This window comes from Burkholderia cepacia ATCC 25416 (genome assembly GCF_001411495.1).
GTDB lineage: Bacteria > Pseudomonadota > Gammaproteobacteria > Burkholderiales > Burkholderiaceae > Burkholderia > Burkholderia cepacia.
In genome coordinates this window covers 626,059-850,726 of sequence record NZ_CP012982.1, presented here as the reverse complement: position 1 = coordinate 850,726, position 224,668 = coordinate 626,059, and the positions used below count along the sequence as shown (strand labels likewise).

208 protein-coding genes, 1 tRNA gene, 1 pseudogene and 1 riboswitch (2 of these 211 running past the window's edge) are annotated in these 224,668 nt (G+C 67.5%); of the genes and pseudogenes, 116 read left to right on the top strand and 94 right to left on the bottom strand.

Annotated features, from left to right (window positions below; genetic code table 11):
* Nucleotides 1-806: the 5' portion of a spinster family MFS transporter gene (locus APZ15_RS21205; RefSeq protein WP_027790837.1), read on the bottom strand. Its footprint begins 592 nt before the window's first position; the window shows 806 of its 1,398 coding nt (coding positions 1-806); the start codon lies at nucleotides 804-806; the stop codon falls past the left edge of the window.
* Between the two features lie 411 nt (nucleotides 807-1,217).
* On the opposite strand from APZ15_RS21205, the gene APZ15_RS21200 reads away from it, so the two are divergent.
* Nucleotides 1,218-2,336, top strand: coding sequence for a porin (locus APZ15_RS21200; RefSeq protein ID WP_027790838.1), 1,119 nt, complete (start codon nucleotides 1,218-1,220; stop codon nucleotides 2,334-2,336).
* Nucleotides 2,337-2,374: 38 nt separating this feature from the next.
* On the opposite strand, the gene APZ15_RS21195 is transcribed toward APZ15_RS21200, so the two are convergent.
* Complete coding sequence (locus APZ15_RS21195; protein WP_027790839.1) at nucleotides 2,375-3,409, bottom strand: LysR family transcriptional regulator; 1,035 nt, start codon at nucleotides 3,407-3,409, stop codon at nucleotides 2,375-2,377.
* Nucleotides 3,406-4,380 (bottom strand): AraC family transcriptional regulator, encoded by a 975-nt coding sequence (locus APZ15_RS21190; RefSeq protein ID WP_027790840.1) that lies wholly within the window; start codon nucleotides 4,378-4,380, stop codon nucleotides 3,406-3,408. The genes APZ15_RS21195 and APZ15_RS21190 overlap by 4 nt, the downstream gene beginning before the upstream one ends.
* Nucleotides 4,381-4,529: 149 nt before the next feature.
* On the opposite strand from APZ15_RS21190, the gene APZ15_RS21185 reads away from it, so the two are divergent.
* Nucleotides 4,530-5,636: an NAD/NADP-dependent octopine/nopaline dehydrogenase family protein gene (locus APZ15_RS21185; RefSeq protein WP_027790841.1), complete on the top strand. Its 1,107-nt coding sequence runs from the start codon at nucleotides 4,530-4,532 to the stop codon at nucleotides 5,634-5,636.
* Nucleotides 5,633-6,643, top strand: coding sequence for a 3-hydroxybutyryl-CoA dehydrogenase (locus tag APZ15_RS21180; protein ID WP_027790842.1), 1,011 nt, complete (start codon nucleotides 5,633-5,635; stop codon nucleotides 6,641-6,643). The genes APZ15_RS21185 and APZ15_RS21180 overlap by 4 nt, the downstream gene beginning before the upstream one ends.
* Nucleotides 6,644-6,765: 122 nt before the next feature.
* On the opposite strand, the gene APZ15_RS21175 is transcribed toward APZ15_RS21180, so the two are convergent.
* From APZ15_RS21175 to APZ15_RS21140, 8 genes are all read right to left on the bottom strand, one after another.
* Nucleotides 6,766-8,130: an MFS transporter gene (locus APZ15_RS21175; protein WP_027790843.1), complete on the bottom strand. Its 1,365-nt coding sequence runs from the start codon at nucleotides 8,128-8,130 to the stop codon at nucleotides 6,766-6,768.
* Between the two features lie 164 nt (nucleotides 8,131-8,294).
* On the bottom strand, nucleotides 8,295-9,341 hold the full coding sequence (locus tag APZ15_RS21170) for an ABC transporter substrate-binding protein (RefSeq protein ID WP_027790844.1): 1,047 nt from the start codon (nucleotides 9,339-9,341) through the stop codon (nucleotides 8,295-8,297).
* Nucleotides 9,338-10,489 carry an NAD(P)/FAD-dependent oxidoreductase gene (locus APZ15_RS21165; RefSeq protein WP_027790845.1) on the bottom strand — a complete coding sequence of 384 codons (1,152 nt, stop codon included), beginning with the start codon at nucleotides 10,487-10,489 and terminating at the stop codon, nucleotides 9,338-9,340. The genes APZ15_RS21170 and APZ15_RS21165 overlap by 4 nt, the downstream gene beginning before the upstream one ends.
* Nucleotides 10,482-11,915 (bottom strand): FAD/NAD(P)-dependent oxidoreductase, encoded by a 1,434-nt coding sequence (locus tag APZ15_RS21160; protein ID WP_057056473.1) that lies wholly within the window; start codon nucleotides 11,913-11,915, stop codon nucleotides 10,482-10,484. The genes APZ15_RS21165 and APZ15_RS21160 overlap by 8 nt, the downstream gene beginning before the upstream one ends.
* Nucleotides 11,912-12,259, bottom strand: coding sequence for a (2Fe-2S)-binding protein (locus APZ15_RS21155; RefSeq protein WP_027790847.1), 348 nt, complete (start codon nucleotides 12,257-12,259; stop codon nucleotides 11,912-11,914). The genes APZ15_RS21160 and APZ15_RS21155 overlap by 4 nt, the downstream gene beginning before the upstream one ends.
* Nucleotides 12,259-13,053, bottom strand: coding sequence for an ABC transporter permease (locus tag APZ15_RS21150; RefSeq protein ID WP_027790848.1), 795 nt, complete (start codon nucleotides 13,051-13,053; stop codon nucleotides 12,259-12,261). The genes APZ15_RS21155 and APZ15_RS21150 overlap by 1 nt, the downstream gene beginning before the upstream one ends.
* Nucleotides 13,050-14,033: an ABC transporter permease gene (locus tag APZ15_RS21145; RefSeq protein ID WP_027790849.1), complete on the bottom strand. Its 984-nt coding sequence runs from the start codon at nucleotides 14,031-14,033 to the stop codon at nucleotides 13,050-13,052. The genes APZ15_RS21150 and APZ15_RS21145 overlap by 4 nt, the downstream gene beginning before the upstream one ends.
* Nucleotides 14,034-15,116 (bottom strand): ABC transporter ATP-binding protein, encoded by a 1,083-nt coding sequence (locus APZ15_RS21140; protein WP_027790850.1) that lies wholly within the window; start codon nucleotides 15,114-15,116, stop codon nucleotides 14,034-14,036. It abuts the gene before it with no gap.
* 294 nt (nucleotides 15,117-15,410) lie between these two features.
* Between APZ15_RS21140 and APZ15_RS21135 the strand changes: the two genes are divergently transcribed.
* The 5 genes from APZ15_RS21135 to APZ15_RS21115 all read left to right on the top strand — a co-directional run bounded on the left by APZ15_RS21135 (nucleotide 15,411) and on the right by APZ15_RS21115 (nucleotide 21,079).
* Nucleotides 15,411-16,298 (top strand): IclR family transcriptional regulator, encoded by an 888-nt coding sequence (locus tag APZ15_RS21135; RefSeq protein ID WP_027790851.1) that lies wholly within the window; start codon nucleotides 15,411-15,413, stop codon nucleotides 16,296-16,298.
* A 303-nt stretch (nucleotides 16,299-16,601) separates the two neighbouring features.
* Nucleotides 16,602-17,726, top strand: coding sequence for a porin (locus APZ15_RS21130; RefSeq protein WP_027790852.1), 1,125 nt, complete (start codon nucleotides 16,602-16,604; stop codon nucleotides 17,724-17,726).
* 39 nt (nucleotides 17,727-17,765) lie between these two features.
* A complete protein-coding gene (locus APZ15_RS21125; protein WP_027790853.1) occupies nucleotides 17,766-17,996 on the top strand; it encodes a DUF3311 domain-containing protein in 231 nt (76 codons plus the stop codon).
* Nucleotides 17,993-19,471, top strand: coding sequence for a sodium:solute symporter family protein (locus tag APZ15_RS21120; protein ID WP_027790854.1), 1,479 nt, complete (start codon nucleotides 17,993-17,995; stop codon nucleotides 19,469-19,471). The genes APZ15_RS21125 and APZ15_RS21120 overlap by 4 nt, the downstream gene beginning before the upstream one ends.
* Before the next feature lie 150 nt (nucleotides 19,472-19,621).
* Nucleotides 19,622-21,079, top strand: coding sequence for an amidohydrolase family protein (locus APZ15_RS21115; RefSeq protein WP_027790855.1), 1,458 nt, complete (start codon nucleotides 19,622-19,624; stop codon nucleotides 21,077-21,079).
* 158 nt (nucleotides 21,080-21,237) lie between these two features.
* On the opposite strand, the gene APZ15_RS21110 is transcribed toward APZ15_RS21115, so the two are convergent.
* On the bottom strand, nucleotides 21,238-22,317 hold the full coding sequence (locus tag APZ15_RS21110; protein ID WP_027790856.1) for a DUF1176 domain-containing protein: 1,080 nt from the start codon (nucleotides 22,315-22,317) through the stop codon (nucleotides 21,238-21,240).
* Between the two features lie 258 nt (nucleotides 22,318-22,575).
* Between APZ15_RS21110 and APZ15_RS21105 the strand changes: the two genes are divergently transcribed.
* Nucleotides 22,576-23,238: a hypothetical protein gene (locus APZ15_RS21105; protein ID WP_138143386.1), complete on the top strand. Its 663-nt coding sequence runs from the start codon at nucleotides 22,576-22,578 to the stop codon at nucleotides 23,236-23,238.
* A gap of 36 nt (nucleotides 23,239-23,274) precedes the next feature.
* Here the strand turns inward: APZ15_RS21105 and APZ15_RS21100 are convergent, their stop codons facing one another.
* Nucleotides 23,275-23,928, bottom strand: a complete 654-nt coding sequence (locus APZ15_RS21100; protein ID WP_226153300.1) for a GNAT family N-acetyltransferase — start codon at nucleotides 23,926-23,928, stop codon at nucleotides 23,275-23,277.
* A gap of 91 nt (nucleotides 23,929-24,019) precedes the next feature.
* On the opposite strand from APZ15_RS21100, the gene APZ15_RS21095 reads away from it, so the two are divergent.
* Nucleotides 24,020-24,403, top strand: coding sequence for a hypothetical protein (locus APZ15_RS21095; RefSeq protein WP_027790859.1), 384 nt, complete (start codon nucleotides 24,020-24,022; stop codon nucleotides 24,401-24,403).
* Between the two features lie 78 nt (nucleotides 24,404-24,481).
* Here APZ15_RS21095 and APZ15_RS21090 read toward each other — a convergent pair whose 3' ends face one another.
* The 3 genes from APZ15_RS21090 to APZ15_RS21080 form a co-directional block, all read right to left on the bottom strand.
* Nucleotides 24,482-25,252 (bottom strand): ABC transporter substrate-binding protein, encoded by a 771-nt coding sequence (locus tag APZ15_RS21090; protein ID WP_027790860.1) that lies wholly within the window; start codon nucleotides 25,250-25,252, stop codon nucleotides 24,482-24,484.
* Nucleotides 25,253-25,396: 144 nt separating this feature from the next.
* Entirely contained in the window at nucleotides 25,397-26,626 is a 1,230-nt protein-coding gene (locus APZ15_RS21085) for a cyanate transporter (protein WP_027790861.1), read from the bottom strand.
* A gap of 297 nt (nucleotides 26,627-26,923) precedes the next feature.
* On the bottom strand, nucleotides 26,924-27,763 hold the full coding sequence (locus APZ15_RS21080; RefSeq protein ID WP_027790862.1) for a helix-turn-helix transcriptional regulator: 840 nt from the start codon (nucleotides 27,761-27,763) through the stop codon (nucleotides 26,924-26,926).
* A 95-nt stretch (nucleotides 27,764-27,858) separates the two neighbouring features.
* On the opposite strand from APZ15_RS21080, the gene APZ15_RS21075 reads away from it, so the two are divergent.
* Nucleotides 27,859-28,752 carry an SDR family oxidoreductase gene (locus APZ15_RS21075; RefSeq protein ID WP_027790863.1) on the top strand — a complete coding sequence of 298 codons (894 nt, stop codon included), beginning with the start codon at nucleotides 27,859-27,861 and terminating at the stop codon, nucleotides 28,750-28,752.
* 59 nt (nucleotides 28,753-28,811) lie between these two features.
* Here the strand turns inward: APZ15_RS21075 and APZ15_RS42235 are convergent, their stop codons facing one another.
* From APZ15_RS42235 to APZ15_RS41055, 3 genes are all read right to left on the bottom strand, one after another.
* Nucleotides 28,812-28,907, bottom strand: coding sequence for a zinc-binding dehydrogenase (locus APZ15_RS42235; protein ID WP_370448776.1), 96 nt, complete (start codon nucleotides 28,905-28,907; stop codon nucleotides 28,812-28,814).
* 37 nt (nucleotides 28,908-28,944) lie between these two features.
* Nucleotides 28,945-30,324, bottom strand: coding sequence for an FAD-containing oxidoreductase (locus APZ15_RS21070; protein WP_027790864.1), 1,380 nt, complete (start codon nucleotides 30,322-30,324; stop codon nucleotides 28,945-28,947).
* Nucleotides 30,325-30,494: 170 nt separating this feature from the next.
* Complete coding sequence (locus APZ15_RS41055) at nucleotides 30,495-30,863, bottom strand: hypothetical protein (RefSeq protein ID WP_138143385.1); 369 nt, start codon at nucleotides 30,861-30,863, stop codon at nucleotides 30,495-30,497.
* Nucleotides 30,864-31,075: 212 nt separating this feature from the next.
* Between APZ15_RS41055 and APZ15_RS21065 the strand changes: the two genes are divergently transcribed.
* Both APZ15_RS21065 and APZ15_RS41050 read left to right on the top strand, forming a co-directional pair.
* On the top strand, nucleotides 31,076-33,553 hold the full coding sequence (locus APZ15_RS21065) for a phage tail family protein (protein ID WP_027790865.1): 2,478 nt from the start codon (nucleotides 31,076-31,078) through the stop codon (nucleotides 33,551-33,553).
* A 73-nt stretch (nucleotides 33,554-33,626) separates the two neighbouring features.
* Nucleotides 33,627-35,921, top strand: a complete 2,295-nt coding sequence (locus APZ15_RS41050; protein ID WP_034196023.1) for a Hint domain-containing protein — start codon at nucleotides 33,627-33,629, stop codon at nucleotides 35,919-35,921.
* A gap of 107 nt (nucleotides 35,922-36,028) precedes the next feature.
* Here the strand turns inward: APZ15_RS41050 and APZ15_RS21050 are convergent, their stop codons facing one another.
* Nucleotides 36,029-36,607 carry a hypothetical protein gene (locus APZ15_RS21050; protein WP_027790868.1) on the bottom strand — a complete coding sequence of 193 codons (579 nt, stop codon included), beginning with the start codon at nucleotides 36,605-36,607 and terminating at the stop codon, nucleotides 36,029-36,031.
* A gap of 282 nt (nucleotides 36,608-36,889) precedes the next feature.
* Between APZ15_RS21050 and APZ15_RS21045 the strand changes: the two genes are divergently transcribed.
* A complete protein-coding gene (locus APZ15_RS21045) occupies nucleotides 36,890-37,528 on the top strand; it encodes a LysE family translocator (RefSeq protein ID WP_027790869.1) in 639 nt (212 codons plus the stop codon).
* A 79-nt stretch (nucleotides 37,529-37,607) separates the two neighbouring features.
* Here the strand turns inward: APZ15_RS21045 and APZ15_RS21040 are convergent, their stop codons facing one another.
* A complete protein-coding gene (locus APZ15_RS21040; protein WP_027790870.1) occupies nucleotides 37,608-38,819 on the bottom strand; it encodes a DUF1444 domain-containing protein in 1,212 nt (403 codons plus the stop codon).
* Between the two features lie 338 nt (nucleotides 38,820-39,157).
* Here APZ15_RS21040 and APZ15_RS21035 point away from each other — a divergent pair, with 338 nt between their 5' ends.
* The 4 genes from APZ15_RS21035 to APZ15_RS21020 are packed head-to-tail and all read left to right on the top strand — an operon-like array spanning nucleotide 39,158 to nucleotide 44,275.
* Entirely contained in the window at nucleotides 39,158-39,949 is a 792-nt protein-coding gene (locus tag APZ15_RS21035; protein ID WP_027790871.1) for a DUF3348 domain-containing protein, read from the top strand.
* A 10-nt stretch (nucleotides 39,950-39,959) separates the two neighbouring features.
* On the top strand, nucleotides 39,960-43,007 hold the full coding sequence (locus APZ15_RS21030) for a DUF802 domain-containing protein (protein WP_027790872.1): 3,048 nt from the start codon (nucleotides 39,960-39,962) through the stop codon (nucleotides 43,005-43,007).
* Between the two features lie 3 nt (nucleotides 43,008-43,010).
* The gene (locus APZ15_RS21025) at nucleotides 43,011-43,655 is read left to right on the top strand and encodes an OmpA family protein (protein WP_021163899.1); all 645 of its coding nucleotides are present in this window, start codon (nucleotides 43,011-43,013) and stop codon (nucleotides 43,653-43,655) included.
* Entirely contained in the window at nucleotides 43,652-44,275 is a 624-nt protein-coding gene (locus APZ15_RS21020) for a DUF2894 domain-containing protein (RefSeq protein ID WP_027790873.1), read from the top strand. Before APZ15_RS21025 ends, APZ15_RS21020 begins: the two co-directional genes overlap by 4 nt.
* Nucleotides 44,276-44,309: 34 nt before the next feature.
* On the opposite strand, the gene APZ15_RS21015 is transcribed toward APZ15_RS21020, so the two are convergent.
* On the bottom strand, nucleotides 44,310-44,813 hold the full coding sequence (locus APZ15_RS21015) for a DM13 domain-containing protein (protein ID WP_027790874.1): 504 nt from the start codon (nucleotides 44,811-44,813) through the stop codon (nucleotides 44,310-44,312).
* A 238-nt stretch (nucleotides 44,814-45,051) separates the two neighbouring features.
* Here APZ15_RS21015 and APZ15_RS21010 point away from each other — a divergent pair, with 238 nt between their 5' ends.
* Nucleotides 45,052-45,369, top strand: coding sequence for a DUF4148 domain-containing protein (locus tag APZ15_RS21010; RefSeq protein WP_027790875.1), 318 nt, complete (start codon nucleotides 45,052-45,054; stop codon nucleotides 45,367-45,369).
* 79 nt (nucleotides 45,370-45,448) lie between these two features.
* Here APZ15_RS21010 and APZ15_RS21005 read toward each other — a convergent pair whose 3' ends face one another.
* Together APZ15_RS21005 and APZ15_RS21000 are read right to left on the bottom strand one after the other, a co-directional pair.
* Nucleotides 45,449-46,021 carry an NADPH-dependent FMN reductase gene (locus APZ15_RS21005; protein WP_027790876.1) on the bottom strand — a complete coding sequence of 191 codons (573 nt, stop codon included), beginning with the start codon at nucleotides 46,019-46,021 and terminating at the stop codon, nucleotides 45,449-45,451.
* A 54-nt stretch (nucleotides 46,022-46,075) separates the two neighbouring features.
* Nucleotides 46,076-46,753 (bottom strand): hypothetical protein, encoded by a 678-nt coding sequence (locus tag APZ15_RS21000; protein WP_027790877.1) that lies wholly within the window; start codon nucleotides 46,751-46,753, stop codon nucleotides 46,076-46,078.
* 687 nt (nucleotides 46,754-47,440) lie between these two features.
* On the opposite strand from APZ15_RS21000, the gene cml reads away from it, so the two are divergent.
* On the top strand, nucleotides 47,441-48,673 hold the full coding sequence (gene cml / locus APZ15_RS20995; RefSeq protein ID WP_027790878.1) for a CmlA/FloR family chloramphenicol efflux MFS transporter: 1,233 nt from the start codon (nucleotides 47,441-47,443) through the stop codon (nucleotides 48,671-48,673).
* A 117-nt stretch (nucleotides 48,674-48,790) separates the two neighbouring features.
* Here cml and APZ15_RS20990 read toward each other — a convergent pair whose 3' ends face one another.
* Entirely contained in the window at nucleotides 48,791-50,074 is a 1,284-nt protein-coding gene (locus tag APZ15_RS20990; RefSeq protein ID WP_027790879.1) for an isoprenylcysteine carboxylmethyltransferase family protein, read from the bottom strand.
* A gap of 120 nt (nucleotides 50,075-50,194) precedes the next feature.
* A complete protein-coding gene (locus tag APZ15_RS39610) occupies nucleotides 50,195-52,372 on the bottom strand; it encodes a collagen-like triple helix repeat-containing protein (RefSeq protein ID WP_081040825.1) in 2,178 nt (725 codons plus the stop codon).
* Between the two features lie 359 nt (nucleotides 52,373-52,731).
* Here APZ15_RS39610 and APZ15_RS20980 point away from each other — a divergent pair, with 359 nt between their 5' ends.
* A complete protein-coding gene (locus APZ15_RS20980) occupies nucleotides 52,732-53,130 on the top strand; it encodes a carboxymuconolactone decarboxylase family protein (protein ID WP_027790880.1) in 399 nt (132 codons plus the stop codon).
* 75 nt (nucleotides 53,131-53,205) lie between these two features.
* Here the strand turns inward: APZ15_RS20980 and APZ15_RS20975 are convergent, their stop codons facing one another.
* The 3 genes from APZ15_RS20975 to APZ15_RS20965 are packed head-to-tail and all read right to left on the bottom strand — an operon-like array spanning nucleotide 53,206 to nucleotide 56,664.
* The gene (locus APZ15_RS20975; protein WP_027790881.1) at nucleotides 53,206-54,192 is read right to left on the bottom strand and encodes an alpha/beta fold hydrolase; all 987 of its coding nucleotides are present in this window, start codon (nucleotides 54,190-54,192) and stop codon (nucleotides 53,206-53,208) included.
* A gap of 7 nt (nucleotides 54,193-54,199) precedes the next feature.
* Nucleotides 54,200-55,765 carry a flavin-containing monooxygenase gene (locus APZ15_RS20970; RefSeq protein WP_027790882.1) on the bottom strand — a complete coding sequence of 522 codons (1,566 nt, stop codon included), beginning with the start codon at nucleotides 55,763-55,765 and terminating at the stop codon, nucleotides 54,200-54,202.
* A complete protein-coding gene (locus tag APZ15_RS20965; RefSeq protein WP_027790883.1) occupies nucleotides 55,762-56,664 on the bottom strand; it encodes an SDR family NAD(P)-dependent oxidoreductase in 903 nt (300 codons plus the stop codon). The genes APZ15_RS20970 and APZ15_RS20965 overlap by 4 nt, the downstream gene beginning before the upstream one ends.
* Before the next feature lie 103 nt (nucleotides 56,665-56,767).
* Here APZ15_RS20965 and APZ15_RS20960 point away from each other — a divergent pair, with 103 nt between their 5' ends.
* The gene (locus APZ15_RS20960) at nucleotides 56,768-57,409 is read left to right on the top strand and encodes a TetR/AcrR family transcriptional regulator (protein ID WP_226112614.1); all 642 of its coding nucleotides are present in this window, start codon (nucleotides 56,768-56,770) and stop codon (nucleotides 57,407-57,409) included.
* Nucleotides 57,410-58,185: 776 nt separating this feature from the next.
* On the opposite strand, the gene APZ15_RS20955 is transcribed toward APZ15_RS20960, so the two are convergent.
* From APZ15_RS20955 to APZ15_RS20900, 12 genes are all read right to left on the bottom strand, one after another.
* Nucleotides 58,186-59,088, bottom strand: a complete 903-nt coding sequence (locus APZ15_RS20955) for a LysR substrate-binding domain-containing protein (RefSeq protein WP_027790885.1) — start codon at nucleotides 59,086-59,088, stop codon at nucleotides 58,186-58,188.
* A gap of 61 nt (nucleotides 59,089-59,149) precedes the next feature.
* A complete protein-coding gene (locus tag APZ15_RS20950; protein WP_027790886.1) occupies nucleotides 59,150-59,875 on the bottom strand; it encodes an amino acid ABC transporter ATP-binding protein in 726 nt (241 codons plus the stop codon).
* A 41-nt stretch (nucleotides 59,876-59,916) separates the two neighbouring features.
* Entirely contained in the window at nucleotides 59,917-60,573 is a 657-nt protein-coding gene (locus APZ15_RS20945) for an amino acid ABC transporter permease (protein WP_027790887.1), read from the bottom strand.
* Entirely contained in the window at nucleotides 60,570-61,334 is a 765-nt protein-coding gene (locus APZ15_RS20940; RefSeq protein WP_027790888.1) for an amino acid ABC transporter permease, read from the bottom strand. The genes APZ15_RS20945 and APZ15_RS20940 overlap by 4 nt, the downstream gene beginning before the upstream one ends.
* Nucleotides 61,335-61,377: 43 nt before the next feature.
* Nucleotides 61,378-62,196, bottom strand: coding sequence for a transporter substrate-binding domain-containing protein (locus APZ15_RS20935; RefSeq protein ID WP_021162906.1), 819 nt, complete (start codon nucleotides 62,194-62,196; stop codon nucleotides 61,378-61,380).
* A gap of 40 nt (nucleotides 62,197-62,236) precedes the next feature.
* Entirely contained in the window at nucleotides 62,237-63,310 is a 1,074-nt protein-coding gene (locus APZ15_RS20930) for an ABC transporter ATP-binding protein (RefSeq protein WP_027790889.1), read from the bottom strand.
* 40 nt (nucleotides 63,311-63,350) lie between these two features.
* Nucleotides 63,351-64,193, bottom strand: coding sequence for an ABC transporter permease (locus APZ15_RS20925; RefSeq protein WP_027790890.1), 843 nt, complete (start codon nucleotides 64,191-64,193; stop codon nucleotides 63,351-63,353).
* Nucleotides 64,190-65,113: an ABC transporter permease gene (locus tag APZ15_RS20920; protein ID WP_027790891.1), complete on the bottom strand. Its 924-nt coding sequence runs from the start codon at nucleotides 65,111-65,113 to the stop codon at nucleotides 64,190-64,192. The genes APZ15_RS20925 and APZ15_RS20920 overlap by 4 nt, the downstream gene beginning before the upstream one ends.
* Nucleotides 65,114-65,117: 4 nt before the next feature.
* A complete protein-coding gene (locus APZ15_RS20915; protein ID WP_027790892.1) occupies nucleotides 65,118-66,215 on the bottom strand; it encodes an ABC transporter substrate-binding protein in 1,098 nt (365 codons plus the stop codon).
* Nucleotides 66,216-66,365: 150 nt separating this feature from the next.
* Nucleotides 66,366-67,838 carry an aldehyde dehydrogenase family protein gene (locus APZ15_RS20910; protein WP_034196024.1) on the bottom strand — a complete coding sequence of 491 codons (1,473 nt, stop codon included), beginning with the start codon at nucleotides 67,836-67,838 and terminating at the stop codon, nucleotides 66,366-66,368.
* Nucleotides 67,835-69,529 carry a 5-guanidino-2-oxopentanoate decarboxylase gene (locus APZ15_RS20905; protein WP_080981951.1) on the bottom strand — a complete coding sequence of 565 codons (1,695 nt, stop codon included), beginning with the start codon at nucleotides 69,527-69,529 and terminating at the stop codon, nucleotides 67,835-67,837. The genes APZ15_RS20910 and APZ15_RS20905 overlap by 4 nt, the downstream gene beginning before the upstream one ends.
* Nucleotides 69,530-69,759: 230 nt before the next feature.
* Nucleotides 69,760-70,695 carry a LysR family transcriptional regulator gene (locus tag APZ15_RS20900; protein ID WP_027790895.1) on the bottom strand — a complete coding sequence of 312 codons (936 nt, stop codon included), beginning with the start codon at nucleotides 70,693-70,695 and terminating at the stop codon, nucleotides 69,760-69,762.
* A 127-nt stretch (nucleotides 70,696-70,822) separates the two neighbouring features.
* Between APZ15_RS20900 and APZ15_RS20895 the strand changes: the two genes are divergently transcribed.
* From APZ15_RS20895 to APZ15_RS20835, 15 genes are all read left to right on the top strand, one after another.
* A complete protein-coding gene (locus tag APZ15_RS20895; protein WP_027790896.1) occupies nucleotides 70,823-71,467 on the top strand; it encodes a glutathione S-transferase family protein in 645 nt (214 codons plus the stop codon).
* A gap of 36 nt (nucleotides 71,468-71,503) precedes the next feature.
* Entirely contained in the window at nucleotides 71,504-73,633 is a 2,130-nt protein-coding gene (locus tag APZ15_RS20890; RefSeq protein ID WP_027790897.1) for a pyridoxamine 5'-phosphate oxidase family protein, read from the top strand.
* 123 nt (nucleotides 73,634-73,756) lie between these two features.
* On the top strand, nucleotides 73,757-73,960 hold the full coding sequence (locus tag APZ15_RS20885) for a DUF2970 domain-containing protein (RefSeq protein ID WP_021164122.1): 204 nt from the start codon (nucleotides 73,757-73,759) through the stop codon (nucleotides 73,958-73,960).
* Between the two features lie 607 nt (nucleotides 73,961-74,567).
* Nucleotides 74,568-76,799, top strand: a complete 2,232-nt coding sequence (locus APZ15_RS20880) for a TonB-dependent siderophore receptor (RefSeq protein ID WP_027790898.1) — start codon at nucleotides 74,568-74,570, stop codon at nucleotides 76,797-76,799.
* A 59-nt stretch (nucleotides 76,800-76,858) separates the two neighbouring features.
* Entirely contained in the window at nucleotides 76,859-77,491 is a 633-nt protein-coding gene (gene pnuC, locus APZ15_RS20875) for a nicotinamide riboside transporter PnuC (RefSeq protein WP_027790899.1), read from the top strand.
* A gap of 36 nt (nucleotides 77,492-77,527) precedes the next feature.
* On the top strand, nucleotides 77,528-78,718 hold the full coding sequence (locus tag APZ15_RS20870) for a phosphotransferase enzyme family protein (RefSeq protein WP_027790900.1): 1,191 nt from the start codon (nucleotides 77,528-77,530) through the stop codon (nucleotides 78,716-78,718).
* 577 nt (nucleotides 78,719-79,295) lie between these two features.
* Nucleotides 79,296-79,979: a PAAR domain-containing protein gene (locus APZ15_RS20865; protein WP_027790901.1), complete on the top strand. Its 684-nt coding sequence runs from the start codon at nucleotides 79,296-79,298 to the stop codon at nucleotides 79,977-79,979.
* Entirely contained in the window at nucleotides 79,976-80,518 is a 543-nt protein-coding gene (locus tag APZ15_RS20860) for a PAAR domain-containing protein (protein WP_027790902.1), read from the top strand. The genes APZ15_RS20865 and APZ15_RS20860 overlap by 4 nt, the downstream gene beginning before the upstream one ends.
* Nucleotides 80,519-80,523: 5 nt before the next feature.
* Complete coding sequence (locus tag APZ15_RS39600) at nucleotides 80,524-81,210, top strand: M35 family metalloendopeptidase (protein WP_080981932.1); 687 nt, start codon at nucleotides 80,524-80,526, stop codon at nucleotides 81,208-81,210.
* Nucleotides 81,211-81,223: 13 nt separating this feature from the next.
* A complete protein-coding gene (locus tag APZ15_RS39595; RefSeq protein ID WP_080981933.1) occupies nucleotides 81,224-81,976 on the top strand; it encodes a hypothetical protein in 753 nt (250 codons plus the stop codon).
* Nucleotides 81,977-82,346: 370 nt separating this feature from the next.
* Nucleotides 82,347-83,675: a TolC family protein gene (locus APZ15_RS20855; protein WP_027790903.1), complete on the top strand. Its 1,329-nt coding sequence runs from the start codon at nucleotides 82,347-82,349 to the stop codon at nucleotides 83,673-83,675.
* 34 nt (nucleotides 83,676-83,709) lie between these two features.
* Complete coding sequence (locus tag APZ15_RS20850; protein ID WP_027790904.1) at nucleotides 83,710-85,182, top strand: efflux RND transporter periplasmic adaptor subunit; 1,473 nt, start codon at nucleotides 83,710-83,712, stop codon at nucleotides 85,180-85,182.
* A gap of 137 nt (nucleotides 85,183-85,319) precedes the next feature.
* Nucleotides 85,320-88,544: an efflux RND transporter permease subunit gene (locus tag APZ15_RS20845; RefSeq protein ID WP_027790905.1), complete on the top strand. Its 3,225-nt coding sequence runs from the start codon at nucleotides 85,320-85,322 to the stop codon at nucleotides 88,542-88,544.
* Nucleotides 88,544-89,227, top strand: coding sequence for a heavy metal response regulator transcription factor IrlR (gene irlR, locus APZ15_RS20840; protein ID WP_021157388.1), 684 nt, complete (start codon nucleotides 88,544-88,546; stop codon nucleotides 89,225-89,227). The genes APZ15_RS20845 and irlR overlap by 1 nt, the downstream gene beginning before the upstream one ends.
* Complete coding sequence (locus APZ15_RS20835; protein WP_027790906.1) at nucleotides 89,224-90,648, top strand: heavy metal sensor histidine kinase; 1,425 nt, start codon at nucleotides 89,224-89,226, stop codon at nucleotides 90,646-90,648. Before irlR ends, APZ15_RS20835 begins: the two co-directional genes overlap by 4 nt.
* Before the next feature lie 79 nt (nucleotides 90,649-90,727).
* Here APZ15_RS20835 and APZ15_RS20830 read toward each other — a convergent pair whose 3' ends face one another.
* A complete protein-coding gene (locus tag APZ15_RS20830; RefSeq protein WP_027790907.1) occupies nucleotides 90,728-91,015 on the bottom strand; it encodes a DUF4148 domain-containing protein in 288 nt (95 codons plus the stop codon).
* Between the two features lie 206 nt (nucleotides 91,016-91,221).
* Here APZ15_RS20830 and APZ15_RS20825 point away from each other — a divergent pair, with 206 nt between their 5' ends.
* Nucleotides 91,222-91,578 carry a hypothetical protein gene (locus tag APZ15_RS20825; RefSeq protein ID WP_226153349.1) on the top strand — a complete coding sequence of 119 codons (357 nt, stop codon included), beginning with the start codon at nucleotides 91,222-91,224 and terminating at the stop codon, nucleotides 91,576-91,578.
* 295 nt (nucleotides 91,579-91,873) lie between these two features.
* Here the strand turns inward: APZ15_RS20825 and APZ15_RS20820 are convergent, their stop codons facing one another.
* Entirely contained in the window at nucleotides 91,874-93,034 is a 1,161-nt protein-coding gene (locus APZ15_RS20820) for a porin (RefSeq protein WP_027790909.1), read from the bottom strand.
* A 317-nt stretch (nucleotides 93,035-93,351) separates the two neighbouring features.
* Between APZ15_RS20820 and APZ15_RS20815 the strand changes: the two genes are divergently transcribed.
* Both APZ15_RS20815 and APZ15_RS20810 read left to right on the top strand, forming a co-directional pair.
* Complete coding sequence (locus tag APZ15_RS20815; protein WP_027790910.1) at nucleotides 93,352-93,630, top strand: DUF4148 domain-containing protein; 279 nt, start codon at nucleotides 93,352-93,354, stop codon at nucleotides 93,628-93,630.
* A gap of 65 nt (nucleotides 93,631-93,695) precedes the next feature.
* Nucleotides 93,696-94,199 carry a hypothetical protein gene (locus APZ15_RS20810; RefSeq protein WP_027790911.1) on the top strand — a complete coding sequence of 168 codons (504 nt, stop codon included), beginning with the start codon at nucleotides 93,696-93,698 and terminating at the stop codon, nucleotides 94,197-94,199.
* Nucleotides 94,200-94,221: 22 nt separating this feature from the next.
* On the opposite strand, the gene APZ15_RS20805 is transcribed toward APZ15_RS20810, so the two are convergent.
* On the bottom strand, nucleotides 94,222-94,947 hold the full coding sequence (locus APZ15_RS20805; protein WP_027790912.1) for a ZIP family metal transporter: 726 nt from the start codon (nucleotides 94,945-94,947) through the stop codon (nucleotides 94,222-94,224).
* Between the two features lie 182 nt (nucleotides 94,948-95,129).
* Nucleotides 95,130-96,425 carry an O-acetylhomoserine aminocarboxypropyltransferase/cysteine synthase family protein gene (locus APZ15_RS20800; protein WP_021157380.1) on the bottom strand — a complete coding sequence of 432 codons (1,296 nt, stop codon included), beginning with the start codon at nucleotides 96,423-96,425 and terminating at the stop codon, nucleotides 95,130-95,132.
* 132 nt (nucleotides 96,426-96,557) lie between these two features.
* Between APZ15_RS20800 and APZ15_RS20795 the strand changes: the two genes are divergently transcribed.
* Nucleotides 96,558-97,226, top strand: a complete 669-nt coding sequence (locus APZ15_RS20795; protein WP_027790913.1) for an O-methyltransferase — start codon at nucleotides 96,558-96,560, stop codon at nucleotides 97,224-97,226.
* 36 nt (nucleotides 97,227-97,262) lie between these two features.
* Here APZ15_RS20795 and APZ15_RS20790 read toward each other — a convergent pair whose 3' ends face one another.
* From APZ15_RS20790 to APZ15_RS20765, 6 genes are all read right to left on the bottom strand, one after another.
* Complete coding sequence (locus APZ15_RS20790) at nucleotides 97,263-98,567, bottom strand: XAC2610-related protein (protein ID WP_027790914.1); 1,305 nt, start codon at nucleotides 98,565-98,567, stop codon at nucleotides 97,263-97,265.
* A gap of 61 nt (nucleotides 98,568-98,628) precedes the next feature.
* Nucleotides 98,629-99,777 (bottom strand): DUF1176 domain-containing protein, encoded by a 1,149-nt coding sequence (locus APZ15_RS20785; protein ID WP_027790915.1) that lies wholly within the window; start codon nucleotides 99,775-99,777, stop codon nucleotides 98,629-98,631.
* A 257-nt stretch (nucleotides 99,778-100,034) separates the two neighbouring features.
* On the bottom strand, nucleotides 100,035-100,847 hold the full coding sequence (locus tag APZ15_RS20780; protein WP_027790916.1) for a nucleotidyltransferase domain-containing protein: 813 nt from the start codon (nucleotides 100,845-100,847) through the stop codon (nucleotides 100,035-100,037).
* Nucleotides 100,848-100,902: 55 nt separating this feature from the next.
* The gene (locus APZ15_RS20775; protein WP_027790917.1) at nucleotides 100,903-102,126 is read right to left on the bottom strand and encodes an RtcB family protein; all 1,224 of its coding nucleotides are present in this window, start codon (nucleotides 102,124-102,126) and stop codon (nucleotides 100,903-100,905) included.
* Between the two features lie 62 nt (nucleotides 102,127-102,188).
* Nucleotides 102,189-103,328 carry a slipin family protein gene (locus APZ15_RS20770; RefSeq protein ID WP_027790918.1) on the bottom strand — a complete coding sequence of 380 codons (1,140 nt, stop codon included), beginning with the start codon at nucleotides 103,326-103,328 and terminating at the stop codon, nucleotides 102,189-102,191.
* 258 nt (nucleotides 103,329-103,586) lie between these two features.
* A tRNA-Cys gene (locus tag APZ15_RS20765) sits at nucleotides 103,587-103,659 on the bottom strand.
* A 335-nt stretch (nucleotides 103,660-103,994) separates the two neighbouring features.
* Here APZ15_RS20765 and rtcR point away from each other — a divergent pair.
* Nucleotides 103,995-105,614: an RNA repair transcriptional activator RtcR gene (gene rtcR, locus APZ15_RS20760; RefSeq protein ID WP_027790919.1), complete on the top strand. Its 1,620-nt coding sequence runs from the start codon at nucleotides 103,995-103,997 to the stop codon at nucleotides 105,612-105,614.
* Between the two features lie 5 nt (nucleotides 105,615-105,619).
* Complete coding sequence (locus APZ15_RS20755; protein WP_226153348.1) at nucleotides 105,620-106,207, top strand: SUKH-3 domain-containing protein; 588 nt, start codon at nucleotides 105,620-105,622, stop codon at nucleotides 106,205-106,207.
* A 25-nt stretch (nucleotides 106,208-106,232) separates the two neighbouring features.
* Here APZ15_RS20755 and APZ15_RS20750 read toward each other — a convergent pair whose 3' ends face one another.
* Nucleotides 106,233-106,823, bottom strand: a complete 591-nt coding sequence (locus APZ15_RS20750; protein WP_027790921.1) for a nuclear transport factor 2 family protein — start codon at nucleotides 106,821-106,823, stop codon at nucleotides 106,233-106,235.
* A gap of 128 nt (nucleotides 106,824-106,951) precedes the next feature.
* Here APZ15_RS20750 and APZ15_RS20745 point away from each other — a divergent pair, with 128 nt between their 5' ends.
* Nucleotides 106,952-107,494 (top strand): MarR family winged helix-turn-helix transcriptional regulator, encoded by a 543-nt coding sequence (locus tag APZ15_RS20745; RefSeq protein WP_027790922.1) that lies wholly within the window; start codon nucleotides 106,952-106,954, stop codon nucleotides 107,492-107,494.
* 14 nt (nucleotides 107,495-107,508) lie between these two features.
* On the opposite strand, the gene APZ15_RS20740 is transcribed toward APZ15_RS20745, so the two are convergent.
* A complete protein-coding gene (locus APZ15_RS20740) occupies nucleotides 107,509-108,720 on the bottom strand; it encodes an IscS subfamily cysteine desulfurase (protein WP_027790923.1) in 1,212 nt (403 codons plus the stop codon).
* Nucleotides 108,721-108,975: 255 nt separating this feature from the next.
* Between APZ15_RS20740 and APZ15_RS20735 the strand changes: the two genes are divergently transcribed.
* The 4 genes from APZ15_RS20735 (at nucleotide 108,976) to APZ15_RS20720 (ending at nucleotide 112,235) form a co-directional block, all read left to right on the top strand.
* Complete coding sequence (locus APZ15_RS20735; RefSeq protein ID WP_027790924.1) at nucleotides 108,976-109,524, top strand: flavin reductase family protein; 549 nt, start codon at nucleotides 108,976-108,978, stop codon at nucleotides 109,522-109,524.
* A gap of 36 nt (nucleotides 109,525-109,560) precedes the next feature.
* Nucleotides 109,561-111,039: a 4-hydroxyphenylacetate 3-hydroxylase family protein gene (locus APZ15_RS20730; RefSeq protein ID WP_027790925.1), complete on the top strand. Its 1,479-nt coding sequence runs from the start codon at nucleotides 109,561-109,563 to the stop codon at nucleotides 111,037-111,039.
* 48 nt (nucleotides 111,040-111,087) lie between these two features.
* Nucleotides 111,088-111,474, top strand: coding sequence for a hypothetical protein (locus APZ15_RS20725; protein ID WP_027790926.1), 387 nt, complete (start codon nucleotides 111,088-111,090; stop codon nucleotides 111,472-111,474).
* Between the two features lie 71 nt (nucleotides 111,475-111,545).
* Nucleotides 111,546-112,235, top strand: coding sequence for a DUF2848 domain-containing protein (locus APZ15_RS20720; RefSeq protein ID WP_027790927.1), 690 nt, complete (start codon nucleotides 111,546-111,548; stop codon nucleotides 112,233-112,235).
* 19 nt (nucleotides 112,236-112,254) lie between these two features.
* Here APZ15_RS20720 and APZ15_RS20715 read toward each other — a convergent pair whose 3' ends face one another.
* Entirely contained in the window at nucleotides 112,255-113,019 is a 765-nt protein-coding gene (locus tag APZ15_RS20715; protein ID WP_027790928.1) for a class I SAM-dependent methyltransferase, read from the bottom strand.
* Nucleotides 113,020-113,032: 13 nt separating this feature from the next.
* Complete coding sequence (locus APZ15_RS20710; RefSeq protein WP_027790929.1) at nucleotides 113,033-113,659, bottom strand: LysE family translocator; 627 nt, start codon at nucleotides 113,657-113,659, stop codon at nucleotides 113,033-113,035.
* A gap of 181 nt (nucleotides 113,660-113,840) precedes the next feature.
* Here APZ15_RS20710 and APZ15_RS20705 point away from each other — a divergent pair, with 181 nt between their 5' ends.
* The 3 genes from APZ15_RS20705 to APZ15_RS20695 all read left to right on the top strand — a co-directional run bounded on the left by APZ15_RS20705 (nucleotide 113,841) and on the right by APZ15_RS20695 (nucleotide 116,275).
* Entirely contained in the window at nucleotides 113,841-114,641 is an 801-nt protein-coding gene (locus APZ15_RS20705) for an AraC family transcriptional regulator (RefSeq protein ID WP_027790930.1), read from the top strand.
* Between the two features lie 122 nt (nucleotides 114,642-114,763).
* Nucleotides 114,764-115,183, top strand: a complete 420-nt coding sequence (locus APZ15_RS20700; protein ID WP_027790931.1) for an ATP--cob(I)alamin adenosyltransferase — start codon at nucleotides 114,764-114,766, stop codon at nucleotides 115,181-115,183.
* A gap of 99 nt (nucleotides 115,184-115,282) precedes the next feature.
* Nucleotides 115,283-116,275: a LysR family transcriptional regulator gene (locus APZ15_RS20695; protein WP_027790932.1), complete on the top strand. Its 993-nt coding sequence runs from the start codon at nucleotides 115,283-115,285 to the stop codon at nucleotides 116,273-116,275.
* 264 nt (nucleotides 116,276-116,539) lie between these two features.
* On the opposite strand, the gene APZ15_RS20690 is transcribed toward APZ15_RS20695, so the two are convergent.
* Nucleotides 116,540-117,472: a LysR substrate-binding domain-containing protein gene (locus APZ15_RS20690; protein ID WP_027790933.1), complete on the bottom strand. Its 933-nt coding sequence runs from the start codon at nucleotides 117,470-117,472 to the stop codon at nucleotides 116,540-116,542.
* Nucleotides 117,473-117,580: 108 nt separating this feature from the next.
* Between APZ15_RS20690 and APZ15_RS20685 the strand changes: the two genes are divergently transcribed.
* Nucleotides 117,581-118,663: a tartrate dehydrogenase gene (locus APZ15_RS20685; protein ID WP_027790934.1), complete on the top strand. Its 1,083-nt coding sequence runs from the start codon at nucleotides 117,581-117,583 to the stop codon at nucleotides 118,661-118,663.
* A gap of 218 nt (nucleotides 118,664-118,881) precedes the next feature.
* Nucleotides 118,882-120,192 carry an MFS transporter gene (locus APZ15_RS20680; RefSeq protein WP_027790935.1) on the top strand — a complete coding sequence of 437 codons (1,311 nt, stop codon included), beginning with the start codon at nucleotides 118,882-118,884 and terminating at the stop codon, nucleotides 120,190-120,192.
* A 271-nt stretch (nucleotides 120,193-120,463) separates the two neighbouring features.
* Here APZ15_RS20680 and argG read toward each other — a convergent pair whose 3' ends face one another.
* The 3 genes from argG to APZ15_RS20665 all read right to left on the bottom strand — a co-directional run bounded on the left by argG (nucleotide 120,464) and on the right by APZ15_RS20665 (nucleotide 124,893).
* The gene (gene argG / locus APZ15_RS20675; RefSeq protein ID WP_021157353.1) at nucleotides 120,464-121,798 is read right to left on the bottom strand and encodes an argininosuccinate synthase; all 1,335 of its coding nucleotides are present in this window, start codon (nucleotides 121,796-121,798) and stop codon (nucleotides 120,464-120,466) included.
* 328 nt (nucleotides 121,799-122,126) lie between these two features.
* Nucleotides 122,127-123,197 (bottom strand): FUSC family protein, encoded by a 1,071-nt coding sequence (locus APZ15_RS20670; RefSeq protein WP_027790936.1) that lies wholly within the window; start codon nucleotides 123,195-123,197, stop codon nucleotides 122,127-122,129.
* Between the two features lie 163 nt (nucleotides 123,198-123,360).
* On the bottom strand, nucleotides 123,361-124,893 hold the full coding sequence (locus tag APZ15_RS20665) for a GGDEF domain-containing protein (RefSeq protein WP_027790937.1): 1,533 nt from the start codon (nucleotides 124,891-124,893) through the stop codon (nucleotides 123,361-123,363).
* Nucleotides 124,894-125,491: 598 nt separating this feature from the next.
* Here APZ15_RS20665 and APZ15_RS20660 point away from each other — a divergent pair.
* From APZ15_RS20660 to APZ15_RS20645, 4 genes are all read left to right on the top strand, one after another.
* Nucleotides 125,492-127,027 (top strand): amino acid permease, encoded by a 1,536-nt coding sequence (locus APZ15_RS20660; RefSeq protein WP_027790938.1) that lies wholly within the window; start codon nucleotides 125,492-125,494, stop codon nucleotides 127,025-127,027.
* Between the two features lie 264 nt (nucleotides 127,028-127,291).
* Nucleotides 127,292-127,537 carry a DUF3717 domain-containing protein gene (locus tag APZ15_RS20655; protein WP_027790939.1) on the top strand — a complete coding sequence of 82 codons (246 nt, stop codon included), beginning with the start codon at nucleotides 127,292-127,294 and terminating at the stop codon, nucleotides 127,535-127,537.
* A gap of 185 nt (nucleotides 127,538-127,722) precedes the next feature.
* Nucleotides 127,723-128,640, top strand: a complete 918-nt coding sequence (locus tag APZ15_RS20650) for a LysR family transcriptional regulator (protein WP_021157347.1) — start codon at nucleotides 127,723-127,725, stop codon at nucleotides 128,638-128,640.
* Nucleotides 128,641-128,749: 109 nt separating this feature from the next.
* Nucleotides 128,750-129,595, top strand: a complete 846-nt coding sequence (locus APZ15_RS20645; RefSeq protein ID WP_027790940.1) for an alpha/beta fold hydrolase — start codon at nucleotides 128,750-128,752, stop codon at nucleotides 129,593-129,595.
* 37 nt (nucleotides 129,596-129,632) lie between these two features.
* Here APZ15_RS20645 and APZ15_RS20640 read toward each other — a convergent pair whose 3' ends face one another.
* Nucleotides 129,633-129,986: a hypothetical protein gene (locus tag APZ15_RS20640; protein WP_027790941.1), complete on the bottom strand. Its 354-nt coding sequence runs from the start codon at nucleotides 129,984-129,986 to the stop codon at nucleotides 129,633-129,635.
* 250 nt (nucleotides 129,987-130,236) lie between these two features.
* Entirely contained in the window at nucleotides 130,237-130,857 is a 621-nt protein-coding gene (locus APZ15_RS20635) for a TetR/AcrR family transcriptional regulator (protein ID WP_027790942.1), read from the bottom strand.
* 94 nt (nucleotides 130,858-130,951) lie between these two features.
* Here APZ15_RS20635 and APZ15_RS20630 point away from each other — a divergent pair, with 94 nt between their 5' ends.
* A complete protein-coding gene (locus tag APZ15_RS20630) occupies nucleotides 130,952-132,193 on the top strand; it encodes a glycosyltransferase (RefSeq protein ID WP_027790943.1) in 1,242 nt (413 codons plus the stop codon).
* A 15-nt stretch (nucleotides 132,194-132,208) separates the two neighbouring features.
* Here APZ15_RS20630 and hutC read toward each other — a convergent pair whose 3' ends face one another.
* The 4 genes from hutC to APZ15_RS42825 all read right to left on the bottom strand — a co-directional run bounded on the left by hutC (nucleotide 132,209) and on the right by APZ15_RS42825 (nucleotide 135,198).
* Complete coding sequence (gene hutC, locus APZ15_RS20625) at nucleotides 132,209-132,904, bottom strand: histidine utilization repressor (RefSeq protein WP_027790944.1); 696 nt, start codon at nucleotides 132,902-132,904, stop codon at nucleotides 132,209-132,211.
* A 182-nt stretch (nucleotides 132,905-133,086) separates the two neighbouring features.
* Nucleotides 133,087-134,214 carry a porin gene (locus tag APZ15_RS20620; protein ID WP_027790945.1) on the bottom strand — a complete coding sequence of 376 codons (1,128 nt, stop codon included), beginning with the start codon at nucleotides 134,212-134,214 and terminating at the stop codon, nucleotides 133,087-133,089.
* Nucleotides 134,215-134,328: 114 nt separating this feature from the next.
* Complete coding sequence (locus APZ15_RS20615; RefSeq protein ID WP_080981915.1) at nucleotides 134,329-134,643, bottom strand: hypothetical protein; 315 nt, start codon at nucleotides 134,641-134,643, stop codon at nucleotides 134,329-134,331.
* Between the two features lie 207 nt (nucleotides 134,644-134,850).
* On the bottom strand, nucleotides 134,851-135,198 hold the full coding sequence (locus tag APZ15_RS42825; protein ID WP_230952147.1) for a hypothetical protein: 348 nt from the start codon (nucleotides 135,196-135,198) through the stop codon (nucleotides 134,851-134,853).
* Here APZ15_RS42825 and kdpA point away from each other — a divergent pair.
* The 12 genes from kdpA to APZ15_RS20560 all read left to right on the top strand — a co-directional run bounded on the left by kdpA (nucleotide 135,197) and on the right by APZ15_RS20560 (nucleotide 147,213).
* Nucleotides 135,197-136,900, top strand: a complete 1,704-nt coding sequence (gene kdpA, locus APZ15_RS20610; RefSeq protein ID WP_034196025.1) for a potassium-transporting ATPase subunit KdpA — start codon at nucleotides 135,197-135,199, stop codon at nucleotides 136,898-136,900. The two genes, APZ15_RS42825 and kdpA, sit on opposite strands and share 2 nt — an antisense overlap.
* A gap of 10 nt (nucleotides 136,901-136,910) precedes the next feature.
* A complete protein-coding gene (kdpC, locus tag APZ15_RS20605) occupies nucleotides 136,911-137,609 on the top strand; it encodes a potassium-transporting ATPase subunit KdpC (protein ID WP_027790948.1) in 699 nt (232 codons plus the stop codon).
* Between the two features lie 83 nt (nucleotides 137,610-137,692).
* On the top strand, nucleotides 137,693-139,717 hold the full coding sequence (kdpB, locus tag APZ15_RS20600) for a potassium-transporting ATPase subunit KdpB (RefSeq protein ID WP_034196136.1): 2,025 nt from the start codon (nucleotides 137,693-137,695) through the stop codon (nucleotides 139,715-139,717).
* Nucleotides 139,718-139,797: 80 nt separating this feature from the next.
* Nucleotides 139,798-141,504, top strand: a complete 1,707-nt coding sequence (locus APZ15_RS20595; RefSeq protein WP_027790950.1) for a DUF4118 domain-containing protein — start codon at nucleotides 139,798-139,800, stop codon at nucleotides 141,502-141,504.
* Nucleotides 141,501-142,253 carry a response regulator gene (locus APZ15_RS20590; RefSeq protein WP_027790951.1) on the top strand — a complete coding sequence of 251 codons (753 nt, stop codon included), beginning with the start codon at nucleotides 141,501-141,503 and terminating at the stop codon, nucleotides 142,251-142,253. Before APZ15_RS20595 ends, APZ15_RS20590 begins: the two co-directional genes overlap by 4 nt.
* Before the next feature lie 300 nt (nucleotides 142,254-142,553).
* A complete protein-coding gene (locus tag APZ15_RS20585; protein ID WP_027790952.1) occupies nucleotides 142,554-143,327 on the top strand; it encodes an ABC transporter substrate-binding protein in 774 nt (257 codons plus the stop codon).
* Between the two features lie 175 nt (nucleotides 143,328-143,502).
* Entirely contained in the window at nucleotides 143,503-144,192 is a 690-nt protein-coding gene (locus APZ15_RS20580) for an ABC transporter permease (RefSeq protein ID WP_027790953.1), read from the top strand.
* Entirely contained in the window at nucleotides 144,189-144,902 is a 714-nt protein-coding gene (locus APZ15_RS20575; protein ID WP_011355969.1) for an ABC transporter permease, read from the top strand. Before APZ15_RS20580 ends, APZ15_RS20575 begins: the two co-directional genes overlap by 4 nt.
* A 33-nt stretch (nucleotides 144,903-144,935) precedes the next feature.
* Nucleotides 144,936-145,703 (top strand): ABC transporter ATP-binding protein, encoded by a 768-nt coding sequence (locus tag APZ15_RS20570; protein WP_027790954.1) that lies wholly within the window; start codon nucleotides 144,936-144,938, stop codon nucleotides 145,701-145,703.
* A gap of 74 nt (nucleotides 145,704-145,777) precedes the next feature.
* Nucleotides 145,778-146,212 (top strand): cupin domain-containing protein, encoded by a 435-nt coding sequence (locus APZ15_RS20565; RefSeq protein WP_027790955.1) that lies wholly within the window; start codon nucleotides 145,778-145,780, stop codon nucleotides 146,210-146,212.
* A 334-nt stretch (nucleotides 146,213-146,546) separates the two neighbouring features.
* Complete coding sequence (locus APZ15_RS41800; protein ID WP_021157327.1) at nucleotides 146,547-146,684, top strand: HHHH-motif protein; 138 nt, start codon at nucleotides 146,547-146,549, stop codon at nucleotides 146,682-146,684.
* A gap of 61 nt (nucleotides 146,685-146,745) precedes the next feature.
* Nucleotides 146,746-147,213, top strand: coding sequence for a DUF3761 domain-containing protein (locus tag APZ15_RS20560; RefSeq protein ID WP_027790956.1), 468 nt, complete (start codon nucleotides 146,746-146,748; stop codon nucleotides 147,211-147,213).
* Between the two features lie 106 nt (nucleotides 147,214-147,319).
* Here APZ15_RS20560 and APZ15_RS20555 read toward each other — a convergent pair whose 3' ends face one another.
* The gene (locus tag APZ15_RS20555; RefSeq protein ID WP_027790957.1) at nucleotides 147,320-148,684 is read right to left on the bottom strand and encodes a polyhydroxyalkanoate depolymerase; all 1,365 of its coding nucleotides are present in this window, start codon (nucleotides 148,682-148,684) and stop codon (nucleotides 147,320-147,322) included.
* A gap of 277 nt (nucleotides 148,685-148,961) precedes the next feature.
* Between APZ15_RS20555 and APZ15_RS20550 the strand changes: the two genes are divergently transcribed.
* From APZ15_RS20550 to APZ15_RS39585, 6 genes and pseudogenes are all read left to right on the top strand, one after another.
* Nucleotides 148,962-149,624, top strand: coding sequence for a glutathione S-transferase family protein (locus APZ15_RS20550; protein WP_027790958.1), 663 nt, complete (start codon nucleotides 148,962-148,964; stop codon nucleotides 149,622-149,624).
* A gap of 237 nt (nucleotides 149,625-149,861) precedes the next feature.
* Nucleotides 149,862-151,106 (top strand): Crp/Fnr family transcriptional regulator, encoded by a 1,245-nt coding sequence (locus APZ15_RS20545; RefSeq protein ID WP_027790959.1) that lies wholly within the window; start codon nucleotides 149,862-149,864, stop codon nucleotides 151,104-151,106.
* A 14-nt stretch (nucleotides 151,107-151,120) separates the two neighbouring features.
* Nucleotides 151,121-151,885, top strand: a complete 765-nt coding sequence (locus APZ15_RS20540; protein ID WP_027790960.1) for a flagellar motor protein — start codon at nucleotides 151,121-151,123, stop codon at nucleotides 151,883-151,885.
* 39 nt (nucleotides 151,886-151,924) lie between these two features.
* Entirely contained in the window at nucleotides 151,925-152,593 is a 669-nt protein-coding gene (locus APZ15_RS20535; RefSeq protein ID WP_027790961.1) for an OmpA/MotB family protein, read from the top strand.
* 158 nt (nucleotides 152,594-152,751) lie between these two features.
* Nucleotides 152,752-154,614 carry a methyl-accepting chemotaxis protein gene (locus APZ15_RS20530; RefSeq protein ID WP_021157319.1) on the top strand — a complete coding sequence of 621 codons (1,863 nt, stop codon included), beginning with the start codon at nucleotides 152,752-152,754 and terminating at the stop codon, nucleotides 154,612-154,614.
* A gap of 42 nt (nucleotides 154,615-154,656) precedes the next feature.
* A pseudogene (locus tag APZ15_RS39585) lies at nucleotides 154,657-154,822 on the top strand (IS256 family transposase); the annotation flags it as partial.
* A gap of 37 nt (nucleotides 154,823-154,859) precedes the next feature.
* Here APZ15_RS39585 and APZ15_RS20525 read toward each other — a convergent pair.
* The 4 genes from APZ15_RS20525 to APZ15_RS20510 form a co-directional block, all read right to left on the bottom strand.
* The gene (locus APZ15_RS20525; protein ID WP_027787261.1) at nucleotides 154,860-156,119 is read right to left on the bottom strand and encodes an IS256 family transposase; all 1,260 of its coding nucleotides are present in this window, start codon (nucleotides 156,117-156,119) and stop codon (nucleotides 154,860-154,862) included.
* Between the two features lie 190 nt (nucleotides 156,120-156,309).
* Nucleotides 156,310-157,551: a metal-dependent hydrolase family protein gene (locus tag APZ15_RS20520; protein WP_027790962.1), complete on the bottom strand. Its 1,242-nt coding sequence runs from the start codon at nucleotides 157,549-157,551 to the stop codon at nucleotides 156,310-156,312.
* 13 nt (nucleotides 157,552-157,564) lie between these two features.
* Complete coding sequence (locus APZ15_RS20515; RefSeq protein WP_027790963.1) at nucleotides 157,565-158,881, bottom strand: MFS transporter; 1,317 nt, start codon at nucleotides 158,879-158,881, stop codon at nucleotides 157,565-157,567.
* Nucleotides 158,882-159,004: 123 nt separating this feature from the next.
* A complete protein-coding gene (locus APZ15_RS20510) occupies nucleotides 159,005-159,916 on the bottom strand; it encodes a LysR substrate-binding domain-containing protein (protein WP_027790964.1) in 912 nt (303 codons plus the stop codon).
* 376 nt (nucleotides 159,917-160,292) lie between these two features.
* Here APZ15_RS20510 and APZ15_RS20505 point away from each other — a divergent pair, with 376 nt between their 5' ends.
* From APZ15_RS20505 to APZ15_RS20485, 5 genes are all read left to right on the top strand, one after another.
* Nucleotides 160,293-160,496 carry a cold-shock protein gene (locus APZ15_RS20505; protein ID WP_027790965.1) on the top strand — a complete coding sequence of 68 codons (204 nt, stop codon included), beginning with the start codon at nucleotides 160,293-160,295 and terminating at the stop codon, nucleotides 160,494-160,496.
* 280 nt (nucleotides 160,497-160,776) lie between these two features.
* A complete protein-coding gene (locus APZ15_RS20500) occupies nucleotides 160,777-161,001 on the top strand; it encodes a hypothetical protein (protein ID WP_021157316.1) in 225 nt (74 codons plus the stop codon).
* Between the two features lie 321 nt (nucleotides 161,002-161,322).
* Complete coding sequence (locus APZ15_RS20495) at nucleotides 161,323-161,733, top strand: TIGR02594 family protein (protein WP_027790966.1); 411 nt, start codon at nucleotides 161,323-161,325, stop codon at nucleotides 161,731-161,733.
* Between the two features lie 259 nt (nucleotides 161,734-161,992).
* Nucleotides 161,993-162,616, top strand: coding sequence for a LysE family transporter (locus tag APZ15_RS20490; protein ID WP_027790967.1), 624 nt, complete (start codon nucleotides 161,993-161,995; stop codon nucleotides 162,614-162,616).
* Nucleotides 162,617-162,623: 7 nt separating this feature from the next.
* Entirely contained in the window at nucleotides 162,624-162,806 is a 183-nt protein-coding gene (locus APZ15_RS20485) for a hypothetical protein (RefSeq protein WP_027790968.1), read from the top strand.
* 50 nt (nucleotides 162,807-162,856) lie between these two features.
* Here the strand turns inward: APZ15_RS20485 and APZ15_RS20480 are convergent, their stop codons facing one another.
* The 5 genes from APZ15_RS20480 to APZ15_RS20460 all read right to left on the bottom strand — a co-directional run bounded on the left by APZ15_RS20480 (nucleotide 162,857) and on the right by APZ15_RS20460 (nucleotide 168,494).
* Complete coding sequence (locus APZ15_RS20480) at nucleotides 162,857-164,293, bottom strand: efflux transporter outer membrane subunit (protein ID WP_027790969.1); 1,437 nt, start codon at nucleotides 164,291-164,293, stop codon at nucleotides 162,857-162,859.
* Between the two features lie 16 nt (nucleotides 164,294-164,309).
* The gene (locus APZ15_RS20475) at nucleotides 164,310-165,884 is read right to left on the bottom strand and encodes a DHA2 family efflux MFS transporter permease subunit (protein WP_027790970.1); all 1,575 of its coding nucleotides are present in this window, start codon (nucleotides 165,882-165,884) and stop codon (nucleotides 164,310-164,312) included.
* A gap of 13 nt (nucleotides 165,885-165,897) precedes the next feature.
* On the bottom strand, nucleotides 165,898-166,992 hold the full coding sequence (locus APZ15_RS20470; RefSeq protein ID WP_027790971.1) for an HlyD family secretion protein: 1,095 nt from the start codon (nucleotides 166,990-166,992) through the stop codon (nucleotides 165,898-165,900).
* Nucleotides 166,993-167,060: 68 nt separating this feature from the next.
* A complete protein-coding gene (locus APZ15_RS20465; protein WP_027790972.1) occupies nucleotides 167,061-167,492 on the bottom strand; it encodes a MarR family winged helix-turn-helix transcriptional regulator in 432 nt (143 codons plus the stop codon).
* A gap of 81 nt (nucleotides 167,493-167,573) precedes the next feature.
* The gene (locus APZ15_RS20460; protein WP_027790973.1) at nucleotides 167,574-168,494 is read right to left on the bottom strand and encodes a LysR family transcriptional regulator; all 921 of its coding nucleotides are present in this window, start codon (nucleotides 168,492-168,494) and stop codon (nucleotides 167,574-167,576) included.
* Between the two features lie 91 nt (nucleotides 168,495-168,585).
* Here APZ15_RS20460 and APZ15_RS20455 point away from each other — a divergent pair, with 91 nt between their 5' ends.
* From APZ15_RS20455 to APZ15_RS20445, 3 genes are all read left to right on the top strand, one after another.
* Nucleotides 168,586-169,014, top strand: a complete 429-nt coding sequence (locus APZ15_RS20455; protein ID WP_027790974.1) for a MarR family winged helix-turn-helix transcriptional regulator — start codon at nucleotides 168,586-168,588, stop codon at nucleotides 169,012-169,014.
* Nucleotides 169,015-169,199: 185 nt separating this feature from the next.
* A complete protein-coding gene (locus APZ15_RS20450; protein ID WP_027790975.1) occupies nucleotides 169,200-170,447 on the top strand; it encodes an aconitase X in 1,248 nt (415 codons plus the stop codon).
* Nucleotides 170,440-170,889: an aconitase X swivel domain-containing protein gene (locus tag APZ15_RS20445; RefSeq protein ID WP_027790976.1), complete on the top strand. Its 450-nt coding sequence runs from the start codon at nucleotides 170,440-170,442 to the stop codon at nucleotides 170,887-170,889. Before APZ15_RS20450 ends, APZ15_RS20445 begins: the two co-directional genes overlap by 8 nt.
* A gap of 20 nt (nucleotides 170,890-170,909) precedes the next feature.
* On the opposite strand, the gene APZ15_RS42015 is transcribed toward APZ15_RS20445, so the two are convergent.
* The 3 genes from APZ15_RS42015 to APZ15_RS20430 all read right to left on the bottom strand — a co-directional run bounded on the left by APZ15_RS42015 (nucleotide 170,910) and on the right by APZ15_RS20430 (nucleotide 173,234).
* On the bottom strand, nucleotides 170,910-171,497 hold the full coding sequence (locus APZ15_RS42015) for a hypothetical protein (protein ID WP_226153378.1): 588 nt from the start codon (nucleotides 171,495-171,497) through the stop codon (nucleotides 170,910-170,912).
* 11 nt (nucleotides 171,498-171,508) lie between these two features.
* On the bottom strand, nucleotides 171,509-172,054 hold the full coding sequence (locus APZ15_RS20435; protein WP_027790978.1) for a hypothetical protein: 546 nt from the start codon (nucleotides 172,052-172,054) through the stop codon (nucleotides 171,509-171,511).
* Nucleotides 172,055-172,151: 97 nt separating this feature from the next.
* The gene (locus APZ15_RS20430; protein WP_027790979.1) at nucleotides 172,152-173,234 is read right to left on the bottom strand and encodes an AraC family transcriptional regulator; all 1,083 of its coding nucleotides are present in this window, start codon (nucleotides 173,232-173,234) and stop codon (nucleotides 172,152-172,154) included.
* Between the two features lie 75 nt (nucleotides 173,235-173,309).
* Between APZ15_RS20430 and APZ15_RS20425 the strand changes: the two genes are divergently transcribed.
* A complete protein-coding gene (locus APZ15_RS20425; protein WP_027790980.1) occupies nucleotides 173,310-175,343 on the top strand; it encodes an NADPH-dependent 2,4-dienoyl-CoA reductase in 2,034 nt (677 codons plus the stop codon).
* A gap of 24 nt (nucleotides 175,344-175,367) precedes the next feature.
* Here APZ15_RS20425 and APZ15_RS20420 read toward each other — a convergent pair whose 3' ends face one another.
* Together APZ15_RS20420 and APZ15_RS20415 are read right to left on the bottom strand one after the other, a co-directional pair.
* Complete coding sequence (locus tag APZ15_RS20420; protein WP_027790981.1) at nucleotides 175,368-175,778, bottom strand: DUF2471 family protein; 411 nt, start codon at nucleotides 175,776-175,778, stop codon at nucleotides 175,368-175,370.
* 137 nt (nucleotides 175,779-175,915) lie between these two features.
* Entirely contained in the window at nucleotides 175,916-176,809 is an 894-nt protein-coding gene (locus tag APZ15_RS20415) for a LysR family transcriptional regulator (protein WP_021157299.1), read from the bottom strand.
* Nucleotides 176,810-176,895: 86 nt separating this feature from the next.
* Between APZ15_RS20415 and APZ15_RS20410 the strand changes: the two genes are divergently transcribed.
* Nucleotides 176,896-177,681 carry an NAD(P)H-dependent oxidoreductase gene (locus APZ15_RS20410; RefSeq protein ID WP_027790982.1) on the top strand — a complete coding sequence of 262 codons (786 nt, stop codon included), beginning with the start codon at nucleotides 176,896-176,898 and terminating at the stop codon, nucleotides 177,679-177,681.
* 206 nt (nucleotides 177,682-177,887) lie between these two features.
* Here APZ15_RS20410 and catC read toward each other — a convergent pair whose 3' ends face one another.
* Genes catC through APZ15_RS20395 form a run of 3 tightly spaced genes read right to left on the bottom strand, consistent with a single transcriptional unit; the run spans nucleotide 177,888 to nucleotide 180,290 of the window.
* Nucleotides 177,888-178,178, bottom strand: a complete 291-nt coding sequence (gene catC, locus APZ15_RS20405; protein WP_027790983.1) for a muconolactone Delta-isomerase — start codon at nucleotides 178,176-178,178, stop codon at nucleotides 177,888-177,890.
* Nucleotides 178,179-178,221: 43 nt separating this feature from the next.
* Nucleotides 178,222-179,124, bottom strand: coding sequence for a catechol 1,2-dioxygenase (gene catA, locus APZ15_RS20400; RefSeq protein ID WP_027790984.1), 903 nt, complete (start codon nucleotides 179,122-179,124; stop codon nucleotides 178,222-178,224).
* A gap of 32 nt (nucleotides 179,125-179,156) precedes the next feature.
* A complete protein-coding gene (locus tag APZ15_RS20395; RefSeq protein ID WP_027790985.1) occupies nucleotides 179,157-180,290 on the bottom strand; it encodes a muconate/chloromuconate family cycloisomerase in 1,134 nt (377 codons plus the stop codon).
* Nucleotides 180,291-180,381: 91 nt separating this feature from the next.
* Between APZ15_RS20395 and APZ15_RS20390 the strand changes: the two genes are divergently transcribed.
* On the top strand, nucleotides 180,382-181,272 hold the full coding sequence (locus tag APZ15_RS20390) for a LysR family transcriptional regulator (protein WP_021157296.1): 891 nt from the start codon (nucleotides 180,382-180,384) through the stop codon (nucleotides 181,270-181,272).
* Between the two features lie 208 nt (nucleotides 181,273-181,480).
* On the opposite strand, the gene andR is transcribed toward APZ15_RS20390, so the two are convergent.
* The gene (gene andR, locus APZ15_RS20385) at nucleotides 181,481-182,440 is read right to left on the bottom strand and encodes an anthranilate 1,2-dioxygenase regulatory protein AndR (protein ID WP_027790986.1); all 960 of its coding nucleotides are present in this window, start codon (nucleotides 182,438-182,440) and stop codon (nucleotides 181,481-181,483) included.
* Between the two features lie 213 nt (nucleotides 182,441-182,653).
* On the opposite strand from andR, the gene andAc reads away from it, so the two are divergent.
* From andAc to APZ15_RS20360, 5 genes are all read left to right on the top strand, one after another.
* On the top strand, nucleotides 182,654-183,925 hold the full coding sequence (gene andAc, locus APZ15_RS20380) for an anthranilate 1,2-dioxygenase large subunit AndAc (protein WP_027790987.1): 1,272 nt from the start codon (nucleotides 182,654-182,656) through the stop codon (nucleotides 183,923-183,925).
* 17 nt (nucleotides 183,926-183,942) lie between these two features.
* A complete protein-coding gene (andAd, locus tag APZ15_RS20375) occupies nucleotides 183,943-184,428 on the top strand; it encodes an anthranilate 1,2-dioxygenase small subunit AndAd (protein WP_034196026.1) in 486 nt (161 codons plus the stop codon).
* 20 nt (nucleotides 184,429-184,448) lie between these two features.
* Nucleotides 184,449-184,775 (top strand): anthranilate 1,2-dioxygenase ferredoxin subunit AndAb, encoded by a 327-nt coding sequence (gene andAb, locus APZ15_RS20370; protein ID WP_006479527.1) that lies wholly within the window; start codon nucleotides 184,449-184,451, stop codon nucleotides 184,773-184,775.
* On the top strand, nucleotides 184,765-185,985 hold the full coding sequence (gene andAa, locus APZ15_RS20365) for an anthranilate 1,2-dioxygenase system ferredoxin--NAD(+) reductase (RefSeq protein ID WP_027790989.1): 1,221 nt from the start codon (nucleotides 184,765-184,767) through the stop codon (nucleotides 185,983-185,985). Before andAb ends, andAa begins: the two co-directional genes overlap by 11 nt.
* Nucleotides 185,986-186,196: 211 nt before the next feature.
* Nucleotides 186,197-187,483, top strand: coding sequence for a DUF445 domain-containing protein (locus APZ15_RS20360; protein ID WP_027790990.1), 1,287 nt, complete (start codon nucleotides 186,197-186,199; stop codon nucleotides 187,481-187,483).
* A gap of 56 nt (nucleotides 187,484-187,539) precedes the next feature.
* Here the strand turns inward: APZ15_RS20360 and APZ15_RS20355 are convergent, their stop codons facing one another.
* Together APZ15_RS20355 and APZ15_RS20350 are read right to left on the bottom strand one after the other, a co-directional pair.
* Nucleotides 187,540-187,839: an addiction module antidote protein gene (locus APZ15_RS20355; protein ID WP_021157290.1), complete on the bottom strand. Its 300-nt coding sequence runs from the start codon at nucleotides 187,837-187,839 to the stop codon at nucleotides 187,540-187,542.
* Nucleotides 187,840-187,842: 3 nt separating this feature from the next.
* A complete protein-coding gene (locus APZ15_RS20350; protein WP_167562614.1) occupies nucleotides 187,843-188,160 on the bottom strand; it encodes a type II toxin-antitoxin system RelE/ParE family toxin in 318 nt (105 codons plus the stop codon).
* A 360-nt stretch (nucleotides 188,161-188,520) separates the two neighbouring features.
* Here APZ15_RS20350 and APZ15_RS20345 point away from each other — a divergent pair, with 360 nt between their 5' ends.
* The 13 genes from APZ15_RS20345 (at nucleotide 188,521) to APZ15_RS20285 (ending at nucleotide 205,652) form a co-directional block, all read left to right on the top strand.
* Nucleotides 188,521-190,161 carry an acetolactate synthase large subunit gene (locus tag APZ15_RS20345; RefSeq protein ID WP_027790992.1) on the top strand — a complete coding sequence of 547 codons (1,641 nt, stop codon included), beginning with the start codon at nucleotides 188,521-188,523 and terminating at the stop codon, nucleotides 190,159-190,161.
* Nucleotides 190,162-190,190: 29 nt separating this feature from the next.
* A complete protein-coding gene (locus APZ15_RS20340; protein ID WP_027790993.1) occupies nucleotides 190,191-191,624 on the top strand; it encodes an aldehyde dehydrogenase family protein in 1,434 nt (477 codons plus the stop codon).
* A 256-nt stretch (nucleotides 191,625-191,880) separates the two neighbouring features.
* A complete protein-coding gene (locus APZ15_RS20335; protein ID WP_027790994.1) occupies nucleotides 191,881-193,464 on the top strand; it encodes a Na+/H+ antiporter in 1,584 nt (527 codons plus the stop codon).
* A gap of 484 nt (nucleotides 193,465-193,948) precedes the next feature.
* A complete protein-coding gene (locus APZ15_RS20330; protein ID WP_027790995.1) occupies nucleotides 193,949-195,082 on the top strand; it encodes a hybrid sensor histidine kinase/response regulator in 1,134 nt (377 codons plus the stop codon).
* A 123-nt stretch (nucleotides 195,083-195,205) separates the two neighbouring features.
* Complete coding sequence (locus APZ15_RS20325; protein ID WP_027790996.1) at nucleotides 195,206-196,882, top strand: methyl-accepting chemotaxis protein; 1,677 nt, start codon at nucleotides 195,206-195,208, stop codon at nucleotides 196,880-196,882.
* A complete protein-coding gene (locus APZ15_RS20320) occupies nucleotides 196,882-197,394 on the top strand; it encodes a chemotaxis protein CheW (RefSeq protein WP_264173811.1) in 513 nt (170 codons plus the stop codon). Before APZ15_RS20325 ends, APZ15_RS20320 begins: the two co-directional genes overlap by 1 nt.
* Nucleotides 197,391-198,812: a CheR family methyltransferase gene (locus APZ15_RS20315; protein WP_027790998.1), complete on the top strand. Its 1,422-nt coding sequence runs from the start codon at nucleotides 197,391-197,393 to the stop codon at nucleotides 198,810-198,812. Before APZ15_RS20320 ends, APZ15_RS20315 begins: the two co-directional genes overlap by 4 nt.
* Before the next feature lie 46 nt (nucleotides 198,813-198,858).
* Nucleotides 198,859-199,566, top strand: coding sequence for a chemotaxis protein CheW (locus APZ15_RS20310; RefSeq protein WP_027790999.1), 708 nt, complete (start codon nucleotides 198,859-198,861; stop codon nucleotides 199,564-199,566).
* A complete protein-coding gene (locus tag APZ15_RS20305; RefSeq protein ID WP_027791000.1) occupies nucleotides 199,563-201,872 on the top strand; it encodes a hybrid sensor histidine kinase/response regulator in 2,310 nt (769 codons plus the stop codon). The genes APZ15_RS20310 and APZ15_RS20305 overlap by 4 nt, the downstream gene beginning before the upstream one ends.
* A complete protein-coding gene (gene cheB, locus APZ15_RS20300) occupies nucleotides 201,869-202,888 on the top strand; it encodes a chemotaxis response regulator protein-glutamate methylesterase (protein WP_027791001.1) in 1,020 nt (339 codons plus the stop codon). The genes APZ15_RS20305 and cheB overlap by 4 nt, the downstream gene beginning before the upstream one ends.
* Nucleotides 202,889-202,970: 82 nt before the next feature.
* Nucleotides 202,971-203,074, top strand: a riboswitch (Fluoride riboswitch).
* 79 nt (nucleotides 203,075-203,153) lie between these two features.
* On the top strand, nucleotides 203,154-204,395 hold the full coding sequence (locus APZ15_RS20295; RefSeq protein WP_021157617.1) for a voltage-gated chloride channel family protein: 1,242 nt from the start codon (nucleotides 203,154-203,156) through the stop codon (nucleotides 204,393-204,395).
* Nucleotides 204,304-205,077, top strand: a complete 774-nt coding sequence (locus APZ15_RS20290) for a shikimate kinase (protein WP_226153353.1) — start codon at nucleotides 204,304-204,306, stop codon at nucleotides 205,075-205,077. Before APZ15_RS20295 ends, APZ15_RS20290 begins: the two co-directional genes overlap by 92 nt.
* Nucleotides 205,074-205,652 (top strand): hypothetical protein, encoded by a 579-nt coding sequence (locus tag APZ15_RS20285; protein ID WP_027791003.1) that lies wholly within the window; start codon nucleotides 205,074-205,076, stop codon nucleotides 205,650-205,652. Before APZ15_RS20290 ends, APZ15_RS20285 begins: the two co-directional genes overlap by 4 nt.
* A gap of 14 nt (nucleotides 205,653-205,666) precedes the next feature.
* Here the strand turns inward: APZ15_RS20285 and APZ15_RS20280 are convergent, their stop codons facing one another.
* Nucleotides 205,667-206,380, bottom strand: coding sequence for a riboflavin synthase (locus APZ15_RS20280; RefSeq protein WP_027791004.1), 714 nt, complete (start codon nucleotides 206,378-206,380; stop codon nucleotides 205,667-205,669).
* A 208-nt stretch (nucleotides 206,381-206,588) separates the two neighbouring features.
* A complete protein-coding gene (locus APZ15_RS20275; RefSeq protein WP_027791005.1) occupies nucleotides 206,589-208,451 on the bottom strand; it encodes an ABC transporter ATP-binding protein in 1,863 nt (620 codons plus the stop codon).
* A 489-nt stretch (nucleotides 208,452-208,940) separates the two neighbouring features.
* Here APZ15_RS20275 and APZ15_RS20270 point away from each other — a divergent pair, with 489 nt between their 5' ends.
* Nucleotides 208,941-209,822, top strand: coding sequence for a Dyp-type peroxidase (locus APZ15_RS20270; protein ID WP_027791006.1), 882 nt, complete (start codon nucleotides 208,941-208,943; stop codon nucleotides 209,820-209,822).
* Between the two features lie 93 nt (nucleotides 209,823-209,915).
* On the opposite strand, the gene APZ15_RS20265 is transcribed toward APZ15_RS20270, so the two are convergent.
* Entirely contained in the window at nucleotides 209,916-210,317 is a 402-nt protein-coding gene (locus APZ15_RS20265; RefSeq protein WP_027791007.1) for an OsmC family protein, read from the bottom strand.
* 119 nt (nucleotides 210,318-210,436) lie between these two features.
* A complete protein-coding gene (locus APZ15_RS20260; protein ID WP_027791008.1) occupies nucleotides 210,437-211,360 on the bottom strand; it encodes a LysR family transcriptional regulator in 924 nt (307 codons plus the stop codon).
* A gap of 498 nt (nucleotides 211,361-211,858) precedes the next feature.
* Between APZ15_RS20260 and APZ15_RS20255 the strand changes: the two genes are divergently transcribed.
* The 6 genes from APZ15_RS20255 (at nucleotide 211,859) to APZ15_RS20230 (ending at nucleotide 217,894) form a co-directional block, all read left to right on the top strand.
* A complete protein-coding gene (locus APZ15_RS20255; protein WP_027791009.1) occupies nucleotides 211,859-212,911 on the top strand; it encodes a helix-turn-helix domain-containing protein in 1,053 nt (350 codons plus the stop codon).
* Nucleotides 212,860-214,176: an Nramp family divalent metal transporter gene (locus tag APZ15_RS20250; protein ID WP_027791010.1), complete on the top strand. Its 1,317-nt coding sequence runs from the start codon at nucleotides 212,860-212,862 to the stop codon at nucleotides 214,174-214,176. The genes APZ15_RS20255 and APZ15_RS20250 overlap by 52 nt, the downstream gene beginning before the upstream one ends.
* An 81-nt stretch (nucleotides 214,177-214,257) precedes the next feature.
* Nucleotides 214,258-214,848: a phosphatase PAP2 family protein gene (locus APZ15_RS20245; RefSeq protein WP_027791011.1), complete on the top strand. Its 591-nt coding sequence runs from the start codon at nucleotides 214,258-214,260 to the stop codon at nucleotides 214,846-214,848.
* Between the two features lie 480 nt (nucleotides 214,849-215,328).
* Nucleotides 215,329-216,117 carry an SDR family oxidoreductase gene (locus APZ15_RS20240; protein ID WP_027791012.1) on the top strand — a complete coding sequence of 263 codons (789 nt, stop codon included), beginning with the start codon at nucleotides 215,329-215,331 and terminating at the stop codon, nucleotides 216,115-216,117.
* A gap of 37 nt (nucleotides 216,118-216,154) precedes the next feature.
* Nucleotides 216,155-217,171, top strand: a complete 1,017-nt coding sequence (locus APZ15_RS20235) for an NADP-dependent oxidoreductase (protein WP_021157603.1) — start codon at nucleotides 216,155-216,157, stop codon at nucleotides 217,169-217,171.
* A gap of 207 nt (nucleotides 217,172-217,378) precedes the next feature.
* The gene (locus APZ15_RS20230) at nucleotides 217,379-217,894 is read left to right on the top strand and encodes a hypothetical protein (RefSeq protein WP_027791013.1); all 516 of its coding nucleotides are present in this window, start codon (nucleotides 217,379-217,381) and stop codon (nucleotides 217,892-217,894) included.
* 43 nt (nucleotides 217,895-217,937) lie between these two features.
* On the opposite strand, the gene APZ15_RS20225 is transcribed toward APZ15_RS20230, so the two are convergent.
* The 4 genes from APZ15_RS20225 to APZ15_RS20210 form a co-directional block, all read right to left on the bottom strand.
* Complete coding sequence (locus tag APZ15_RS20225) at nucleotides 217,938-218,990, bottom strand: AI-2E family transporter (protein ID WP_027791014.1); 1,053 nt, start codon at nucleotides 218,988-218,990, stop codon at nucleotides 217,938-217,940.
* Nucleotides 218,991-219,240: 250 nt separating this feature from the next.
* Nucleotides 219,241-219,825 (bottom strand): BPSL1445 family SYLF domain-containing lipoprotein, encoded by a 585-nt coding sequence (locus tag APZ15_RS20220; RefSeq protein ID WP_027791015.1) that lies wholly within the window; start codon nucleotides 219,823-219,825, stop codon nucleotides 219,241-219,243.
* A gap of 64 nt (nucleotides 219,826-219,889) precedes the next feature.
* Nucleotides 219,890-220,276 (bottom strand): ElaB/YgaM/YqjD family protein, encoded by a 387-nt coding sequence (locus tag APZ15_RS20215; RefSeq protein ID WP_021157600.1) that lies wholly within the window; start codon nucleotides 220,274-220,276, stop codon nucleotides 219,890-219,892.
* 285 nt (nucleotides 220,277-220,561) lie between these two features.
* A complete protein-coding gene (locus tag APZ15_RS20210; protein ID WP_027791016.1) occupies nucleotides 220,562-222,427 on the bottom strand; it encodes an ExeM/NucH family extracellular endonuclease in 1,866 nt (621 codons plus the stop codon).
* A 204-nt stretch (nucleotides 222,428-222,631) separates the two neighbouring features.
* Here APZ15_RS20210 and APZ15_RS20205 point away from each other — a divergent pair, with 204 nt between their 5' ends.
* The 4 genes from APZ15_RS20205 to APZ15_RS20190 all read left to right on the top strand — a co-directional run.
* On the top strand, nucleotides 222,632-222,985 hold the full coding sequence (locus APZ15_RS20205) for a YciI family protein (RefSeq protein WP_021164040.1): 354 nt from the start codon (nucleotides 222,632-222,634) through the stop codon (nucleotides 222,983-222,985).
* Nucleotides 222,986-223,110: 125 nt separating this feature from the next.
* On the top strand, nucleotides 223,111-223,530 hold the full coding sequence (locus APZ15_RS20200) for a YciI family protein (RefSeq protein ID WP_027791017.1): 420 nt from the start codon (nucleotides 223,111-223,113) through the stop codon (nucleotides 223,528-223,530).
* A gap of 35 nt (nucleotides 223,531-223,565) precedes the next feature.
* The gene (locus tag APZ15_RS20195; RefSeq protein ID WP_027791018.1) at nucleotides 223,566-223,982 is read left to right on the top strand and encodes a VOC family protein; all 417 of its coding nucleotides are present in this window, start codon (nucleotides 223,566-223,568) and stop codon (nucleotides 223,980-223,982) included.
* Nucleotides 223,979-224,668, top strand: the 5' portion of a protein-coding gene (locus APZ15_RS20190) for an RNA polymerase sigma factor (protein WP_027791019.1). It continues 579 nt past the right edge of the window; only the first 690 of its 1,269 coding nucleotides appear in the window; its start codon is at nucleotides 223,979-223,981; its stop codon lies beyond the right edge, outside the window. The genes APZ15_RS20195 and APZ15_RS20190 overlap by 4 nt, the downstream gene beginning before the upstream one ends.

The following is a 224,668-nucleotide window of genomic DNA, read 5'->3' as shown; positions in this document are numbered from 1 at the left end:
AACGCGGGCGTCCAGCTCAGCAGGCAGTACAGCGTCATCGCGTAGAACGAGAAGCCGAGGTAATGGCACACGAAGGTCGCGCGATGCGTGCCGACGAAGCGCAGCGAATCGCGCATCGACACCCGCCGCACGGCGCCCGAGCGATCCTGCGCGAGCCCCTTGCGCTGCGGGTCGCGCACGGTCGCCGCGAACAGCAGCGCGACCAGCAGCCCCGGCAGCCCGACGATCAGGAACGTGACCTGCCACGCATGCACCTGCCCGACCACCGGCAGCGTGAACGCGCTCGCATGCTTGAGCAGCGCGATCACGTAACCGCCGATCAGGAACGCGACGCCGCCGCCGATGAACGAACCGAGCGAATACACGGCGATCGCGCGCCCGAGCTTCTCCTTCGGGAAGTAGTCGGCGAGCATCGAATACGCGCCGGGCGACAGCGCGGCCTCGCCGACGCCCACGCCCATGCGCGCGATGAACATCTGCACGAAATGCTGGCTGAGCCCGCACGCGGCGGTCGCGACGCTCCACAGCGCGATGCCGAGCGAGATGATCCGCGGGCGCGCGTAGCGATCGGCGAGATACGCGACCGGCAGCCCCATCACCGCATAGAACAGCGAGAACGCGAAGCCGTTGAGCAGGCTGAACTGCGTGTCGGACAGATGCAGGTCGCGCTTGATCGGCTCGATCATCAGCACGAGGACCTGGCGGTCGACGAACGAAAAGACGTACGCGAGCATGCAGATGACGACGACATACCATTCGTACGTATAGCGCTTGCCGTCGGCAGCGCGGGCCGTGGATGCGGACATGCGGATTCTCCAGGAGCGGGCGGTGGGGATGCGCGGCAGCGGCCTGGCGGGCCGGGCGCCGTCGCGGCGCGAAAGCGTGCGGGGGGCACGTGTCGGAGACGCAGCGTAGTCGGCCAAATCCGGCCGCCATAGCCGGAGTGACAGCCGCGCCACACGGGCATCTACCGACCCGGATAAAGAAAACACCAGGGTCTCGCGCGCCGGCCGCCGCGCGGCGCGCTTGCAGCGGGGCGCGCACGCATCATGCGGCACATCTATAAGCGTTATAGAGCGCATTGCGTCGACGTCCGAAATTGTCGTTCCTAGACTCGGCCCGTTTTTGATCGGCTGCGTTGGCCCTTCGCGGCGAACGCGCTTCACACCAGCCGGCGCGATACCGACAGGCGCCGGAACCTCTACGGGACGACGACGATGACTCAACCGAACGGGCGGGCCGACCGGCTTGCCGTACCGCTTGCCGCGCTGCTGGCCTGCGCGGCGCTGCCCGCATTCGCGCAATCGAGCGTGACGCTCTACGGCCGCGTCGACACCGCGATCGAATATGCGAACGCCGGGCCGAACCACGTGACGCGCATGGGCAGCGGCAACCTGTTCGCTTCGCAGTGGGGGCTGAAGGGCGTCGAGGATCTCGGCGGCGGCTACGCGACGATCTTCAAGCTGGAGGACGGCTTCAACGCGGCCAGCGGCGCGCTGTCGAACAGCAGTGCGCTGTTCGGCCGCGAAGCGTGGGTCGGCATCACGGGGCCGTTCGGCGGCGTGCAGTTCGGCGAGCTTTACACGATCCTGCACACGACGCTTGTCACGTACAGCCTGCCCGGACTCGGCGCGGGGCTCGCGTGGGGCAACGCGACGAACAACTTCGTCGGGCCCGCGTTCCTGCGCGTGCGCAACTCGATGCGCTATACGTCGCCGCGCTACGCGGGCCTCATGTTGCGCGCGATGGCCGCGCGCGGCACCAACGGCGCGGCCGGGCAGCCGGCGACGCTCGGCGATACGTACGGCGCGGGGCTCAACTACGTGCGCGGCGGCCTGTCGGTCGACATCGACTACATGCAGCAGAAGTTCAGCCCGGTGGCCGCGGCCGCGCTCGGCGACACGAGCCCGGCCGCGAACGGCAACTACACGCTCGGCGCGATTTCGTACGACTTCAATGTCGTGAAGGTCGCCGCGCTGTACCTGCGCCATCGCGGCGGCCCCGACGTCGCGACCGCGATCGACAGCCAGGGCGCGTATCCGCACAGCGACATCATGGAGCTGAGCGCGACGGTGCCGATCGGGCGTGCGTCGCTGCTGCTGAGCGTCGGCCATTACCGCAAGGTCGCGGACAGCGACGGCAACGCCGATTCGTACGGCATCCGTTTCGACTATCCGCTGTCGAAGCGCACGGTGCTGTACACGGGCGCCGCGATGGTGCGCAACGGCGCGCATGCGCGCTTCGTCGTCAACGGCGCGGCGGGCGGCGGCGTCGCGGTCGCCAAGCCGGGCGCGACCGCGAGCTCGATCGTCGCGGGCATCCTTACGTCGTTCTGAGCGGCGCGCGCCGCTGCCCGCTTGCGCCGCTCGCGTCGTCATGCGCAGGCGGGCGGTTGCGGCGCGAGCCATGCGTCGAACGGCGCCAGCTCGCCGATGTTGAACAGCTCGAGCAGCAGCGCGCGCAACCAGCGATGGCCGGGGTCCGCGTCGAAGCGCCGGTGCCAGTACGCGTTGACGGCCCATTCGCCGGCACCGGCGATCTCGTACAGCGCGCACGGCTGCCGCGCCGCGAACGTGATCGCGATCGTCTCCGGCAGGATCAGCGCATAGTCGCCGTCCCGCAGCAGCGCGGGCACCACCATGAAATCCGGTAGCGCCGCGCGCACGCGCGGCATCAGCCCGTGCCGCTCCAGCAGCTGCATCGATTGCGGATGCGACGTGACCGCGACGAAGCGCAATGTATCGGGCGCCGCGCCGTCGAGCACGTAATCGTCGGGGAGCGCGACGCGCTGCGCGGTGCGGCGCGGCATCAGCAGCACGCAGCGCTCGTGCAGCAGCGCGGTGCGCTGGAAGTGGCTCGACGCGTCGGCGAAATGCCCGAGCGCGAAGTCGATGCGCCCCGATTCGAGCGCGACGTTGAGCTGGCATTCGTCGACGTGCAGCGTCTCGATCACCGCGCCCGGCGCGCGGCGGTCGAACGCGGCGAGCAGTGTCGGCAGGAACGCGCTCGCGGCGAAATCGCTCATGTGCAGGCGGAACGCGCGCTGCGTACTGTCGGGCGCGAAGCGCGACCCTTCGTCGAGCACGTCCTGCAGGATCGCGAGCGCCTTGTCGACCGAGATCGCCAGCCGCTGCGCGCGCGGCGTCGGCTCGACGCCGGTGCCGGTGCGCACGAACAGCGCGTCGCGGAACATCAGCCGCAGCCGGCCGAGCGCATGGCTGACGGACGGCTGCGTGACGCCGAGCCGCAGCGCCGCGCGGCCGACATGCCGCTCCTCGTAGACCGCGCGAAACGTCTTCAGCAGGTTGAGGTCGAGATCCTGCACGCGCAGTTCGGACAGGTCGCTGTCGTGCGGCGCGGATTCGGCGCGGGTCGGGGCCGCCGGGCGGCCGGTTGCGGCGTGCGTCATCGGGATTGCCTCGCGGTGACGGAAGGCGCATGGCCGTAACGCCGCGCATACGCCTTCGCGAAATGGCCGAAGCCATGGATGCCGTGCGCGATCAGCACGTCGGTCACGCTGCACGTGCCGCCGCGTTGCAGCGCCGCGTGCACGGCGGCGAGCCGGCGCTCGCGCACGTAGGCGGCCGGCGTGGTGTGCAGGAACGCGCGAAACGCGTGCTGCAGCGTGCGGGGCGCGACGCCCGCGACGGCCGCCAGCGCGGCGAGCACGAGCGGCTCGCCGAGGTGCGCGTCGACGTGATCGCACGCGCGGCGCACGTGCGCCGGCAACGGCTGCGTGCCGCGCGCGAGCGCGTCGCTGTACGAGTGCGGCAGGTGCGTGAGCAGCAGCGACATCAGCCATGCGGTGAGATCGGCGCCGAAGAGGGGCGAGGCCGTGCCGATGCGCGGTTGTGCGCCGAGCTTGCACAGGTATTCGAAGGTCGGCAGCACGAGCGCGGCGCCCGTGCCGGTGCCGCCGGCCGCGAGATCGAACTGCAGCGGCCGCGCGAGCGTTGCCCGCAGCATGTGCTGCAGCTTGCGTTCGAGCGCGCCGCGCTCGAGCCGCAGCACGAGGTTGCGGCAATCGGGGCTCGTGCTCAGGCGGCTGGCGAGCGCGGGCGACGATACGGTCAGCTCGCCCGGGCCGGCGCGCGCGACGACGCTGCCGGCCTGCAGTTCGCAGGCGCCGGCGAGCGTCAGCCTGAACAGGAAGTGACCGGTATCGTCGCCGAAATCGATGCGCGTTTCGCGGCCGTAGCAGAGTTCGAGCAGCGCGCCGTGATGCAGCGGCACTTCGTACAGCTCCGCATGAAACGGATCGCGGCCGCGCGCGGCCATCCGGTGCGGCCCGAGCCGGTGCGCGACCGCGCGTTCGACTTCGTCGGGGGCGTGCAGCGTGCCGAGCCGGTTCGGCGCATGGCGGGAAAGGGCGATATCCATTCACGGACCTCCTATCGGATGCAGGGGCGCGGTTTCGTGCGTGCCGCCCCGATTGCGTTGCGCGAACGGGCGTGCCGTTGCGCGTTTTGAAGCGACGCGGCAGGGGCGGACGCGTAGTCTCGGAAGCACTCATTCACTGGGAGAAGACGATGAAGGTATGTGTTCTGGGCGGCGGCCACGGCTGCCATGCGGCGGCCATCGACCTGTTCGAGAAGGGCCACGACGTGACATGGTGGCGGCGCGACCGCGAGCCGCACGCGCGGCTGCGCGAGCTTGGCGTGCTGAACGTGACCGACTATCGCGGCAAGCGGACAGTGCCGCTCGGCGACGCGCCCGGCGCGATCCGCCTGAGCGGCGATCTCGCGGCCGCGCTGCGCGGCGCGCGGCTCGTCGTGGTGCCGCTGCCGGCCACCTCGCACGACGCGCTCGCCGCGCAGGTCGCGCCGCTGCTGGAGGACGGCCAGGTCGTGTTCCTGCCGCCCGGCACGTTCGGCAGCATCGTGTTCGCGCGTGCAGCGGCCGATGCCGGCAACCGTTCGCGCGTCGCTTTCGCCGAGACGGGCACGCTGCCGTATCTCGTGCGCAGGCACGGCGACAACGACGTCGTGATCAGCGCGTACGCGACGCGGCTGCCGACCGGCGTATTTCCGGCGAATGCGGCCGGCTGGGCGTTCGACGTGCTGCGCGCGGGTTATCCGTCGGTCGAACCGGTCGAGGACGCGTTGTCCGGCGCGTTGATGAACGCGGGCCCCGTGATCCATCCGCCGCTGATCCTGATGAACGCCGGGCCGCTCGAACACTTCGACGCATGGGACATCCACAACGAAGGCACGCAGCCGTCGATCCGCCGCGTGACGAACGCGCTCGACGCCGAACGCATCGCGGTGCGCGAAGCGCTCGGTTACCCGGCGCCGCATTTCCCGCTCGCCGATCACTACGCGACCGACGGCGACGAATGGATGTACGGGCGCGGCGCGCACGGCAAGCTGACCGATAGCGGCGACTGGCGCGAGAAGATCGATCTGCGCACGCATCGCTACATGCTCGAAGACACCCGGCTCGGGCTGTCGTTCATCGTGTCGTGCGGGCGCCGGGCCGGTGTGCCGACGCCTGTCGCGCAGGGGCTGCTGAGCATTGCGAGCGCGGTCGCGGTGCGCGACCTGTATGCGGAAGGCCGCACGCTGGAGCGGCTCGGGCTCGCCGCGCTGTCGAAGGACGCGATGCGCGCGCTGCTCGACGCGGGGTACACGGCATGAAGGCGGGCGCCGATGTGACGCGCGTCCACGTGCTCGGCGCGGGGCGCATGGGGCAGGGGATCGCGCTCGTGTTCGCGTTCGCGGGGCTCGACGTGACGCTGGTCGACTTCAAGCCGCGCGACGCGGCCGGATGGCGCGCCTTCGAGGCACGCACGCGCGACGAGATCGAGAGGCCGCTGCACGCGCAGGTCGCGCTCGGCCGCATCGACGCTGCGCAGGCCGAAGCCGTGGTCGCGCGCATCGCGCTCGTCGCCCGGGACGGTGCGGCCGATGCGGTGCGGCAGGCCGGCATCGTGTTCGAGGCGTTGCCCGAAGTGCTCGATGCGAAGGCCGACGCGCTGCGCTGGCTCGGCGCGCATGTCGGTGCGCATGCAACGATCGCGTCGACGACGTCGACGTTCGTCGTCACCGAGCTGCAGCGCCACGTCGCGCATCCGGCGCGGATGCTGAATGCGCACTGGCTGAACCCCGCGCTGCTGATGCCGCTCGTCGAGATCAGCCGCAGCGATGCGACCGATCCGGCCGTCGTCGAGTCGCTCGCCGCGTTGCTCGAACGTGTCGGCAAGAAGCCGGTGATCTGCGGGCCGGCGCCCGGTTATATCGTGCCGCGCATCCAGGCGCTCGCGATGAACGAAGCCGCGCGGATGGTCGAGGAGGGCGTCGCGAGCGCGGCGGACATCGACACGGCGATCCGCACCGGTTTCGGCCCGCGCTTCGCGGTGCTCGGGCTGCTCGAATTCATCGACTGGGGCGGCTGCGACATCCTGTACTACGCGTCGCGGTACCTGGCCGGCGAGATCGGCCCGCGCTTCGCGCCGGCCGCGAGCGTCGTGCGCAACATGGAAGCCGGGCGCGACGGCGTGCGCACGGGCGCGGGCTTCCACGACTATGCGGCGGTCGACGTGCCCGCGTACATGCGGCAGCGGCTCGGCGAATTCGCGCGGCTGCTCGATCACCTGGGGCTGGCGCCGGCGTTCGACGGCGCGCGGCGGGAGGGCGGCAACTAGGCGGCGCGCCGGGTTGGCGGGCGCGGCCGGTGGCACGCGCCCGGAACGGCCGTGCCGGCCGCCGCCGTGTTCGCCGCCTGCCGGTGCGGATCGGCCCGCTTGCGCGGATCGAAACGTCGTGGTCACGCCGTGTCGCCGCGCGTGCCGGTAGCGGGAGCGGCGGGAGCAGCGGGAGCCGCCCTCACGATCCGCGTTTCGCGCATCACGCACAGCGTCGCGACGGTGACGAGGCCGAGCGCGACGAGAAACAGCGACACGGGCCACGATGCGTGATAGCGCGCGAGCAGCGCGGTGGCGATCAGCGGCGACATCCCGCCGGCGAAGATCGACGCGACTTCATGCCCGAGCGCGACGCCGGAATAGCGCACCTCGGTGCTGAACAGCTCGCCGACGAGCGCGGGCAGCGTGCCGATCATCGCGCCGTGGCTGACGGCCGTGCCGACCGTCAGCGCGAGCCAGACGAGCGGCGTCGCGCGCGTGTCGAGCAGCCAGAAGAACGGGAATGCGCACGCGACGAGGCTCAGCGCGCCGATCAGGTACACGGGCTTGCGGCCGATTCGGTCGGACAGCCGGCCCCACGCGAGCATCGCGCCCATCTCGACGATCATCGCGATCATCACGCCGGTCAGCATCACGCCGTTCGGGATGCCGACGTATTTGCCGTAGACGAGCGAGAACGCGAGAAAGATGTAGGCGCCGCCGTTCTCGGCCACGCGCAGCCCCATCGCGAGCAGGATTTCCTTCGGATGGCGGCGGATGCACTCGACGATCGGCAGATGCGTGTGCGCGCCGCGCCGGCCGGCCTGCTCGAAGTCGCGGCTTTCGGGCAGATGACGGCGGATATAGATGCCGATCGCGAAGATCGCGATGCTCGCGAGGAACGGCAGCCGCCAGCCCCAGGTGCGGAACGCGTCGTCCGGCAGCGCCTGTGCGGCGAGGAACGCGGCCGACGACAGCACGAAGCCGCCGCCCACGCCGAGCTGGCTCCACGCCGCGTAGTAGCCGCGCTGCTCGGGCGGCGCGTTCTCGCTGATCATCAGCACGCCGCCGCCCCATTCGCCGCCGGACGCGATGCCTTGCAGCAGGCGCAGCACGACGAGCGCCGCCGGTGCCCACAGGCCGACCTGCGCATAGGTCGGCAGCAAGCCGATCGCGAAGGTCGACGCGCCCATGATCAGCAGCGTCCACACGAGCGACGCCTTGCGCCCGTAGCGGTCGCCGACGTGGCCGAACACGATCCCGCCGAGCGGTCGCGCGACGAAGCCGAGCGCGAATGCCGCGAAGGCGGCGAGGCTGCCCGCGAGCGGCGACGCGCCGGGTGGAAAGAACACGTGGCCGAACACGAGCGCCGCGGCCGTGCCGTACACGAAGAAGTCGTACCACTCCATCGCGTTGCCGGCGACGGAGGCGATGACGATCCGGCGCAGCTGCCGGTCGGCGAGCGGCCGGGCGGCGCTCGGGGATTGCACGGTGTCGGTCGGGTACATGGCGGACTCTGAAGGGGGGCGGGCGCGTGCCGTCTTTGCGGCACTGCGGGCTAGTGTTGTCGGCCCTGTGTCCCCGGTCAAATCCGCAGAAAAAGGGGAGTGTCATCACTCCCGCAAATGATGGTCATGCGGCGCGCGGCCGTGCCCGCGCGCCCGGCATGCCGTCACCGCTCGATCTGCCGGTTCCAGCGCGTATCCCACTGCGCGCGGCGCGCGTTGATCGCGGTCCAGTCGACCACGGTCACCTTGCGCACGAGATCGTCGACATTGCCGAGGCTCTGTTGCATCGCGGCGGGCATCTTCGCGAGACGGTTGGTCGGAATCTGCTTGCCGGCCTCGGCCGCCTTCGTCTGCGCGGGCGCGGACAGCAGGAACTGCGCGAGCTTCTGCGCGAGCTGCGGATCGGGATTGTTCGCGACCACGCACAGGTCGACGAGCAGCAGCACGGGGCCCTCCTTCGGGTTCGCGTAGGCGACGGGGATGCCCTTGTCCTGCAGGTCGCCGACGCCGGTCGGCGTGAGCGGGAACAGGCCGGCTTCGCCGGTCTGCACCATCTCCGAGATCTTCGCCGAGTTCGGGATGTACTCGACGACGTTCGGCCCGACCGTGCTTGCCCACTTGCTGAAGCCGGGCTCGACGTTCTGCTCGTTGCCGCCGAGCAGCCGGTTGATCGCGAGGAAGCCGTGCAGCCCGAACGTGCTGCTCGACGCCGACTGGAACACGACCTTGCCCTTGTATTTCGGATCGGCGAAATCCATCCACGACGTCGGCGGCGTCCAGCCTTTCTCGGCGAACAGCTTCTTGTTGTACGCGATGCCGGTCATCCCGAGCTGTACACCCGCGCCGACGTCGTCCTTTATCCGGGCGAACGGATACAACTCCTTCAGCACCGGCGAATCGTCGAGCTTCTGGCACACGCCGAGGCTGACCGCGCGCGCCATCACGCCGTCGTCGAGGAACGCGACGTGGATCTGCGGCTTGTTGCGGTTCGCGAGCAGTTTCGCGAGCACGTCCGACGACGTGCCGGGCACGACGACGACCTTCACGTTGTTCGCCTTCTCGAAGTCGGGCAGTACCTGGCTCGTGTAGGCCTTCTCCATCGGGCCGCCGTTCATGCCGACGTAGATCGTCTTCGTTTGCGCGAACGCGGGCGCGCCGGCACCTGCGATGCAGAGGGCGGCGGCCGCCGCGATCGTTCCGGGCAGTTTCATTTGTGGGTCTCCTCTTGACGGAAAGGGGCGGTCGGCTCGGCTTCGCGGAAGAAGCGGCCGATCGAGAATGCATCGAGCGGGGTGGCGGTTTCGCCGGTCGTGACGAGATCGGCGAGCACGTCGCCGACGCCCGGCGCGAGCAGGAAGCCGCCACCGGAAAAGCCGAACGCATGAAGCAGGCGCGGCGTCGTGCGGCTCGCGCCGATGATCGGGTTGTGGTCGGGCGTGCAGCCTTCGACGCCGCTCCACGTGCGGATCAGCAGTGCGTCACGCAGCGCAGGCAGCAGCGCGCAGGCATCGCGCATCACCGCGCGCGTCGTATCGACCGACGGCTGGCCGAATTCGCCGTCGCCGCGGCCGCGCCCGCCGCCGATCACGCAGTTGCCGCGCGCGACTTGCCGCGCATACACGCCGCCGCCGTACACGCCGAGGTTGTGCGTGATGAACGGCGGCAGCGGTTCGGTCACCCACATGTTCGGGTAGATCGGCTCCATCGGCACGGCTTCGCCGAAGCGTTCGGCGATCGTGTTCGCCCACGCGCCGGCCGAGTTGATCAGCCACGTCGCGGTGCAGGCGCGGCCGCCTGCCTGAAAGTGAAAGCGCGTGCCGTCGTGGTGAACGTCGTCGACGGGGGTGTGCTCGAACACGTCCGCGCCCGCCGCGCGGGCCGCGCGCGCGAACGCGGGCGACACGAGGCGCGGGTTGGCGTGACCGTCGGTCTCGCACAGCGAGCCGCCGAGCGCCGCACGGCCGAGCCACGGGTAGCGGCGCCGGAACGCATCGCCGCGCATCACCTGCAGCGGCAGACCGTATTCGCCGGCGAGCGTCGCGTAGGCATCGAGCGCGTCGAGATCGGCGTCGCTGCGCGCGAGCCGCAGGTGGCCCGACACGACGAATTCGCCGTCGATGCCGATCAGTTCGGGCAGGCGATCCCAGATGCGCCGCGCACGCAGCGCGAGCGGCAGCTGCTCGGCGGGCCGGCCCTGGCAGCGCACGCCACCGTAGTTCACGCCGCTCGCCTGCGCACCGCAATCGCGCCGCTCGAACAGCCCGGTGCGCAAGCCGCGTCGCGTCAGCGCGAGTGCGGCCGACGCGCCGACGAGGCCGCCGCCGACGATCGCGACGTCGTAATGCCGGGTCTCATTCATCGCGTGCCTCGTCGGGAATCGCCGCGACATCGTCGCCCGCCAGCGCGGCCGAGATCGGGAACGGCTTCACGGGCGGTTGCGCACGCAACCGGCCGACGTCGGCGAGCGGGCGACCGGTTTCGGCGGCCAGCAAGAGCGCGGCCGCGTCGCCGCACATGCGGCCCTGGCAGCGGCCCATTCCGACGCGCGTCAGCGCCTTCAGCCGGTTCAGCTCGGTTGCCGCGCCGTCGCGGACGCAGCGGCGCAGCGTCCCTGCATCGACCTCCTCGCAGCGGCACACGATCGTGTCGTCCGCGCAGCGTGCGGCCTGCTCGACCGGCGGCGCGAACGCCGCTTCGAGGCCCGCCCGGAATGCGCCGACGCGCGCGAGCGTGCGTTCGAGCGTCGCCCCGTCGGGTTTGCCGGCGGGCGCGGGCGACGCGATGCCGGCGTCGTCGAGCAACGCGAGTGCCGCGCGCCGGCCCGATGCCTCGGCCGCGTCGGCGCCCGCGATGCCCGCGCCGTCGCCGGCGACGTAGAGGCCGCGCACCGACGTACGGCCGGCCGCGTCGCGCTCGGGCAGCCATGCGCGGTTGAGCGGGTCGAACCCGAACCGGCAGCCGGCGAGATCGGCCAGCTGCGTTTCGGAGCGCAGGCCGAAGCCGAGACCGAGCGCGTCGCAGTCGAGCAGGAGCGGCGGTGCGCCGTCACCGGCGGCGCGCCATGCGATTCCCGTCACGTGCGGGTCGCCGAGCACGCGCTCGAGCGTGACGCCCGTTTCGATCGCGACGCCGTGCGCGCGCAGCCAGCCGATGTAATAGAGCCCCTTCGCGAAGGTCGACGGCATGCGCAGCAGCGCGGGCGCGGCAGCGGCCTGGCGGCGCAGCGGGCTCGTGTCGAGCACGGCCGCGACCCGCGCGCCGGCCTTCGCATACTGGTAAGCGACGAGGTAAAGCAGCGGGCCCGTGCCCGCGAACACGATGCGCCGGCCGATCGCGCAGCCCTGCGCCTTCAGCGCCACTTGCGCGCCGCCGAGCGTATAGACGCCCGCGAGCGTCCAGCCCGGCACGGGCAACAGGCGGTCGGTCGCGCCGCTCGCAATGATCAGGTGCGAGTAGGGCACCGTCACTTCGCGGCCATCCTGCAGCGTGTCGATGCGGCCCGCACCGCATGACCAGGCAAGCGTATTCGGCCGGTAGTCGACATGCGGCAGCAGCGCGGCCATCGTCCGGTGCACGGCGTCGGCCTTCGCGGCCTCGAAGCCGTACAGCGTGCGCTTGCCGCGCGCGAAGGCGCCGTCGGCCGGCGGCTGCCGGTAGATCTGTCCGCCCCAGCGCGCGTTCTCGTCGATCACGACCGGGCGCAGCCCCGCGTCGACCAGCGCTTCGGCCGCGCGTACGCCGGCCGGCCCCGCGCCGACGATCACCGGTTGCAGTGCGGCGATCACGATGCGTCTCCGGTCGCGGCCGGCCGGGCGGACGTGAGAATCCGCATGCCTTCGGCGATCGGCGTCGAGCATGCGCGCACGCGCGCACCGGTTTCGGTGCGCACCCAGCAGTCCTGGCACGCGCCGATCAGGCAGAAGCCCGCGCGCGGCTGGCCGCTGAATTCGCTCACGCGCACGCGGCGCTGCGCAACGAGGATCGCGGTGAGCACGGTGTCGCCGGCGAGCGCGAGCGCGGGGCGGCCGTCCAGCGTGAACGCGACGGCGGCACGTTCGCGTTCGGCGACGCGCACGAACTGCGCGCCGTCGTCCGGGATGCCGGTGGAACGGGAAACGGAAGTCGTCATCAGTGTTGGCCGATCAGGATGCGGTTCAGGCCGTACACGCGATCGAGCAGCAGCATCGCGCCGGCGGTGATGAAGATGACGAGCGCGGACACCGACGCCATCATCGGGTCGATCGACTCGGTCGCATACATGTACATGCGCACCGGCAGCGTGACCGTCTGCGGCGACGTGACGAAGATCGACATCGTCAGTTCGTCGAAGCTGTTGATGAACGCGAGCAGCCAGCCGCCGGTGATGCCGGGCACGATCATCGGCAGCGTGATGCGGCGGAAGGTCGTCCACGGGTCCGCGCCGAGCGAGCATGCGGCTTGCTCGATGCTGCGGTCGAGGCCCGCGACGGATGCGAGCACGAGCCGCATCACGAACGGCGTGATGACGACCATGTGCGCGAGCACGAGCCATGCGAACGAGCCGGTCGCGCCGATCAGCGCGAAGAAGCGCAGCAGCGCGATGCCGAGCACGAGGCCGGGAATCACGAGCGGCGACAGCAGCAGCCCGTTCAGGAAAGCGCGGCCGGGAAACGTCGCGCGGCCGATGGCGAGGCCCGCCGGCAGCGCGATCGCGAGCGACAGCGTCGCCGACGCGAACGCGAGCTTCACGCTGTTGAAGAACGCGGTGACGAAGTCGGGATAGTCGAGGATCGCGCGGAACCAGCGCAGCGACAACCCGTGTGTCGGCAGTGTCAGCGTTTCGTCGGGCGTGAACGCGACGAGCACGACGATCACGAGCGGCGCGAGCACGAACAGGATCACGAGCGTGTGGAAGGCGAGGGCAAAGGGGCCGTTCTTTCTCATCGCGATGCGCCTCCGAGGCTGCGCGCGTAGCGGCGTTCGAGCACGCGGTAGTAAGTGAGCATCACGACGAGGTTCGCGACCAGCAGCAGCACGGCGATCGTCGCGCCGAGCGGCCAGTTCAGCGAGCCGAGGAATTCGTCGTAGACGGCCGTGGCCGCGACCTTCAGCCGGCGTCCGCCGAGCAGGCCCGGAATCGCGAACGCGCTCGCCGACAGCCCGAACACCATCAGGCTGCCCGACAGTACGCCCGGCATCAACTGCGGCAGCACGATGCGGCGCAGCGTCGTGAACGGCGATGCGCCGAGCGACAGCGCCGCATGCTCGGTCTGCGGATCGAGCCGCTGCAGCGCGGTCCACACCGGGATCACCATGAACGGCAGCATCACGTGCACCAGCGCGATCACGATCGCGAAGGTCGTGTATTCGAGCTTGTACGGCCCGAGGCCGACGAGCCCGAGCGCCTGGTTCACGAGCCCGCTCGTGTTCAGCAACATGCTCCAACCGAACGCGCGCACGACGACCGACACCAGCAGCGGCGCGAGGATCGCGAGCAGGAACAGCGAGCGCCACGGGTCACGCATTTTCGACAGCACGTACGCCTCCGGCGTGCCGATCGCGACGCAGATCGCGGTGGTCAGCGCGGCGATGCCGAACGTGCGCGCGAAGATCGTGTGGAAGTACGACGAGCCGAGCACTTCCGCGTAGTTGCCGAACTGGAACGCGGCGATCGGGCCGGTGGCCGGATCGAAGCGGTAGAACGTCAGCATGAACGTCATCGCGAGCGGCACGAGCACGAGCGCGGCAAACAGCGCGAACGCGGGCGCGCACATCAGCCACAGCGGCGCATGCGCGCGCCACGTCGCGCGCATCGTGTGCGCGGCGGCGGCGCGTGCCGGTGCGGCGTCAGCGGAAACCGCGACCGGGCGGGCGAGCGCGGCCGGCGCGCCGTCGGTCGGGAGCGGACGGGTAGGCTGTCCCATTCAGGCCTCCCGGCGCATCACGCGCACCGCGTCGCTGTGCCAGTCGATCCCGACCGGCGCGCCTTCCGCGAGCGGCTCCGCCCCTTCGTTCTGGCAGCACACGAGCACTTCGCCGAGCGCGCTGTCGACGCGGTACAGCCACTGGCTGCCGAGGAAGAAGCGGCTCGTGACGGTCGCGGCGAAGCGGCCCGCGTCGGGCGCGCAGAGCCGCAGCTTTTCGGGGCGGATGCAGACCGACACCGCATCGCCCACGCGCACGTCGCGCTCGCGCGGCGGCAGATGCGCGGTGCGGCCGGTCTCGGCGAGATCGTGACCGAGGTCGATGCGGATCGCATCGCCGTCGTGCGCGACGATCGTGCCGGGCAGCAGGTTCGCCTTGCCGATGAACTGCGACACGAAACGGTTCTCCGGGCGCTCGTACGCGCGATACGGCGTATCGGTCTGCGTGATGCGGCCGGCTTCCATCACGACCACGCGATCGCTGATCGACAGCGCTTCCGACTGATCGTGCGTGACCATGATCGTCGTCGTTCCGATCTTGCGCTGGATCGCGCGCAGCTCGAACTGCATGTCCTCGCGCAGCTTCGCGTCGAGGTTCGACATCGGTTCGTCGAGCAGCAGCACCGGCGGCTCGATCACGACCGCGCGCGCGATCGCGACGCGCTGCCGCTGGCCGCCCGACAGCTCGCGCGGGAAGCGAGGCGCGAGCGCGTCGAGACGCACGAGCGCGAGGGCCGCGCGGATGCGCTCGGCACGCTCGGCCTTGTCGACGCCGCGCATGTCGAGGCCGAAGCCGACGTTCTCGGCGACGCTCATGTGCGGAAACAGCGCATAGCTCTGGAACACGATGCCGAGCCCGCGCCGGTTCGGCTTCAGGTGCGTGATGTCCTGCCCGTCGAGCGCGATGCGGCCGCGCGTGACGTCGACGAAGCCCGCGATCATCTGCAGCGTGGTGGTCTTGCCGCAGCCGGACGGCCCGAGCAGCGACACGAATTCGCCTTGTTCGACCGACAGGTTGACGTCGGCGACGGCGGTGAGCTCGCCGAAGGTTTTCGTCAGATCCGTAAGCGTGAGAAACGACATGGGAAGCTCCGGGTTCGCACACCGCGTGGCCGGTGTACCGATGTGGCGGACTCTAGCCAGCCATATTTCGGCGCGTCAATTTCGAATTCTGATGAACGGGAGGAATTTCGGAAAAATTCCATTGACCGGAACGGTTGGTGAAATCGCGGGCGGATCGTTCCGTTGAATGAGGCGTGGTCGAGCCGCGAAATGCACGCGTCAATCCCGTGCACACCCGGATGCCCGTGGAATTTCGGCGGGACGACAATGGCGGCTACCGTATTCCGTTCAATGAAATCATCGAGGAGAGCCGGCATGCAGGAATCCCATTCGACCGGAACGTCGCCGGTCGCACGCGCGCCGCGCCCGGACGAGGACGCCGTCGATGCGGCCGGCGCACCGGGCACCGGCATGCTGCAGCGCGCGTTCGCGATCCTGCGCGCGCTGGCCGGCATGCAGCAGGACGGCGTGCGCGTCACGCATCTGGCAAAGGCCGTCGGCCTCACGCAGGGCACCGCGCACCGGATCCTGCAATCGCTGATCGCGGAAGGGATGGTCGAACAGGACGAGCAGTCGAAGCTGTACCGCCTGAGTGTCGATTTCTTCGCGCTCGCCGCGCAGGCCGGCAACCCGAGCAGCATGCGCACGTTGTGCCGTCCCGCGCTGCTGAGGCTGTGCGCAAGCCTCGGCGAGACCATCTTCCTGCTGGTGAAGAGCGGCTTCGACGCCGTGTGTCTCGACCTGTGCGAAGGGCCGTTTCCGATCCGTTCGTTTACCGGTGACATCGGCGGCCGCATCGCGCTCGGTGTCGGACAAGGCAGCCTTGCGATCCTCGCGTTCCTGCCGGAAGCCGAACGCGAGGAAGTGATCCGCTTCAACGTGCCGCGCATTCGCGGCTACGGTGTGCTCGACGAGGTGTACCTGCGTACCGAGATCGAACGCGTGCGGCAGCTCGGCTACGCGGGCCGCAACAGCGGCGTGCTCGACGGGATGGCCGGTGTCGCGGTGCCGATCCTCGATCGCACTGGCTATCCGGTCGGCGCGTTGAGCGTCGGCACGCTCGCGTCACGCCTCGGTGACGACCGGATGCCGATGGTCGTCGAACTGCTGCGGCGCCAGGCCGACGCGATCGGGCCACGTACCAATCCGTTCGATGCCGCGTTGCGGCGGCCGATGCACGGGCTGTCAGGGAAAACCGTATAGCCGCCTCGCGCGTCGCCGTTTCGTCAGCTTGCTTACGCAAGCCATTCACGTCCGATCAAAACGTACCGCGTCCAGCGGGCCTGCGTGCTTTCGTTTCCCTTGCGGGGTCGCGCGACCCCCGCTCATTTCCCCTCCATCGCCTCTCATTCGATTTTCAACTGCCGGCCAGTTGAACATTTCATTTCTTGATGTGATTGCGGCTGGATACCATCCAGCGACTGTCTATACAACCCGGTCAGGATGCATGGGCAGGACCAACAAAACACAACATCGATGAGCAGGTTTGGAGAGGAGATGACGGAGATGGTGCGAATGAAGGGTGGGAAGACGGGGGTGGCGACGGGCGCCGCGATCGCAATGCTGCTCGTCGGCGCCGCGCACGCGCAGTCGACGGTGACGCTGTACGGGATCGTCGACGCGGGCGTGACCTACACGAACAACGCGAAGGGCCATTCGCTGTGGCAGTTCACGGGCGGCAACGAATCGGGGCCGCGCTGGGGCTTGATCGGCTCCGAGGATCTCGGCGGCGGCCTGAAGGCGAACTTCCGCCTCGAGAACGGCTTCAACGTCGCGAACGGCGCGCTCGGGCAGGGCGGCCGGATGTTCGGGCGCTCGGCGTGGGTCGGCCTGAGCGGCGCGAACTGGGGCGCGGTGACGCTCGGCCGCCAGTACAACTCGACGCAGGACATCCTCGGTTCGCTGCAGATGAGCAGCTTCCTTGCGCAGTACTCGACGCACCCGTTCGACAACGACGACATCAACAACACGTTCCGTCTCAACAACGCGGTGAAGTACGTGTCGCCGACGATCGCGGGCCTGCAGGCGAACCTCGTGTACGGCTTCTCGAACTCGACCGGCTTCGCGAACGACAACAGCTGGAGCGCGGGCGTCACGTACGTGAACGGGCCACTCAACGCGGGCGCCGCGTATGCGCGCGTGAACCATCCGGCGGTCAGCGCGAGCGGCGCAGTTGCTTCGGATAACTACTATCCGGCGTCGGCATCGGTGTTCGGTGTGCGCCTCGGGAGCGCGATCCGCCAGCAGATCTGGGGGGCGGGCGGCAGCTACGCGATCGGGCCGGCAACGCTCGGCCTGCTGTACACGGGCTCGAACTTCGGCCAGGCGACGGGCGGCGCGCTGCGTTTCAACAACTACGAAGGCAGCCTGCGCTACATGGTCACGCCCGCGCTGATGGCGGCGGCCGGCTACACCTATACGCAGGTCGCGCGCGCCGGCGAAAGCGGCCATTACCACCAGGTATCGGCCGGCTTGCAGTACCTGCTGTCCAAGCGCACCGACGTGTACGTGAACGGCTTCTACCAGAAGGCGTCGTCGGGTGTCGGCCAGGCATGGATCGACGGCACCGACAGCGCGTCGACGACGACGTCGCAGGTGGCGGTGGTGGTCGGCATCCGCCAGAAGTTCTGATGTTCTGACGCACGCGCGCGTCTTCCGGAGGAGGCACTCATGAAACTGAAACTGTTGCTGGCGGCGTTGCCGTTCGTCGGGATGTATGCGGGCGGCTCGCTTGCCGAGGCGCGTCCGCTGCTGTTCGGGCTGCCGTTCCTGCTCGTCTGGAACCTGGTCTGGATGGCGGCCACGGCCGCGATTCTCGCGATCCTGTTCCATCTCGACGAGCGCGATGAGCGAGACGCGCGCGACGCGGCCCGCGCCGGCCGTTCGGGAGACGCGCGATGAACGCGTCGATCGTCATCATCGCGGCGTTCGCCGTGTTCGCGCTCGCCATCGGCGTGATGGCGCGCCGCGGCCGCACGCTCACGCTCGAGCAGTGGGCGGTCGGCGGGCGCGGCTTCGGCTCGCTGCTCACGTTCCTGCTGATGGCCGGCGAGGCGTTCTCGACGTTCTCGTTCCTCGGCGCGAGCGGCTGGACCTACAGCAAGGGCGTGCCCGCGTTCTACATCCTGTCATACGGCTGCCTCGCGTTCGTGATCGGCTACTGGATGTTGCCGGCGATCTGGCGTTACGCGAAGGCGCACGGGCTCGTGTCGTTCGCCGACTACTTCGCGTCGAAGTACGACAGCCGCGCGATCGGCGTGCTGGTGTCGATCGTCGCGGTGTTCGCGATGGTGTCGCTGCTGATGATCCAGTTGCGCGGGCTCGGCGTGATCGTGTCGGAGATGTCGTACGGGCTGATTCCGCAGGCGGCCGCGATCTGGATCGCCGCGACGCTGATGGCCGTGTACATGGTCGTGTCGGGCATCCACGGCTCGGCGAGCATCGCGATCTTCAAGGACGTGCTGATCCTCGCGATCGCGATCTTCCTCGGCCTGTACCTGCCGATGCACTACTACGGCGGGCTCGGCGAGATGTTCGCGAAGATCGACGCCGCGCATCCCGAACTGCTGCGCATGCCGGAGCACGGCTTCAACCTGAGCTGGTACAACTCGACGATCCTGCTCACGTCGCTCGGCTACTACCTGTATCCGCACGGCTTCACCGCGATCTACGTCGCGAAGGACGAGCGCGCGCTGCGCCGCAACGTGATCCTGATGCCGCTGTACCAGGTGCTGATCGCGTTCCTGTTCCTCGTCGGCTTCGCGGCCGTGATGACCGTGCACGGGCTCGAAGGCGCACAGACCGACCTCGCTTTGCTGCGGCTCGTGAAGCAGACGTTCCCTGCGTGGTTCGTCGGCATCGTCGGCGGCACGGGGCTGCTCACCGCACTGGTGCCGGGGTCGCTGATCATGCTGAACGCATCGACGACGATCGCGCGCAACATCTACCGCGAAGGCTTCGCGCCGAACGCGACCGACCGCGAGGTGACGCGCGTCGCGCGCATCGCGCTGCCGATCTTCACGCTGGTGGTCGTCTACTTCGTGCTGCGCGGCGGCGCGACCTTCGTCACGCTCGCGATCTTCTCGTCGAGCCTGCTCACGCAGCTCGTGCCGATGCTCGCCTCGAGCTTCCTGAAGCGGCCGTTCGGCACGCGCGAAGGCGCGTTCGCGGGCATCGTCGCCGGCGCGATCGTGATCGCGATGACGAACTACTATGGCGTGACGCTCGCGTCGCTGTTCCCGGGCGCATCGAACACGCTGACGTCGATCAACCCGGGGCTCGTCGCGCTCGCGGTGAACGCGGTGGTGTTCGTCGTGATCAGCGCGGTGCAGCGCAAGCTGAAGGCGCGGGTCGCCGCGCCGGTCGGTTCGGCGTGACGGTTTTTCGTGCATGACGCCGTCGCCGGGCCGCCGGGGTTTTGCCCGGCGGCCCGGCCGCTCGGCCACTCTCGGCCACTGGATGGCAGCAAGGCCAATCGAACCACAACAGGACACTGAACAATGATTAACGAGGGCAAGCGAGAGGGCATGCGAGAGGACGACCGCGAAGCGATCGACACGCTGATCGCGAACGGCTGCGTGATCACGATGGACCCGCAGCGGCGCGTGATCGAGAACGGCGCGGTCGCGGTCAAGGGCGAGCGCATCGTCGCCGTGGGCGGCACCGATGAACTGCAGGCGCGTTACCGTGCCGCGCGCACGATCGATGCGCGCCGCAAGGCCGTGCTGCCGGGCCTGATCGATGCGCATGCGCACGCGGGCCACGCGATGCTGCGCACGATCGGCGGCGCGGACGGCGATGCGTGGTCGGCCGCAGCCGAGACGATCTACACGCGCGCGTCCGACGAGGCGTTCTGGGAAGCCGAATCGCATCTCGCCGCGCTCGAACGCCTGAAGGCCGGCGTGACGACCGGCGTGTCGCTGCTCGGCGGCGGCAATTCGATCATGCGCGTCGACGATCCGGTCTACGCGCGGCGCCATTGCGACGCGGTCGTGCGCACCGGTACGCGCTCGATCGTCGCGGTCGGCCCGTCGCGGCCGCCCGCGCCGCGTGCCTATACGCGCCACACGCCGGAGGGCAGCGACACGCGCGACATCGGTTTCGACACGATGTTCGACGTATGCGAGCGCATCGTCGACGAATGCCACGGCGATGCCGACGGCCGGATCCGCATCGCGCTCACGCTGCCCGTGTACGGGCCCGAACACGATCCCGAGCTTGCGCGGTACGAGCACGACTTTCGCGACCAGGCCGCACGCTACGGCGCGCTCGCACGCGAGCGCGGGCTGACGTTCACGCAGGACGGCCACCGCGCGGGCACGCTCGCGTTCGCGCATCGCGAGCTCGGCTTGCTCGGCCCGACGTCGTTCATGTCGCACAGCATCGACCTGACCGACGACGACATCGCGGCGTGCGTCGAGACGGGCACCGCGATCGTCCACAACCCGAGCGCGATCATGTCGATCATCGGGCGCTGCCCGGTGCCCGAGCTGATCGATGCGGGCGTGACGGTGGCGATCGCGTCGGACGGTGCGGCGCCCGATCGCGGCTATGACATGTTCCGTCACATGTGGCAGTGCATGCATTACCACCGCCGGCATTTCCGCGACCCGGACGTGCTGCCGCACGGCAAGGTGCTGGAGATGGTGACGATCGACGCGGCGAAGGCGCTGTCGATCGAGCACGAGGCCGGTTCGCTCGAAGCCGGCAAGCTCGCGGACCTCATCCTCGTCGACCTGTTCCGGCCGCACATGATGCCGATGAACATGCCCGTGTATCGCGTGACGTGCTTCGCGAACGCGGCCGACGTGTGCATGACGATGGTGGGCGGACGGGTGCTGATGGAGGATCGGCGCGTGTTGTCGGTCGACGAGAACGCGGTGCTCGAACGGGTGAACGAAGTCGCGGCAATCACGATCGAGCGCAGCGGGTTGCGTCATTTGCTCGAGGAGCCGAAGACGCTGTGGGGGCGCAGCCGCTATTGAGCGGGCAGGTGGGCGTTGTCGTGCGGTGGCGGGCCGGCGTGGCCGGCCTGTTCGTTCGGCAACGCCGCCGAATCGTTGGCGATGCCCGGGTTGGCCGACTCCAGTGTGGTTGAAATAACGACCGCATGGAACCTGCGCCATCGAGAGCGATCGTTGGCCTACTTCGTTCGCGACCGATAGAGCGTCGGCCAGTCGCCTCCTTGAACGCCGCCACACGTTTTCTGCTGCGACACAGTCGACATCCGGAACGCATGGCCGTCCCAGATCCAACTGGCCTGAAAGCCGCAATCGGCCAGCCCGCGTCCCTTGCCGAAGGTGGACAGCGTGCCGGTAGCCGGGTCGAAGTCCGGTTCGACCAATGAAGGGTCTGAAAAGCCCCCTTCAGGAATCGGCAGCTTGACGGGCTCCGGTTTTCCGCCGCCGATACGCGGGGCGATGAACACATCCGACGAACCCTGGTAGGCGCCCATGATGCATGGAAGAAACACGAGCGCGTTGTGCTTGTCGAGTGCATACGCTGCTTCATGGAGATAGCGCGACGCATTCTCCTCGCAACTGCTGGCATCCCGGATTCGTTTCACGCGCGCGATCAGGTGTTCTTCTTCTTGATCGGACAACTGCGACGTGATCTTCCGCTTCGGTACGACGGGCAGTGACGGAGCAGGTGTGACCTGCGACGCAGGGGCAGGCCCCTTGCGGATCAACGCGGTAGTTCCCCCGATGCGCCCTTGCCGGTCATCGATACGCAGCAGCGCGGCGACCATGCCATCGAGCGGAACATAAGCGTCTGCATCCTCGCCGAACTGAAGCTTCGTGCCGTTGCGAAGCCGTGAGACGAAGGCCGCCACGGCTGCCGGTCGCGTGGTCGACAAAGTCGCTATCCCGTCGTCGAATTTCTCGCTCCAGGCCGAGTCGTCCAGCCGCAGCGGCGCGTCGTCGACGCGCAGGTCATCGAGATTGATGCTGGTGTTGGTGGCGACGCTCAGCCGTACCGTGAGCGCGCCGTTCGGCCCGGCTGAGCGAATGAAGCGCAAGTCTGCGCCGGTCTCGCCACCGTTCGCGAGACCCTTCGCCTCGCAGGTCAAACCGTTGTCGCAGGCGACCAGCCATGACTTGTAGGTGTCGTAGCTGGGCGCGCCGGGTGCCTGGGCAGGCGCTGCGCTGGCGGCGAGCGGTACGGTTGCGCTGGCGAAAAGCGCAACGAGTGCTGCGCTCGGCGCAATAGCACGAGTCTTCATGTGCTTCCGCGGAGTTGACGATGACGTGAATCGTAACGCAAGTGATGCGCCGGAAATGAAAGCATCCCGGAGTGGTGCTGCCTGAGTCGACGCAAAGGTCGAATCGTTTTACACACGTGCGCCTGCCCATTTCTCGTTCCGGTTACGTCGCAAACTCCGGATACCGTTCGATTGATTACAACGCGCCGGCACGCCCGAGCCGGGGCCGGTTGTAACATGCGCGGTGATGAATCGGAGCAACCCTGACGGAGCAAACCCATGGAGCCGGTAGGTATCTATGCTTCTGTATCGATTGGCAGGACACAGTTGAGCCGATTCTATGCCGACTGGGGTGATGCGCTGATCGACGATGTTCGATGCATCCTGGGTGGTAAGCCGGGGCTGCAGCCGGACAGTCAGGGCGGATTCGTGGATCCGGCAACCGGGTGGTATCACCATCCCGGCAACAAACTGGTGATCCGGTACGACGAAGCCACGGAGACGCTGTTCTATTTCTACCAGCTCGAATTACGCGATCCGGACAGCATGGCCGGCATTCCGTCCTTTCAGGCATTCACCCGCATTGCGGGGTATCGGGACGAAGCCGGTGCGGACTATGTCGCGTTTTCGCCGAGTGCGCCGAATTTCCTGAGCGACCGGCTCTGGCGTGTCTATCAATTCACGCATGACGGGCTGCGCACGATTGCGATCGATGCACTTCCGGGCGATCGACAACGCGAGATGGACAGGTTGTCCTGGCAATACTACTGGGGGCCGATCGAAGCGATGTTCCAGAGGGCGGACCGACGCGAGGACGTTTCCTATTTCAATCACTTCTTTCCGCAGCATTGCCTTGATCGGCAGCTTCTGTCCTTGCTGAATGTCGACATGCCTATCGACGATCCGCGAATGACGCCGGCGCCTTATCCGCGCGGTTACTGAAGGCGCGTCAATCGCACCGCGTCTCGATCCACCGCCTCAGCGCCGATAGATGAATTCCAGATCGGTCGATTCCCCGACCTTGAAATCGTACGTACCGACACGCGTGAACCCTGCCTTCTCATAGAAGGCAATCGCCTTCGCGTTGCCGGACCACACGCCAAGCCATACCGGGCCGGGCCGCTCCGTTGCCAGATAGTCCAGCGCGGAGTCGAACAGGGCGCGCCCGGCGCCGGTTCCTTGCGTACCCCGCCGAAGGTAGATCTGATGGATCTCGCCCGAACCTTCTGCGACGTCCGGGTGCGGGAGCTTGCACGGCCCCGCGTGCGCATAGCCCACTAGCGTGCCGTCGTCGCTTTCAGCGACCCATGTGCGGCATTCGGGATCGTTGAGCTGGTCCGTGATCGTTTCTACCGAGTAGGTTCGAGCCTCGTACGCAGCCAGGTCGTTCGGCGGGTAGTCGATGCCGAATCCGTCCTGCAGAAAGGTTTCGCGGAACGTGTCGCGCTTCAATTCGGCAAGCGGGATGGCATCGGACAGGGTTGCAACGCGGATCAACATGAAGGATGGCTCGGTTCGTTGGTCGGGCAGACAGTTTAGCCCGGGTGACGTCGGGCTCGCGCGCATCCGGTCGACCCGCGTGTACGGCGTGTGAAAGGTTGGGGGGAGCCTGACCGTCTCGGCGATCCGCATCACACGCTCCGTGGCCATGTCGATGACGAAGACGGTGGTTGACCTTCGGCGGACATGCTAGGATTTTCCGCAAACAACCTCGGAGACTGCCATGCCGTTCATCTGCGAAAACGTTGAATGCCGCGCCGTGCTCGCTCGCGGGCAGGTCAGGCCCCGTCAGGAGGACGCGGGCTGGTGCTTCTACTGCCCGGACTGCAAAGCCAGGAACGAGTTGATGTACGTCGACACGGCCGGCGGTGCTGTCGAACTGATTCAGCCGGAGCGCGCGAGCCCGCCGCACAAGGTGGTGGCGACGGCTCGACCGCTTGAGGATGGCAAGTACGCAGCGCAGCTGAGCGTTCAGCGGGCGCTTGCCGTGAAGGGGACGTATGCGGCCGAGGAACACTGGGATCAGCTCGGTGTGTTCGGCGACGCGCAGGAAGCCGTCGAGCATGCGAGGTCTTTCGCGACCGACCTACTGCAGCGAGCGGCGTAGTCGATATCGTTCGGTTAACGAAGAAGAGGCGTGCGCATTCATGCGTGACGCCTCTTCGTGTTGTCCGCTACGCGTCCGTCAGTTGTAGATATCGAACGAGAAATACTTCTTCGCGATCCGCTGGTACGTCCCGTCCTGGATCAGGCTCGCAAGCGCCTGGTTGATCTGCGTACGCAGCGCGTCGTCATCCTTGCGCACGCCGATCGCCGAACCCACGCCGAGCGTCTTCGGGTCGTGCAGCGGCGGCCCCGCGAATTCGAAGTTCGCGCCCTTCGCGGTTTTCAGGAAACCGAGGTCGGCCTGCACCGACGATTGCAGCGATGCATCGAGCCGTCCCGACAGCAGGTCCTGGTAGACGAGATCCTGCGTCTGGTACGTGCGGACGATCACGCCCTTCGGCTCCCAGTACGTGCGCGCGTAAGTCTCCTGCGTCGAACCCTGCTCGACGCCGACGCTCTTGCCCCGCAGCGATTCGGGCGTCGGCTGCAGGTTCGAGCCGCGCCGCGCGACGAGCCGGGGCGGAACGTTGTTGATCTTGTCGGTGAATGCGATCTGCGCGAGGCGCTTCTCGGTCACGCTCATCGACGACAGCACGCCGTCGAACTTGCGCGCCTTCAGCGCCGGGATCATCCCGTCGAACGCGTTCTCGACCCACACGCAGCGCACCTTCATCCGTTCGCAGATCGCATTGCCGAGATCGATGTCGAAACCGACGAGCTTGCCGTCGGGCGCGAGCGATTCGAACGGCGCATAACTGGGGTCGACGCCGAGGCGCAGGACTGCCGGGTCCTTCGCGGCGGCGGCGCCTGCCGTCAGCGCGAGCGCAATGGCGAGAACGAGCTTTTTCATGATTGTCTCCAATACCGGTCGATGTTGTATGTGGTGAAGCGAACTGGCGGCCGACAGGCGTGACTGCCCGCGCCCGGCCACGCGCGGGCGGCTGGACGCTTTGCCGGAAGCGGCCGGCGAAGCGTCCGGATTCGAAAGGGGGCTTTAGCGGGCGGCGCCGGTGAGGCGCGCCATGCTGTGCCGGTAGCCGGCGGGCGAGAACGCGGCGTTCAGCGCGGCCATCGCGGCGATCACGCCGAGATGCATCCACCAGGCGGTCGCGAAGCCGCCGCCCGCGTCGCGCAGCCAGCCGATCAGCCAGGGGCTCGCCGCGACGGTCAGGAAGCCGATGCCCTGCACGAACGCGGCGAGCGCGCCCGCGAGCCGCGCATCGGGCAGGTGGTCGAGCGTGACGATCAGGCTCATCGAGAAGAAGCCGCCGAGACCGAGGCCGACGCATGCGACCCAGAACCACGGCGCGAACGCGGGCAGCGTCGCGAACCCGGCGAAGCCGGCCGCCTGCAGCGCGAGCGTGAGCCACAGCACGGCGCGGCGGTCGGGCGAACCTTTGGCGAGCAGCGGCATCGCGAGCGCGCCGGTCGCCTGGAACAGCGCCATCCACGCAAGCAGGTTGCCGCTCGCTTGCGGGCTCATGCCGATGCTGCGGTAGAACGCGGGCAGCCATGCGACGAGGCTGGCGTAGCCGCTGTTGCTGAGCCCGAAGAACAGCGCGAGCTGCCACGCGCGCGGAATGCGGGCGAACGCGGTGAGCGGCGCTGTCGCGGCCATCGCGTGCACGGTGTCGCGCGGTGCCTTCGCGCGCCACAGCGCGAGCGTGACGAGCGCGGGCACGGCCCATACGGCGAGCGCGAGATGCCAGCCGCCGTGCGCGGCGAGCCACGGGCTCGCGACTGCGCCGAAGGCGCCGCCGCCCACCAGCGCGGCCGAATAGAGGCCCATCGCGAGCGGCAGCCGGCCGGCGAACCAGCGCTTCGCGAGGCCGGGCACGAGCGCCTGGATCACGGCGACGCCGGCGCCCGCGACGACGGCGGTCGCGATCAGGCCGGCGCTGCCGTCCGTCCACAGGCGCGCCGTGCAGCCTGCCGCGATCAGCGCCAGCGCGACGGTCAGCGCGCGCTGCTCGCCGACGCGTCGCGCGAGCCCGACACCGACTCCGGCGACGATACCCATCAGCACGAACGGCAGCGTGGTCAGCAGCGCGGCCGCGCGAAAGCCGAGGCCGGTGTCGGCGCGCACGACGTCGAGCACGGGGCCGAACGCGGTCAGGAACGGACGCAGGTTGAGGCCGGCCAGCACCAGCAGCGCGAGCGCGCCATAGGACACGGAAGCCGCATGCGGGCGGCGGACAGCTTGCGCGGTGCCGGGGTCGGACATCGGGGTGCTCCAGGGAGGGGCCGTTGGCCCTGTGATGCGATGCCGAAAGGGTAAGCGCGCGCTACGCCAGGTGAAAATTAAATATTCGACTGGGAATCAGTGCGGAATGCGATGGCCAGGCGGAGTGGGCTTGCCGTCGGTCATCGAGGCTCGATTGGCTTTGGCGTTGGAGGTGTTGCCCGTCAGAACCCGGGATCGCTGCCCCGAGGCTGACAATCGACGCGCCGATAGTGACGGCGCGTCGCACAATCAAGGAGATTCGTCGTTTGTTGAAGAGGGCGATTGTTACGCGAATCGCTAAATTTCGTATTTCTCGCGGGCCGCCACAAGCGCCCGAATGCGCGCGCGATCGTCCGCCGTCTCCGGCGTAAAGATCACGAGCGTCTGGTCGGGCCGGCCGCTCACGGCGAACGCCGAGTATTCGAGCGCGATTCGCCCGACGGCAGGATGGTGGATCTCCTTGGTCCCTTCCTCGTGCGAGCGGATATCGTGGTCGCGCCACAGCGCGTCGAACTCGGCGCTCGTCGCGCGCATCTCGTCCACGAATGCCTGCACGGCCTGCGTCGCGCCGCCGCGCGCGACGTCGGCGCGAAACGCGCCCACCGCGAACTGCGCGACGCGTGCCCAATTCGCTTGCACGCCGCGCACGTGCGGATCGACGAAGATGAGCCGCAGGATGTTGCGCCGTTCCGGCGATAACGTCGCGTAGTCGGTCAGCGTCGCGGCCGCCGCGTTGTTCCACGCGACGACGTCCCACGTCGCCGAGCGCACGATCGCGGGGCTCGCATCGAGCGAATCGAGCACGTGCTGCACGCGCGGCGACACGTGGTCGGTCGCGTGATAGCGCACCTCCGGCGGATGGCCGACACCGATCAGGAACAGGTGCTCGCGTTCGGCGTCGTTCAGCAGCAGCGCGCGGGCGAGCCGGTCGAGCACGTCGGCCGACGGCGCGCCGCCGCGCCCCTGTTCGAGCCACGTGTACCACGCGGCACTCACGTGCGCGCGCTGCGCGACTTCCTCGCGCCGCAGGCCCGGCGTGCGGCGCCGCGTGGCCGGCAGCCCGAGCGCGGCGGGGTCGAGTTTCTCGCGGCGGTCCCGCAGGTACGCGCCGAGCAGGTTGTCGGGGGCGTCAGCCATATCCTGTTAGTTCGTTTACCGGTAAACCGTCACGACTTCACCGCGAGCGGCCGTCGACAGATAGTAAGCCTCCATGCCATCCGGAGGTACTGAACATGCGTGTCTTTGTTACTGGAGCGTCGGGATTCGTCGGCTCTGCCGTGGTTGCCGAACTCGTGGCCGCCGGGCACTCGGTGCTCGGTCTCGCGCGGTCCGACGCGACCGCCGCGTCGGTTGCGGCGGCGGGGGCCGACGTCCATCGCGGGTCGCTGGAGGATCTCGACAGCCTCACGCGCGGCGCCGAAGCCGCCGATGCGGTGATCCACACGGGATTCAATCACGACTTCTCGCGCTTCGCGCAGAACTGCGAACTCGACCGTCGCGCAATCGAGACGATCGGCGCGGCACTCGCGGGCTCGGCGCGGCCGCTGGTCGTCACGTCGGGCCTGGCGCTCGTCGCGCCCGGCCGTGCGGCGACGGAAGACGATCCGCACGTGCCGGTGTCGTCGGTCTATCCGCGTGCGTCGGAAGCGGCCGCGGTCGCCCTGGAGGCGAGCGGCGTGCATGCATCGGTCGTGCGTCTGCCGCCGTCGGTGCACGGCGACGGCGATCACGCCTTCGTGCCGCGCCTGATCGCGTTCGCGAGGGAGAAGGGGGTATCGGCCTTTGTCGGCGATGGCGGCAACCGCTGGCCTGCCGTGCACCGGCTCGATGCGGCGCGCGTGTACCGGCTCGCGGTCGAACGCGGCGCGGCCGGCGCGCGTTATCACGCGGTCGACGATACGGGCGTGCCGTTCCGCGACATCGCGGACGTGATCGGCCGGCGGCTCGACGTGCCGGTCGTCGCGAAAACGGCGGCCGAAGCCGGCGAGCACTTCGGCTGGTTCGCGATGTTCGCGGGGATGGATGCGCCGGCAACGAGCGAGCGCACGCGCGCATCGCTCGGCTGGGCACCGACGCAGCCGGGGCTGCTGGCCGATATCGACCGGCCGCGGTATTTCGAAGGCTGAGCCGGCGGCGGTCGTGCGGCCGTTTGCAACGGCCGCGCTTGCCGCCCGCGTGACCCCTTTCAGACCGCGACGACGATCTTCCCGGCCTGCACGCCGGCTTCCCCGTATCGATGCGCGTGCACGATGTCGTCGAACGCGAACGTGCGATCGATCAGCGGCTTCAGCGTGCGCGGTCGCCCGCCGGGTCGCGCGTCATTCGACCGGATGCAGATCCTGAAGCAGTGTCGGCACGAGCTCCGACACGGTCGGATGGATGTGCATCGCGCGGCCGATCGTCGTGTACGGCGCGCCCGCGGCCATTACGTCGAGCATCCCGTGCACGACTTCGTCGCCCGTCACGCCGAGGATCGTCGCGCCGAGGATCGCATGGCTGTCCGCGTCGACGATCACCTTCATGAACCCCAGGCTTTCGCCTTTTTCCACCGCGCGGCCGACGCGTGTCATCGGGCGCGTGCCGACGAGCAGCCGGCGGCCCGTCTGCTTCGCTTCCGCGAGCGTCATGCCGACGCGGCCGAGCGGCGGATCGACATACATCGCGTACGCCGTGATGCGGTCGGACACCTTGCGCGGATCGTTATCGAGCAGGTTGGCCGCGACGATCTCGTAGTCGTTGTATGCGGTATGCGTGAACGCGCCGCGCCCGTTGCAGTCGCCGAGCGCCCAGATGCCGGGCACGTTCGTGCGCAACTGCTCGTCGACCTCGATGTAGCCGCGCGCGTCGGTCGCGACACCGGCACGGTCGAGCCCGAGATCGTCGGTATTCGGCACGCGTCCGACCGCGAGCAACAGGTGCGAGCCCGCGACCTCGCGGCCGCCGCCCGCGCAGTCGAGGCCGACCGCGATGCCGTCGCCGTCGCGCCGTGCGCTCAGGCAGGTCGCATCGAGCTGCACGTCGATCCCTTCGCCTTCGAGGATCTCGCGCACGGCCTGCGACACGTCCTCGTCCTCGCGGCGGATCAGGCGCGGGCCCTTCTCGACGATCGTGACCCGCGACCCGAAGCGGCGATACATCTGGCCGAATTCGAGCCCGACGTAGCTGCCGCCGACGATCACGAGGTGCGCGGGCAGGAAGTCGACGTCCATCATCGTCGAGTTGGTCAGGTACGGCACCGTGTCGAGGCCCGGCATCGCGGGCACCTGCGCGCGCCCGCCGACGTTGATGAAGATGCGTTCCGCCTCGAGCAGCGCGTCGCCCACGCGCACCGCATCGGCGCGCTCGAAGCGGGCGTGACCCTGAAACACGGTGGTGTTCGCGAGTCCGCGCACCCATTGCTCGACGCCGTGGTTCGAGCGGCCGGAGATCTGGTCCTTGCGCGCCTTCACGGCTTTCATGTCGACGGTGACGGGGCCGCCGACCGACACGCCGTATTCGCCGGCCCGCCGCGCGAGGTGCGCGGCGTACGCGCTCGCGATCAGCGTCTTGGTCGGGATGCAGCCGGTGTTCACGCAGGTGCCGCCGAAGCGGCCGCGCTCGATGATCGCGACCTTCATTCCGGCGGCGGACAGCCGCGCGGCGAGTGGCGGCCCGGCTTGCCCGGTGCCGATGACGATCGCGTCGAAGTGTTGCGTCATGACGTCCTCCTGTGCGGGTGCAGCGAGGGAAGGGGCGGGCGCAGGGTGTATGCCGTGCCGGCGGTCGCCCGACGGGCGACGAGCGCCTATGGTAGACCTGTTGACGGGGCGTCGCGAGCGGTCCCGATTCGCGCGGCGTCCCTGCATCGATCGCCCGGGGCGGCGGGGTGTCAATTCGTCGACCGCCCGGCTTTCTTTCGCGTCGGCGCGGCCTTGCTCATGCCGACTGCAAATCGAGCCGGGCAATCAACCGGTCCTGCCTGCTTTTCAGGCAGGGTGTCGAGGGATGAAAGCGAGGACGACGATTGGCAAGGTTCGGCGGATGTTTGAAATTCAGTTTCCGGAAACGCATGAATCATCCAGACCGTTGCCATAATCGTGACGCTCGCATCAACGCATGACGATTCGCATGGGGAAATGCATTTCGCGACGACTTCGATTGACTTTTTCTCGGCACGATACAACAATTGCCCGGACATTCCGTTCCGCATAATTGCGACAATTAAATAATCGAGGATGGATTCAAACGAGGGTTCCACGGGGTGCCCTTCCTTTGTCTTGCCCGCCTTTCTCGAGTCGCCTTCCGACTCCCCTGATTTCCCGATTTCTGAAAAAGCAGCATTGATTCACGCGTATGTTTCGACGCAAAACCTCGACGGGTTTTTGCGTCGTTCCCGTGAGTGCGACTGAAACATCGCGAGGGACGGTTGCGCGCACGTCATTTGCCACTTCACAATGAAGGAGAACTGCAATGTTTCTCACGAGAGTCGAGCATTCGTTAAGTGACTGCAAGTGCGCCCATCAGAATATCTACGAAACCGAGATCTACGACGGCACGTCATGGGTCGCGCATGGGCAGATGGTTGTTCTGGAAGACGCGGTGACCCACAACGGTGTGCATGCGCACAATATCGGGTACAACGGTTCCAACCATTCATTGGTATTGCAGGGCGGCACCGGTCGGCAACGCTATAACGCTCGCTTGAATCTGACGGAATGCGGCTCGGCCTTCGTGGGAACGCTGGCGGTTGCGGGTGACGCACCTCAGGCAATCCGGGGCGTTGCGCTCGCGAATGTCTTCGACACGAAACGGTATCTCAGACCCAAACCGAAAACCAAAGACGATCCGGCTGTCAAATGCGATCCGAATGCACCGTCTGTTGCCTGGGATCAATTCAGCATCAAGGCGCAGTGGATTGACAATGTTCTGACCGTTACCTATTTATTGGGCCACGTCGATGTCAGCAACCGGGTTCGCGTCACAGCCGTCGATCGCAAAAAAGGCGAAACCACGCTGGAGATGGTTCCTCAACTTGATCCACCAGGACCGCAAGACAGCTTCGTTATCACGCTTTACTCCGGAAACCGAACCTTTGGCGGCGAATACACGTCTGACGACGAAGAAGCGTATTGCTGGTTCGGCAGTTCCACGCCATCGATATCCGAGCAGCGGTCCAGGGTTTTCGCGGAAGTGCGCGAGGGTGCTGCGGCGCTGGCAACGACTGCGCGCATCTCGACGCCTCTCGAAGGCGATGCCGCCACGCGCACGCTGCAGGATCTCGACAACATATCGTCACTGACTGTCGTCACCGACAAGGACGGCAACCGGATGACCATCGATCACGCGCAGACGACCTGCGGCGGATACTTCAACAAATGCCTGGTCAACGCGCTGGACAGCAAGTGGATTGAAGGGATATACGGGCATGCCTATTCGCTTCCGGGCGGCGTCCAGAAAGTATTCAACGACAAGAAGAGCTTTTTCCAGAAGAAGGCAGTCCTCGGCACCGGGCAAATGCTGTATGACAACCTGGGCACCAGTCCGACTTACGCCGACCTGATAAAGCGCATCAAGGGCGATGCGATGAAGCAGAGCTGGAAATCGCTGGGCGATACCAAGGGCGGCGACAAAGACGAGAGCCTCGCGTATCAGGAGGCGAGCAACGCGCTCTACATCGAGGGCTATCGCGACGGCGTTCCGGAAATGCAACCGTACTTGCAGGACAACCCCAAGAAGTGGGCAGCGGACTACTTCGCGTGGCTCTCGGACGAGGCCAACCTGTTGACCTGGTCGATCCAGGTCGCCAGCAAGATGTTCGATAACGTCCGCCAGCGCATGTACGAGTGGTACGTGAAATTGCAGGTTCTGGATCCGGACGGCAATTACGGCCAGCGTTTCATGACCATCGCTTATGCGGCGCTGCTCGGTGTCAATTACTCGAAGTCACGTTGGTCCGACGATCTGAAACCATTCCTCACGAGCCTCATCGAGCAAGCGATCGCCGGCAAGGTCGATCCGACACTCATGGATCAGATCCAGCAACAAGCGGCGTTGGAAAATCAGGAACTGCTCAAGACGCTGATCACGACAACGGATTCGATTCACAATCTGGTGGACGGCATCGCCGCCGCGATTACCGAGTACCAATTGAAGAAGGGAAACCAGCCCCTATCACGGATCGCGCAGGATCCCGAGCTGCAGGGAATGATTGGTCAAAGGCTGGACGGCCAGCAATACAAGGCATGGGGCGAGCTCTCGAGGAAAGGCAAAGTCGGCGGCGTGTTGACAGTCGTGTTTTACGGCGCCTCGGCTGGATACCTTATTTACTCGCTTGCCGACAACCCCGGCAGGCCACTTACACCGAAGGAAATCATCGAGAAAATCAATCTCGGCTTGCTTGCGCTCGCGACATTGGTCAAGGGCGTGCAGAAGATGATGTCCATTGGCGTTGGAAGATTTCTCGAGAATTTTTCCAAGGCAGCGGAAGGCGGGGCGTTTCGCGCTTTCGCCGGAGACATTGCCACATGGTTCAAGGCGGGCGGGAAGATCGTTCCCGAGGGCAAACTCGGGAAAGCATTCGTGACCATTTTCGGAGAGAGTAGCGCCGAATTCATGGCACGGCGAATCGGGCCGGCGTTGGCCGTCGTCGGTATGATCCTGTCGTCCTTCATGCTTTACGACGCAATCAAATCGGGCGCGGTGAGAGAGATTGTCTTTGAAGCGTTGAATACGTTTTTTGCGCTGGCGGACGTCGTGTTCATCGGACTCGAGTTGTTCAGCGTCGGCTGGGCAGGGCCGGTGGGTCTCGCCATTGCAGTGGTCGGCGTCATTGTCATCCTCGTGCAGTTCATCTGGAACCTGATCGAACCGCCTACCCCGGCACCGGATCCGATCACCGAGTTCGTCAACGGCCCGATGGTCAACCAAGGGTTCGCTGTTTCCGCGTAACGGCAAGTGTCGAGCCCCCGCACGGCGGCTCGACCCCCACTCTCTTTCAATCGCACGTTGCCAGGAGATTGCCTTGCTGCTTACCGTTCAACGAACCGCGATTCGGCTGAGCGGGTCTTCCGACTCGGCTCCCGACTCCGTTATCGAGCAATTGGTCAACTTACTGCCTGACTACAGCGGTGGCCGCCGTCTGCATGCGCTACTGGTCAATCGGCTGAAGGGAGCGCTGCCCGGCAATTATTCACAGATATTCGGAACGGGGCCGTCGTTTCGCAGCATTTTCTTCGCCGATTACCAACCGGATCCACTGCTGCCGCTCATGTCCGACATGGGTCTCGATGACGGCTGGTGGGCGAATTTCTCTGTCGCGGTACTGTGCCAGTCGATTCAGGATCTTGGCAGTCGGATTCGAGGGCAAATGAGAGCGGACAAAATCAATCATGACGTTGCTTCGTTCAACGCGACGGTGCGCGGCCGCTGCGCGCGGCCCTACGCACGCGTCCTCGCAGCCAGTTTTCCGCCGTTGATCAATCTGTTGAATCAGGTCGACCATGCAACGGCCAGACAGCAGTTTCACGACGCGTTGCTCGGCAACGTCATCAATCGGCAGCTGTGGTACCAGGCGGGTATGTGGACAAGCCCGGATTGGGAGATGTTCAACCAATATGCGAAATACATCGCATTAGGCGCGGATGACGCCCAAGTGGATGCATTGATCGATGAACTGACTGCAGCGGGCCTGCCGATCCCGCCACAGGTCAATCGCAGCAACTGGCGAGGCTATGCCGAAGCACTGCGCGACAAACCCGATATCGACCTCGACGATGTCGGCGGCGATACGGCGAAACCCATTCAGGAAACCACTTATCTTCCCAGCTATGGTCGAGGCATGCCCGCACGGATGCCGAATGGCAACTGCTATGAGTTCACCGCCGGTGGTCAGCCGGGAAGTCCCTTTCGGGCTCCGCCAAGCAGTTGCTGCTTGACCGGCGACACGGAAGTCCTCTCGGGGGCAGGGGTTCCGGTGCCGCTGAATCAGGTAAAACCGGGCGATACCGTGATGACGCGTGACGGTGCGGCTGTCGTGGCTTTTGTCGCTCGACCTCAACTCGGCGAACGGAAACTCTATCGGATCAACGGCGGTGGCCCCGTGTTTACCGATACGCATCCTTTCCTGAATGCGTCCGCGTCCGATTCCCGTGCAACGGCCCCCGCGATTCTTGCCGCCGATCCGTCACATCTGGCCTGGATGGTACCGACACTGAGCGAAGACGGCATAGGAAAACTGACCACGGGATGTGTGCTGACCGGCCGTCGCCCCGAGTCAAGCGAGTCGTTTCCGGTGGACGTGACCACGGTAGAGCCGGTGCCTCGGGGAACTGGCGACGACTACTTGTACGACCTGAATCTTCTTGTCACGACAGGCGCCAGACAGGAATTCTGGGCCGGCAAGGACGGCCGGTTCTATCTCGTGTCGCCGGAATTCCCCGTGCTGGCTCAGGCGGGCGCGGCTGCCGTCGCGGTGGTTGCCGCGCTAGAGGGGCTGATTGCTGCGGGCGGCCCGACGCTCTCCGGTTGGCCGGTGACAACGCGGGAACTCGTGCATCGATTTGGCGCGGCGATTTTCGATGCCGGGCTCGACGCAGCACTTCGCACGGTGCCCTCGTTTGGCTCGCCGACGCCCGTGCGGCCACTATTCGAGCGGATCGACAAGCTGTATCGGGATCTCGGTTCGGTCGACGTCGTCGGCGCCAGTGCGATCGCGGCATTCTTCGACGGATTCATGTCCACCATCGTCACGTGGCTGACGGCATCGGTGGCATTGGGCTGGAGAAAACCGGCCGAGCCCTCCGGCGAGATCGTCGTGGTCACGATATTCGATATGGCGCTGGCGCCCGGCACGCCTGTCCAGACCGCCAGCCAAATCCGGATGGAAGTTCGCGCGCAAGGACAGAGCGAATCCGCATCCACGACGATGTGGAACCGCAGCGGCAGGGCGAACACCCGTTTTCATCACTATTTCGATCAGTTGATTCACCTCGACAGAGCCAAACTGGGCGCGACGGGCGGCCTGACTTTCGCGGTCGTGATGGATGGCGCCTCCGTTCCGGCGTTGTCAGGTGCGGCTCCCCTCGTCATCGGCGATCGAGCCCATTGCTTCCAGTCGGCACAGCTTTTCGACGCGGCCGGAACGGCCGTCGGCACGATCCGATTCGATACTCGCTTGCTTACGCGGCGGACGGCCGAGGACGAATTGGCACACAGCGGTCTTTGGACAGAGGAGGCAGCCCTGGCATATTCCAACGCGCTCGGGACAGCAATGGTCGCGCCGATACTCACGACGCTCGAAGGCTTGGCCGGCAGATGATGAAGTTCCTGGATTGCTGATGCTGTCCGTTCCAGAGCGGAACGCGGGCAGAGCGCGCAGGCGAGCGCGCCGGACATGCAGTCGACCTTCCGCTGTTCGCGCCGTTCTCAGTCCTTGCGCTTCCACTGACCGAACGACACCGGCCGGTGCGCGTCTGCGCGCGTGACGGTGACGTGATCGGGCTGGTCGTCGAGCGGAAACGATTCGGTGACGATCCGGTTCGAAAACACCCAGCCATGCGTGTGCGGGTCGTAGCGGAACGTCACGTAGTCGGTCCAGTGCTGTCCGCACGCGACGAAGTTCTGCACGGTGAAATAGCGGCCTTTCACCGCGAAGCCGTTGTCGGCGGCATCGTCCGGATCGAACGGATCGCACTGGCCGCCTTCGTTCGCGCGCAGCACGACCTGGTCATTGCGCGCGGCGAGCCGGAACGCGTGGTCGGCCTGCTCCTCGAAGATCAGCAGCGGGCGCGGCGACGGCTGCTCGCGCGTATCGACCGCCCGGTGCACGACGACGAGGAAGCTGTGCCGTCCGTTGTCGAGATCCGGCCCGGCTTGCGCGAGCAGCGGCTGGTAGCCGGCCGGCAGCTGCGCGGCGATCGACTTCGGCAGGTCGCCGGCGCGGGCGCCGGGCGAAAGCACGGCGAGCAGCGAGGCGAGCACGATGGGCAGGTGGAAAACGCGCATGACGGGGTGTCCGGTCGAAAAGAGGAAGAGGGTGGCCGATCGCGCGGGGCGACAAATCCCGCCCGGGAAACGCGGTGCCCGGCACCGGATTGAGCGCGATGGGCGGCGCGGATCTCGATCATGGTGGGCGGCGCGACTGGCGCGATTGACGGGAAAGAGGGCCAGCATAGCAGCGCCACGCGGCTTTCGGCCATGCGCGAAGCGTGCCAGAATCGGCGGCTCGACCGTCGGACACGACACGCAGGCGCCGGCGCTTCGGCGTCGCTCACCAAGGAGATTTCGATGACCGCATCGGCTGCCGTACTCGCCATCCTGGCTGCGCTGTTTCTCGGCGCGATGATTCCGGGCCCGAGCTTCGTGCTGGTGGCCCGCAATGCGATCGGGCTGTCGCGCCGCGACGGGCTGGCCACCGCGCTCGGCATGGGCATCGGCGGCATCGTGTTCGGCGGCGTCGCGCTGGCCGGGCTCTACACGCTGCTGCAGGCCGTCGAATGGCTGTACGTGGGCCTCAAGGTGGCGGGCGGCGCGTACCTGATCTACATGGCGTCGAAGATCTGGCGCGGCGCCGACCGGCCGATCGCGATGGACGATCCGCAGGCGATGGGCGGCGGCAGCGCGCGCAAGTCGTTCTGGACGGGCCTCACGACCCAGCTCAGCAACCCGAAGACGGCGATCTGGTACGGCAGCATCTTCGCGGCGCTGCTCCCGCAGCATCCGCCGCTGTGGTGCTACCTGGCGCTGCCGCCGCTCGTGTTCGGCGTCGAGTTCGGCTGGTACACGATCGTCGCGCTGTGCTTCTCCACGCGCCGGCCGCGCGAGCTCTACCTGCGCGCGAAGAAGTGGGTCGACCGCGTCGCGGCCGGCGCGATCACGCTGCTCGGGCTGCGGCTGATCCTGAACGCGCCGAAAGCGGGAATCTGAGCGCTTCCATTCCTGTTCTGCATCGCACGGCGGCCGGCCATTCCAGCGGCCGGCCGCCGGCGCGCACCGCGCTTCGGCATCAGGCTTCGCTGAACCGCTCCAGCAGCGCCGCGAACCGCGCGTCGTCGGGAAACACCTTCACTTCATAACGCACCGGGCGATGCCCGGTGGCCGTCATCAGGTCGCCGCACGTGTTCAGCAGCTCGGCCATCGGTACGTAGGCCGACTGTCCGGTCGACTCGCGATGGAGCGCGACGATATCCGTCTCGGGCAGCAGCGTGTGCACGCCGTCGCTCCATACGCCGACGCTGAACAGGCTGCCGTCCTGGCGCTTGTACACCGAGTAGGTCGCCACGAAAACGTCGGTGCCGTCGCGTTCATGCACGTCGTCGAGGAGCATCCGCTGATCCTGGTAGTCGCCCGCGAGCTCGCCGATGCGCAGCGCGGCCAGCTTCGTTTCGAGCCCTTCCGGCACGAAACGCCGCCACGCGGTGCCGTCCCAGCGCAGCATCAGCGGCGGCAGCGGGCGCGGCTGCGCCTGCGCCTGTTCGGCGAGGTCGACCATGGCGGCGAGCCCGGCCGGATTGCGGTCGCCGGTGAGCAGCAGCACCGCGCGGTTCGGTGCCATCACGACCGGCGCGCCGGCGATCGGCTGCCGGTGGAGCAGGTCGGTCAGCAGCAGCCGCGCCGCGTCGTAGGAATCGTTGAATTGCGACAGGAACACCCCGTTCGGCAGCGCGGCCCACGGCGCCGACGATTCGGCCCGCAGGTTGTCGATCGCGATCTCGCATGCGTCGTCGAACGAGATGCCCCATTCGTCGAGCGTCGAGGTCGGCAGGCGCGCGATGTTGAACTCGCCGTCGTACGCGATGCCGATTTCGATGTTCTCGCACAGCGGCCGGAATGCCAGTTCCGTTACGCCGGGCTGCCCGGCCAGTTGCAGCGCGGTCACGCCGCGCTCGGTCGCGCTGCGGATCACGGGCCGCAGCTTCGCGCGTGCCGCGGCGAAATCCTCGGGGATCTCGTGCTGCATCATCGCGCTCGCTTGCCGTTTCAGCACGGTGTCGCGCTCGGACGGCTTCGCGGCCGCGTAGTCGCGGAACAGGTTGTGCAGGTTGATGATGGTCGACGGAGCATCCGACTGGACGAGACAGCCTTTCTCGTCCTCGTGGCGCCAGGTGCGCGTGTCGCCCGATGCGCGCAGCGTGGCGATCAGGCGTTCGGCGAAGGCCTGCGGGGTCGGCGGTTTGCCGAAACGGTCGCGCAGGCGCGTGACGAGGTTGGCAAGCATCGTGTGCGGTCGGGCCGGGCCCGTTTGTTGTTCGTTGTGGGTCGGTGGCACCCGGTCTCGGGGGCGCAGCCCGCGGCCGGCACGCGTGGCCCGACGGGTGCTGCGATGGTAGCGCAACGCGGCGGGTCTCGGCGGCCCGAATTCGCAACCGGCGGGCGATGCGGCGGCGGGCAAGGGCGGCAGAACCGTCGCCGCGGCAACCCCCGGCCGCCCGCCAAGCCTTGTGTGGCGGGCGTTCGCGAGTGCCGCACGCGCCACCGGGCGGTGGCGCTTCCCCGATTCTGGCGGTCGACCTCCCGGCGACGTGTAAACTGCTGCCTTTTTTGACGGTTTGCAGCATGGTGCAAGCACCTTCGCGCCCGGCGCTGAGCGGCCCGGCGCTCGTCCGGCTGCTCGCGCGCCTGGCCGATGCCGACGTCGCGGAATCCCGGCAGACGCTGTCCGACCGGCTGAGCCAGTGGCTCGGCTGGACCGATGCGATCACGCTGTCGTCCGCGCTGAATGCGAGTCCGCCCGGCGTCGCGGCCGGCGTGCGCGGTTACGACGCGGAGCGCGACTGCGCGCGCGTGCGCCACGAGCTCGCGCAGGCGATCACGGCCGCCAACCGGCCGCGTGCGCGGCGCCGGCCCGGCGATCCGCCGCCGCCGGCCGCCGACACGGCCGATTTCGCGGACTTCCGCCAGCGTTACCTGTCCCTGCAGCAGGACATGGAAACGGCGATCGGCCAGTTGCGTGGGCGCCTGCGGGTCGCGCTCGCCGCGTGCTCGTCCGGGATGGCGCGGCTCGCGACGCTCGACGCGATCATGGAGCGCGTGCTCGGCGCGCGCGAGCGCAGCCTGCTGTCGGCCGTGCCCGCGCTGCTCGGTACGCGCTTCGGGCGGCTGCGCGACGCGGAGCGGCAGGCGCTGGCCGATGCCGAAGCCGCGGCCGCAGCCGCAGCGGAATCCGCGGCCACGGCCGATCCCGCCGATGACGGCGCGGCGATCGTCAACAGCCCGGCCGTCGCGGCGATCGTGCCAGGCGCATGGCTCGATACGTTTCGCGACGAGATGCAAAGCATCCTGCTTGCCGAACTCGAAGTCCGGTTTCAAACGGTAGACGGGCTGCTCGCGGCCCTTCGCACCTGCTAATCAACACGCTATGTCCAGAATTCGCCTTGATCTCGTTGTCTTCGTCGCCGGTCTGCTCGCTGTGGGCTGGATCGGCGTCGGCTATGTCGCGTCGAACCCGCTGGCGTCGGCCGTCACGCTGCTGATCGCCGCGTGCTACGTCGCCGGCGCATGGGAACTGCTGCGCTACCGGCAGGCCACCGCCACGCTGTCGCACGCGGTCGCCGGCCTGACCGAGGCGCCCGCGAAGCTCGACACGTGGCTCGATACGTTGCACCCGGGCCTGCGCGGCGCCGTGCGCGCGCGGGTCGAAGGCGCGCGCGTCGCGCTGCCGGGCCCGTCGCTCACGCCTTATCTCGTCGGCCTGCTCGTGCTGCTCGGCATGCTCGGCACGTTGCTCGGGATGGTCGTCACGCTGAAGGGCACGGGCGCCGCGCTCGAAAGCGCGACCGATCTCGACGCGATCCGCGCGTCGCTGATCGCGCCGGTGAAGGGCCTCGGCTTCGCATTCGGCACGTCGATTGCCGGCGTCGCGGCGTCCGCGATGCTCGGCCTGCTGTCCGCGCTCGTGCGCCGCGAGCGGATCGACGCGGCCCAGCAGCTCGACGCGAAGATCGCGACGACGCTGCGTGTGCACTCGTCCGCGCATCAGCGCGACGAGTCGTTCCGGCTGCTGCAGCGCCAGGCCGACGTGATGCCGGCGCTGGTCGACCGCCTGCAGACGATGATGACGTCGCTCGAGGCGCGCAGCGTCGCGCTGCACGATCGCCAGATCGAAAGCCAGCAAGCGTTCTTCGATCGGACCGAGCGCGCGTATGCGGGCCTCGCGTCGAATGTCGGGGACGCGCTGAAGGAAAGCGCCGCCGAAAGCGCGCGCGTGGCCGGTGCCGCGCTGCAGCCGGTCGTCGCCGCGACGATGACGGGGCTCGCGCAGGAGATGGCCGCGCTGCGCGACACCGTGACGGGCGCCGTGCAGCGTCAGCTCGACGGGCTGACGGACGGCTTCGAGAAGACCACCGGCAACGTGACGGCCGTCTGGAGCCGCGCGCTCGACGAACAGCGCCGCGCGGGCGATGCCGTCGCACAGCAGTTGCAGACGACGCTCGGCCAGTTCACCGAGACCTTCGCGCAGCGTTCGACGGACCTGCTCGACGGCGTCGCGACGCGCCTCGAATCGACCGAAAGCCGCCTGTCGGATGCCTGGCGCGATGCGCTGGTGCGCCAGGAGCAGGTCGGCGAGACGCTGGCCGGCCAGCATGCGCGTGCGCTGGGCGAGGCCGCCGCGACGTTCGAACGCCATTCGGGCGCGACGCTTGCCGCGATGCGCGAGTCGCACGCGGGGCTGCAGACCGAGCTGGCCGCGCGCGACGAACGGCGCCTCACCGCGTGGAACGAATCGCTGGCCGCGATGGCCGCGAAGCTCGGCGACGAATGGCAACGCGCAGGCGAGCACAGCGCGGGCCGTCAGCAGGAAATCTGCGATGCACTCGCGCAAACGACGCGCGACCTGACCGCGCAGGCTTCGGCTTTCGAGCAGCGCTCGAACGACCTGCTGTCGACGATTCGCGAGTCGCACACGGGTTTGCAGGCGCAACTGGCGGCGCGCGACGAACAACGCCTCACCGCGTGGAACGAATCGCTGGCCGCGATGGCCGCGAAGCTCGGCGACGAATGGCAACGCGCAGGCGAGCACAGCGCGGGCCGTCAGCAGGAAATCTGCGACGCACTCGCGCAAACGACGCGCGACCTGACCGCACAGGCTGCAACGTTCGAACAACGCTCGAACGACCTGCTGTCGACGATTCGCGAGTCGCACACGGGCCTGCAGACGCAACTGGCGGCGCGCGACGAGGAACGTCTCACCGCGTGGAACGAATCGCTGGCCGCGATGGCCGCGAAGCTCGGCGACGAATGGCAGCGTGCGGGGGTACACAGCGCGGGCCGTCAGCAGGAAATCTGCGACGCACTGGCGCAAACGACGCGCGACCTGACCGCGCAGGCTTCGACCTTCGAACAGCGCTCGAATGACCTGCTGTCGACGATCCGCGATTCGCACACCGGTCTGCAGACGCAACTGGCCGCGCGCGACGAAGAACGCCTCACCGCGTGGAACGAATCGCTCGCCGCGATGGCCGCGAAGCTGGGCGACGAATGGCAACGCGCAGGCGTGCACAGCGCGGGCCGTCAGCAGGAAATCTGCGACGCACTCGCGCAAACGACGCGCGACCTGACCGCACAGGCTGCAACGTTCGAACAACGCTCGAACGACCTGCTGTCGACGATCCGCGATTCGCACACGGGCTTGCAGACGCAACTGGCCGCCCGCGACGAACAACGCCTCGCCGCGTGGAACGACTCGCTCGCCGCGATGGCGGCCGCGCTGCGCGACGAATGGGCGCACACGAGCGCGCAGGCCGCGACGCGCCAGCAGGACATCTGCGACACGCTGGCCCGCACCGCGAACGACATCACCGCGCAGGCGCAGGTGCATGCGAGCGACACGATCAACGAGATCGCGCGCCTCGTGCAGGCTGCGTCGGAGGCGCCGAAGGCCGCGGCCGACGTCGTCGCCGAGCTGCGCCAGCGCCTGTCCGACAGCCTGGTACACGACACCGCGATGCTCGAGGAACGCAGCCGCCTGCTCGCGACGCTCGAAACGCTGCTCGGCGCGGTCAATCACGCGTCGACCGAACAGCGCACCGCGATCGACGCGCTCGTCAGCACGTCGGCCGACCTGCTCGACCGCGTCGGGGCGCGCTTCAACGACACCGTCGACGCCGAAACGCGCAAGCTCGACTCGGTGGCCGCGCAAGTCACGGCGGGCGCGGTCGAAGTCGCGAGCCTCGGCGATGCGTTCGGGATGGCCGTGCAGGTGTTCGGCGAGTCGAACGACAAGCTGCTGACCCACCTGCAACGCATCGAGGCCGCGCTCGAGAAGTCGCTCGCGCGCAGCGACGAGCAGCTCGAGTACTACGTCGCGCAGGCGCGAGAGGTGATCGACCTGAGCATGATGTCGCAGAAGCAGATCGTCGAAGACCTGCAGCAGCTCGCCGGCCGGCGGGCGTCCGTCGGAGCGTAACGCATGCACGACGAAATCGACGGCGGCGCGTCCTCCGCGCCGGTGTGGCCCGCGTTCGCCGACCTGATGTCGGTGCTGCTCGGCGCGTTCGTGCTGATCCTCGTCGGCGTGATCGGCATGCAGTTGCAGCTCACGTCGAAGCTCGAGGAAGCCGTGCGCGCGCGCCAGCAGGAAGCGCAGCAGCGCAAGTCGCTCGAGCAGGCGCTCGCCGGGCCGCTCGCGGCCGGCCGCGTGACGCTCGTGAACGGACGCATCGGCATCAGCGGCAACGTGTTGTTCGCGCTGAACTCCGACCAGTTGCAGCCCGCCGGCCGCGACCTGCTGAAGACGCTGGCCGCACCGCTCGCCGCCTACCTGAAGACACGCGACGAGATCCTGATGATCAGCGGCTTCGCCGACGACCAGCAGGTGCATGCCGGCAACCGCCAGTTCGCGGACAACTGGGAACTGTCGGCCAAGCGCGCGTTGACGGTCACGCGCGCGATGATCGACGCCGGCGTGCCGGCGTCGTCGGTGTTCGCGGCCGCGTTCGGCTCGGAACAGCCGGTCAGCTCGAATGCGGACGATGAAGGCCGCGCGAAGAACCGTCGCGTGGAGATCGCGCCGGTGCCGCGCAAGTCGGCATCGAACGGAGGGAACGCGAAGTGACCGACGACGCGACGCATGTTCGCGCGACACTCGACGCATGGCGCGAGCAGGGCGCCGACCGGCTCGACCCCGTGCGCTTTCTCCGGATCGACGCGCTCGAGCGGCGTGCGGCTGCGCTCGAAGGCAACGCGCGCGGGCTGCTCGACGCGCGGCTCGCCGCGCTGATCGAAGGCTTCGCGGCGGTCGTCGCGCGGGCCGACGAAGCGAAGGCTGCCGCGGGCGACACCGCGCAAGCCGCCGATGGAGCGGCCGGACGCGGCCCGTCGCTGGCGGCGCTCGTCGAACGGCTCGGCCGCGATGCGCAGGCCGACCGGCGCGGGCTCGATCCGGAGCTGGTCGACTACTTCCGCACGATGTGGTCGAAGGTCCGCACCGAACAGCAGTACCGCCAGTCGCTCGACCAGGTACCGCGCAACGCGGGGCCGCTCAATTCGAACAGCCTCGTGCACCGGTCGCTCGCGACGATGCGCGAGCTGTCGCCGGAATATCTGCAGCAGTTCCTGTCGTACGTCGATGCGCTCGCATGGCTCGAGGATCTCGCCGGCGGCGCCGCGCAGCCCGAGAAGGAAGCCCCGCGCGCGAAGGCGGTGAAGAAGGGCGCGCGCGCCAAGACCCGGTAGCGCGCCAGCGCGCACCGTCGCCGCCGCGTGCCGGTCACATCGACGTCAGGCCCGACGCCGGCGCGCTTTGATAGCGGGCCGCGCTGATGAATTTCGAGAAGCGTTCGCACCAGATCACGACCGACGTGTATTGCGCGGGATTCACGTCGTCGGGAAGCGCCACGACGAAATTGCCGAATGTCTTCAGGTCGCCCACGCGTACGGCGCGCGCCTTGATCGCGAGGAACGACGCTCGCGTATCGACGAAGGCCGGCACGAGATAGAGCTTGTAGTCGGGGCCCGGTGCGATGTCGCCCTCGAACGCGATCGACGAATCGGTGACGGTCAGCTTGCCGTCCGCCCAGTGCAGCGCGTCGCTGCCCGGCAGGTTGCGTTCGAAGCGGCCGGTATGGCGCGCGTTTTCCGCGGCCACTTGCAGTTCGACGGCGCTTGCGCCTTCCGTCGCCGTGAGGATCGGCAGGACGTAGATGCCCGCGGCGAACGCCGCGAGGCCCGTCGCGAGATGCGACGCGATCAGTATCCAGATTCTGGTTTTCATGTCGGACCCTTTGAACGAAAACGGAGGGTGGCGCCGGGCCACGTGCCGGTAGTCGCGCGAGCCGGTGGAATCTGACAGCCGATCGGGTTTTCGTTCAACACGCCGTTCCTGCCGGCGTGCCGCGTGGCACCTGCACCGTGACGCGACGCCGGATTTCTTCTTCGGCGAGTGTCATCTTTGCGCACGCGGCGCGACTCACTCTCCGTCGACAACATCGTCGATGCTCAGGAGAGATCAGATGAACAAGCTTGCTCTGTATGTTCTCGCGACGGTTGCCGCGACCGCTTCCGCTTCTATTTCCGTTTCCGCGTGGGCCGCGCCGCAGTCCACCGTGACGCGCGCGGAGGTGAAGGCCGAACTGGCCGCCCTGCGTGCGGCCGGCTACCGCCAGAACGGCGAAGACCCGTACTATCCGGCGCGGCTGGCGGAGGCGTTGAAGAAGGTCGGTTCGACCGGCACGTCGGCGGCCGATACCAGCGGATACGGAATGGCGGCACCGGCCGCGAGCGAATCGGGTTCGATGGCGGCCGATAGACCGATCTATCGCGGACGATGATCCGTGCCGGACGCTGCGCCCGTCGATGGGCGCGGCGTCCGATTAATCCGGACTGCGATGGACTTTATGTTGCGCAACGTCAGCGTGCTGGCGTGCCTTCGGCAATCTCCGCGCCGAACGCGTGCAACGCCTCGACCAGCGCCGCCGCGAACGGCGGATGCGCGGCGATGCCTGCCGCGTCGAGCTGGCTGCCGAGGATCGGGAGCGTGATCGACGCGCGCTCGACGATGTGCGCCGACATCACCGACAGCGTTTCCCGCAGCGCCGCGTCCGCATGCGTCGCGCGCGGCGATGCGTTCAGCACCGCGACCGGCTTGTACACGAACGCTTCGCATCCCACGACCCAGTCGAGCGCGTTCTTCATCACGCCGGTCACGCCGTGCGCGTATTCCGGGCTCGCGATCAGCACGCCGTCGGCGGCGTTCAGGCGATCGATCAGGTCGCGCACTGCGGCGGGCGACGGATATTCTGCGTCGGGGTTGAACAGCGGAAGTTCGCCGAGGCGATCGAAGCGCGTGATGTGCGTCCCGGGCGGCGCGACGCGTGCCGCCGCATCCAGCAGCGCCGCGTTATACGACTGCGCACGCAGGCTGCCGCATAACGCGACGAGGTCGATGCGGCGCTCGGAATCGGATTGGAGTTCGGTAGCCATCGAGGAGCGTGTCGTTGAGTGGTTTGCGCGAGGGGGGCGCGCCGGCCCGACGGATTATCGCATCGGCGCACGGGTGGAGTGACGCGCTTGGGCGCTCCCGTGCAAGCGGTGCGGTTCGCGCCTTTCCCGCGGAAATCCCGGGTGGCGACATTCTGCGGCAACGACGTCGGCCATCCCGGCCGCGCGCGCGAATGCGCCGATTTCCCACCCGTTGCCGAGCAGCAGACGACGCGTATGCAGCGCGCCGTGCACGTCGTCGGCAACGGCTTCGCCGAGATAGCGCAGCGCGCGGCCTTCGATGTCGACGAAGCCGTGTCGATAGTCATGGGCCAGCGCGGTCCACAGCTGCGCCGCGCCGATCGACTGACGTGCACCGCTGATCAGGCACAGGCCGGCGTCGAGTCCCCAGCGATACAGCGTCGTCGCGAGGCCCTTGCGTTGCGCGGATCCGCGCAGCCGCGTGTGCGGCGCGCGCAGGTAGCGGTCGGCGCGACGCGGGATTTCGGGCAGGCGGTTGAACACCGTATAGCCGGCGAGCTGGCGCGCGGCCGGATCCTCGACGTACAGGAAGTATTCGCCGTCGGCCTCGCGGTGGCGGACGATCAGGCCGGAGCGGCCGAGCGCGACGGCCGGCAGGCCGTGCAGGCGATGGCCCGGCTGGTGCAGGCGTGCGTAGAGCGAGTCGAGTTCATCGTCGATGTCGTGCTGGGAATGCTGTACGTCGATGCGCATGGCAAAAGGCGCCCGTCCCGGGCGGTCCGAGAAAGTGGTTCATCGCAAGAGGGGAGAGGAATGGGTGCGGCCCCCGGGCTCGGCGAAGCGAGCCGGGGCCGCGAATCAGCTGGGGATGTGCTGGAAACCGGCGGCGATCGCGGCGAGGCCCGCGATGCAGAGTGCGAACAGGATCAGGACTTTGTGAATCACGTCTCTCTCCTCATGAATGCGCGGCGCCGAAGGGCGGTGCCGCGGAGACGGTGACGGCGGGCACGGCCCGCGCGGCCGTCGTGCGCGACGACGGTCGGGTGTCCGGGCGACCGATCGGGCGCGGACGGCCAGCACCATACGCGAGGCGCCGGGAGCGGGCAATCGTATCGGTGGAGAAAAGCGACGAAACGCGGAGAATCGCATCGTTTCGCGACAATTGGCCGCATGGGCGCGTGTCGTGGCTTGAGTGGCGGGCGGGCCGGACAGTCGCTGCCGTGCACCGCGCGCCCGGCTGGTGCCGGCCTGGCGAACCGACTACACTGCACGGTCAACGCAAAACGCACCACGCAAGGATTCCTCCATGGGAGCTGGCCCGTCCACGGATCGCTGAGCCGCAACGACCTTCGTTAACCGGTCGTTGCGGCGATCTCCCGTTGTCCATCGCTGACCAGGCAGATCGCCGCCAGATTTCCCTTTCTGAGCGGATGCCTTGTCATGCCTGAACAATCCACGCCCGTGTGGGCCCATTCGTTGCCGTCGGCGCTCCTGCTGATGGCCCCTTTCGATCTCCTCGCTTCGCTGGCGATGGACGTGTACCTGCCGGTGATCCCGGACATGCCGTCCGCGCTCGGCACGTCGCCGGCCGTCGTCCAGTTGACGCTGAGCGTCTACATGGTCGTCCTCGGCCTGGGCCAGATGATCTTCGGCCCGTTGTCGGATCGCATCGGCAGACGGCCGGTGATGCTGGGCGGCGCGCTGTGTTTTGCGGTAGCTTCCCTGGCGCTTGCGGTCACCACCGGCGGCGTCCCGTTCGTCGTGTTGCGCGTGCTGCAGGCGTTGGGCGCGTCGGCGGCGCTCGTCGCCACGTTCGCGACCGTTCGCGATGTCTATGCCGACCGCCCCGAAGGCCGCATCATCTACAGCCAGTTCGGCGCGATGCTCGCGTTCGTGCCGGCGTTGGGCCCGCTGCTGGGCGCGGCCATCGCGACGGCCTGCGGATGGCGCGCGATCTTCGCGATGCTCGGCCTGCTGGGGCTGCTGGCATGCGGGCGCGCGTGGCCGCGCTGGCACGAAACGCGTCCGCGGGCGGCAAACCGGCAGGGGCCGTCCGTCGCATCGATTCTCGGCAGCCGGCCGTTCCGGGTTCACACGCTCGCGTTTGCGGCCTCGATGGGCGCGTTCTTCGTGTTCTTCTCGACCGCGCCGCGCGTGCTGGTCGGTGTGGCCGGTTACTCGCGCGTGTCGTTCAGCGTGGCCTTTGCGACTGTCGCGATCGTCATGGTCGTCGTCTCGCGCTTCGCCGGGAGATTCGTGTCGAAGTGGGGCGAGGCGGGCTGCGTGGCGCGAGGCGCGGTCGCGATGATGGCGGGCGCGATCGTGCTGGCGCTCGGCACGATCCTGACGAAGCCGTCGTTTGCGACGTTCGTGATGCCGATGTGGCTGGTTGCGGTCGGCATCGTGCTGATGTCGGCGGTGACGGCAAACGGTGCGCTGCGCGATTTCGGCGATGTCGCCGGCAAGGCAGTGGCGCTTTATTACGCGGTGCAGAGCGTGATCGTCACCGGCGTGGGCACGCTTGCGACGTTGGTGTTCGACGGGGCTACCGCGTGGCCGCTGGCGGCTTGCTGCTTCGGCATGGGCTTCGCGAGCTTCGTCTCGATCAGGAGGCTGACGCGTGCGACCGGCCATCTGCATGACGGGCGCGCTCGTGGCGTCGGTTTCGACTGAGCGCGCGCGGCGAAGCACGGCGATTTCCGGCGGCGCGGCGCTCCGGCGGAGTCGCGGGCGCGCGGCCGGTGCCGTCAACCGTGGGCGGGCCAGCAGGCCCCGCCTTGTGCCGCCGTGTCAGGCCGGCGCGCGCTGCCCGAACGCCTGCCTCATCCGCGCGAACAACCCGTGCTGCGCGATCCATTCGGCATACGCGCGATAGTCGGGGTCGCGCATCAGGTGCCGTTCCTCGGTCTTCGCCCGCGTGTAGTAGATCAGGTTGACCGCGACGAGCCCCGCGCAGTGCATGAGCCCGACCTGCCAGCCGAGCGGCTCGACGAACGGCACCGACACCATCCAGTACGACAGGTTCTTCGTGATGTACGCCGGATGCTTCGTGAAGCGGTACGGGCCCGACGTGATGATCCCGCGGTTGGTGAGGTTCGAGAAACGCAACCCGAACGAGATCGTGCACAGCGCGTAGGTCAGCAGCAGCAGGATGATCACCGTGCCCCAGATCACGCGCAGCGTCGGGGCCGACAGCAGCCAGTTGTCCCAGAACAACGTGCCTTCGTAGCGGATGTAGTTGTTCGAGAACAGCGACCAGAACGGCTGGTAGCACATCAGCGCGGCTACCCAGCCGAGCGTCGTCGGCTCGACGGTGCGCACGTGGCTGTCGAGAATGCGGAACGTGCACAGGTAGCCGACGGTGCCGAACATCAGGTCCATCGTGAACGACAGGTCGTACATGAACATGAAGGTCGCGATCGTCGCCGGCGCGTGCATCGCGTTCGCGAGCGACGCGGTCAGGTGATCGGCGTCCTTCGACAGGTAGACGGTCATCAGCGGCAGGAAGAACGCCTTCACGCCCCAGCCGGCCAGCATTTCGCGCACCGGCTTCCAGCTCGCGGGCTGCTCGCGGCGGAACAGGAAGCGGCCCCACAGCAGGTACGCGTCGTCGGTCTCGCGCTGGTGGCGATCCATCCACGCGAAGTAGAACGGCGCGGCGACGATCACGTACGGCGCGAGCGAGCGCAGCAGCGACCAGAACGGCCGGTAGAACGCGCCGTGGTATTCGGGCAGCAGCCAGTAGATCGCGCCGATGCCCGCATAGATCGACGCCAGCGCGCCGAGCCGCGTCGCGACGCGCGCGATGCCGAGCGGGCGGACGGCCTGCCGCGACAGGCCCGCGCTCGGGCGCAGGTAGACGCGCGAGATGAAGATTTCGTGCAGCGCGATCGTGCCGATGATCGCGAGGCTGGCGATGACCGCGCGCGTGGCCGCATCGAAAGTCGGCTGGCCGCGCGTGATCCACAGCGCGAACAGTCCGGCGGCGATGCCGAGCAGGCCGGCGCGCAGGGGCGTGGCGGAACGGGGTGGGCGGTCCTGGACCGCGGCGATGCCGTCAAGCGTGGAGTTCATGATCGGATCCTCGTACGGGTGAAGGCCGGCGCCCCCGCTTGGCGGGTGACGCCGGCCATCGGCCGGGCTTTGTATGGATGCGCGCCCGGCCATTGGCCTGTGGTTCTGATAGGTAAAGCGTTACTTCTTGGTGCCGCCGCCCAGCAGACCGCCGAGGAGGTTCGTCACCGGTGACAGCAGGTTGCCGGCGCCGCCCGCGGCACCGCCGTTCGAGCTGCCGGTCAGGCCGGCCGCCACGGAGCCGCCGCCGGCAGGCGTCGTGGCCGTGCCGGCCGCGCCGCCCGGGCTCGCGGTGCCGATGGCGCCGGCGGCGCCTGCCGGCGTCGTCAGCGCACCTGTCACCGTGCCGACCGGGCCGCTCGACAGCAGGCCGCCGAGCGTGCCCGTCACGTTGCCGCCCGGCGTCGTGACCGTGCCCGTAAGGCTGGCGCCGAGCGGCGTCAGCGAATTGACGAGGTTGGTGACCGGCGCCAGCAGGCCGCCGACACCCGCGCCACCGGTGCCGCTGGTGCCACTCGTTCCGCCGGTGCCGCTCGTGCCGCTCGAACCGAGGCCGCCGAGCGCACCCGTCAGCGAGCCGAGCAGGCCCGTGACCGGTCCGAGCGGGCCGCCGCTGCTCGTGCCGCTCGTGCCGCCCGAACCGCTCGAGCTGCCGCCGCCCAGGCCGCCTGTCAGCGTGCCGAGCAGGCCCGTGATCGGGGCGAGCGGGTTGCTGCCGCCCGTGCCGCTGCTGGAGCTGCCCGCGTTGTTGTCGTGGACGAGGCCGCCGGTGGACGTCACCGTGTTGCCGAGCTGTGCCACGACGCCGCCGAGGCCGGTGCCGACCGGGTTGCCGGTTGCGCCGCCGACCTTCGTGCCGGCGAGGGCGAGGCCGTTGCCGAGCGCGCTCAGCAGGCCGTTGAGCGGCGTGCCGAGCAGCGTGACGCCGCCGAGCGTCTGCGTGGCGCCCGGCGTCGTGACACCGCCGGTCAGCGTGTTCGTGATCGGGTTGATCACCTTGCCGACCTGCGTCTCGAGCTGCTGGACCGGCGAGCTGTTCAGCGCCGTGTTGAGGCCCGACGCGGTCGAGTTGACGGCGCCGCCCACGGTGTTGACGAGATCGCCGACGAGCGTCGTGACCGGCGACAGCGGCGACAGCGGGCCGGAGCCGAGGCTCTTCACCGCGTTGCCGAGGTTGTTGACCGCGCCGCCGGCGCCGGTCAGCAGGCCGGTGGTCGACGTCAGCGTCGGTCCGAGCGGGTTCGCCGACACGCCGATCGAGCCGAGGCCGGCCGCGACGCCGTTGCCGAGCGCCTGCACGCCGTTGCCGAGGCTCGTGACCGCGTTGCCGACGCTGTTGGCCGTCGTCGGGTTCGTGCCGGGGATCTGCACGCCGCCGATCACGCCGCCGCCGTTCGCGACCGTCGTACCGACTGCCGTCACGAGGTTGCCGGATTTCTGGAGGACATTGCCGAGCGGGGTGACGCCGGTGCCGGAAGTGCCCGAGGTGCCCGACGTACCGGAAGTACCCGAAGTGCCCGACGTACCGGAGGTGCCCGACGTGCCGGAAGTACCCGACGTACCGGAAGTGCCCGACGTGCCGGAAGTGCCCGACGTGCCGGAAGTGCCCGACGTGCCGGAAGTACCCGAGGTGCCGGAAGTACCCGACGTGCCGGAGGTACCCGACGTGCCGGAGGTACCCGAGGTGCCGGAAGTGCCCGACGTACCCGAGGTACCCGAAGTGCCGGAAGTACCCGAGGTACCGGAAGTACCCGAGGTACCGGAAGTACCCGAGGTACCGGAAGTACCCGAGGTACCGGAAGTACCCGAGGTACCGGAAGTGCCCGACGTACCGGAAGTACCCGACGTACCGGAAGTGCCCGACGTACCGGAAGTGCCCGAGGTGCCGGAAGTACCCGACGTGCCGGAGGTACCCGAGGTGCCGGAAGTGCCCGACGTACCGGAGGTGCCCGAGGTGCCGGAAGTACCCGACGTACCGGAAGTGCCCGACGTACCGGAAGTGCCCGACGTGCCGGAGGTGCCCGAGGTGCCGGAAGTGCCCGACGTACCGGAAGTGCCCGAGGTGCCGGAAGTACCCGACGTACCGGAAGTCCCCGAACTACCCGAAGTCCCGCCACCCGAAGTCCCCGACGTCCCACCGCCCGACGTACCCGAAGTCCCCGAGCTGCCGCCCGTCCCTGACGTGCTCGGCTTGATCGTCGGCGGGGTCGTCGGTCCATCGACCGAGCCGCAACCATATAGTGCGAGCAGCGACGAGACGGCCATCGTTACCGTCGTCTTCTTGAAGAGTGTGTGCATGTTGGCCTCGACATTGGAAGTGTGTCCAAGCCTCCTCTGCAAATTCCGCGCCACGACAGCATTCGCGAAACGGTGTCGCGCTTTATTGCAGGAATCGGGAAGATCGGCGCGATTTAAACGGAGTAACGGCGCTTTCGCGCGACGGGCATGCTCGGTGCGCGGGCGCGGCGGTTGCGATGTTCCCGTAAGCCGCCGTAACGCGCGGCGCGATGTTACGTAGCGTTCGATATCGCGTTGCGCGGATGGCCTCGAACCGAGGGCCGCGTCTTTGACGAAACGCGCCGGCCCGATGAACATGGCGCGAAATCCCCGGCTGCCGACGATGCCGAAGCGGCCACGACTCCATACAGGAACCGGACATGAGCGAACAGGACAGGGAAAACGGCAAGGCGCGACGAATCGACGTGATGGGCGAGGCGTTCGTCGAGCGCGCGATGCGCGACCTCGACGGTTTTTCGCGCCCGCTGCAGAACTGGCTGAACGAGCACGCGTGGGGCAGCACGTGGCAGCGCGACGGGATCGACCTGAAGACGCGCAGCCTGTGCACGTGCGCGATGCTGGCGGCGCTCGGCCGCGGCACGGAACTGAAGGGGCACATTCGCGGCGCGCTCAACAACGGCGCGAGCCTCGTCGAGATCCGCGAGGTGTTGCTGCACAGCGCGCTGTACGCGGGCGCGCCGGCCGCGGTCGAGGCATTCCGCAGCGCGCGGGAGGTGATCTCGGATCTCGGGCTGTCGGTGCCCGACGACGAAGCCTGATTCCGCGCCCGCCGCTTCGGCTGCACGGCGGGCGCGGAATCCGGCGCGGTTTCGCTGGTTTCGCCGGTTCCAGGCTCAGTGCGCGACGCGCGCTGCCTGCGGTGCCGCCTCGGCCGGGGCGGCGGCGACTTCGAGCAGCCAGTCGGCGGTGGCTTCCGGAATCGTGACCGGCAGCATGTGCCCGCCCTCGACGACCTTCAGCCGCACGCGCGCCGATTTCTTCGCGAGCGCGTCGCCGTGCTCGCGCCAGTTCAGGATCGGATCGGCGCGGCCGTACAGCACGTCGACCGGCAGCGCGAGGTCCGCGTAGCGGCGTTCCATCGCGGGCAGGTCGACGGGTGCCGACAGCAGGTCGGTCGCCGTCGCGTAGAACACGTGCGGGCGCATCCCGAGCAGGCCGCCGCCCTTGACCGGGAAGTCGCGCGGCACGTCTTCCGGCGCGAACACCTGGCGCACGGCCTTGCGGCCGGTCAGGATCGTCAGCGGGATCGCGAAGGTCCACGACACGAAGCGGCGCACGAGCGGCGAGGGCAGCATCAGCGGCTTGAACGGCGCCGGCGGCTCGGTCTGCTGGTGCGACAGCGGCGCGATCAGCGCGAGCCGGCTCACGCGGTCCGCATGGTTGAGGCCGACGGCAAGCGCGATCGCGCCGCCGAGCGAGTGGCCGACCAGCACGGGCTTGTCGAGCCGCAGCGCGTCGATGAACGCGGCGACCGTGCGGGCCTGGGCGAACACGTTCGCCTGCGAAGCCGCGCCGCGCAACGAGCGGCCGGCGCCCGGGCGGTCGATGAGGATCACGCGATGCCGCTGCGCGAGCCGCGCGAGCGGCAGGTACGCAAAATTGCGCAGTTGCCCGGCGAGCCCGTGGACGAACACGATCGGCGGGCCGTTACCGTATTCGACGTAGTGGATGCGGTCGCCGCCGACGTCGACGAAGCGGCCTTCGGGCGGAAACGCACGCGTCACGCGACGGGCCACGTAGCCGGTAAACAGCGCGAGCGCGGTGAGCGCCGCGACGACGCCGAGCAGGACGTTCTGGATCAGATGGAGCGTAGGGGTCATGTCGGCCTCAACGGGGTTCGAGTGCGGGTTCGGCAACCGGCGCCGCGGCGGCCGCGCCGGCTTTCGCGCGGCGTTCGAAATGCATCGCCGAATCGGCGAGCGCGCTGAACTTCAGCGACGCGAGATCGCGCACGTAGTTCTGGTGGAATTTCCACGGCTTGCGATGGCCCTGCTTCGGCAGGATGCCGGCCGCGCGCTGGATGTAGCCCGAGCTCAGGTTGACGGCCGGCACGTCGCCGAGCTCGCCGGCGCCGAGCCGCGGCACGCACGTGTCGAAGTCGTTCGCGCGCATGTGGTTGAGCAGCCGGCATACGTAGCGCGCGATCAGCTCGGCCTTCAGCGTCCACGACGCGTTCGTGTAGCCGAACGACGACGCGAGGTTCGGCACGTCGCTGTACATCATTCCCTTGTACGACACGGTTTCCGGCAGGTCGACCGCGCGGCCGTCGACCGTGACGCGCGCGCCGCCGAGCATCTTCACCTTCAGCCCGGTCGCGGTGACGATCACGTCCGCGTCGAGCTGCTGGCCGCTCTTCAGCTTGAGGCCGGTCGGCGTGAAGCGCTCGATCTCGTCGGTGACGATCGACGCGCGGCCCGCGCGGATCGACTTGAACAGGTCGCCGTTCGGCACGAGGCACACGCGCTGGTCCCACGGCATGTAGCGCGGCGTCAGGTGCTTCGCGACGTCGAAGTCGGGGCCGAGCTGCTTGCTGGCCGCGCGGATGATGAACTTCTTCGTCTGGTCGGGCTTGCGGCGCGACACGTTGTACAGGTAAATCGTCAGCAGCACGTTCTTCACGCGCACGAGCCGGTGCGCGAGCCGGGACGGCAGCACGCGGCGCAACGCATTCGCGATCTTGTCGCGCGCGGGCAGCGACACGATGTAGGTTGGCGAGCGTTGCAGCATCGTCACGTGCTGCGCGTCGGCCGCCATCGACGGCACGAGCGTGACGGCCGTCGCGCCGCTGCCGATCACGACGACGCGCCGGTTCGCGTACGACAGGTCCTTCGGCCAGTGCTGCGGATGCACGAGCTTGCCTTCGAACGTGTCCATCCCGGACCAGTCGGGCAGGTAGCCGGCGTCGTAGTCGTAGTAGCCGCTGCACATGAACAGGAAGCGGCAGGTGTAGACGAGCGTGTCGGTCGTGCCGCCCAGCGTGCGCTCGATGCGTACCGTCCAGCGCGCGCGGTTCGAATCCCAGTCGGCCGCGACGACTTTCTGGCCGTAACGGATCGTCTTGTCGATGCCGTAGGTGCGCGCGGTGTCGCGGATGTAGTCGAGGATCGTCTGGCCGTCCGAGATCGCCTTGTCGCTGTGCCACGGGCGGAAGCTGTAGCCGAGCGTGAACATGTCGGAATCCGAACGGACGCCCGGATAGCGGAACAGGTCCCAGGTGCCGCCGATCGCGTCGCGCGCCTCGACGATGGCCACGCTTGCGTACGGGCAGCGCTGCTTCAGGTGATACGCCGCGCCGATGCCGGACAGCCCGGCACCGACGATCAGCACGTCGAGGTCGCGGCTGTCGCCGGGGGCGGGCGGCGCGTCGCGCCGGTCGGTTGTCGTCGAGGTCATGCCGGGTCCTTGGTGGGCGTGGTCGGGAGCGCGGCCGGGGCTTCCTTCGGGCGGAGGTTGCGGGCCCGGGCGCGGCGCACGTGGCGCAGCATCAGCCACTGGTAACCGGCGCCGAGCAGGCGCGCGATCCTGTCGAGCCGGCGTGCGTCGGCGCCGACGAGCACGCGGCGCGCATTGCGCTCGACACCCGCGAGGATCTGCCGCGCGGCCTCGTCGGCCGTCGTCGCGTTGATCAGCCGGTTCGCCTGGCGGCGATGGGTCGCTTCGTCCTGGCCCGTGAGTGCGTGGATGCTGGTATCGACGCGGCCCGCGTCGACGATGTTCGTCGCGACGCCGCCCGGATGCACGCAGGTCGCGCTCACCGGCGCGCCGTCGAGTTCGAGCTCCATCCGCAGTGCCTCGGTAAAGCCGCGCACCGCGAACTTGGTCGCGTTGTAAGCGCTTTGCGTCGGCATCGCGACGAGCCCGAACAGGCTCGACGTATTGACGACGTGTCCGTCGCCCGACGCGCGCAGGTGCGGCAGGAATGCCTGCGTGCCGTGCACGACGCCCCAGAAGTTGATGCCGACGATCCATTCGAGATCGGCGATGTCCGCGGTCTCGGCGCTGGCGGCCAGCGACACGCCCGCGTTGTTGAAGATCAGGTTGACCTTGCCATGCCCGGCGCGCACGAAATCGGCCCACGCGAACACCGCATCGCGGTCGGCGACGTCGAGCCGCCGCGTGCTCACGCGCACGCCATGCTGAGCGCAGGCGGCCGCCGTGCCGGCGAGCCCGGTTTCGTTGACGTCGGCGAGCGCGACCTCGCAGCCACGCCGCGCAAGCTCGACCGCGAGGCTGCGGCCCATGCCCGAACCGGCGCCCGTGATCGCGGCGACCTTGCCGGAAAACCCGTTCATCCGTTGCTCCTCCCGTTCCGCTTGCCCCGTGCCGGCGGCGCGTCTAATGTGGTGTTAGTCGTCACCACTTTAGTTTTCGGGTGTCCTGATGTCAAATAGCGGAATGGAGAAAGCACTCGAAACGGAAAAACGGGGCCGCTCGTATGGCGGCGTGGCGCCCGAGGTGCGGGCCGCCGAGCGGCGCGACGCGCTGATTCGCGCGGCGACGCGTGTGTTCGGCACGGTCGGGTTCCGCAAGGCGACGGTACGGTCGATCTGCCAGGAAGCGAAGCTGAACGATCGCTATTTTTATGCGGCGTTCGACAGCACCGAGGATTTGCTGCGCTGCACCTACCTGCATCACGCGCAGCAGTTGCACGAGGCAGTCGAGCGGGCAGTGGCCGAGCGCGGAGGCGATCTGCGCGAGAGCATCGATGCCGGGCTCGCCGCGTTCTTCGCGTTCCTGCGCGACCCGTGCGCGGCGCGCGTGCTGCTGCTCGAGGTGATGGGCGTGAGCGCGGACACCGACATGACCTACCAGCGCATGCTGATCGACTTCGGCAAGCTGATCATGGCGATCGGCGCGCCGAGCGAAGCGGCGACGCCCGCGGAGCGCACCGAGCAGCGGCTGATCGGGCTCGCGCTCGTCGGCGCGATGACGAACGTCGGCGCGGCGTGGCTGCTCACGGAATATCGCGATCCGGAAGCGCAGATGGTCGCGAGTTGCAGGAAGGTGCTGTTGGGGACGTTGCGGGAGATAAGCTGACCGGATGGTGTCGCGTTGTTCCCGGCATGTCCGCCGGCAAATTGCAGGTTCAAAGTCAAAATAAAGAAGCTGCTACACGGCGCACGGCACGTTGGATTGTCTCTTTTTTGATTTGATTCGGTTTGCGTGTGACGATGAGCGGGTTAAAACAATCCGGATCAAATTAAAAAGGCGGCGCAATGCAAAAAGGCAGTTCGCATTGCGCCGTTCATGGCGCGAAACCCTCAGCGCCCAGGCACTTCGATCAGGAACCCGTGTATCCGCCCCGGTTCGGCCTTCACCGTCCCGGCGATACTCGGTCGTCGTGCCGCCGCTGGTCTGGCCGGCGCTGCCGACCCGCCGGCACGTCGCCGGCACGTTGTCGCCTGCCTGGCTGAACGCGCCCGTGTGCCGGCCCTGGCCGTAGCAGCAGTGCTCGGTGATCCGGTTGCCGTTGGCCGCGTCGACACGAATCGACGGTGTGGTTCCCGATGAAATTGCGGCAGCTTACATTTCAAACTCCTTGATTGATTTAATGAGTCGGAGAATTGAAGTGCTTCGTCAAACGCAGGTCAGCGAATTGCCATGAAAAAGTTTAGTGGATAAGCCGAAAATAAAATATCGAATTTTTTGGATTCAATAATCTCGTTTATTCACGGTTGCGGAGCGGATCGAAAGCGAACTGGAAGCGAGGGGAAATCGCCGCCTGCCGGCATTGCGCGGGCCGGATCCGGTCGGGCGCGCCGGGCGGCGGTATGCGGCACGCAAGCGCTTGCGTGCCGTGCCGATGAGCCGGCTCACGCGCGCCGATTGAAAACGGAGGTCTGGCGCTCGCGTTCGCCCGTGATCCAGTCGCCGAACAGCTGGATCTTCTGCTGCTGCTCGGCGCCGCCCGGATACACGAAGTAATAGCCCATCCCGGTCGGCATCGACACGTCGAACGGCGTCACGAGCCGGTGCGCCGCCACGCTTTCGTCGACGAGCGTCCGGTCGCCGATCGCGATGCCGTAGCCGTCGATCGCCGCGTGGGTGGCGAGGTCGAGCGTCTCGAAGCTCAATCCGCGCGTCGAGTCGACGTGCGGTGCGCCCGCATGGTCGAGCCACCGTTTCCAGTCGCGGTGATCGCGGGTCGGATGCAGCAGCGTATGGTCGGCCAGATCGTCGACGCTTGAGAGCGGATGCCGGTTCAGCAGGTCCGGCGAGCATACCGGCGTGAGCCGCTCTTCGAACAGCGGGATCGCATGCATGTCGGGGCCGGCGCCGGGGGCGTAGATCACCGCGGCGTCGAACGGCTCCATGCGGAAATCGACGTGATGGCCCCAGGTCGTCGTGATCTGCACCTGGAGTTCCGGGTGCTCGGACTGAAACCGCATGATCCGCGGCAACATCCACTGCATTATGCAGGTCGGCACCTTCAGCGCGAGCTCGGTGCGCCGGCGCGACAGGCGCATCGATACCTCTTCGATGCGCGCAAAGCTCTCGCGCACCGTCGGTAACAGCAGCTCGCCTTCCGCCGTCAGCGTCAGTCCCTTTGGCGTGCGCTTGAATAGCGGGAACTGGTAGAACGCCTCCAGCGCGAGGACCTGCCGGCTCACCGCACCCTGCGTCAGGCACAGCTGCTCGGCGGCGCGCGTGAAGCTGCCGTGGCGGGCGACGATGTCGAAGATCTGCAGCGCGTTGAGGGAAGGCAGTCGTTTCATCGGAAAGGCCGGCATGGAACGGACGATCGGAAGGGGCGGGTGCGGCGCGTCGCGGCAGCGTTCAGTGCAGAATCTTCGCGAGGAAGTCCTTCGCGCGTTCCGATTTCGGATTCGAGAAGAAATCGTCCTTGCGGTCGTCCTCGACGATCGCGCCCTTGTCCATGAAGATCACGCGATGCGCGACCTTCTTCGCGAAGCCCATCTCGTGCGTGACGACCATCATCGTCATCCCTTCCTGCGCGAGTTCGACCATCACGTCGAGCACTTCGTTGATCATCTCGGGGTCGAGCGCGGACGTCGGTTCGTCGAACAGCATCGCGATCGGATCCATCGACAGCGCGCGCGCGATCGCGACACGCTGCTGCTGGCCGCCCGACAACTGGCCCGGGAACTTGTGCGCGTGCGCCTTCAGGCCGACGCGGTCGAGCAGCTTCAGGCCCTTCTCGTTCGCCTCGTCCTTGCCGCGGCCGAGCACCTTGATCTGCGCGAGCGTCAGGTTCTCGGTGATCGACAGGTGCGGGAACAGCTCGAAATGCTGGAACACCATCCCGACCTTCGAGCGCAGCTTCGACAGGTTCGTCTTCTTGTCGCCGACCGACTGGCCGTTCACGAGGATCTCGCCCTGCTGGAACGGCTCGAGGCCGTTGACGGTCTTGATCAGCGTCGACTTGCCCGAGCCCGACGGGCCGCACACGACGACCACTTCGCCTTTCCTGACCTCGGTCGTGCAGTCGTTGAGGACCTGAAACGGGCCGTACCACTTCGAAACGTTGCTGATGGAAATCATGGGGGATACCTGCATCGTAATGAGGCGCGCGCGGCGCCGGTTCAGCGTGCCTTCGCGACGCGGTAGCGGCGTTCGAGCACGCGGGCGTACCACGTCAACGGGAAGCACATTGCGAAGTAGAGCAGCGCGACCATCGCGTAGATCGGAAACGGCTTGAACACCGCATTGGTAATGATGTTGCCGGTCTTCGTGAGTTCGGTCAGCCCGATGATCGACGTCAGCGCCGTGCTCTTCACCGCCTGCACGAGAAAGCCGACGGTCGGCGGCAGCGCGATTTTCCATGCCTGCGGCCACACCGCGTAACGGAGTTGTTGCGTCCACGTCATGCCGAGGCTGGCCGCCTCACTCCACTGGCCGCGCGGCACGGCGTCGACGCAGCCGCGCCAGATGTCGGCCAGGTACGCGCTCGCGTTCAACGTCAATACGACCGATGCGGCGGTCCACGGCGTCACGTCGATGCCGATCAGCGGCAGCCCGAAGAAACCGAGGAACAGCTGCATCAGCAACGGCGTGCCCTGAAACAGCTCGACGTACAGGCTCACGAAGCGGCGCAGCGCCGGCATCGGCGAGATGCGCATCGCGAGCAGCGCAAACCCGGCGACGCTGCCGCCGACGAACGTGATCAGCGACAGCAGCATGGTCCAGCGCGCGGCCAGTAGCAGGTTCCACGCAATATCCTGGAAGGTGAATTCGATCATCGGGCACGCTCCGTCGGGAGGCCGGTTTCAGGGGAGCGCGCGCGCCATGTAAAGCGGGCAACGCACGAGCGGCGCGGTGCGGCGGCCGCACCGTGCGGCGCGCGGCCCGCGAACAGACGGCGGCCGACGCGATTGAGCAGCATGCGCAGCGCGATCGACAGCAGTAGGTAGATCGCAGTCACGACGATGTAGATCTCGAACGCACGGAAATTGCGCGACTGGATGAAGTTCGCCGCATAGGTCAGGTCGGGCACCGAGATCTGCGACACGACGGCCGAACCGAGCATCACGATCAGCACCTGCCCGAGCAGCGCGGGGTACACGTTCGCGAGCGCCTGCGGCAGCACGACCTGACCGAACAGCTGCCGGCCGTGCAGCCCGAGCGCACGTGCGGCCTGCGTTTGCCCGTGCGGAACCGATTCGATGCCGGCCCGCAGGATCTCGACCGCATACGCGCCCAGGTTGACCGTCATCGCCAGCACGGCCGCCTGCGCTTCGTCGATGTGCACGCCGATCCCGGGCAGCCCGAAGAAGATGAAGAACAGCTGGACCAGGAACGGCGTATTGCGGATCAGCTCGACGTAGGCCGCGACCAGCGTGCGTGCCCAGCGCGGGCCGGCGAGCGCGGCCCACGCGCCGGCGGTGCCGATCAGGCCGCCGAGCGCGGTGGAGGCCGCGGTGAGGCCGAGCGTCACGCCGATCCCGCGCGCGAGCATGCCGGCGTAGAGGCCGAAATCGCTGAAGTCGAACACGTAGGTCATAACGATACCTTCCGTCGTGAATGCGGGGCGGGCGCGACGCGCATCACAGGTCGGCCGGCAGTGCCGCGTGCAGCCACTTCTGCGACAGGGTGTTCAGCGTGCCGCTTTTCTTCGCGCCGGCGATCGCGTCATTGACCTTCTGCATCAGGCGCGGCTCGTTCTTGTTCAGGCCGACGTGATCGGGCGAGCTGAACAGCGAGAACTTCTGCTCCGGATCGATCGACGGATGGCGCGCGATGATCGTCGCGCCGACGTCGTTGCCGATCACGAGCAGTTGCGCCTGCCCCGACAGGAACGCCGCGATCGCGCCGTTTGGATCGTCGAAGCGCTTGATCGTCGCGTTCGGCGGCGCGACCTTGCTCACGCTCAGGTCCTCGAGCGTGCCGCGCGCGACCGCGACCGACTTGCCGGCGAGATCGGCGGTGCCTTTCACGGCGAGCGATTTCGGGCCGAATACCGCGAGATAGTACGGCGCATACGCGTTCGAGAAATCGATCACCTTCGCGCGCTCCGGCGTCTGGCCGACCGACAGCAGCATGTCGGTCTTGCGGTCGGCGAGATACGCCATTCGGTTGTCGCCGGTGACCTGCACGAGCTCGACCTTCGCGTTGAGCGCCTTGCCGATCAGCGCCGCCATGTCGATGTCGTAACCTTGCGGCTTCATGTCGGGGCCGATCGAGCCGAACGGCGGGTAGTCCTCGAACACGCCGATGCGCACGACGCCGGATTTCGCGATCGTGTCGAGTGCGTCGGCATGTGCGAGCGGCGCGATGGCGGCGAGACCCGCCGCGCAGGTGCAGACGAGGGCGGTGCGGGCGAGCAGGCGTCGCACGAGACGGTGGGCTTGGGTCGATGCGTTCATGATGGAGTCCTTGTTGCTGCGCTGGGGAAAGAACCGGAAATCAGGCGCCGCGTGCGGCGATCAGCTTGCATGCATGCGCGGGTAGCTCGGCGGCGACCGGCATGCCGACGTGCAGGTCGGGCGTTTCGCGCGGCGTCGTCGCTGCCGTCAGCGTGAAGCCGCGGCAATCGATCGTCGCCTCGATCGACGCGCCGACGTCGCGCACGAACGTGACCGTGCCGGCGAGCGTGTTCGGCGCGGACGGCGAGACCGAGGCCGCGCGCACGCACACGTCCTCGGGGCGAATCAGCAGGCGCACGGCGTCGTCCGCGCGCGGCGCGTCGGGCGCGCGCCGGATCGCGAGCCGTTGTCCGCCCGGCAGCACGATCGCGTCGTCGCCGTCGCACGCGACCGGCAGGATGTTGCCGAGGCCGATGAAATCCGCGACGAATTCGTTGACCGGATCGCGATAGATGTCGAGCGGCCGGCCGACCTGCTGGATGCGGCCTTTCTCCATTACGACGATCTCGTCGGCCATCGTCATCGCTTCGCGCTGGTCGTGCGTGACCATGATCGTCGTGATGCCGAGCCGTTGCTGGAGCAGCCGGATCTCGACCTGCATCGCCTCGCGCAGCTTCGCGTCGAGCGCCGACAGCGGCTCGTCGAGCAGCAGCAGGCGCGGAGACGAAGCGATCGCGCGTGCGATCGCGACGCGCTGGCGCTGCCCGCCCGACAGTTGCGTGACGAGCCGGTCGGCCAGGTGCGGAAGCTGGATGAGTTCCAGCAGCTCCGCGACACGCTGCGTTTGAGCCGTCCTGGCCGTCTTGCGCAGCCGCAGCGGATACGCGATGTTCTGCGCGACCGTCATGTGCGGGAACAGCGCGAGCGACTGGAACACCATGCCGAAGTCGCGCCGGTTGGCCGGCACGTGCGTGAGGTCGCGGCCGGCGAACGTGATCGTGCCCGACGTCGGCGTCTCGAGGCCGGCGATGATCCGCATCAGCGTGGTCTTGCCGCAGCCCGACGGGCCGAGAAAGCAGACGAGCTTGCCGTCCGGCACGGACAGGTCGACGTGATCCACGGCATACGCGTGCTGGAAGCGCTTCGTCACGCTCTGAAGGGTGAGCTGGGTCATGGGGAGTCCTTGGATGGGCGAGGGCGGAGTCGTGCGCGTATCAGAGCGCAACGCCCTTGTCGCCGACGAGTTTTTCGAGCATCCAGATCAGCGCGAAATCGATCGCGACGGTGAACACCGCGAAACAGAACACGGTCGGGTCGAGCGACGACACGGTGCGGCTGTAGAGCCAGACCGGCAGCGTCATCGTGTCGACGCTGTACAGGAAGAACGTCACCGTGAACTCGTTGAACGACACGATGAACGCGAACAGCATGCCGGCGAGGACGCCCGGCCGCATCAGCGGCAGGACGACATCGACGAACGCGCGGCGCGGGCTCGCGCCCATCAGGCACGCGGCTTCCTCGAATTCCGGGCCGATCGACGCGACCGATGCCGCGCAGTTCTTCACGGTAAACGGCAGCGTCAGGATCACGTGCGCGACGACGAGCCGCACGAGCCCGAGTTCGAACGGCAGCGCGTTGAACACGAGCAGCAGCGCGAGGCCGAGCATGACGAGCGGATAGACGATCGGCAGCGCGACGAGCTGCTCGACGAACGTCTTGCCGCGGAAGCGATAACGCGACAGCGCGTAGGCGGCGGGTACCGAAACCGCAGTCGCGACCAGCATCGTCGCGATCGCGACGACGAGGCTCGTCGTCAGCGCGGCACCCATCGATTGCGCACTGCCGGCATCGGCGGTCACGAAGGTCTGCCAGGCGGCGCGGTACCAGTGCAGGCTGAAATCGCGCGGCGGGAATTCGAGCGTGCCCGACGAGCCGAACGACATCGTGGTCATCGTCACGATCGGCAGTGCGGCGAGGCACAGCACGAGCGTCGCGAGGGTGCCGGTCGCGCGGCTCAGACGGCCGGGCAGCGGTGCTCGCGGCAGAAGGGCATTCATCGGTTCACCTCGTCACGTTGCAGGGCGCGCACGAGGCGCTGGGAAACCGCCATCACGACGAGCGTCGCGCCCATCAGCACGACACCCGAGGCCGACGCGGCCGGCCAGTTCAGCAGCGGCGCGACCTGGTCATGCACGAGCACCGCGAGCATCGGTACGCGCCGGCCGCCGAGCAGCAGCGGCACCGCGAACGCACTCGCGTTGTAGGCGAACACGAGCAGCGCGCCCGATACGAGCCCCGGCATCGCGAGCGGCAGCGTCACGTGCCGCAGCGTCTGCCAGCGCGTCGCGCCGAGCGTCGCGGCGGCTTCGTCGTACGCGCGGGACACGGCACGCAGCGCGCTCGACAGCGGCAGCACGGCGAGCGGGAATGCGGTCTGGATCAGCCCGAGCAGCACGCCGTGTTCGCGGTACAGCAGCTGCAGTGGCCGTTCGATGACGCCGGCCGCCAGCAGCGAGCGGTTGAGCAGGCCCGCCGGGCCGAGCATCACGAGCCAGCCGTAACCCTGCAGCAGCAGGTTGACGAGCAGCGGCAGCAGCACGCCGGCAAGCATGAGTCGCCGCGCGAGCCGCGATTCGGCGCGCGCCATCGCCAGCGCGACCGGGATCGCGAGCAGCACCGCGCATACCATGCTCTGGAACGCGAGGCGCAGCGTGAGCCACAGCGAGTGCATGAAGTACGGGTCGGCGAGGTCGGCGTAGTTCTGCAGCGTGAACGTGCGCCATTCGTCGCCCGGTGTACCGACGCTCATCCGCAGCACGGTGAGCGTCGCCGCCGCGAGCACCGCGAGGAATGCGAGGATCGGCGCAAGCAGCAGCCACGGCGGCACGCCGGGCCGCGCGGCAGCGGCGGCCGAAGCGCCGCCGGCCGGGCCGGCGGCGACGGGTTCCGCGTGACGGGAGGAAGGCAGCGAGGCCATGTCGTCAGGCCGCGAAGAGACTGGTATAGCGCTTGATCCACGCCGGCTGAACGGCGGCGAGCGCCTTGTCGTCGTGGAGGATGGCCTTCTCCGCGATCTGCTGCGGCGACGGCACGAATGCGCGGCTTTCCGCCGGGATCACGGCCTTCGAATTCACCGGCCCGTTCAGCACGTCCGCCGCCATCCGGCCCTGCACGCCCGCGTCGAGCGTGTGGTTGATGAACGCATGGATCAGGTCGAGGTCGCCCGGGTGCGCTTTCGGAATCACCGTGAACATCAGTTGCGTCGCGAAGCCTTCCTTCATCCCGTACGTCACGCCCATCTTGTAGTCGGGCTTGCGGATCTGGTCCGGGAAGAACGCGGGCGAATAGATGCCGCCGATGTCGAGCGAGCCGGTGCGGAACAGGTCGGCGACCTGGTTCGGGTTTTCGCCGAGCGTCATCACACGATCCTTGAGCGCCGCGAGCTTGCGGAAGCCCGGTTCGATGTTCTGCTGCGAACCGCCGGCCAGCTTCGCGGCGACGATCGCGAGATCGACCGCCTCGGCCCACTCCGGCGGCGGAAGAAACAGGCGCCCCGCATATTTCGGATCCCACAGCGCTTCGTAGCTCGCCGGTGCGGTCTTGACGGTCGACGTGTTGTAGATCAGCCCGTCCGACCACAGCAGGTAGCCGACACCGAACCCGTTTGCGCCCGTGCGGTACTGCGGCGCGACGTCCTTCAGGTTCGGCAGCCGGTTCAGGTCCGGCTTCGCGAGCAGGCCCGCATCGGCGAGGCCGGCCGCACCGACGCCGGCCAGCGTGATCACGTCGTAGGTCGGCCGCTCGCCGGCGGCCTTGACCTTCGCGACCATGCCCGATGTGCCGTCCGCGCGGTCGGCGATCACGCGTGCGCCAGTCTGCTTGCTGAACGTTTCCGCGATGTTGCGCAGCGCGGCCGCACCGGTATCGTCAGACCACGTGAGGATGCGCAGCGTCTTGCCCGCGAAGCTGCTCGCCTGTGCCTTCGCAGTACTGATGAATGGCATCGGAAGGGCGGATGCGGCGAGTGCCGTGCCGAGGGTTTTGATCACCTGCCTTCTGCCCGCCTTGAAGTGTTGCATGGCCGTCTCCTGATGAACGATGCCGGGTGGTTCGATGCCGGTCGCCGAATGGCGGCGCGGGGTGTGGATGCACTGTAGGGACGTCAAATTTCCGCAACAAACGAAATATCCGCATGCGCGGCATGAGATAAACGCATGGCCCGGACGGCCTCAGCGGGCCGGCATCATGACCTGCTTGATCTCCTGGAATGCGGCCAGCCCGAACGGGCCGAGCTCGCGTCCGACGCTGCTGCGCTTGTAGCCGCCCCATGAGGTTTGTGGATAGATCAGTTGCGGCGTGTTGATCCACACGACGCCTGCTTCGAGCGCGTCGGCGACCCGCTTGCCGCGTGCCGCGTCGCGCGTGACGACGGTCGCGACGAGCCCGTATTCGGTATCGTTGGCGGCCGCGATCGCGTCGTACTCGGTATCGAACGTGCGGACGCACAGCACCGGCCCGAAGATTTCGTCGCGCCATAGCGGGCTGTCGGCCGGCACGTCGGCGAACAGCGCGGGCCGGATGAAGTAACCGGGGCCGGCGGGCACGTCGCCGCCCGTCACGAGCCGCGCGCCGTCGGCGCGGCCTTGCGCGATGTGGCGCTTCACGCGTTCGTATTGCGCGCGGTTCGTCAGCGGGCCCATCTGCACGCCGGGCGCGAACGGCGGGCCGACGACGGTCGCGTCGATCCGCCGCGCGAGGCGTGCGATCAGGTCGTCGGCGAGCGGCGCGGCGACGAGCACGCGCGAGGTCGCCGAACACATCTGCCCCGCGTTGAACAGGCCGCCGCCCGCGATTAGCTCGACCGCGTGGTCGGGATCGGCGTCGTCGAACACGACGATCGACGACTTGCCGCCGAGTTCGAGGCCGACGCCCTTGATCGTGTCCGCGGCCGTTTTCATGACCTGCGTGCCGACCGCCGTGCTGCCGGTAAACGACACCTTCGCGACGAGCGGATGCGCGCACAGCCGGGCCCCGACGTCGGGGCCGGTGCCCGTCACGACGTTCAGCACGCCCGGCGGCAGGCCCGCTGCGACGGCGATCGCGACGAGTTCGAGTTCCGGCAGCGGCGTGATCTCGGACGGCTTCAGCACGACGGTACAGCCGGCCGCGAGCGCCGGCGCGAGCTTCCACGCGGTCGTCACCATCGGGAAATTCCACGGCACGATCAGCGCGGCGACGCCGGCCGGTTCGCGCCGGATCCATGCGCGGTGGTCGTCGCCGGGCAGCGCGACCTCGGTTTCGCCGTCGGTGTCGACGCGTTCCGCGAGGCTGGCGTAGTAGTCGAACGTGGCGATCACGTCGGCGACGTCGATCTCCGCTTCGGCGAACGGCTTGCCGTTATTGAACGACTGCAGCGTCGCGAGCCGTGTGCGGTGCGTGTCGACGCCGCGCGCGATCGCGCGGAGCAGGGCCGCGCGCGCGGCACCCGTCGTGCGTTTCCAGCCGGGAAACGCGCGGGCCGCGGCCTGGACGGCGCGCTCGACGTCCGCGCTGCCGCCGGCAGCCACATGCGCGAGGACCGCTTCAGTCGACGGATCGACGATCGGCAACGTGGCGCCGTCGGCGCCGGACCCCCACGCGCCGGCGATGAAAAGCCCGGTACGCAGCGGCGGATCAAAGTGAAAATCGGGGGCCTGACTCATCGCTGCACCTGCTCGAACCATGTCGCTTCGTCGATCTCGATCACGGTCGGGATCGCGCGCGCGACGGCGTCGCGCAACGTGGCAGCCAGTGCATCGGGCGTCGCGGCCGCGTGCGCCGCGCAGCCGAAGCCGCGCGCGAGCGCCAGGAAATCGGGCGTGTACGGATCGACGCCGATCGGCGTGATGTCGCGCGCGACCATGTATTTGCGGATCTCGCCGTAGCCGCGGTTGTTCCAGACGATCACGATCACCGGCACGCGGGCCTCGACCGCGCTCGCGAGCTCCGGCAACGTGAACTGCAGGCCGCCGTCGCCGATCAGGCAGACGACGGGGCGTGCGGGCGCGGCGAGTTTCGCGCCGATCGCGGCGGGCAGCCCGTAGCCGAGCGTGCCGTAGCCGGTAGACGAGTTGAACCAGCTGCGCGGTGCGTGCGCGTCGTGGGTGAAATTACCGACGTACACGGGGCTCGTCGAATCGCCGGCGACGATTACGCCGGGCAGCGCCGCGACGATCGTGTCGATCAGCCGCGCCTGCGCGCGCGCCGGGCCGTCGTGGCCCGACGCGATCGCGGCGCGCACGGCGGCCACGCGCGGCGCGCCCCAGCCGGCTTCGGGGGGCGTCGTCGGTTTTTCGTGCAGGCGGGTCGACAGCGCGCCGAGCGCCAGCCGCGAATCGCCGGCGATGGCGATCTCCGCGCGGGCATTGCGCATCAGCTGCTGCGCGTCGATGTCGATGCGAATCAGCCGGCCATCGATCGCGAAGCCGCCGTCGAACGTGACGTCGTAATCCGTTTCGCCGAGCTCGGTGCCGACGGCGAGCACCACGTCGGCGTCGCGGATCGTCGCGCGGGTGGCGGGCAGCGATTGCGTGGAGCCGATCAGCAACGGATGGCCGGCCGGCAGCAGACCCTTCGCGTTGATCGTCAGCGCGACCGGCGCGTGCAGGCGTTCGGCGAGCTCGCGCAATTCGGCCGCCGCATGCACGGCGCCGCCGCCCGCCAGGATCAGCGGCCGGCGCGCATGGGCGAGCAGGTCTGCGGCCGCCGCGAGCGCGCCGGCGTCCGGTGCGGGGCGGGCGGGCAGCGCGGGTGGCGCGGCGGGCAGCGCGGGTGCCGGCGTCACGATCACGTCGAGCGGAATCTCGATGTGCACGGGCCGCGGCCGTGCGCTTTCGAAGACCGCGAACGCGCGCGCGAGCACCTGCGGCAGGTCGGCCGCGTCGAGCAGCGTGTGCGAGAACGCAGTGAGTCCCGCGAAGACTTCACGCTGCGACGGCAGCTCGTGCAGGCGGCCGTCGCCGCTGCCGAGCTCGCGCCGCGCGTTGACGCTCGAGATCACCAGCATCGGGATCGAATCCGCGTAGGCCTGTGCCATCGCGGTCGCGATATTGGTCATGCCCGGCCCGGTGATGATGAAGCAGACGCCCGGCCGGCCCGTGACGCGCGCGTAGCCGTCGGCCATGAAGCCGGCCCCCTGTTCGTGGCGCGGCGTCACATGGCGGATCGACGACTCTGCGAGCCCGCGATACAGCTCGACGGTATGCACGCCGGGAATGCCGAACACGCATTCGACGCCATAACGTTCGAGCAGGTCGACGAGTGCTTCGCCGCAGGTGCGGGGACGGGCAAGGAACGGTGCCGGCGCGGCCGTGCGGGCCTCGGCGATGCAGGAGAGGGGGACTGGATGGTTCATGGATCGTGACGTGCCGATTGGGAGGGGGAGTGGCCCGTACCGCAAACGAGGGGGCATGCAGCGGATTGTCGGCGTCGATCCGGGGCGCCAACAATCGATTAGTTTTCATGCCGCGCATGAGCGCCTTGCATGGCGATGCGTGGTCGCGAGGATGTCGCGATACATCGGAGGAATGGAATGCGCGGGCCGGCAACGGCGCGGCGCGGAGCCGCAACGGAATTCGGCGTGCGCTAGCGTTCGCGTTTCGTCTTGCGTGCCGGCCGCGTGTCGTCGATCCTCTGCTTCATCGCATCAATAAACGCCCGCACCTTCGGCGAAGGCAGCCGCGTCGACGGATACACCGCATGGATCCCGGCCGGCGCCGAGCGCCACGCGGGCAGCAGCCGCACGAGCCGGCCGGCCGTGAGGTCGTCGGCGGTCGAAAAATCCGTCAACAGCCCGAAGCCGCCGCCCGCGAGCACGATCGCCCGGCACGCGGTGGCGGTGTTCGACACGACGTGCGCGACACAGCGCACCGAAGCGGTGCCGCCGTTCGCGTCTTCGAGTTCGAGCGTATGCGGGCGCGGCAGCGTCGACAGCATCACGAACGGCAGCGCGGCGAGCGCATCGGTATCCTGCGGCCGTCCGTAGCGCGCGACGAACGCGGGGCTCGCGACCAGCCATTTCTCGTAGGTGCCGAGCTGCACCGCGCGATAGTTCGAATCGGCGAGGCGGCCGATGCGGATCGCGACGTCGAGGTTGTCCGCGACGAGATCGACGACGCGGTCGTTCGCGACGAGTTCGACGTCGAGGCCCGGATGCCGGTCGCGCAACGCGACGACGGCAGGCGCGACGACCAGCGCGCCGTAGTCGATCGGCACGCTCACGCGCAGCGTGCCGCGCAGCGGCCCCGCGTCGGACGACACCGCGTCGAGCGCGCTTTCCGCGGCGCGCACGATGTCGCGGCACGCGTCGTAGAACGCCCGCCCCGCGTCGGTCACGCTCAGCCGCCGCGTGGTGCGCACCAGCAGGTTCGCGCCGACCTCGGATTCGAGGCGCTGCATGTGCGTGCTGACCACCGTCTTCGCCAGGCCGAGCCGCTCGGCTGCGGCCGTCAGCGAGCCGGCGTCGACCACCGCGACGAAGACCGCCAGCCGGTTCAGGTTCACGTCGCGCAGATCGGCCATCGTCGATTGTCCTATGGGAGCGGATAATGTTTCCGCGATTATCCATCTTCTGGAGACGAACGGCGAGCGCTACGCTGCAGGTGTTCGTCGCCGATTCCCGGCGGCGCGAGATTCCGGAGTGTTTTCCATGTCTGCCGTCCGCAAGCCTGCTTCGCCGATTCGCGTCTACTCGTTCCTGCTCTCCGGGCATGCGCATCGCGTCCGGTTGTTCCTGTCGCTGCTCGGCCTGCCTTCGGAGACCGTCGACGTCGATCTCGCGGCCGGCGCACAGCGCGAACCGGCGTTCCTCGCGCTCAATCCGCTCGGGCAGGTGCCCGTGATCGACGACGGCGGCACGGTGATCGCCGATTCGAACGCGATCCTCGTGTACCTCGCGAAGCGCTACGGCGACGCGCACTGGCTGCCCGACGACCCGGCCAGCGCGGCCGTCGTGCAGCGCTGGCTCTCGTATGCGGCCGGGCCGATCGCAGCGGGGCCGGCTGCCGCGCGGCTCGTGACCGTGTTCGGCGCGAAGCTCGACCACGAGGCGGCCAAGCGTACGGCCGCGAAAGTGCTCGACGTGATCGATCGCGAGCTGGCCGGCAAGCCGTTCGCGGCCGGTGCGCAGCCGACGATTGCGGACGTCGCCGCGTACTCGTACATCGCGCACGCGCCGGAAGGCGGCGTGTCGTTCGAACCGTATCCGCACGTGCGTGCGTGGCTGGCACGCGTCGAGGCACTGCCGGGCTTCGTTGCGATGCCGACGACACGCGCCGGCCTGCTTGCCGCGTAACGCCCACCGACGCCGCGCCTGCCCACGGAGAACGCGATGAACACCCCGACCACCGTCGTACCGGGCTGGGAACTCGACACCGCGCCGTTTCACGCGGGAGAGCTCGCCGTGCAGCAGCGCGCGGGCGTGACGGCGGCCGCGGGTTCGGCCGGCCGGCGCGGGATCCGGCGTTTCATGCCGGACCAGCACCGGACGTTTTTCGCGCAACTGCCATTCTTCGTGCTTGGCGGCGTCGATGCGAACGGCCAGCCGTGGGCGACGCTGCGCGCCGGCGCGTCGGGGTTCGTGACGTCGCCGGACCCGCGTACGCTGCGCATCGCGGCGCGCGCGTTGCCGGGCGATCCGCTGGACGGCGCGTGGCAGCCGGGCGCGCCGCTCGGCGGGCTCGGGATCGAATTCGATACGCGGCGGCGCAATCGTGTCAACGGCGTCGTGCGCGCGGTCGACGGCGATGCGCTGACGATCGCGGTCGAGCAGAGCTTCGGCAACTGCGCGAAGTACATCCAGGGACGCAAGCCGACGTTCGTCGCCCGGGAAGCCGGCGCGTCCGCCGGGCCCGACGTATCGGACGCGTTGAACGACGCCGATCGAGCGCTGCTTGCGCAGGCCGATACGTTCTTCGTCGCGAGCGCGAACACGTCGACCGACGCGGGCGCTGCGCGTGGCGCGGACGTGTCGCATCGGGGCGGGATGCCGGGCTTCGTGCGCGTCGACGATGCGCACACGCTGACGACGCCGGATTTCAGCGGCAACCGCTTCTTCAACACGCTCGGCAACCTGCAGCACGATCCGCGTGCGGGGCTGCTGTTCGTCGATTTCGACAACGGCGACCTGCTGTATGTGGCCGCGCGCGCCGAGATCGTGTGGGACGGGCCGCTCGTCGCATCGTTCGACGGCGCGCAGCGGGTCGTGCGGTTCCATGTGCGGGAAGTGCGGCGCATGCGCGCGGTGCTGCCGTTCCAGTGGTCGGCGGTGGAACGTGCGCCGCAGTTCGCGGCGGTGGCGGCGGGCGGGTTGGTGCAGACTTCAACCGCGTCGGTCACCGCACCCGCATCAGAATCACTATCGGCATCGGCATCGGCATCGGCATCGACATCGACATCGACATCGACATCGACATCGACATCGACATCGGCATCGGCACCCGCATGGCGGCCGCTGCGCATCGCGAAGATCGTCGACGAAGCGCGCGCGATTCGCTCGTTCCATTTCGAACCGGCGGACGGCGCTGCATTGCCCGCCTACGAAGCCGGGCAGCACCTGACGCTGCGCATCGCGCTGCCGGGAAGCGACGCGCCGTCGATCCGCAGCTACACGCTCTCCGATGCGCCGGGCGGCACGCATTACCGGATCACCGTGAAGCGCGAAGGGCGCGTGTCGGCGTGGCTGCACGATCACGCGCGGGCGGGCATGGCGCTCGACGCGCAGATGCCGCGCGGGCGCTTCACGTTCGATCTCGCGAGCCCGCGCCCGGCCGTGCTCGTGTCGGCCGGCATCGGCATCACGCCGATGACCGCGATGCTGCGCCGCGCGCTGGCGGACGATCGGCCATCGCGCCGCGTGGTGTTCGTGCATGGCGCGCGCGACGCGGCCGACCGGCCGTTCGCGGCGGAGCTGGCGCGCATCGCGGCCGCAGATGCACGGCTGTCGCTCCACTGGTTCGACAGCCATCCTCACGACGGGTCGGCGGCGCAGGCAGGCCGCATCGACATCGCGCAACTGAAGCGGCTCCTGACGTTCGACGATTACGACTTCTACCTGTGCGGGCCGTCGGCGTTCATGCGCGACCTGTACGACGGGCTGCGCGCGCTGAACGTGCCGGACGAACGCATCCGCTTCGAGGCGTTCGGGCCGTCGAGCGTGGCGCGCAGCGCGACCCGCACGACCGGGGCGCCGGCGGCGAGCGTGCCGGTGGTGTTCCGGCGCACCGGCCGCGATGCCGCGTGGACGCCCGCCGACGGCACGTTGCTGGAATTCGCGGAAGGGCAGCGCGTGGCCGTGCCGTCCGAATGCCGCTCCGGGTCGTGCGGCACGTGCGCGACGCGCGTGCTGTCAGGCGCGGTCGACTACGAGCAGGCGCCCGATGCGCCGGTCGAACCCGGCTGCGCGCTGCTGTGCGTCGCGCGGCCCGCGCAAGGGTCGGAGCCGCTCGTGCTCGACCGCTGACGCGCCCTGCGACATGCGGCCGCAGACGGCCTGCTGCGCGAAAAGCGCGCGCAACTGCTTCTTTTTTCGGATGCCGGTCGGATCGACGATAGCGTCAACCGATTCGATGAAAGGAGCACAACCATGAAACTGCTCGGCATGATCAAGCTGGTCCTGTGGAGTTTCTTCGGCGTACGCAACAGCAAGGCGCACGCGGCCGATCTCGCGAACGTCAACTACACGTTGCTGCCGTTCGTGGCGATCGTGCTCGCGCTGCTCGTCGGCGCGGTGATCTACGGCGTCGTGCACCTGGTCGTCGATCCGACCGCGACGATGCAGGGATTCTGACCGGCCGCCGAATCGCGAGCGGGAGAACGTTCCCGCTCCGGTTTCCGGCCGCATGACCGGCGCGTGACGATGCCGGTCATCGAGGTGGCCGCGCACGACGCCAGTCATGCGCACATCGGCACCGTCGCCGTGCTGCACGAATCGCGCGGTTCCCGTTCCCGCCTTTCCCACCCACCCGATTCGCCCGATTCCAGGGCAGCCCGCCCCGCCCGGGGTAAAATGCGCGCCGCGCCGCGATGTCGTGCGCGACGGGCACGCCGCCGTTCCAGCGAACGGCGCGCGCCAGACCGTCGCGCCCGTACCGGGGCGTTCGAAGCGTCCCCCCGCATGACAAGACCGCGCGATGCAGCCGGCCGCCCGACACGCCCCGACGAACCGGTCGACGGCAGCGTCGGTTCCCGGTGCGTCACCTGAATCCGATGTCCCATCCTGCGTCTTCCCGACCGAGCGGCACGCTTGCGTGCCGGATCGTCTGGTTCGCCCGGTTCGTCTGACGAATGTCGTGCCGGCGCGTGCGTCCGGCGGAGGCAGATCCGGTCGCGGGCACGCTTCGCAGCTTCGTAACGGGTTTCGACAGGGTCGAGTGGCGAGTTTTCCATCCAGAGCAATGACGGTGAATAGAACAACAGCGTCGCCCGCACGGCGGCGGCGCGCGAAGGTCGGGCTTGGTGTCGGCTTCGGCATCACGCTTTTCGCGGCCCAGGCCGCCGCGGCGCAGGGCGACACGCCGGCGCCGGACGCCGGGGCGGCCGCCAGCGCGACGCTGCCGACGATCACGGTGAGCGGCGAGCGCGGCAACGCGCTGCGCGCACGCACGGCATCCGTCGCGGGGCTCGACGACGCACCGCTGCGCGACACGCCGGCGTCGGTGAGCGTCGTCACGCGCGCGCAGCTCGACGACCAGCAGGCGAAGCGGCTGAGCGACGTCGTGCGCAACGACGCGTCGGTCGTCAACGACTATGCGCCGGTCGGTTATTTCGAAGGTTTCGCGATCCGAGGTTTTCCGGTCGATCTTGCGAGCGCGATCCGGATCGACGGGCTGACGGTGTCCGGCGAACAGAACGTGCCGCTCGAGAACAAGGAGCGCGTCGAGATCCTGAAGGGGCTGGCCGGCATCGACAGCGGCGTCGTCGCGCCCGGCGGGGTGATCAACTTCGTGACCAAGCGCTCGGCGAACGTCGCGAGCGTGACGGGTGGCGTCGACAGCCGCGGTTCGACGTCGGCGGCCGTCGATCTCGGCCGCCGCTTCGGCCCCGACAATCAGTTCGGCTTCCGGATCAATGCCGCGAAGGAGAACATGCACTCCTACATCGACGGCACGAACGGACGGCGCACGTTCGGCTCGATCGCCGCCGACTGGGACATCAGCCCGCGCGCGAGCCTGCAGCTCAACGCCGAATTCCAGCAGTGGATCCAGCGTTCAGCACCCGGCTACCAGCTGCTCGGCGGCACCGTCGTGCCGTCGGTCAAGACGACGTCGAAGGCGCTCGGCACGCAGCCGTGGGCGAAGCCGGTGACGACCGACGCGCTGAACCTGAACGCGCGCTTCGACTACCAGTTCAACGACGACTGGAAGGCGTATATCGCCGCCGGCCGCAGCCGCACGATGATCGACGACAACAGCGCGTTCGCGTACGGTTGCTATTACGCGGCGAGCTGCAAGGCCGGCGCGACGTCGCCGTTCTTCTTCGGCGCGAACGGCGACTACGACGTGTACGACTTCCGCAGCCCCGGCGAATACCGGCGCAACGACGACCTGCGTGCGGTCACGACCGGCAAGTTCGCGACGGGGCCGCTGCGGCACGAGCTGACGCTCGGCGTGAGCGTGCAGCGCCGTGTCGTGCACATGGCGACCGCCGTGTACGACTATGTCGGCAGCGAGAACATCTACGGACCCGACGTCACGTTTGCACCGTCGCCGAATACGCCCGGGCCGTCGTATCCGCAGCTCGATGCGTGGCAATACGGCGTGTTCGGGCTCGACCGCATCAGCATCGGCGAACACTGGCAGGTGCTCGCGGGCGGCAAGGAAGTGCTGCTGCGCCAGCGCAGCTGGAGCAGCCTCGACAGCGACGCGACGCACACCGACCGCTCGGTGTTCCTGCCGCAGGTCGCGCTCGTCTACAAGCCGGTGAACGTGCTGTCGCTGTACGCGTCGTACAGCAAGGCGCTGTCGCTCGGCGACCAGGCGCCCGTGCGCGCGACCAATGCGTATGCGTTCCTGCCGCCCGTCGAATCGCACCAGATCGAAGTCGGCGCGAAATACGACTGGCTCGACCGGCTGAGCCTCACGGCCGCCGTGTTCTCGATCAGCAAGCCGTTCCAGTTCGCCGATCCGGACGCATCGGGCACGACCTACACGTTCGTGCAGCGCGGCACGCAGCGGCACCAGGGGATCGAGTTCGGCGCGGCCGGGCGCGTGACCGAGCGTCTGGGGCTGACGGCCAGCGTCGCGGCGATTCGCGCGCGGGCGTACGATTCGGGTTCGCCGGCCTACGAAGGCCACCAGATCATCAACGTGCCCGCGCTGCGCGCGTCGCTGTATGCGGACTACGCGGTGCCGGGCGTCGCGGGGCTGAACGTGCTGGGCGGCGTCGAGTACAGCGCGGCCCGCAACGCGAACGAGGAGGGCACCGCGCAGGTGCCGGCGTGGTTCGTGTTCAATCTCGGCGCGCGTTATACGACGAAGATCGGCGGCCATCGCACGGTGTTGCGCGTGTCGGTGGACAACCTGTTCAACAAGTTCTACTGGCGCGACGCGGGCGAGCAGCAGGGCGATGCGTACCTGTTCCCGGGGGCGCCGCGCACCGCCCGCGTGTCGTTGACCTATGATTTCTGATCGTCCGGAACCGGCCGCGTGACGCGCGGCCCCGGCAGCCAACCTGGAGAGCACAGACGATGTCCCCACTCGAAATCGCCGGCGTGATCGTCAGCGCGCTCGCGATCTGGCTGACCGCGAAGCGGCGCATGCTGTGCTGGCCGGTCGGGCTCGTGTCGGTCGCGTTGTACGGCTGGATCTTCTTCGACGCGAAGCTGTATTCGGACATGCTGCTGCAAGGCGCGTTCGCGGTGCTGCAGGTGTACGGCTGGCAACGCTGGCTCGCGCAGCGCGCGAGCGAGGCCGACGGCAATGCGGTGCCGGCAGGCGATGTCGCGCCCGTCACGGGCGTGCGGCCGATGCAGATGCTGCCCGACCTGATCGCGGCCGTCGTCGGCAGCGCGCTGCTCGGCGGCATGATGGCGCGCTGGACCGATGCGGCGCTGCCGTTCGTCGATGCCTCGCTGACCGCGTTCAGCCTCGTCGCGCAATACTGGACCGCGCGGCGCTACATTGCATCGTGGGGGCTGTGGATCGTCGTGAACGTCGTGTACGTCGGGATGTTCGTGTTCAAGGAACTGTATCTGACGGCCGGCCTCTACGCGCTGTTCATCGGGCTGGCCGTCGTCGGCTGGCGCGACTGGAGCCGCACGGCCGCGGCGCTGCGCGCGGCGGCCGGCGGTGCGCTGGCAACGGGCGGCGGCGCGCGCTGATTCACGCGCCGATTCAACTACGGAGCAACGTCGTTCATGTCATTCCCACTCGAGCCGGACGGAGCCCTGCCGCGTGACGTCGCGCCGCCGCAATTCGGTGTCGACGGCGAGCAGGCCGAACGCGACTGGCCGCTGATGACGCACGACGAGGTGGCGGCGGTGCTCGCGCGCATCGACGGCGCCGGCGAGCCAGAGCGGCTCACGTGGCACAGCCCGCGACAGTTCGCGGCGGCCGTGCTCGTGCGGATGGCGGACGGGCGCGGGCTGTTCGTCAAGCGTCATCACGCGAGCCTGCGCGATGTCGCGGGGCTCGAGGAAGAGCATCGCTTCATCGCGCACCTGCGCGAACGCGGCATGCCGGTGGTCGACGTGCTCGCGGATCGCAACGGTGCGACCGCATTCGCGTCCGGCGACTGGACCTACGAAGTGCATGTGCTCGCGCCCGGCGTCGACCCGTATCGCGGCGTGATGTCGTGGCAGCCGTTCACGCATGCGTCGCACGCTTACGCGGCCGGTCGCGCGCTGGCCGAGCTGCATCGCGCGTCGGCCGGCTACGATGCGCCGGCGCGGCCCGTGCGCACGCTGCTGTCGAGCTTCCGCGTGCTGTCGTCCGACGATCTGGCGGGCGGGCTCGAACGCTGGGTCGAGGCGCAGCCGCTGCTCGTGCGCGCACTCGGCGCGCGCGACTGGCGCGGCGACGTGGCCGACGCGATCGGCCCGTATCACGCGCGCCTCGTGCCGCTGCTGCCGGCGCTGCCGCCGCTGTGGACGCACGGCGACTGGCACGCGTCGAACCTGCTGTGGACCGAGGCGGGGCCCGGCGCGCAGGTGCGGACGGTGCTCGATTTCGGGCTGTCGGATCGCACGTGCGCCGTCATGGACCTCGCGCTCGCGATCGAACGCAATACGGTCGACTGGATGGCGCCGGCCCAGGCGCGCCGCGTCGAGTACGCACAGATCGACGCGCTGCTCGACGGGTATGAGTCACTCGAACCGCTGGGCGACGAAGCCTATGCGGCGCTGGTCGCGATGCTGCCGATCGTGCATACGGAGTTCGCGCTGTCGGAAGTGGCGTATTTCGGGTGCATCATCGATGCGCCGGCCATTGTCGATATCGCATACGACGGGTATCTGATCGGGCACGCGCGGTGGTTCGGTGAGCGCGACGGGCGGCAGTTGCTCGACTGGTTGCAGCGTCGCCGGATGATGAGAAGCGGGAAAACGTGAGCGACGTGTTTGGCACTGGGAAGTGTGTGGTGGGTGCTGCCGCATCGGGCCGGCGGCATCGCGCCTGAACTTGCCCCTGAAGTGGCCGCCCACAAGCCTGAGATCGCCCCTGGTTTCCGCGCCGTGGCAAACGGTCGCGGCAACTTGAGGGCCGATTGCGGCGGCGCGCTACGCACTCTCGGATGGCGGACCTTGTCCTCGCGCCACGCGGTCCCTTACAGCTTCAATACGAAATCCGCCGCCCAGCGAATCCGGATCAATAAAGATGAGCGCTACAAACGTGCGTCCGGCGTCTGAATTCGCGAATCCCTGCGTTCAGTCGTTTTAGACGAGCGGGCGACGTGTGGGCATTGCGGACAAAAAGTTCGAAGAGTGCGGGCATCCGGCCCGACAGCGCACCGCCCGATACGCGGAAATCATACTCAAAGCTTTGCATCCGATAATTCTTCATGAAATTCGTTCGGATACCAGATAATCGTTGCCGAATTTTCGTACACGGACGATTGATCCCCCTGTTGGGTTGGCTTTAAGTTGGCGTGGAGCACATTTCACCTACTTAACCGGAAAGGGATGAAGGATGCCGAACGAACAAGAAGCAAAAGCGCTTACCCATCTTTTCGCGACCATCGGCTCGCGTACCAAGCGCGGCGGTTGGGTTGCCGAAGTCGCTGGCAAGACGAGCTATCGCGGGCTGATGCTGGCCCGCGTCGGTGACGTCGTTCAATACGATGACGGCACCGAGGCCGTAGTCGTCGACGGGGCGGGATTTTCCGCCACGTCCGACGGCAAGCCAATGGCGCTAGTCGGCTCGCGACTAAGCAACGGCGACGTCATCACTCAAACGTTGCAAGACGGAGCCGGTATCCGGGTGACTGATGACAAGCCGATTCCCGGCTTGTTCGATCCTGCTTACGTACCGCCGCCCGCGCGCCCACGCTACCGGCTGGCCGTGAAAGGGGCGACGACCGCGAGGGGCGGCGTGCTGCGTGAAGCAACCGGCACATGGGACGTTGGCGAATCGCTCGGCAAGTCCGCTGTCGTGGGAAACATTGTCCACTATGTGGACGGTTCAACCGCTCGAATAATCAGTGGCCTTGGCATCGCGAATTACCCCGACTTCACGCCGCTCGCCTTCGTTGGTAGCGAACTCTCAAACGGCGATATCGTCACGGACTCCCCGGAATGTGAAGGAAGGGGCTTCGCCGATACCTTCACGGTGGTGAAATTGGCGATCGTAGCTGATCAAGAGGCAGCGAAATGATCCGGTCCTTCCTCGCCCAGGGCGACCGCGCCGGAAGCGCGATCATCACCGAAGGTCTCGACTCCGTGACCTGTTCTAATCCGCCGCCGGCAGTACAAATCGCCACGCTCGGCATGAAAACCTACTGCACGGCCTGCAAGCAAGAAGGATTCGTTGCGCCGGAGGGGCCGCGCTGGCCCGGCACGGGCCCGAACGGCAAGCAATGGGCATTGAGCGGTGATATCAACGTGTGCGGCTGCAGTCCGCCGCCGGTGTTCTACGCGGAGCGCAACATGAGGATGATTTTCACGGCAGAGGAAGTGGTGGCGCTGACGGGGCAGAGCACTCCTCGTTCGTCGTTGGCGATTCACGCTAAACACGACGAACAATTTGTTTTGCACGATGCCGATACCGGCCGACCCTTGGCACGCGTGCAATACCGTATCCATACCGCGTCCGGAAAAGTGTTCAGCGGTGTTACGGATGCTATCGGCCATACCCAACGAATTGTTACGACGAGCCGAGAAGCGTTGGAGGTCGAAATTTATGTGGAAGACTAAAGAATATGGTAACGGGCAATGAAAATACGCAAGGAAACGGTGACTGGATTCAGGTCGGGAAAGGTGAATCGAATACGGTCCGCGGTTCGAAAGTCATAATTCCGTTGTCACTGAACGGTCCGCCTATCTGTCCTAACATGACTGACGCAGAATTCAGGAAGCTTGTTCTAGGGTTGAGAGATGAGGCTGTTGTTATTACCAAGCGGAGAATAGCCGGACTGGCGCGTTGGACGCCCGATACACAGGCTCGCGTTGTCGAGTGGTTCGGTTCGTCTGACAGCACGGTCAGAACCCGGTTGACTGCGGGTCTCGGGGCTCTCGTGACAGTCATGTCGAACCTGACCGCCAAGAACTTTGTACGTCCCGGCTCTGACGCGGACTTGGCTACTGGCTGCTTGCCCAATATGAAGAGGCTTGACGGAGAAGTGGCGCATGTTTGTCGTCCGGATACTGCGACGCATACGATTGCGATCAATATCAATTTCTGCTCGCTACCTGACCGATCCGCGAGCAACTTATCATCGAAGCAACTTACGATAGTTCACGAGTGTTCGCATTTCATAGATACATTTGGTTCCGAGGACTACCCGGGCGCGTATGGCCGTTGGGCCTGCGAACGATTGGCGAAAGAACATCCAGAACAGGCTATTAGAAATGCAGACAGCATCGCGTGGTTCGTTTTGGCGCGTTAACCGAGCAAAAGGAATGAAACGATCGATATCGCTTCTCTTGGCGTTTGCGCTCTGCTCGTCGCAGGCCTATGCATGTAAGGTTCTGGAACAAGACAATATGCAGTTGGCGTTGAATTCTATCGAGGTTGGCAACAGCGATCGGTTGAGTCTTGTTAGACACTTCCTGACTGCGAGAGAGTGGACACGTGAAGGGGCATCAGCAACTGTAGATGCAGCCGCGTTTGCGTGGGAACGCAATCCGAAAGCGTTGGCAAAATTGCGTGGTGAGGCGATGAAATCTTTCCTTGTTCAACTGGGAATGAATCCCCAAGACGTGTGGATTCACGAGCGGATCATTCAGGGCAAGAACGGCAAACGCGACCCCTACGACGCGCATCAGGTCGGCGTTGAGTTTGTTCCGAAATGCCCATCGGAAGGTTGTCAGAATCTATGCAATACCGCGGGTTTGCGAGGTGTTAGTAGCTATGCAGTTACGGCGGCTACGCCGGGTCCCACACATGACGTTGATCGTTTTACGTGTGCTGACGAGCGTCAGCCTGCAACGGCTCGTATCGTCACGACGGAGAGATGGACGGCGCGTACCGAAGACAAGGCGTTGCTTCTTGGGTCTCGTTCGAAGCCGCTTGCGCACGTTTGCTACCGAATCACCACGAGCGCGGACCGCTATGTCGGAATGACGGACGAGCGAGGACAAACTGAGCGAACGCAATTGCTGGGACCGGAATATACGAGGATTGAGGTAAAGGTCGACGCGTCCAAGAATTGATCGGATAAGGCCGATATGTCCGTCGGGAGGTGGTCACTTCCGTGGACAGTGAGGTGCCGCCGTGAGGTTTGCGACGCAGTGGGTTCCGCGTCTTGTTCGTCGGCGTTTCTGGAGATCTGCTGTATTTGATTCGTGAGACGTGATCCGCTCACATATCCGCGAGTGGATCACGTTGTTCTAGCAAGTCGGTAAGGCGATACGCCGCTTCATCCAATCGCCGTGCGTGGTGGCGGTCCCACCGCCGCGGCCGGCAAGCGTCGCACGCTCGCGCGCGGCCGCCCCCAAGATGACGGAAATGTCATCTTCGTCTCATGTTCGCACTGCGGCCGAACCGTAGCATCGGTCGCGAACCGTTACCGCAGAACCGAACATGCTCAAGCTCAACCTCGCCGCGACCGTCGTCTTCGCGATGGCCGCGACGGCTCATGCGCAGCCGTCGCTGTCCCCGGCTCCGGCTCCGGCTCCGGCTATCTCCGGCGGCGCCCCGCCGATCGGCGCACCGCCACCCGACGCACGCCCTTCCACCTCGTTGACGCTTGCCGATGCGCTCGCGGCCGCGGCCCGGAACAATCCGGCGCTGCGCGGCGCACGCGCGGACGTCGATGCGTCGGCCGGCGCGCTGATGCAGGCCGGTGCGCGCCCCAATCCGGAAGTGTCGTTCCTGCAGGAAGGCTTCCGTCGCGCCGAACGCACGTCGACCGCGCTGATCAACCAGACGATCGAACTCGGCGGCAAGCGCGGCGCGCGGCTCGACGTCGCGTCGTACGGCAGGGAAGCGGCCAATGCGTCTCTCGACGAACAGGGCGCCGTCGTGCGCGCCGACGTGATCGCCGCGTTCTACGGGCTGCTCGCCGCGCAGCGCCAGTTTCAGGTCACCGAGGAATCGGCCGCGATCGCCGCACGCTCCGCGGATCTCGCGAGCCGCCGTGCACAGGCCGGCAAGGTGTCGCCGGTCGAGGCGACCAAGGCGCACGTGGCGGCGGCCGGCGTGCAGATCGAAGTCGTGACGGCGCGCGGCCGCGTCGAGGTCGCGCGCGAGAAGCTGAACGCGGTGATGGGCGAGGCGCGCGACGGCCGGCTGGCGGTGCTCGGCGACCTCGAAGCCGTGCCGCCGGTCGAGTCGCTGCCCGCGCTCACCGCGCAGCTCGACGACGCGCCGCTCGCGCGGATCGCGCGCGCCGAGATGCTGCGCTCGAACGCGGCCGTATCGCTCGAACGCGCGCGGCGTATTCCGGACGTGACGATCAGCGCGGGCGTGAAGCGCGTGACCACGGGCGGCGTGCCGGACAACCAGGCCGTGGTCGGCGTGTCGATCCCGATTCCGCTGTTCAACACGAACAAGGGCGCGCTGCTCGAGGCGACGCACAAGGCCGCTCGGGCGAACGCCGATCTCGATCGCGAACGCACACGCCTGCGGCTGGAACTCACGCAGGCCTACGCGAATTTCGAAGCCGCCGCGCAGGAAGCGCAGCGGCTGAAGGACGACATCCTGCCGGCCGCGCGCGTCGCGCTCGACGCGATGTCGCGCGGCTACGAACTCGGGAAGTTCAGCTTCCTCGACGTGCTCGACGCGCAGCGCACGCTGTTCCAGGGCCAGTCGCAATACGTGCGCGCGCTCGCCGACGCCCATACCGCGCGTGCCGACATCGGCCGGCTCGTCGGTACGCCGCTTGCACCGTTCGCACCTGTCACGCAATAGCGCCACAGACGCCTCCATTACCTGAAGGATCATCATGTCACGCAGCAGAATCCTGATCATCGCGGCGGTCGTGCTCGGCAGCGCCGGAATCGTCCTCGGCGCACTCGGCGTCACGCGCAATGGCGGCGGCGCCACCTCCGCGTCGGCGGCGCCCGAAGCCGCTTCATCCGCCGAAGCCGCCGGCGAGCGCGGCGGTGTCGTGCTCAGGCGCGGCAAGCTGTCCGTCGAAATCGTGATGACGGAGAAGCCCGGCGACGCGCGCCTCGTCGTCTATCCGTTCGTCGACGGCAAGCCGGCCGGCAAGGGCGTCACCGTGTCCGGCACGCTGATCCGTTACGACCGCACGCACGAGCCGCTGCGTTTCGACGCGGCCGGCCGGAAGTTCGTGTCCGCGCAGTCGATCGCCAAGCCGCACGTGTTCGATGCGACGATCGACGTGAAGGCGGGCAATGACGCCGCCTCGTTCCCGTTCGCACGCGCCGACGGCGCAATCGTGTTGACCGACGCGCAGCTGGCGACCTCGAGAATCGCACTCGCGAAGGCCGGCCCCGCGCAGATCGCGACACCGTTCCAGCTCCCTGGCGAGATCAAGTTCAACGAGGATCGCACCGCGCACGTGGTGCCGCGCGTGGCCGGCATCGTCGAGCAGGTGTCGGTGTCGCTCGGGCAGAACGTCGCGAAGGGGCAGGTGCTGGCCGTGATCGCGAGCACCGATCTTGCCGACCGGCGCAGCGAGCTGCTGACGGCCGAACGCCGGTTGTCAGGCGCACGCGCGACCTACGAGCGCGAACGCACGCTGTGGCAGGAGCGCATTTCGGCCGAGCAGGACTACCAGCAGGCGCAGGTGCAGTTGCGCGAAGCCGAGATCGCCGTGCAGAACGCACGGCAGAAGCTCGCCGCGCTGAATGCGCCCGCCGGTGCGGGCGCGCTGAACCGCTACGAACTGCGTGCGCCGTTCGCGGGCACGATCGTCGAGAAGCATGCGACGCCCGGCGAAGCGATCGCCGCCGATGCCAGCATGTTCGTGATCTCCGACCTGTCGACGGTATGGGCCGAGATGGCCGTGCCGGCGCAGCGGCTCAACGACGTGCGGGTGGGACGCGACGCGACGGTCGTCGCGACCGCGTTCGAATCGCGTTCGAGCGGCCCGATCGCGTACGTGGGTTCGCTGCTCGGCGAACAGACGCGCACCGCGCCCGCGCGCGTCGTGCTGCCGAACCCGGACGGCGTGTGGCGGCCCGGGATGTTCGTGAACGTGTCGGTCGACGCGGGCAGGCAGGGCGTGCCGCTCGCGGTCGCGAGCGACGCGCTGCAGGACGTCGACGGCGCACCGTCCGTCTTCGTGCGTTCGCCGAAGGGCTTCGTCGCGCAGGCCGTCGAGACGGGGCGGCGCGACGAACGTGCGACCGAAGTGCTGAAGGGGCTGAAGCCGGGCCAGGAATACGCGGCGTCGAACAGCTTCGTGCTGAAGGCCGAACTCGGCAAGGGGAGCGCGGAACATGAATGAGCGTCAAGTGTGCGCCGTTGTGCGAATCACGGCCCGGTCTGCGACCCGGTTCGCGGCCAGATTCCCGGCCCGCCGGGTGGCCGGCCGGGCAGCCCGTCCATCGAGGGTGACCGTGCCCCGCTTCAAGGACCCCCGCCATGTTTGAACGCCTGATCCGCTTTGCGATTGCGCACCGCTGGCTCGTGATGCTGGCGATCGCGGCCGTGGCCGCACTGGGCGTGTTCAGCTACCAGAAGCTGCCGATCGACGCGGTGCCCGACATCACCAACGTGCAGGTCCAGATCAACACGGCCGCGCCCGGCTATTCGCCGCTCGAGGCCGAGCAGCGCATCACCTATCCGGTCGAGACCGTGATGGCCGGGCTGCCGGGCCTCGAGCAGACGCGCTCGATCTCGCGCTACGGGCTGTCGCAGGTCACCGTGATCTTCAAGGACGGCACCGACATCTACTTCGCGCGGCAACTCGTCAACGAGCGCATCCAGGAAGCGAAGGACAAGCTGCCGCCCGGCATCGCGCCCGCGATGGGGCCGACGTCGACGGGCCTCGGCGAGATCTACCTGTGGACCGTCGAGGCCGATGCCGCCGCGCGCAAGCCCGACGGCACGCGTTATACGGCGGCCGACCTGCGCGAACTGCAGGACTGGGTCGTGCGGCCGCAGCTCCGGAACGTGCGCGGCGTGACCGAGGTCAACTCGATCGGCGGCTACGTGAAGGAATACCGTGTCGCGCCGAATCCGGCGAAGCTGATGTCGTACGGGCTGACGCTCGCCGACGTCGTGCGCGCGCTCGAACGCAACAACGACAACGTCGGCGCCGGCTACATCGAGAAGCGCGGCGAGCAGTATCTCGTGCGCGTGCCGGGCCAGGCGCGCACGGTCGACGACATCGCGAACATCGTGCTGACCAACGTCGGCGGCGTGCCGGTGCGGATGAAGGACGTCGGCGTGGTCGACATCGGCCGCGAACTGCGCACCGGCGCCGCGACGTCGAACGGCGAGGAAGTCGTGCTCGGCACGGTCTTCATGCTGATGGGCGAGAACAGCCGCACGGTCGCGAAGGCCGTCGCCGCGAAGATGGCAGACGTGAACCGCACGCTGCCGTCCGGCGTGAAGGCGATTCCCGTGTATGACCGCACCGTGCTCGTCGAGAAGGCCGTCGCGACGGTGAAGAAGAACCTGCTCGAAGGCGCGATCCTCGTGATCGCCGTGCTGTTCCTGTTCCTCGGCAACATGCGTGCGGCGCTGATCACCGCGCTCGTGATCCCGCTGTCGATGCTGATGACCTTCACCGGGATGGTCAACGCGAAGGTGAGTGCGAACCTGATGAGCCTCGGCGCGCTCGACTTCGGGATCATCGTCGACGGCGCGGTGGTGATCGTCGAGAACTGCGTGCGGCGGCTCGCGCATGCGCAGGCTGCCGCCGGCCGGCCGCTCACGCGGGACGAGCGCTTCGCGGAGGTGTTCGGCGCGTCGCAGGAAGCGCGGCGCGCGCTGATCTTCGGGCAACTGATCATCATGGTCGTGTACCTGCCGATCTTTGCGCTGACGGGTGTCGAAGGCAAGATGTTCCATCCGATGGCCATCACCGTCGTGATGGCGCTCGCAGCCGCGATGGTGCTGACCGTCACGTTCATTCCGGCGGCCGTCGCGCTGTTCATCGGCGAGCGCGTCGAGGAGAAGGAGAACCGGCTGATGGGCTGGGCGCGGCGCGCATACGAGCCGGTCCTCGCGGCATTCATGACGCGACCGGTGCGCGTGATGCTCGGCGCGGGCGCGATCGTGCTCGTCACGCTCGGGCTGGCCACGCGACTCGGCAGCGAGTTCATCCCGAGCCTGAACGAAGGCGACCTGGCGGTCGCCGCGCTGCGGATTCCCGGCACGAGCCTGTCGCAGTCGGTCGAGATGCAGAAGTCGATCGAGAAGACGCTGAAGGCGCGCTTCCCCGAGATCGAGCGCGTGTTCGCGCGCACCGGCACGGCCGAGATCGCGGCCGACCCGATGCCGCCGAACCTGTCGGACGGCTACATCATGCTGAAGCCCGCCGACCGGTGGCCCGACCCGAAGAAGCCGCGCGACCGGCTCGTGCGGGAGATCGAGGAAGCGCTTGCCGAGCTGCCGGGCAACGCGTACGAGTTCTCGCAGCCGATCCAGCTGCGCTTCAACGAACTGATCTCGGGCGTGCGCAGCGACGTCGCCGTGAAGATCTTCGGCGACGACATGGCCGTGCTGAACCAGACCGGCGAGCAGATCGCGGCGGCATTGCAGAAGGTGCCGGGCGCGTCCGAAGTGAAGGTCGAGCAGACCACGGGGCTGCCCGTGCTGACCGTCAATCTCGACCGCGACAAGCTCGCGCGCTACGGCGTGAGCGTGGCCGACCTGCAGGATACGGTGGCCGCGGCCGTCGGCGGGCAGAAGGCCGGCACGCTGTTCCATGGCGACCGCCGTTTCGACATCGTCGTGCGGCTGCCCGACGAGCTGCGCTCGGACATCGAGGCGATCAAGCGGCTGCCGATCGCATTGCCCGCGCCGGCGGCCGGCGCCAGCGCGCCGCTCGCGGCGGCGCCATACGTGCCGCTCGCGGAGCTCGCGACGATCGACGTCGCACCGGGCCCGAACCAGATCAGCCGCGAGGACGGCAAGCGGCGGGTGGTCGTCAGCGCGAACGTGCGCGGGCGCGACGTCGGCTCGTTCGTCGCCGACGCGCGCGAGCAGCTTCAGCAGGACGTGCGCGTGCCGGCCGGCTACTGGGTGTCGTGGGGCGGGCAGTTCGAGCAGCTGCAGAGTGCGAGCGAGCGCCTGAAGCTCGTCGTGCCGCTCGCGCTGTTCATGGTGTTCGTGCTGCTGTTCGTGATGTTCAACAACGTGAAGGACGGGCTGCTCGTGTTCACCGGCATTCCGTTCGCGTTGAGCGGCGGCGTCGTGTCGCTGTGGCTGCGCGGGATTCCGCTGTCGATCACGGCGGCGGTCGGCTTCATCGCGCTGTCGGGCGTGGCCGTGCTCAACGGGCTCGTGATGATCTCGTTCATCCGCAACCTGCGCGACGAAGGGACGCCGCTCAAGGCCGCCGTGCGCGAAGGCGCGCTCACGCGGCTGCGGCCGGTGCTGATGACGGCGCTCGTCGCGTCGCTCGGCTTCTTGCCGATGGCGTTCGCGACCGGCACCGGCGCCGAGGTGCAGCGCCCGCTCGCGACGGTCGTGATCGGCGGTATCCTGTCGTCCACGGCGCTGACGCTGCTGGTGCTGCCCGTGCTGTACCGCGTCAGCCATGCGGTGTCGTGGCGTGCCGCGATGGCGGGCGGCTTCGGCGGCGGCTTCGTGTCGGGCGTGCTGCGCCGGCTGGGTTTCTTCAAGGGTAATGCGTGATGCGAATTCTGATTGTCGAAGATGAACCGAAGACGGGCGCGTATCTGCGCAAGGGCCTGACGGAAGCGGGTTATGTCGTCGACTGGGTCGAGGACGGCATCACGGGCCAGCACCAGGCCGAGACCGAGGAATACGACCTGCTCGTGCTCGACGTGATGCTGCCCGGGCAGGACGGCTGGACGCTGCTGCAGAACCTGCGGCGCAGCAAGTCGACGCCGGTGCTGTTCCTGACCGCGCGCGACGATGTCGGCGACCGCGTGAAGGGGCTCGAGCTCGGCGCCGACGATTATCTCGCGAAGCCGTTCGACTTCGTCGAGCTTACCGCGCGCATCAAGTCGATCCTGCGGCGCGGCCAGCCGCGCGATTCGAACACGCTGCGCGTGGCCGACCTCGAACTCGACCTGACGCGCCGCAAGGCCACGCGGCAGGGCGACACGATCCTGCTGACCGCGAAGGAATTCGCGCTGCTGTGGCTGCTGATGCGCCGCGAAGGCGAAATCCTGCCGCGCGCGACGATCGCGTCGCAGGTGTGGGACATGAATTTCAACAGCGACACGAACGTCGTCGATTCGGCGATCCGGCGCCTGCGCTCGAAGATCGACGATGCGTACGACCCGAAGCTGATCCACACCGTGCGCGGGATGGGCTACGTGCTCGAAGCGCGCGGCGGCGCGGCCGCATGATCGCGCGACTGCTGCCGCGCACGCTGCGCGGACGCCTGACCGCGCTGATCATCCTGTCGACGTCGGTGATCCTCGCGTCGAGCGGTGTCGCGCTTTACGAGGCGCTCGGCAATCGCGTCGAAACGACGGCCGCCGAGCAGATGGCCGGGATTTCCGCCGCGCTGGGCGCGCATCTGGCCGAAGCGCGCTCGACGGCGGACGTCGCGCGCAACGTCGATATCTGGATCGACCAGTTGCACGGCCATCCGAACATGGATCTCGCGATCTACGACGCGACGGGCACGCGCCTCGTCGGCACACCCGGATTCCGCCTGGTTGCACCGCTGCTGACGCTCGACGCGGGGCGCGTGCCGGTCGGCGTCGCGCCGCCCGGCGCGCGGCAGCAGTATCTCGTGACGGCCGTGCCGCTCGCCGGCGCAGGCGCACCGGTGGTACGCGTGGCGGTGCAGTACGACCGCAGCGCCGACGTGCTGCTGCTGCGCACGCACGCTTATACGATCGTCGTGATCGAGGTGTTCGGCGTGGTGCTCGCGGCCGCGATCGCGTACGGCATCGCGGCGCTGGGCTTGAGCCCGCTGAGGCGGTTCGCGGCGCGCGCCGAGCAGATGTCGACGAGCCGGCTCGCCCATCCGCTGCCGGAACTCGATACCGCGGGCGAGCTGAAGGAGCTCGAGCACGCGTTCAACGGGATGCTCGGGCGGCTGAACGAGTCGTTCACGCGGCTGAGCCAGTTCTCGTCGAATCTCGCGCACGACATGCGCACGCCGCTCACGAACCTGCAGGCGGCCGCACAGGTCGTGCTGTCGCAGCCGCGCAGCGCGGATGAATACCGGAACGTGATCGAGTCGAGCATCGACGAATACCAGCGGCTGTCGCGGATGATCGAGGACATGCTGTTTCTCGCGCGCTCGGAACAGGCCGGCACGTCGATCGACGTGCGGCGATTGAATGCGGCGGAGGAGGCCGGGCGCGTGGCCGGCTACTACGAGGCGCTCGCGGAGGATGCGGGCGTGCAGGTGAAGGTCGACGGTCACGCGTGGGTCGATGCGGACCTGACGCTGTACCAGCGCGCGCTGAGCAACCTGCTGTCCAATGCGCTGAGGTACGCGCCGCGCGGCAGCGTCGTGACGATCGACTGCGTGGAGCAGGGCGGTGCGACGACGATTGCCGTGTCGGACACGGGGCCCGGCATTGCCGCCGAGCATGTCGGGCGGATTTTCGAGCGCTTCTATCGCGTCGATCCGTCGCGGCACAATTCGGCGTCGGGTACCGGGCTGGGCCTCGCGATCGTCCGGTCGATCATGGACAATCACGGCGGCGAATGCGGCGTCGACAGCGACCCGGGCCGGCGCACGACGTTCTGGCTGCGCTTTCCGCACCAGCCGGCCGAGCCGAAGCGGCTGGCGGCTGCCGGCGCCTGACACCGCGGGCGGGCACGCCCGCGCGTTCGCCATGAGGCGGCCGCGCGAGGCGCGCTGCCCGCGGTCGTGCGGCCGGGCGTCATTGCCGCGCGGTCAGTTCGTCGTGGTTGTCGGTCTGCGGCTTCTTCTCGCCGCCATGCACCGAAATCCCGTGAAGCTCCTTGTTGCGCGCGATGAGCTCGCTGCTCGGCGGGTACTGCGTCTTGCTCGTCGGCACGACGCCGTCATGCTGCGCCTGCTTCAGTTCATTGACGACCTGCGTGCGGGTCTTGCCCTGCGTTTGCGTCTGCGCGAACGCGGCCTGCGTGGCCATGCCGAGCGACAGCGTGGCGGTGACGAACAGTGCTGCGAGTTGTGCGGTTTTCATTGAGTGCTCTCCTTGATCGGGGCCGCCGGGTGGCGAACCGTGGACCCAGTATGCGAAAGCAGCCGTGCGTGATCGTGATCGCGAGATGAAAAATGCGTCAGATTGCGTGATGCCGGGATGTGCCGTTCGGCTGCGGCCGACATGATGCAATCGTCATGTTCGCGTCATGGACGCGATGAGCGGGAAGCGGAACATGAAGTCTGCCGATGGTCGACCTGGCCGACGGCATTCACGCCGTCCGCGACAGCAGCATGGAATGCGGGCGGCCCTTTCCGACTTTCACCCCGGACCGAAAAGTGCCTCGTCCCGCCATTCGCCTCGCCTTGATCGCAGTCCTGATCGTCCCGCTGTTCGCGGGCTGCACATCGACGCGTTCCGACCCGACGCCCGCTGCGTCGGCCACATCGGCCACATCGACCACACCGGCCGCCGCGCGCAAGCCGGTACCGGCCGACCTCATGCCCGGCGAGCAGATCGATTATGCCGGGCATCGCTGCGGCAATCCGAACCTGTACGTCAAGACGCACGTGTGCCTGTTCCCGCAGCGCAGCGGCACGCGTTGACCGTGATCGCACGGCACGCGTGCCGGGTATGCGGCGGGAGTCGTCCGGGATACCGCGCGGTCGGTCGCGGGTTCGTCGCCGAGCACGCAGGATGTCGATTCACGACGAGCAAAAAAAGAAGCCCGGCACTCGACGAGTCCGGGCCTAACGCGTGACGTGCCGTGCGGCAGCGACCCGCTTGCGTGGTCTGGAACGGGCGCTGCCCGTCACGTTTGCGATCGTAGCGAAGCGACGCTTCGCGAACCTGATCGGAACATGAAATTTTCGTCACGCGGCGCGCGTATTGCCGCCGCGATCAGAACCGGTGGCGTAACCCGAGATTGACGATGCCCTGCGTGCGCGTACCGCCATAACCATAGGAGCCGATCGACGCCTGCGCCGTTTGCGTGCCACCGTCGAGCGTGCGCTGTTCGCCGTTCGCGCGCTGCCATGCACCGACCGCGTAGAGATCGGTGCGCTTCGACAGCACGTAATCGGCGCCGGCGGACACCTGATGATAGGTCGCGCCCGTATCGCCGCGGGCGCGCGTGTAGCTGTAGCCGACGCCGACGAGCAGGCTGGGTGTCGCCTGGTAGTTGAAGAAGCCGCGTGCGGTGTCGTACTTCTGCGTGCTCCGAAATGCGGACATCGCATCGGCCTTGTACTGCGCGTTGCTGTAGTCGATGCCGGCCGCGAACGGCGCGAAGCTGTAGCGCAACGCGCCGCGCGCGATGCCGATCGATTTCGCGGAGAGGTAGCCGCCGTTGACCAGCGACCCGTCGAACGTGCCGTCGGAGGTGCTGTTCCAGCCGGTGCGGATGCCGTTGGCGAGCGCTGAGCGATTGGCGGCGTAGTAGTAGCCGCCGGCCACGTCGACCGGGCCGTTGCTGTACGACAGGCCGGCCGACCAGGTTTGCCCGGCGCCGCTCTTGCCGGCCACGCCACCGAGCGCGTACATGCCGACGAACTGGAATCCGTTGATCAGCGGCGACGTGTATTTCACCGCGTTGTCGGTACGCGACGACGTGTCGTAGTTGTCGACGTCGCCGGGTGTCGCATAGACGCTGCCGAAGTAGAAATCGCCGGTGACCGGCCACGCGACATCCGCGAGCGCGTCGTACTGGCGGCCGAGCGTCAGCGTGCCCCAGCGCGCGCTTTCGAGGCCCACGAAGGCCTGCCGGCCGAACATCCGGTTGCCTTGCCCGAGCACGCCGGTGTTCGGGTTGAAGCCGTTTTCCAGGGTGAAGACCGCTTTCAGCCCGCCGCCGAGATCTTCCGCGCCCTTCACGCCGAAGCGGTTGCCGAGCAGGTTGCCGTTGCCGAGGCCGACGAGATTCCTGCCGTTCGCGTCGGCATTCCACACGTAGGTCAACGACGTATCGAACAGGCCGTACAGCGTGACTTCCGACGCGTGCGCCGCGTGGGCGGCCGTGAGCATCGCACCCGACATCATCGCGAGCCGAACTGGAGTTTTCATGGTGTGTCCCTGAGGTTCAAGAGGATCGATCCGTGCATCGGTCGATTCCGGCGCCGCGCGTTGGTGCGGCAGGCGCGGAATGTCGCAATCGCGCTGCCGATTCTGGAAAGCGTTCGGATCGTGAAGGTGAGGGACAAATGAGAAAAATGTCATCGCCGCGTCATCGACCTGGAAACTTGCGACCCGTTTTCATCGGGAGTGCGATGCAGGAGAGGCCGGGGCAGTGACGAAACCGTCATGCTGCGATCACGATTGCGCACCGCCGCCGGATCAAAGTGAAGGCTCCTGTCACATCTTTCCAGCAAGGAGCGAGCCACATGAACATTCCGCGACCGATGATCGTCGTCGTCGCCGCCGCCGTCCTGTCGATTGCGGCCATCTCGCAGGCAGCGGCCGCGCAGCAGAAGACCCGTCAGGAAGTCCGTCAGGAACTGGTGCGTGCGCGCCACGACGGCGTGATCCCGAGCCCGAACCACGACTACCCGGCGAGCCCGGCCACTGTCGCGCGCAACCAGGAAATCCATCGCGCGACGGTACATCGCGGCGAGGCGGCGCCGCTGGTCGATGCGCACGACAACCGTCTTGCGGTTCGTTGATCGTTCATGCGCGGCCGGCTGGCACGGTGCCCGCCGGCCGTACCCCACACGAAGAGGAGAGTGCCATGCGCCATTTCGCGAAAGGAATCGTGCTCGCGGCGTGCCTGATGTCGACGGCTGCGATGGCGGCCGGCTGGCCGGAACGCGCGCTGTCGCACGCGCCGGCGCACGAGGTCGGCCGCCGCGCGAACGAGCGGATGCGCTGCGAACTCGCGACCGTGCCGGCCGGCGAGTGGAGCGCGACGTTCACGCGCGGGCAATGCGAGGTCGGAAGCGGGCGGCTGACGTTCGTGCCGGCCGATGCAGGCGGCGGGCAGGATGTCGCGGAGAAGCGGATCCTGCTCGGCGATATCCGCACCGCGTCGCATCAGTCACGCAAGCTGAAGGAGCAACTGCAACTGACGACCCGCGACGAGGTGATCGCACTGAACGTGCTGACCGACGACGGCAGCCGCAAGTCGCGCGAACATGCGATCGACCTGTGGGCCGCGCTGCGCAACGAAGGCGTGACGCCGGTCAACGGCACGCGCATCGTCGACACGTATCCGACGGGCGCGACGACGTGGTAACCGGCGCGCGGCCGCGGCCGGCTTATCCGGCCTTCACCGATCCTTCGATCAGGAAGAACACGATGAAGCCGATGAAGAACGCGGCCGTCGCAAACGGCGTTTCGGGTACCTCGTGCGCTTCGACCAGCAGTTCCTCGGTGACGAGGTACAGCAGCGCGACGGTGCCGAGCCCGAGCAGCGCCGCGTAGATATTGGCGGGAAGCCCTGCGAACGCCGCGTTGCCGGCAACGGCCGCGATGCTCAGCAGTGCCGCGAGCCCGACCGGCACGACGATCGACAGCATGCGGCCAATGCCGGCGGCCGCGAGCGCGGCGCTGACCGACAGCGCGAGGAACAGCACCTCGAGCGTCAGCGCGACGGTCAGGATGATGCCGCTTTCGTCGCTCGCGGAGAAGGCGATGCCGAGCACGAGGCCGTCGATGACGAGGTCGATCGCGGTGACGATCACGAGGCTCACGGGCAGCCGCGCGTCCTCGAAGCGCGTCTCGATCGCGCCGGACAGCGCACGGATCGCGAGCATCAGCCCGATGCCGAGCACGAAGCCGACGACGACCGGAAACAGCGCATGCGCGCGATCTTGCGGCAGCAGTTCGAGCGCCGCGGCCGCGAACACGATGCCGCCGGTGAAATGCTGGATGACGCTCGACGTTGTCGGGCCGGGGGCGCGCCACGCGGCGGCGAGTGCGCCGAAACAGGCCGCCAGCACGGGCGGTAACGTCAGTAGCGCAAGCTTCGCGGTCGGTGTCATGAGGCCTCTCGAACGGTTGGCGTACCGCAGCGGGCTCGGCGTCCGGCTGCCCGGCCGCAGGGTACGGTTCATGCACGCCGGGCGTTGCCCCGGCATCAACCGGGGATTGAACACCCTGAAGCCGCTTCAAGGTCAACACATTCGATGCAGGGCGCACCGGCAAGCCGGCGCGCCCGTGCCGGTCACACCTGCGCGAGCGCCTGGTCGAGATCGGCGAGCAGGTCGTCGATATGTTCGATGCCGATCGACAGCCGCACCGTTTCTTCCTTCACGCCGGCCTTCGCGAGTTCGGCCGGCGACAGTTGCCGGTGCGTCGTCGATGCCGGGTGCGTCGCGAGCGATTTCGTGTCGCCGATGTTGACGAGCCGCGTGAACAGCTTCAGCGCGTCCTGGAACTTCGCTCCGCCGTCGCGGCCGCCCTTCACGCCGAACGTCAGGATGCCCGGCGCACGGCCCGACAGGTAGCGCGCGACCAGCGGATGGTCGGGGTGATCGGGCAGGCCCGCATAGTTCACCCATTCGACCTGCTCGTGACGCGCGAGATGCTGCGCGATCTTCAGCGCGTTGTCGCTGATCCGCTCGACGCGCAGCGCCAGCGTTTCGATGCCCTGCAGGATCTGGAAGGCATTGAACGGCGAGATGGCCGCGCCCATGTTGCGCAGCGGCACCACGCGCGCGCGGCCGATATAGGCGGCCGGCCCGAATGCTTCCGTGTAGACGACGCCGTGATAGCTGACGTCGGGCTCGTTCAGCCGCTTGAAGCGGTCCGCATGCTCGGCCCACGGGAACTTGCCCGAATCGACGATCGCGCCGCCCAGGCTCGTGCCGTGCCCGCCGAGATACTTCGTCAGCGAATGCACGACGATGTCCGCGCCGTGCTCGAACGGGCGCAGCAGATACGGCGACGGCACCGTGTTGTCGACGATCAGCGGGATGCCGTGGCGATGCGCGACTTCCGCGAGCGCGGCGATGTCGGTGACGTTGCCGAGCGGGTTGCCGACCGATTCCGCGAAGATCGCCTTCGTGCGCGCATCGATCAGCGGCTCGAACGACGCGGGGTCGCGCGGATCGGCGAAACGCGTCGTGATCCCGTATTGCGGCAGCGTATGCGCGAACAGGTTGTAGGTGCCGCCGTACAGCGAACTCGCGGACACGATGTTGTCGCCGGCCTCGGCGATCGTCTGGATCGCGTACGTGACGGCCGATTGTCCCGATGCGAGCGCGAGCGCGCCGATGCCGCCCTCGAGCGCGGCGATACGCTGCTCGAGTACGTCCGTCGTCGGGTTCATGATCCGCGTGTAGATGTTGCCCTGCACCTTCAGGTCGAACAGGTCGGCGCCGTGCTGCGTGTCGTCGAATGCGTACGCAACGGTCTGGTAGATCGGTACGGCGACCGCGCGCGTGGTCGGGTCGGGACGATAACCGCCGTGCACGGCGATGGTTTCGAGGCGCCAGTTCGAAGAGGCCTGATCGGTCATGGGTGCTCCGTCTGTTGTTGTGGTGGTCGAGCGATTATAGGAGCACGTGCGCGGCGGCCCTTAGAACGAATGGTTTGTTGCTTATGGCGGTGCGGCGCATAGAATGCCCTTTCCGCAAACAAGGGGTGCGCGATGAATCAGGATCACTGGAACCAGGTGGATGCGTATTTCTCCGCGACGCTCGTGCCGTCCGACGACGTGCTCGACGCCGCGCTGGCGGCGAGCCACGCGGCCGGGCTGCCCGCGATCAACGTCGCGCCGAACCAGGGCAAGCTGCTGCAACTGCTCGCGACGATTCGCGGCGCGCGGCGGATCCTCGAGGTCGGCACGCTCGGCGGCTACAGCACGATCTGGCTCGCGCGCGCATTGCCGCCGGGCGGCACGCTCGTGACGCTCGAGCTGAATCCCGAACATGCGAAGGTCGCGACGCGGAACATCGCGCGTGCCGGGTTCGCGGAGGTCGTGACGGTGGTGGTCGGCAGCGCGAAGGACAGCCTCGCGCGGCTCGTCGACGCAGGCGAAGCGCCGTTCGATTTCATCTTCATCGATGCCGACAAGGACAACAACCCGGTCTATCTCGACGCGGCGCTGAAGCTGTCGCGGCCCGGCACGGTGATCGTCGTCGACAACGTCGTGCGCGGCGGGCGCGTGGCCGATCCCGACAATCGCGAGCCCGACGTGGCCGGCGTGCGCGACGGGTTCGCGCGTCTCGCGGCCGCGCCGCACGTCACCACGACGGCCGTGCAGACGGTCGGGCAGAAGGGCTGGGACGGGTTCTCGATCTCGATCGTCGGCGCGTGACATGAGGGCGGCACGCGCGTGCGGTCGACCCGCGCGCTAGTTCTGGTCGGGATTCCTGTCGTTGCACTGGTCGGGATCGTCGCGCAGCACGATGCGGCGGATGCGGCCGTTGTCGTAGAACGGCACGTCGGGGCAGAACTTCATGCCGGCGCGGGTCGACGTACGCTTCCACGCGACCTTTTCGGTGCGGACGAGCGTCGGCGCGTGGCCGGGCGCGCCCGGCTTCCAGATGTCGATGTACACGCGCGCCATCCACGGTGACGCGTCCACCTCGCAGTCTTTCAGCGCGCCCAGCGTCGAGCGCAGCCCGGTGCCGGTCTGCTCGATGCGCTGCGGAAACTCGATGTAGCCGTCGCCGTAGCCGGGCGTGACGTAGCAATAGCGGCGCGTATTTCCGTCGAGCACCGGCAGCAGGTAGCTGCTGGCGGAGTCGGCCTCCTTCACGTCGTTGCCCTGCCAGCGGTAGGTCGTCACGCCATGCTCGCAGCAGCTCGCGCGCCAGCTCGTCCAGATGATCCGGTGCACGGCATCGAACTCCGGCGACGTGATGCCCTGCAGCCCCTGCGGTGCGTCGACGAAGCGCCGCGTCTTCGGGTCGAAGATCCACGTCTGGTACGGAATGTTCGGGCCCGCGCCCATCGATTGCGCGAGCATCAGGTCGGGCCAGCCGTCGAAATTCACGTCGGCGAAATCGGGCGTGAACAGGCCGCAGGTGCCGCGTGAATCGGTCTGCAGCGTCTGCACGAGGCGGCCGCGATCGTACAGGCGGATCGCGGCGACGTGCGGCGGGTCGTTACACGAACCGTCGTCGTCCGGCAGCTTGTCCGCGACGAGGCGGATCTCGTAAGGGAACGGCCTGCCGTCCTGTTTCGTTGCGAGCGAGACGGGCAGCGTGCGTTTGCCGTCCGGCGACGCCCACGTGCCGGCCACCGTATTGTCGAGCGATGCAACGCGCCACGTGCCCGTTACGCGATCGGCGTCGGCTTTCGCGCCGCTGTCGCGTTCCGACAGCGTGGCGCCGTGCGCGTCGAGCGTCCCCTTCAGCGCGAGCCGGTAGCGTTTGTCGGACGTGCAGGGCGCGTAGCAGTACGAGCCCGATACCGTGCCCGCCACGCGCGACAGCGAGACTTCGACATGCCGGTTGCCGATCGTGCCGACCCAGTCGCGCGACCAGAACGGGATCTCGACCGTATCGTCGGTGCTTGCCGCGCGTGCCGCACTCATTGGCGAAAAGGCGAATGCGGTGACGGCGAGCAGCGCGAACGCAATTGCGGCACGCCAGCCGCGCGTGCGCCGCGTCGCGGTCGCGTTGCGCGACGCGTCGATGAACGGGAGATGCATGGGTCGGCCCCTCGGTTTGTTATGGGTGTGACTGCCGGCGTGTTTCGGTGCGATGCACGCGTCAGCGGTTTCCTGGCGCATCGGCGCGTCGATACAGGCGTGGCCATTGATCGTCGAACAGGCCGTTGCACGTGCCGTGCGTGGCGATGTCGCTGAGCAGGAAGCGCCGGCCGTCGAAGATCCACGACGCGGTCGAGCCGCAATCGCCGGCACTGCGCAGCCTGACCTTGCTCGACAGCGTCGCGCGGGTGCGGTCGTAGCCCGCCTCCGTCAGTTCGTTCGCGAACGACGCCGAGTCGAGCCCCGCGTTTGCGTTCTCGCCGAAATTCATCGCCGTCGGCGTGAACGGTGCCGTCCTTCGCACGCGATACCACAGGTCGGTGCGGTTATACATGCTGCTGGTCTGGCACGGTATCGCGACGAGCGCCTCGTCGGCGGAGATCGCCACGGCGCGCGACGCCTTCCGGCGATCGCTGGCCGACATTTCGTCTTCGACGTCGGCCGCGCATTGCTTGATGTCGTCGCCGAACTTCGCGAGCACCGCGTCGACGAGCGGGCGCTGCCCGCCGGCAGGCAGGTCCGCGACGGCCGGCGCCGGCACGACGGCGGGCGGCAGTGCCGGCGCGGCCGGCACCGACGACGCGGGCCGGTTGCCGGGGCGCAGCAGCGCCGTCGTCGTGCCGACCCGGCCCTGCGTGTCGTCGATCAGCAGCAGCGCGGCGTTCAACCCCGTCAACGGCGTCCGGGCGGTTTGCGCCGACGCCGGATCGCCGAAGCTCAGCAGTTGCGCGTTGCGCGCGGCGGTGAGCCATGCGGCAACCGTTGCCGGATCGTCGGTGCGGATCCGGAACGGGTGTGCTTCGTCGTCGTCCGGTTTGCCGCCGAACGCATGCCACTGGGCCGCCATCGCATCGAACGGGCGGCCGTCCGCGCGTGCGGTGCGCAGGTCCAGCGGCGCCGACGCATAGAGGGCGAGCGAGGCTTGCGCGTCCGGGCCGGCATCGCGCGTCACGCGCAGGATGAGGCTGGTGCGCGAGTCGTCGATGTCGTCGGCATGGCTTTCGGCAATGCAACGATTGACGTTGTCGCAGACGACCGACCAGTTCTTGAAGTCGCGCTCGACCGGCGGCCGCGTGAGCGGACGGGCCTGGGCAACGATCGGGGAAACGGCGAGGAGGGCGGCGATGGCGAGCGAAAGGCGGTGCGACATGACGGTTCGTATCGACTGTGGATGGGCGGGCGCAAGACGTCGGACTGCAAGCGCATCGTCAGCAAGCGGGGCGGTCGAAGGCAGCGGCGCATGCAGGGGCGCGCTTTGCGGAACGGTTTCGAGTATACCGCCGCAATGGGCGCCGATCGCGGCGGCGGCGCGTCGTGTGCGGGCACGTACGTTGCTGGCCGGCACGGGGCGCACGTGCATGGATGCGCAAACGGCGCGATGCCCGCAGGCATCGCGCCGTTCGCTTTTCATCGTGCGTCGACCACGTCGCGCAGGAACGCGTCGAGCATCGCCACGTCGCCCCACGGCCGCTTGTATTCGCGATCGTGTTCGGCATCGGCGAGCATCGTCTCGACGAGCGCGTGGATCGCCGGCCGGCGCGGCCCGTATTCGCTTTCGTTCGCGCTCATCTTCAGCGCGAGCAGCGCGTCGAGCTCCGCGCGCACCGACGGCTCGTGCACGGTGCCGTCGACGAGCGCCGCGAAACGCATCGGCGGCATCCCGAGCCCCGCGTCGATCCAGCGCACCGCGAGCAGCGGCCGCAGCACGTACAGGTATTTCTTGTAGCGCACCGTGTCGCCTTGCAGATAGCCGCGAAAGTTCTTCTTCGCCATCGCGAGGTAGTGATGACGCCCGCGCACCGGCGAGAAGAACGCCGACGCCAGCGACCTGAGCCGCGGCGCCCAGCGCGCGTCTTCGCGATACACGACGGGCGAGTCGAGCCATTCGAGCAGCGTCGGGTTCGAGCGGCGCAGCAGTTGCAGCGCCTTGCGCAGTTCCCAGCCGCTGACGTCCAGCTCGTCGTCGAGCGGCCGCTCGATCACGTCGCGTTGCGCTTCGACGCTCAGGTACCAGTCGCGCCGGTGCGCATACACGAAGCGCACGTCGTAGTCGCTGTCCGGCGAGGCGAACCCCCAGCCGCGGCTGCCCGATTCGCACGCGAACAGCACGCTCACGTCGTGGCGGCGCTCGACTTCCGCGAGCTCCGCCATCACGCGCGCCCGCACGGCCGGGTCGACCGGGTGCGCACTGCGCACGGCAGTCAGTTGTTCCGTTTTCATGATTGTCGTTTCTCTCTCGTTGCGCGCGGCCGCCGGCCATCGGCCGCGCACCGCGCTATCCTTTCACGCACACCACCTGGCGCAGCGTATGCACCACTTCGACGAGGCTGCGCTGGGCCGCCATCACCGCGTCGATGTCCTTGTAGGCCATCGGGATTTCGTCGACGACGCCCGAGTCCTTCCGGCATTCGACGCCCTGGGTCGCCTTCACCTGGTCGTCGACCGTGAAGCGGCGCTTCGCTTCGGTGCGGCTCATCGTCCGGCCCGCGCCGTGGCTGCACGAGCAGAAGCTTTCCGGGTTGCCGAGCCCGCGCACGATGAAGCTCTTCGCCCCCATCGAGCCCGGAATGATGCCGAGCTGCCCCTTCTGCGCGGACACCGCACCCTTGCGCGTCACGAGCACGTCTTCGCCGAAATGGCGTTCGCGCTGCACGTAGTTGTGGTGGCAGTTCACCGCGTGTTCGTCGACCGAGAACGGCTTCGCGATCACGCCGCGCGCCGCGCCGATCACCGCATCCATCATCGCCTGCCGGTTGCGCCGCGCGTAGTCCTGCGCCCAGCCGACCGCCTCGACGTAGTCGTCGAAGTGGCGGCTGCCCTCGGTGAAATACGCGAGGTTGCGATCCGGCAGGTTCGCGATGTGCTGCCGCATGTCGGCCTGCGCGAGTTCGATGAACAGGCTGCCGATCGCATTGCCGACGCCGCGCGAGCCGCTGTGCAGCATGAACCACACGTGGTCCGCTTCGTCGACGCACACTTCGATGAAGTGGTTGCCGGTGCCGAGCGTGCCGAGATGCGCGTAGTGGTTCGTCTTTTCCAGCTTCGGATACTTGTCGACGATCCGCTGGAAGCCCGGTTGCAGCGACTTCCACGATTCGGTCACGGCGGCCGGCGTGCGGTCGCCCCACGCGCCCGGATCGCGGCGGCCCGGCGCGCGGCCGTGCGGCACCGCGCGTTCGATCGCGCTGCGCAGGCCCGCGAGCGAATCCGGCAGGTCGGATGCCGTCAGCGTCGTGCGCGCGGCCATCATCCCGCAGCCGATGTCGACGCCGACCGCGGCCGGAATGATCGCGCCCTTCGTCGGGATCACGCTGCCGATCGTCGAGCCCTTGCCGAGGTGGACGTCCGGCATCACCGCGACGTGGCTGAAGATGAACGGCATCTGCGCGGTGTTGCGCAGCTGCGCGCGCGCTTCGTCCTCGACGGCGACGCCTTGCGTCCACATCTTCACCGGCTTGCCGTTCGCCAGTTCCATCACCTGGTAATCCATTGCACTCATTTGCTTCACCTGATTCCTTCATTCATGCGGCGCGGCACACTTGCGCCGCGCCGTTGCGCCCGTCAGGCGCCCTTGATGCTGACGAGTCCGTTCAGCACCTGGTCGAGACCGCCGAACACCGAGATGCGGTCGATCCGTTCCGCGACGCGCTCGAGCGTTTCCAGCTCCTTGAGCCGCAGCGCGGTCGGGTTTTCTTCCATCACCTTCGCGGTGTTCAGCAGCGAACGCGTGGCCGCCGTTTCCTCGCGGCGGCGAATCACGTTCGCCTGGGCGGACTTTTCCGCCTCGACCACCTGCGCGAGGATCGTCTTCATGTCGCCCGGCAGCACGATATCCTTCACGCCGACGCTGCGCACGTCCACGCCCGAGTTGCCGAGGCGTGCACGCACCTGCGTGATCACGACGTCGTCGATCGACTGCTTGTCTTCCAGCAGTTCGTCGAGCGAGCGTGTGCCGACGGCCGAGCGCAGGGCGAACTGCAGCTCGCGATACAGGTGCTCGACCGGCTTTTGCAGCTGGCCGAACGCATGCAGCACGTCCGCATAACACCACGTCGCCGACAGGTTCAACCGCAGCGCGACCTTGTCGCGCGTCAGGATTTCCTGTCCGCCGACTTCGAGCGCCTGCACGCGCAGGTCGACGAGTTCGACCGCGATGTCGCGGTTGAAGCGCCAGAACGCCGAGACGCCCGCGTCCAGCAGCCGCTCGATCTTGCCGTCGATCTTCAGCACGCCGACGTGGTACGCCGGCACCTGCGCCAGCAGTACGCCCGCCAGGCCCGCCACGCCGCGCGCCCGCAGCGCCGGTTGCGCGATGCGCTTCACGAGCGCGGCCGGCAGCATGCTGTCCTGCGCGAGATCAACGCGCTCGAGACGGTGCGCGGTCAGGCCGCGCCAGTACAGCCGGCGCGTGCCCGGCGCCAGGATCTCGACGAGCACGTCGTCTTCGTAGCGCAGGCCGGCTTCGTCGTCGGCGAGATCCATCGCGACGAAGTGCCGGGCGAGCACGTCCTGTGCGTCGTGACGCAGGTAATCGGCCAGTGCCGCATCGGCGAGCGGCGCGTCGAGACGTGCGGTCTGCACCGACAGGCGCTTGAACGGATCGAAGGCCTTGAACACGCCCGGTTCGAGCACCTTCACGAAATCGCCCTCGTTCATCAGCAGCGCGCGTTCGTTCTTTTTCACTACATGTCGCATCCACATATTCTTGTCCTTTTCTTCGATGACCGCCGGGTGACGCGCATCGTGCGGATCGCGGGGCGACGCAACCGGGCGGGCGGCGCGCAGGCCCGGCGCCGAAGTGCGCGGCGACGCATCCTGCTTCGCGTCGTCGTGCGCCTTCGCGCGGGCCGTGCGGCCGTCCGGCCGATCGCGCGGAACCGCAACCGGTCCGACGCGCGGCGGGCCTTGCGGCCCGCACCGGCGGGTACTGCTTTCATTACAAGGCTGTCCTTGCGGACAGCGTTCGAGCGGGATTCGAACCCGCTACACACCGGCTTGCGCCGGCTGCTCTACCCGAATGAGCTACCGAACGGAGGGCGCCCCGGGATTCGAACCCGGGCGAAGTTCCAGTACGCGCCCGTTTGCCTTCGTCTGCCCATGGCGGCATGCGCGACCGCGACGAACCAGGTTCGGCGGCGGCGCACCAGCAGGGCTTTGTGAACCCTGGCTCGCGGGCCAGCGGGACATCCGGCGCTTTCTATTTAGCGAGGAGCGTGCCAGCGGGCGGCGTGATGCGCGAAATAAATTCCAAGTCGTTGAAATGGAAGGGGAAATTATTTGTCGTGACGGGCGGCGCATGAAAATCCGATCGTCGCTCGATCCGAATATTCGATACAATCGGATCGCCTATTATCTTGTGGGATAAACATGCGCAAGACCGTCGCGATCGGTTTTCTCGGTACCGTGCTCGACCAGGGCGGCGGCTCGCAGCGTCGCTGGCGCAACTGGCGGCCGACGATTTCGCTGTGCGAGCAGCGCGACATGCCGGTCGACCGGCTCGAACTGCTGCACGCGCCGAACTACGCGCGTCTCGCGAACCGCGTGAAGCAGGACCTCGAGCGCGTGTCGCCGCACACCGACGTGCGGCTCGTTCCGATGGAGATTCGCGATCCGTGGGATTTCGAGGAGGTCTACGCGACGCTGCACGATTTCGCGCGCGCTTACCCGTTCGATCTCGACCGCGAGGACTACCTGATCCACATCACCACCGGCACGCACGTCGCGCAGATCTGCTGGTTCCTGCTGGCGGAGGCGCGCTACCTGCCGGCGCGTCTTGCCCAGACGGCACCACCGCAGAAGACCGACGAGGGGCTGAGCGGGCCCGGCACGATGTCGGTGATCGATCTCGACCTGTCGCGCTACAACCGGATCGCGCAGCGCTTCACGCGCGAGCGCGACGAGACGGTGTCGTTCCTGAAGGCCGGCATCGCGACGCGCAACGCGCGCTTCAATGCGCTGATCGAGCAACTGGAGCGCGTGGCCGTGCGTTCGCGCGCGCCGATGCTGCTGGTCGGGCCGACGGGCGCCGGCAAGTCGTTTCTCGCGAAGCGCGTGTACGAGCTGAAGCGCGGCCGCCATCGGCTCGCGGGGCCGTTCATCGAGATCAACTGCGCGACGCTGCGCGGCGACGCGGCGATGTCGACGCTGTTCGGCCACGTGAAGGGCGCGTTCACGGGCGCGCAGTCGGCGCGGGCCGGGCTGCTGCGCGCGGCGGACGGCGGCCTGCTGTTTCTCGACGAGATCGGCGAACTCGGGCTCGACGAACAGGCGATGCTGCTGAAGGCGATCGAGGAGAAGCGTTTCCTGCCGGTCGGCGCTGACGTCGAGGCGACCAGCGATTTCGAACTGATCGCGGGCACGCACCGCGACCTGCGGCAGATGGTGGCGGCCGGCACCTTCCGTGAAGATCTCTATGCGCGGATCAACCTGTGGACGTACGAACTGCCGGGGCTGGCCGAGCGCCGCGAGGACATCGAGCCAAACCTCGAATTCGAACTCGACCGGTTCGGCCGCGAGCAGGGCGAGCAGGTGCGTTTCAACGTCGAGGCGAAGCGGCGCTACCTCGCGTTCGCCGCGTCGCCGCGTGCGGCGTGGGCCGGCAACTTCCGCGAGCTGTCCGCGTCGGTCACGCGGATGGCGACGCTGGCCGACGCGGGGCGGATTACCGAAGCGCTTGCCGAACAGGAAGTCGAGCGGCTGACGCGCACGTGGTCGCAGCCGGGCGGCGCGGGATCATCCGAGGCATGCGTCGACGCGGTGTTCGGCGCGCGTGCGGCGGAACTCGACCTGTTCGACCGTGCGCAGCTCGAACGCGTGCTCGACGTGTGCCGCGTGTCGGCAAGCCTGTCGGAAGCGGGGCGCACGCTGTTCGCGGTGTCGCGGCAGAGCAAGAAGCAGCCGAACGATGCGGACAGGCTGCGCAAGTATCTCGCGCGGTTCGGGCTGGATTGGGAGGGAGTGAGGGGCGCGCTCGATGCGTCGAGGTGACGGGCATGCGCGATGCATTCCCTGCGTCGCGCATGGCGGATAGCGCGTGCGGTATCGTGCACGCAAACGTCGGCAGGGTGGTGGTGGTCGTGATTCCTTCGTCGGTCAAAGCGCTGTTTGCCGATTCGGGGTGGCGTGGCGACTCCGGTTGCCGTGTGTCGTCCGGCGACGGCGAGCATCCGGGAGATGCAATCCTGCGCGAATTCGGCGGGCTGATCGTGGGCGCCTCCGCCAGCGGGCAAACCTGCGCGCGAATGGGGCTCGTCTTTCATGCGCTGGCGCGCAAGGATCACCAGATCGACGCGTGGGAACAGGCGCTCGGGACGACGATGATCGGCTTCGCCGAAGACGATCTCGGGTACGCCGAGTTTTATGTCGATGCGCAGGGCCGAGTGTTCTCGACCAATTGCGTGGTCGACGGTGTGCATCTGTGCGGATTCACGTTCGGCGAAGCGGTCGAGCGGACGCTGCTCGGGCGCGTCTCGATTCCGCTGTTGCTCGACCGCCGTGCAACGATTGCCCATTACGGCGAGGTTCTGACGATCGACGATCCGCGCGTGATGACGGTCCGTCAGCTCCTTGCCCGCGCGTGATGCGGCGACGCGCTTCGGCCGTGTTTCAACCGGCCGCCGCTGCCGCCGCCTCGTGAAACGACGCCAGGAATGCCCATTCCGGCTGCGCGGCCGCGACATCCGCCAGTCCGCGCGCGAACGCGTGCGCCGGCAGCCACGGATACCCGAACGCCGCATGCAGCGCGTCGAGTTTCGTCGACTTCGGATCGTCGATCGTATCCATGCGCACGATGTGAATGTGCAGCGCGGCGATCCGCGCACCGCCTTCGCTGTCGGGTGTGAACTGCCAGCGGTACGTGCCGTGCCCGATCCGCAACGCGCCGTTGTCCTTCTGCCGCATCACGACGAGCCACGACATCTCGCTGACGCCATGCGGGTCGACTTCGGGCTCCGTGCAAACGTAATAGGTCCGGCACCGCTCGAACCGCTCGCCGAATTCCTCGACCAGGGTGCGTGCGATCGCGGCCGCGCCCGTCACGCGCGGCGGAAAATCGATGTCGTCGTTCGCGAGCGAAAAGCTCAGCTCGGCATCGGCCGCGAAGCAGTCGGCGATCAACGCGGGGCGGTTCAGGTCCTTTGCGCGCAGATAGCATTCGAGCAGCGCGCGAACCGACGCGGGATGAAGCGGGAAGGGCATGGACGAGCCTCCTGTAGCGGGAAATGGGGGCACGCGCAGCGGCCGGACCTGGCCCGGGGCGCATGTGCCTTTGCCGTATAATTTCGTTTCAAAGCTAAATTCGCATGACCGTACGGAGCGTCGAAGTCATGGCCAAGCAGCAAGAGGAGTCCGTTCTGACCATCACCAACCCGGCCTGCCTGATCGACGGCACGGACACGGAATTTCGCCACCTGATCAACGGGCTGCTGCCGTTTGCGGCCCGCCTGCTGTCGGTACGCGACGGCTTCGGCTCGCTGATCGGCCTCACCGGCATCCAGTATTCGCTGCTCGTATCGGTTTCGCATCTTTCGCACGACGACGTCGTGACCGTCAACCGCCTCGCCGATCACCTGCACCTGAGCGGCGCATTCGTCACGATCGAGACGGGCAAGCTGAAGAAGCTCGGCCTGATCGACAAACGCCCGGACCCCGACGACAAGCGCAAGATGCGTCTCACGGTCACGCCGGCCGGCTCGAAGCTGCTGAAGGCGCTCACCGATACGCAGCAGCGCATCAACAACGTGCTGTTCGAGGGCGTGACGAAGACCGAATTCAAGGCGCTCTGCTCGGTGATCGACCGCCTCGTCACCAACGGCGACCGCGCGACGCTCGATCTCGCGCACCTGATCGCGCGCCAGGAAAAAGGCTGACGCTTCGACCGCACTCAGTGCGCGGCCCACTCGATCGTATTCAGGTCGACCCCTTCGAGATGCATGTCCCACAGCGGGCTCAATGCGCGCAGCTTGCCGACCGTGTCGCGCACCTGCGCAATGACGCCGTCCACTTCGGCTTCGGTCGTGAAGCGGCCGAGCGTGAAGCGGATCGAGCTGTGCGCGAGCTCGTCGCTGCGGCCCAGCGCGCGCAGCACGTACGACGGCTCCAGCGATGCCGACGTGCACGCGGAGCCTGACGATACCGCGACACCCTTGATCCCCATGATCAGCGATTCGCCTTCGACGAAATTGAAGCTGACGTTCAGGTTGTGCGGAATCCGGCGGGCGAGATCGCCGTTCACGTAAACCTCGTCGAGCGTCGACAGGCCGGCCAGCAACCGGTCGCGCAATGCGCCGACCCGGCGGCTTTCCTCCGCCATCTCTTCCTTCGCGAGCCGGAACGCCTCGCCCATCCCGACGATCTGGTGCGTGGGCAGCGTGCCCGAGCGCATCCCGCGCTCATGGCCGCCGCCGTGCATCTGCGCTTCGATCCGCACGCGCGGCTTGCGGCGCACGTACAGCGCGCCGATTCCCTTCGGGCCGTAAACCTTGTGCGCGGTCACCGTCAGCAGGTCGACGTTCAACGCATTCACGTCGACCGGGATCTTGCCGGCCGCCTGCACGGCGTCGCAGTGGAACACGATGCCGCGCGCGCGGCACAGCGCGCCGATCTCCGTCACCGGCTGGATCACGCCCGTTTCATTGTTCGCGAGCATCACCGACACCAGGATCGTGTCGGCGCGCAGCGCCTGCCGCACCGTGTCGAGATCGAGCAGGCCGTCTTCCCGCACGTCGAGGTACGTGACGTCGAAGCCCTGGCGTTCGAGCTCGCGGCACGTATCGAGCACGGCCTTGTGCTCGGTCTTCACCGTGACGAGATGCCTGCCCTTGCCCTGGTAGAAGTGCGCGGCGCCCTTGATCGCGAGGTTGTTGCCCTCGGTCGCGCCGGAGGTCCACACGATTTCGCGCGGATCGGCGCCGAGCAGCGCGGCGACGTGCGCGCGCGCCTCCTCGACCGCCTGCTCGGCATCCCAGCCATAGCTGTGGCTGCGTGAAGCCGGGTTGCCGAACTGCTCGTGCAGGAACGGCACCATTTTGTCGACCACGCGCGGATCGACGGGCGTCGTCGCGCTGTAGTCCATGTAGATCGGACGGGATTGCATCGATGCGGCTCCGGAAAGCGGTGTCTCCCGCGGTGCGCGAAAGCACCGCGGAACAGGGTAGCCGCAGTGTACGTGGACATTCGCGGGCGCCGCGCAACACCCATCCCGCCAGTAGGGTTGTCTTTCAAACAAAGCTTTCTAGGTCAGGGTTTACGACAACTTGAACCCGCCTTTGTGTTTACATTTAATAAAAGCTAAATAACAAAGCTAAGTAACGGTGCTTTGTTGGGCCTGATTCCGCAGCGGAATCAGGCGATGCAACCCAAGGAGGACGAGATGAGCGAGAACCATGCCGGAACCGGTGCGGGTGCCGACGCGCAGCGGCGCTTTCGCGCCGCGCTGTCGATGTTCGCGACGGGCGTCGCGGTGATTACCGCCCCGCGCAAGGAGGGGGCGCCGATCGGTATCACGGTCGCGTCGTTCAATTCGGTGTCGCTGGACCCGCCGCTGATCCTGTTTTCGGTCGACCGTCGGAGCCTGAGCCTCGGCGACCTGGCCGGCGCGGGCGGCTATGCGGTCAATGTGCTCGACGAGACGCAACAGCATCTGTCGAACTGCTTCGCGAAAGCGAACGGCGACAAGTGGGGCTGGCGTGCCGGCGCGGCCGATGACGACGGCGCGGTGCTGCTGCCCGACGCGCTCGCGACGTTCGAATGCGAGCCCTACGCGCAGTACGACGGCGGCGATCACGTGATCTTCGTCGGCCGCGTGACGCGGCACCGCGCGCGCTCGGAAGGGCGCCCGCTGATCTTCTTCGGCGGCCGCTATCGCACGCTCGACGGCATGCACGCGCCGTCTGCCTGAATGCAATCCACGTTTCATTCCACCCAGGAGGACATCATGATCAAGAACGGGACCCAGCACATCGCGTCGCTGCGCGACGGGCGGCAGGTCTACCTGAACGGCCAGCCGGTCGGCGACGTGACCGCGCATGCGGCATTCCGCAATTCGATCCGCAGCTACGCGAGCCTGTACGACTACCAGGCGCGTGACGAGAACGTCGAGAAGATGACGTTCGTGTCGCCCGACTCGGGCAACCGCGTCAGCCGGATCTGGCAACTGCCGACCTCTTACGACGAACTCGTCGAACGCCGTGCCGCGCTGGAAGCGTGGTCGGAATTGCATTACGGCTTCATGGGCCGCTCGCCGGATCACGTCGCGTCCTGTCTTGCCGGCATGGTGATGGGCGCCGACGTGTTCGAGCAATACGATCCGGCTCGGGCGGGCGCGCTGCGCGACTACTACCGCTACGCACGCGACAACGACCTGTTCCTGACCTACGTGATCGTGAATCCGCAGGCGAACCAGTCGAAGGCCGCGCACGAGCAGGAGGACAAGTACCTCGCGGTCGGCATCGTCGATCAGGATGCCGAAGGCATCATGGTGCGCGGCGCGAAGATGCTCGCGACGAGCGGAATCATGGCGAACGAGGTGTTCTGCAGTTGCATTCAGCCGCTGCGCGAGGGCGACGAGATGTATGCGCTGTCGTTCGCGGTGCCGATGAACGCGAAGGGGATGAAGATCCTGTCGCGCAAGTCGTACGAGGAGAACGCGACATCGGTGTTCGACAACCCGCTGTCGAGCCGCTTCGACGAGAACGACGCGGTGCTGTATTTCGACGACGTGAAAGTGCCGTGGGAACGGATCTTCGTTGCCGGCAACACGGCGATGTGCGCGAAGCAGTTCCACGCGACGCCCGCGCACGTGTACCAGAACTACCAATGCCAGGTGCGCCTGATGACGAAGCTGCGCTTCCTCGTCGGGCTCGGCCTGAAGATCTCCGAGGTCAACGGCACGAATGCGTTCCCGCAGGTGCGCGAAACGCTGGGCCAGCTCGCGGCCGAAGCGTCGATGGTCGAGGCGTGGGTCTACGGGATGGAAGCGAAGGGCGCCGTCGTCAACGGCTTCTACGTACCCGACCGCAACATGCTGTACGGCTCGCAGGTCGTCACGCAGCAGCTCTATTCGAAGGTGCTCAACACGCTGCGCGAGCTCGCCGGCGGCGGAATGATCATGCTGCCGTCCAGCGTGCGCGATTTCGAGAACCCCGACCTGCTGCGCATCATCGAGAAGACGCAGAAGTCGCCGGTGTGCTCGTCCGAGGAGCGCGTGAAGTTCTTCAAGCTCGCGTGGGATGCGGTCGGCTCCGAATTCGCGTCGCGCCACAACCAGTACGAACTGTTCTACGCCGGCGCGTCGTTCGTCACGAAGGGGCATGCGTATCGCACGTACGACTGGCAGCGCGCGTCGCATCTCGTCGATTCGATGCTCGGCAGCTATTCGCTGAACCAGGAACTGTCGACGCCGCGCGCCGCCTGACGCGCCGCATCGCGTTCGACTCATCCGCTATCGCCACAGGAGAGACAGATGGCCATCAATAAGCTTCACGACGAATTCCATACGCTGGACGCGCAGCGCGACTGGCAACTGCCGGAAGGCTATGACCCGGCCTCCGGCGCGCAGGAACTGATCCTGTCCGGCGCGCTCGACACCGAGCGGAAGCGCGGCAGCCGCACGCGCCTGCTGCGCCTGCCGGCCGGGCTGCATACGAAGAAGCCGTTCGTGCACGACTACTGGGAAGAGGTGTTTCTCGTCGAAGGCGACCTGACCGTCGGCAACGACGAACACGGCAACGGCGGCACGCCGTTCAAGGGCTACACGTATGCGGTGCGCCCGCCCGGCGCATGGCACGGCCCGTTCAAGTCGAACGGCGGCTGCGTGCTGCTGGAGATTCACTACTACGACCCGGCCTGAGCCCGGCCATTCACGACACATCGCGGGCGGCGCCGCATCGCGCGTGCGCTGCCCGCTACGAGGAGCATTCGATGAAAACCATCACGTTTGCGATCGACGGTCGCGACGGCCGCACCGAGCGTGCGATCGCGATCGACACGCTCGTGATCGCGGGCTGGACCGGCCGCGACACGGTCGCCATGGAGAAGCACATCCGCGAGCTGGAGGAACTGGGCGTCAAGCGCCCGGCGACGACGCCCGTGTTCTACCGCGTTGCGGCCGACCGCCTCGATCCGTCGCCCGCAATCCAGGTGTCGGGCGGGCAGAGCAGCGGCGAAGCGGAATTCGTGCTGGTGCGCGACGGCGGCGAGACGTTCGTCGGCATCGCGTCCGATCACACCGACCGCGAGGTCGAGACGTACGGGATCACGGTGTCGAAGCAGATGTGCGGCAAGCCGTGCGCGAACACGCTGTGGAAGCTCGACGACGTGGCCGGGCACTGGGATCAGCTCGTGCTGCGCGCCTACGCGACGATCGACGGCGAGCGCGTGCTGTACCAGGAAGGCAAGGTGAGCACGATGCGCGCACCGGACGACCTGCTCGCGCAGTTCGCGCGCCACGACGGCCGCTTCGTCGACGGCACCGCGATGCTGTGCGGCACGCTGGCGGCGATCGGCGGCATCCGGCCGGCCGAGCGGTTCGAGGTCGAGCTGGACGACCCGGTGCTGGGCCGCACGCTGCGGCATGTGTATGCGGTGGACACGCTGCCGGTGGCGGGCTGACGCGGTCGGGAACGCGCACTCACGCGCGGCAGATCGCGATGATCTCCGCGCTGGTCGCAGCGTCGAACGGCGCGTGCTGCCAGTCGCCGTACCACTCGGCCGACGAGAATCCGGCCGCGATCACGCGCTGCCGCAAGTCGGGTTGAGTGATGAAGCGCAGCCGGCTCGCGTTCGTCAGCACCGTGTCGTCGCGGCGGAAGCGGTAATGCGTGTCGAACGTGACGATCGCGCCGTCCACGGAGCGCACCGCATGATGCAGGTCGACGATGCCCGATTCGCGCGATTCGACGCTGCGTGCCGAATGTGCCGGCGTCCATGCACGCCACGGCGCGATGCGCGGATTGCGGGTCTCGAACAGGAAGCGGCCGCCGTCGGTGAGCACGCGCCGCGCACCGCGCAGCGTCGTATCGATTTCGGCGTCGGTCAGCAGGCACTGGAACGCATGCCCGGTCATCACGACCGCATCGAACGGCGGCGCGTCGGGCGGCAGGCCGTCGAGCCCGCACGCAAGCCAGTGGACCGCGTCGGCGCCCGGCTGGCGTCGGGCGTATTCGATCATCGCCGGCGCGGGATCGATCGCCACGACGTCGTGCCCGGCTGCCGCGAGCCGGCGCGCGAACGTGCCGGTGCCGCAGCCGAGGTCGAGGATGCGTCGGCGTGCGGCGCCGATCACGGACGCGTAGAACGCGAAATCCCGATCGCCCGCGTTGAACAGGTCGTAGACCGCGACGAGGCGCGGGTCGGTGTAGAGCGCTTCGCCGGCGGGCGTGGCGGCGGACGTCATGCGGCCGTGCGTGTCAGCGCTGCTGCACGGCCACGCGCAGCCCGAGCGCGATGAAGATCGAGCCGATGATCTTCCCCTGCCAGCGCGTGAGCCACGTGAGCCGCTTCACGATGCGGCCGAGCGGACGGATCGAGCAGGCGATCAGCGTCGTGTAGAGCGAGCTGAGCACGACGAAGATCAGCCCGAGCACCGCGAACTGCACGAACGTCGAGCCGCGTTCCGGATGCACGAATTGCGGCATGAACGCGAGGAAGAACAGCGCCGTCTTCGGATTCAGCACCTCGGCGGGAATCGCCTGCAGGTACGCCTTGAGCGGGGTGACGGGCGATACGCTCGGCAGCGACGGATCGGACGGCTTCTCCAGCAGCGCGCGCACGCCGAGATAGATCAGGTACGCGGCGCCGATCACCTTCACGACATTGAACGCGAGCGCCGACGTCATCAGCAGCGCCGACAGGCCGACGGCCGCGAACAGCGTATGCACGAAGTCGCCGCTGGCGACGCCGAGGCCGGTCAGGATGCCGGTCTTGCGGCCGCCCTGCACGGTGCGGCTCAGCACGAGCAGCACGGCGGGGCCGGGAATCAGGAACAGGCCCAGGACGACGGCCGTGAAGGTGGTCAGCGTGGTCAGGTCGAACATGACGGCTCCGGCAGGTGGGTGCGGCGGCGGGGGATCGGGGCGTTGTATTCGCATCGGCAGGCGGCTGCAGACGCCGCGCGGGCACCCGCCCGGGCGGCAGGGCCGCGCCGGCGCCTTTCTGGTATAAGCACGAAAGGACGCGCGGGCAGGGCGTCCGGCTTCCTCCATCGTCCACCGTTTCATGCGCCAGCTTCCTCCGACCACCGATCCCGCAGCGGATGACGAAGTCTTCCACGTGCCGCGTCCGCTCGTCGTGTTCGGCGGCTCGGTCGTCGAGCCCGAATGGCGGCTCGAGCGGCACAGCCATCCGCAGGCGCAGTTGCTCTACACGTTGAGCGGCGTCATCTATTGCGAGATCGACGGCGGCGTGTGGAGCGCGCCGCCGCAATGCACGGTATGGATTCCGGGCGACGTTCCGCACGCGGCGCGCGGCTCGGCCGGCGCGACGTTCTACGCGGTGCTGGTCGAACCGGATGCCGCCCTCGACCTCCCCGCGCGCTGCTGCACGCTGTCGGTGTCGCCGCTGCTGCGCGAACTGCTGCTGAAGGCGGCGAGCTTTCCGAACCTGTACGACGTCGACGGGCCGCAGGGGCGGCTGATGGCGACGCTGCTCGACGAACTCGTCGCCGCACCGGTCGAGGACCTGTACCTGCCGATGCCCGCCGATCGCCGGCTGCGCAAGCTGATCGACCATCTGCTCGCCGATCCGGCCGACAAGTCGCCGCTGGCCGAGCTCGCGCGGCGCGCGGGCATCAGCGAGCGCAGCCTGACGCGGCTCGCGGCGAAGGAGCTCGGGATGAGCCTCGGCGACTGGCGCCGGCGGCTGCACGTCGCGCTGTCGCTGCGGATGCTGACGACCGGCCGCCGCGTGCACCAGATCGCGATCGAGCTCGGCTACGAGAGCGCGAGCAGCTTCGTGACGATGTTCCGCAAGGCGACCGGCAAGTCGCCGACGCAATTCCTGACCGACCGGCAACGCTGAACCGCGCGACTCACGCCATTCGGGCGCGATTGGCCGGATCGGGCAAGCGGTTGGCCGGGACGATAAATGACGCCGCGGGCCTTGATCCATAAAATGAGAATCGTTCTCATCTGGAGGCCGACATGCACATCACCACGACCGAATTCCCGTTTGTCTGGTTGCGTTACACCGGTTCGACGCACACCGACCCCGCCCGCCTGATCGCCGAACTCGACGCATTGCTCGCGCGTCGCGAACCGTTCGTTCTTCTGACCGACGATGCGCCGTCCGGCAATGAACGCGGCGCCGACGATCACGAGTTGCGCAAGCAGCTCGCGAAGTGGAGCAAGGCCAACCGCGCGCAGTCGCACGAATGGATCTCAGCGATGATCGCGATCGAGCCCGACGCCGCGCGGCGCGCGGCGCTCGACGCGTTCTCGGGCGCGTTCGAGAAGGTCTGGGGTTATCCGCTGAACGCGGCCGCCACCCGCGACGACGCACTCGCGCTGGCGCAACGGCTGCTCGACGACCCGGCGCGCGGCGCCGCGGCGGCGAACGGCTGAACCGTCTGCCGCGCCGGCGGCGCGGCGTTCCTCGATACGCATGCACGGCGGGCGCGCAAGCGTGCGCCGCGGCATGCGGCAAACATGCAGGGGTGTCCGGTGGACAATCCGATCCGCGCGATGCGCATCTTCACGCGCATCGTCGAAATGAACAGCTTTACGCGCGCGGCGCAGGCGCTCGGCATTTCGCGCGCCACCGCGACGCGGACCGTGCAGGAGCTCGAAACGGCGCTCGGCATGCCGTTGCTGGTGCGTACGACGCGCGCGCTGCGGGCGACGCCCGAAGGCGACGCGTATTACCGGCGCTGCGTGCGCATCACGGCCGACGTCGACGAGCTCGAGGCCAGCATTCGCGGCGCCGCCCTGCACCCGAGCGGGCCGCTGCGCGTCGAGCTGCCGGCGGCGGTCGCGGACGCGATCGTGCTGCCCGCGCTCGGCGAGTTCCATGCACGGCATCCCGATCTGGCGCTGACGCTGGGCGTATCCGGGCGCCCGGCCGATCGCATCGGCGACGCGATCGACTGCAGCGTCCAGCTTGGCGAACTGCCCGATTCGTCGCTCGTTGCGCGCCGGCTCGGCACGCTCGAGCGCGTGACATGCGCGAGCCCCGCGTATCTCGACCGCCACGGCGCACCGCGCACGCTCGACGATCTGGCCGTGCATCGTGCGGTCGGCACGTCGTCGGTTCCGGGGCAGCGTACGGCCGAACTCGATTTCCTCGTCGATGGCGCGGTGCGCAAGGTGCGGCTCGACGGGATCGTCAGTGTGGAGGACGAGCAGGCGTACCTGGCGTGCGGCGTGCATGGCCTCGGGCTGATCCAGCCGCCGCGCGTCGCCGCGCAGCCGCTGATCGACGCGGGGCGGTTGCGGGAAGTGCTGCCGCGCTGGCGGCCGGGTGCGATCGCGGTATCGGCCGTGTACGTGAAGCGCCCGCATGTGTCGCCCGGCGTGCGCGCGTTCGTCGACTGGATCGTCGAGCGGTTTGAACGGGACCGGGAGGGCGTGGCCGTCGCGGGGGCCATGGCGCGACAACTGGTGCCGGAAGTCGTCGAGATGAACGATCGCGAGGGGAGTCAGGTGGCAGTGGCGTGAACGGGGAGCGCTGAACGAAGGGCGGTCAATCGTTCGCGAGGCGAAATGCGGCGGCCATGTGCGCCTGCTCGGGGGCGGTGCATCGAGATGCAAATATTCTGGCGATCGTGAGCCGTGTTTCGCCAGAATATTTGCCTTTTGATGCCCACCCTGGCGAGACAAGCCCGTGCGCATGCGGAGCGAACCGTGGCCACGTGCGGGGCGATTCGGCCGTCGAGCGTCGTCGGTGCCGCACGCATATGGCGACGGCGGCTTGATCCGGCCTTACGGTTTTTCCTGCACCGTCCTCAACCGCCCCAGCTCCTCCGCCAGAAAATCCACGAACGCCCGAATCCGCGCTGACATCTGGTGACGCTGCGCATACACCGCATAAATGTCGGCGCCCGGCGTTTCGTGATCGGGCAGCACGACGACCAGGCGCCCGTCGGCGAGGTAGTCGCGCAGATCCCATTCCGCGCGCATCAGGATCCCGTGCCCGTCGAGCGCCCACTTCACGGCGATCTCGCCGTCGTTCGTCGTCAGGTTGCCGTTGATCCGCACGGCTTCCGTATAACGCGCCGTGCCGCGCCCGCTCGTCAGGCGCCAGACGCCGTAACCCTCGTCCCCCTGGCGGATGCCGATGCAGTTGTGCCGCGTCAGGTCGTGCGGCGTGCCCGGGGTGCCGTGCCGCGCGAGATACGCGGGCGCCGCGCACAGCAGCCGGCGGTTCGGTGCGAGCCGCCGCGCGACGACACGCGAATCGGGCGGTTCGCCGAAGCGGATGCACACGTCGAACGCGTCGTCGGTGAGCGGCGGCGGCATCACCGACAACTGCAGTTGCACCGACACTTCCGGATACCGCGCGACGAAGCGCGAAATCGCCGGGCCGACGTGGCTGCGCCCGAAACCGAGCGTCGCATTCACGCGCAGCAACCCCTTCGGACGCTGCTTCGCGCTGCCGAGCAACTCGCCGAGTTCGTCCATCTGGTCGAGGATCCGGCGCGCGTAGTCGAGATACACGTCGCCTTCCGGCGTCAGCATCATCCGCCGCGTCGTGCGGTTCACCAGCGTGACGCCCGCGCGCCGTTCCATCTGCGTGAGCCGCTTGCTGACGGCCGCCGCGGTTAGCCCGAGTTCGCGCGCGGCCGCGCTGAGGCTGCCGGAGGCGGCGAGCGTCGAGAAGAAGCCGAGATCGGCCGGCTGGACGGTATCCGCCATGACGGGATTCATGAATTCAAGTTAAAGATGCTTTGAGTCTAGCACCGGTTCCTGCACTCCTGGTTCGGTAAAGTGCCTCCACGCTGATGATCAATCGAGGATGTGCGCATGAAGACCTACCGTATCGCAACGATTCCCGGCGACGGGATCGGCAAGGAAGTGGTGCCGGCCGGCAAGCAGGTGCTGGAGGCGTTGGCCCGCGGCAGCGACCGCTTCGCGTTCGAGTTCGAGGATTTCGACTGGGGCGCCGATTACTACCGCGAGCACGGCGCGATGATGCCGGCCGACGGCCTCGACGCGCTGCGCGGCAAGGACGCGATCCTGTTCGGCTCGGCGGGTGACCCCGAGGTGCCCGATCACGTGACGCTGTGGGGACTGCGCCTGAAGATCTGCCAGGGCTTCGACCAGTATGCGAACGTGCGACCGACGCGCATCCTGCCCGGTATCGACGCGCCGCTGAAGCGCTGCGGGCCCGGCGACCTGAACTGGGTGATCGTCCGCGAGAATTCCGAGGGCGAATATGCGGGCGTCGGCGGCCGTGTGCACCAGGGCCATCCGATCGAGGCCGCGACCGACGTGTCGATCCTCACGCGCGCCGGCGTCGAACGCATCATGCGCTTCGCGTTCCGACTCGCGCAGTCGCGTCCGCGCAAGCTGCTGACCGTGATCACGAAGAGCAACGCGCAGCGGCACGCGATGGTGATGTGGGACGAGATCGCGAAGCAGGTCGCGCAGGAGTTTCCCGACGTGACGTGGGACAAGGAGCTTGTCGACGCGGCGACCGCGCGCATGGTCAACCGGCCGGCGTCGCTCGACACGATCGTCGCGACCAACCTGCACGCGGACATCCTCAGCGATCTCGCGGCCGCGCTCGCCGGCAGCCTCGGCATCGCACCGACCGGCAACATCGATCCCGAGCGCCGTTATCCGTCGATGTTCGAGCCGATCCATGGCTCCGCGTTCGACATCATGGGCAAGGGGCTCGCGAATCCGGTCGGCACGTTCTGGTCGGTCGTGATGCTGCTCGACCACCTCGGCGAAGCGGAAGCCGCCGCGCGCGTGATGCAGGCGATCGAGGCGGTGACGTCCGACCCGTCGCTGCACACGCGCGATCTCGGCGGCAGCGCGACGACCGCGCAGGTGACGGCGGCTGTCTGCGAGCGTGTCGCGAACGCGGCGATCGCCGCCTGATGACACGGGCGGCGATGGGCGGGCGGGCCGCGACTTAGCGGCGGCGCGCGTGCGCAACCGGTCACCGGCTGTCTCCCGTTCATCGTTCCCCCGTTTTCCTGCCCGCGACTCGCGCATCCGACGCGAGCCGGGCACCCGGGCGCCCCGGCGCCCGTTTCGCGGCGGCACCGGCGAGCATTCACGGACAGAGCACGGCTCGACCTCGAAGGAGGAGACACATGCAAGCGGATCTGGAAACCCGCGTCGCGCGGAAACTGATGTGGCGCATCATTCCGTTCGTGATGCTGCTTTATTTCGTCAGCTTTCTCGATCGCGTCAACGTCGGCTTTGCCGCGATGACGATGAACAAGGCGATCGGCCTGTCGCCGACCGCGTTCGGGTTCGGCGGCGGCCTGTTCTTCATCGGCTACTTCCTGTTCGAAGTGCCGTCCAACCTGATTCTTCATCGCGTCGGCGCGCGCATCTGGATCGCACGCGTGATGATCACGTGGGGGATCGTGTCGGCCGTGTCCGCATTCGCGTCCGGGCCGACGAGCTTCTACGTGCTGCGCTTCCTGCTCGGCATGGCCGAGGCCGGATTCTTCCCCGGCATCATCCTGTACCTGAGCCTGTGGTTTCCCGCGAAGCAGCGCGCGGTGGCCGCCGCGTGGTTCATGGCGGCCGCGCCGATCTCGACCGCGATCGGTTCGCCGCTGTCGGGCGCGATCATGCAGATGCCGCCGATGTTCGGGCTCGCCGACTGGCAGATGCTGTACATCGTCGAAGCGCTGCCGGCGGTCGTGCTCGGCTTCGTCGTGCTCAGGTGCCTGACCGATTCGCCGTCGAAGGCCGCATGGCTGCGGGCGGGCGAGCGCGACTGGCTGGTCGCGAAGCTGAAAGCCGAAGCCGATGCGCGCCACACGCATGCCGGACATACCGCCGGCGCGTGGCAGGCGCTGCGCGATCCGCGCGTGCTGGCGCTTGCGCTGATCTACTTCGGCACGTCGGCGGGGCTGTACACGCTCGGCCTGTGGGCGCCGTTGATGGTCAAGCAGTTCGGCTTCACCGCGCTGCAGACGGGTCTGCTCACCGGCATCCCGAGCATCGCCGCGGTCGTCGCGATGATCGCCTGGGCGCGGCATTCGGATCGCAGCGGCGAGCGCACCTGGCACGTCGTGATTCCGTGCGTGCTCGCGTGCATCGGCTTCGTGTTTGCGGGGCAGGCGGGCACCGCGCTGCTCACCGTGCTCGCGCTGGTCGTCGTCAACATCGGGATCAGTGCCGCGAAGGCGCCGCTGTGGGCGATGCCGAGCGCTTTCCTGTCGGGTGCCGGCGCGGCGGCCGGCATCGCGATGATCAACTCGATCGGCAACCTCGGCGGGTTCGTCGGGCCGTTCGCGATCGGCTGGCTGAAGCACGTGACGGGCGGTTATGCCGCGGGGCTCTACGTGGTGGCGGGCACGCTCGCGGTGTCGGCGGTCGTCACGCTGATGCTGAGCCGCAAGGGTGCGAGGGAAGCGGCCGTGCCGGGCGTGCGGCATCACTCGTAGGCGCGGCCGGTGGGCCGGGACGCCGGGCCGGCGCGTATCGCGAGCACGCCCGGCTTCATGCATCGAGATGACTCGCAGCTTGCCATGACTGGTGCGGCGGTGCCGTGCCGTCGGTGCGCTACGCGGCGTGATGCAATTGCGGAAGGGGAAGCGGAAAGGCGGGGGAGAGGGAGGGAGCGGCAGGCTGCGTGCGTGAAGAAGAGGATCAACCCGCGCAGCCTGCCCGGCCGTGCCGCATCCAGCGATGCGGCACGGCGTCGAGCGAGGCGACTTACTTGTCGTCGCCCTTGATCTGCGGCAGCGCCGATGCTTCGCCCGGCGTCAGCAGCCCGACTTGCGAATACACGCGCAGCTTGTCGCGCGTATCGGTGATGTCGAGGTTGCGCATCGTCAGCTGGCCGATCCGGTCGCGCGGCGAGAACGTCGATGCCACCTTCTCCATCGACAGGCGTTCCGGCTGGTACGTGAGGTTCGGCGACTTCGTGCTCAGGATCGAGTAGTCGTTGCCGCGGCGCAGTTCGATCTTCACTTCGCCGGTGATCGCGCGCGCGACCCAGCGCTGGGCCGTTTCACGCAGCATGATCGCCTGCGGGTCGAACCAGCGGCCCTGGTACAGCAGGCGGCCGAGACGGCGGCCGTTCTCGCGATACTGCTCGATCGTGTCTTCGTTGTGGATGCCGGTGACCAGACGCTCGTACGCGATGTACAGCAGCGCGAGGCCCGGGGCTTCGTAGATGCCGCGGCTCTTCGCCTCGATGATCCGGTTTTCGATCTGGTCGCTCATGCCGAGGCCGTGACGGCCGCCGATGCGGTTCGCTTCCAGCAGCAGCTCGACCGGGTCGGTGAACTCGACGCCGTTCAGCGCGACCGGCTGGCCGGCTTCGAAGCGCACCGTCACTTCTTCCGCGGCGATCTTCACGTCGTCGCGCCAGAACGCGACGCCCATGATCGGGTTCACGATCTTGATGCCGCTCTCGAGGCTTTCGAGATCCTTCGCTTCGTGCGTCGCGCCGAGCAGGTTCGAATCGGTCGAGTAGGCCTTCTCGGCCGACATCTTGTACGCGAAGCCTGCCTGGTTCATGAATTCGGACATTTCGGCACGGCCGCCGAGCTCGTCGATGAACGTCTGGTCGAGCCACGGCTTGTAGATCTTCAGATCCGGGTTCACGAGCAGGCCGTAGCGGTAGAAGCGCTCGATGTCGTTGCCCTTGTACGTGCTGCCGTCGCCCCAGATGTTGACGCCGTCTTCCTTCATCGCGGCGACGAGCATCGTGCCCGTCACGGCGCGGCCGATCGGCGTGGTGTTGAAGTACGTGACGCCGGCCGTCGTGATGTGGAACGCGCCGCTTTGCAGCGCCGCGATGCCTTCTGCGACGAGCTGCGCGCGGCAGTCGATCAGGCGGGCGCCGGCTGCGCCGTATTCGATCGCGCGTTTCGGGATCGCGTCGTAATCGTCTTCGTCGGGCTGGCCGAGGTTCGCCGTGTATGCGTACGGGACGGCGCCCTTGAGTTTCATCCAGTGCAGCGCTGCGCTGGTGTCCAGGCCGCCGGAGAAGGCGATACCGACCTTCTGGCCGGTCGGGAGGCTTTCGAGAATCGTGCTCATAGGAATTACCGTGGATTGAAGCCGGTGGGATCGTATTTCGCGGAATATGCGAGTATCGGCTGTCCGGGAGGTTGGGGCAAGGGTTGATTTTCGTCCGGAACCGTCGCCGGGCCTGTCGCGGCGGGCCTGACGGGCGGTTAACCGGGTGGAGAACGCCGCCCGGGGCGGCGCGAAATCACGGCAAATCAGGCGCCGATGAGCCCGGACGCCGGCCGTGTTTCCGGGGCCGGATCGGCCGAATGGCGGGGCTGCAGCGGTCAGGATGCCGGCGCGCCGATCCGAAAGGAATATGAAAGGCGTCGGCGTGAAGCCCGGATGCCCGCGAGCGTCAGATGTTCCACGACTGCGCGGTGTCGAGCAGCTTCTCGCGCAACTGGTCGACTTCCACGGCCAGCTTGGCCGTGATCGACACGTAGCCGGACAGCTGCGGCGGCGGTGCGTCGTGCGGTGGGTCGGCCGGCCGGCGGCGCGGCGCGAGCCGGCTCGGCGTGCCGAACTTGAGCGCGCGGCTCGCGCCGACCAGCGTATCGCGGATGCGCCGGTTCACGGCCTTCATGTCGACGCGCATGTATTCGCGGGCCGCGACGTCGTCGCGGGCCGGCACCGCGCTCGACAGGATCTCCAGATAGCCGATGCACAGGCGCAGGCTGCGCTGGATCGCCTCGAGCTGCGTCATCGACGTCTCGCATTCCTTCGACACCGACGGCATCAGCGAACGCAGCTGTACGAGCAGCGCGCTCAGCGCGGCCATTTCCTTCAGGTGCGCGTCGTCGCTCACCTGGCGGTCGCCCGCGACCCGCGCATGCACGGCCGCGCACGCGCGCAGCGCGTCGGCGAGCTTGTAGCGCCACGAGTAGGTGGCATAGAGCGGCAGCGCGAACGAGAACGCCAGCGCGATCGCGATGCCGATCAGCACGTTCACCGCGCGCCACAGGCCGTCGACGATCTCGTTGTCGCCGTGCCCGGCGACGATCACCATCGTGATCGCCGACAGCAGCGCGATATAGCCGGCCTTGCCGATCGCGTGATACGCGCAGATGCCGCACGCGAGCGCCATCAGCAGGTAGATCGCGATCGGTGCGTGCGCGGCGGAATACAGCAGGATCAGCCCGAGCCCCGCGAGCGCGCCGATCGACGTGCCGAGCGCGCGCTCGGCCGCCTTCTTGCGGATGTTGCCGTGATGCTGCAGCCCGCCGACGACGATCAGCACGGTAATCGTCGACCACTCGCCGTGCGGCACGTTCAGGCCGGTGGACAGCGCGATCGACACGAGAATCGCGAGCGCGACGCGCGCCGCATGGATCAGCTTCGCGTGCCGGTAGCGGCGGTACGGGTCGAGCAGCGGGCGGAGCGCGTTGCGCAGGAGCGGAGGCAGCCGGGCAGGGAACGGGGTGGTCATGACGGAGCTGGAGTGGCCGGAACGCGCATCGCGGCCTGCGCGGGCCGGCGCCGCGCCGCATGCGCAGCAGACGTAACGCTAGCCGAACGCGGCAGGGCTGTCCACGGCGCGGTCGTCCGGCGGGGCCGGCCGCCGCGCGGTTTCGCGTCACGTCAGCGCGATGTCATGCGTCCGCGGTGCCCGGCCGCGCTTCCAGCACGCGGTTGCGTCCGCCGGACTTCGCGCGGTACAGCGCCTCGTCGGCACGCCGCAGCAGCGTCGCGGCGTTCAGGCGGCCGTCGGCGGCGGTCGCCGCGCCGATGCTCGCCGTGACACGCCCGTACGGGCTTTTCACGTGCTCGATGCCGAGCTCCGCGATCGCGCGCCGGATGCCTTCGGCGACGGTCAGCGCGCCTTGCGCATCGGTGTCGGGCAGCGTGACGACGAATTCTTCGCCGCCGTAGCGCGCGACGTGATCGCCGTCGCGACGCAGGCAGCGCGACGCGGTTTGCGCGACGCGCCGCAGCACGTCGTCGCCGGCCGGGTGGCCGTAGTAGTCGTTGAACGCCTTGAAGTGATCGACGTCGACGAACAGCACCGACAGCGGGCGGCCGCTGCGTGACGCACGCTGCGCCTCCTTCGCGAGCACCGTGTCGAACGTGCCGCGGTTGTCGAGGCCCGTCAGCGCATCGGTGTGCGCGAGCCGGTACAGCTTCGATTCGGCGACCTGCCGGCGCGTCAGTTCGCGCGACAGCGCCAGCGATCCCCACGCGATGAACCCGGTGAACAGGCACATCAGCACGACGGTCCAGATCGCGCGGTGGCGCCACGACGCGTAGATGTCGACCTCGGCGGGCGCGACGTCGACGATCAGCGGCAGGCCGGCGAGATGCTTGTAAACATAGACGCGCCGCACGCCGTCGATGCTGCCGACGCCCGACAGCACGCCTTCCCGCCTGCGCAGCGCCTCGATGAACAGCGGCGACCTGCGCAGGTCGATGCCGACCACGCGCGCGTCGTAGGGCAGGCGGCTCACGAGCGTGCCGTTGAGCTCGGCGATTGCCGCGCTGCCGTGCTTGCCGACCGCGAGGCCGTCGAGCAGCGCGCGGAAGTAGTCGATGCTGAGCGTGCCGACGACGATGCCGCCGAACGAGCCGTCGGGCAGCGTGATCCGGCGGCTGAGCGCGATCGTCAGCGCGCCGCCGCGCAGCCGGGATGCGTACGGCCGGCTGATGTAGAGGCCCTGCGCGACATCGTTGCGGTGCACGGTGAAATAGTCGCGATCCGCAAAGTTGCCTTGCCGCGCGGGCGACGCGCTCGAATCGATCACGATATTGCCGTGCGCATCCATCACGAACAGCGACCCGAGATATTCGCCGGTGGCGGCGCGGTCGAACAGCAGCCGATGGCGCTGGCGGGGCGGCAATGTCGTCAGTTCCGGATCGGCCACGCCGTCGAGGACGTTCTGCAGCGACAAATCGTAGAGCTCGATATTGCGCGCGATATCGCGTTCGATCAGCAGCATCAGGTTGCGTGCATTTTCGACCGCATGGTCATATGCATCGCGCCGCGCCTCGATTAAAAGCGCCGTGGAAAGCCCCCAGCTGAACATCAGCAGCAAAATCCCCGCAACGAGTACGCCGCGGGGCGACAGAATGCGTGCCACGATCGACGCCGTATGGCGGCGCAGCGTGGCGGGCAGCGTGAATGACTTCATCCTCGAGGGTGGCGGGCGGCGGATTTCGCGTCGTTGGCGATTCCGCTCGCTGTTGATTTCGAATCGGGCCGCATTATCTCGCGAATTCCAGACATTCGTGTGCGCATGCAAAACATGCATGCCGGGGCGGTGATTCAAAACGGTTACGCATCGTTACCGCTTTAGGTGCGAGTGATTTGATTTGAATCAATTGCCGATATCGGTCATTTTGTCTGAATAATCCCGTGATTACCCGGCGATTATGTATGCCGGCGTGGTAGCTGGCGGATTGCGACAAGGCAGTGGAGAAACACCTGGGAGAGGAAAACGGGATGACCGCCCGGAGTGCAGGTTTTTTGCACCGGAGCGCGGCGACGGCCCGGCCTGACCCGGTCGCGACGCGGCCAACCCCTTGATTCTGCGAAATCTCCGGAGCGGCCGCGGGCGGCGGCACCCGAGCTGTCCCCGTGACGAATCAGGTAGAATCCGCGCTTCGCCGCAGGCGCCCGCCGCGCAACGCGTATCGGGGCCGCATCGAATGCATCGCAGGACGCGCCCCGCGCTCCGATTCCGCATGCGCCGGCTACGGATGCCGGCCCGCTCAACGTTCGTCTCGTTTATGTCCGCACTTCCGAAATCCGACCAACCCGGTTCGTCCGCGAACCCACCCAAGCTTCATCGCGCGCTGAAGGCGCGCCACCTGACGATGATCGCCATCGGCGGCTCGATCGGCACGGGCCTGTTCGTCGCGTCCGGCGCGTCGATCTCGCAGGCCGGCCCCGGCGGCGCGATGGTCGCGTACATGCTGATCGGCCTGATGGTCTATTTCCTGATGACGAGCCTCGGCGAAATGGCCGCGTTCATGCCGGTGTCGGGCTCGTTCGCGACCTACGGCGCGAAATACGTGGACGAGGGCTTCGGTTTCGCGCTCGGCTGGAACTACTGGTACAACTGGGCCGTGACGATCGCGGTGGAGCTCGTCGCCGCGCAGCTCGTGATGCATTACTGGTTTCCGGACGTCCCGGGCGTGTGGTGGAGCGCGGCGTTCCTCGGCGTGATGTTCCTGCTCAACGCGCTGACCGTGCGCGGCTTCGGTGAGGCCGAATACTGGTTCGCGCTGATCAAGGTCGTCACCGTGGTCGCGTTCATCGGCGTCGGCCTGCTGATGATCTTCGGCATTCTGAAGGGCGCGCCGGGCAACGGCTGGGGCAACCTGACGATCGGCGACGCGCCGTTCGCGGGCGGCCTGCCGGCGTTGATGGGCGTCGCGATGATCGCCGGCTTCTCGTTCCAGGGCACCGAGCTGATCGGCGTCGCGGCCGGCGAATCGGAAAACCCGCGCACGACGATCCCGCGCGCGGTGCGCCAGGTATTCTGGCGGATCCTGCTGTTCTACGTGTTCGCGATCTTCGTGATCGGCGTGCTGATTCCCTATACCGACCCGAACCTGCTGAAGACGGACGTGACCGACATCGGCGTGAGCCCGTTCACGCTCGTGTTCCGCCACGCGGGCCTCGCATTCGCGGCCGGCGTGATGAACGCGGTGATCCTGACGGCCGTGCTGTCGGCCGGCAACTCGGGCATGTACGCGTCCACGCGGATGCTCTACAACCTCGCGACCGAAGGCCGTGCGCCGAGGATCTTCGCGAAGCTGTCGCGCGGCGGCGTGCCGCGCAACGCGCTGTACGCGACGACGGCCGTCGGCGCGCTGTGCTTCTTCACGTCGCTGTACGGCGACAAGACCGTGTACCTGTGGCTGCTGAACACGTCGGGGATGACGGGCTTCATCGCATGGCTCGGCATCGCGGTCAGCCACTACCGGTTCCGCAAGGGGTACGTGAAGCAGGGCTACGCGCTCGACCAGCTGCCGTACCAGTCGAAGTGGTTCCCGTTCGGCCCGCTGTTCGCATTCGTGCTGTGCCTAGTGATCGCGCTCGGGCAGGACTATCAGGCGTTCCTCGCGAACCGGATCGACTGGGCCGGCGTGGCCGCGACCTATATCGGCATTCCGCTGTTCCTCGTCGTGTGGCTCGGCTTCCGGTTCCTGAAGAAGAGCCGTTTCGTGCGCTACGAGGACATGGAAATCGCGCCGTGGATCGCCGCGAGCCGCGGCGCGCAGCGGCAGCCGGTGGCGAACCGCGAAACCGCGGGTTGACGCGGGCGCGGCGTACAGCCGCGCGGCATGCGACGAAACGGGAAGCCGCGCGCTTCCCGTTTTTTTTGCCCGGCTTTTGCCTGCACGGGGTCAAAGCCGGTTATATTGCCCGACCCTACCGGGCCATGGCCCGGCCGGCGCGGGGCGCGCAGCGCGGATCGGCATCCGGCGCGCGCGCGGTGCGGCGGCCGGCGAGATGCCCGGCGTTTTCATCGTTCCATCCGGGCCGATACGGCCCGCGGAGCGCGCAACCCAGAGGAATCCATGAGCGCATCACCCGCCGAGCGGAAGGCCGGACCCGTTTCCATCGTGCGAATCGAAGCCGCGATCAACGCGTGGCGCGAAGTGTACCCGCCGGCGCCCGACGGCGAGGACGACTACGCGCTCGACGCCGGCAGCAATTGCCTCGCGGAGCTGTACGGCACGATGATCTGCTACCAGCTGCCGGACGTGCCGCTCGACTCGCTGAGCGACGCGCAGCGCGACGCGCTCTACGCGACCGAGGTGTGACGGACGGCGCGTGACGCCGCCGTGCCGCGGCGCCGATCAGGCAACGGGAAGCTCGCGGGCTTCCCGTTTTGCTTTGGGCGGCACGGCGCCGGGGCCGCGTGTGGCGAATTGTGCCGCCTGCGGTATCGTGACGACATCGTCCGGCCAGGGTTGACCGCCGGATCGCTGTCCGGGAGACATCGAACATGGAGTTGAGACACCTCCGCTACTTCGTCGCGGTTGCCGAGGAGCGGAATTTCACGCGGGCGGCCGAACGGCTGCATATCGCGCAGCCGCCGCTGAGCCGGCAGATCCAGCAGCTCGAGGAAGCGCTCGGCGTGCCGCTGTTCGAGCGCAACGCGCGGCCGCTGAAGCTGACCGACGCGGGGCGCTTCTTCTATTCGCACGCGGTGCAGCTGCTCGCACAGACGACCGAGCTCGAATCGATGACGAAGCGGGTCGGCAAGATCGAACGCAGCATGTCGGTCGGCTTCGTCGGCTCGACGCTGTACGGGATGCTGCCGAAGATCATCCGGCGCTTTCGCAGCGAGTATCCGGCCGTCGAGCTGAGCCTGCACGAGATGTCGACGATGGACCAGATCAAGGCGCTGAAGGAAGGGCGCATCGACGTCGGGTTCGGGCGCATCCGTCACGAGGACCCGAGCGTGCGACGCGTCGTGCTGCGCGAGGAGCGGATGATCGTCGCGCTGCCGGTCGGCCATGTGCTCGACAGCGCGAAGCCCGTGCTGTCGCTGCACGATCTCGTGAACGACACGCTGATCATCTTTCCGAAGGCGCCGCGCCCGAGTTATGCGGACCAGGTGCTCGCGGCCTTTCACGATCGCGCGCTGCAGCCGCGCAAGATCTACGAGACGCGCGAACTGCAGATCGCGCTCGGCCTCGTCGCGATGGGCGAGGGCGTGTCGGTGGTGCCGCACAGCGTGTACGGGCTGAAGCGCGACGACATCAGCTACAAGCCGCTCGACGATCCGAACCTCGTGTCGCCGATCATCATGAGCATGCGGATGCTCGACGAATCGGAGGACATCCGCGCGATGCAGGCGCTGATCTACCGGCTGTACGACGAGGCGCAGATGGAGTATCTGCCGCCGCAGCCCGAATGAACGCGCGGGCGGTGGGGGCTTGCTTGACGCTGTGCGCGGGCGCGGGCCAACATCACCGGATCCGGCAAGGCCGCCGAGGTGCGGCCGCTTTCATGCAGACGACAGGCACATGACCGACATTCCGATCGAGGAGACAACCGTCGAGACGCCGCAAGGGCGCCTCTTTGCGAAACGCTGGCGCGGCGGCCCGGCGCAACGGGCAGCGGGTACGGGCGAGCCGGCCGCACCTATGCCGGCCGCACCTAAGCCGGCCGCACCGATCGTGCTGCTGCACGATTCGCTCGGCTGCGTCGACCTGTGGCGCGACTTCCCCGCGCAGCTCGCGAGCGCCACGCAGCGCGACGTGATCGCCTACGACCGCCTCGGTTTCGGCCGTTCGGATCGGCACCCGGGGAAGCTCGGCACGACGTTCGTGCGCGACGAGGCCGATCATGCGTTCGCGGCATTGCTCGACCAACTCGATGTCGACGCGTTCGTCGCGTTGGGGCACAGCGTCGGCGGCGGGATGGCGGTCGGGTGTGCCGCCGCCTATCCGGCGCGTTGCCGTGCGCTCGTGACGATCGCCGCGCAGGCGTTCGTCGAGGATCGCACGCTGGCCGGCATTCGCGACGCGGGGCAGCAGTTCGACGAGCCGGGCCAGCTCGACCGGCTCGCGCGTTATCACGGCGACAAGGCCGAATGGGTGCTGCGCGCGTGGGTCGACACGTGGCTGTCGCCCGCGTTTCGCCACTGGAGTCTCGACGACGATCTGCCGCGCGTGCAATGCGCGACGCTCGCGATTCACGGCGAAGACGACGAATACGGATCCGACGTGCATCCGAAGCGGATCGCCGCGCGCGTCGCGGGGCCGTCGTCGTATCTGTTGCTCGGCCGATGCGGGCACATGCCGCACCGCGAGCGGACCGACGACGTGCTGGCCGCCATCGCGACGTTCCTGCGCGACGCGCTCGCCTGAGCGCGGCTGCCGTCGGCGGGCGCGGGCCCGCCGGCCCTCAGAAGGCGAGCTGGATCGCGAGGTCGATCGCGAGCAACGCGATCGAACAGCCGATCCCGAGGATCACGTTCGGCAGCCGGTGCTCGAAGTCGCGATTGTCGCGGCGCATCGCGGCGCCGAGCAGGAAGATCGCCTCGACGAGGATCTGCAGCCCGACGAACAGCAGCATCAGCAGATACTCGTAACCCATCTGCTTGAACGCGCCGAACTGCATCCCGTGATCGCGGATCCATTGGCCGACGCGCAGCAGTTCGTAGACGAACAGCAAGGCGGGAAACAGGTAGCTGATGAAATAGGTCGGCGCGGTGGCGTGCCGTAGTTCGAGGTGGAAGTGCTGATGCGTGGTTGCCATCACGAATCCCTCCTTGCAACGCATGATTGCGGTCGCGACGGCCGCGCGACGATGTGCCGATACAGGGATTACCCGAGGCGTCGTGCGCAGCCGTACGTCGCCAGCATACTGCCGCGCGGGAAATTTGGCATGCGATGCATGCGTTCGTCGTAAAAATGCATATGCGCCGCGCGACGCGGCTATCGCACCGTATTCACCGGATGCGCTGCGCTGGCCGGTTCTGCGTCGCTCGATGCATCACCGGCGCCGTTCAGCGTTTCGCTTCCGCGCCTTCGACAAACAGCTTCGCGACCGCCTGGAACTCCCGTTTCAGCGACAGGCCCGGCACGGTCAGCCAGCGCAGCATCGCCGCGAGATAGAGGTGATGGAACCACGTCGCGAGCTGGTCGGCCCGCAGCGTGCCGTTCAGTTCGCCTGATTGCTGCCCGGCTGCGATCAGCTGCTGCCACACGAGCGCGATATCGCTGCCGCTCTCGTTGCCGCTTTCCGGTTCGGCCACGCCGATGCTCAGGAAGCGATGGCGCAGATACGCGAGCAGGTACGCGGGATGCTGCTCGCACCACGCGGCCGATGCATCGAGCACGCAGCCGATGCGCGACACGAACGTCTTGCGCCGCGCGACATCGCGCTGCAGATGGGCGAGATCGCGCGCGAGTTCACCTTCGAGCCAGTGCGCGAGCACGGCTTCCTTCGTCGCAAAGTGGTTGTACAGCGTGCGCTTCGCGACATCGGCCTGCGCGGCGATCTGCTCCATCGTGACGGCATCGTAACCGTGCGCGTCGAACAGGCGTGCGCCGGTGGCGGCGAGGTGCGCGAGCATCTGGATGCGCTTGCGCGCGCGGCGGCCCGGATCGTCGGTCGGAGTCGGCATGGCGAGGGATCGGATAAAAGTGTACGAATTGCATTAGTATACGACGTGCACTTTTATGAATCCACCTGCCTCCGTCGGGCGCAAGGAGTCACGCATGAAACTCGTCATCGCCACCTACGGCACCGAAGGCGACACGCGCCCGCTCGCGGCGCTCGGCCGTGCGCTGATCGATGCCGGCCATGACGTCCGGCTGCTGGCCGACGCGGCGACGCTCGGCTCGGCCGCCGTGCTCGGCGTGCCGTCGGCGGCGTTGTCCGGCGATATCCGCCGTGCGATTGCGCCGGAGGGCGCATTGGCCGATGCGGTGCGCGGGCGCGGCGGCTTCAACGACACGTCGAAGGCGCTCGCGGCGATCGCCAACGCGAACACGGCCGCGTGGATGCGGCAGGTCGCGGATGCGTCGGCCGGGTGCGATGCGATCCTCGTGTCGGGGCTCGTATCGTTCGTCGGCTTGTCGGTTGCCGAGTATCGCGGCGTGCCGGCGATCGGCGCCGGCATGATCCCGATTACGCCCACCGCGGCATTCGCATCGCCGTTCCTGCCGCCGCAGAAGGTGCCGCGCTGGCTGAACCGCGCGAGCCACCGGTTCGTGAACGCGCTGTTGTGGCAGGCGTTCAGGCAGTCGACGAACGCGGCGCGCGCGAGCGTGTGCGGGTTGCCGCCGCGCAGGCGGGTGTGGACCGATCACCCGATGCTGTACGGCGTGTCGCCGGCACTGCTGTCGGGCCCGGCCGACTGGCCGTCGCAGGCGCTGGCTTGCGGCCAGTGGCGAATCGATGCCCGTGAATGGGAACCGCCGCCTGATCTCGCGGCGTTTCTCGACGCGGGCGATCCCCCCGTGTACATCGGTTTCGGCAGCATGGCCGGTTTCGATCGCGCCGGGATGGCCGATGCGCTCGTGCGCGCGCTCGCCGGCCGGCGTGCGCTGTTCCATCCGGGCTGGAGCGGTATCGACGCGTCGATGCTGCCCGCGCACGTTCATGTGATCGGCGATACGCCGCATGACCGGCTGTTCCCGCGTGTGTCGATGGCGATCCATCATGGCGGGTCGGGCACCACGCATTCGGCTGCGCGGGCCGGCATTCCGTCCGTCGTCGTGCCGTTCGCGGGCGATCAGTTCTTCTGGGCGAACCGGCTGCAGCGGCTCGGCGTCGCGGATGCGCCGGTCGCGGGGCGGCGCGTGGACGCCGCCGCGCTTGCGCGGGCCATTGCGTTCGCGGAGCGCGGCGACACGAAGGCGCGCGCAACGGAACTCGGCGCACGCATCGCGCGGGACGAAGGCCTGACGCTGGCCGTCAGTGCGATCGAGCGCCGGGGACGGCCGGGCGCGCGGTGAGCCCGCGCGTCGACGTCAGAAATGCCCGGTGAAGCGATAGCGGCTGCCCGGGTGCCACAGGTTGGCGACCGACGCGACCATCCCTTGCGACCACGTGCGTCGATGCAGCAGCAGGCACGGCTCGCGGTCGTCCATCGTCAGGTGGCGGCGTGTTTCGGCGTCGGGCATCGCGGCCTCGATCCGGTATTCGACGCGCTGCAGCGGCGCGACGCGCGTCAGGTACTGGTTCGGCGTCGTCGTCGTGAAGTCCTGCAACGCGTATTCGGGCGCGCAGGCCGGATTGACCCAGCGTTCCTCGAGCTGCACGGGCGTGTCGTTCTCGAAGTGCAGCACGCGTGAATGGAAGATCGGGCTGCCGGTGTCGAGCTGCAGTTCGTCGGCGAGCTTCGCGTCGGCAACGGCCGCGCCGACCAGCAGCACCTGCGCGCGATAGCCGTGGCCGCGCGCGGCGACTTCGTCCGAGATGCTGCGGATCGCGACGAGCGTCGATTCGTACTTCGGCGACGCGACGTACGTGCCGGAGCCGCGCGTGCGCGTGAGCACCTGCTCGGCGGTCAGTTCGCGCAGTGCGCGGTTCACGGTCATCCGCGCGACGTTGAATTCGCGCGCGAGTTCGTTCTCCGATGGCACCTGGTCGCCTTTCGCCCATTCGCCGGCATGAATGCGCGCGAGGATGAAGTCCTTGATTTCCTGATAGATCGGTGTGGTCATGGGATCACGGTTCCAGAGTCGGCGGCGGCCCGCCGCCGAATGCCGATCCGGCGCGCGCCCGGCGCCGAGTGTACCGGTTTCGCGGGCGTGCGGGCCCGGATTTCCCGAATGATCCCTGTTCGGCCGGCGCGCGTCCATGCGGGATTGCACAGAGCGGCCGGCCCGCGGCAGTCCGCGCGCGGTCAGAACCGATGCCGGATGCCGACCGTCGCGACCACCTGCGTGTTGGTCGACGAAGCCGCGAGCCCCGTCACGTTCGCGAAGCCGAGCGTCGCGCCCGACGGCACGCCGAACTGGTGCTGGTAGACCGTCTCCGCATACACGTCGGTGCGCTTGCTCAGCGCGTAGTCGGCCATCAGCGTCACCTGGTGCCATTTCGGCCGGTGGCTGCCGGTGGCGTCGTCGTAGCGGCCATCGGTGAACGTATAGGCGCTCGCGAACGAGACGGCCGGCGTCAGCGTGTAGCGCGCGTTGACTTCGAAGTTGTCGAAGCGCAGCGCGTTCAGCGCGCCGGGCAGCGACGACGCGGCCGTTTCGTCGAACATCGAGTGCGTCCACAGCGCGCCGACCGTCAGCCGGTCGAAGGCGTAGCTGCCGCCCGCGCCCATCACGCGCTGGCGCACGGCCGGGAAGTTCGGGCCGTCGTTCGTCGACAGCGCGCCGCCGGCCGTCAGCCCGCCGCGGTTGAGCTGCAGGTACGCGGCGCCGAGGCTGACCGGCCCGTTCGCATACGACATGCCCGCGCTGTACGCGCGGTTGTTCGCGAAGCCGCCGGCCGCGTTGCTGAACCCGTACAGGCCGCCGAACTGCCAGCCGGCGAGCGTCGGGCTCGTATATTTCACCGCGTTGTCGATGTAGAACGAATCGTCGATGTTGTCGTTGTCGAACGGATGCGACGCGAGATTGTTGCCGTCGCCGTTGTTCGCCATCGCGAGCGGGCCGAGGTAGTCGACCACGGCATCGTATTGGCGGCCGAGCGTCACCGCACCGTACCGGTCGCTCTGCAGGCCGACGTACGCGCGGCGGCCGAACATCGTGTTCCGGTAGGACTGCGTGCCGTTGTTCAGGTTGAAGCCGTTCTCGAGGCGGAACAGCGCATGCAGGCCGCCGCCGAGATCCTCGTTGCCGCTCAGGCCGAAGACCGTATTCGACAGCAGGCCACTGCCTTGCTGCCACGCGCTCTTGCCCGACTGGTTGTTCGTATAGGCGATGCCCGCATCCAGCATCCCGTAGAGCGTGACGCTGCTTTGCGCATGCGCGGCGGCGCCGAAGAATGCGAGGGAAAGGGTACCGACGACTGCTTTTTTCATTGCGAGTGCTTCCTGGAAAGGCCCGTCGCGACGGGAACGACGATTCGTCGCGCGTTCGCGCCGGAACACGCGTTCGAATCGATGAATCGATGAATCGTTGAAAAGGGGAGGCCGCTAGTGCTGCAACAGGCGGATCGTGCCGAACTCGGCGGCCGGCAGCAGGCGGAGGATCGACAGGATGGCCGGCGATGCCTGCGACCGTGCGACCTCGAGCTCGATGCAGGCGCGCCCGGTGCGCTTGTCGATAGCGGCCGTGTAGAAATTGAGCGCGGCGCCGACCGCCTGGTGCAGCAGGCGCCGCACGACGGCGAGGTTGTCGGATTCGACGCGGATCGACAGCAGCACGCGTTCGTCGGCAGGGTACCGGCGCCGCGAACGAACGGGCGGCAGAGCGCGTGAAGCGGCGGTTTCGGTTCTGGTCGGTTTCATGCTGGCACCCCGGTCGCATCGTGCTCCGCACCGCGGAGATCTCGTCTTGGACATGCCGCCCATTCTAGGAATCGCGGTGACGATACGGTGTATAGACTCGCGCGGGCCCTGAAAAGAACGCATAAAAATGCCCGTCGGCCGGCTTTCGTCTTTACAGCTTTTTTATTCCTTGTAAAGAAATTGAACACCGCTTTGATACGCGGATTTCTACACTGTCGCATCCCATTCGCCAGACGAGCATGGGGGCGTCACGCGGGCCTGCGCCGGCAAGGCAAGGCCCGCCACGCCGACGATCGCGCGGTGTCGCCGCGCATATGAAAAAAGGGGAAAGCCATGTTGTGGATCACCGGCGCGCTGTCGCTCGCGCTCTTTATCTATCTGTTTCATGCATTGATCAAACCCGAGCGGTATTGATCGGCGCGATTCAACAGGAATTCGAAAAATATCGGTGGATGTCATGAGCGATCTGCTTTTCATTCTGTTCACGCTCGCGTTCTTTGCCTTGACGGCCGGTTTCATCACCGGCCTTGACCGGATCTGAGCGAGCGTCGACATGTTCAACAATCTCATTCAATTCGCGATCGTTCTCGCGATCATGCTGGCGCTGGTGCCCGTCGTCGGGAAATGGCTCGCGCACGCCTTTACGAGCCCGCGCCACGCGTGGGTCGAACGCCGTACCTATGCGCTGCTCGGCGTGAATCCCGACGAAGCGATGTCGTGGCAGCGCTACGGCATGGTGCTGCTGCTCGGCAATGCCGGGATGATGCTGCTCGGTTATCTGCTGCTGCGCATCCAGGACACGCTGCCGTTCGATGCACTGCAGCGCGCCGCGCAAAGCCCGGACCTCGCGTTCAACACCGCCGCGTCGTTCATCACGAACACGAACTGGCAGGCGTATGCGGGCGAGAGCAGCCTGTCGAACTTCTCGCAGATGGCCGTCATCACGTTCCTGATGGTGGCCAGCGCGGCGACCGGCATCGCGGCCGCGGGCGGCTTCATCCGCGGGCTGAGCCGCAAGAGCGCGGCGGACATCGGCAATTACTGGGTCGACTTCACGCGCGTGACCTATCGTGTGCTGCTGCCGCTCAGCTTCGCGATGGCGCTCGTGTACGTGTGGCAGGGCATGCCGCAGACGCTCGCGTCCGATGCGTGGGCGACCACGCTCGAAGGCGCGCGCCAGCAGATCGTGACGGGGCCCGTTGCCAGCCTCGAATCGATCAAGCACATCGGCACGAACGGCGGCGGCTTCTTCAGCATGAACGCCGCGCATCCGTTCGAGAACCCGACGCCGCTCACCAACACGCTGCACATGCTGTCGATGCTGCTGATTCCGTCCGCGCTGACGTACACGCTCGGCACGATGATCGGCCGGCGTCGCCAGGGCTGGGTGATCCTCGGTGCGTTCGTCGTGATGTTCGTCGGCTTCCTGGCCGTGATCTATTCGGCCGAGCAGCACGGCAATCCGCTCGTGGCCGGGCTCGGCGTCGACCAGCAGATGAGCGCCGCGCAGCCGGGCGGCAACATGGAAGGCAAGGAGATGCGCTTCGGCATCGCGCAGACGAGCCTGTTCGCCACCGTCACGACCGCCGCGACCACCGGCTCGGTCGACGCGATGCACGACTCGCTGACGCCGCTCGGCGGCCTCGTGCCGATCGCGCAGATGATGCTGAACAACGTGTTCGGCGGCGACGGCGTCGGGCTGATCAACCTGTTCACGTTCGCGATCCTCACGGTGTTCCTGGTCGGGATGATGATCGGGCGCACGCCGGAATTCCTCGGCAAGAAGATCGAGGCGCGCGAGATGAAGCTCGTGATGCTCGCGGTGCTCGCGCATCCGTTCAGCATCCTCGGCTTCACCGCGCTGGCCGCGATGCTGCACTCGACGATGGACAGCCTCGCGAACCTCGGCCCGCACGGCTTCAGCGAAGTGCTGTACGCGTACACGTCGGGCACCGCCAACAACGGCTCCGCGTTCGCGGGCCTGAACGCGAACACGCCGTTCTTCAACACGACGATCGGCTTCGCGATGCTGATCGGCCGCTACCTGACGCTGCTGCCGATGCTCGCGGTCGCGGGCAGCCTCGCCGCGAAGAAGAGCGTGCCGGAAAGCGCGGGCACGCTGTCGACGTCGACGGGCCTGTTCGCCGGCCTGCTGGTCTTCGTGATCCTGGTCGTCGGCGGTCTCACGTTCCTGCCCGCGCTCGCGCTCGGCCCGGTCGTCGAGCACCTGCTGATGTCGGGCGGCCAACTGTTCTGAGGAAAACATCATGATGCAAGGCAATCGCCAGGCAGCGGCCGCCGCCGCGCCGGCACCCGGTTCTTCGTTCGGCGCGGCGACGCGCGGCCTCGTGCGGCCCGTGATCGCATCGTCGGTGCTGTTCATGCTCGTCACGGGCATCGCGTATCCGCTGCTCACCACGGGCGTCGCGAACGTGCTGTTCCCGTCGCAGGCGCGCGGCAGTCTCGTGGAGCGCAACGGCACGACGATCGGCTCGACGGTGATCGGGCAGTCCTTCACGCGGGCCGGCTACTTCCACGGGCGGCCGAGCGCGACGACCGGCACCGATCCGGCCGATCCGTCGAAGACGGTCGAACAGCCGTACAACGCGGCCGGCAGCGGCGCCAGCAACCAGGGGGCAACCAGCAGGAAGCTGCTCGCGGATATCGCGCAGCGGGTACGCGCATACCGGCAGGAGAACGCGCTCGCCGCCGGCACGCCGGTACCGGCGGATGCCGTGACCGCGTCGGCATCGGGGCTCGATCCCGAGATCTCGGTGGCGAACGCGCGGCTGCAGGCGGCACGCGTCGCGCAGGCACGCGGCGTCGATGCCGCACAGGTCGCGGCGCTGGTCGAACGCATCGCATCGCCGCGCCAGCTCGGCGTGCTCGGCGAACCGCGCGTGCGCGTGCTCGACCTGAACCTCGCGCTGGATCGCGCATTCGGCCAGGCGGCCGGCGCGAAGTAATGGCAGGAACCACGGAGTCACTCATGTCCCATATCGAAACCCCGATCAATCCGGCGGCGCTCCCGGTCGGCGCCGTGCCGCCGATGCGCCGGACGGCCGTGCTGCGCGAGGCCTTCCGCAAGCTCGCGCCGCGCGTGCAGTTGAAGAATCCCGTGATGTTCGTCGTCTATCTCGGCAGCATCGTCACGACCGTGCTGTGGCTGCAGGCGCTGACCGGCGCGGGCGATGCGCCGGCCGGCTTCATCTTCGCGGTCGCGTGCTGGCTGTGGTTCACCGTGCTGTTCGCGAACGCGGCCGAGGCGCTGGCCGAAGGGCGCGGCAAGGCGCAGGCCGACGCCCTGCGTGCGGCGCGCAAGCGCGTGTATGCGAAGGTGCTCGACGAGCCGAAGCGGTACGGCAGCACCAGCCATCGCGTGCCGAGCGACGAACTCGCGGCCGGCAGCATCGTGCTCGTCGAGGCCGGCGACACGATTCCCGCCGACGGCGAAGTGATTGACGGCGTCGCGTCGGTCGACGAATCGGCGATCACCGGCGAATCCGCGCCCGTGATCCGCGAGTCGGGCGGCGATTTCTCGTCGGTGACGGGCGGCACGCGCGTGCTGTCCGACTGGATCGTCGTGAAGATCACCGCGCAGCCGGGCGAGGCCTTTCTCGACCGGATGATCGCGATGGTCGAGGGCGCGAAGCGCGGCAAGACGCCGAACGAAGTCGCGCTGACGATCCTGCTCGTCGCGCTGACGATCATCTTCCTGCTCGTGTGCGCGACGCTGCTGCCGTTCTCGCAGTTCAGCGTGCTGCTGAACGCGTCGGGTTCGGCGGTGAGCCTGACCGTGCTGATCGCGCTGCTCGTCTGCCTGATCCCGACGACGATCGGCGCGCTGCTGTCGGCGATCGGCATCGCGGGGATGAGCCGCATGATGCGCGCGAACGTGCTCGCGACGTCGGGCCGCGCGATCGAGGCGGCCGGCGACGTCGACGTGCTGCTGCTCGACAAGACCGGCACGATCACGCTCGGCAACCGCGAGGCCGTGCAGTTCCGGCCGGCGCCGGGCGTGGACGAGCGTGCGCTGGCCGAGGCCGCGCAGCTGTCGTCGCTTGCCGACGAGACGCCCGAAGGGCGTTCGATCGTCGCGCTCGCGAAACAGCGGTTCTCGCTGGAGGGCAAGCCGATCGACGGCGGTTTTGCCGTGCCGTTCAGCGCGCGCACGCGGATGAGCGGCCTCGATATCGGCGGGCGGCAGGTGCGCAAGGGCGCGGCGTCGGCGATCCGCGCGCACGTCGATGCGCTCGGCGGTGCGTTTCCGCAGGCGGTCGAGACGGCCGTCAACGAAATCGCGCGGCGCGGCGGCACGCCGCTCGTCGTCGCCGACGGCGCCCGCGTGCTCGGCGCGATCGAGCTGAAGGACATCGTCAAGCACGGGATCGCCGCGCGCTTCGCCGAGTTGCGCAAGGTCGGCGTGAAGACCGTGATGATCACCGGCGACAACCGCCTCACCGCGGCGGCGATCGCGGCGGAAGCCGGCGTCGACGACTACCTGGCCGAAGCGACGCCCGAGGACAAGCTGCGGCTGATCCGCGAGCACCAGGCGAAGGGCCATCTCGTCGCGATGACGGGCGATGGCACCAACGACGCGCCCGCACTCGCGCAGGCCGACGTGGCCGTCGCGATGCACAGCGGCACGCAGGCGGCGAAGGAGGCGGCCAACATGGTCGACCTCGACAGCAACCCGACGAAGCTGATGCAGGTGGTCGAGGTCGGCAAGCAGATGATCATGACGCGCGGCGCGCTGACCACGTTCAGCGTCGCCAACGATCTCGCGAAGTATTTCGCGATCATCCCGGCCGCGTTCGTCGCGACCTATCCGGCGCTCGGCGCGCTGAACGTGATGGGCCTGCACAGCCCGACGTCGGCGATCCTGTCGGCGGTGATCTTCAATGCGCTGATCATCGTCGCGCTGATCCCGCTCGCGCTGAAGGGCGTGAAGTATCGCGCGGAACCGGCCGGGAAGCTGCTGGGGCGCAATCTGCTGATCTACGGCGTGGGCGGAATCGTTGCACCGTTCATCGGCATCAAGCTGATCGACATGCTGCTGACGCCGTTTATCTGACCGAACGCGCCGTCGCGGCCCCGCTCACGCCTTCGCGGCGTGCGCGGGGCCGTTCGGCGTTTCAATTGCCGGAAGCGATCATGGATGTGAATGTGAACGTGAAGGATGCGCATCGACGGGCAACGGGGCGGCGGGACACCGCTGCCCGCCGCAGCGGGGCCGGCGCGCGCCGCGACCGCTGGCGAGCCGTGCTGCGCGCGTGCGCGGCGCTGGCCGACCGCATCGCGGGCGCGGGGCCCGATACGCGGCCGGCGCTGGCCGTGCGCGAGGCGCACCCGCGCACGCATGCGTGGGTGTCGCAGTACGCGGTGCCGCTGCTGCTCGCCACGCTCGTGTGCGCGCTGGCGACGCTGGCGGCGAGCGCGCTGCTGCGCGTGTTCGACCTGTCGAACGTCGTGATGCTGTTCCTGATGACCGTCGTGCTGATCGCGCTGCGGCTCGGCCGGCTAGCCGGTGCGTGGGCCGCGTTCGTCTGCGTCGGCTGCTTCGACTTCTTCTTCGTCGAGCCGAGGCTGTCGTTCGCGGTGTCCGATACGCAGTACGTGTTCACGTTCGCACTGATGCTCGCCGTCGCGCTCGCGATCGGCCAGCTCGCGGCACGCCTGCGCGCGGAGGCGCGGGCCGCGCGCGCGAACGAGAAGCGCTCGGCCGCGCTCGCGCGTGTCGCGCACGACCTGTCGGCGGCGATCGAAACCGAACAGATCGCATCGATCTGCACCGGCACGATCGCGCCGCTGCTCGGCGTGCGCGTCGCGCTCGTGCTGCCCGATGCGGACGACCGTCTGATGCCGGCGCCGCACGCCGCGTTCGTCGAAGCGCCGATCGCGCGCTGGGCCTACGAGCATGCGCGCGGCGCCGGGTGCGGGCTGCCGCCGTTCGAGCGCGCGGCCGCGCAATACCTGCCGCTGAAGGCGCCGATGCGCGTGCGCGGCGTGCTCGTGCTGTTCGGCGACGCGCAGCCGGTACCCACGGACCCCGACGATCGCCGCCTGATCGACGCGCTGTGTTCGTCGATCGCGATGGCGCTCGAACGCGTGCACTACGTCGGCGTTGCGCAGCACACGCTCGTCCGGATCGAAGGCGAGCGGCTGCGCAACGCGCTGCTCGCCGCCGTGTCGCACGACCTGAAGACGCCGCTGACCGCGATCCGCGGGCTCGCCGAGACGCTGGAGCGGCCGGAGCGGCTGGCCGACGGGCAGCCGGCCGCGCTCGCGCACGGCATCCGCAACCAGGCCGAGGCGCTGCACGGGCTCGTCGTGAACCTGCTCGATCTCGCGCGCATGCAGAGCGAGGGCGTGCGGCTGAATCGCGAGTGGCACATGCTCGACGAGATCGTCGGCAGCGCGCTCGCGCATTCGGCCGGCGTGCTGGCCGGCCGCGACGTGAGCGCCGACCTGCCGGCCGACCTGCCGCTGATCGACGTCGACGCGCTGCTGATCGAGCGCGTGCTGATGAACCTGCTCGACAACGCGGCGAAGTACGCGGGCGCGGATGCGGCCGTGGCGGTGCGCGCACGCGTGTTCGGCGAAACGCTGTACGTGTTCGTCGAGGACGACGGGCCCGGCTTCGTCGCGCGCAACACCGAGCCGCTGTTCGAGCCGTTCGAGCGCGAGCGCAAGGAATCGTCGATCAGCGGCGTGGGGCTCGGGCTCGCGCTGTGCCGCAGCATCGTCAACGCGCACGGCGGCTCGATCCGCGCGGTGCCGCTCGATCCGCACGGCGCGCGGTTCGAGATTCGCCTGCCACTGGGTGCGCCGCCCGACATCGAACACGAGAGCCGGACATGATCAGATCGCGCGTACTTATCGTCGAGGACGAATCGGACATCCGCCGTTTCGTGCGGATGGCACTGGAACAGGAGGGGCTCGACACCTGCGAGGCGTCGACGGCCCGCGAGGCGCGGATGTACGCGTCGAGCAGCAAGCCCGATCTCGTGATCGTCGATCTCGGGCTGCCGGACGACGACGGCAAGACGTTCATCCGCGAACTGCGCGAATGGTCGACGGTGCCGGTGATCGTGCTGTCGGCGCGGCAGCAGGAGGTGGAGAAGGTCGCGGCGCTCGACGCGGGCGCGGACGATTACCTGCCGAAGCCGTTCGGCGTGCCCGAACTGCTCGCGCGGGCGCGCGCGCAGTTGCGGCGCGCGGCGTTCGTGTCGGCCGACGGGCAATCGTCGTCGATCGTGCGCTTCGGCGACGTGACCGTCGATCTCGGCAAACACGAAGTCGCCCGCGGCGGCGAGCCGGTTCATCTGACGCGCCTCGAATTCCGGCTGCTCGCCGCGCTGATTCGCGCGCGCGGCGGCGTGGTCGCCGCGCGGCAATTGCTGGCCGAGGTGTGGGGGATCCACGACGCGGAACGCGCGCACTACGTGCGCGTGTACATGACGAACCTGCGGCAGAAGCTCGAACCGGTGCCGGCGCGCCCGCGGCACCTGTTGACGGAACTGCAGTTCGGCTACCGGCTGGTCGGTCTGGAAACGGTCGGCATGACGGACGGGCAGCGTGATGCGGCATCGGCAGGTCTAGACAGGTGAAAACCCGCTCCCGGCCACGAACCTGCGCACGGAGAAAGCTGTCGTTTAGCTCGATGTAATTCGTAATTAATTGAAATTGAAGGGAATTTGCGACCCACGGCCATAATCCGCCGACAATTAGAGATAAACACGGATTGCTGGTGGTGCGCCTGCGCGGGCAAAGTTGTATGTACAACTTGGGCGGTCGCCGGACGAGGCGATGCCCGGGTTGGAAGGGTTCACGGCGGGGCGCCGTGCCGGCCGCGCCGGTGCGGGCTGTCCGACAGGACCCTTGCCCAGTTCGTCCACGACAGGAACGTCATGAAGAAACTCGCGCTCAGTATTGCCCTCGCCTGCATCGCGGTCGGTGCCCACGCCAAGGATTGGTCGACGATCCGGTTCGGCGTCGACGCCAGCTATCCGCCGTTCGAATCGAAGGACGCAAGCGGCAAGGTCGTCGGCTTCGACGTCGATCTCGGCAACGAGATCTGCGCCCGCCTGAAGGCGAAGTGCGTGTGGATCGAGAACGACTTCGACGGGATGATTCCCGCGCTGAAGGCGAAGAAGTTCGACGGCGTGCTGTCGTCGATGTCGATGACGCCGGCGCGTGCCGAGCAGATCGCGTTCTCCGACAAGCTGTTCAACACGCCGACGCGCCTCGTCGCGAAGAAGGGCGCGAACCTGCAGCCGACGGCCGAATCGCTGAAGGGCAAGTCGGTCGGCGTCGAGCAGGGCACCATCCAGGAAACCTACGCGAAGACGTACTGGGCGCCGAAGGGCGTGCGGGTCGTGCCTTACCAGAACCAGGACGGCGTTTACCAGGACCTGATGTCGGGCCGCCTCGACGCGGCGCTGCAGGACGCGGTGCAGGCCGACATCGGCTTCCTGAAGACGCCGCGCGGCGCGAGCTTCGATTTCGCCGGCAAGGACATCGACGATCCGAAGACGCTCGGCAACGGCGCCGGCATCGGGCTGCGCAAGGACGACGCCGACCTGAAGGCGAAGATCGACCACGCGATCGCCGACATCATCAAGGACGGCACGTACAAGAAGCTCGAGAAGAAGTACTTCGCATTCGACGTCTACGGCGGCTGACCGTCCGTGCGGCGCGCATCGCTTGCGGCGCGCGCCGCATCCGTTGCCGGGTGCAATCCGCTTCACGGGATGCGTCCGGCTTGATGAGCGGGTCGCATCAGGTAGTGCGCAGATATCGTTTGATGCGCGGTTAATGGCTATTGACAATCCAGCCACTTCGTTCTGGATCCCTTCTATGATCTTCCAAGGATTTGGCCCGCTTCTGTGGGCCGGCACGGTCGAGACCGTGAAGCTCGCGGTGCTGTCGCTGGCCGCGTCGCTCGTTCTGGGCCTCATCGGTGCGAGCGCCAAGCTGTCGACGAACCGCGTGCTCAAGTCGATCGGCACCTTCTACACGACGCTGATCCGCGCGGTGCCGGATCTCGTGCTGATGCTGCTGCTGTTCTACGGGATCCAGATCCTGCTGAACAACTTCACCGACATGCTCGGCTGGGACCAGATCGACATCGACCCGTTCGTGGCGGGCGTCATCACGCTCGGCTTCATCTACGGCGCGTACTTCACCGAGACGTTCCGCGGTGCGTTCCTGTCGGTGCCGCGCGGCCAGCTCGAAGCGGGCTTCGCATACGGGATGAGCGGCTGGCGCGTGTTCCGCCGCATCCTGTTCCCGCAGATGATGCGCTTCGCGCTGCCCGGCATCGGCAACAACTGGCAGGTGCTCGTGAAGGCCACCGCGCTCGTGTCGATCATCGGCCTCGCCGACGTCGTCAAGGCGTCGCAGGACGCGGGCAAGAGCACGCTCGATTTCTTCTTCTTCACGCTTGCGGCAGGCGCGATCTACCTCGCCATCACGACGGTGTCCAACGTCGTGCTGCATCACCTCGAGAAGCGTTATTCCGTCGGCGTCCGGAGGCTCGCACTGTGATCGAACTCGTCAGCCAGTACTGGCAAAGCTATCTCTACACCGACGGCTACCGCTTCAGCGGCCTCGCGATCACGCTGTGGTTGCTGGTCGTGTCGATCGCGCTGGGCTTCGCGCTCGCCGTGCCGCTCGCGATCGCGCGCGCGTCGTCGAACCGCTGGATCTCGGGCCCGGTGTGGCTCTATACGTACGTGTTCCGCGGCACGCCGCTCTACGTGCAGCTGCTGATGTGCTACACGGGCATCTACAGCCTGCAGGTCGTGCACAACCACGTGCTGCTCGACACGTTCTTCCGCAACGCGATGAACTGCACGCTGCTCGCGTTCGTGCTGAACGAATGCGCGTATGCGACGGAGATCTTCGCGGGCGCGATCAAGGCGACGTCGGCCGGCGAGATCGAGGCCGGCATGGCCTACGGGATGTCGCGCTTCAAGCTCTATACGCGGATCATCCTGCCGTCCGCGCTGCGCCGCTCGCTGCCGAGCTACAGCAACGAAGTGATCCTGATGCTGCACGCGACGACGCTCGCGTTCACCGCGACCGTGCCCGACATCCTGAAGGTCACGCGCGACGTCAATTCGGCGACGTACATGTCGTTCCAGGCCTACGGCATCGCGGCCGTGCTGTATGCCGTCGTCGTGTTCACGCTCATCTGGGCGTTCCGCAAGCTCGAGACGCGCTGGCTCGCGTACCTCTCGCCGCGCGGCCATTAACGCATTCGCAAGATTCGCAAGGAAGGACCCAGCATGTACAAGCTTACCGTTGACAACCTGCACAAGAAGTTCGGCGACAACGAGGTGTTGAAGGGCGTGTCGATGAAGGCGAAGGCCGGCGACGTGATCAGCATCATCGGTTCGAGCGGCTCCGGCAAGAGCACGTTCCTGCGCTGCATCAACTTCCTCGAGCAGCCGTGCTCGGGGCAGATCACGATCGGCAGCGAGCCGATCGAGACCACGCGCGACCGCAACGGCTCGCTGCGGGTGGCCGACCAGAAGCAACTGCAGCGGATGCGCACCAAGCTGTCGATGGTGTTCCAGCACTTCAACCTGTGGGCGCACATGACGGTGCTCGAGAACGTGATCGAAGCGCCGATGGCCGTGCTCGGGGTGAGCAGGGACGAGGCGATCGCGCGGGCGCGCAAGTACCTGGAGAAGGTCGGCCTCGCACCGCGCGTCGAGGGCATGTATCCGTCGCACCTGTCGGGCGGCCAGCAGCAGCGCGTGGCCATTGCGCGCGCGCTCGCGATGGAGCCGGAAGTGATGCTGTTCGACGAGCCGACGTCGGCGCTCGATCCGGAGCTGGTGGGCGAAGTGCTGAAGGTGATGCAGAAGCTCGCCGAGGAAGGCCGCACGATGGTCGTCGTCACGCACGAGATGGGCTTCGCGCGCAACGTGTCGAATCACGTGATCTTCCTGCATCAGGGAAAGATCGAGGAGGAAGGGAATCCGCAGGAGATTCTCGTGAATCCGAAAAGCGAACGGCTCGGGCAGTTCCTGTCGGGGCGGTTGAAGTAAGCAGGCGGGCGGTGGTGCAGGGTGGAACGCTAAATGCTTGTCACGCGGGATCCTTTCGATGAAGGAGCACTGCGATGAGCGAGCAGACCACCACCGCTTTTTCCCATGTGAAGCCGCAGGACACCGCGTATCGCGGCGAAGGCCTGCGCGACTTCTTCCTGTATCGCGATCTCGGCATCGCGACCGCGACGAACGGCAAGGTCGTCGCGCAACTCGTCAGGGCGAATCATGCACCGGAGGCGGGCACCGGCTGGCACCGTCACGAGGCCGAGTTCCATATCGTGATCATGCTGAAGGGCTGGGCGCGCTTCATGTACGGCGAACGGGAGACGCTGGTGGCGGCCGGCGACTGCGTGCATCAGGCGCCGGGGATCGTCCACTATCTGTTCGACTACTCGCCTGACATGGAGTACCTGGAGATCGTCGGGCCCGCCGATTTCAAGTCGATCGACGTCGACGGGCCGTGCGCCGTGCCGCCGCCGACGCCGTGGGGGGAGGCCGGCGCGTAGCTGCCCGGTTGCCCCCTGGGCGCGCATCACGCGCACGCTTGCATCAGACCGCCTTCGGGCGGTTTTTTCGTTGTGCGCTTCCTGGAAACTTCCGTGCGTACCGATCACGCCTGCGACACGTTTCCCCTTCCCCGGCAACGTTCTTTCGAATTCCGAACGGTCGGGAAGCTGAAGATCCGGAAAGAAAAGAAAGACATTCGTCAGCTTCGACGCGCTGGCCGCGCCGCGATGTCAAAGATCGTCAATTGCGCGGGGCGGCGGTGCACGGCCTGCCGACGACCGGCGTTAAGGAGGTACCAGCCGGATCGCCGGTTGACCTACCCGGGAGAGTTTCATGAAGCGCATCGCGAAGATCCTGACGGCTACCGCAGTGGCATGTGCGGTTCTTGTTCCGGCGCTTGCCGAAGCGCATTCGCATCGTGTGTGCCACGTCGATCATCACCACCATCGCGTGTGCCGCTGGGTGCGGTAAGCGCGAATTTTCCGGGGCGACCCGGAACGCATTCTTCAGTCAGGCAAATCAGGAGAGGATCATGAAAAAAACGATGTTGATCGCCGCGCTGGTCGCCGGCATGGGATTGTCGATCGGTGCGTTCGCGCAGGTGCCGGCCAGCGCGCCGGCCGGCACGACCGGTCTGTGCAAGGACGGCTCGTTCTACTCGGGCGAGTCGAAGAAGGGCGCATGCGCGGGCCACAAGGGCGTGAAGACCTGGTACGGCGCCTCGTCGGCGGCAGCCGCGAGCGCACCGGCCGCGGCGCCGGCAACGGCGGCCTCCGCTGCCGCTGCATCCGGCACCGCGCCGGCGAAGAGCGCGGCCGCGACGACCGCGGCGGCAGCGCCGGGCGGAGGCCCGGGCAAGGTGTGGGTCAACGACAGCACGAAGGTCTATCACTGCTCGACCGACAAGTATTACGGCAAGACGAAGCACGGCAGCTACATGTCGGAAGCCGATGCCAAGGCGAAGGGCTACCACGCGTCGCACGGCAAGGCCTGTTCGTAACGCAGGCCGACGCGCGAGCCCGCTTCCTCGCGCGTCGTCCGCACGCTGCGGCCACTCACGCCCCGCCAACCTCGGCGGGGCGATTCGTTTTCAGCGCCGTCCGGTTTCAGCGGGCTTGATCCGACGCCGCGGCGGTCGTATCGGTCGCGCCGTCGTGCGCCGCTGCGCGCGCGTCTAGCAGCGCGCGCAGCGTCACGTAGTGCGTGCCGTCCGCGTCGCCTTCCGCGCCCGCGGTGCGATCGTACGGCTCGTTGTCATGGATCGTCGCGCGCACGATCGGATAGATCTGCGTTTCCCAGCGGCTGCCGTTGAACACGCCGTAGTGGCCCGCCCCGGTCTGCACGTGGTGCGTCTTCAGGTACGACGGCAATCCCGAACACAGCTCTTGCGCGGCGACCGTCTGGCCGACCGCGCAGATATCGTCCTTCTCGCCCTCGATCGTCAACAGCGCGGTGCGATGAATCGCCGCCGGCTCGACGAGCCGGTCGCCGACCGTCAGCTCGCCGCGCGCGAGCGCGTATTGCTGGAACACCTTCTCGACCGTTTCCAGATAGAACTCCGCGGTGAGATCGGCGGTGGCGAAGTATTCGTCGTAGAAGTGCCGCAGCGTGTCGGCTTTCGCCGGGTCGCCTTTTGCGCGCTCGTAATACAGGTCGGCAAACGACGCCGCGTGGCGATCGGGATTCATCGACATGAACGCGCCGACCTGCACGAAACCCGGATACACGCATCGTTGCGCGCCGACGAAGCCCGCCGGCACGACGCTGATCAGGTTCCGCGCGAACCATTCGATCGGCTGGCTCGTCGCGAGCGCGTTGACCTTGGTCGGATTCACGCGGCAGTCGATCGGCCCCGCCATCAGCGTCAGGCTCGCGGGCTGCGCCGGATCGCCGCCGGCGGCCATCAGCGCGACCGCCGCGAGCGCGGCGACGGTCGGCTGGCAGACCGCGAGCACGTGCGCGTCCGGCCCGATCTGGCGGATGAAGTCGATCACGTGCATGACGTATTCGTCGAAGCCGAACCGTCCGGCCGTCAGCGGGATGTCGCGCGGGTTGTGCCAGTCGGTGATGTACACGTCGTGGTCGGCCAGCATCGTATGCACGGTGCCGCGCAACAGCGTCGCGAAATGCCCGGACATCGGCGCGACGATCAGCACACGCGGCTGGGGCGCGACCGGCAGCGCCTTGCGGAAATGCAGCAGCGTGCCGAACGGGGTGGCCGCGGCGGCTTCCTCGACGATCGGCACCGTTTTGCCGTCGACGACGATCGAAGCGATGCCGAACGGCGGACGCCGGTGCGAGAACGCGCAGCATTCGAGCAGTTCGCACAGCGCGTCGAGCATGCGGCCGGTCGGCGTCGCGGTGGAGGGCGGCCACAGCGACATCGTCGCGCGGGCGGCCGCGGCCCATGCGCGCGCGGGGCGCACGCATTCGGCAGACCATTGATAGAACGGATAGGCAAGCAGATTCATGGCCTTTGCTCGTTGTGCCGCGTTGCATCGAACGAGGCAAGCCATGTGCCAGCCCGTGGCTGGCACGCGCGTTGCACGCGGTTCGGAAGCGCGGCGCCGCAGGCGGCACGCGAGAACCGGCAGCCGCGTGCGATGCGTTGCGGCGCCGGTCTGGCGCCGCGACAGCGTGCGTTGCCGCGCCGGTTCGGCGAATCCGCGGCACCGGCATGGTGCGGGTGAGCCGCGTGGCGTCCGTTTTCGGTGCAGGGGCACGAACGGTTTTGGACAGGGGAGCGACATGGAAGTCACCGGACAGACGACGCTGACCATCAGCAGCCGCAATTACTCGTCGTGGTCGATGCGCGGCTGGCTGCTCGCGAAGCTGAGCGGGCTCGTGTTCGAGACGGTCAGCGTGCCGATCGATGCCGCGTCGCGCGCGGAGTTGCTGCTGCTGTCGCCGTCGATTCTCGTGCCGTGCCTGACGCACGACGGCAACACGGTGTGGGACACGCTCGCGATCGCCGAATACCTGAACGAGATCCGGCCGCAGGCGCGGCTGCTGCCCGAAGACCGGCGAGCGCGCGCGCATTGCCGGTCGATCTGCGGCGAGATGCATTCCGGTTTCAGCGCATTGCGATCCGCGTTGCCGATGAACCTGCGCGCGCATTTCCCCGGCTTCCGGATCTGGTCGCGCGCACAGCACGACATCGAGCGGATCGTGACGATCTGGCGCGAGTGCCTGGCCGCGTACGGCGGCCCCTGGCTGTTCGGCGCGGAGATCGGGATTGCCGACGCGATGTATGCGCCGGTCGTCACGCGCTTCCTGACCTACGACGTGAAGCTGGAGCCCGATATCGCCGAGTACTGCATGCAGGTGCTCGCGCATCCGTTCGTGGCGGAGTGGATCGATGCGGCGAAGGCGGAGCACGAAGACATCGACGAACTCGACATGGAGTTCTGACGCGCGGGATCGCACGTCGCTTTCAATTGCACTACACGCACCGGCATCGAAACGAACGTTTCGATCCGGCGGCGTAACGCGCAAACGTTTTACCTTGATTTCGGTTCGAAGCGAGGACGAATGCCCTAAAGGATGTTGAGCGCGATGACGTAAACGAGTCACGGGGACGACTCGCGATCGCATGCTTCCGACGTGCGACGCGCAGTCCGCAACAATCAGCGCAGCAGGGGAATCGACTTGAATCGTCAGCAATCGTGGACGCGTACGGCGGCGCCCGGGGAAATCATTTATTCCGAGGGTGTTGCGGGCGAGCCCGTCATCTTTCTGATCACCGACGGCAAGGTCGAACTGTCCACGCGATGCGACGACAAGCGCGTCGTCGTCGCGACGCTCGGTCGGGGCGAGTTCTTCGGTGAATCGGCGTTGCTCGCGGCCGAGCCGCGTGCCCATACCGCGAAGGCGCTTTCATTCTGTCAGCTGACGGTCGTGCCGGCCGGCATGCTCGACGAGGAAATCGAGCGTGTGTCGGCGCTGCTGCGTCATATCGTGCGCACGATGATCCGCCGCGTGAAGCGCAAGGACGACCAGCTCGCGACCTATACGCATGCCGACTTCATGCCGGGCGTGCTGTCGTATGCGCATGTGCTGGCGCTGATGGCGGGCGCCGATGCGCGCGAAACCGGCGACGCGTGGACGCGCCGGCCGATGCAGGCGCATGCGGCCGAAACGTCGGTGCCGCTCGCCGAAGTGATCCGCAAATGCCGTGCGATCGCCGGCCACTCGCGGCCGCACGTGCTCGCGATGCTGCGACGCATGGAGAAGCTCAATCTCGTCACGATCGAAGCAGCACAGGCGGACCACGCCGGCGGGGCGGCCGATTATGCGGCGTCGTCGGATGCGCGCCAGGTCGTCACGTTCGACGCCGCGCGCGTGATCGATCGCGCGCAACAGGTGGCCGATCACGATCTCGACCTGTCGATCAACAGCGAACTCGAGCTCATCGAGCTCGCCGATCTCGAATCGCTGATCGGCGTCGAGAAGACGATGCTGCTCAACAAGCTGTCGAACGGCGAGATTGCCGACGAAGTGTTCGCGTTCCGCAAATCGAAGGTGCTCAGTTACGTCGAGCAGAAGGGCGTCGCGTACTTCTCGCGGCGCAACGCGCGTCGCGGCGGCGACGTGCGCGCGCTGGAGGATCTCGTGTGGATCGACCAGCGCACGCTGTTCGACGTCATCAGCGCGTTCGACACCTACGATCTCGCGAAGCTGATCGCGAATCTCGACGATCGCGCGGTGGCCGACAAGCTGTTCTCCGTGATGACCGAGGCGCGGCGCAACGAGGTGTCGTGGGTGATGCGTCGCGAGCTCAAGCTCGATCCGGTCGAGATCGAGGACATCGAGCGGCGCGTGCTGGATGCCGTTCGCGCGGCGAAGGCGCCGGCGGCGGGCACTGCGCCCGTCGCATCGGCATCGGATGCATGACCAAGGGGGCGCGCATGGATCTGTTGACCCTGGCCGGTGTGGTGTTGGGCGGCGCGGCGATCGTGTTCGGTTTCGCGCTCGAGGGCGGGCATTTCCCGATGCTGTTCCAGTTCGAGGCCCTCGTCATCGTGCTCGGCGGCACGCTCGGCGCGGTGATGATCCAGAACACCTGGGCACGCTTCTTCGACGCGGTGAAACAGTTGCGGCTCGCGTTCGTGCGGGCGCGCGAGGTCGATCGCAAGAACCTGTCCGACCTGCTCGAATGGGGCGACCGCGCGAAGCTCGACGGGCTGCTCGCGTTCGAATCGATGGACGTGAGCGGCATCCATCCGTTCGCGCGCCGCGGGCTCGAACTGCTGGCGAACGGCGTGTCGACCGCCGTGCTCGAGGACGCGTTGCAGCGCGAACTCGATGCGTACGAACGCAGCCGCCTGGCGGCCGCGCGCGTGTGGCAGCAGGCGGGTGGATATGCGCCGACGTTCGGCATTCTCGGGTCGGTGCTCGGGCTCGTGCAGGTGACGAGCCACATGCTCGAACCGGCGCAGCTCGGGCCGGGCATCGCGGTCGCGTTCATCGCGACGCTGTACGGGCTGGCGTTCGCGAACCTCGTGTTCCTGCCGCTTTACGGCAAGCTGCGTGCGCAGATCGACAGCGAGCTGCGGTTTCGCAAGCTGTATCTCGACGGTTTCCTGGCGATATCGCGCAAGGAATCGCCGCATACGATCGAAACGCGCCTGACCGGCGACGTGCGCGGGCGCGCGGTGGAATCGCTTGCGTGACGCGCGTGTGTCGGACGACCAACCGGGATTTCCAATCGCATGACTGCTCGAACTGACGGTGCCTCCGCCGCCGATCGCGACGACCACGAAGTCGAAGGCGCGCAGTCCGGCCGCTGGCTGATTTCGTACGCGGATCTCATCACGACGCTGATGGTGCTGTTCCTCGCGTTGTACGTGCTCCAGCTCGCGAAATACAACGCGCTCGACGCGCGGTACCAGACGCTTGCGCGGCAGGCTGGCGGTGCCGCGAGTGCTGCCGATGCGGCTACGCCCGACCATGCGCCGCCGTGGCTCGCGTTGCTCGATTCGTTGAAGTCGAACGGCCGGATTTCGCTCGTGAAGGCGCCGCATGGTGTCGAGATCGGCATCGACGCGAAGATCCTGTTCAACGTCGGCGATGCGCGCTTGCTGCCTGATTCGTCGCCGGTGCTGAACCAGATTGCGCAGGCGCTGAGCGAGCACGCGACCGGAGACATCCTCGTCGAAGGGCATACCGACAGCCTGCCGATCGCAAACGCGAAATACGAATCGAACTGGGAGCTGTCGTCGGCGCGTGCGGGGAGCGTCGTGCGCTACCTGACCGAGCGCGGCGTGGCGCCGCATCGCCTGGCGGCGATCGGGCGGGCCGATACGCAGCCGCTCGTCGCGGGCGACGATGCGGCTTCGCGGGCGCGAAACCGGCGCGTCACGATCTTCGTCGCATACTGATTTGCGCTGATCGCGAGTCGACAGGCGGCCGGCCATGTCCGCCTGATAACAACATAACGAATCTCGCATGATGAACATCTGAAATCCGCGATGCGGTTCCGCGCGTGCGTGCCGATAACCCAAACTGGCTCAGACCGAGCGGTTACCGAGGGTTCCCCATGCACTTCTGGCGCAAGCTTTCCATTCAGAACAAGCTGATTCTCAGCATGACGAGTTGCCTGCTCGTGTTCGTCGCGATCTCAAGCGGACTCAGCATCCGTCTGATCGGCAACGCGGTGCGCGATCGCGTCGTCCGCGAGGAGCTGCCGACGGCCGTGAACGGCATCCGCGCCGACGTGCAGCGGCAGATGGCCGGGCCGATCGCCGCGTCGCGGATTCTCGCGCGCGACGCGTTCCTGCTGCAATGGGAAGCCGACGGCGAACCCGACGCCGGCACGCGCAACTGGATCCAGCTCGCGAAGAACGTGAAGGACGAGCAGAAGGCCGCGTCGGTGCAGTGGGTGTCCGTGAAGAGCGGCAACTACTACAACGAATCCGGCCTGCAACGGAAGGTGACCGACAAGGATCAGTGGCTGACCGGCTTCCTGTCGTCCGGCAAGGCGTTCGACGTGAACATGGACCGCGAGGTGACGGTCGGCGGCTACATGATGTTCATCAACAGCCGCGTCGAGCTCGACGGCGTGCCGATCGGCGCGGCCAGCATGAGCCTGTCCGTCGATGCGCTCGCGAAGGGGATTGCCGCCTACCGGATCGGCGAGACCGGGTTCGCGTATCTCGTGCGTCCCGACGGCGCGATCATGATGCATCGCGATTCGTCGCTGATCGACGGCAAGCATTTCATGAAGGACCAGCAGGGGTTGCCCGGCGATGCGTCGTCGACGCTGCTGGCCGGCAAGCCGTATGCGTACCTGAGCTACGACGGCGACGGCGGCGCGCGCTTCATCGCGACGTCGTTCATTCCGGAACTGAACGCGTATGTCGTTGTCGAGGTGCCGCAGGCCGAACTGCTCGGGCCGGTGACGCGCGCGATCCGCAGCGCGGCGCTGGTCGCGGCGGTGGTGGGCCTCGCGGTTGCGCTGCTCGTGATCTGGCTGGTGGGCCGCGCGATTGCCGCGCCGATCCGCCGCGCGGCGACGCTGCTGTCGGAGATCGCCAGCGGCCAGGGCGACCTCACGCGCCGGATGACGGTCGAGAGCCAGGACGAAATCGGGCAGTTGTCGGATGCGTTCAACCGGTTCGTGTCGTCGCTGTCGACGCTGGTGCACAGCATTCGCGCGGCGTCCGCGTCGATTGCCACGGGTTCGGCGCAGATTGCGTCGGGGAATGCTGATCTGAGCGAACGCACCGAAGGGCAATCGAGCAACCTGGAGCGGACGGCTTCGTCGATGGAAGAGATCACGGCCGTGGTGCGCAACAACACCGAGACGGCCACGACGGCCGCGAAGATGATCAACGGCGCGTCGGATACGGCGGCGCGCGGCGGCCAGGTGGTGGGGGAGGTCGTGACGACGATGGAGCAGATCAGCAACGCGTCGCAGCGGATCTCCGAGATCATCGTGATGATCGACAGCATTTCGTTCCAGACGAACATTCTCGCGCTGAATGCGGCCGTCGAGGCGGCGCGGGCCGGGGAGCAGGGGCGCGGGTTTGCGGTGGTGGCTTCGGAAGTGCGGAATCTGGCGCAGCGCAGCGCGCAGGCGGCCAAGGAGATCAAGGCGCTGATCGAGCATAGCGCGGGCACGGTGAATACCGGATCGCGGCTGGTCAGCGAGGCGGGGAAGGTGATGAGCGATGTCGTGTCGCAGGTGCAGGGCGTGAGCGCGATGATGAGCGAGATCGCCGAAGCCAGCCTGGAGCAGAGCGCGGGGATCGATCAGATCGGCGATGCGGTGCAGTCTTTGGATCAGATGACGCAGCAGAATGCGGCTTTGGTCGAGGAAAGCGCAGCGGCGGCGGCGAGCTTGAAACAGCAGGCGGCGGAACTGACGAGGCTCGTGTCGGCTTTCAAGGTGGATGAATAAAGGCTGATTCGCGATTTAGAATGGAGCGTTTCTGAGGGACGGCTGCCGTGGGTTGAGCCGGGCAAAGGCTTGAACCTGGACTCGGAACTGATCAAGCAACTGGTGCCCGGAACGCTGGATCGGGCGACGATCAACGAGCAGCTCGCGGCGCTCAAGAAGGCGATCTTCGAGCGCGCTGGGCGGTGAACCGATCCACCACTTGGGCTGGAGGTATCCGGAATTTCGTGTGTGAGGCAGGTTAAAACTCAGATTCCGATACTAAAGCGCTCTGGGTAAAGCAGCGCGAACTGGGTCATCGCGCTCTTCCAATCGTGCCGGGAGCCGGTCCACTTGGCAACGACGTTGCGCAGTGCCAGCCAGATCAGCTTCAGCGCGGCCTCGTCCGACGGGAAGTGGCCGCGTGCCTTGATGATCTTGCGAAGCTGCATGTGCAGCGACTCAATGGCGTTCGTGGTGTAAATGATCTTCCGTATGTCCGGCGCGAACGCGTAGAAGGGAATCACCTGCTCCCAGGCTCGCCGCCAGAGTGCGGCAATTGGCGGGTATTTCGTGCCCCACGGTCCAGCGTCGAACGCGTCCAGCGCCACGGCGGCCGCCTCGGCCGTCGGTGCTCGGTAGATCTCCTTGAGCGCGGCGGCAGCCGACTTGCGATCTTTCCAGCTCGCAAAGTCCAGCGAGTTACGGATCAGATGCACGATGCATGTCTGAACCGTCGTTTCCGGGAACACGGTGTTGATCGCTTCCGGGAAGCCCTTCAGGCCGTCAACCACGGCGATCAGGATGTCCTGCACGCCACGCAGTTTCAGGTCGTTGACGACCCGCAGCCAGAACTTAGCGCCCTCGGTCTGCTCGATCCAGAGGCCGAGCACGTCACGTGTGCCGTCGCGGCGCACGCCGAGCGCCAAGTAGATCGCCTTGTTGCGGACCACGCCTTCGTCGCGAATCTTGACGCGCAAGGCGTCAAAGAACACGACCGGATACATCGGCTCGAGCGGCCGCTGCTGCCATTCACGCACTTCGTCGATCACCGCATCGGTCACTGTACTGATGAAGTCCGGCGATACCTCGATGCCGTACATCTCCAGCAGGAACCCCTGAATCTCCCGCACGCTCATGCCGCGCGCGTACATCGCGATGATCTTGTCGTCGAAGCCGGTAAAACGTCGCTCGCCCTTGGCAATGAGCACCGGATCGAACGTCCCTTCGCGGTCACGCGGAATCTCGACGTCGAGCAGGTCGTCGTCGGTCGTGATGCGCTTGCGACTGGTGCCGTTGCGGTGGTTCGTGCTGTCCGACGGCTTGGCCTCGCCCTTCTCGTAGCCGAGATGGTGGGTCAGTTCGCCGCCCAGCGCCCGCTCGAAGATCGCCTTCTTGAGTGCGGCAAGCTGCTCGTTGATCGTCGCCCGGTCCAGCGTTCCGGGCACCAGTTGCTTGATCAGTTCCGGGTCCAGGTTCAAGCCCTTGCCCGGTTCGATCGTCACTTCTTCCTTGCGTTTGCGTGGCATAAAAGTGGCTCCTTGGTCGCCAGTTTATGCCTCGCACACAAAGTTTCGGATAGGCTCCTTGGGCTACGAGAAGGGCGAAGCCAAGCCGCGAACGCCGCGCCTCACACCCACTGCCACCTTCAAGAACTGTCACGGTCGCACGGCCCGCGAGGCTGCACTGCGCTTGCCGAAATAGCCGCACGGCGCCACATCAACGCCCGCTGTCACGCCGCTTCACGATCGTTCCCCGCTGCAATACATACTCGACCCGTGCTCCCTCATCGGCCACAACCCCGATATCCTCGAGCGGATTCCCATCGAGCACGGCGAGGTCGGCGATCGCACCCACGGCCACCACCCCAAGCTGCCCCGGCATATTCACGATCTCCGCCGCCACCGTAGTCGCTGACCTGAGTGCTTCCAGATTCCCAAGCACCTCCGCCCGAATCCGGAACTCACCGGACTGAAACGCGTGCATCTCGCCGAGCAGATCCGACCCGAACCCCATCTTCACGCCGGCCTTCGCATAGATCTCCAGCGACTCGCGTCCTTTCTGCTGCACGGAAGCCACCTTCGCGACGGAGTCGGCGGGCATCCCGAACTCCGCGCCATGCTTGGCCAGCGCGTCATAAGTCACGAGAGTCGGCACCACAAACGCCCGATGCTCATGCATGATCTTCGCGGCCGCTTCATCCACGAGATTCCCATGCTCGATCGTCCGCACACCGCATCGCACCGCCCGCGCAATCGCCCGCCCCGTATATGCGTGCGCCATCACGTAGGTATTCGCAGCCTCAGCCTCATCGACGATCGCCCGAATCTCATCCTCCGAATACTGCGTGTTCGCAATCGGATCAGTCGGCGAAGCCACGCCACCTGACGCCATGATCTTGATCTGCGTCGCGCCTTTCTGAATCTCCTCACGCACGGCGAGCCGTACCCCTTCGACCCCATCGACAACCCGCGCAATCGCCCCCGTCCTGAAACAGCAAGAGCAGGGCTCCAGCAAATCTCCCCGAGGACGAAAATCCCCATGCCCGCCGGTTTGCGACAACGCCTTCCCCGACGGAAAAATCCGCGGCCCCGGAATCAGTCCCGTCTCGACCGCCTGCATCAAACTCCAATCCGCGCCCCCCGCATCCCGCACGCTGGTAAACCCACGCGACAACATCGCATCGAGAATCGGCAGCGACCGGATCGCCGCGAGAATATTCGGCTGCGTCGCATTCGCGCCAAGGTTTGCGTTCGAAGCCAGCACATGCACATGGCAATCGATGAACCCCGGCATCACGGTCTTGCCGCGCACGTCGATCACCTGCGCATTCGGAAAATCCACCGGCCGATCGGTGACTTCGACGATCCGCTCGCCTTCGATCACGACATGATGATGTTCGAGCAACGCGCCTCGTTCGAGGTCGAGCACGTTGCCGCCTTGAAGCACGGTAATGGTCATGGGAGAAATGTCCTTATCGAGTCGTTGAGGCCGCACGCTTCGCATCCTTCACGAAGCGCGTGCCGACGAAACTGACGGCCGCCGCGAGCATCACGTAGAACGCGGGCGCCATGTTGCTGCCGGTGCGGGCGATCAGCCATGTGATCAGAAACGGCGCGAACCCGCCGAAGATCGTCACCGCGAAGTTGTACGCAACGGAAAGCCCGGTCGACAGCACCTTGGTCGGGAACAGCTCCGCGAACGCAGCGAGGATCGGCCCGGTATAAGTCGCAATCAGTACGCCGAACACGGCCTGGAACACGATCAGCGACGTGAACCCGGGCGCATGGTTGATCCACGCGAACATCGGCCACGCCAGCACGAGGATCGCGAGCGCTGAGCCGGACAGGAACGCGCGCCGTCCCCACACGTCGGCGAGCCGACCGACGATCGGCGAGCAGCACATGATCATCAGTCCGCCGACCATGCCGGCCGCGAAGCCGGTCGATTGCGGCAGATGCAGTGTGCGCACGGAATACGTCGGCATGTAGAACAGCAGCACGTAGGTACAGACCGTCCACAGAATGACCATTGAAAAACTCGCGAAGGTTTCGCGCGGGTAGGTCGACAGCACCTCCTTCAGCGGCGAGCTTTCCTTCGCCTGCGATTCGACGGCGCTGAACGCGGGCGTCTCATCGATACGACTGCGGATGAAGTAACCGACCGGCCCGACGACGATCCCGAGCAGGAACGGCAGCCGCCAGCCCCAACTGTGCAGCGCCTGCGTATCAAGCGACGTGGTAACGAACGTACCGGTCGCCGCGCCGAGCAGCACCGCGAAGCCGATGCTCGACTGGATCCAGCTGGAGTAATACGCGCGCTTCTCCGGCGGCGCGTATTCGGTGAGGAACGCGGTGGCACCGCCCATCTCGCCGCCGGCCGAAAAACCTTGCAGCAGCCGCGCGACGACGATCAGGATCGGCGCGGCGATGCCGGCCTGTTCGTAGGTCGGCGCGATCCCGATGAGCGCGGTGCCGGCCGCCATCAGCAGGATCGTGAGCGACAGCGCGGCCTTGCGTCCGACCTTGTCCGCATACACGCCGAGCACGATTCCGCCCACCGGCCGCATGAAGAAGCCGACGCCGAACGTCGCGACGGTCAGCAGAACGGACGTCAGTTCGTTGCCGGTCGGGAAGAACAGCTTCGCGATGATCACCGCGAAGAAGCTGTAGACGGTGAAGTCGAACCATTCGAGGCCGTTGCCGATCACGGTCGCGACGATGGCGCGGCGGCGTTGCTGCACGGCCGCATCAACGGCAGGCGCGGCGCGCGGGGAAAGCGTTCCTTGCATGGTCTCTTCCTTTGTCAGAAGCCGGGACGGCTGCCCCGCGTGAATCTCATGCTAAGGACAGCCGGATTTTTTTCTGAAACGAAAGATTCGCATGCACGCATGCGCTGTACGCATGCATTGCGCTCAGGACGCGGTCTGCTTCTCCGCCTGTTCGAACAGCCAACGCGTGAACAGGCGGGCGGCGTGGTTCTGCGCGCGGTCGTTGGGCGAGATCACGTAATAGCCGCCGCCGTGGCTTGCGGACGCGTCCGTCACGCGCACGAGCAGCCCGGCTTCGATGCATGCGTCGATCATGTAGCGCCAGCCGAGCGACACGCCCTGGCTGAGTATCGTCATCTGCACGATCTGCGGATACGAATTGATTGTGATGTCCTGCGGCTGCGCCTTTTGCCGGTCGACGTCGTTCATGTCGAACCATTCGGACCACGACATCCATTGACGCTGCCCGTCTTCGAGGCGCAGCAGCGTTTCGTTCGCGAGGTCGGCCGCGTTCAGCGTGCGGCCGGCCAGATAACCCGGCGCGCAGACGGGAAACACTTCCTCGTCGAAGAGCTTGCGCGCGGTGTATTCGGCCGGTGCCTGCTGGCGCACGTAGTAGACGCCGACGTCGAATTCCGCCGGCGACATCGACGCAAGGCCGTCGCGCACGATCAGGCGCAGCTTGACGTTCGGATACGCGGCGCGAAAGTCTGGCAGCCGCGGCGTCAGCCAAAGCACCGCAACGCCGGACGAGCACGCGATCGTCAGCTCGAGATCGCCGTACGGTTTCATCACGTCGTGCGTGGCTTCCGCGCATTGGGTGAGCAGATGGTGGACCTGCGCCGCGTATTGCTCGCCGGCGATCGTCAGCCGCAGCGAGCGATGCTCGCGGACGAACAGCGAGCGGCCGAGGAATTCTTCCAGTTGTTGAATCTGACGGCTGATCGCGCTTTGGGTCAGGTGCAGTTCGGCGGCGGCTTTCGTGAAGCTCGCATGTCGCACGGCGGCTTCGAACGCGACCAGGCACTGTAGAGGCGGAAGAGGCGTGATGCGCATGGCAGGCGGGTAGTCGGAGGGGGCTGCCGACATGATACGGACTGAGCGAACGGAAATCACAAGGAAAGACGGGCGTTGCCGATCAGCGTATTCGTCCGGAGATTGTGCGCAACGCGCGCCCGGCCGGGTAACGCGCGCAGCCGGTTGGGGCCACATCGATTCGCCCGAAAAGCGGATCGCGAGGTAAAACAGTTACAAGTTAGCAGTTGACGCGCGCCAGCCCGGCGGTTAGTGTACGCATCGAAGTCCAAGAAGTCCGATTGCTGTTCATCAATTGCTCGCTTTCCACAGCGGTATTCGTTGTCCTCTCCCTCCTTGACGCTTCACGCGCTCTTCAACGGCGCAAATCTCTCTATTTTTTTCTCAAGGAATCTTCATGGATACCGGTATCGTCAAGTGGTTCAACGACAGCAAGGGTTTTGGCTTCATCACGCCGGATAACGGCGGTGACGACCTGTTCGCCCACTTCTCCGAAATTCGTGCCGACGGCTTCAAGACGCTGGCTGAAAATCAGAAAGTGAGCTTCGAAACGAAGCAGGGCCCGAAGGGTCTGCAAGCGGCCAACATCACGCCGCTGTAAAGTTTGAAGGGCCCGGCCTTCCACGACGGACGCCGGGTCGCAGCGACACCCCCACGGAGCTTCGTCTCCTGAAGTTGGCGCGATTGCTCTTAGCTGCATCTGTTCATTCAGCAGCTCGCCAAGCGCCACACGCCTCGTTGCACTTCATTCCCCCCTCCGGCAGCAACGCCTCACTTTCGTTTTCCGAAAGCTTCAGATTCAGCTTGCAATAGCTTTGAATCGGCGCGTCCGTGCATATTGCGCACGGCATGCGCGCACTCGAACATGATTAAAATTAAAAATGCAAAACAAACGAATTCAACAATACAACGGCTATGCCGTCCAACCCTCGGCGCATCGTTTGCCCGACGGTAGTTTTTCATCCAACCTGGTGCTCGAACGTACCGACAGCACACCCGCGGAAGGCCGCTACCAGTTCTATTCGCTCGACTACTTCGCGAGCGAAGCGCAGGCACTGCGGCACTCGGCTCGCTGGGCACGTCGCTGGATCGACACACGCGGTTAAAGGTAACGCCGCGGTACCCGACACCCAACGCAGATGAGTCACCCGGGCGCGCACGACAACGCGCGTCCAACCTTCGCGCGCGATCGATTCGTTACGCTTCGATTCGATCGGCGCGCCACGTTCTCCCGGTTCAGGAGCTGGCCTGTCGCCGAGCATGGTCGGCGGACACTTGAACGCGCTCGTACAACGCGAGGCCACGCGTACAGGTGCTCGTCGCCTCGCATCATTCGTGCGAAGATTGGCCGCACATCACACTCGCCCGAGAACGACGTGACCCCATTCAACCCCGAGAGCAAACCGGATACCGCCCACCCGCCCTGGATGCCCGTCGCGATGGCGGAACTCGGCATCCGCCGCCATCCGCCCGGCAGCATCAATCCGCGCATCGTCGAATACAACAACCAGACGAACCTGGTTGGCTACGACGACAAGATTTCCTGGTGCTCGTCGTTCGTCAACTGGTGCATGACGCACGCCGGCATTCGCGGGACGGGCTCCGCGCTCGCGCGTTCGTGGCTCGAATGGGGCCGGCCGCTGGAGCGCCCTGTGTACGGCTGCATCGCGATCCTGACGCGCGACGATCCCGCGAGCTGGAAAGGGCATGTCGGTTTCTACCTGCGTCACGACGACGAGCACGTACATCTGTTCGGCGGCAATCAACTGGAAGAGGTGCGCGAACTCGCGTACCCGTTGAACGAAGTGATCGGCTACCGCTGGCCCGACGCCGTCTGACCAACCGCCGCAGCGCAGACAAAACTTCGAACATCGCCTTTCAAGCGGCGGCTAATTTGTCGCACACACCGTATCGATCCACGCGGAGCCTGCCGACGCGCCCGCCCCTGTAATACGCGGTTGCAAGGCCCGCGGCGGCGGCACGAGGGAAAGTATGCGGCTGCCGGCGCGCCGCGTTCCAGATCGTCCCGCATGCAACCAGAATCGGCGTGCTAGAGTAAGTCGGCATTCCTCCTCACCCGAATCCTCCCGAACCGCCATGAGCTATCTTCCCCAACTCGCCGCAGTCGGCGGCGTGATGTTGCTGGCGTGCGTCAGCCCCGGCCCCGACCTGATCGCTGTTTCGTCCCATGCGCTCGGCAATCGCCGTGCGGGTTTGCTGGCCGCGTCGGGCATTGCGTCGTCGCATGCCGTGTGGGCGGCGATGGCGATTTTCGGGCTCGGGCTGATCGTCGCGAAGCTCGCGTGGCTGTACGAGGCGATCCGCATCGCCGGTGCGGCTTACCTGATTTACCTGGGCATCAGAACGCTGTCGGGCCTGCGCCAGTCGGCACGGCAGGCTGAAGCGGCAAGCCAGCCGATCGTTCGCGGCGGCGTGCATGCATACCGGAAAGGGCTGCTGGTCGGCCTGACCAACCCGAAGGCCGCCGCGTTCTTCGGCAGCCTGTTCGTCACGCTGCTGCCCGCGCATGCGCCGGCATGGGTGCATGGCGCGACGCTGGCCGTAGTCGTCGCCGTATCGCTGACATGGTTCTGCACGGTGGCCGTGCTGTTCTCGACGAACCGCGTGCAGACGGGTTACGCGAGACTGCGCAAGCCGATCGATGCGGTGATGGGGACGATCCTGTTGGGGCTCGGCGCGAAGCTGGCGCTGGATCGATAACGCTGCGATGAACGTGCTCGGCCCGATCCTCATCGGGCTCCTGCTGGCTGCCGGAGTGTTCGCTGCGATCCGGTTCTGGCACAAGCTCATCACGCGTATCGTCACCGTCATCGCGGGGCTGGGCGTTGCGTGGCTGGCGGTTTACCTGATCGCGTTGTCGTCGGTCAGATGTCTGGGGTCGTGCGGTTGACGAGCGGGACGCCGGCAAGTGTTGAGGCCGGCGTCGTATCGTGATCACGTTCAGTTCTTCGCCACCGCCTCCACCGTCGGCCCACCCGCCGTGTCGTTCCTGCTCCACCCGCCCCCAAGCGACCGATAAAGCGCGACCGCCGCCAGCGCATGCTCGCGCCTGACCTGGTTGAGCGAATCCGAATCCCGCAGATACACCTCCTGCGCCGACAGCACATCCAGAAAATCCGTCGCGCCACCCTTGTAGAGCTGATTCGCCAGCCCGAGCGCCTTGTCCGACGAAGCGAGCGCACTATCGAGCCGCCGCGTCGCCTCATCGGCGCTGACGAGATTCGCACGTGCATCCTCGACTTCCCGCAACGCCTGCAGCATCGTCTGCCGCAACCCGAGTTCCGACTCGCGCATCCGGCTTTCGCTCTGCGAGATATCGGCCGTAATCCGCCCCGCATTGAAGATCGGGCTCGTCGCGCTCAGCGCCGCGCTGAACAGGTTGTCGGTCAACGTCGGCAACCCGAGATAGGAAGCCGCGAGAATCCCGTCCGTCAGGTTCAACGAAAACTTCGGATACCGCTCGGCCTTCGCCACGCCAACTTGCGCCGCCCGTCGCTCGACCTGCGCATACGCAGTCAGCACATCGGGCCGCCGCAGCAACGCCTGCGAAGGCAACGTACCGGGTGCGCCAGCGGGCGGTGCGGGAATGTCGCCGGCCTGCGCGAGCACGAGCCGATCGACCGATTCCGGCGTGCGCCCCGAATACACGGCAATCAGGTTGAGCTGATGCGAGATCTGCGCCTGCGTCGGCGGAATCCGCGCTTCGAGCGCGTCGAGCTGGTTCTGCGCACGCGTGACGTCGAGTTCCGTCGACAGCCCGAACGCCTGTCGCTTGCGCGTGAGTTCGAGCGCATGCTGCCGGATCTTCGCGTTGTCCTGAAGGATCTTCAGTTCCTGCTGTGCCCAGCGCAGATCGACATACGCGGACGCCGCATCCGCTGCGAGCGCGAGCCGCATCGCATCTTCCGCATGCTTCTGGCCGACGAATTCCGCCTGCGCGGCGAGCAGGTCGAGCCGTTCACCGCCGAACACGTCGGGCGACCAGCTCAGTGCGAGCCCCGCGCCGGCCTGCCGCACATAGCCGAGCGGCGGTGGCGTGTTCTGGCGTGCGTCGGCCGCATGCGCGGTCGCGTCGAGTTCGGGCAGCAGCACCGCGCGCTTCTGCACGGTCAGCGCCTGCGCCTGCTTCACGCGTTCGGCGGCGGCCTGCAGATCGAGGTTGCCGTCGAGCACGACCGCGATCAGCCGGTCGAGCACGGGATCGTGGAATTGCGCCCACCAGGCGGCGGCGTCGATGTCCGCGCGCGGCACGTCGGTATCCCATGCGGCGGGTGCGAGCGTCTGGACGGATTCGGACAGCGCCGGATGCTGCGCGGGCTGCACCGCGCACCCGGCGGCGAATGCGCTGACAGCCAGCGCGACGAGTAGCTTTTTCATGATGATGACCCTGGCCTCAGTGCGCGTCCGGCGGCGGCGCGTTCAACGTAATGGGTTTGGAAAACACGACGGCAAACAGCGCGACGACGAAACACAGCGACAGCACGTAATACGCATCCGCATAAGTGAGCGTCAGCGCTTCGCGATAGATCAGCCGATGCAGGTTCGCGAGCCCGGCCTGCGCGGTATTCAGCGTATTGCCTGCGACGGAGCCCCAGTACGCGGCCTGTCGATCGAGCAGCGACGCGATCTGCGGCTCGCCGGCGCTCACGTGCTCGTTCAGCCGCAGGTAGTGAAAATTCAGCCGGTCGTTGAGCATAGTCGCGCTCACCGCGATGCCGATCGCCCCGCCGAGATTGCGCATCAGGTTGAACAGGCCGCTCGCCGATTTCAGCCGCGACTGCGGCAGCGAGCCGAGCGCCATCGTGACGATCGGCGGCACGCTGAACTGCTGGCCGATGCCGCGCAGTGCCTGCGGCAGCAGCAATTCGCGCCAGCCCCAGTCGTGCGTGATCGGCGTGTACAGGTAGCAGCCGAGGCCGAAACAGATCAGCCCGAACACGAGCAGCGCACGCAGGCTGAAGAAACGCGCGGCGAACGCATAGGCGCAGAGCGCGACCAACTGGAACGCACCGACCGACAGCAGCGCGATGCCGATCTGCAGCGAGCTGAATGCGCGCACCTGCGCGAGAAACAGCGGCGTCAGGAACACGGTCACGAAGATCCCGATGCCGGTCACGAACGACAGCAGGCTGCCGATCCCGAAGTTGCGCACGGCGAGCGCGCGCAGGTCGACGATCGGATCTTTCGCGGTCAGCGCATGCACGAGGAACAGGAAGCCGCAGATGCCGGAGATCCACGCGCAGATCACGATCGCGTCGTCGCCGAACCAGTTCTTGCGCGGGCCTTCCTCCAGCACGTATTCGAGGCAGCCGAGGAAACCCGACATCAGCACGATGCCGAGGTAGTCGCCGCGCTTGATGAGGCTCAGGTCGGGTTCGTCGATATGCACGTAGCGCGGCACGAGTGCGGCCACCGCGATGCCCGGTACGAGGTTCAGGTAGAACAGCCAGTGCCACGACCATTGATCGGTGATCCAGCCGCCGATCACGGGGCCGATGGCCGGGGCGAGCGACGCGAGCGCGCCGATGGTCGTCGACGCGATCAGCCGCTGCCGGCCCGGGAACAGCACGAACGCGGTGGTGAACACGGTCGGGATCATCGCGGCGCCGAGCGCGCCCTGCAGCCCGCGAAACAGGATCATCGAGTTGATGTCCCACGCGAGCCCGCACAGCATGCTCGTGATCGTGAAGCCGACGGCCGACGCGACGAACAGCCAGCGCGTCGACATCACCTTCGACAGCCAGCCCGACATCGGGATCACGATGATCTCGGCGATCAGGTAGGCCGTCTGCACCCACGACAGTTCGTCCTGGCTGGCGGACAGGCCGCCGCCGATGTCGCGCAGCGACGACGCGACGATCTGGATGTCGAGCGTCGCCATGAAGAAGCCGACGCACATCAGCGCGAAGGCGAAGACGCGCTGCTTCGTCGGTTGCGACGCCGGGTCGCCGGAAAACGCGGTGGTCATCGTCGTCTCCCGTTCAGTTCGCGCGACCGGTATGCACGGTGACGACCGCGGACAGGCCAGGGCGCAGCACGTGCTCGAGGCCCGGCTGCGGATCGAGATGCACGCGCACGGGCACGCGCTGGACGATCTTCGTGAAGTTGCCGGTCGCGTTCTCGGGCGGCAGCACGCTGAAGGTCGCGCCGGTCGCGGGCGCGAGGCTGTCGACGCGGCCGTGCAGGCGCGTGCTCGACGCATCGAGCGACACGTCGACGCGATCGCCCGCGTGCATCTTGCGAAGCTGGTCTTCCTTGAAGTTCGCGTCGATCCACAGTCCGGAAGCCGGCACGATCGTCAGCAGCGGCACGCCGACGTTCGCGAGCATCCCGACGCGGCCCGTGCGATTGCCGACGTAACCGTCGACCGGCGAGCGGATCGTCGTGTATTCGACGTTGAGCGCGGCGACGCGCTGCGCGGCGAGCGCGGTGTTCACGCGCGCCCGAGCGTCGGCGAGCTGCGCGCCGAGCACGTCGAGCTGCCGCTTCGACGCGAGCAGCGCGGCGTCGCTGCGTTCGACGGCGGCGCCGGCCTTCGAGTAATCGGCGTCCGCGCGTTCGACGATCTGGTTCGACACCGCGTCGGATTTCACGAGCTCGCGGTAGCGCACACGATCCGATGCGGCGCGCGTCAGCTCGGCCGACGAAGCGTTCTTGTCCGCTGCGTGCTGTCCGATCACCGCATATTGCAGTTGCTGCTTCGCCTCGAGTTCGGTCACGGCGGAGCGCGCGCTGTCGACTTCGGCGCTGGCCTGCGCGAGCTTCGCGTCGTAGTCGCGTGCATCGAGCTGCACGAGCACGTCGCCGGCCTTCACGCGCTGGTTGTCGGTCACGAGGATCTTGTCGACGAAGCCGTTGACCTTCGGCGCGAGCACCGTCACGTCGCCGCCGACATAGGCATCGTCGGTGCTTTCCTGGAAGCGCAGCACGAACAGCCAGTCGAGCGCGGCGGCGGCCACGACGACGACGACGGCACCCACCGCGATGCGCATCCACGGCACGCGGCGCTGTTGCTTCGCGGGTTGGTCGGTTGTGGCTGCTTCGCGTGACGCGGCAGCGCCTTGGGTCGTTTCCATCGATTCACCTATGTATATGCACGTATCAAAACGAAAGACGGCGTGCCGTCCGTCGGGGAAGTCGTCAATCAGCGTTCCGGCAGGTTGTGCGTGATCCGGAACAATTCGTCTCTGAGGCGGGCCGCCTGCGCCGACCCGAAACACCGCTCGAATGCCTCCTGCGCGGCGAGCCAGTGCACGTGCGCATCGGCGACCTTGGTTTCGCCGTGCTCGGTGAGTGCGAACGTCTGGCCGCGGCACGGCGGCTCGATCCGGCCCGCCACCAGCGCCGCGCCGACGAGCGGCTTGAGCGCGCGCAGCAGCGCGGTGCGTTCGATCACCAGCACGCTCGACAAGGTCGCCATCGTCAGGCCGGGCCGGTCGCGCAGCAGCGCGAGAATGCTGTATTGCGATGGCGTGACGCCCGCGCGCGACAGATAGCGCTCGTAGAACTGCGAGATTCGCCGGGCGGCTTGCCGGACCGCGAAGCAATCGTCATCGGTGAGCGTTGTCTTGTGCATGTGCACATGTTAGGTGGCAATACGGCGTGAAGCGAGCGGAGGCGCGGGATCAGATTGTTGTCACGGCTGTACCAATCGGCGTCAGGCGGCCGCCGGAACGATCCAGCCTTCGCGGTCGCAGTAGGCGGCCGTGTAGTCGATGAACGCCTTGACCTTCGCGGGCAGCAGCGCGCGGTTCGCGTACGCGAGCTTGATCTCGACGAAGGCATCGACGAGATCGGCGTCCGGCAGCAGTTGCACGAGCGCGCCCGACGCGAGTTCGTCCCCGACGAGCGTTTTCGGCACGACGCCGATGCCGAAGTCGTGCATCACCATTTCGCGGTTGAAGACGGGGCTGTTCGACGAGATGTCGAAGCGGAACGGCACGGTCAGCGTGTCGCCGTCGATGCGGAACGACAAGGCGGGCCGCCGCAGCGACGGCGACATCGGCACGAACGGATGGTCGGCCAGATCGGCCGGCGCTTGGGGATGCGAATGCGCGCGCAGGTACGCGGGTGTCGCGACGATCACGACCGGAATGCGTTCGACCAGCCGCACGACGGTCGTTTCGCTCGTCAGCATGTACGGCACGACGATGCCGATGTCGTAGCCTTCGCCGACGAGATCGACCGGGCGCTCGGTCAGCGTCACGTCGAGGCGCACCTTCGGGTGCGCGGCCTTGAAGCCGGCGATCAGCGGCACCAGCCGGTTCAGCGCGGCCGTCGTGTGCGCGACGAGCCGCAACAGGCCTTCGGGCTCGCGCGTCGGCGACTGCGCTTCCGCTTCGAGCGAGTCGAGCTCGTCCAGCACGGCCGCGCAGCGCTCATAGATGCGCTCGGCGGTTTCGGTCAGCGACACCTGGCGCGTGGTCCGGTGCAGCAGCCGGCTGCCGAAGCGCGCTTCGAGATCCGCGACCGCGCGCGACACGACAGGCCGGGCGAGGCCGAGCATGTCGGCTGCGCGCGTGAAGCTGCGCAGCTCCACCACCGACCGGAAGATCCGCAGCTTGTCGATGTAGTCCATGTTCGTCTCCTTGACGCGAGGGCCGGCCGCCGGCCTGGTTACGGCGGAGTGTACATTGACTTTATGCATATGCACATATAAATTGCGAGGCATGAACGACACCTCGATTGCCCAGGCGTGCAACTGTCTCGCGCTGCGTCAGGCGGCGCGCTTCGTCACGCAACTGTACGAACGCCATCTGGCCCCGGTTGGCGTCACGCCCGCCCAGTTCTCGATCATGTCGAACCTGACGCGCAGGCCCGGCCTGCTGATGAGCGAACTCGCCGATAGCCTCGTGATGGACCGCACGACGCTGCTGCGTGCGCTGAAGCCGCTGCAGCGCGACGGCTTCGTCGCGACGGCCGCGTCCGAGCACGATGCGCGTGCGCATGCGTTGAGCCTCACGAAGCCGGGCGAGCGCACGTTCGCGCGGGCGCTGGTTGCGTGGCAGGCCGCGCAGGACGAATTCGAGACGCAGTTCGGACGCGACCGCGCGAAGGCGCTGCGCGACGAGCTGTTCAGCGTGACCGCGGAACGCTAGACGAACCGGCGGCAAACTGGAGCGGAATTCGAGCCATTGCCCACTTCGGTGACGCTATATGGCTGAAATTGGTTTTTTAAACTGTCCAGATCGACGCGGATCTGGACAGTTTTTATTCCCAGTTGTAGAGTCCCCTGACGGATTTCACGGGCCGGCGCCGCCGGCACGCGTCAGAGGAGCAACCGATGCTGCAGTTGAGTGACCGCGACAGCGCCATGCTGCGCGGGGATTACGGCGATGGCGTCGCGCGCGCGATGCGGATCGTCGCACGCACGGCGCAGGTGATGTCCGCGCCGCACCTGATCGACATCACGTCCGCGCATATCGACGGCTGCCTTTACCACGGCCGGACGAGCCTCGACTTCGTCGAATATTTCGTCGACACCGGCGCGAAGGTCGCGGTGCCGACCACGCTGAACGTCGGGTCGCTCGACCTGATCCATCCCGAGCTGTACCACGGCGACCGCACGATCCAGCGCGACGCGCAGCGCCTGATGGACGCGCATCTGCAACTCGGCTGCGAATCGAGCTTCACGTGCGCGCCGTATCAACTGAAGAACCGTCCCGCGAAAGGCGAGCAGATCGCGTGGGCCGAATCGAACGCGATCGTGTTCGCGAACTCGGTGCTCGGCGCGCGCACCAGCCGGTATGGCGATTTTCTCGACCTGGCTGCCGCGATCACCGGGCGCGCGCCGTATGCGGGGCTGCATGTCGAAGCGAACCGCGCCGCGCGGATCGTGTTCAACGCGCCGGACTTCAGCCGCCTGCCGTCGCGCGACATTTATTTCGCCGCGCTCGGGCTGCTGATCGGCAGGATCGCGGGCGCGATCGTGCCCGCGATCGTCGGGCTGCCGGCGGATACCACCGAAGACGAACTCAAGGCGCTGGGCGCGGCGGCCGCCTCGAGCGGCGCCGTCGCGCTGTTCCATGCGGTGGGCATCACACCCGAGGCGCCGACGCTCGACGCGGCGTTGCACGGGCAGGCGGCGCAACGCACGGTCGACGTCGCGATGGCCGATCTCGACGAGATTCGCCGCACGCTGAACCACGGCGCGGCCGGCGACGCACTCGTCGCGGTGGCGCTCGGCACGCCGCATTTCTCGCTGGCCGAATTCCGCACGCTCGGCACCTTGCTCGACGCGTTCGACGGCAAGCCGGCCTGCGATTTCTACGTGAACACGAGCCGCTTCATCTTGTGGGAGCTGGAGGAAGCCGGCCTCGCGGAAAAATTCGCCGCGCGCGGCATTCAGATCGTCGTCGACACCTGCACGTACATCACGCCGGTGATGAAGCAACTGTCAGGGCTGGTGATGACCAATTCGGGGAAATGGGCGTCGTATGCGCCCGCGAACATCGGCGTGACGGTCGCGTACGGCAGCATGCGCGAATGCGTGCGGTCGGCGTTCGAAGGAAAGGTGCGATTCGATGACTGAAACGACGGGCAAGGGCTTGACGGGCGACACGCTCGTGCCGGGCAGCGCATGCGCGCGCGCGTTCGTGCTCGACAAGCCGCTCAGTTTCTGGGGCGGCTACGATTCGGGCGCGGGAAAGATCGTCGATCGCGGGCATCCGCAGGCCGGTGCGAGCCTCGCCGGCAAGGTGATGGTGATGCCGCACGCGAAGGGCTCGAGTTCGAGCAGCAGCGTGCTCGCGGAAGCCGTGCGCAACGGCACGGGGCCGGTCGGGATCGTGCTGAAGGAGCGCGACCTGATCATCTCGATCGGCGCGATCGTGGCGGCCGAGCTGTATGCGATCGCGGTGCCGGTGGTGTGCGTGACCGATGACGTGTACGACGCGATCGTCGCCGCGACTGGCGAGGTGCGGATCGAGGCGGGCGAGGGGGACGGTGGGGCGCGGATCGTCGTCGGTTGCTGACGCGTCGCGTGCGTATCGCGTCAGAGAAAACGGATGTTCGGCGTATCGTCGTTCGCGATCGACAGCGCCTGCCTTGCGGCGTTCATCTCGCGCTTGCCGCCGGGCTGCCTGAGCCGCCGGATCTCGGGCCACACGATCACGCCGAACACGGTGCGCAGGATCGTGCTCAGCAGGAAGAACCCGATCGCGCCCCCTGCGAACCACGCGAACGTGTCGAGCATCCCGTCGAGGCTGCGCGACACCGCGGACATGATGCCGAGAACGAAGACGACGACGACCAGCAGGAATAGCGTCGCGAACACATCGATGCGGGCCCCGGCGACTTTCGCGGGTCGAACCAGATACACCGAGGCGTCGGTCGCGTTGCGGATGCCGTAGATGGCCGGGCGATCCGGGCCTTCAGCGTATGCCACCTCCAGCCGATCGCCCGCGACGATGAACAGGCTGCGCGTGGCGCCGGTCACGAGCGTGAGCGGCGCGTCGAACGTGTCGAGCTGCAGCGCGATCTCCTCGATGCCTTGCGTCGTCCAGCCGAGATTGTTGCTCCAGACCTGCGTAGTGATCGTCTTCTGGCTGACGGACGTCACGCGGCCGGATGCGATTTGCATGGTGCGACCGGTCATCCGTTGCTCCGTTCCGTCGTGAACCCGGCGGGTTCGTACCGCCACTTTTCCTGCGCCTCGCGACGCTGAGGCCGGAATACCAGATCGGACAGCCCCGCGATCGCGAGCAGGATACCCAGCAGGCTGATGATGCTCGCGAGCAAGGCCAGGGCGCCGACGAACGCCCAGCCCGATCTGAACACGGCGGCACCGATCAGCAGGCTCAGCACGAAGACGATCGACGCCCATGTGAGCAGCGTCAGGTTGCCGTCCCTTTGTCCGAGCGCATCGTAAGGCGCGATCGCCAGGTCGCTGCTTCTGAGCCACGCGATCCGGTGACGGCCGCGATCGTTGAAGATGCACGCGCGCACGGCCATCCCGGGCTTCAATCGATCGATCTGCTTGAACGCCTCTGCGTCGAAATCGTCGGCGGCGATGAAGTAGCAGGCGTTCTGCATCGTCAGGCGATAAAGCGGCGCTTTCCTGATGTCGGCCTTGATCCGGACGAGGTTCGTATCGATACGGTCGATCGTCGACTCGATCAGCGTGGTGTGATTGGGCATGGGGCGGGAGAGTGCGCCGGTCGGCGCCGCTTGGGCGTGGGATTGATCATACCGATGAAATCACGGGCCGGCACCTCGTGCCGGTCGCGGCCCTGCATCAATCGCGTGCCGTGCCCGCAGCCGCCTCCCGATAGGCGCTCGGCGTCTGCCCGGCCCAGCGCCGGAACGCGCGCGTGAAATTCGCCGGGTCGGTGAATTGCAGCCGCTCGGCGATCGTCTTCAGGTCGAGATCCGACGCGGCGAGCAACTGCTTCGCGTCGCGAAACCGCGCTTCGTCGAGCAACTGCCGATAGCTCGACCCGGCTTCCTCGAGCCGGCGCCGCAGCGTGCGTGTCGACACGAGCAGCGCATCGGCGAGCGTCTCCGGCCCCGGGTAATCGCCGGCCCCGCGTGCCAGCTCCGCACGCACGCGTTCGACCAGATCGCCTTCCTCCTGGCGCACCTGCGCATACTCACGCTCCACCTGCACGAGCGCCTGCCGATGCGCGACTTCGTCGGCGAGCGGCAGCGGCCAGTCGAGCACGTCGCGCGCGATCCACAGCGCGTTGGCCGTGCAGCCGAATTCGACCGGCGGCAACTGGTCGCGATAGCGTGCGAAATAGGGCGGCTCCGGCCACGTGAATTGCAGCGCGATCGACGGCGACGCGCGCCCGGCCCATTGCGAGATGTTCTGCGCGAGCCCGGTCAGCACGAATTCGAACATCACGTGATGCTGCAGCACAGGGCTCGCCTGCACGCCGTGCAGTTCGAGCGTCGCGCCGCGTTCGTCTTCTTCATGGGTCAGGCGATATTGGCGGTTGCGCATCCGGAAGTAGCGCTGCGTGACGGATAGCGCCTCGCGGATGTCCCGCGCGGTCAGGGTCGCGTAGCCGAGAAAGCCGTGCACGGTCGGCTTCAGCAGCAGCCCGAACGCGAGCCCGATGCCCGGATCGCCGCCGATCTCGATCGCATTGAGCACGAGCCGCCCCCATTGCGACGGCGCGACGCGCGCGTCCGGTTCGGCCAGCACCGCATCCCGCAGGCCCGTGCCGGCGCGCACGGCGGCCAGGTCGACACCGCGCGCGGCAAGCGCCTGCAGCAGCAGGCGCGTGTAGGCGACCGGAATCGTCGGCCGGCGCAGCCCGAGGCGGTCCTTGGCGAGAGGGGAAGTCATGTCGTTTTGGCCGGAAATGACAAGCATTATGGCTGTTTGCCCCCTCACGTTCAAGGCGGCGCGCGCCTACGATGTCACGCATCGCTTACTGGCACGATCATCATGACGACACCCTTTCCCCACCTGCTCGCGCCGCTCGATCTCGGCTTCACGACGCTGAAGAACCGCGTCTTGATGGGCTCGATGCACACGGGCCTCGAGGACAGCCGCAAGACGCTGCCGCGGCTCGCCGAATATTTCGCCGAACGCGCGCGCGGCGGCGTGGGCCTGATCGTGACGGGCGGCTTCGCGCCGAACGTGGCCGGCTGGACCAAGCCGTTCGGCGGCACGCTGATGACGTCGGCCGCCGCGCGGCGCCATCGCGAGATCACCGGCGCCGTGCATGCGGAGGACGGCAAGATCGCGCTGCAGATCCTCCATACGGGCCGCTACGGTTATCACCCGTTCGCGGTCGCGCCGTCGAAGATCAAGTCGCCGATTTCGCCGTTCGCGCCGCACGAACTGAGCGCGCGCGGGGTCGAGCGGCAGATCCGCGCGTTCGTCCGTTGCGCGAAGCTCGCGCGTGAAGCCGGTTACGACGGCGTCGAGATCATGGGCTCCGAAGGCTACCTGATCAACCAGTTCATCTCGATGCATACGAACAAGCGCACCGACCAGTGGGGCGGGTCGTACGAGAACCGCATCCGGCTGCCGATCGAGATCATCGAACGCACACGCGAAGCGGTCGGCCGCGATTTCATCCTGATCTACCGGCTGTCGATGCTCGACCTGATTCCGGACGGCAGCGACTGGAGCGAAACCGTGCAGCTCGCGAAGGCCGTCGAGCGCGCGGGCGCGACCATCATCAACACGGGGATCGGCTGGCACGAGGCGCGCGTGCCGACGATCGCGACGTCGGTGCCGCGCGGCGCGTTCGCGTGGGTGACGAAGAAGATGAAGGGCGAGGTCGGCATTCCGCTCGTGACCACCAACCGGATCAATCGCCCCGAAGTGGCCGAGCAGATCCTCGCGGATGGCTGCGCGGACATGGTGTCGATGGCGCGCCCGCTGCTCGCGGATGCCGAGTTCGTGATCAAGGCCGCACAGGGCCGCGCCGACGAGATCAACACCTGTATCGGTTGCAACCAGGCGTGTCTCGATCACGCGTTCAAGAACAAGATCGCGTCGTGCCTGCTGAATCCGCGTGCATGCCACGAAACGGAGCTGAAATACACGCCCGCGCCGCAGCCGAAGCGCATCGCGGTGGTGGGCGCGGGGCCGGCCGGGCTCGCGTGCTCGACCGTGCTCGCGCAGCGCGGCCATCGGGTCGACCTGTTCGACGGCGCGGCCGAGATCGGCGGCCAGTTCAACATGGCCAAGCGGATTCCGGGCAAGGAGGAGTTTCACGAAGCGCTGAGCTACTTCGGCCGCCAGGTCGAGCTGACCGGCGTGAACCTGCACCTGAACCGCCGCGTCGACGCAAGCGACCTGATCGCGGGCGGCTACGACGAAATCGTGCTCGCAACGGGCGTCGCGCCCCGCGACCCGAAGATTCCGGGGCAGGACGGGCCGAACGTGCTCAGCTACATCGACGTGCTCGCGGGCAGGCAGCCGGTTGGACGGCGTGTCGCGGTGGTCGGGGCGGGCGGGATCGGCTTCGATGTCGCCGAGTATCTGGTGCAGGACGGCGAATCGCCGGCGCTCGATCTGGAAGAATGGAAGGCCGAGTGGGGCGTGACCGACCCGGCCGCGACGCGTGGCGGCGTGACGCGTGCGCAGGTCACGGCGCCCGCGCGTGAAGTGACGCTGCTGCAGCGCAAGGCAGCGCCGCTCGGCAAGGGGCTCGGCAAGACGACCGGCTGGATTCACCGCGCGACGCTGAAGATGAAGCAGGTGAAGATGATCGGCGGCGTGAACTACGAATTGATCGATGCGCGCGGGCTGCACGTGTCGTACGGCGAGCAGCGCACCGATCACGAGCTGATCGAAGCCGACACGATCGTGCTCTGCACGGGGCAGGAGCCGCAGCGCGCGTTGCTCGCGCCGTTGCAGGCGGCCGGGCGTTCCGTGCACCTGATCGGCGGCGCGGAACTGGCCGCCGAACTCGACGCGAAGCGCGCGATCGATCAGGGTGCGCGCCTCGCGGCGCGGCTGTAACGGGACGGCCGCGCGTCGCCGCCGTCACTCCATCTCGGCGTGTTGCGTCTCGCGCTCTTCCGCTTCCAGCATCGCCTTGACGATCAGATAAACGGCGGGCAAATCGTCGTCGTCGCGCTTCCAGTCGACGGCTTCCTCGACGTCCGCGGCGACCATCCGGCTGTCGCGCAGCCGGATGAAGGCGTCGACGACCGTCGGATCGTTGCGGTTCAGGAAGCCGGAGTTCGAGAACGCCAGCTCCTCGACATTCAGCAGCGCCTGCCAGCTCATCGTGCGGACGGCGGCCGGGTGGCTGCGGCGCCGCAAGCCGAGCGCCCGCTGCGCGGGGCCGCCGACGACACGCTGAAGATCGACGACCGCCTGCCGCGCGGCGCGCTCGAAGTGGACGGGATTGAAGCCGGGTTGCTCGGGATCGAATGCGGATGACTGAAACATGGTCGCCTCACTAAAGACCGCCTCGGGGACGGAATTCGGGTCAAATGACGCAGAAACACTGTAAATATATACAGTGATCGGCGCACTTTCAAGCCCCCGATGACAGCAGATGGCAGCCGTCCGGCAACCGGGCCGTGTCAGACCGCCGCCGCGATGGTCTCCCGCAGCCACCGGTGCGCCGGGTCGCGATGCACGCGCTCGTGCCACAGCATCGACATTTCATAGCCGGGCACCTCGACCGGTGCGTCCACCACACGCAACGCAGGCACGTCGCGCACCAGTCGCTCGGGCAGCATCGCGACGAGATCGGTGCTCGCGACCGCCGACATCACGAACAGGAAGTGCGGCACGGACAGCACGACGCGCCGCACGGCACCGACCTTCGCGAGCGCTTCGTCCGTCACGCCGAAGAAGCCGCCGCCATCGGGCGACACGATCACGTGTTCGAGCGTGCCGAACTGCGCGAGCGTGGGGCGCCGCTTCAGCTTCGGATGCCCGGCGCGGCCGATGAGCACATAACGCTCGACGAACAGCGGCAGGCGCCGCATGCCGGCCGGCGACCCTTCCGTCGTATGAAAGGCGAGGTCGATGCCGTTTCGTTCGGCGTCCTGCTCGATGCGCGGCGGCGCGAGTTCGACGACGGCGAGCCGCGTACCGGGCGCGGCCGAGCGCAGCGTGTGCAGCGCGGGCAGCACGATCGTCGATTCGCCGTAGTCGGTCGCGGCCACGCGCCACGTGTTCGTCGCGGTCGCCGGATCGAACGGTGTGGCCGGAACCACCGCGCGCTCGACGGCTTCGAGCGCATCGCGCAACGGCTCGCGCAGCGTTTCCGCGCGCGCGGTCGGCCGCATCCCGCGCGGCCCCGGCAACAGCAGCGGATCGCCGAACAGGTCGCGCAGTTTTTGCAACTGCACGCTCACCGACGGCTGCGACATGTTCAGTTTCTCGGCCGCGCGCGTGACGTTGTGCTCGGCGAGCAGCACGTCCAGCGTGACGAGCAGGTTCAGGTCGAGTCGTCTGAGATTATTCATGGCTATACCTGGAATATCAGGAATTCATTTCAAATATACCTTCGACGGCGGCATCCTGTAGTCATTCAATCAAAGGAGTGACGAACATGAATGTGCTGATCGTTTATGCCCATCCCGAACCGCGCTCGCTGAACGGCGCGCTGCGCGACTTTGCCGTCGAGCATCTCGAAGCGGCCGGCCACGCGGTGCAGGTGACGGATCTGTATGCGATGAACTGGAAGGCGGCGTTCGATGCGAACGACGTGACCGGTCGCGCACCCGACGCGCGGTTCGATCCGTCGCTCGACTCGAAGCACGCATTCGCGGCCGGCACGCAAAGTGAAGATATCGCGCGCGAGCAGGAGAAGCTGAAGTGGGCCGACGCGGTGATCCTGCAGTTTCCGCTGTGGTGGTTCTCGATGCCGGCGATCATGAAGGGCTGGGTCGAGCGTGTGTATGCGTACGGTTTTGCTTACGGCGTCGGCGAGCATTCGGAGACGCGCTGGGGCAACCGCTACGGCGAAGGGGCGCTGGCCGGCAAGCGGGCGATGCTGATCGTCACGGCAGGCGGGTGGGAATCGCACTACAGCCCGCGCGGCATCAACGGGCCGATCGACGACGTGCTGTTTCCGATCCAGCACGGGATCTTGTATTACCCGGGGTTCGACGTGCTGCCGCCGTTCGTGATCTACCGGACGGGCAAGATGAACGACGCGCGCTTCGACGAAACGCGTGCGGCGCTCGGCAAGCGTCTCGATGCGTTGTGGACCGCGCAGCCGATTCCGTTCCGGCGACAGAACGCGGGCGATTACGAGATTCCGGCGTTGACGCTGAAGGAGGAGATCGTGCCGGGGACGGTGGGGTTTGCCGCGCATCTGGCGCACGCGTATTGATGACGCATGGCGGGCCTGCTCGGGAAAGCGACGCGCGGGCATATCGACACCTGCGCGCGAATCGCGCCGTTTCCGGAGATCGGCGCGACGGATGCGCGGAAGCCGGCCGCGCGGCAACCCGATCCACCCCGGCGGATGACGAAACGAAACGGGCGGCCCGCGATGCAATCGCGGGCCGCCCGTCTTGCCGGAACTCGATCGCCTGCTTACCGATCGTCTTCCCGCACCGAAGACGGATGCCGGCACAGCGCGCGCACTTCCATCTCCATATACGGGAACAGCGGCAACTGGCTCAGCAGGTCATGCAGTTGCTGCACGCTCTCGACGTCGAAGATGCTGACGTTCGCATACTGCCCGGCGATCCGCCACAGATGACGCCAGACACCTTCGTTCATCAGCCGCTGGCACATCGCCTTTTCTTCCGCCTTCAGCGTGGCCGCCTTGACCGGATCCATGTCCGTCGGCAGACGGACGGTCATTTCCACATGAAACAGCATCCTGCACTCCTTGCGTTGTCGATTCGTCGAACGGGAAGGCCGCTCACGCCTGCGCGCGGGCTCGCTCGACTTCGCTTGCCGGCACGTCCTGCTTTTCCTTGAGCAGCGAGAAATCGAAGTCGATCAGCGCGAACTGCCCGTCGACGCCGTACGGCTTGCCTTCCGCGCCTTCGGCCTGCTTCACTGCCGGGATCAGCCCGTCGCGCGTTGCAAATGCGAAGTCGTCCCACAGGTGCGGATCGCCTTCGATGTTGATCTGCGTCGTCAGCTTACGATAACCGTCCGCCGAAACGAAGAAGTGAATGTGCGCCGGACGATGGCCGTGGCGGCCGAGCTGGTCGAGCAGTTGCTCGGTCTTGCCGCCCGGCGGCACGCTGTAGCCGACCGGCACCACGCTGCGGAAGCTGTAGCGGCCTTCCGCGTCGGTGCGGATCGAACGGCGCAGGTTGAACGCGGGCTGCGACTGGTCGAAGTACGAGTAGTTGCCGAGATGGTTCGCATGCCACACCTCGACGAGCGCGTTCGCGATCGGCGCACCGTCTTGGCCGAGCACCTTGCCGCGCATCACGAGCGTCTGGCCCGGATCGGTGCCGTCGTCGAGGCGCGCATGGCCGACCGATTCCGGCGCGCCGGCAACGTACAGCGGCCCCTCGATCGTGCGCGGCGTGCCGCCCTCGATGCCGGCCTTCGCTTCGGCTTCGTCCATCCGCACGTCGAGGAAGCGCTCGAGGCCGAGGCCCGCGGCGATCAGGCCGAGCTCCTTGCCCGCTTCGTTCAGGTAGTTGAGCGCGGTCCAGAATTCGCTCGGCTGCACGTCGAAATCCTCGATCGTGTAGCACAGGTCCTTCATGATCCGGTTGACGATCGCGCGCACGCGCGGGTTGCCGGGCTTCTCCGCGGCGTCGTCGAACGTCTTCAGCAGGGCGTCGATGGCTTGCTTGTCCATGTGTGTCTCCGGTTTCGGTTGTCGTGTGGGGATCAGCGGGCGTCGCGCTTCATGCGTTCGATGCGGGCCCAGTCGAAGGTGATGCCGAGGCCGGGCGTCGCCGGCAGGTGCAGCTTGAAATCCTCGTAGCGCAGCGGCTCGACGAGGATTTCCTCGGTGAGCAGCAGTGGGCCGAACAGCTCGGTGCCCCATTTCAGCGAGTCGAACGTGCTGAACAGTTGCGCGGACGCCATCGTGCCGGCCGCGCCCTCGAGCATCGTGCCGCCGTATAGCTCGATGCCGGCCGCCGCCGCGATCGACGCGACGCTCGCCGCACCCTGCAGGCCGCCCGATTGCGCGATCTTCACCGCGAACACGTCGGCCGCGCGATCCTGCGCGAGCGCGAACGCATCGACGGGGCCGTGCAGCGCCTCGTCGGCCATGATCGGCACCTGCGCGAGCTGCGTGAGGCGTTTCAGCCCCGCGCGGTTGGTCGCGGCGATCGGCTGCTCGACGAGGCTCACGCCCGCTTCCGCGAGCCGTGCGCCGGCCCAGATCGCGTCGGTTTCGCTCCATGCCTGGTTCACGTCGACACGCACGTCACCGCGCTCGCCGAGCGCGCGCTTGATCGCGACGACGTGTGCGACGTCGCTGGCGACCGCGTTCGAGCCGATCTTCAGCTTGAACGCGCGGTGGCGGCGCGCGTCGAGCATCGCTTCCGCTTCTGCGATGTCGCGCTGCGTGTCGCCGCTCGCGAGCGTCCATGCGACGTCCACCGCGTCGGCCCGGCGGCCGCCGAACAGTTCCGACAGCGGCACGCCGAGGCGGCGCGCCTGCGCGTCGAACAACGCGGTCTCGATCGCGCACTTCGCGAAGCGGTTGCCCTGGAACAGCTTGCGGGCGCGCGCCATCGCGGCGCCCGGGCGGGTCGCGTCCATGCCCTGCAGCAGCGGCGCGAAATAGGTGTCGATGTTGACCTTGATGCTTTCGGGGCTTTCCTCGCCGTAGGCGAGGCCGCCGATGGTCGTCGCCTCGCCGACGCCTTCGATACCGTCCGTGCATCGAACGCGAACCAGTACGAGGGTCTGGCAATTCATCGTGGCGACCGACAATTTGTGGGGCCTGATCGTCGGCACGTCGACCAGCAAAGTCTCGATGCGTTCGATGGTGGCGGCAGTTGCTATCATGCGATTCCTCCTGTTGGTGCACATGGTAGGAATTCCCGCCCCGCGTCGTCCAACACTCTTTCCGACTACTTCCATACCTTTGAGGCATGAAATGGAATTGCGCCAGCTCCGCTACTTCATCGCCGTCGCCGAGGAAATGAACATCACGCGGGCGGCCGAGCGGTTGCACATGACGCAGCCGCCGCTGAGCCGCCAGCTCCAGGCGATCGAGGACGAGATCGGGCTGCCGCTGTTCGAGCGCGGCGCGCGGCCGCTGAAGCTGACGGATGCGGGGCGCGTGTTCTACGCGCAGGCGAAGCGCCTCGTCGACCAGGCCGACGAGCTCGGCCCGCTGACGCGGCGGCTCGCGCAGCTGTCGGAGCGGATCGTGATCGGCTTCGTGCCGTCGACGCTGTACGGCGCGCTGCCGGACGTGATCCGCGCGTTTCGCGAGGCGCAGCCGGACGTCGAACTGTCGCTGATCGAAATGTTCACGCTCGAACAGCTCGGCGCGCTGAAGGGCGGGCGGATCGACGTCGGGTTCGGCCGCCTGCGGTTCGACGACGACCAGCTGGTGCGCGAGGCGCTGATCGAGGAAAAGCTGATCGCCGCGCTGCCGGTCGGGCATCCGCTCGCCGATCCCGATCGGCCGCTCGCGCTCGCGGATATCGCGAACGAGACGCTGATCGTCTATCCGAGCACGCCGCGGCCGAGCTTCGCCGATCAGCAGCTGTCGGCGCTGCGCGACGGCGCGCTGGTGCCGGCGGCCGTGCACGAGGTGCGCGAGCTGCAGACGGCGCTCGGGCTCGTGGCCGCGCAGGTCGGCGTGTCGCTGGTGCCGGAGAGCGTGGAGGGCGTGCGCGTGAAGGGCGTGGTCTATCGGCGGTTGCCGGAGCCGGCCGCGACGTCGCCGATCATCATGAGCCGCCGGCTGCACGGCGAAAGCGCCGCCACGGCCGCGTTCTGCGCGATTGCGCGGGAGATGATCGGGGCGTCGGCCTGACGGGCGTCGCCGCCTTCAAGCAGTGCAACTAACGGTCTGTTTTGGCGTGCGCCGGTGGATGCGGAGGGGGTGTCGTAATGTCACGCGCGTCGATGCAAGTGCCGCGCTGGTTTTGCGGGTCGCAAGCCACAAGCCACAAGCCACAAGCCACAAGCCACAAGCCACAAGCACAAGCCGCATGCCACCGGCCGCGCCAGCGTGCGCGTCGCTATCGCTTCACGTCGAGCGTTTCAGACGGAGACTCGCCGAATTTTTCCCGATAGGCGATCGCGAACCGGCCAAGGTGCGTAAACCCGCAATCGAGCGCGACATCGGCGATCCGCCGGTCGGACGCCGCGCCGCGCAGCAGCTCGCGCGCATGGTCGAGCCGCGTCGCGCGCAGGTATTGCATCGGGCTCATTCCCCGGAACTGCAGGAACGCGTCGCGCAGCGTCCGTTCCGGCACGTTGGCGGCCTGGACGATATCGGCGAGTTGCAGCGGCTGCGCGTAGTGCGCGTCCACGAACTCCTGCGCGCGCCGCAGGAAGCCCGGCGCGGGGTCGCGGTGCGAGGCGTGCAGCACGGACGGCGGGTGGCCTTCGATCAGCAGGTCGATCAGCAGGTGCTCGAGCTGCGACGCGACGCGCGGGTTCGCGTTCGCGCGCTCGAGCAGCTCGGGCGAGCGGGCGACGAGCATCAGTTGCTGGCGCCACGCGGTGAGCGCGGCGTCGCTGACATGCAGCACCGGGTCGAGCGTCGCGCGCGGGTCGCCCGTCAGCGAGCCGACCGTGGCCGCGTCGATGCGCAGCACGAACTGCTCGCAATCGGCCGACAGCACCGCGTCGAAGCGCTCGCCGGGCGCGCACAGCACGCCGGTCTGGCCGTCGACGCCGAGCTGCCGCCCCATCGCGCGCACCTCGGCCTGGCCGGACAGGCAGAACATCAGAAGGTAGTAGCCGTCGACCGCGTCGACCTGCACGCGCATCGCGTCGCCGAATGCGATCGTGCCGATCCCGAGCCCGCCGAGCCGGACGAAATCCATGTGCGACGCGCCATGCGTGCGGCCGTTCGGCAGCAGCGCATGCGGCTGCATCACGCGCGAGATCCGCTCGCGCGTCTCGTCGAGATCGCGGGATTCGAACAGCCGGTGCGCGCGCAGCGCGAGCGGCTCGAACGACGTTGGGGACATGGGCCTCAGCCTTTGTATGAGCGACGCGCGCTTCGATCCGATGAATGGGTCGCGATCGTGCGCAGGGTCGTGTGTGCCGTCATGCTAGCTCAGAAATCCGCCGAAAGTGGATATTGCGCCGCCGCAATCGCACTTTCCGGATAGACGGGGAATATTAGCCTTTCAAAAATGGACTCCATCTTGTTAATGAAACGGAACCACAAGGAGTCCGACATGGAGCAGACAGAATCGCCCGTCGTGTTCGCCTCGCGCGACGACGCGTCCGACGTGAGCTTTCCGCACGACGACGGCTCGCGCGTGCCGTACAAGGTGTTCAGCTCGCAGGCCGTCTACGAACGCGAGCAGGAACGCATCTTTCGCGGCCCGACGTGGAACTTCGTCGCGCTGGAAGCGGAAATCCCGAACGCCGGCGATTTCAAGAGCACGTTCGTCGGCGATACACCGGTGGTCGTCACGCGCACGGAGGACGGCGCGCTTTCCGCGTGGGTGAACCGCTGCGCGCACCGCGGCGCGCAGGTGTGCCGCAAGTCGCGCGGCAACGCGAGCTCGCATACGTGCGTGTATCACCAGTGGAGCTTCGACAATACGGGCAACCTGCTGGGTGTGCCGTTCCGGCGCGGCCAGAAGGGGATGTCCGGGATGCCGGCCGACTTCGACCCGAAGCAGCACGGGCTGCGCAAGCTGCGTGTCGACAGCTATCGCGGGCTCGTGTTCGCCACCTTCAGCGACGACGTGATGCCGCTGCCCGACTATCTCGGCGAGCAGATGCGCCCGTGGATCGACCGGATCTTCCACAAGCCGATCGAGTATCTCGGCTGCACGCGCCAGTATTCGAAGTCGAACTGGAAGCTGTACATGGAGAACGTGAAGGACCCGTATCACGCGAGCATGCTGCACCTGTTCCATACGACCTTCAACATCTTCCGCGTCGGGATGAAGGCGCGCTCGATTCCGGATGCGAACCACGGGCTGCACAGCATCATCACGGTGACGAAGACGGGCGACGATACGTCGGCCGCGTACAAGCAGCAGAACATTCGCTCGTTCGACGAAGGTTTCCATCTGGAAGACGAATCGATTCTCGATCTCGTGTCGGAATACGACGAGGACTGCACGAACCATATCCAGCCGATCTTCCCGCAGCTCGTGATCCAGCAGATCCACAACACGCTGGTCGCCCGCCAGATCCTGCCGAAGGGCCCCGACAACTTCGAGCTGATCTTCCACTTCTTCGGCTACGCGGACGATACGCCCGAGCTGCGCGCGCTGCGAATCAAGCAGGCGAACCTCGTCGGGCCGGCCGGCTACATCTCGATGGAGGACACGGAGGCGACCGAGCTCGTGCAGCGCGGCACGGTGCGCGACGGCGACGCGACGTCGGTGATCGAGATGTCGCGCGGCAATCCGGACCAGCAGGACACGGTGATCACCGAAAGCCTGATCCGCAAGTTCTGGGTCGGCTACCAGAAGCTGATGGGCTATTGAAGCGGGAGCGCGGAACGATGGAAAACCTGACGGAAGACATGAAGACGTGGTTCGAGATTTACATGCTCCAGAACCGCTATATCGGGCACCTCGACAACAACCGGCTCGAGGAATGGCCGACGATGTTCACCGAGGACTGCACGTACGAAATCGTGCCGAAGGAAAACGCCGACCTCGGGCTGCCGGTCGGGATCGTCCACTGCACGAACCAGCGGATGCTGCGCGACCGCGTGGTGTCGCTGCGGCACGCGAACATCTACGAAGAGCATACGTACCGGCACATGACGTCGGGCCTGACGATCGTCGCGGAACGTGACGGCGAGATCGACACTGAGAGCAACTACGTCGTCGTGCAGACGCGCAGCAACGGCGAATCGAACGTGTACCAGGCCGGCAAGTACTACGACACGGTCGTGCGCACGCCGGACGGGCTGCGCTACAAGACCAAGCGGGTGATCTACGACACGTCGCGCGTGCAGACGCTGCTCGCGACCCCGATCTGATACGGAAGCAAGGAACAGTCATGACTGAAGCAACGCTCGCCGAGTGGCATCCGCTCGGCGCTTTCGACGAATTCTCCGAAGACGAACCGGCGGCGCGCGTCGCCGGCCAGAAGCCGATCGCCGTGTTCCGGATCGGCGACGAACTGTTCGCGATGCACGACCTCTGCACGCACGGCCATGCGCGGCTGTCCGAGGGGTATGTGGAGGACGGCTGCGTCGAATGCCCGCTGCACCAGGGGCTGATCGACATTCGCACGGGCGCGCCGAAATGCGCGCCGATCACGGAGCCGGTGCGCACCTATCCGATCCGGATCGTCGACGGGCAGGTGGAAGTCAATGTCGGCTGATCCGTTCGTGATCGTCGGCGCCGGCCACGCGGCGCGGCGCACGGCCGAAGCGGTGCGCGAGCGCGACGCCGCGGCGCGCATCGTGATGATCGGCGCGGAACGCGAGCTGCCGTACGACCGGCCCGCGCTGTCGAAGGATGCGCTGCTGAGCGACGGCGGCGAGCAGCGTGCGTTCGTGCGCGATGCCGCGTGGTACGACGCGCAGCGCATCGAGCTGCGGCTCGGCACGCGCGTCGAGGCGATCGAGCGCGACGCGTTGCGCGTGCGGCTCGACGACGGCACGACGCTGCCTTATGCGCGGCTCGTGCTGGCGACGGGCTCGCGGGTGCGTACGTTCGGCGGTGAGATCGACGAAGGCGTCACGCCGCATTACGTCCGCACGGTCGACGATGCGCGTGCGTTGCGCGCACAGCTCGCGCCGGGGCGCCGCGTGGCGGTGCTCGGGGGCGGTTTCATCGGCCTCGAGGTCGCGGCGGCGGCGCGCCAGCTCGGTTGCGACGTGACGGTGATCGATCCGGCGCCGCGCCTGCTGCAGCGCGCGTTGCCGGAAGTCGTCGGCGCGTATGCGCATCGGCTGCACGACGCACGCGGCGTGGTCTTCCGGATGGCGACGCTGCCGCGCGCGATCCGTCGCGCGCCGGGTGGCGGCGCGATCGTCGAGACCGATCGTGGCGACGTGCCGGCCGATCTCGTCGTGGTCGGTATCGGGGTGGTGCCGAATGTCGAGCTCGCGCACGCAGCGGGGCTCGATGTCGACAACGGGATACGCGTCGACGCGGGCTGCCGTACGGTCGATCCCGCGATCTTCGCGGCGGGCGAGGTGACGATGCACTTCAATCCGTTGCTCGGGCGTCACGTGCGGATCGAATCGTGGCAGGTGGCCGAAAACCAGCCGGCTGTCGCGGCGGCGAACCTGCTCGGTGCCGACGAAACCTATGCCGAGCTGCCGTGGTTGTGGTCCGATCAGTACGACTGCAACCTGCAGATGCTCGGGTTGTTCGGCAGCGAACGCACGATCGTCGTGCGCGGCGATCCGGCGAACGGGCCGTTCACCGTGTTCGGGCTGGGGGACGACGGCAGGATCGTCGCGGCGGCCGCGGCGAACCAGGGGCGCGACATCGGCGCATCGCGCCGGCTGATCGCGGCGGGGGCGGTGCCCGATCCGGTGAAGCTCGCCGATCCGACGGTGAATCTGAAGACGTTCCTGTAACGGCGGCAGGCGCGGCGAGTATGGCGGGCGCGGTGGACGGATGGCGTCGGCGACGACGTCGCCGGCCGCGCGTTTGCCGGACGATTGCGCGACGTGGCGGGTGACGTCATGCTCGGCGGCGATCGCGCGGGGCCGTTGCGTTTCATGCCGCGCGTTTGTCGGCCGGTGCGAAATCGGGGATATTAGCGGCATCGCCGATTCGCCTGCCGCCATGACGCCAGACAAAGCCCTCGAACTGAAACGCAGCAAGCGCCGCGCGCTGTGGCTGCTGCTGGCCGCCGTCGCGGTGTTCGTCACGACGATCCTGCTGCCGCGTGGCCCGTGGGTCGACGGCTTCAAGGCCGTGTCCGAAGCCGCGATGGTCGGCGCGCTCGCCGACTGGTTCGCGGTCGTCGCGCTGTTCCGCCGTGTACCGATCCCGTTCGTATCGCGTCATACCGAGATCATTCCGAAGAACAAGGACAAGATCGCCGACAACCTCGCGGTGTTCGTGCGCGAGAAGTTCCTCGGCCCCGACGCGCTCGCCGCGCAGATCCGCCAGCACGATCCCGCGCAGAAACTCGGCGCGTGGCTCGGCGAGCCGGCAAACACTGACGCGCTCGGCGGCTATGTGACGAAGCTGATGAGTTTCGCGCTCGACATGACCGACGACGCGCGGATCCAGTCGTTCGTCCACGATGCGTTTCGCGCGGTGATCGACCGGGTCGACCTGTCGCAATCGGCCGGCGCGATCCTCGACACGCTGACGAAGGACGGCCGCCACCAGGTGCTGCTCGACGACGCGATCGAACAGGTGGTCGACGTGCTCGACAAGGAAGAAAACCGCGAGGTGATCGCGGGCTTCATCGTCGAATGGCTGAAGACGCAGTACCCGAAGGTCGAGAAGATCATGCCGACGCAGTGGTTCGGCGAGAACGGCGCGCGGATGCTCGCGAGTGCGGTGAGCCGCGTGCTGGAAGGCGTGGCGGCGGACCCCGAGCACGAGCTGCGGCAGCGTTTCGACCGAACGGTCGTGCGGCTGACCGAGCGGTTGAAGCACGATCCCGCGTTCATCGCGAAGGGCGAGGAGATCAAGCGTTACGTTCGCGACGGCGCCGCGTTCAACGAGTATGTCCGCGACTTGTGGGATCAGTTGCGCGCGTGGCTGAAGGCCGATCTCGCGCGCCCCGATTCGGCGCTGCACCGGCAGGCGGCGACGCTCGGCGGCTGGCTCGGTGCGCGGCTGGCGGAGAGTCCGGCATTGCGTGCATCGCTGAACGAGCATGTCGAGAGGGCCGTGCACGAGATGGCGCCGGATTTCGCGGATTTCCTGATGCGCCATATCCGCGATACGGTGCGCAACTGGGATGCGCGCGAGATGTCGCGGCAGATCGAGCTGAACATCGGCAAGGACCTGCAATACATCCGCATCAACGGCACGCTGGTCGGCGGGCTGATCGGGCTCGGGTTGTATCTGGTGTCGCTGGTGCCGCGCTGGGCAGCCGGCTGGCTGCACTGACGCGGCCACGGATATCGCGGGAGGGCGCGGAGTGAGCGACGGGCCGCGCCCGCGAGTCATGCATGCGCTTTCGCGCCGTGCAGTTGCAGGCCGAGCGCCTTGATGACCTTCAGGATGGTGCCGAAGCTCGGGTTGCCGTCGTGCGACAGCGCCTTGTACAGCCCTTCGCGCGACAGGCCCGCGTCGCGCGCGACCTGCGACATGCCGCGTGCGCGTGCGATCACGCCGAGCGCGTGCGCGATGAAGGCCGGATCGTCGCCGGCTTCCTGCAGGCACGCTTCGAAGTAGTCGGCCATGTCGTCTTCGGTCTTCAGATGGTCGGCCGAATCCCACGGCCGGGTGCTGATCTTGTCCATCGATTACTCCATGTCGAGGTGCGCGAGCATCGCGTGCGCGGCGCGTATGTCGGCCTGTTGCGTCGATTTATCGCCGCCGCCGAGCAGGATGACCCAGATCGTTCCGCGCCGGACGTAGTAGACGCGATAGCCGGGGCCGTGGTCGATCCGCATTTCGACGACCGGCGAGCCCGCGGATTTCCAGTCGCCCGGATTGCCCATCGACAGGCGGTCGATGCGTGCCTGGATGCGGCGCTTCGCGACGCGATCGCGCAGGCCGGCAAACCATGCGTCGAAGACGTCGGTGGTCCGGATGCTGAACGTAGGCGCACTGTAGGGCATTGATTGCGGTATGTCAACCATGGTTCACAGATGGGTCGGGCTGGGTCGGGTTATTCGGTAGCCGCTACATTAGGGCTGCCCGCTTCGTTTGCGTGCCAAATGGCCGTTCGGCCGAAGTCGGAGTTCTGCGAATCCGTCTACAATCAATCACGTCTTTGCCGCCCGTGCGCGCTTGCCGCGCGCGGGCGGATCCGTTTGTCCTCCGCTATCCGGAGGCGCCGCCGCGCATCGCTCGTTGCGCGGCGGGCAGTGCCGTGGTTTGTGTCCAGTAGGTAAAGCGTCCGCGTGCCGTAGGCCGGCGCGCGTTCTGAACGCTGCGTGTCCGTAGGCCGGGCAGGCGGCATCAACCGAGAGTCCCCCATGAAAGCATCGGATCTGTTCGTGAAGGCGCTGGAAGCCGAAGGCGTCGAGTACGTGTTCGGCATTCCCGGCGAAGAAAACCTCGATCTGCTCGAATCGCTGCGGCGATCGAAGATCAAGCTCGTGCTGACCCGGCACGAGCAGGCGGCCGGGTTCATGGCCGCCACCTACGGCCGCCTGACGGGCCGTACCGGCGTGTGTATCGCCACGCTCGGGCCCGGCGCGACGAACTTCGTGACGGCCGCCGCGTATGCGCAGCTCGGCGGCATGCCGATGCTGATGATCACCGGGCAGAAGCCGATCAAGTCCAGCAAGCAGGGCCACTTCCAGATCGTCGACGTGGTCGACATGATGCAGCCGCTCACGAAGTTCACGCGGCAGATCGTGTCGATCGGCAACATCCCGTCGGCCGTGCGCGAGGCGTTCCGCCGCGCGGAGGAGGAGCGTCCGGGCGCCGCGCACCTCGAGCTGCCGGAAGACATCGCGCACGAGGAGGGCGACGGCAAGCCGATCCCGCGCAGCTACAGCCGGCGGCCGGTGGCGGAGGAAAAGGCGATCGCGCATGCGGTCGACGCGATCCAGGCCGCGCGCCATCCGCTGCTGATGATCGGTGCGGGCGGCAACCGCAAGACCACCTGCAAGATGCTGCTCGAATTCGTCGACAAGACGGGCATCCCGTTCTTCACGACGCAGATGGGCAAGGGCGTGATCGACGAGACGCACCCGCTGTGGCTCGGCAACGCGACGCTGTCCGACGGCGACTTCGTCCACCGCGCGATCGAGCATGCGGACTGCATCATCAACGTCGGCCACGACGTGATCGAGAAGCCGCCGTTCTTCATGCGTACCGACGACAAGACCGTGATCCACGTGAACTTTCTCGGCGCGCAGGTCGATCCCGTCTACTTCCCGCAGATCGAGGTGGTCGGCGACATCGCGAACGCGGTGTGGCAGATGAAGGAGGCGCTCGCGCCGCAGCCGCACTGGGATTTCTCGCGCTTCACGATGATCAAGGCGCATTTCGACGCCCATCTGGAGAAGGGCCAGCACGATCCGCGCTTCCCGATGTACCCGGTGCGGATCGTCAACGATCTTTACAACGCGCTGCCGGTCGACGGCATCGTCTGTCTCGACAACGGGATGTACAAGATCTGGTTCGCGCGCTACTGGCGCGCGCACGAGCCGAATTCCCTGCTGCTCGACAACGCACTCGCGTCGATGGGCGCCGGCCTGCCGTCGGCGATCGCGACGAAGATCGTGCACCCGCAGCGCAAGGTGATCGCCGTGTGCGGCGACGGCGGCTTCATGATGAATTCGCAGGAGCTCGAAACGGCGGTGCGGCTGAAGCTCGACCTCGTCGTGATGATCCTGCGCGACGACGCCTTCGGGATGATCCGCTGGAAGCAGGAGAACATGAATTTCCCCGATTTCGCGATGACGCTGCAGAACCCCGATTTCGTGTCGTATGCGCAAAGCTACGGCGCGCACGGGCACCGCGTCGAATCGGCCGACGATCTCGAGCCGCTGCTGCGCGAGTGTTTCTCGACGCCGGGCGTGCACGTGATCGACGTGCCGATCGACTATTCGGACAACGAGCGCGTGCTGAACCGCGAGATCAAGCGCCTGTCGGCGCAACTCTGAATGTCCCGTCCACAGGAAGGAGTCGTTCCATGTTGAAGGAAACCTATCCGTACTACCTCGCCAACGAAGCCGTCTACGCGAACACCGATCTGGACGTGACGGACAAGTTCAGCGGCAAGGTCGCGACGCGCGTCGCGCTGGCCGACGCGAAGGCCATCGACGCGGCGATCGGCGCGGCGGTCGACGCCGCGAAGCCGATGCGCGAGCTGCCGGCCTACAAGCGGCAGGCCGTGCTCGACCATTGCGTCGCGCGTTTTCGCGAGCGCTTCGACGAGCTGGCCGAGGCGTTGTGCATCGAGGCCGGCAAGCCGATCAACGATTCGAAGGGCGAAGTGACGCGGCTGATCGACACGTTCCGCGTGGCGTCCGAGGAGTCGGTGCGCATCGACGGCGAGATCATCAACCTCGAGATCTCCGCGCGCGCGCAGGGCTATACGGGCTACACGAAGCGCGTGCCGGTCGGCCCGTGCTCGTTCATCTCGCCGTTCAACTTCCCGCTGAACCTCGCCGCGCACAAGGTCGCGCCCGCGCTCGCGGCCGGCTGTCCGTTCGTGCTGAAGCCCGCGAGCCGCACGCCGATCGGCGCGCTGATCATCGGCGAGGTACTCGCCGAAACCGACTTGCCGAAGGGCGCATTCTCGGTGCTGCCCGCGCATCGCGACGGCGCCGACCTGTTCACGACCGACGAGCGTTTCAAGCTGTTGTCGTTCACGGGGTCGCCGGCCGTCGGCTGGGCGCTGAAGGAGAAGGCCGGCAAGAAGAAAGTCGTGCTGGAGCTCGGCGGCAACGCGGCCGCGATCGTCGATGCGGATCAACGCGACCGGCTCGACTACGTGGTCGAGCGCCTCGCGTTCGGCGCGTACTACCAGTCGGGCCAGAGCTGCATCGGCGTGCAGCGGATCCTCGTCCATGCCGATCTGTATGACGCGCTGCGCGAGAAGCTGATCGCGAAGACGCGTTCGCTGAAGATGGGCGATCCGAAGGATCCGTCGACGTTCGTCGGGCCGATGATTTCCGAATCCGAATCGCGCCGGCTGTCGGGATGGATGGACGCGGCCGTCGCGGCGGGCGCGAAGATCGTCGCGGGCGGCAAGGTCGACGGCGCGATGTTCGAAGCGACGCTGCTGGAAAACGTCGGGCACGAGCAGGACCTGTACCGGAAGGAGGCGTTCGGCCCCGTCGCGATCCTCGAGAAGTTTGACCGGTTCGACGATGCGCTTGCCCGCGTGAACGACAGCGACTTCGGGCTGCAGGCCGGCGTGTTCACCGATTCGCTCACGCATGCGCAGCGCGCGTGGGACGAGCTGGAGGTCGGCGGCGTCGTGATCAACGACGTGCCGTCGTTCCGCGTCGACAACATGCCGTACGGCGGCGTGAAGGATTCGGGCCTCGGCCGCGAAGGGATCCGCTACGCGATCGAGGACATGACCGAGCCGCGGCTGATGGTCGTGCGGCGCCGGTAACGCGGGGCGGGATGCGCGGTGCCGCGACGGCACGCGGGTGGGCGACAAGGCCGGCCCGCGTGCCGTTTTTCATGGCGTCGCGCGCAGCGGGCCGGCGCCGGGCCCCGCCGGGCCCGTATCGTGCCCGCGTGGCGTCGCGTGGCGGGCTGCCGGAACGCGCTCGACTACGGGACTCGCCTCGTGATGTAATCGCGCGAAACTGCCGACCGGGGTACGACGCCGGGAAGCGCGAATTCATTCTTCACGAGGTCGATTCATGTCTCCCGTCTCGGCATTCAAGCTGGTTTTGTTGTCATTTCTCGCGATCGTCGCGCTCGAATGCGTCGCCAAGCGGCTGCGGCTGCCGCCCGCGGCCGCGCTGCTGATCGGCGGCATCGGCATCGCGTTCATCCCCGGCCTGCCGCCGATCGATCTCGATCCAGAACTGGTGCTGCTGGTGTTCCTTCCGCCGCTGCTGATGGACGGCGCGTACTTCTCGGTGTGGGAGGAGTTCAAGCGCAACGTCGGCGGCATCCTGCTGCTGGCGATCGGCGCGGTCGTGTTCACGACGTTCGCGGTCGGCTTCGCCGTGCACTGGGTGGCGCCGTCGCTGCCGTGGGCCGCGTGCTTCGCGCTCGGCGCGATCGTGTCGCCGCCCGACGCCGTTGCGGCGAAGGCCGTGCTCGAACGCGTCGCGCTGCCGCGCCGGCTAATGGTGCTGCTCGAAGGCGAGAGCCTGCTGAACGATGCGGCCGGCCTCGTGCTGTTCCGCTTCGCGGTCGCGGCCGCGCTCACCGGCGCATTCAGCCTCGAGCACGCGGTCGTGCGCTTCGCGGAGCTCGGGCTCGGCGGCGTGGCGATCGGCTTCGTGGTCGGCAAGCTCGTCGTGTGGTTCCTGAAGCAGCTCGACGACGACTATCTCGTGATCACCGTCGCGGTGATCACCGGCTGGATCGCCTATATCGCGGGTGAAATGGTCGAGGTATCCGGCGTGATCGCCACCGTCACGGCCGGCATGATCGTCGGCTGGCATCAGCACGAGGTGTTCTCGGCGGCCGTGCGCACGCGCGGCACCGCGTTCTGGCAGGTCATCGTGTTCCTGCTCGAAGCGATGGTGTTCGTGTTGATCGGGCTGTCGCTGCGCGGCGCGATCCACCGGCTCGGCGGCTTCGAGCAGGTGCTCGCCACGATGGTGCCGCCGATGTTCGCGGTGCTGGCGGCGGTGATCGTGTCGCGCTTCGTGTGGATCTACGCGGTCGAGGCGCTGAAATGGCCGGTGCGCGGGATCGCGCGGCGCGGCGAGGCGCCGGACTGGAAGGCCGCGACGATCATGAGCTGGGCCGGGATGCGCGGCGTCGTCACGCTGGCGATCGCGCTGTCGCTGCCCGAGGCGATGCCCGGCCGCGACGTGATCCTGGTCGCGTCGTTCGCGGTGATCCTCGTCACCGTGCTGCTGCAGGGCACGACGATCGGGCCGCTGATCCGGCTGCTGCGCCTGCCGCAGCGCGAAGAGCGCGCGGCGCACCACCTGACCGAGCCGCAGACGTGGGCGTACGTCGAGGCCGCGCAACTCGCGGCGATCCAGCCGCTCGTGCGCGACGAGAACGGGGTCGTGATCCATCCGCGCCTGCTCGAGCAGTACACGTATCGCGCGGAATTGACCGAACGGGCGAAGGACGAACCGGCGTACCCGGCGGAAGTGCGCACCGCGCACTACGACGTCGTGCTGGCCGCGATCAGGGCCGGGCGCGCCGAATTGTTGCGCCTGCACCGTTCGGGCCGCATCCACGACGAAATGCTGCATGCGCTCGAACGCGACCTCGACCTGCAGGAAGTGTCCGCGCAGCACGCGCGCGGATAAGGCTGCACGGCACCGTCATGCCGTCATCCAGCGGCCGCTGCCGGCCGACCGGAAGCGCGCATGGGCAGATCGTTGTCCGGCGCGCTTTTTTTCTTCCTCGCGCCCGCCGATTCGGCGCATTTCCATCCGGCCCCAAATGAAGCGGACAACCAGCCTTGCAGCGCATGCAAACCTTATGGCGCCGGTCTCGCAAACGTTATCGTCTTTCGAATCCGGAAATGATCTGATTTAACTGATTCCGTCTCTTTCTGCATATTTGGCAAAACTAAACCGGAAGGAGATAGATGCTGTGTTCTAATTTCATTTAGAATCAGCCGGTTATGTTTATTGAGAGAAAGGATGCGGAGGTAATGCGGCCGCCAACGGGGAGAAATCGGCGTCCGGAGCCCTGCAAGGCCAATGCCGACAGGCCAAATCGGCGGAATCGGGCGGTTTTTTCAACCGCCGAATTAAGATAGCGTCCCAAGTCTGATAAACAACTCCTATGAAAGAATCGATTGGAGAATCGGCGTTTGAAACTGTATTTATGAAAGAATCGAGCGTTGATAATGCCTCGGATTGTCTTGAATCGGGGTTATCGGTCCTTCTCGTCGACGATCAACCGTTCGTCGGCGAGGTGATCCGCCGCGCGCTGCGCAGCGAACACGACATCGACCTGCACGTGTGCACCGACGCGCACCGGGCGATGGCGGTCGCGCGCGACGTGAAGCCGACGGTCATCCTGCAGGATCTCGTGATGCCGGAGATCGACGGCCTCGATCTCGTCCGTGCGTGGCGCGCGGACGCCGGCACGGCTCGCGTGCCGATCATCGTGCTGTCCGCGAAGGAGGAGCCGATCGTCAAGCGCGAGGCGTTCATCGCCGGCGCGAACGACTATCTGGTGAAGCTCCCCGACGCGATGGAGCTGGCCGCACGGATCCGCTATCACTCGAATTCGTACCTGATGTCCCGGCAGCGCGACGAGGCGCTCGACTTCCTGTCGCACGACATGCGTTCGCCGCAGACGTCGATCCTCGCGCTGCTCGACGTCTACCGCGCCGAGCACGGCGAGATGCCGGCGATCATGGAACGCATTGCCGGCCATGCGCGGCGCGCGCTCGCGCTTGCCGACGGCTTCATCCACCTGACCCGCGCGCGGTCCGAGCGCCGCGCGCACGAGGTCGTGAGCCTCAACGAGATCGTGCTCGACGCCGTCGACCAGCTGTGGGAGAAGGCCGCCGGGCTCGGCAGCCGGGTCACCGCGCACGTGCCCGATACCGAGTGCGTGACGATGGGCGACCGCATGATGCTGACGCGCGCGGTCGCGAACCTGATCGACAACGGGCTGAAGTACGGCCCGGCCGGCACGGACGTGCACTGCACGCTGAGCGGCGAGGACGGTGCATGGCTGATCGGCGTCGAGGATACCGGCGCGGGAATCGCGCCGGAGCAGCGCACGGCCGCGACCGAGTCGTTCGTGCAGCTCGAGACCGCGCATGGCGCGGCGCGCGGCGGCTTCGGCCTCGGGCTCGCGTTCGTCCGCGCGACGGCGGCGCGGCATCGCGGCCAGATCCTGATGCGCAATACGGCGCGCGGCTTCATGGTCGCGCTTCGGCTGCCGGCGCAAGCAGAGCGGTGATTTCGCGGCGCGGCCTGCCGGCGCCGCGCCGCCTGCAAGCCCTGATGCGCTCGTGGCGCGCCGTCCGGCGCGCAGGCGGGCGCGGATTTTTTCAACGCTGATATTAGAAAGCCCATAACGAACATGGCCACCGTGACGCCCCGCGCGACCAATGAAAGCCTGCATCCGACGATCGGCGCTGCCCGGCTGACGCTCGGCAATCGCATCCTGCTCAGCTTCGGCGTGCTGTTCGTGCTGATGCTGGTGACAGCCGGCGTGTCCTACGAGCGATTGCGTGCGATCAACAGCGAAGCCGTCAGCATCGAGCGCGATTCGCTGCCCGGCGTCTACCTCGCGTCGTCGCTGCGCGGCGCAGTGAATGAATCGTTCATGCTGCTGCAGCAGGCGACGTTCGTCGAGACCGATCCCGAAAGCGTCCAGCGCGATCTCGCGAAGATCGCCGAAGCGGCGAAGGACATCGATTCGTTGTCGGTCGAGTACCAGAACTCGATATTTCGCGATGACGACCGGCAGCGCTTCGCGACCTTCCGGGGCACCTACGACCACTACCTGCCGCTGCTGAACGAAGCGGTGCAGCGGCACCGTCAATCGCACGACGACGCGGTCGCCGGGTATGTGAAGGTGCAGCCCGCATGGGCCGAGGTCGTGCGCAATGCGAATATTCTCGTGCAGGAAAACCGCAAGTTCGCCGATCAGTCGGCGAAGCTGATCCGTGAATCCGTGCAGGACACCGAGGTGGTGCTCGCGACCGCACTGGCGATCATGCTGCTGTCGGCGCTCGGGTTCGGCTACATGCTGTACCGTTCGGTCACCGTCCCGATGGCGCGGCTCGTCGAGGTGCACGACGTGATGCGTACCGGCAACCTGACGCGCCGCCTCGACCTGCGCCGTCGCGACGAATTCGGCACGCTCGAGACGGGCTTCAACCGGATGGCCGACGAACTGACCGAGCTCGTCGCGCGTGCGCAGCAGTCGTCGCTGCAGGTGACGACGTCGGTCGCCGAGATCGCGGCGACGTCGCGCGAGCAGCAGGCGACCGCGAACGAAACCGCGGCGACGACGACCGAGATCGGCGCGACCTCGCGCGAAATCTTCGCGACGTCGCGCGACCTGGTGCGCACGATGAACGAAGTGGCCGGCGTGGCGGAGCAGTCGGCCACACTCGCGGGCGTGAGCCAGAGCGGGCTCACGCGGATGGGCGAGACGATGCGCAGCGTGATGGACGCGGCCGGCTCGGTGAACGCGAAGCTCGCGATCCTCAACGAGAAGGCGCTGAACATCAACCAGGTGGTCGCGACCATCACCAAGGTGGCCGACCAGACCAACCTGCTGTCGCTGAACGCCGCGATCGAGGCCGAGAAGGCCGGCGAATACGGCCGCGGCTTCGCGGTCGTCGCGACCGAGATCCGCCGCCTCGCCGACCAGACGGCGGTCGCGACCTACGATATCGAGCAGACGGTGAAGGAGATCCAGTCGGCGGTATCGGCGGGCGTGATGGGAATGGACAAGTTCTCCGAGGAAGTGCGCAGGGGGATGCTCGACGTGCAGCAGGTCGGCGGGCAGCTGTCGCAGATCATCGCCGAGGTGCAGACGCTCTCGCCGCGCTTCCAGATGGTCAACGAAGGGATGCAGACGCAGGCGAACGGCGCGGAGCAGATCACGCAGGCGCTGTCGCAGCTGTCGGAGGCCGCGCAGCAGACGGCCGAGTCGCTGCGCCAGTCGTCGCAGGCGATCGACGACCTGACGCTCGTCGCGAACCAGTTGCGCACCAGCGTGTCGCGCTTCAAGGTCGACGCGTGATGCGCGCGGACACGCAAAACGGCGCGCATGCGCTGTTCCTGATGTTCGAGCTCGACGGCGAACGCTATGCGCTCGACGCGGCCGGCATCGACGAGGTGCTGCCGCTCGCGGTCACGAAAGCCGTGCCCGGCGCACCCGAATGGATTGCCGGGCTGCTGATGCGCGGCGGCCAGCCGGTGCCGGTGATCGACGTGCCGATGCTGGCGCTCGGGCGCCGCGCGCATGCGCTGCGCTCGACGCGGCTCGTGATGGTTCGCTACCGGGCGCGCGAGGCGGGCGGCGAGCGCACGATCGGGCTGATCGTCGAGCGTGCGACGCAGACGATGCGGATCGACCGCGCGGCGTTTCGCGCGAGCGGCATCTCGACCGCGCGCACGCGCTGGCTCGGGCCCGTCGCGAATACGCCCGACGGCGTCGTGCAGCAGGTATCGGTTGCCGACCTGATCGACGACGTTGCACGCCTGTATCTGTTCGACGACGGCCTGCCGGGCCACGGGGGAGAGTCCGCATGAAAGAGTCCGAATCGCGATTTCGCGGCTGGCTGCTGCGCGAGACCGGCATCGACCCCGATTCGCTCGGCAACGATTTCCTGACCCGCGCGCTGACGGAGCGCGTGCACGCGCTGCAGGCGGACGGCGAGCGCCTGTCGTCGGCGGCGCGGCCGCCCGTGACGCAGGACGCGCTCGACGCCTACTGGCAGCAGCTCAACGCGTCGGCCGACGAACGGCGTGCGCTGATCGAGCTGTTCGTCGTGCCCGAGACCTGGTTTTTCCGCGACCGCGAGGCCTTCGCGACGCTCGCGCGGCTCGCGGCCGACCGGCTCGCGGCGCTGCCCGGCCGCGTGATCCGCGTGCTGAGCGCGCCGTGCTCGACGGGCGAGGAGCCGTTTTCGGCGGCGATGGCGCTGCTCGACGCGGGGCTCGACCCGGCCAGTTTCACGATCGACGCGATCGACCTCAGCACGCGCGCGATCGAGCAGGCGCGGCTCGGCTGTTACGGGCGCAACGCGTTTCGCGGCACCGCGACGGAATTTCGCGCGCGGCACTTCACGCCGACCCGCGAGGGCTGGCTGCTCGACGAGCGCGTGCGCGCCTGTGTGCAGTTCAGTCAGGCGAACCTCGTCGAACCGGCGGCGGACACGGGCCTTCGCTACGATTTCGTGTTCTGCCGCAACGTGCTGATCTACTTCGATCGCGACGCGCAGGATCGCGTGATCCGCGCGCTCGGCGAGCGTCTTGCCGACGACGGCGTGCTGTTCGTCGGGCCGGCCGAGACGGGGGTCGCGATGCGGCACGGGATGCGCTCGGCGCGCGTGCCGCTCGCATTCGCGTTTCATCGCGAGCCCGCCGGCGCGGCGCCCGATGCCTACGCGGCCCGGCCGGCGGCGCCGCTGTCCGTGGCGGCGGCGCCGTACCGGCGCGCGGAGCGCTTCACGGTCGCGCCGCCCGCGGCGACACGCCCGGTGCTGGCGGTCGCGCCGCCGGCCTGGCTCGGCGACGCACGCGAGCCGTTCGCGGCAGCGCCGCCGGCCATGCACGCGGCCGCGTTCGACGCGCGGGCCGATCTGCCGGCAGCGGCGGCCGAACCGGTTGCGCCCGTTGCAACGGTCGCACCGGTGGCCGAAGGCCCCGCGCCGACGCTGGAAGACGCACAGGCGCTGGCGAATGCCGGCGCGTTCGACGAGGCCGAGCGCGTGCTCGCGCAGTTCTCGGCGCGCGTCGGGCCGCACGCCGATGCGTTCTACCTGAACGGGCTGATCGCGGATGCGCGCGGGCGCGCATCGGAAGCCGGCGACTTCTACAGGAAGGCGCTGTACCTGCGGCCCACGCATCACGAAGCGCTGACCCATCTCGCGACGCTGCTCGACGTCGGCGGCGATCGCGCGGGCGCGCAATGGCTGCTCGAGCGTGCACGGCGCTCGGCCGGCTGACAAGACTACGGGTTGGGGACCGACACCGCGATGACCAGAGGAATTCATGAACCGCGCCGCCGCTGCCATTGACGAGACGACGATCGACGTCGACGATTGCTGGAACCGGATCGGCACGCGCGGCGACCGCACGTGCGAGCGGCTGAACGAGTGCCTGCGCTGCCTGAACTGCCCGGTGTACGCGTATCACGCGGCGAAGCTGCTCGAGCGCCCGCTCGACGGGGCGGAGATGGCCGACGCCACGCGCCGGATGAGCGCGCCCGGCACGCCGCACGTGCGCGACGCCGACGCCGATACGCGCCATGCGGCGCTGGCGTTCCGCGTGGCCGACGAATGGCTCGCGCTGCCGATCGGCGTGCTGCGCGAGATCGCCGGCACGCGCCCGATCCATTCGCTGCCGCATCGCCGCAATTCGGCCGTGCGCGGCGTGGTCAACATCCGCGGCACGCTGCGCATCGCGATCTCGATCGGCGCGCTGCTCGGACTCGATGTCGGCAAGGGCGGCAAGGGCGGTGACGACGGCCGCTTCACGCGGCTGCTGGTCGCCGCGCACCAGGGCGAGCCGGTCGTGTTTCCGGTCGACGAAGTCGAGGGCGTGCTGCGCTTCGGCGCATCCGACTGGGTGCCCGTGCCGGCCACGGTCGGGCGCGCGAGCGCCGGCCTGTCGCGCGGCGTGCTGTCGTGGCGCGGGAAGTCGGTGGGCCTGCTCGACGACGACCGCCTGTTCGACGCAGTCACACGGAGCATGCGATGAGCGGCGATGACGACCTGAGCCACCTGTCGCTGCTCGAGCTGTATCGCGAGGAGACGCGCACGCAGACCCAGGCGCTGTCCGAACGGCTGCTCGCGCTCGAATCGGGCGAGCCCGATTCCGTCGCGCTCGAGGCATGCATGCGCGCCGCGCATTCGCTGAAGGGGGCCGCGCGCATCGTCGGCGTGCCGCTCGGCGTCGACATCGCGGGGCGGATGGAGGAGTGCTTCGTCGCCGCGCAGGCCGGCACGATCGCGCTGACGGCCACGCACGTCGACGTGCTGCTGGCGGGCGTCGATTTGCTGGTGCGCGTCGGCGATCCGCAGGCGCAGCCCGTGACGCAGACGGAGATCGACGTGTTCGCGGCGGCGCTCACGGGTGCCGACGGCGCGCAGACGATGCAGGTGTCGGGCGTCGTCCCGCCGCAGGCGCCGCCGACGGTCGTGCCGTATCGCGAGCACGACGGTGCCGCGAACGAGCCTGTCGGGGCGAGTGCCGCGGTGCCGCCGCTTGCGGTCTCGAGCGCGGTGCCCGATCCGGCCCAGGCCGGCCGCGTGGCCGGCGCCGGCGCGATGCGCCGCGTGCGCGCGGATACGCTGAACCGGCTGCTGAGCCTGTCCGGCGAATCGCTGGTCGAATCGCGCTGGCTCAAGCCGTTCGCCGAATCGATGCTGCGCGTGAAGCGCGCCCAGCGCGACGCAGCCCGCTCGCTCGATTTGATGTATGAACAATTCGCCGACGATCTCGACGCGGGCATGCTCGCGTCGATGAACGAAGTGCGGCACATGCTGAACGACCTGCAGCGCTCGCTCGCCGAGCGCATGGACGAATTCGACCGCTTCGAGCGGCGCAGCACGCATATCGCCGAGCAGCTGTACGACGAGGCGCTGCAATGCCGGATGCGGCCGTTCGGCGACGCGACGCGTGCGTATCCGCGCATCGTCCGCGATCTCGCGCGCTCGCTCGGCAAGCAGGTGCGTTTCTCGATCGTCGGCGAGGGCACGCAGGTCGACCGCGACATCCTCGACCTGCTCGACGCGCCGCTCGGCCACCTGCTGCGCAACGCGATCGACCACGGCGTCGATTCGCCGGAGGCGCGGCGCGCGCGCGGCAAGCCGGCCGAGGCGAGCGTGACGCTGGAGGCGCGCCACAGTGCCGGCTCGCTGCTGGTCAGCGTGATCGACGACGGCCCGGGCGTCGACATGGACGCGCTGCGCGCGGCCGTCGTGCGCCAGCGCCTGACCGACGACGAGACGGCCGCGCGGCTGTCCGATCCCGAACTGCTCGAATTCCTGCTGCTGCCGGGTTTCTCGATGCGCGATGCGGTGACCGACGTGTCCGGCCGCGGCGTCGGCCTCGACGCGGTGCAGGAGATGGTGCGCGGCGTGCGCGGCGCGGTGCGGATCTTCAACGAGCCGGGCGCGGGCATGCGTTTCGTGCTGCAGCTGCCGCTCACGCTGTCGGTGATCCGTAGCCTGCTCGTCGAGGTCGGTGGCGAGCCGTATGCGTTCCCGCTCGCGCACGTGCGCCGCACGCTCGAACTCTCGCATGACGATATCGACGTGCTCGAAGGGCAGCCGCATTTCCCGTTCGACGGCCGGCGCGCGGGCCTCGTCGCCGCGCATCAGCTGCTCGACGCGGGTGAGCCCGACGTCGCGCGCACGAGCACGGCGGTCGTGGTCGTCGGCGGGGAACCCGAGCTGTACGGCGTCGCGGTCGACCGCTTCCTCGGCGAGCGGATGCTCGTCGTGCAGCCGCTCGACAGCCGCCTGCACAAGATCCAGAACATCGCGGCCGGCGCGCTGCTCGAGAACGGCGATCCGGTGCTGATCGTCGACGTCGAGGACCTGATCCGCTCGGTCGACAAGCTCGTGCGCGGCGGGCAGCTCGCGCGGCTCACGCGCGACCCGCAACTGGCGCTGGCCGACCGGCGCCGCCGCGTGCTCGTCGTCGACGATTCGCTGACGGTGCGCGAGCTCGAACGCAAGCTGCTGGAAAAGCGCGGCTACGACGTGACGGTCGCGGTCGACGGGATGGAGGGCTGGAACGCGGTGCGCAGCGATGCGTTCGATCTCGTCGTCACCGACGTCGACATGCCGCGCATGGACGGCATCGAACTCGTCACGCTGATCAAGGGCGATCCGATGCTCAAGCGCGTGCCGGTGATGATCGTGTCGTACAAGGATCGCGACGAGGATCGCCGTCGCGGGCTCGATGCGGGCGCCGACTACTACCTCGCGAAGAGCAGCTTCCACGACGAGGCGCTGCTCGACGCCGTGCACGACCTGATCGGGGACGCGCGAGGATGAACATCGGCATCGTCAACGACTTGCCGCTGGCCGTGGAGGCGCTGCGCCGCGTGATCGCGCTGCGCACCGACCATCGCGTGCTGTGGGTCGCCACCGACGGCGACGAGGCGGTGGATTTCTGCGTCGCGCATCCGCCCGATCTCGTGCTGATGGATCTCGTGATGCCGAAGGTCGACGGGGTCGCGGCGACGCGCCGGATCATGGCGCGCGCGCCCTGCGCGATCCTGATCGTGACGGCGAGCGTCAGCGCGAACACGTCGTCGGTCTACGAGGCGATGGGCGCGGGTGCGCTCGATGCGGTCGACACACCGACGCTCGCGCTCGGGCTGTCGGCCGACGCGTCGCCGCAGGCGCTGCTCGCGAAGATCGACCAGATCGGCCGGCTGCTCGAAAGCCGTTCCGCGGCGCTCGTGCCGCCGGGGCCGGCGCCCGAGCGCGGCCAGCCGACGCTCGTCGCGATCGGCGCGTCGGCGGGCGGGCCGACCGCGCTGACCGCGCTGCTGCGCGCGCTGCCGGCCGACTTTCCGGCGGCGATCGTGATCGTCCAGCATGTCGACCAGGCGTTCGCGCTCGGGATGGCCGAGTGGCTCGACGGCTATACGCGGCTGCCGGTGCGCGTCGCGCGGCAGGGCAGTGTGCCGCAGGCCGGCGAGGTGCTGCTCGCGGCGACCAACGATCACCTTTACCTGTCGCCGCGCGGCGTGCTCGGCTATACGCGGCATCCGGTCGAGACACCGTACCGGCCGTCGATCGACGTGTTCTTCAACAGCGTCGCCGACGGCTGGCAGGGCGAAGCGTTCGGCGTGCTGCTGACGGGCATGGGGCGCGACGGCGCGCTCGGCCTGAAGGCGATGCGCGCGAAGGGCTGCCACACGATCGCGCAGGACGAAGCGACGAGCGCCGTGTACGGAATGCCGAAGGCGGCCGCCGCGATCGGGGCGGCGTCGGCGATCCTGCCGCTCGAACGGATCGCGCCCCAGCTGATCTCGCGCATCACGCGTCCGCTGCGCGACTGACGGCGCTCGACGGGCCGGCGACGCCGTCCCGTTGCGCTGCGCCGTCGGCCGCATTGCGGGCGGCGCGCACTCGCGTACAATGGCGGCCTGCGGAGATGGCATGCCTCCCTGCGGTCGTATGCGGCGCGTTGCGCACGGTGCGGCCCTCAACCGCCGGTAAGCCCGGCTGATGATGCCTGCGTGTTCCTGGGTCGTCAGGAGGTCGCAGGCCGTCGATGCGGTATTCTGCCGCCCAGGTTTTGATGTTCCGTCGAATCTGGAAATCATGTTCTTCACGACTTCTGCCGATCTTCTCGCGACCGTGCGCTACGTGTGCCGCTGGCTCGCGCTCTCGGCCCTGCTTGGCGCACTGGCCGGCACGGCTTCCGCCTTGTTCCTGATCGCGCTCGACTGGGCGACCGGCACGCGCGTCGCGCATCCGTGGCTGCTGTGGGGGCTGCCGGCAGCCGGTTTCGCGACCGGCTGGATCTACCATCGCTTCGGCCAGTCCGTCGCGCGCGGCAACAACCTGCTGATCGACGAAATCCACGACCCGAAGGCGCTCGTGCCGAAACGGATGGCGCCGCTCGTGCTCGTCGCGACCGTCGTCACGCACCTGTTCGGCGGCTCGGCCGGCCGCGAGGGCACGGCCGTGCAGATGGGCGGCGCGCTCGCCGATCGCGTCACGCACGTGTTCCGCCTCGATCGCGAACATCGCCGCGTGCTGCTGATGGGCGGCATCGCGGCCGGTTTCGCATCGGTGTTCGGCACGCCGCTCGCGGGCGCCGTGTTCGGGCTCGAGGTGCTGGCGATCGGGCGCGTGCGGTACGACGCGCTGCTGACCTGTGTCGCATCCGCGATCGTCGCGGATGTCGTCTGCCGCGCGTGGGGCGTGCATCACACGGCCTATGCGATTCCGTTCGTGCCGGCCGTGTCGGCGACGGGGCTGGCCGTGACGGTCGTCGCGGGCGTGGCGTTCGGCGTGGTCGGGCGGCTGTTCGCGTTTGCGACGCATGCGCTGACCGCGTGGTTCCGCCGCGTCATCCGTTATGCGCCGCTGCAGCCGGTGCTCGGCGGCCTGCTGGTCGCCGCGGCTGCCACCGCGTTGAACGTGCCGCAGTATCTCGGCCTCGGCATCCCGACGATCGAGGCCGCGTTTCACGGCCCGTTGCCGCTCTACGACTTCGCGGGCAAGTTCGCGTTCACCGTCGTCACGCTCGCGTCGGGGTTCAAGGGCGGCGAAGTGACGCCGCTGTTCTACATAGGCGCGACGCTCGGCAACGCGCTCGGCCAGGTGCTGGCGCTGCCGGTGCCCGTGCTCGCGGGGCTCGGCTTCGTCGCGGTGTTCGCGGGCGCGGCCAACACGCCGATCGCGTCGACGATCATGGCGATCGAACTGTTCGGGGCGGATATCGGCGTGTATGCGATCGTCGCGTGTGTCGTTGCGTATCTGTTCTCGGGGCACGCGGGGATTTATCGCGCGCAGCGCGTGGCGGTGGGCAAGGGCGCGCAGGCCGAAGCCGAATGATGCGGGCGAGGCAATGCGTCGCGGTGCTTGCGGGAGGGGGAAGGTGTCGTTGCTGGTACATCTGATCGGCCCGGGCGGCGCCGGCAAGACCACGGTCGGCGCGATCGTCGCGGAGCGCCTGAACTGGCGGTTCGTCGATGTGGATCGATGTTTCCTGGCGGAGCACGGGAACATTGCCGATTTCATCCGGGAGCGCGGTTATGCCGAATATGCGTCGCACAACGTCCGGCTGTACGAGCAACTCAAGCGTGACCTGTCGGCGCCTGCGATCTGCGCGGTGTCGTCCGGGTTCATGCTGTATCCGGACGATGTCGCGCCGGCCTATCCGGCACTTCGCCGTGACATCGAGGAGGACGGCTTGACCGCGCTCCTGTTGCCTTCGTTCGATCTCGAACGCTGCGCGAAAACGGTCGTGGCCCGGCAAATGTCCCGGCCTTATCTGAACGCGAACGAAGCCGACGAGATGCGCAAGATCCGCGACCGGTTTCCCGCCTTCATGCGCCTGAACTGCAGGCGGTTCTCGAGTGACGGCACGCCCGACCGCGTGGCGGGCGACATCGAACGCTTCATCGTGGCGTCGATGCCGTCGAGTGAACACGATCCGTGTCCGGTCGCGGGCGGCGGCCCGACGCATCCAGGCGGCACCCGCGGTGCCGGAAACCGGGAGCACGACATTCAATGACGCTGGAAGACTTTCTGATCGAAGCGCGGCGCCTCGCCAGGCCATGCCGTCAATACCGCTTCGCGAGTGGCGGTGAACCCGTCACCGGCTACTGGCATGGCGTTGAAGCAGGCGCGCCGTGCGTCTCGGTCGAGCGGGACGGCACTTGGCTGAACGTGTATCTCGACGAGGGCGGGACATCGGGCCGCGTGGAAACCGCCGCGCAACCCGCCCGGTCGGACCGCCCGCTGTGCCGGTCCGACGCTACGTCGCTCCCGCCGGTCGAAGCGGTGTTCCGCTTCGGCTCAGCCGCGATCGACGCCTATCTCGACGCGCACGGCTGGCAACGCGACTGGGGATTCAACAGCAACTTCAAGGGCATCGCGGCACACGACTACGAGCGTGAGTGGATGGCGCAATGCCCGCTCTACACGGGCGGGGCGGTCGCCGTCGCGGGCGGGTGGAACATGCGCTGGCCCGACGACGACGAACCGGTCGATCTCGATCTCGTCCTCTGGACGTTCGAGGAAGCGGAGCCGTGGGTCGAGGTGTTTTGCGACGGCGGCCGGTACTCGGTGATCCAGCGGATCACCTAGCGCGCCGGCATCCGTTACTGCTTCGGCAGGCGCGCGACATGGCGCGCCAGCAATTCCTCGATATCGATGCCTTTTTCGGCCAGCAACGCCGTGACGACACCGTTCAGTTCGCCGAGCGTTTCCTTGACCGATTCCCGGATCGTGTCCACGACCACCTGCGTGCTGCGCTCGATCTCGATGTTGACCGTGTCGTTGACGCCCTTCGCATCGAAGGTCGTCGCGCGACGCGTTTCGGGAATCAGCCAGACATCGAACCAGCCTTCGTCGCGGTTGACGTCGGACACCGTCAGGCTGCAGCCGTTGATCGCGATATAGCCCTTCGCGAACACGTACCGCTTGAATGCGTCCGGCACGCCGATGCGCACCATCCGGTTATGCTCGGACGATGCGATGTGCCGGATGGTCCCGGTGAAGTCGACATGGCCGGACAGCGGATGCCCGCCGATCTCCGCGCCGTCCTTCGCGGCCCGCTCCACGTTGATCCGCGCGCCTGTCGTGAGGTCGGCCAGCGTGGTGATTTTCAGGCTCGGCAGCATCACGTCGAAGTCGATCAGTTCCGGCGAATGGATGGTCGTCACCGTCAGGCAGACGCCGTCGACCGAGACGCTGGCGCCGATCTCGATGTCGTCGGTAAACCGTTCCGGGAATTCGATGCTGAAGGTTCTCAGTTCCCCGTGGTCGGCGATGGTCTTGATGGTGGCAACGCCCTGGACAATTCCTGTAAACATGGTCGATCCCTTGTCGCAAACTTGCTGGCCCACATGATAAGGGATACCGGAAGAGGCGGCCTGGCGGCGCGCGGCTTGCGGAGGGGCGGGCGGAATTCGCGGCCGAAAAAAAGGCCGTGCACCTGGCACGGCCTCGATCCGGATCCATTTGTCGACGCGTGCCGGCGGTGATGACCGCACCACCGGCGCGCGTCGCGCCTTTCTTGCGTCAAGCCTCGGCCGGCTCGCCGAGCGGCCCGGCACGATTGTCCGCCGTGCGCCGCGGCGAATCGGCGAGCCCCTTCGCGAGTTCGAGCGCCTGCCGCTCGAACAGCCGGCGATAGATGCCGCCGTCGATGCGGATCAGCGCGTCGTGGCTGCCTTCCTCGATCACCTTGCCGCGGTCGAGCACCAGCAGCCGGTCGAGCGCGCGCACGGTCGACAGCCGGTGTGCGACCACGAGCGTCGTGCGACCGACCATCAGCCGCTCCATCGCTTGCTGGATCAGCAGCTCGCTTTCGCTGTCGAGGCTCGACGTGGCTTCGTCGAGGATCAGGATCGGCGCATCGGCGAGGAACGCGCGCGCGATCGCGACCCGCTGGCGTTCGCCGCCCGACAGCTTGATCCCGCGTTCGCCGACCAGCGTGTCATAGCCGTCCGGCAGCGCGGCGATGAAGTCGTGCGCGCTGGCCAGCCGCGCGGCGCGCTCGATGTCGGCCCGGCTCGCGTCGGGGCGTGCATACGCGATGTTCTCGGCGAGCGTGCGGTGGAACAGCACAGGCTCCTGCTGGACGATCGCGATCTGGCTGCGCAGCGAATCCTGCCGGACCTGCGCGATGTCCTGGCCGTCGATCGTGATGCGGCCGCCCGACACGTCGTACAGGCGCTGGATCAGCTTGATGAACGTCGTCTTGCCCGACCCCGAGTGGCCGACGAGGCCCACCCGCTCGCCCGGCGCGATGCGCATCGAGAAATCGTCGTACAGCGGCACCGGATGGTTGCCGTAGCGGAACGTCACGTGCTCGAAGCGGATCTCGCCTTGCCCGATCCGGATGGCGGGCGCGCCGGGACGATCGTCGATGCCGAGCGGCTGGCGTTCGAGTGCGACGAGTTCCTCCATGTCGTTGACCGAGCGCTGCAGGTTGCGGATGTGCATGCCGACGTCGCGCAGGTAGCCCTGCAGCATGAAGAACATCGTCAGCGCGAACGCGATGTCGCCGACGCTCGCCTCGTCGTTCGCCCACAGCCGCAGCGCGACGCCGATCATCGCGGCCTGCATCGCGACGAGCATCGCGCCCTGCAACCCGCCGTTGAGCGTGCCGCGCACCCACGTGCGGCGCGTGCGTTGCCGCCACTTGCCGATCACGCGGGCGAGCCGCGCTTCCTCGCGCGTTTCCGCGCCGAACGCCTTCACGACCGCGTTGCAGCTCACGGCATCGGCGAGCGCGCCGCCCATGCGCGTATCCCACAGGTTGCCGAGCCGGGCGGCCGGCGCGACGATGCCGAGCGACACCGCAACCGTCACCGTGATGTACAGCAGCGAACCCGCGCCGACGACGAGCCCCATCACGGGCCAGTGCGTGCCGAGCAGCACGGTTGCGCCGACGAGCATCGTGATCGACGGCAACAGCGCGATCAGGACCGTGTCGTTCAGCAGGTCGAGCGCCCAGATGCCGCGCGTGATCTTGCGCACGGTCGAGCCCGCGAAGCTGTTCGCGTGCCAGTCGGTCGAGAAGCGCTGCACGCGATGGAACGATGCGGCCGCGATCTCGCTCATCATCTTCAGCGTGAGCGTGATGATGTTCAGGTAGACGCCTTGTCGCAGCACCGTCGCGCCGAGGCCGAGCGCGGCGAGTGTGCCGAACGCGACGAGGGCCGCATGCCACGCGGCGGCGCGGTCGGTCAGGCCGGTCGACAGCGCGTCGACGAGGCGGCCGGCGAACAGCGGCGTGAGCACGTCGGCGAGCGCGGCGAGCAGCGCGAGGCTCGCGACCGTGGCGGTGCGGGCCGGCTGCTTGCGCCAGTAACGGAAGGTGAAGCCGAAGACGGCCTGGAATGCCTGGCCGCCCAGATGGGTGGTTTTTCTGGTCATTTATCGTTGCCCGGCGCATCGCGCGACGGGGCTTTCCGGTTGGGCGAACATCGAAAACGCAACAGCCGGGCCGCGCGGAAACCGTGCGGCGAAACGAAACGGGCTGTCGGGAAACGGCGCGGCTGACGGGTTAGCGGAAAACTCGGGAGCCGGCGCGGACGGCGGGCTGGATCAGCTGCGCCGTGGGACCACGTTCGGGAAGGTTGCTGGCATTCGGAACATCTGCACCTCCCCTGAAGTGAACGGTTGAAAGGACGCCGAAAAGACGTGGAAAGATTCTATCAGCAGTGCCGCGCGCCCCGCAACGTCTGACGAATGCGGCGTTGCAGCGTCGATACGGTTAGTATTCAGGGCTTCGGCCCTTCTTTTGCGGGCCTTCCACAGTGCGGCAGCGCAGGGGCCGGCACACGCATCGATTACACTTCGACGTTTGCGGCGCACCGCGCCGCGGCCCTCGCAGATTCACCACGATACATTCCTGAGGAAACGATGAGCGACGTTCAGCAAGGCATCCTGACCCCGATCGATACGGTGGCCCGATACCTCACTTTCACGATGTCGAACGACGGCAATGTGGCGGCGGCGCTGGCCGCGCTGCGCGAGATCGTCGACGGACGCGACACGGTCGTCGGGTTCGGACATGCGCTGGCGGCGCACCTCGGGCACCCGGTGCCGGGCCTGACCGGATTCCCGGCGTTCGCGGTGAAGGACCGCACGCTGCCGGCGACGCCGGCCGACGTGTGGGTCTGGCTGCGCGGCGACGATCGCGGCGAGATCGTGCTGCGCGCGCGGGCGATCGAACGCGCGCTGGCGCCGGCGTTCGCGTTGCAGGATGCGGTCGACGGTTTCCGCTATTCGAACGATCGTGACCTGTCCGGCTACGAGGACGGCACCGAGAACCCCGAAGGCGACGAAGCCGTGGCCGCGGCGATCGTGACCGGGCAGGGCGCGGGGCTCGACGGTGCGAGCTTCGTCGCGGTCCAGCAATGGCTGCACGACTTCGAGCAGATGGAGCGCATTCCGTCGGGCGACATGGACAACATCATCGGGCGCCGCCGCTCGGACAACGAAGAACTCGACGACGCACCCGAGTTCGCGCACGTGAAGCGCACCGCGCAGGAAAGCTTCGAGCCCGAAGCGTTCATGCTGCGCCGTTCGTCGCCGTGGTCGGACGCGCGCCGCGCGGGCCTCTACTTCGTGGCGTTCGGCTGCTCGTTCCGCGCGTTCGACGTGCAGATGCGCCGGATGAGCGGCGCGGAAGACGGGATCGTCGACGGCCTGTTCCGCTTCACGCGGCCGCTGACGGGCGCGTATTTCTGGTGCCCGCCGATGCAGGACGGCAAGCTCGACCTGTCCGCGCTCGGACTGTAAGCGCCTGACGGGATCGACGAACGGGGGGCCGCGCATCGTGCGCGGCCCCCCGTTTCCTTTTGCGCGGTGATCGTGTGTCGTGTGCGTTGCGTATCAGTTCAACGTCGTGTCGATCCGCGTGCCGCGCTTGATGAACTGCGTGACCGGCGTTTTCTCGCAGATTTCGGCGAGGCGCTGGCGTTGCGCATCGTCGAGCGGGCCGTCGAGCGTCACGACACGGCGCACGTACTGCGTGCCTTCGCGATCGGCATGCAGTTCGGTGCGCACGCCGATACGCGCGGCGGGCCACGCCTTGCGCTGCATGTACATGCGCAGCGTCGCGGCCGTGCATTGCGCGAGGCCGGCCAGCACGAATTCATAGGGCGCCGGCCCGCGATCCTGGCCGCCCTCGCGTGGGGCTTCGTCGCCGGTCAGCGCGTGGGTGCCGGCCTGAAGCTGGACGACGTAATCGGGCGCATCGGCGTCGAGGACGGCGGCGGCGTGGATGAGCGACATGGCAAGTCTCCGGTCAGCGGGAAAAGAAAAAAGGGAGTCGGGAAGCGGAAAGTGGGCGCCGCGCGGCGGCGCGCAGCCGTCAGCATACCGCCCCGACGGCGACGGCGATGGCGATGCGGCTACGCGTCCGCGCCGCCGGCACTGCTGCGCACGAGCGCGGCGATGCGCTCGCGTACCCACTGGTGCGCGCGATCGGCGTCGCGCGATTCGTGCCAGTACGCGAGGAGCGGGAACGGCTTGAGCCGCAACGGCAGCGGTCGCACGACGATCGGCAGCATCGCGGCCATCCGCAACGCATAGGTGTGCGGCAGCGTGACCAGCAGGTTGCCGGTCGCGGCGATCTGGCACGCGGCGAAATAGTGCTGACAGGTGAGCCGGATATCGCGAAAGCGGCCGTCGTTGCCGAGCAGCACGTCGAGCGATTGCGGCTCGCCGAGCGACGACACCGCGACATGCTGCGCCGCGAAATAGTCGCCGCGCCGCAACGGCTCGCGAGTAAGCGGATGATCGCGTCGCAGTGCGACGACGAGCGAATCGTCGAGCAGGTGTTCGGTGGCAATGCGCGGGCCGGTCGGCACGCGGCGATCGACGGCGAGATCGAGATTGCCCGATGCAAGTTCGCGTTCGATCCCGGCTACCGCGATGCGACGGCTCACGAGCCGCAGGCCCGGCGCTTCGTCGGCGAACGCCGCGACGATCCGCGGCAGCGCGATCGATTCGAGCACGTCGCGAATGCCCACCGCGATGCTCAGGTCGAGCGTCGCGGGATCGAATGCCGACGGCGCGCGCGCGGTGCCTTGCAGGCCCTTCAGGTGCAGTTGCACGTCCGTGATGATCGAGCGCGTGCGTTCGGTTGCGACAACACGGTTGCCCTGGCGCACGAACAGCGGATCGTCGAAATGCGCGCGCAGCCGGTTGAGCGCGTGCGTGACGGCCGGCTGCGTGAGATGCAGCGCGCGGGCGGCCGCGCCGATGCCGCCATGCACGTAGACGGCGTCGAGCACGCGAAACAGGTTCAGGTCGAGACGATGGTCGGCGGGCACGGGGCGCGGGTGGCGTGATGAATGGTGGAGCGATTCTAAAGGATGCGCAGGCAACGGATACGCGGGCTTTCCTGCGTGGCGATCGACGGTATTGAATACATGGGGATATCGTTTGCGCCGATATTCGGCTGTGCATTTATCCGGATACCCGACGCAATTCGTCGTCGTGAAAATGCACGGATTTCGATGCACACAATCGTAACAATTGGCGATATCGGCCCGTGCAATTCCGCACCGGCCCGCCGGCAACCCCTGGCAGCCTGTAGTAATCCGCCATCATGCTGTCCATGTCGGCCATTTCGCGCCAAAGCCGCGACCCGTTCGGCTAAGATGCCGTCGCTTCATATTTCGGGATAGCCGTCCTGTCGCACGCATTCAAACCAAATATAAGCCTGACAGTTCGACGGTATTAGAAGAAGTCGAAACAAGTCGGGGGCTTGGCCAGTGAATGCAGCAGATCAGAGGTGGGTCGTTATCTATTTGAGTACGGGGTTTTCGTTGGCCCAGGCCGCGCGTATCGGCGAGGCTTTCAATCTGGCGAATCGCCTGCACGCACACAGTGCCGACTATCAGTTGAAGTACGTATCCGAAAGCGGGGGGCTGTTGCAGTCGTCGTCCGGCGTGAGCATCGCGGCCGATCCGCTCGGCGACGAGCACGGTCGCCGCGCGCTCGCGTTCTTTCATCTTCACGGCGACCGTGCGGCCGTCAACTGGGACGACGCATTGCAGCGTCGCCTCACCGACATCCGCCGCCATGCGCGCTGGATCGTCGACGCGATGGACCTGCCGACGCTCGCGGCCATGCAGCGACCGTCGGCGGCGATCGAAGGGCGGCCGGGCCGGGCCGGCCGCCGGGTCGCCACGACGGTCGAGTTGCCGGCCGGGGAAGCCGACGTGTTCGCCGCGGTGCTCGACATGTTCCGCGTCGATCTCGGCGACGGCGCCGCGCAGGAGATCGCCAGCAACATGCTGCGGCCGGTCGAGCAGCGCTATGCGCAGTCGATGTGGGCCTTTCGCGAGCTGAGCGCGAGCCCCTCGATCCGGATGTCGGCGCAGCGGCTGCGCGCGCAGAGCGTGAACCGCATCTCGATCGCGAACGCCGCGCAGGCCGCCGCGATGAGCGAGCGCAATTTCCTGCGGCGCTTCAAGAAGGAGATCGGCGTGACGCCGACCGAATTCGTCCAGCACGTGCGGCTCGAGCGCGCCTGCCACATGCTGGTCCACACGACGCTGCCGGCCGACAAGGTCGCGCGCCGCACCGGGTTCGGCAGCGGCGAGCGGCTCGCGAAGCTGTTCCGCCAGCGCATGCTGATGTCGCCGACCGAATATCGCGTTTCCGAGCGTGAAAGGATCCTCACTCGCGGTGCCCCGCCGGCCGATGCGCACGGGGAGGCCTGCGACGGCGCCGGGGGGCAATGCGCCCCGTGCGCCGCCGCGCGGGAAAAAACCGGACGGATACCCGTAGAATCGTCCTGTCGCGATTTCGATTCCCGGTTTCCATGTCCTTCCTCCCCACCACTGCCACCGCCCCTTTCTGCCCGTCGGAAGTAAAGGGCAGCATCACGATCGATGCCGGCGCGCCGCGCTGGCAGAAGCTCAAGCGCTTCTTCGGCCCCGGCCTGCTGGTCGCGATCGGCTACATGGATCCCGGCAACTGGGCGACCGACATCCAGGCCGGCTCGCAGTTCGGCTATTCGCTGCTGTGGGTCGTCGCGTTCTCGAGCCTCGCGGCGATCTTCCTGCAGATGCTCGCGGCGCGGCTCGGCCTCGTGGCGGGCAGGGATCTCGCGCAGGCCAGCTACGACCGCTACGGGCGGTTCGGCCGCATCGTGCAGTGGGTGACCGCCGAAGTGTCGATCATCGCGTGCGACATCGCGGAAGTGCTCGGCTGCGCGCTCGCGTTCAAGCTGCTGCTCGGCGTGCCGCTCGCGTGGGGGATCGTGCTGACCGCGCTCGACACGGTGATCGTGCTCGGCCTGCAGGGCAAGGGGTTCCGGCAGATCGAGGCGATCGTGCTCGCGCTGATCGCGACGATGGCGTTCTGCTTCGTCGCGCAGGTCGCGATCACGCCGCCCGACTGGCACGCGGTGGCCGGCGGGCTGGTGCCGGGCGATCCGGGGCACGACCGCAAGGACGCGATCGTGCTCGCGCTCGGCATCGTCGGCGCGACGATCATGCCGCACAACCTGTACCTGCATTCGTCGGTCGTGCAGACGCGGCGGGTGGTCGGCGGGGCGCGCGGGGTGATCCGCGACACGCTCGCGCTGGTGCGCATCGATACCTGCGTGTCGCTGTTCGTCGCGATGCTCGTCAACGCGGCGATCCTGATCGTCGCGGGCGCGGCGTTCCATGCGACGGGCCAGCACAACGTGACCGACATCGAGCAGGCCTACAACCTGATTACGCCGATCGCGGGCGGCGCGGCCGCGCTGCTGTTCGGCATCGCGCTGCTCGCGTCGGGGCAGAGTTCGACGCTCACCGGCACGATCGCCGGCCAGGTGATCATGGACGGCTTCCTGCATACGAAGATTCCGTGCTACCAGCGCCGGCTGATCACGCGCGGGCTCGCGCTCGTGCCCGCGCTGATCGGCGTGCTGTGGCTTGGCGACGGCTCGGTCGGGAAACTGCTGGTATGGAGCCAGGTGCTGCTGAGCCTGCAGCTGCCGTTCGCGATGTGGCCGCTGATCCGCTCGGTCAGCGATCGCAACACGATGGGCGAGCACACGATCGGGCGCGGGATGCAGGCCGCCGCGTGGGCGCTGTTCGTCGTCATCACCGGCACGAACCTGCTGCTGATTACCGGTGTCGCGGGCTGATACAGCCTGTCACAGGCTGACACAGTCGCGCGGCGCGCATGCGGTAAACTGCGGCCTTTCGATCGTCGTCCGAAGTCCGTTATGTGGAGTGAAATCAGCAACATCGGCGATGCCGCGCTGACCTTGCCGATCGCGCTGACCTGCGCGGCCTGGCTCGCGCTGACCGACTGGCGCCTCGCCGCCCGCTGGGGCGTGCTGCTCGCCGCCGGCATGGGCGTCGTCGGCGCCACGAAGATCCTGTATGCCGGGTGCGGCATCGAGCTTCCGCAATTCGATTTCCGCGTGATCAGCGGCCATACGATGCTGTCGACGTCGGTGTGGACCGTCGCGCTGTCGATGCTGTGGCAGGCGTTCCGGACGGGCAAGGCGCCCGGCATCGCGGCCGGGCTGGCCATCGGCGCGGTCACGGCCGTCGCGCGCGTGTTCGATCATTCGCATACCGTTCCTGAAGTGATCGTCGGCTGGATGCTCGGCGCGCTGGTCGCGCTGGTGTTCCTGCGCGGCTACGACGGCGCGCGGCAGCGCGCATTCTCGCCGCGCGTCGCGGCCGTCTGCCTGCTGCTCGTGTCCGGCATCGCGTACGGGCACCGCGCGCCGTTCCAGCAGATGATCGACACGCATTCGCCGCAACTCTGCGCGTTCGTGCGCGCGCCGTCGGGCGACGGTTTCTGACGGTCGCCGGCCGCGGTGCGCCGGCGCCGCTTTCCTGCCGCATCCCTGCCGATTTCCTTCCGCATTCGCCCGGCGGTCGCGCGATTCCTCGCCGCCCGTTTTCCCGATTGCTTCCTCGCAAGCGCGGAACGCGACCCTCGCCATGACACGATTCGACGAACCGGCCGGTCTGCGTGACCGGCCGCGCCGGCTTGCGCGTGCGTGACGTCACGCGAAGGTCATGAGTCGAGCCTATGACCGGGCATAACGAATATTCATTTCATCGATCGGCGGCATTCGCGTACGCTGGCTGTCGTTCAACCGGGGCAGGCTGCCCGGCGTGTCCGGCGCGCGTCACGCTCATCTCGATATACTCGCGGAAACCGTGCGGCGCCTCGTGATGGCGACGCATGGTCAACCGGCCCGCGCTGGCGGGAACCGGCACGGAACATCCGTCGCGGCAGCGTTCCGCGACGACGATTCACGATAGGAGATGGTCACATGACAGTCGTTTCTTCGCGCCTTGCCGGCAAGTGCGCATACATCACGGGCGCCGCGGGCGGCCTCGGTCGCGCGATCGCGCGCCGGATGGTCGAGCAGGGTGCGCGCGTGTTCGTGACCGACATCGCCGACGCGGCGGTGCTCGACGCGTTCGCGCAGGAACTCAACGCGGGCCATGCGACGCCGGTCGCGTTCGCCGCGACGCAGGACGTGCGCGACGAGGCGCGCTGGCAGGCGCTGCTCGCGCAGGCGGTCGACGCGATGGGCGGGCTGTCGGTGCTCGTCAACAACGCGGGCGTCGGCTCGATCGGCTCGCCCGCGCAAATCGAGCTGAACGAATGGCGGCGCGTGATGGCGATCAACGTCGAGAGCATCGTGCTCGGCTGCAAGCATGCGCTGTCGTATCTGGCCGAAAGCCATCCCGCATCGATCATCAACATCTCGTCGGTCGCCGCGTTCAAGGTCGAGCCGGATTTCACCGCGTACAACGCGTCGAAGGCGGCCGTCGCGTCGCTCACGAAGTCGGTCGCGATCGACTGCGCACGCCGCGAGCTCGACGTGCGCTGCAACTCGATTCACCCGGCGTTCATCCGCACGGGCATCGTCGAGCCGCTGTTCCAGACGCTCGGCGAACGCGACGCGACGCGCAAGCTCGCGCGCGGCATTCCACTGCGCCGGCTCGGCGAGCCGGACGACGTCGCGCACGCGGCCGTTTATCTTGCGTCCGACGAGAGCCGCTTCGTGACGGCCGCCGAACTCGTGATCGACGGCGGCATGTGCGCGGTCTGACGCGCATCCCGAACAACAACGACCGGAGGAGTACATCGTGTCCACACCCGTGAACCGCCAACTGCTGCTGAAGACGCGCCCGGAAGGGCGGGTCGGCCGTGAACATTTCTCGCTCGTCGAAGCGCCCGTGCCGGCGCTCGCGGACGGCGAGGTGCTCGTGCGTGTGCTGTACCTGTCGATGGACCCGACCAACCGCGTGTGGATGAGCGATGTGCCGCAGTACCTGCCGCCGGTGGCGATCGGCGAGGTGATGCGCGCGCTCGGCATCGGGCGCGTGGTGGCGTCGCGCAACGCGGGTTTCGCGGAAGGCGATCTCGTGCAGGGGCTCGTCGGCTGGCAGGACTACGCGGTCGTGCCGGCCGACCAGGCCGCGCAGCTCGTGAAGCTGCCCGCGCAGTCGGGCCTGCCGCTGCCGACGCTGCTCGGTGCGTGCGGGATGAGCGGACTGACCGCGTATTACGGGTTGACCGACATCGCGCCGGTGCAGCCGGGCGAGACGCTCGTCGTATCGGCGGCAGCCGGGTCGGTCGGCTCGATCGCCGGCCAGATCGGCAAGATCCACGGCGCGCGCGTGGTCGGTATCGCCGGCGGCGCGGACAAGTGCCGCTACCTGACCGAGACGCTCGGCTTCGATGCGGCCGTCGACTACAAGGCTGACGATTTCCGTCAGCAGCTGAAGGCCGCGACGCCGGACGGCGTGCACGTGAATTTCGAGAACGTCGGCGGCGAGGTGATGCGCGCGGTACTGTCGCGGATGGTGATCGGCGGGCGCGTCGCGCTGTGCGGCGTGATCTCGAACTACAACAGCGGCCGTGCGGCGGACGACGTCGGCGTGCTGATCTCGAAGCGGCTGACGATGCGCGGCTTCCTGATCCTCGACTATCGCAAGAGCCGCGAGGCCGTGCAGACGCTCTCGGGCTGGCTGCGCGACGGCCGGCTCAAAGCCGAGGAGACGGTCGCCGACGGTCTCGAAAACGCGCCCGACGTGCTGAATCGCCTGTTCGACGGCGACCATCGCGGCAAGCTCGTGCTGCGCGTCGATCCGGACGCGTGACCGGCCCGCGGCACGGCGTGCGATGTCGTTCGCACGCTGCCGCGAGGGCGTGTCGAACGTGATGCGTTCGATCAACCGGGCCTAAGTTTCGGACTTGTCTCATATATTGTCGGGGCGTGTCTCCCTAAAGTGATTGCCAGCAGATGGCGGCGTGACCGACGCGTCACGTCGCCTTTTTTTCTGGTTACACGGAAGAGGAGCGTAAACATGCGAAACGACGCGAAGCGGGCGGCATCGGCGGCGACGCGCAATCGAACGGTGCGGCGCGCCGGTACTGTGCCGAGGATGGCGATCGGGCTTGGTGTTGCGCTTGCGATGTCGAGTGCAATGGCGGCCGGGCATGCCGCGCCGGGCGGTATCGTGCGGTTTGCCGGCGCGCTCGTCGATCTCTACGACGTGACGCTCGACGCGCGGTCGGGCGTGGTGGTCCCGGGACGCGAGGTGGAGAGCGGCGGTGCGGTGGCCACACTGCGGTTCGATGCACATGGCCGGCGCTTGCCGGGGGCTCATGTGGCGCTGGTCGGGCCCGACGGCGCGCCGTTCGTACCGGATGCCGCGTCGGGTGTGCGCGCAACGTGGCGCGATGCGCGCGACGATCGAAGCGTGCCGCTGGTATCGGGCCGCCCGTATCGCGTGGGTCCGTATGGCGGCGTGATGACGCTCGCGGCGGATGACGCGACGGGCGCCATGGCGCCCGTCGTGATCCGCATTCGTCATCCGTGACGGCGAATGTCCGCAGGGGCGTGGCACGTGGCCACGCGTTGCGTCATTCGCCCTGTTCGGCGCGTGCGTAGATGTCCCAGCTCGCCATGAACAGCGCGGCGACGAGCGGCCCGATCACGAAGCCGGTGATGCCGAACAGCGCCATCCCGCCGAGCGTCGAGATCAGCACGACCCAGTCGGGCATCTTCGTGTCCTTGCCGACGAGGATCGGGCGCAGCAGGTTGTCGACGAGGCCGATCACGCCCACGCAGAACGCGACGAGGATCGCGCATTTCCACACCGCGCCGATCATCAGGAAGTAGAGCGCGGCCGGCACCCATACGAGGCTCGCGCCGATCGCGGGCAGCAGCGACAGGAACGCCATCAGCGCCCCCCACAGCACGACGCCTTCGATCCCGAGGATCCAGAAGATCAGGCCGCCGAGCGCGCCCTGCACGAGCGCGACCGCGATGTTGCCCTTCACCGTCGCGCGCACGACCGTCGTGAACTTGGCCAGCAGCAGGTTCTTGTGCTCGTCGTCGAGCGGCAGCGCGCGGCGCACGCGGCGGCCGATCTCGCCGCCGTCGCGCAGCAGGAAGAACACCATGTACAGCATCACGCCGAAGCTCACGACGAACTGGAAGGTGTTCTGGCCGATGCTGAGCGCCTGGGTTGCCGCGAGCTGGCTGATCTGCGCGGCGCCATCGGTCAGTTTCTTCTGGATGCCCGGGAGGTTGCTCAGGCCGTATTTCTGCAGCAGGTGCTGGATCGACGTAGGCAGCGCGTGGATGATGTCCTGGAAGTACTGCGAATAGTTCGGCTGCGCGGTCTTGATTTCCTGGTACACGTACGCGATTTCCTGCACGAGCGTCGCGGCGACGAACACGAGCGGCAGGATCACGATCAGCACGATCAGCGACAGCGTCACGAGCGCGGCCAGGTTGCGCCGCTTGCCGAAGCGTGCGGCGAGCCACCGCTGCACGGGCTGGAAGAGGATCGCGAGTATGGTGCCCCAGAACACGGCGCCGGAGAACGGCGTGAGAATCCAGCAGAGTCCGACGGTGACCGCGGCCAGCAGGAAATAGAAGAATTTTTGGTGGTCGTGTCCGCTATCCATGGATGACATTCGCGCAGATTGATGCGTGGTTTGATTGAATCTCGTTGCCCCGTGCGCGATCGGTTCGCGATCGTCACGGGTTCCCGGCGCAACGCGCTGCGGGCGGCCATCCGCCGGGCGGCCCGAACCGGAGTATGCCCGCAAAGGTGCCGCCATCATAGCGGCTACGCGCGGCACATGCGAAAACGCCGCGGCCGGGGCCGCGGCGCTGCCGGGAAGCAAACGCGGCGCAACGCCGCGTGCCGCATCGTCAGATGTTGAGCTTCGTGACCTTCGTGCCGTTCACCGACAGGTCGCCCATCAGGCCGGCGTTGGTCAGGATCAGCACCTCGACCGGTGCGGTGGCCGTGTTGGAGTCGACCGCGCCGTTCGCGCCGACCTTCACGACCGCGACCGACGCGTCGGCGCCGGCCGACCAGCCTTCGGACTTGCGGAACGAGTCGAGCGCATCCTGCGTCATGAACAGGAACACGATCGCCTTCGACTGCGCGCCGGCCTGCAGGCCGACCGACAGCGACGACGTGTTGTAGTAGCCGACCGTGCTGCCGCCGACGCGCAGCGCGCCGTTGCCGGACTGGCCGCCGACGATGAAGCCGGCCTGCAGCACGCTCGGGAACACGAGCACGCCGCGCGATTTCGCGACGAGTTCACGCGAGCCCGGCACCGTCGAATAGAGACGCGAAAGCGTCGCGTTGACGCTGGCGTCGATCGACTGGCGCTTCGACGCGCTGGCCGCGGCGCCTTCCGGCTTGTCCGGGGTGGTCGTGCAGCCGGCGAGCGCGAGGCTGCCGAGCAGGACGGCGGCGGCGGCTTTCATGGCAAAGGTCTTCTGCATGGCGTTTCTCCTTCTTTGTCTGATTGATGACGGACGGGGCGGGCGGCGGGACGGCCGGCTCCGTTCAACGGCGGGCAAGGAGCAGGCCCGCAACGAACGCGAGGCCGGCAACGACGCCGGCGGTTTGCCACGGGTTGTCTTGCACGACCTGCGACACGCGTTCGGCGGAATCGCGCAGCCGGGCGGCTGCGCTGCCCGACGCATGGTCGAGCGCGCCGCGTGCTTCATCGAGCCTGGATTGCACGCGCTTGCGCAGCGCGGCGATATCGCCGTCGCCGTCGTTTTTCAGCAGATCTTCGAGTTCATCGACCAGCCCGCGCAGATCGTCGGTGACGTCGGCATGCAGGTCGCGGGCGGCCGAGCGCGTCGTGCGTCCCACGCGCCGGCCCGTGCGACGAATGTCGGACAGGCCGCGGTCCAGCTTGTGTTCGATCGAGTCAGTGAGCGCCATGGTGTTTATCCTCCTTCGATTCAAGGCCAATTTGAAGATAAGACGAATCGCAGCAACTAATGTGATTCGCTTGGCCCGGTTGAGTTTCGAGACAAATTTTCAATTCGTTGGCGGAATTGCCTGGAAGCCCCGCCACGCGGGGCCGCGCGAAGATTGAAAAAAATTCTCAAATGGGCGAAACGCGTGCAACAAGAAGCGATACGAAGTGAATGCCCGGTAAATATGGCGTCGCCCGGGGTACCAGGTAAATAGTGCCATTGCAGGCGATGGGCTGATGCAAATGCACTAATCGACGCCGTACGGGCGAGCAGGGTTTGTGCCTGCGACCGGCATTCGAGAGCCGTTGTCCAGTGCGAGGTCGACGACGACGGGATCATGGTCCGACGATCGATACGCGTCGGGTGCGTAATAGGACGACCGAAGTGCGGCCGTTTTGTAATCGGGCACGGGTTGCAGTGCAAACGGTTCATCGGCGTTGATGTGCCAGACGTGCACGGCTTTGACGCGCGCGGTCAGGGCCGGCGTCGCGAGCGCGTGATCGAGGCTGCCGGCCTCGCCGCGAAATACGTAGCTGTACGCAGCATCGCCGACGAAGCGCGCCACCAGGTTCGCGTAGCCGCGCGACTCGAGCGCGCGAACCGGATCTTCCTTCGCGTAGCTGTTCAGGTCGCCGACCAGCAGTACGCCATCGGCCGCGGCACCGGTCGGCGATCCGGCGAGCCAGTCGGCGATGCGCACGGCGGCCCGCGTGCGCGCCGCGTTCCAGCAGCCCTGGCCGTCCGACCGGTCGAGATCGGCGCCGGTCGCGTCCGGGCAGTTCTTCGATTTCAGGTGATTGACCGCGACCGTCATCGCGCGCGTGCCGCCGATGCGCCGGAATGTCTGCGCGAGCGGCGGGCGATGCCGGCCGCCGAGCGAGACGGTCGCGGCGCGGCCGACCGGCTCGATCGTGCGGCTGTCGTACAGCAGCGCGACCGCGATTGCATCGCGGCCGAGCCGCGCGGTGCCGGGATCGACCGCGCGCCAGCCTTCGCCAAGCCGCGCGGCGAGACGCCGCACGGCGCTCGCGTCGCCGTGGCCGTTGTTCGCGATTTCCATCAGCCCGATCACGTCGGCGCGCAGCGCGCGCAATGCCGCAACGATCTTCGCCTCCTGCCGCGCGAACGCGGCGGGCGTTTTCGCTCCTCGGCCGGCCGGGGCATCGAATCCGCCGCCGTGCCCGTCACCATTGAAATAGTTGAATACGTTGAACGACACGATGCGCGCGTCGGCATCGGGATGACGGGCCGGCGCATCGGTACGCGGGTTCGAGGCGGCATCGAAGACCGGCGCCGCGCCGGCCACCGGTTGCAGCCGCCATGCGCCGTAGCGCAGTTCGAGCACACCCTCGACGCCGCGCACCGTGTAGCCCGCGCGCAGCGTGTTGGCGGCGCTGAGCGCGGGGGGCGGATAGCGCACGGTTGCGGGGTCGCGGCGGTTCGAGCCGTCGTCGAGCACGATGCGGTTGCGTGCGTTGGCTGCCGCGAGCGCGGCGGCCTCGGCCGGCGGTGCGATGTGGGTCGGGATGCGCAGCCGGCCGTGGCTGAGGACGACGCTGCCGTAGCGGCCGAGTGCGTGGGTATCGCTGACCGTCAGCGTTTGCGGCAGGCGCACGCGCATGCCTTCATGCGCGGCCAGCACCGATAGCGTGGCGACCGGCAGCGTGAGCGTCGCCGGGGTGACGGTCTGCCCGCGTGCGCAGACCGTCATGCCGCCCGACAGCGTGAATTGCGTCCGGCCGTATCGCTCGTCGACGCGGCCCGTGAGATGCACGAGATCGCCGGCCTTCGCACGCGCGTTCGGTGCGTACACGAACACGCCTTCCGGGACGCCCGGCCGGTGCCGTCGCTGCGCGTCGGCCTGCTGGACGAAGAAGCCGCCCAGGCCGTCGGCACCGGCGAATGCCGCGGTGACGACCGCTTCGATCGAGGTCGTTTGCCCGGCCAGCGGCGACGGGCCGCCGGCGCCGCGGAGGTCGGCAATCGGCGTGGTTGCGCCGCCGCAGCCGGCGCTGACCGGCGGCGCGGCCGCGGCGGGCCCGGCGAGGAGGACGAAGAGGGCGAAGAGGACGACGAACGCTGCAACGGCAGGCGGCGAAAGCAGGCGTGACATGGGGCGGTCCACAGGAAGAAAATCCGACGATTCGGGAAAGCATCTTGACGGCAAAATGTCAGGAAGCGGCCAAATTGGCCGTCCGGCCAGTGTGCCGATCGGCCGACGATGCAAGGCGCACGACGGCTGTTACGCTTTTGCATCGGCGGCGCATCCCGATCGCGCAGCACACGCTGCCGCGCCCCGTTCCCACAGGAGAAATCCATGTCTTACATGCTGTTGATTGTCGAGCCGACCGACCAGCGCGCCGAGCGCACGCTCGACGAAGGCCAGGCGCTGTACGCGCGGATGGTCGATTTCGCCGAGACGCTGAAGGCGCGCGGCGTGCTGCGCGGTGTCGAGTCGCTGGAGCGTTCCGAGCGCGGCACGCGCGTGCAGGTGCGCGACGGCGAGACGCGCCTGCTCGACGGCCCGTTCGCGGAGGTGAAAGAGATGGTCGGCGGCTTCTTCCTCGTCGACGTCGACACCCGCGAGGAAGCGATCGAGATCGCGCGCCAATGCCCGGCCGCGCAATGGTGCACGGTCGAGGTGCGCGCGGTCGGCCCGTGCTTCCTGTGAATGCCGCGACTCGGTATTTACCCTGATTGGTCGCGGAACGTGTCGATCCGGGCGTCTTCCGGCCGTCGTCCGGATAAGGCGCCGCCGAACGGGCGCCGCCTTCCACCGATGACAAGGAGTAAACGATGCGATTCATGATCATGATCCGGGCGAACGCTGTCAGCGAATCCGACGCGTTGCCGGACAACCGTCTGGTCGAAGCCATGACCGTCTACCACGAGGAGCTGGCCAAGGCCGGCGTGCTGCTCGACGCGAACGGGCTGCGGCCGAGCGCGCGCGGCTGGCGCGTGCGCTACACGGGCGGCAAGGGCACGGTGATCGACGGCCCGTTCGCCGAAACGAAGGAGCTGATCGCCGGCTATACGCTGATCCAGGTGCGTTCGCGCGACGAGGCGCTCGAATGGACGCGCCGGTTCCCCGCGCCGTTCGGCGCCGAAATGGACTGCGAGATCGAGGTGCGGCCGCTGTTCGAGCTCGACGACCTCACCCCGAGCGACGCGGTCGAGCGGTTCCGCGATCTCCACGTCGGCCGCACCCAGGCCTGAATCCACCCGAATCCAAGTTCACCGGAGCATCCGTCATGCACAAGATGGTTTTCATCAACCTGCCCGTGGCCGATCTGCCGCGCGCGAAGACGTTCTACCAGGCACTCGGTTTCGAGGTCGTTCCGGCCTATACCAACGAACAGGCCGCCTGCATCAAGATCAGCGACACGATTTTCGCGATGCTGCTCGTGCGGCCGTTTTTCCAGACCTTCACCGCCAAGACCATCGTCGATCCGGCGACGCAGGTGCAGGCGCTGACTTGCCTGTCGTGCGACAGCCGCGCGGAGGTCGACGCGATCGTCGCGAAGGCGCTCGCGGCCGGCGGGTCCGCGCCGCAGGCGCCGCGCGAGTATCCGAACATGTACGGCCACGGGTTCGACGATCCGGACGGCCATGCATGGGAGCTGATGGCCATGCCGCTGGATGCGTCCGCCCAGGGGCAGGCGTCGTGACGCTCGAGGCGACTCACCGTGCGATCGAAGCGGTCTGGCGGATCGAGGCGCCCAAGATCATCGCGCGCGCCGCGCGCGTGGTGCGCGACGTCGGCGTGGCCGAGGAGCTGGCGCAGGACACGCTCGTCGCGGCGCTCGAGCACTGGCCCGTCGACGGCGTGCCCGACAACCCGGCCGCGTGGCTGATGACGGCCGTGAAGCGCCGCGCGCTCGACCGGGTCCGGCAGGAGTCGCTCCACGCGGCGAAGCGCGACCAGCTCGGCCACGAGATGGACGCGCTCGAAGCGCATGTCGTGCCCGACATCGCGGATGCGCTCGCCGACGCGAGCGACGACGACATCGGCGACGATCTGCTGCGGCTGATCTTCACGTCGTGCCACCCGGTGCTGTCGACCGATGCGCGCGTCGCGCTGACGCTGCGGCTGCTCGGCGGGCTGACGACGGGCGAGATCGCGCGCGCGTTCCTGACGCCCGAGCCTACGATCGCGCAGCGGATCGTGCGCGCCAAGCGCACGCTCGCGGCCGCGCACGTGCCGTTCGAGGTGCCGGCCGCCGATGCGCGGCCCGCGCGGCTCGCGTCGGTGCTCGAAGTGATCTATCTCGTGTTCAACGAAGGCCACGCGGCGACCGCGGGCGACGACTGGACGCGCCCGGCGCTGTGCGACGAGGCGCTGCGGCTCGGCCGC

Bases quoted from the DNA above. Each gene is read 5' to 3' on its own strand.
- andAa (WP_027790989.1), top strand. From the start codon at position 184,765: ATGTCGGCTGATCCGTTCGTGATCGTCGGCGCCGGCCACGCGGCGCGG.
- APZ15_RS20800 (WP_021157380.1), bottom strand. From the start codon at position 96,425: ATGACCGATCAGGCCTCTTCGAACTGGCGCCTCGAAACCATCGCCGTG.
- APZ15_RS20835 (WP_027790906.1), top strand. From the start codon at position 89,224: ATGATCGCGCGACTGCTGCCGCGCACGCTGCGCGGACGCCTGACCGCG.
- APZ15_RS20735 (WP_027790924.1), top strand. From the start codon at position 108,976: ATGCAACCCAAGGAGGACGAGATGAGCGAGAACCATGCCGGAACCGGT.
- APZ15_RS21145 (WP_027790849.1), bottom strand. From the start codon at position 14,033: ATGGGACAGCCTACCCGTCCGCTCCCGACCGACGGCGCGCCGGCCGCG.
- APZ15_RS20530 (WP_021157319.1), top strand. From the start codon at position 152,752: ATGCACTTCTGGCGCAAGCTTTCCATTCAGAACAAGCTGATTCTCAGC.
- APZ15_RS20495 (WP_027790966.1), top strand. From the start codon at position 161,323: ATGCCCGTCGCGATGGCGGAACTCGGCATCCGCCGCCATCCGCCCGGC.
- APZ15_RS20865 (WP_027790901.1), top strand. From the start codon at position 79,296: ATGCCGAACGAACAAGAAGCAAAAGCGCTTACCCATCTTTTCGCGACC.
- APZ15_RS39610 (WP_081040825.1), bottom strand. From the start codon at position 52,372: ATGCACACACTCTTCAAGAAGACGACGGTAACGATGGCCGTCTCGTCG.
- cml (WP_027790878.1), top strand. From the start codon at position 47,441: ATGCCTGAACAATCCACGCCCGTGTGGGCCCATTCGTTGCCGTCGGCG.
- APZ15_RS20635 (WP_027790942.1), bottom strand. From the start codon at position 130,857: ATGCCGACTCCGACCGACGATCCGGGCCGCCGCGCGCGCAAGCGCATC.
- APZ15_RS20205 (WP_021164040.1), top strand. From the start codon at position 222,632: ATGTCTTACATGCTGTTGATTGTCGAGCCGACCGACCAGCGCGCCGAG.
- APZ15_RS21075 (WP_027790863.1), top strand. From the start codon at position 27,859: ATGCGTGTCTTTGTTACTGGAGCGTCGGGATTCGTCGGCTCTGCCGTG.
- APZ15_RS20805 (WP_027790912.1), bottom strand. From the start codon at position 94,947: ATGACACCGACCGCGAAGCTTGCGCTACTGACGTTACCGCCCGTGCTG.
- APZ15_RS20395 (WP_027790985.1), bottom strand. From the start codon at position 180,290: ATGATAGCAACTGCCGCCACCATCGAACGCATCGAGACTTTGCTGGTC.
- APZ15_RS20285 (WP_027791003.1), top strand. From the start codon at position 205,074: ATGACGCTGGAAGACTTTCTGATCGAAGCGCGGCGCCTCGCCAGGCCA.
- APZ15_RS20315 (WP_027790998.1), top strand. From the start codon at position 197,391: ATGAAAGAGTCCGAATCGCGATTTCGCGGCTGGCTGCTGCGCGAGACC.
- APZ15_RS42825 (WP_230952147.1), bottom strand. From the start codon at position 135,198: ATGTCGACGCTCGCTCAGATCCGGTCAAGGCCGGTGATGAAACCGGCC.
- APZ15_RS20555 (WP_027790957.1), bottom strand. From the start codon at position 148,684: ATGAATCTGCTTGCCTATCCGTTCTATCAATGGTCTGCCGAATGCGTG.
- APZ15_RS20975 (WP_027790881.1), bottom strand. From the start codon at position 54,192: ATGACCCCTACGCTCCATCTGATCCAGAACGTCCTGCTCGGCGTCGTC.
- APZ15_RS20265 (WP_027791007.1), bottom strand. From the start codon at position 210,317: ATGTCGCTCATCCACGCCGCCGCCGTCCTCGACGCCGATGCGCCCGAT.
- APZ15_RS21150 (WP_027790848.1), bottom strand. From the start codon at position 13,053: ATGAGAAAGAACGGCCCCTTTGCCCTCGCCTTCCACACGCTCGTGATC.
- APZ15_RS20615 (WP_080981915.1), bottom strand. From the start codon at position 134,643: ATGAAACCGACCAGAACCGAAACCGCCGCTTCACGCGCTCTGCCGCCC.
- APZ15_RS21100 (WP_226153300.1), bottom strand. From the start codon at position 23,928: ATGCGGATCGCCGAGACGGTCAGGCTCCCCCCAACCTTTCACACGCCG.
- hutC (WP_027790944.1), bottom strand. From the start codon at position 132,904: ATGACCACACCGATCTATCAGGAAATCAAGGACTTCATCCTCGCGCGC.
- APZ15_RS20620 (WP_027790945.1), bottom strand. From the start codon at position 134,214: ATGAAAAAAGCAGTCGTCGGTACCCTTTCCCTCGCATTCTTCGGCGCC.
- APZ15_RS20710 (WP_027790929.1), bottom strand. From the start codon at position 113,659: ATGTTCGACCTGACCACGCTGACCACCTTCACGGCCGTCGTCCTGGGC.
- APZ15_RS20770 (WP_027790918.1), bottom strand. From the start codon at position 103,328: ATGTGGATGCGACATGTAGTGAAAAAGAACGAACGCGCGCTGCTGATG.
- catC (WP_027790983.1), bottom strand. From the start codon at position 178,178: ATGCTGTTTCATGTGGAAATGACCGTCCGTCTGCCGACGGACATGGAT.
- APZ15_RS20650 (WP_021157347.1), top strand. From the start codon at position 127,723: ATGGAGTTGAGACACCTCCGCTACTTCGTCGCGGTTGCCGAGGAGCGG.
- APZ15_RS21120 (WP_027790854.1), top strand. From the start codon at position 17,993: ATGAACGCGTCGATCGTCATCATCGCGGCGTTCGCCGTGTTCGCGCTC.
- APZ15_RS39595 (WP_080981933.1), top strand. From the start codon at position 81,224: ATGAAACGATCGATATCGCTTCTCTTGGCGTTTGCGCTCTGCTCGTCG.
- irlR (WP_021157388.1), top strand. From the start codon at position 88,544: ATGCGAATTCTGATTGTCGAAGATGAACCGAAGACGGGCGCGTATCTG.
- andAb (WP_006479527.1), top strand. From the start codon at position 184,449: ATGACTGAAGCAACGCTCGCCGAGTGGCATCCGCTCGGCGCTTTCGAC.
- APZ15_RS20655 (WP_027790939.1), top strand. From the start codon at position 127,292: ATGAGCGCATCACCCGCCGAGCGGAAGGCCGGACCCGTTTCCATCGTG.
- APZ15_RS20980 (WP_027790880.1), top strand. From the start codon at position 52,732: ATGAGCGAACAGGACAGGGAAAACGGCAAGGCGCGACGAATCGACGTG.
- APZ15_RS20825 (WP_226153349.1), top strand. From the start codon at position 91,222: ATGGTCGACCTGGCCGACGGCATTCACGCCGTCCGCGACAGCAGCATG.
- APZ15_RS20355 (WP_021157290.1), bottom strand. From the start codon at position 187,839: ATGGACAAGATCAGCACCCGGCCGTGGGATTCGGCCGACCATCTGAAG.
- APZ15_RS20725 (WP_027790926.1), top strand. From the start codon at position 111,088: ATGGCCATCAATAAGCTTCACGACGAATTCCATACGCTGGACGCGCAG.
- APZ15_RS20755 (WP_226153348.1), top strand. From the start codon at position 105,620: ATGCGCGATGCATTCCCTGCGTCGCGCATGGCGGATAGCGCGTGCGGT.
- APZ15_RS20595 (WP_027790950.1), top strand. From the start codon at position 139,798: ATGGATGTGAATGTGAACGTGAAGGATGCGCATCGACGGGCAACGGGG.
- APZ15_RS20685 (WP_027790934.1), top strand. From the start codon at position 117,581: ATGAAGACCTACCGTATCGCAACGATTCCCGGCGACGGGATCGGCAAG.
- APZ15_RS20225 (WP_027791014.1), bottom strand. From the start codon at position 218,990: ATGGATAGCGGACACGACCACCAAAAATTCTTCTATTTCCTGCTGGCC.
- APZ15_RS20730 (WP_027790925.1), top strand. From the start codon at position 109,561: ATGATCAAGAACGGGACCCAGCACATCGCGTCGCTGCGCGACGGGCGG.
- APZ15_RS21095 (WP_027790859.1), top strand. From the start codon at position 24,020: ATGCCGTTCATCTGCGAAAACGTTGAATGCCGCGCCGTGCTCGCTCGC.
- APZ15_RS20505 (WP_027790965.1), top strand. From the start codon at position 160,293: ATGGATACCGGTATCGTCAAGTGGTTCAACGACAGCAAGGGTTTTGGC.
- APZ15_RS20795 (WP_027790913.1), top strand. From the start codon at position 96,558: ATGAATCAGGATCACTGGAACCAGGTGGATGCGTATTTCTCCGCGACG.
- APZ15_RS20690 (WP_027790933.1), bottom strand. From the start codon at position 117,472: ATGGCGGATACCGTCCAGCCGGCCGATCTCGGCTTCTTCTCGACGCTC.
- APZ15_RS21165 (WP_027790845.1), bottom strand. From the start codon at position 10,489: ATGAATGAGACCCGGCATTACGACGTCGCGATCGTCGGCGGCGGCCTC.
- APZ15_RS20585 (WP_027790952.1), top strand. From the start codon at position 142,554: ATGAAGAAACTCGCGCTCAGTATTGCCCTCGCCTGCATCGCGGTCGGT.
- APZ15_RS20460 (WP_027790973.1), bottom strand. From the start codon at position 168,494: ATGGACTACATCGACAAGCTGCGGATCTTCCGGTCGGTGGTGGAGCTG.
- APZ15_RS21105 (WP_138143386.1), top strand. From the start codon at position 22,576: ATGGAGCCGGTAGGTATCTATGCTTCTGTATCGATTGGCAGGACACAG.
- APZ15_RS20470 (WP_027790971.1), bottom strand. From the start codon at position 166,992: ATGGAAACGACCCAAGGCGCTGCCGCGTCACGCGAAGCAGCCACAACC.
- APZ15_RS20920 (WP_027790891.1), bottom strand. From the start codon at position 65,113: ATGGCCTCGCTGCCTTCCTCCCGTCACGCGGAACCCGTCGCCGCCGGC.
- APZ15_RS20680 (WP_027790935.1), top strand. From the start codon at position 118,882: ATGCAAGCGGATCTGGAAACCCGCGTCGCGCGGAAACTGATGTGGCGC.
- APZ15_RS20915 (WP_027790892.1), bottom strand. From the start codon at position 66,215: ATGCAACACTTCAAGGCGGGCAGAAGGCAGGTGATCAAAACCCTCGGC.
- kdpC (WP_027790948.1), top strand. From the start codon at position 136,911: ATGATGCAAGGCAATCGCCAGGCAGCGGCCGCCGCCGCGCCGGCACCC.
- APZ15_RS20845 (WP_027790905.1), top strand. From the start codon at position 85,320: ATGTTTGAACGCCTGATCCGCTTTGCGATTGCGCACCGCTGGCTCGTG.
- APZ15_RS20960 (WP_226112614.1), top strand. From the start codon at position 56,768: ATGGAGAAAGCACTCGAAACGGAAAAACGGGGCCGCTCGTATGGCGGC.
- APZ15_RS21050 (WP_027790868.1), bottom strand. From the start codon at position 36,607: ATGCGCGTTTTCCACCTGCCCATCGTGCTCGCCTCGCTGCTCGCCGTG.
- APZ15_RS20705 (WP_027790930.1), top strand. From the start codon at position 113,841: ATGCGCCAGCTTCCTCCGACCACCGATCCCGCAGCGGATGACGAAGTC.
- APZ15_RS20910 (WP_034196024.1), bottom strand. From the start codon at position 67,838: ATGAGTCAGGCCCCCGATTTTCACTTTGATCCGCCGCTGCGTACCGGG.
- APZ15_RS20590 (WP_027790951.1), top strand. From the start codon at position 141,501: ATGATCAGATCGCGCGTACTTATCGTCGAGGACGAATCGGACATCCGC.
- APZ15_RS21005 (WP_027790876.1), bottom strand. From the start codon at position 46,021: ATGGCTACCGAACTCCAATCCGATTCCGAGCGCCGCATCGACCTCGTC.
- andAd (WP_034196026.1), top strand. From the start codon at position 183,943: ATGGAAAACCTGACGGAAGACATGAAGACGTGGTTCGAGATTTACATG.
- APZ15_RS20245 (WP_027791011.1), top strand. From the start codon at position 214,258: ATGTGGAGTGAAATCAGCAACATCGGCGATGCCGCGCTGACCTTGCCG.
- APZ15_RS20950 (WP_027790886.1), bottom strand. From the start codon at position 59,875: ATGATTTCCATCAGCAACGTTTCGAAGTGGTACGGCCCGTTTCAGGTC.
- APZ15_RS20275 (WP_027791005.1), bottom strand. From the start codon at position 208,451: ATGACCAGAAAAACCACCCATCTGGGCGGCCAGGCATTCCAGGCCGTC.
- APZ15_RS20270 (WP_027791006.1), top strand. From the start codon at position 208,941: ATGAGCGACGTTCAGCAAGGCATCCTGACCCCGATCGATACGGTGGCC.
- APZ15_RS20215 (WP_021157600.1), bottom strand. From the start codon at position 220,276: ATGGCGCTCACTGACTCGATCGAACACAAGCTGGACCGCGGCCTGTCC.
- APZ15_RS20465 (WP_027790972.1), bottom strand. From the start codon at position 167,492: ATGCACAAGACAACGCTCACCGATGACGATTGCTTCGCGGTCCGGCAA.
- APZ15_RS21110 (WP_027790856.1), bottom strand. From the start codon at position 22,317: ATGAAGACTCGTGCTATTGCGCCGAGCGCAGCACTCGTTGCGCTTTTC.
- APZ15_RS21115 (WP_027790855.1), top strand. From the start codon at position 19,622: ATGCGAGAGGACGACCGCGAAGCGATCGACACGCTGATCGCGAACGGC.
- APZ15_RS20890 (WP_027790897.1), top strand. From the start codon at position 71,504: ATGAACACCCCGACCACCGTCGTACCGGGCTGGGAACTCGACACCGCG.
- APZ15_RS20670 (WP_027790936.1), bottom strand. From the start codon at position 123,197: ATGACCACCCCGTTCCCTGCCCGGCTGCCTCCGCTCCTGCGCAACGCG.
- APZ15_RS20230 (WP_027791013.1), top strand. From the start codon at position 217,379: ATGCGAAACGACGCGAAGCGGGCGGCATCGGCGGCGACGCGCAATCGA.
- APZ15_RS20630 (WP_027790943.1), top strand. From the start codon at position 130,952: ATGAAACTCGTCATCGCCACCTACGGCACCGAAGGCGACACGCGCCCG.
- APZ15_RS21185 (WP_027790841.1), top strand. From the start codon at position 4,530: ATGAAGGTATGTGTTCTGGGCGGCGGCCACGGCTGCCATGCGGCGGCC.
- APZ15_RS20870 (WP_027790900.1), top strand. From the start codon at position 77,528: ATGTCATTCCCACTCGAGCCGGACGGAGCCCTGCCGCGTGACGTCGCG.
- APZ15_RS20410 (WP_027790982.1), top strand. From the start codon at position 176,896: ATGAATGTGCTGATCGTTTATGCCCATCCCGAACCGCGCTCGCTGAAC.
- APZ15_RS20930 (WP_027790889.1), bottom strand. From the start codon at position 63,310: ATGACCCAGCTCACCCTTCAGAGCGTGACGAAGCGCTTCCAGCACGCG.
- APZ15_RS21000 (WP_027790877.1), bottom strand. From the start codon at position 46,753: ATGCGCATCGACGTACAGCATTCCCAGCACGACATCGACGATGAACTC.
- APZ15_RS20305 (WP_027791000.1), top strand. From the start codon at position 199,563: ATGAGCGGCGATGACGACCTGAGCCACCTGTCGCTGCTCGAGCTGTAT.
- APZ15_RS20850 (WP_027790904.1), top strand. From the start codon at position 83,710: ATGTCACGCAGCAGAATCCTGATCATCGCGGCGGTCGTGCTCGGCAGC.
- APZ15_RS21125 (WP_027790853.1), top strand. From the start codon at position 17,766: ATGAAACTGAAACTGTTGCTGGCGGCGTTGCCGTTCGTCGGGATGTAT.
- APZ15_RS20565 (WP_027790955.1), top strand. From the start codon at position 145,778: ATGAGCGAGCAGACCACCACCGCTTTTTCCCATGTGAAGCCGCAGGAC.
- APZ15_RS20905 (WP_080981951.1), bottom strand. From the start codon at position 69,529: ATGAACCATCCAGTCCCCCTCTCCTGCATCGCCGAGGCCCGCACGGCC.
- APZ15_RS20250 (WP_027791010.1), top strand. From the start codon at position 212,860: ATGTCCTTCCTCCCCACCACTGCCACCGCCCCTTTCTGCCCGTCGGAA.
- kdpA (WP_034196025.1), top strand. From the start codon at position 135,197: ATGTTCAACAATCTCATTCAATTCGCGATCGTTCTCGCGATCATGCTG.
- APZ15_RS20335 (WP_027790994.1), top strand. From the start codon at position 191,881: ATGTCTCCCGTCTCGGCATTCAAGCTGGTTTTGTTGTCATTTCTCGCG.
- APZ15_RS20940 (WP_027790888.1), bottom strand. From the start codon at position 61,334: ATGACCTACGTGTTCGACTTCAGCGATTTCGGCCTCTACGCCGGCATG.
- APZ15_RS20500 (WP_021157316.1), top strand. From the start codon at position 160,777: ATGCAAAACAAACGAATTCAACAATACAACGGCTATGCCGTCCAACCC.
- APZ15_RS21045 (WP_027790869.1), top strand. From the start codon at position 36,890: ATGACCGCATCGGCTGCCGTACTCGCCATCCTGGCTGCGCTGTTTCTC.
- APZ15_RS20855 (WP_027790903.1), top strand. From the start codon at position 82,347: ATGCTCAAGCTCAACCTCGCCGCGACCGTCGTCTTCGCGATGGCCGCG.
- APZ15_RS20815 (WP_027790910.1), top strand. From the start codon at position 93,352: ATGAACATTCCGCGACCGATGATCGTCGTCGTCGCCGCCGCCGTCCTG.
- APZ15_RS21085 (WP_027790861.1), bottom strand. From the start codon at position 26,626: ATGTCCGACCCCGGCACCGCGCAAGCTGTCCGCCGCCCGCATGCGGCT.
- APZ15_RS20510 (WP_027790964.1), bottom strand. From the start codon at position 159,916: ATGCGCATCACGCCTCTTCCGCCTCTACAGTGCCTGGTCGCGTTCGAA.
- APZ15_RS20570 (WP_027790954.1), top strand. From the start codon at position 144,936: ATGTACAAGCTTACCGTTGACAACCTGCACAAGAAGTTCGGCGACAAC.
- APZ15_RS20475 (WP_027790970.1), bottom strand. From the start codon at position 165,884: ATGACCACCGCGTTTTCCGGCGACCCGGCGTCGCAACCGACGAAGCAG.
- APZ15_RS20750 (WP_027790921.1), bottom strand. From the start codon at position 106,823: ATGCCCTTCCCGCTTCATCCCGCGTCGGTTCGCGCGCTGCTCGAATGC.
- APZ15_RS21040 (WP_027790870.1), bottom strand. From the start codon at position 38,819: ATGCTTGCCAACCTCGTCACGCGCCTGCGCGACCGTTTCGGCAAACCG.
- APZ15_RS20745 (WP_027790922.1), top strand. From the start codon at position 106,952: ATGGCCAAGCAGCAAGAGGAGTCCGTTCTGACCATCACCAACCCGGCC.
- APZ15_RS20445 (WP_027790976.1), top strand. From the start codon at position 170,440: ATGACTGAAACGACGGGCAAGGGCTTGACGGGCGACACGCTCGTGCCG.
- APZ15_RS20925 (WP_027790890.1), bottom strand. From the start codon at position 64,193: ATGAATGCCCTTCTGCCGCGAGCACCGCTGCCCGGCCGTCTGAGCCGC.
- APZ15_RS20895 (WP_027790896.1), top strand. From the start codon at position 70,823: ATGTCTGCCGTCCGCAAGCCTGCTTCGCCGATTCGCGTCTACTCGTTC.
- APZ15_RS20485 (WP_027790968.1), top strand. From the start codon at position 162,624: ATGAACGTGCTCGGCCCGATCCTCATCGGGCTCCTGCTGGCTGCCGGA.
- APZ15_RS20325 (WP_027790996.1), top strand. From the start codon at position 195,206: ATGGCCACCGTGACGCCCCGCGCGACCAATGAAAGCCTGCATCCGACG.
- APZ15_RS20345 (WP_027790992.1), top strand. From the start codon at position 188,521: ATGAAAGCATCGGATCTGTTCGTGAAGGCGCTGGAAGCCGAAGGCGTC.
- APZ15_RS21070 (WP_027790864.1), bottom strand. From the start codon at position 30,324: ATGACGCAACACTTCGACGCGATCGTCATCGGCACCGGGCAAGCCGGG.
- APZ15_RS20580 (WP_027790953.1), top strand. From the start codon at position 143,503: ATGATCTTCCAAGGATTTGGCCCGCTTCTGTGGGCCGGCACGGTCGAG.
- APZ15_RS20420 (WP_027790981.1), bottom strand. From the start codon at position 175,778: ATGTTTCAGTCATCCGCATTCGATCCCGAGCAACCCGGCTTCAATCCC.
- APZ15_RS39600 (WP_080981932.1), top strand. From the start codon at position 80,524: ATGGTAACGGGCAATGAAAATACGCAAGGAAACGGTGACTGGATTCAG.
- APZ15_RS20715 (WP_027790928.1), bottom strand. From the start codon at position 113,019: ATGACGTCCGCCGCCACGCCCGCCGGCGAAGCGCTCTACACCGACCCG.
- APZ15_RS20860 (WP_027790902.1), top strand. From the start codon at position 79,976: ATGATCCGGTCCTTCCTCGCCCAGGGCGACCGCGCCGGAAGCGCGATC.
- APZ15_RS20785 (WP_027790915.1), bottom strand. From the start codon at position 99,777: ATGTCGCACCGCCTTTCGCTCGCCATCGCCGCCCTCCTCGCCGTTTCC.
- APZ15_RS20455 (WP_027790974.1), top strand. From the start codon at position 168,586: ATGAACGACACCTCGATTGCCCAGGCGTGCAACTGTCTCGCGCTGCGT.
- APZ15_RS20970 (WP_027790882.1), bottom strand. From the start codon at position 55,765: ATGACCTCGACGACAACCGACCGGCGCGACGCGCCGCCCGCCCCCGGC.
- APZ15_RS20435 (WP_027790978.1), bottom strand. From the start codon at position 172,054: ATGCCCAATCACACCACGCTGATCGAGTCGACGATCGACCGTATCGAT.
- APZ15_RS20560 (WP_027790956.1), top strand. From the start codon at position 146,746: ATGAAAAAAACGATGTTGATCGCCGCGCTGGTCGCCGGCATGGGATTG.
- APZ15_RS20740 (WP_027790923.1), bottom strand. From the start codon at position 108,720: ATGCAATCCCGTCCGATCTACATGGACTACAGCGCGACGACGCCCGTC.
- APZ15_RS21025 (WP_021163899.1), top strand. From the start codon at position 43,011: ATGCACGACGAAATCGACGGCGGCGCGTCCTCCGCGCCGGTGTGGCCC.
- APZ15_RS41800 (WP_021157327.1), top strand. From the start codon at position 146,547: ATGAAGCGCATCGCGAAGATCCTGACGGCTACCGCAGTGGCATGTGCG.
- APZ15_RS21080 (WP_027790862.1), bottom strand. From the start codon at position 27,763: ATGGCTGACGCCCCCGACAACCTGCTCGGCGCGTACCTGCGGGACCGC.
- APZ15_RS20900 (WP_027790895.1), bottom strand. From the start codon at position 70,695: ATGGCCGATCTGCGCGACGTGAACCTGAACCGGCTGGCGGTCTTCGTC.
- APZ15_RS21015 (WP_027790874.1), bottom strand. From the start codon at position 44,813: ATGAAAACCAGAATCTGGATACTGATCGCGTCGCATCTCGCGACGGGC.
- APZ15_RS20885 (WP_021164122.1), top strand. From the start codon at position 73,757: ATGAAACTGCTCGGCATGATCAAGCTGGTCCTGTGGAGTTTCTTCGGC.
- APZ15_RS20775 (WP_027790917.1), bottom strand. From the start codon at position 102,126: ATGAGTGCAATGGATTACCAGGTGATGGAACTGGCGAACGGCAAGCCG.
- APZ15_RS21030 (WP_027790872.1), top strand. From the start codon at position 39,960: ATGTCCAGAATTCGCCTTGATCTCGTTGTCTTCGTCGCCGGTCTGCTC.
- argG (WP_021157353.1), bottom strand. From the start codon at position 121,798: ATGAGCACGATTCTCGAAAGCCTCCCGACCGGCCAGAAGGTCGGTATC.
- APZ15_RS20515 (WP_027790963.1), bottom strand. From the start codon at position 158,881: ATGCAAGGAACGCTTTCCCCGCGCGCCGCGCCTGCCGTTGATGCGGCC.
- APZ15_RS20945 (WP_027790887.1), bottom strand. From the start codon at position 60,573: ATGATCGAATTCACCTTCCAGGATATTGCGTGGAACCTGCTACTGGCC.
- APZ15_RS20535 (WP_027790961.1), top strand. From the start codon at position 151,925: ATGACTGCTCGAACTGACGGTGCCTCCGCCGCCGATCGCGACGACCAC.
- APZ15_RS20935 (WP_021162906.1), bottom strand. From the start codon at position 62,196: ATGAACGCATCGACCCAAGCCCACCGTCTCGTGCGACGCCTGCTCGCC.
- APZ15_RS21010 (WP_027790875.1), top strand. From the start codon at position 45,052: ATGAACAAGCTTGCTCTGTATGTTCTCGCGACGGTTGCCGCGACCGCT.
- APZ15_RS20880 (WP_027790898.1), top strand. From the start codon at position 74,568: ATGACGGTGAATAGAACAACAGCGTCGCCCGCACGGCGGCGGCGCGCG.
- APZ15_RS20525 (WP_027787261.1), bottom strand. From the start codon at position 156,119: ATGCCACGCAAACGCAAGGAAGAAGTGACGATCGAACCGGGCAAGGGC.
- APZ15_RS20990 (WP_027790879.1), bottom strand. From the start codon at position 50,074: ATGAACTCCACGCTTGACGGCATCGCCGCGGTCCAGGACCGCCCACCC.
- APZ15_RS20965 (WP_027790883.1), bottom strand. From the start codon at position 56,664: ATGAACGGGTTTTCCGGCAAGGTCGCCGCGATCACGGGCGCCGGTTCG.
- APZ15_RS20430 (WP_027790979.1), bottom strand. From the start codon at position 173,234: ATGCTTGTCATTTCCGGCCAAAACGACATGACTTCCCCTCTCGCCAAG.
- APZ15_RS21155 (WP_027790847.1), bottom strand. From the start codon at position 12,259: ATGACGACTTCCGTTTCCCGTTCCACCGGCATCCCGGACGACGGCGCG.
- APZ15_RS20390 (WP_021157296.1), top strand. From the start codon at position 180,382: ATGGAATTGCGCCAGCTCCGCTACTTCATCGCCGTCGCCGAGGAAATG.
- cheB (WP_027791001.1), top strand. From the start codon at position 201,869: ATGAACATCGGCATCGTCAACGACTTGCCGCTGGCCGTGGAGGCGCTG.
- APZ15_RS20330 (WP_027790995.1), top strand. From the start codon at position 193,949: ATGAAAGAATCGATTGGAGAATCGGCGTTTGAAACTGTATTTATGAAA.
- APZ15_RS20720 (WP_027790927.1), top strand. From the start codon at position 111,546: ATGAAAACCATCACGTTTGCGATCGACGGTCGCGACGGCCGCACCGAG.
- APZ15_RS20210 (WP_027791016.1), bottom strand. From the start codon at position 222,427: ATGTCACGCCTGCTTTCGCCGCCTGCCGTTGCAGCGTTCGTCGTCCTC.
- APZ15_RS21175 (WP_027790843.1), bottom strand. From the start codon at position 8,130: ATGTACCCGACCGACACCGTGCAATCCCCGAGCGCCGCCCGGCCGCTC.
- APZ15_RS20550 (WP_027790958.1), top strand. From the start codon at position 148,962: ATGGAAGTCACCGGACAGACGACGCTGACCATCAGCAGCCGCAATTAC.
- APZ15_RS21140 (WP_027790850.1), bottom strand. From the start codon at position 15,116: ATGTCGTTTCTCACGCTTACGGATCTGACGAAAACCTTCGGCGAGCTC.
- APZ15_RS20295 (WP_021157617.1), top strand. From the start codon at position 203,154: ATGTTCTTCACGACTTCTGCCGATCTTCTCGCGACCGTGCGCTACGTG.
- APZ15_RS20480 (WP_027790969.1), bottom strand. From the start codon at position 164,293: ATGAAAAAGCTACTCGTCGCGCTGGCTGTCAGCGCATTCGCCGCCGGG.
- APZ15_RS21195 (WP_027790839.1), bottom strand. From the start codon at position 3,409: ATGACGCACGCCGCAACCGGCCGCCCGGCGGCCCCGACCCGCGCCGAA.
- pnuC (WP_027790899.1), top strand. From the start codon at position 76,859: ATGTCCCCACTCGAAATCGCCGGCGTGATCGTCAGCGCGCTCGCGATC.
- APZ15_RS20520 (WP_027790962.1), bottom strand. From the start codon at position 157,551: ATGACCATTACCGTGCTTCAAGGCGGCAACGTGCTCGACCTCGAACGA.
- APZ15_RS21190 (WP_027790840.1), bottom strand. From the start codon at position 4,380: ATGGATATCGCCCTTTCCCGCCATGCGCCGAACCGGCTCGGCACGCTG.
- APZ15_RS21090 (WP_027790860.1), bottom strand. From the start codon at position 25,252: ATGAAAAAGCTCGTTCTCGCCATTGCGCTCGCGCTGACGGCAGGCGCC.
- APZ15_RS20280 (WP_027791004.1), bottom strand. From the start codon at position 206,380: ATGTTTACAGGAATTGTCCAGGGCGTTGCCACCATCAAGACCATCGCC.
- APZ15_RS21135 (WP_027790851.1), top strand. From the start codon at position 15,411: ATGCAGGAATCCCATTCGACCGGAACGTCGCCGGTCGCACGCGCGCCG.
- rtcR (WP_027790919.1), top strand. From the start codon at position 103,995: ATGCGCAAGACCGTCGCGATCGGTTTTCTCGGTACCGTGCTCGACCAG.
- APZ15_RS20790 (WP_027790914.1), bottom strand. From the start codon at position 98,567: ATGCATCTCCCGTTCATCGACGCGTCGCGCAACGCGACCGCGACGCGG.
- APZ15_RS20780 (WP_027790916.1), bottom strand. From the start codon at position 100,847: ATGAAAACGGAACAACTGACTGCCGTGCGCAGTGCGCACCCGGTCGAC.
- APZ15_RS20820 (WP_027790909.1), bottom strand. From the start codon at position 93,034: ATGAAAACTCCAGTTCGGCTCGCGATGATGTCGGGTGCGATGCTCACG.
- andR (WP_027790986.1), bottom strand. From the start codon at position 182,440: ATGTCCCCAACGTCGTTCGAGCCGCTCGCGCTGCGCGCGCACCGGCTG.
- APZ15_RS20640 (WP_027790941.1), bottom strand. From the start codon at position 129,986: ATGGCAACCACGCATCAGCACTTCCACCTCGAACTACGGCACGCCACC.
- APZ15_RS20645 (WP_027790940.1), top strand. From the start codon at position 128,750: ATGACCGACATTCCGATCGAGGAGACAACCGTCGAGACGCCGCAAGGG.
- APZ15_RS20195 (WP_027791018.1), top strand. From the start codon at position 223,566: ATGCACAAGATGGTTTTCATCAACCTGCCCGTGGCCGATCTGCCGCGC.
- APZ15_RS20660 (WP_027790938.1), top strand. From the start codon at position 125,492: ATGTCCGCACTTCCGAAATCCGACCAACCCGGTTCGTCCGCGAACCCA.
- APZ15_RS20200 (WP_027791017.1), top strand. From the start codon at position 223,111: ATGCGATTCATGATCATGATCCGGGCGAACGCTGTCAGCGAATCCGAC.
- APZ15_RS42015 (WP_226153378.1), bottom strand. From the start codon at position 171,497: ATGCAAATCGCATCCGGCCGCGTGACGTCCGTCAGCCAGAAGACGATC.
- APZ15_RS20450 (WP_027790975.1), top strand. From the start codon at position 169,200: ATGCTGCAGTTGAGTGACCGCGACAGCGCCATGCTGCGCGGGGATTAC.
- APZ15_RS21200 (WP_027790838.1), top strand. From the start codon at position 1,218: ATGACTCAACCGAACGGGCGGGCCGACCGGCTTGCCGTACCGCTTGCC.
- APZ15_RS21065 (WP_027790865.1), top strand. From the start codon at position 31,076: ATGTTTCTCACGAGAGTCGAGCATTCGTTAAGTGACTGCAAGTGCGCC.
- APZ15_RS21180 (WP_027790842.1), top strand. From the start codon at position 5,633: ATGAAGGCGGGCGCCGATGTGACGCGCGTCCACGTGCTCGGCGCGGGG.
- APZ15_RS20320 (WP_264173811.1), top strand. From the start codon at position 196,882: ATGCGCGCGGACACGCAAAACGGCGCGCATGCGCTGTTCCTGATGTTC.
- APZ15_RS20490 (WP_027790967.1), top strand. From the start codon at position 161,993: ATGAGCTATCTTCCCCAACTCGCCGCAGTCGGCGGCGTGATGTTGCTG.
- catA (WP_027790984.1), bottom strand. From the start codon at position 179,124: ATGGACAAGCAAGCCATCGACGCCCTGCTGAAGACGTTCGACGACGCC.
- APZ15_RS20700 (WP_027790931.1), top strand. From the start codon at position 114,764: ATGCACATCACCACGACCGAATTCCCGTTTGTCTGGTTGCGTTACACC.
- APZ15_RS20415 (WP_021157299.1), bottom strand. From the start codon at position 176,809: ATGAATAATCTCAGACGACTCGACCTGAACCTGCTCGTCACGCTGGAC.
- APZ15_RS20540 (WP_027790960.1), top strand. From the start codon at position 151,121: ATGGATCTGTTGACCCTGGCCGGTGTGGTGTTGGGCGGCGCGGCGATC.
- APZ15_RS20810 (WP_027790911.1), top strand. From the start codon at position 93,696: ATGCGCCATTTCGCGAAAGGAATCGTGCTCGCGGCGTGCCTGATGTCG.
- APZ15_RS20425 (WP_027790980.1), top strand. From the start codon at position 173,310: ATGACGACACCCTTTCCCCACCTGCTCGCGCCGCTCGATCTCGGCTTC.
- APZ15_RS20240 (WP_027791012.1), top strand. From the start codon at position 215,329: ATGACAGTCGTTTCTTCGCGCCTTGCCGGCAAGTGCGCATACATCACG.
- APZ15_RS20310 (WP_027790999.1), top strand. From the start codon at position 198,859: ATGAACCGCGCCGCCGCTGCCATTGACGAGACGACGATCGACGTCGAC.
- APZ15_RS20830 (WP_027790907.1), bottom strand. From the start codon at position 91,015: ATGAAAACCGCACAACTCGCAGCACTGTTCGTCACCGCCACGCTGTCG.
- APZ15_RS20955 (WP_027790885.1), bottom strand. From the start codon at position 59,088: ATGAAACGACTGCCTTCCCTCAACGCGCTGCAGATCTTCGACATCGTC.
- APZ15_RS20220 (WP_027791015.1), bottom strand. From the start codon at position 219,825: ATGCAGAAGACCTTTGCCATGAAAGCCGCCGCCGCCGTCCTGCTCGGC.
- APZ15_RS21170 (WP_027790844.1), bottom strand. From the start codon at position 9,341: ATGAAACTGCCCGGAACGATCGCGGCGGCCGCCGCCCTCTGCATCGCA.
- APZ15_RS20360 (WP_027790990.1), top strand. From the start codon at position 186,197: ATGACGCCAGACAAAGCCCTCGAACTGAAACGCAGCAAGCGCCGCGCG.
- APZ15_RS20350 (WP_167562614.1), bottom strand. From the start codon at position 188,160: ATGCCCTACAGTGCGCCTACGTTCAGCATCCGGACCACCGACGTCTTC.
- APZ15_RS20340 (WP_027790993.1), top strand. From the start codon at position 190,191: ATGTTGAAGGAAACCTATCCGTACTACCTCGCCAACGAAGCCGTCTAC.
- APZ15_RS20665 (WP_027790937.1), bottom strand. From the start codon at position 124,893: ATGAAGTCATTCACGCTGCCCGCCACGCTGCGCCGCCATACGGCGTCG.
- andAc (WP_027790987.1), top strand. From the start codon at position 182,654: ATGGAGCAGACAGAATCGCCCGTCGTGTTCGCCTCGCGCGACGACGCG.
- APZ15_RS21035 (WP_027790871.1), top strand. From the start codon at position 39,158: ATGGTGCAAGCACCTTCGCGCCCGGCGCTGAGCGGCCCGGCGCTCGTC.
- kdpB (WP_034196136.1), top strand. From the start codon at position 137,693: ATGCGCCGGACGGCCGTGCTGCGCGAGGCCTTCCGCAAGCTCGCGCCG.
- APZ15_RS21130 (WP_027790852.1), top strand. From the start codon at position 16,602: ATGGTGCGAATGAAGGGTGGGAAGACGGGGGTGGCGACGGGCGCCGCG.